Source organism: Aeromicrobium sp. Leaf350, assembly GCF_916858655.1.
In the GTDB taxonomy this organism is placed as follows: Bacteria; Actinomycetota; Actinomycetes; order Propionibacteriales; family Nocardioidaceae; genus Aeromicrobium.
In genome coordinates, this window is record NZ_CAKASL010000001.1 from 789786 (window position 1) to 1009600 (window position 219815).

Sequence of the window (219815 nt, forward strand, 5' to 3'; positions counted from 1 at the left end):
TCTCCTTCCAGCACATGTCAGTACCGATGACCACGTGAGGAGCCCCAGGGACAGAAACAGGAAATGCGCCCCGCGCAAGGCACGGAGCGCATGAAGTCACGAGCTCTGAACCTGCGTGGGCCGCCTCCGGATTGCTCCTGAGGCACTTCGGGCGATCCGGGTGGATCACCGACCGACGGTCTTCGGTAGGCACCACTGTACGCAGAGCCGGGCGTTCCGGCCAAATCGTGGTGGAACGGCCGTGGGCCTCAGAGGCCGAAGGGTCCGCCGTCGGTGACCTGGTCGGCGGGCGGTGCGGCGATGTCGACCGGCTCGCCCCAGGCGGTGTAGTCGATCGCGACCTCGGCGCCGGCGATCGTGGTGGTGACGCGACGCGGCAGGTCGTCGGGGCCCAGGAGCATCGTCACCTCCACCGACGCCGGCAGGTCGCCGCCGGCGAGCGACAGCTGCTCGGGAGTCAGGACCTTGGTCGGGTCGAGGGTCAGGACGTACGGGGTGGTCTTCACACCGTCGACCTCGTCGCTGGCGTCACCCACCTCGAACCCCGTCAGCGCCGACTCGAAGAGGCGCAGCTGCGTGGCGGGGTTGGCCTGGTCGAGGAGCCCCCCGAAGGTCTCGCCGAACGTGCCGCCGCTCTCGGGGTCGACCTGCAGGAACATGCCGCCGGAGAACTGGCCCAGGTTCACGTAGTAGACGTTGTCGACCAGGATGATCTCGTTGCCGTTGACGGAGACCGCGAGCGACGTGCTCGCGGCGTCGGCACCGACGACGACGTCGCCCTCCCCGCTCGTGCCCGACGTGCCCAGGTCGAGATCGACGTGCACGGACCCGGCTTCGAGCATCGCGGCCGCGACGGTCGAGACGAACTCGTCCTGCGCCAGGGGGTCGCCAGCCGGCTCGTCCGACGCGTCGCTGCTGCTCGCCGACGGCTCGCCCGACGCGTCGTCGTCGCCGCTGCATGCGGTCAGGGCGAGTCCTGCGGTGAGCACGAGCGCCGCGGCAGCTGCCCAGCGTCGGAGTCGGGTCGTCATGGCGCCAGCATAGGAGCGCTCCCGCCAGGGCGGTGGTCCGCTCCCTCACCGACATCGGGCCCCGGGCCAGCGGGCGGTGGATCCACCACGTTCTGAGCTGCCTTCCGGGGTGGGCGGTGGATCCGCCACCGTATGACGCCTCATTCGGTGGTCGATCCACCGCCCACCCGCGTGGCGAGGTCATTCGGTGGTCGATCCACCGCCCACCTGCGGGCACGACGAAGCCCCCGGTCCTGGTGGACCGGGGGCTCCGCTGGAGGTGCTGAGGCTCAGGCCTCGGTGTCGCTCGCGAAGTTGCGCGTGCGCGACGGGTCGACGCCGATGCCGGGGCCGTTCGTCGTGGAGACGGTGACCTTCTTGACGTAGCGGCCCTTCGAGCTCGACGGCTTCAGACGCAGGATCTCCTCGAGCGCGGCGCCGTAGTTCTCGGCGAGCTGCTCGGCGGAGAACGACGCCTTGCCGATCACGAAGTGCAGGTTGGCGTGACGATCGACGCGGAACTCGATCTTGCCGCCCTTGATGTCGCCGACGGCCTTGGCGACGTCGGTCGTGACCGTGCCGGTCTTCGGGTTCGGCATCAGGTTGCGCGGGCCGAGGACGCGGCCGAGACGACCGACCTTGCCCATCATGTCGGGCGTGGCGACGACGGCGTCGAAGTCGAGCCAGCCGCCGTTGATCTTGTCGACGAGCTCGTCGGCGCCGACGTGGTCGGCCCCGGCCTCACGAGCGGCGTCGGCGTTGGCGCCGGTGGCGAAGACCAGGACCCGGGAGGTCTTGCCAGTGCCGTGCGGGAGGTTGACGGTGCCGCGCACCATCTGGTCGGCCTTGCGCGGGTCGACACCGAGGCGGACGGCGACGTCCACGGTCGAGTCGTACTTCGTGCTGCCGGACTCCTTGGCGAGGGTGGTCGCCTGCAGAGGGGTGTGGAGCGCGTCCTTGTCGAACTTCTCGGCGACGGCGCGGTACGCCTTGCTGTGTTGTGCCATGGCTACTTTCCTTTGGTTGCCAGGTGTGGTGCGGGCCCAGCGGGCCCTCCCACGGATTGCTGGATGAGGGGGTGGAGCGTCAGCTCTCGACCGTGATGCCCATGGAGCGGGCGGTGCCCTCGACGATCTTGGCCGCGGCCTCGAGGTCGTTGGCGTTCAGGTCGGGGAGCTTGGTCGTGGCGATCTCACGGACCTGGGCGGCGGAGATCTTGCCGACCTTGTCGGTGTGAGGGGTCGCGGAGCCCTTGGCGAGACCCGCGGCCTTCTTGATCAGCTCGGCCGCCGGAGGCGTCTTCGTGACGAAGGTGAACGAGCGGTCCTCGTAGATCGTGATCTCGACGGGGATGACGTTTCCACGCATGGACTCCGTCGCGGCGTTGTACGCCTTGCAGAACTCCATGATGTTGACGCCGGTCGGGCCGAGCGCGGTGCCGACGGGCGGCGCCGGGTTGGCCTGGCCGGCCTGCAGCTGCACCTTGACGACAGCTGTGACTTTCTTCTTGGGAGGCATTTCGGGTCCTTGTTGATCGGGGTGTTGCAGGAGCTGGCGAACCAGCCTTCGACCACCGTGTGGTCAAACTTGGGCGGTCGGACCGGGAGGGTCAGACCTTCTGGATCTGGGTGAAGCTGAGCTCCACCGGGGTCTCGCGGCCGAAGATCTCCACGAGCGCCTTGACGCGCTGGGCGTCGACGTTGATCTCGGTGATCGTGGCGTGCAGCGTGGCGAACGGGCCGTCGACGACCATGACCGAGTCGGCCACGGAGAAGTCCGCGAACTCGACCTTGGGGGTCTTGGCCGGCTGTGACTCCGAGGAGTCGTCGGACGCCGTGGCGGCGACCTCCGCCTCGACCGCGGGAGCGAGCATCTTCTCGACCTCGGCCAGGCTCAGCGGCACGGGCTGGTGGGCGTTGCCCACGAAGCCGGTGACCGACGGCGTGTGGCGCACGACGCCCCACGACTCGTCGGTGAGGTCCATGCGGACCAGCACGTAGCCGGGCAGCACCGTGCGCTTGACCAGCTTGCGCTGACCGTTCTTGATCTCGGCGACCTCCTCGGTCGGCACGACGATCTCGAAGATGTAGTCCTCGGCGTTGAGCGAGGTGATGCGGTTCTCGATGTTGGCCTTGACCCGCTTCTCCATGCCCGAGTACGTGTGCACCACGTACCAGTCGCCGATCTGGCTGTAGAGCCGGTCGCGGAACTCCTGGAGCGGGTCGGCCGGGGGCGCGTCCTCGAGGACGGCCTCGTCGTCGGCGACGTCGCCCTCGGCAGACTCGTCGTCGTCGGCGGACTCGTCGTCGACCGCGGACTCGTCATCGACCGCGGGGGCCTCGTCGGTCACCTCGGCGTCGTCGGCCGCAGCGCCCTCGAGCGTGGCGTCGTCGGCCTCGACCTCAGGGGTCTCGTCGACGTCGTGCTCCTGCACGTCGCCCGTCGTGTCGTCGTAGCTTTCGCTCACCGTGAACTCGTCCTAACCGAAGATCTTGAACATCAGCTGACCGAACCCGAAGTCCAGGCCGGCCACGATCGCCATCATGACCAGCACGAACACGAGGACGACCACGAAGTACTGGGCCACCATCGGGCGCGTGGGCCAGACGACCTTGCGCAGCTCGGCGATGACCTGGCGGATGAAGGTGACCGGCGGCGTGCGGGTCGCCGCGCTCTTGTCGCGATCGCTCACGATGCTCCTTCGTCAGTGCTTCGTTTCTGGGGGTTCCGGCGGCACCGGCGGTGCTGCCGGGGCGGATCAGGCTCCGCCGCTTGTCGTGCATGGGGTCGTACGTCCTGGGCACGGCACGAGGGACTTGAACCCCCAACCTTCGGTTTTGGAGACCGATGCTCTGCCAGTTGAGCTAGTGCCGTTCGGCGTGGTTCCGCCCCGCGACGCCTGCGCGCGGGCATGACGAAACGATGTGAAATCTCACCGGAGCGACCAGTGTACGGGGTGCCTTCGCCCTGGGTCGAATCGGCCGGGACGGACCTCGGGCCCGGTCGTGACGACCGGGCCCGAGGTGTGCGTCCTGGCGTGTCGGCGCTCGCCGACCGCGGGGATCAGCGCGCGAGCGGGCGACCCTGCGAGTCACCGAGCTTGCCGGTGGCGATCAGGATCAGGTCGATGATCGACCAGATGCCACAGCCGCCGAGCGTCAGCAGCTTCGCGATGCCGAGGCCCGTGTAGCCGAGGTAGAAGCGGTCGATGCCGAGGCCGCCGAGCAGCACCGAGAGCAGCAGCGCGGTGATGAACTGCTTGTCGCTGACGGGACCGTTGTAGACCTGACCGGCCGGGGCGTAGGCCTGCTGGCCGGGGGCCGCGTAGCCCTGGCCCGGCGCACCGTAGGCAGGAGCAGCGGCCGGCGGGAACGCGCCGCCGAGCTCGGGCAGGGCCGAGGCCAGCACCCACTCGCCGCCGTCCGAGCGGACGTGGCTGTTCTGGGTGATGTTGCCGCTGCCGGCGAACTGCTTGAGCTGGTCGAGCGTGTACGGGCCGTACTCGGTGCCGTTCACGTAGGTGAAGTACTGGGTGGGCGAGGTGCCCGGATCGGTGGTCATGTGAAGTTCTCCTCGGGATGACGCGGTGTGGGCCGGACAGCACTCTAGGTCAGAAGTGGTCCCTTGCGGGTCCGTCCCGCTCCAGGACCTCGGGTGCGTCCGTGGCTCCGATGCGGCGAGCGGTCACTTTGTTCCCGCGGCGCCGCACCCGCTTAGGGTCGACCCATGACCGTTCCCCCGCCGCTCGGTGGTGCTCCTGACGGAGCCGCCGCCGCCCGCGCCCACCGGATCCTCGCGTTCGCCCTGCTGAGCGCACCGCTCTACATCCTGGTCGCGCTCGTGTTCGCGGCCCCGCCCGCCGAGGAGGACCTGCCCACCTGGGTCGCCGCTGCCGCCATCGCCCTCGTGGCCGCCGGCTGGCTGCTCGCGCAGACCATCGGCTACCGGGTGGCACCCCTGACCTCCACCGACGGTCCCGCGGTGGCGGTGCAGCGGTTCCAGCAGTCCGCACTCCTGCGGTTCGTGCTGACCGAGGTGCCGATCATCATCGGCATCGCCTCCGTGTTCGTCCTCCCGTACGGGATCTGGTCGTTCGTCGTGGCGCTCGTCGTGGGCCTGCCGGCGATGGCCCTGCACGTCTGGCCGAGCCGCCGGGTCGTCGACAAGGTGGCCACGGCGCTGGAGTCCGGAGGCGTCCCCTCGGCCCTGCGCGAGACCTTCGGACACCGCTGACCGCCGCCCCGCGTCGCGCCGGACCCGGGTGGCAGGATGGGCCGATGCGTCCGCTCCACGACCTCCCCAAGGCGCATCTGCACCTGCACTTCACGGGCTCGATGCGGCACTCGACGCTGCTCGAGCTGGCCGAGCGTGACGGCATCAACCTGCCCGCGGCCCTGCAGGAGGACTGGCCGCCGGAGCTCAGCGGTGCCGACGAGAAGGGCTGGTTCCGCTTCCAGCGCCTGTACGACGTCGCCCGCTCCGTGCTGCGCACCGAGGACGACGTGCGGCGACTCGTCCGCGAGGCGGCCGAGGACGACGTCGCCGACGGCGCGCGCTGGACCGAGATCCAGGTCGACCCGTCGGGCTACGGCGCCCGCTTCGGCGGCATCACGGCCTTCACCGACCTCGTGATCGACGCGGTGCGCGAGGCCGAGCGGTCGACCGGCCTCGGCATGGGTGTCGTCATCGCCGCGAACCGGACGCGTCACCCCATGGACGCCCGCACCCTTGCGCGGCTCGCCACGCAGTACGTCGACCGTGGTGTCGTGGGATTCGGCCTGTCCAACGACGAGCGACGCGGCGAGACCACCGACTTCGCCCGGGCGTTCCGCATCGCGGCCGACGCCGGCCTGGCCTCCGTGCCCCACGGCGGCGAGCTGCGCGGCCCCGAGCACGTCACCACGTGCCTGGACCACCTCCGCCCGCAACGGCTCGGTCACGGCGTGCGCGCAGCCGAGGACCCCCGCGTGCTCGAGCGGGTCGTCGCCGAGGGGGTGGCGCTCGAGGTGTGCCCGGCGTCGAACGTCTCTCTCGGCGTCTACGCCACGGTCGAGGAGGTGCCGGTGCGTGAGCTCATGGCGGCCGGCGCCACCGTCGCTCTCGGCGCCGACGACCCCCTGCTGTTCGGCACCCGGCTCGCCGGGCAGTACGCGCTGCTGCGGGCGGCCCAGGACTTCTCCGACGCAGAGCTCGCCGAGCTCGCCCTGGGCTCGTGGCGCGCCTCCCGCGCCCCCCAGGACGTGGTCGACGCCGCCGCCGACGACGTGCAGGCCTGGCTCTCGTCGCCCGACGTCTGAACCGAGCACGCCCCGAGATCTCCACGCCGGGTCAGTCCCGCTGTGCCAGAGTGGACGCGATGACCTCGACGCCCCCTCCGCCTCCCCCGCCGGCACCCCTGGGCCCGGCCTGGGGTCAACCGTGGGCTCCTGCCCCGGCGTGGATGCCGGCGCCGCAGCCGCCCCAGGCGCCGGGAGCGGGCGCCGCTCTGGTCCTCGGCATCGTCGCCCTGGCCGGCGGGTTCGTGCTGATGCTCCCCCTCGTGGTGGCTCCGGTCGCCTGGTACCTCGGCGCGAGCGCGCAGCGCCTCGCCGAGCGGGAGCCCGAGCGGTGGCGCGCCGGCTCGGCCCGCGCCGGGATGATCCTGGGCATCATCGGCACCGCGTTCCTCGCCGTCGCCACGCTCGTCGCGATCGTCTTCTCCACGCTCGCGTGGGTCGCCGTCGCGACGCCGTCGCCCTACTGACCTGGGGAGCGGTCCCCAGGTCCTGCGCACCGTGCCCGTGGGATGCTTCTTCCCATGAGTGACCCGACGCCGCCGTCCTCGGACCCGTACCGTCCGCAGGAGCCGTACCAGCCCCAGGCGCCCTACCAGGGCCCCGACGCGTCGGGCGGCACGCCGCCGCCGCAGGGCCCGCCGGCCAACCCGTACGGACAGCAGCCCCCCGGACCGCAGCCGCAGTTCGGCGGCGGTCCCTACCCGCCGTACGGCGCACCGCAGCCGATGTTCAACGAGCCGCTCAAGCCGAACCACCCGCAGGCCACGACCTCGATGGTGCTCGGCATCATCTCCATCGTGGGCGGCTTCATGTGCCTGCTTCCGCTGTTCCTCGCGCCCGCGGCCTGGATCATGGGGCGCAAGGCCGTGCGCGAGATCGACGCCTCCGGCGGTCAGCTCGGCGGACGGGGCGAGGCGCAGACCGGATTCGTGACCGGCATCATCGGCACGATCCTGCTGGTCCTGGGCATCCTCGCCGTCATCGCCGTGATCGTCATCATCATCGTCGCGGCCGACTCCAGCGACTCGGACTACTACTACGACTCGCTCTCGCTCGTGGTGCAGCAGCTCGGATGACCTACCCCGCAGGACCCTGGACGCCGCCGCCACCGAAGCACCCGCAGGCGATGACCTCGCTGATCGTCGGCGCGATCGGTCTCGGGAGCCTGCTGGTGTGCTGCGGGGTCCTGCTGTTCGTCTCTCCCTACGCCCGGGTCGTGGGTTCGCGCGCCGTGCGCGAGATCGACGCCTCCGAGGGTCGTCTCGGCGGACGCGCCGACGCCAACGCGGGTCGAATCATGGGCATCGTCGGGACGATCCTGATCCCGTTCGCGCTGGTGGCCGTCGTGGCCTACGTGTTCCTGTCGGGCTACGACCTGTTCTGGACGATCGAGGACGGCGACATCCGGTGGGGCTGGACCGACTGAGCGCAGCTGGCAGCCGTCAGAGCGAGCAGCCGACGAGATTCGGCTCGGGCTCGAGCTGCACGCCGTAGGCCGCGGCCACCCCGTCGCGCACCTCGCGCGCGAGCTCGAGCAGCTGCGTCGTGCGCGCCGAGCCGCGGTTCGTGAGGGCGAGGGCGTGCTTGGTCGACAGGCTCACGGCCTCACCGCCGTGCCCGCGCTCGAAGCCGGCGTGGCTGATGAGCCAGGCCGCGCTGGTCTTCACGGACCCGTCGGGCTGGTCGAATCGCGGGGCTCCCTCGGGCAGCCGGTCGGCCTGCTCAGGAGCCAGCACCGGATTGGTGAAGAACGACCCGGCGCTCCAGGTGTCGTGGTCGTCCGGGTCGAGCACCATGCCCTTGCCGCGGCGCAGGGCGAGGACGGCCTCGCGGACCCGCTCGGCCGGGGCCCGCTCCCCCACCTCGACGCCGAGGGTGCGGGCCAGCTCGGCGTAGGCCACGGGGGCTCCGAGGGAGCCGAGACGCAGCTGGAAGGCGACGTCGAGCACGACGTGGCGGCCGGGCTCGGCCTTGAAGCGGCTCGTGCGGTAGCCGAAGCCGCACTGGTCGGCCGTGAGGGTGCGGATCGCGCCCTCGTGCCGGTCCCACGTGCGCACGCGGACGATCGTCTGGGCGACCTCCTGGCCGTACGCGCCGACGTTCTGGATCGGGGTGGCGCCGACGGAGCCGGGGATGCCGGCCAGCGCCTCCACGCCGATCCACTCGCGGGCGACCGCGGTCGCGACGAACGCGTCCCACGACTCGCCGGCCGCGACCGTGACGGTCGCGCCGCTGCACATGTCCTGGTCGACCTCGACGCCCTGGGTGCGCACCAGCACGACCCGGCCGTCGAAGCCTTCGTCGGCCACGACGAGGTTGCTGCCTCCGGCCACGAGGAGCACGGCGGTGCCGGCCTCGTCGGCCTCGCGGACGGCAGCGACCAGCTCGTCGGTGCTGGTGGCCTCCACGACCTCGCGGGCCGGGCCGCCGAGCCGCAGCGTGGTCACGTCCGACAAGAGCATGCAAGGACCCTAACGAGAAAGGCCCTCACCGCTGGCGCGGGGAGGGCCTGAGTCGTGATCGAACCGGCGATCAGCGGGTCTCGCGGTGCACCTGGTGCGTCTTGCAGCGCGGGCAGAACTTCTTGATGTCGAGACGATCGGGATCGTTGCGACGGTTCTTCTTGGTGATGTAGTTCCGCTCCTTGCACTCGGTGCAGGCAAGGGTGATCTTCGGGCGGACGTCGGAGCTCTTGCTGGCCACGGGAGTGCCTCAGTTCTGATGGATCGGGCGGTGCTGAATTCAGGGGCTTGCTGGGTGAAGCTTGGTAGCGGAGGCGGGGCTCGAACCCGCGACCTCACGATTATGAGTCGTGCGCTCTGACCAACTGAGCTACCCCGCCGGAGTTCGCGAGTCACCTCGCGAGGGGAACCCCGGTCGTGACCAGTGTTCCAGAGCCCCTTTACGGAATCGAACCGTAGACCTTTTCCTTACCATGGAAACGCTCTGCCGACTGAGCTAAAGGGGCAAGCCGACGACCCACCCTACAAGGTCCGGGCCCGTCTCCCAAATCGGGGGGTGGAGCCCTTCGGCACGGATCAGGCCCGGGGTCGCGAACCGCTCGCGGCACGGGCCAGACGCGCGGGCCAGGCGGGTCCCCCGTAGATGAAACCGGTGTAGGCCTGCACCAGGTCGGCCCCCGCCGCCAGGCGCGCGGCGACGTCCTCCGGGGTCGTCACGCCGCCCACGCCGATCAGGGCCAGACGCTCCCCGACGCGCTCCCTCAGGCGCACCAGCACCTCGGTCGAGCGGTCGGCCAGGACCGGGCCGGAGAGTCCCCCGGCACCCGCCGCGTCGACCTCCGTGCGCGCGGTGCGCAGGGAGTCGGGGCGGGCGATCGTGGTGTTGGTCGCGCTGATGCCGTCGAGACCGAGCGCCAGGGCGAGGTCGGCGACCGCGTCGACGTCGGCGTCGGCGAGGTCCGGGGCGATCTTGACGACGAGCGGCACCCGTCGGCCGAGGTTCGTCTCCGTGACCTCCCGGACGGCCGAGAGGATCGGCTCGAGCTGCTCCACGGCCTGGAGGTCGCGCAGGCCCGGGGTGTTGGGGCTCGAGACGTTGACCACCAGGTAGTCGGCGAACGGGGTGAGCAGGCGAGCGCTGTCGACGTAGTCGTCGACGGCGCGCTCCGGCTCGACGACCTTCGTCTTGCCGATGTTGACACCGATGACGGCCTTGCGGCCGGTCGCCGTCCGGCGCAGACGGTGCAGCCGGGAGGCGACGACGGCAGCGCCGTCGTTGTTGAACCCCATGCGGTTCACGACGGCGCGGTCGTCGACGAGCCGCACGAGCCGCGGCCGCGGGTTGCCGGGCTGGGCCTGGGCCGTCACGGTGCCGATCTCGACGTGACCGAAGCCGAGGGCGAGCAGACCGAGGACGCCGCGAGCGTTCTTGTCGAAGCCGGCCGCCAGGCCGAACGCGTGGGGGAAGCGGACGCCCATGACGGTGCGGGGCGACTCGGGCACGCGCACCAGCGGAGTGACGAGCCGGCCACCGGAGCGGATGGCGAGGAACGCCTGCTCGTGCGCGACCTCCGGGTCCATGCGGGCGAACACCTGTCGGAAGAGCGCGTCGTAGACCACGGCCTCAGGCTAGCGGTGGCCCGACCAGCGAGATCCGTCGATGCGATACACCCACCGACGGTCCGGCCACTCGGTCAGCGACCACAGCTGGTCGGACCCGGGCCAGGACGTCACGTCCTCCGGCCCGGTCGGCAGGACGCCGCGGTGCCGCTCCAACGCCCCGGGACGCCCGACCCACAGGTCGCCCGGGTTGCCCTCCCCCGAGCTCGCCGTGACGAACCACGTCCCGTCGACGACGGTCGCCCCCTGCATGCGAGGGACGCCCTCACCCACCTCGGCCGGCCGCGCGATCCCGTCGGCGTCGACCTTCAACAGCCCGGTGGACCGGTCGAGCGGAAATCGCAGCAGGCGGTGCCGGCCCGATCCCTTGCGGCCGTACTCCCCCGCCACGAGGTGGTCGGTCTCGCCACCACGCTCGAGCGAGAGGAAGGAGTAGACCATCCCGCGCAGGTCCGCGTCCGCCTCCGCCTCGTACGCCCCGACCTGCGGCAGCACGTGACGTGCCCCGCGGCCTCGCAGCCGGGAGCGGAGGCGCTGCACGTCGGCCGGTCGGAAGACGCGCAGACCCCCGCCGCTGGCGGCCACGAACAGGTGGTCGCCGTACCAGGCGAGGCCGCCGGCGTGCACCGGTACGCGCCGCAGCCCGGGCAGGCCGCCGATGCGTCGCTCCTCGACCAGTCGCACGTGGGCGTAACGCGGGGCCGGGCCCGGCCCGACGTCGACGACCGAGATCCGGGAGCCGAGCAGCAGGTACCCGAGTCCGCCGTGGCCGTACCAGCTCGTGAGGAGGACGGGACGCCCCGTCCACGTGCCGTCACCGGCCGAGTCGACCGGGTCGAGGCGGGCCGTGACGCCCTGCGGGTACCACCAGCGGGTGCCGACGTCGCGGTCGTCCCACCGGAAGCCGTCCTCGGCAGCGTCACCGGGCACGTCGGTCCAGGTGCAGGCGCGGTCGAGTCGGCCGAGCACGCCGTCGAGCCCCACACGGCGCGGGCGGGTGCGCAGGGGCCGGCCGGGGCGGTGGACGAGCCGCAGGGCGGTCGGATCGGTCATCACGGCTCCCCCGGTCGTCGGACGTCTCGAACGCCGACGACGCTAACGGTCGCGGTGGGAGACCGCCCGCCGGCACCGCTCGTGGTCGTGGAATGACCACGACCGGGCAGCCGTTGACCCCGTCATGACCACACTCGGACTCATTGGCAGCGGCAACATCGGCAGCACCCTCGCACGCCTGGCGGTCGACGCCGGGATCGACGTGGTGCTGAGCAACAGTCGAGGGCCGGAGACGTTGAGCGAGCTCGTCGACGAGCTCGGTCCGCACGCCCGGGCCGCGACGGCCGAGCAGGCCGCCGAGGAGGGCGACGTCGTGGTGGTGACCGTGCCGCTCAAGGCCTACCGGGAGGTGCCGGTCGAGCCGCTGCGGGGGAAGGTCGTCATCGACACGAACAACTACTACCCCGAGCGCGACGGCTCCATCGCCGAGCTCGACGACGAGTCGACCACGACCAGCGAGCTCCTCCAGGCGCACCTGCCCGAGTCGCACGTCGTGAAGGCGTTCAACAACATCTACTTCAAGCACCTCGGGACGCTCGCGCGGCCGTCGGGCGCCCCGGACCGCTCGGTGCTGGCCATCGCCGGCGACGACGCCTCCGCGAAGGCCGACGCGAGCGCGCTGCTGGATCGGCTCGGGTACGACGCCCACGACGTGGGCCCGCTCGCCGAGGGCTGGCGCTACCAGCGCGACACCGCCGCGTACGCGAGCCTCTACGCCGACCCCAGCCCGGACAACGCGGACTGGGCGCCGCGCACCGTCACGGCCGACCTCCTCCAGGAGAAGCTCGACGCCGCCGTGCGGTACCGCGACGAGTAGGCGACTGGATCCCGCAGTGCTCGGGAACGCACCAGGGCCCCCAGCAGTGAGTGCTGGGGGCCCTGGCCCGTACGTGGCAGGTGAAGGATTCGAACCTTCGAAGGCAATGCCGGCTGATTTACAGTCAGCTCCCTTTGGCCGCTCGGGCAACCTGCCTCGCGTGCCGCTCGCAGTGCGGGCGACGGAGAGAGAGCCTACCCCACGCCGTTAGGCTGATCGAATCCAGATCCACCCCCTCGGAGGAGACGCAGATGGCCGACTCGTCGTTCGACATCGTCAGCAAGTTCGACCGCCAGGAGGCCGACAACGCCCTCAACCAGGCGGTCAAGGAGATCAACCAGCGCTACGACTTCAAGGGCACCGGCGCCACGATCGAGTGGAAGGGCGAGCAGGGCATCGAGATCACCGCGAACGCCGACGAGCGCGCCCTCGCCGTGCTCGAGGTCTTCAAGGAGAAGCTCATCAAGCGCGGCATCAGCCTCAAGGCGCTCGAGACCGACGACCCTCGCCAGAGCGGCAAGGAGACCAAGCTCAACGGCACCTTCAGCGACGGCATCACGACCGAGCAGGCCAAGAAGGTCTCCAAGATCATCCGCGACGAGGGCCCCAAGGGCGCCAAGGTGCAGATCCAGGGCGACGAGCTGCGGGTCACGAGCAAGAAGCGCGACGACCTCCAGGAGATCATCGCGCTGGTCAAGGCCGCCGACCTCGACTTCCCGGTGCAGTTCACGAACTACCGCTAGCTGGTCGTCGGGCACACTGCAGAGGTGTCCGACCCGCTGCGCAGGCTGCTCGACGCGCCGCCCGACCTCCCGGTCACCGCGGGCCTGGCCGCCCTCGAGGAGGCGCTCCGCACCCGCGGGGTCGCGGTGGTGCAGGCCCCACCCGGCACCGGCAAGACGACCCTGGTCCCGCCGGCGGTCGCCGACGCCGTCGACGGGCGGGTCGTCGTCACGCAGCCCAGCCGCATCGCGGCCCGCGCTGCGGCCCGCCGCTTGGCACACCTGCTGGGCGAACCGGTGGGCGAGACCGTCGGGTACGCCGTGCGCGGGGACCGCCGCACCAGTCGGCGCACCCGCATCGAGGTCGTCACGACCGGACTGCTGCTGCGCCGGGTGCAGCACGACCCGGAGCTGGCCGGCGTCGGCGCGGTCGTGCTCGACGAGGTGCACGAGCGCCACCTGGACGCCGACCTGACCCTGGCCCTGCTGCTCGACATCCGGGCCAACCTGCGCGAGGACCTGCTGCTGGTGGCGATGTCGGCCACGATCGAGGCCGAGCGGACGGCCGCGCTGCTCGGCGCGCACGACGGGGGCGCTCCGGTCATCCGCGTTCCCGGTGCGCTGCACCCGGTGGAGGTCGTCTGGTGCCCGCTGCCGGCCGGGTCACGCCGCACCGACGACCGCGGCATCACCCCGGCCTTCCACGACCACGTCGCCGCGACCGTGCGGCGTGGGCTGGCCGAGCACGAGGGTGACGTGCTGGTCTTCGTGCCAGGCGTCGCCGAGGTCGAGGCGACCATCCGCCGCCTGGCCGGCGTGGACGCCGCCGTGCACGCCCTGCACGGCCGGCTGACCGGAGCCGAGCAGGACCGTGCGCTCAGCGAGGGTCCCCGCCGCCGGGTGATCGTCTCGACCGCGATCGCCGAGTCGTCGCTCACGGTCCCCGGCGTGCGCGTCGTCGTGGACGCCGGCTTCTCGCGCGAGCCGCGCACCGACCACCGTCGCGGACTGGCCTCGTTGGTGACGGTCGCGGTCAGCCGGGCCGCGGCCGAGCAACGAGCGGGACGGGCCGGGCGTCTGGGGCCGGGCGCCGTGCTGCGGTGCTGGTCCGAGGCGGAGCAGGCCCACCTGGCGGCCCACCCCGAGCCCGAGATCGCCACCGCCGACCTGACGGCCTTCACGCTGGAGGTGGCGCGCTGGGGTCATCGCGACGCACGAGACCTGGCCCTGCTCGACCAGCCACCCGCGCACGCCGCGGCGGCCGCCCGACAGGTGCTGTTGGACCTGGGGGCGATCACCGAGGACGGGCTGGCCACCCCGCGCGGGCGGGTGATCGCCGACGTGCCGGTCGACCCCCGGCTGGCGCGGGCCCTCATCGACGGCGCCGGGCTCGTCGGAGCCAGGCGGGCCGCCGAGGTGGTCGCGATGCTCGGCGAGGACGTCCGCGCTCCCGGCGGCGACCTGGTGGCCGCGCTCCGGTCGCTGCGCTCCGACCGGCGGGCCGGCGCGTGGCGCAGCCAGGTCACCCGGCTGGAGTCGATCGCGAAGGACCAGGAGGCCTCGCCCGACGCGCGACCGCTGACCGACGACGTGGCGGTGGGCCTCGTGGTGGCGCTGGCCCACCCGGACCGGATCGCGCGCAAGCGCCCCGGCGGCTCGACCTACCTGATGACCTCCGGCACGGGTGCCGCACTCGACCGTCGCGACCCGGGCGCCCTGGCCGGCCTCGAGTGGCTCGCGGTCGGCGACGCGGACCGTCGCCCCGGGGAGCGCGAGGCCCGGATCCGTGCGGCGGCACCGCTCACCGAGGACCTGGCCCTGGAGGCGGCGGGCTCCCTCTGGACCGAGGTGGACGAGGTCAGCTGGACCGGCGGGCGCGTGCTGGCCCGCCGACGCACTCTGCTGGGCGCGATCGAGCTCGGCTCCGTCCCGCTCGGCGACCCCCCGGTGGAGGCCGTGACCGCGGCGATCCGGGGAGCGGTGGAGAGCGAGGGCATCGCCCTGTTCACCTGGACGGAGGCGGCCACCGCGTTGCGCGCTCGCCTCGACTTCCTGCACCGGGCGCTCGGCGATCCCTGGCCCGACGTGAGCGACGAGGCACTGACGCGGAACCTCTCCTCGTGGGTGGGACCGCAGCTCATGCGGGTGCGCTCGGCCCAGGACCTGCGCCGCATCGACGTCACGGCCGCCCTGAGGGCGCTGCTGCCGTGGCCGCAGGCCGGCCGGCTCGACGAGCTGGCGCCGGAACGGGTGGAGGTGCCCAGCGGGTCGACCGTGCGGATCGACTACGCCGCGGAGCAGCCGACGCTCGCCGTCAGGCTGCAGGAGGTGTTCGGCTGGTCGGCGGTGCCGGTGCTGGCGGACGGGAGGGTCCCGCTCCTGCTGCAGCTGCTCTCCCCCGCGCGGCGACCGGCAGCCATCACGGCCGACCTGGAGTCCTTCTGGGACAACGGCTACCCGGGGGTGCGGGCCGACCTCCGCGGGCGGTACCCCAAGCACGCCTGGCCGGACGATCCCCGCAGCGCGCCCGCCACGCGACGCACGAACACGCCCCGCGGCCCACGCTGAAGGGCCCCGACCGCGTGCGGTCGGGGCCCTCGTCGTGCTGCGTCAGACGATCAGTGCAGCAGGATCGCTCCGCTCAGTGCAGCAGGATCGCTCCGCTCAGTGCAGCAGGATGGGTGCTGCCGTGGCGTCCTCGTCGTCGAGGAGGTGCGACTCCTCCTTCTTCCGGGGCAGGAAGAGCGCCGGGACGATCGCGACCAGCACGAGCGCCAGCGCGACCATGAAGGTCGAGGAGAACGCGTCGGCCGCGAACGACAGACCTCGCTGGATCACGTCGCCGGGCAGGCCGAGCTGGTCGAGCAGGCCCGGCTGCATCTGCGTGGCGATCGCGACGCCCGCCTCGGTGAGCGGCTCGCCGTTCTCGTCGACCGCGCCCTGGATGGTCGGCGACGCCTGGATGCTGTTGGTCAGGATGACCGAGAGCACCGCCGCACCGACCGAGCTGCCGACCTGCTGCACGATGTTGACCAGCGTCGAGCCGCGGGCCACCTCGTGGTTGGTCAGCGTCTTGAGCGCCGAGGTCATGATCGGCATCATCGTGCCGCCCATACCGAGACCCATCACGAACAGCGCGCCGCCGAGGAGCCAGTACGAGGTGTCGGCACTGAGCATCGTGAACGGGACGAACCCGGCCGCGATGAGCAGCATGAAGAACGGCACCGTGCGGCCGACCGGGATCTTGTCGGCCATGAAGCCGGCGACCGGCATCATGATCATCGCGCCGAGACCCTGCGGGGCGATCAGCAGACCGGCCATGAGCGTCGTCTCGCCTCGCACCTGCAGGAAGTAGCTCGGGAACAGCAGGCCCGCGCCCATGAAGGCCACGATGAAGACGAACATCGTGACGACCGCGACCGTGAGGCGACGGTTCTTGAACAGGCGCAGGTCGATCAGCGGGTGCTCCGGACGGAACGCGTGGAACACGAAGGCCGTGATCAGCAGCAGGCCGATCGTCACCGAGACCCACACGCGCGGGCCGAGGTGCACGCCGTTGCCACCCTCGGCGATCGAGGAGACGCCGAACAGGAACGCCGCGAGACCGGGCGACAGCAGCAGCATGCCCATGAGGTCGAACGACTCCGAGTTGGACTCGGTGTCCTTCGGCAGGACGCGCCACGCGACGGCGATCGCGATGATGCCGATCGGCAGGTTGATCAGGAAGATCCAGTGCCAGCTGAACTGGTCGATGAGCCAGCCGCCGAGGATCGGGCCACTGATGGGGCCGAGCAGCATCGGCACGCCGAGCACGGCCATGAGGCGACCGATGCGCTCCGGGCCGGCGGCCCGCGTCAGGATCGTCATGCCGAGCGGCATGAGCATGCCGCCACCGAGACCCTGCAGCACGCGGAACGCGATGAGCATCTCGATCGAGTCGGCTGCGGCGCACAGCACGGAGCCGGCGGTGAACAGCACCAGCGCGGCGATGTAGAGCCGCTTGGTGCCGAAGCGGTCAGCCGCCCAGCCGGTCAACGGGATGACCGTGGCCAGGGCCAGCGTGTAGCCGGTCATGGTCCAGGCGACGGTCGCGAGCGTCGTGTCGAACACGTTCGCGAAGGTCGGCAGCGCGACGCTGACGACGGTGATGTCGAGGATCGACATGATCGCGCCGAGCACGACGACGCCGGCGACCTTCAGCACCGGCCCGTCGAGCTTGTCGGTCGCTGCGGGTGCGGATGCACTCATGCAGTCACTTCTTTCTGGAGGTCGGACGCAGGTGGTCGCCTGCGAGAATCGGTTCGAGTGCCGCGGAGAGCCGGGCACACAGGTCGGAGGGGATCTGGTCGACGACGTCGCGCAGGGCCTGGGCCTTCTGCTCGCCGTGGGCGTCGGCCAGCTCCAGGCCACGCGGGGCCAGCGAGACGAGCTTGACCCGACGGTCGGCCTCGCTCTCGCGCCGCTCGACGATCGAGAGCTTCACGAGCCGGTCGATGACGCGCCCCTGGGCCGCCACCGAGATGCCGACCTCCTCGGCGATCGCCGAGATGGGCAGCGGCTCCGTGGCACAGGCCAGCAGGAACACCGTCTTGGCCTGGTTGAGCGTGAGATCGAGGTCGGCCGCAGCGTCGTTGGTGCGGGAGTGCATGACGCCCATGACCCGCTGCAGGAAGTCCTGCAGCTGGTCGTAGAGGACGACGGAGGAGGTGGACACGAAGAGAAATGCTAACCGATCGGCAACCATTGCAGGTCGGCAGGTGATGTGACATGGCTCGCACCTCCTCGGGGGAATACCGCGCTCCGTCACGCCTGCGCACCCCCATCGTCGCGGCCACCACCGACAGGACGCATCGGCCGAAGGTCTGGGTGTGCCAGATCACACGAGGCCAGGCCGTAGAATCAAGGCGGCGCCTCTGCGCCGTCACCCCGGCCGCCGCGCCGCCCCCTTCTCCAGACTCGGATTTCTGCATGCCCATTCGCCATGACCTGCGCAACGTCGCGATCGTCGCCCACGTCGACCACGGCAAGACCACGCTGGTCGACGCCATGCTCCAGCAGCAGGGCAACTTCGACGAGCACCACCAGCTGACCGAGCGCGCGATGGACTCCGGTGACCTCGAGCGCGAGAAGGGCATCACGATCCTCGCGAAGAACACCGCGGTCCGCTACAACGGCCCCGGCTCGCCCGAGGGCGGCGTCACGATCAACATCATCGACACCCCCGGCCACGCCGACTTCGGTGGCGAGGTCGAGCGCGGTCTGTCGATGGTCGACGCCGTCGTGCTGCTCGTGGACGCCTCGGAGGGCCCGCTGCCCCAGACGCGCTTCGTGCTGCGCAAGGCGCTCGCCGCGAAGATGCCCGTCATCCTCGTCGTCAACAAGGTCGACCGCCCCGACTCGCGCATCGCCGAGGTCGTCGACGAGACCTACGAGCTGTTCCTCGATCTCCTGCCCGAGGACGCCGGCGACGACGCCCTCGACTTCCCCGTCGTGTACGCGTCGGCCAAGGCCGGTCGCGCCTCGACGACGAAGCCCGCCGACGGCGGCCTGCCCGAGGACGAGAACCTCATCCCGCTGTTCCAGACGATCATGGACGCCGTCCCCGCCCCGGAGTACACCGAGGGCGCGCCGCTGCAGGCGCACGTCACCAACCTCGACTCCTCGCCGTTCCTCGGCCGCCTCGCGCTCGTGCGCGTCAAGGAGGGCGAGCTCAAGAAGGGTCAGCAGGTCGCGTGGATCAAGCGCGACGGCTCGATCGAGCGCACCAAGATCACCGAGCTGCTCATCACCGAGGCGCTCGAGCGCAAGCCCGGCGAGAAGGCTGGCCCCGGCGACATCGTGGCCATCGCGGGCATGTCGACCATCACGATCGGCGAGACGCTGGCCGATCCGGAGAACCCGGTCGCGCTGCCGCTGATCCACGTCGACGAGCCCGCCATCTCGATGACGATCGGCACCAACACCTCGCCGCTCGCGGGTCGCGAGAAGGGCACCAAGGTCACGGCGCGCCTCGTGAAGGACCGCCTCGAGTCGGAGCTGATCGGCAACGTCTCGATCAAGGTGCTCCCGACCGAGCGCCCCGACGCGTGGGAGGTCCACGGTCGTGGTGAGCTCGCGCTGGCCATCCTGGTCGAGCAGATGCGCCGCGAGGGCTACGAGCTGACCGTCGGCAAGCCTCAGGTCGTCACGCGCGAGGTCGACGGCAAGATCCACGAGCCGGTCGAGCGCCTCACGATCGATGCGCCCGAGGAGTACCTCGGCGCCATCACCCAGCTGCTCGCGGTGCGCCGCGGTCGCATGGAGCAGATGATCAACCACGGCACCGGCTGGGTCCGCATGGAGTTCCTCGTGCCGGCGCGTGGCCTGATCGGCTTCCGCACCGAGTTCCTCACCGACACGCGCGGCACGGGCATCGCCCACCACGTGTTCGAGAGCTACGAGCCGTGGGCCGGCGAGATCTCCACGCGTCCGTCCGGCTCGCTCGTGGCCGACCGCGCCGGCGCCGTCACGTCGTTCGCGATGACGAACCTGCAGGAGCGCGGCACGCTGTTCGTCGAGCCGACCACCGAGGTGTACGAGGGCATGATCGTCGGCGAGAACTCGCGCGACGACGACATGGACGTCAACATCACCAAGGAGAAGGCGCAGACCAACATCCGGTCGGCGACGTCGGACAACTTCGAGAAGGTCATCCCGCCGAAGAAGCTGTCGCTCGAGCAGTCGCTGGAGTTCTGCCGCGAGGACGAGTGCGTCGAGCTCACGCCCACCCACGTGCGCATCCGCAAGGTCGTGCTGAACCAGTCCGAGCGCGCCCGCGCCGCCAAGGCCCGCCGCTCCGGTCGCTGACCCCTCCCGCCCCTGGGCGGTGAGTTAGGGACCTGTCCGCTCCGCGAGCGGTGACTTGGGGACGTGTGCATGCCTCGCACTCGTCCCAAACTCACCGCCGACGCGGGGGCGGCTCCGCGGGGATGCGGCGATAGAGGCTGCGGAAGTGCGGACCGAAGTCGGGTGCCGGGCCGTCGTAGCCGCCGGCGACGAGCTCCGCGTGGACCTTCGTCACGACCGCGATGACGTTGCGCATCTGCTCCTTCGTGACCTGGAGGTACCGCAGGTCCGTGGTCCGGACGAGCGCGTATCGGTCGATGTCGATGAGGTACTGGCGACGGTCGGTCTGGTGGTGGCCGCCCTCGTACTCGGCGATGAGCCTCCAGATCAACCAGGCAAGGTCGGCGATGATCGTGCGGCCGTCGATCGTGATCTCGACGTTGAGGTCTGGCTTCGGAAGGCCCGCGAACACGAGCGCGGCGCGGAACGCTGACTCCTCGGTCGACCACGAACGGCCGTCGAGGTAGGGCGCGATCCAGACGGCCTGCGCGGAACCGGCGCGCCAGTCGTCGTGGCGGGCGAGCTCGACGAGTCCGGCCAGGGTCATGTGACCTTCACGCAGGAGCCAGTCGCCGACGACGATCGCGTCGAGCACGATCGCCTCCGAACAGTAGGCGAGGTAGGCGGCGGCCGGGGTGACGGCGTGGTCGTCGGCGAACGGCATGCGCTCGGTGCGGTGCAGCATGATGCCCTCGGTGGCGATGTGGTGGTCCCGCGCGACGACGAAGTGCAGCGGACGTTCCGGGCCGTGGTCGAGGCCGAGCTGCTGGATGCGGGTGATGCCGGTCAGTCGCGCGTCGGGCGGCAGGGTCAGGACGGCGGCCAGGACCCAGTCGCTGCGCGTCATCACGTGATCGACGTGTACCCACACCCGCGGGAAGAGACGGCGCCAAGCGCTACCTCGGAGCATGCGTGCGGACACGCCCAGTGCCGCGGCCGTGCTCGCGCGAAAAGGCATGGCTCGAAGCGGTTCCGGAACGTGTGGATCTGGCCCCATGGCGAGAGCCTGACCGCACCTGAGCGCACCCGACCTGGCCGACCTCGTCGGCTGTGGACCGCCGTCACCTGCGGAAAACCCGGGGCGGTGAGTATCGGACGTGTCCCGCGCCTGAGCGGTGAGTCTGAGACGTGTCCGGTCCGCGCACTGGTCCATAAGTCACCGCCCGCTGGGCGGACGGGTCTCTAAGTCACCGCCCAGGGGTTAGGGGGTGAGGAGGAGGGGGAGGGTCGTGGCGACGCGGGCGGTGAGGTTCGCTCGGGCAGTGGCGGGGTCGACGGAGCCGGCGATGACGGCCTGCTCGAAGAGGCCGTCGACGAGGGCGTACGCCGTGGGCGCGTCGACGCACGGCGCGCGGCCGGCCAGCTCGGCGTAGCGCGTGAGCACCCGCCAGGTCATCTGCTCCAGCAGCCGGTCGACGTGCAGCACGTCGCCGCGCAGCGAGGGCTCGAACATGCTCTGCGCCCGGACGTCGTACCAGAGCCGGTGCAGCCCCGTGTCCTCCACGAGCGTCGCACCCATCGTCGCGAGGAAGCCCTCGGTCAGCTCCTCGACCGTCGTCGCGGCGTCCACCACGGCGTCGTAGCGCCGCGAGCAGGCCGTCTTGTAGTGACGCACGCAGAACGTGATCAGGTCGATCTTGTCGCTGAAGTAGTAGTGCACGACGCCGTGGCTGAACTCGGAGTTCTGGGCGATCTCGCGCAGGCTGGAGCGCGCGTAGCCCAGCTCGCCGAGGGTCTTGAAGGCCGACTCGGCCAGCTCGAGCCGTCGCCGGTCGGCCTTGCCGGACGACGCGTTCTCGCCGCCCTCGAGGGGTGTGACTGCCATGACTGCCTCCTTCGCCGCCCCAGCCTAGTCCGAGCGGACGGTCGAGGTCGTCGATCTTGACAACTGTCCAGAAAAGTCTTGACAAGTGTCAAGATGTTACGCCAACGTGACGTGCATCACCCCACAGCGCCGTGGGCTCCGGCTGACGGCGGCGACGAAGGAGAACCGATGACCGTATTCGACCTGACCGGGCGCACCGCGCTCGTCACGGGAGGCGCGCAAGGCCTCGGACTCGGCATGGCCACGGCCCTGGCCGCAGCCGGTGCCCGCGTCATGATCGGCGACGTCCAGACCGACGCCGGACGCGCCGCCGCCACCGCGCTCGGCGACGGCCACGGCTTCGTCGAGCTCGACGTCACGAGCGAGGCGACGTGGGAGAACGCCGTCGCCCAGACCGTCGGACAGCTCGGCGGCCTCGACATCCTCGTGAACAACGCCGGCATCGAGATCACGAGCCTGCTCACCGACGTCCAGGCCGACGACGTCCGCCGCATGCTCGAGGTCAACATCCTCGGCACGACGCTCGGCATCAAGCACGGCCTCGGCGCGATGCGTCCCGGTGGAGCCGCCGGCAACGGCGGCGCGATCATCAACGTCGCCTCGGTGGCGGCCACGATCGCCTTCCCCGGCATCGCGGTCTACTCGGCCACGAAGTCGGCGGTCGACCGCCTGACCCGCGTCGCCGCGATGGAGGCCGGCAAGCTCGGCACGGGCGTCCGCGTCAACTGCATCTACCCCGGCCTGGTGCCGACGGAGATGGGCGCCGGCCTGGCCAACGACGTCGCCAAGCTCGGACTGTTCGAGTCGCCCGAGGCCGCCGTCGGCGCGGTCATCGAGCTCACGCCCGCGGGCCGCCTCGGCGAGGTCGAGGACATGGCGGACGCGGTCGTCTTCCTCGCGTCGGACGCCGCGAGGTTCATCACGGGTGCAGGACTGCCCGTCGACGGTGGAATGGGGATGTGAACGCCATGTCGGACAAGCGTGTCGTGGTCTACGGAGCCTCCGGATACACCGGACGTCTCGTCTGTGAGTACCTGCGCGAGTACAACGTCCCGTTCATCGCCGCCGGCCGCAGCGAGGACAAGCTCACCGAGTCCCTCGCCAGCCACGTGGCCGGCGTCGAGACGGCCGAGTACGAGATCGTCGCCGTCGAGCACGACGTGGAGTCGCTGACGCGGCTGTTCGAGGGCGCCGACGTCGTGCTCAACACCGTCGGCCCGTTCTCCGACCTGGGTCCGGCGGTCGTCGAGGCCTGCCTCGCGGCGGGCGCGCACTACACCGACACCACGGGCGAGCAGGACTGGCTCGTGACGTGCGACGAGCAGTACGGTGCCGACTTCGCGGCCGCCGGCCTGCTGCTCTCACCGGGCATCGCCCAGATGTACACGACCGGCGAGATCGCGGCCCAGCTCTGCCTCGAGACGCCGGGCCTGGACACCCTCGACATCGCGGTGTTCTGGGGCGGCAGCCCCACGATCGCCTCGACCCGCACGATCCTGGTCAACGCGGCGACCTCCGCCGCCCAGTACCTCGAGCAGAACACCTACGTGCCGTTCGACCCCGAGGCCGGCCTCGTGCCGCTCGTGGTCCCCGGGCAGCACGAGCTCGCGCTGTCGCTGCCGTGGGGCGGCACGTCACACCCCGTCTGGTTCAAGCGCGATCCCCGCGTCGCGAACTGCAAGGCGCAGGGCGGCGTCTTCAACGCGGCACTGATGCACGGCGTGCCGCAGATCGTGGCCGCAGCGCTCGAGGCCACCAAGGACATGTCGCCCGAGGACCGCGACGCAGCCCTGACCGAGACCGCGCTCCAGGTCATGAACGTCATGCCCCCGCGCGAGAACCCACGGGTCAACAAGTCGCTCGACTCGGTGCACGCATCCGGCCCGCTCGGTCGCGCGCACTGCGTCATCCACGGCAACAGCAACTACAAGCAGACGGGCCTCCTGCAGGCCTATGCCGCCTACTCGTTGCTGCAGACCCCGCCCCTGCGCGTGGGGTTCGCGAGCGGCTGCCAGGCCTTCGGTCACCGCGAGCTGCTGGGCGTGCTGCGCGCGTTCGGCCTGGTCGCCGAGCCCCGACTGACCGTGCAGGCCTGAGGCACGCATGCGACTCGTCGACTACCTCGACAAGGGGGCCTCCCTCGATGCGGAGGCCCCCTGCCTCACCCTGGACGACCGCTCCCTGAGCTATCGCGAGGTGCAGGACCTGGCCCGTCGGGTCGCCGCGGCGCTGGTCGCCCGCGGCGTCCGCCCGGGCGGCAAGGTCGCGATCCTCTCGGCGAACGACCCGATCTCGTTCTCATGCGTCTTCGGGATCAGCCTGGCGGGGGCCGTGTGGTGTCCGATCAACCCGCGCAACGAGGCCGCCGAGAACCGCGACCTCCTGTCGGCGTTCGACTGCGAGGTGCTGATCTACCAGGAGGGGTTCGCGCCGCTGGTCGAGCGCATCGCCGACGATCTTCCGGGCGTGCACACCTTCGTGTGCCTCGACGGGGCTCCCGTCCGCGGCATCGACTGGGACGCGTTCACGGGTCCGGCCGACTCGACCGACGAGCACGAGCCCGACTCGATCGCGATGCTCGTGGGAACGGGCGGCACCACCGGCAAGCCCAAGGGCGTGCTGCTCACGGAGTCGAACCTCGAGACCATGACGAGCATGACGCTGATCGGCTACCCGTTCGGCCGCCGGCCCGTCTACCTCGCGATCGCTCCCCTGACCCATGCCGCCGGCGTGCTCTGCATGCCGGTCCTGAGCCTCGGTGGCGAGATCGTCATCATGCGCAGCCCCGACGTCGACCGGTTCCTGGAGCTCGTCGAGATGCGGCGCGTGACGCACACCTTCATGCCGCCGACCCTCATCTACGCCCTGCTGGGCTCTGAGCGGCTCGACTCCACGGACCTGTCGTCGCTGGAGTGCTTCTGGTACGGCGCCGCCCCCATGTCGGTCACGCGCCTGGAGGAGTCGCTGCGGCGCATCGGCCCCGTCATGGGTCAGCTGTTCGGCCAGACCGAGGCGCCGATGATGATCTCGATGCTGCCGCCCGCGGAGCACTTCGAGGCCGACGGCTCGGTGGCCACCGCCCGACTCGCGTCGGCCGGCCGGCCGGCGCCGCTCGTGACGGTCGAGATCATGGACGAGCACGGCACGCTCCTGCCCCGAGGCGAGCGCGGTGAGGTCGTCGTGCGGAGTCCCCTGGTCATGGCCGGCTACTACAAGAACCCCGAGGCCACCGCGGAGGCGTCGGCCCACGGCTGGCACCACACCGGCGACATCGGCTACCTCGACGCCGACGGCTACCTGTTCATCGTCGACCGCGCCAAGGACATGATCATCAGCGGCGGCTTCAACGTGTACTCCACGGAGGTCGAGCAGGCGGTCATGGCGCACGGCGGCATCCGCGACTGCGCCGTGCTGGGCCTCCCCGACGAGAAGTGGGGCGAGCGGGTCGTCGTGGTCGTGCAGCCCGAGCCCGACGCGCAGATCGACGGCGAGGCCCTCCGGGCGTTCGTCAAGGAGCGCATCGGCAGCGTCAAGACGCCCAAGGAGGTCCACGTCTGGGACGACCTCCCGCGCTCGAAGGTCGGCAAGGTCGTCAAGCCCGAGATCAAGGCCCGGCTGCTCGTCGGGGACGCTCCCGCGGAGGGCTAGCGCACGAGGCGCGGCACGCCGAACGACGTGTGCACCGGATCGGTCGTGAGCACCGAGACGGGCGGGGTATCGACGACGCCCGGCAGTCCGGCGGCAGCGACGAGGGTGTCGTCGAGCCCGAGCAGCTCACCCTCGCGCAGCACCCACGGGGCGTGGGTGTTCGGCACCCACCAGGTGCGTCCGAGGTGGCGGGTGTGCAGCCCGAAGCGAGCCGTCAGGAACACCGACAGGTCGTCGGGGTCGGCGATCACCGCACCGCGGCGCACCGTGATGCGACCGCCGGCGCCCCGCGGAGTCGGCCACCGGCGGCGCGTGCGGTACTCGAGCACGTCGCCCTCGCGCTCGAGCGACATCCGGGCCCAGGTGTAGGGCGTCGCGAAGGCGAGCCGGGCAGCGAGGCTCACGGCCAGGCGGTCGGTCTCGAGCGAGCGGAACACGACCCCGTGGCGGCCGGCCTCGTCGACCGAGTAGAGCCGCACGTTCGTCTCGAGGAAGTCGCCCAGCCAGGGGATCGCCGGTCCTCGACCGAAGCCCGCACGCCGCATGACGAACGGGATGAGCCCCACATAGGTCGAACCGCCGAGGACGTCGGGACGCGTCCCCCGGGGCAGCAGCGGGGCGACCCGCTCGGGATCGACCGCCCAGTGCACGTAGGCCAGCTGGTCCCACGTCTGGCGCATGATCCTCGGTCCGGCCAGCTCCGGCGGGCGTGGATCGAGGGTCGTCACCCCTCCATCCTCCTCGCGCCGAGCGCTCCCGGCCCGGTGAGATCGTGTGACGCTCGCGGCCTGCGCCTCAGAGCACGCCGCGGGGGCGGAGCTGCACCGAGATGCGGGGGCCCACCGGCTTGGACGTCTTGAGCACCGCATGGTCCCAGGTGCGCTGGCAGCTGCCGCCCATGACGAGCAGGTCGCCGTGGCCGACGAGGAAGCCGATCGCCTCCCCGCCGCCGCGCGGCCGCAGGCTGAGCCGCCGGGGCGCCCCGAGCGAGACGATCGCCACCATCGTGTCCTCCTCGCGACCCCGTCCGATGCGGTCGCCGTGCCAGGCGACGCTGTCGCGCCCGTCGCGGTAGTAGCAGAGCCCCGCCGAGACGAACTCTTCCCCCAGCTCGTCGGCGTAGTGGGCGTTGAGCGCGCCGCGCATCTGCTGCAGCGACGGGTCGGGCCACTCGTGCTGCGGGCCGAAGTGGGCGAGCAGGCGCGGCACGTCGACGACGGAGTCGTACATCTCGCGGCGCTCGGCCTTCCAGCGCACGGTGGTCTGCAGGCTCAGGAAGAGGGGATCGGCCCCGTCGACCCAGCCGGGCCGGACGTCGACCCAGGCCCCGTCACCGAGGTCGCGCCGCTGCACCCGAGCGCCGAGCGCCCCGAGCGTCGGGACCTCGGCGTGGTCGAGCAGCGACGCCTGGAAGTACACGCCGTCATGATAAGCAGGGATCGAACGAATGTTCTAGGCCTGGGGCCGTGTCGCCTCGCTCGCCTGTGCCATCTCGCAGGTCTTCGGTGACAGTTTCGAATCAGCACATCGGTGACGATCCGGAGACTTCTCCCGGTGACAGTTCGACGTTAGATCGCATCCTCCGGCTCTTCGACTCAGCCCCAGCAGTCGGCAGTCATATACGCCACAGCCGACCGATTTCGGACGGGCGATGGTGAGCCGCCCGGAACTCTCAGTTGCGCGAGGTGTCGGGACCGGGTGCGATACTCGGACGAGGCAGAGGAAGCACCGGGGGTGCACGTGAGATGGACCGACGGAACCTGAAGCGCCATAGCGGCTGCGTCGCAGCCGTGTTCCTTCTAACGGCCAGCCTGGCCGCGTGCAGCGGCGAAGACGGTCCTTCTCCATCTCCATCCCCGATCTCGAGCTCACCGCCGACGGCCGCGCCTGACTGGGTGAACAACTTCTCCGAGACTCAGGTCGAGGCCGCGCACGAGGCCATCGACTTTCTCCATTCGTACGACGCGAAGATCAACGACTTTCTCGAGGCCGGCCGGGCCACGCCCGACGTCCTCGCGTACTTGCAGGACACTCACGCGGACTGGCCTGCTGTCTGGGATCAATTCATGAAGGCAGAGGCCGAAGGTCGCACCACGACGAGGCAACCGGGATGGGACGCGAAGACCACGCCCACCGAGGTGATGGTGACGCCGGAGGACTCTGTCGTGGTCACCATCACGCGCTGCATCGACCCGAGCAAGATCGCCGACTACATCGATGGCGTCGCACAACTGCAGCCAATCACCGGGTACTACGAGCAGATCGTCGGATTGGAGCGCGACACGACAGGCACGTGGAAGGTCAGCGACATCTCTACCGACCCACAGGCGACCTGCGATCTCCCAGTGGGTTGAACCTCGTCCTGCCGCTCTCTGCTGGACTGACGTTAGCTGCGGTGCCGATACAGGAGCCTGCAGCCCGGAAGGCGAGCGTCAGGGCATCACGGGAGAGCTGACGTTGAGTCCAGCTGCTTGAACGACGAGAGGTCGTTGCAGCCGTTCAGGGTGGCCTTGGAAGCGAACCAGCCCCCAGCTGGAGCCTGGTCAACGACGTAGGTGCCGCCGGCGTGCTCGACCCAGACCGGGGCTCTCTTGGAGGCCGGTCCGAAGGGAGTCTCGATGATGGTGTCGGCCGTCGCCTCCGGGACGATCTCCCGCAAGGCTTCCAGCACGGTCGCCGCGCCGGGAGTCTTGTCGTCGGGGAAGCGTTCGACGATCAGGTCGGGAACCTCATCGGCCTCACACAGCAGTGACCCGGCCGTCTTCTCGATCGGGGGCGACGGTTCTTGCTCAGAGGCCGCGACGACGGTGTCAGGTCCCCCGCTATCAGGCGATTCGCCGTCGAAAGCCACTGCGCTAGAGGCGATGGCTACCAGGGCGAAGACGCCGCCGGCCGCCGCCACTCGCTGGGCAACGTTCAACTTCATGTCAAATCCCCGTTCTTATGCGCAGTAGACAGTTGGGACGTAGATGGCGAGATACGCGTTGCTCGACCAGCCGCGAACCCCCGTGGCCCGGTTGGTGTGGTTGCCCCAGCCGCTCTGGGTGTACCACAAACAGATCCCCTGACCGGGGTACCCGAGGCCGACTGAGGTGTATCCGGTGCCGGCGCCGGTGCGAATTTTGACGCCGGTCGCGGTGTAGTCACCAGATCGGTAGGCCCACGCCGCCGAAGACGGGACGGTCACGAGGAGAGCCAGAACGAACGCTACGACCCATCGGATTGATCTGTGGTGCGATGTCCGCATGAAGCCTCCCAAGTAAGAACCGTCAAACCGCAGCGTTACACCAGTCACACAACCCATCAACGCTGACAGTGAAATTCGGCTTGGTTCGGACGGAAGTTGTCACCTGGGTGACAAAAACGGTCTGCCCCGAGCACACCCGACTAGTCCCGGGCACGCGATACGTCGGCAACGGACGTCGCCGCGGCCCACGATCGAAACACACCCCACCGTCACCCAAGTCCTGAGACATCGAGCGGCACCCATGTCGCGATACAGACCTGTCACCGATCTCCTGAGACATCACACGCCTCGCTCGCCTGGGCCCATCGTCGCGCCGCCTCCGCCGCGGCCGCCGCCACGAGGCCGGCGAGCTCGGGCCGCTCCGGCACGGGGAACGACGTGTACGCCCCACGACCCCCGGCCGTCGGGCGCCCGTAGGCCTTGGCCGCGAGACTGCCGTCGGGCAGCATCCGGATCGTGATCGACGTCAGCCGGAACTCCTCGCCTCGCCGCTCGTCGGTCCACTGAAGGTCTTCCGGCACGGCGACGTTGGCGGCCAGCGCATTGACCTGAACGGCGTCCACGCTCCGACCGTACGCGACACCGGTGGCCACCGTCGCGCCCTAGACTGGCGGGGTGACTCCGGCCTGGGACGCGCTGATCGGCGCCTTCGAACGTGCTGCCGGCGGGGCTCCGACCGACGTCGCCACGCTCGAGCCGCTCGTGAGCGCCGCGATCTCGGACGGCACGGTCGACAACGAGCTCGACCCGCACCAGACCGCGCGGCTCCTGTCGGCCCTGGCCGCCGGCACGCACGGACTCGGGCCGAGCGACTCCGACGTCGCGACCGCACTGATGGTCGCCACCCGCTGGCTGCACCCGCCGCGGCTCGGCGCGCGCCGCGAGCCCGGCCCCGCCGTCTGACGCGGTCGCCTCCGCGATACCGCCGGACAGGACTGCCTGCAGCCTGGTCTTGCAGGGCGAGACACGCACGATCGGCGGCGCGACGCTGCGACGGTGGGCGGACACGTACCGCCATCGGGAGGCACCAGCATGTCCGAGAAGTCCACCCCGTCGCCTGACGGGACCCCACCCAGCACGCCGAAGGCCGACGTCGACGAGGCCCGCAGCTTCGCCCTCTCCGAGGACTGGCTGGCGACGATCGTCGGCCTCGTGGTCGTCGCGCTCGCCGCGGCCGGCGTCATCACCGCCGACTGGATCCCGCTGTGAGCGCGGGGGCGGATCAGAACCGGGCGACGGAGCAGGGGCCGCTCGAGGACTCCGTCGTCAGCCTGCGCCGCGGGCTCTGGACCGGGGCCTTCCTCGCAGGCCTGGCCGCCGTGGTCGTCGGCGGGCTGCTCGCCCGCTACCTCGCCGTCCACGTGCCGGAGTGGACCGCCGACGGCGGTCTCGCCGAGCTCGGCGCGGCGGTCGAGTACCCCGTCTACGCGATCGCGATCGGCCTGCTGCTCAACGCGGTGCTCGCTGCGACCGGGGTGCGGGACCGTATCGCCGTCGGCTTCCGCACCGAGTTCTTCATCAAGACCGGCCTCGTGGTGCTGGGCGCCACCGTGCTGCTCTCGGTCATCGTGCGGGCGGCCGGGCCGGCGATCCTGCAGGGCCTGCTGCTGATCACGGGCGTCTTCGCCTTCACCTGGTGGTTCGCCGGGAAGCTGGGGCTGGACGACAAGCTGCGTGCTCTGCTCGCGTCAGCCGTCTCGATCTGTGGCGTCAGCGCCGCGATCGCCGCCGCCGGGGCCGTGCGCGCCAAGCGGGAGCAGCTCGCGTACACCGCGAGCCTCGTGATCCTGTTCGCGCTGCCGTCGATCTTCATCCTGCCGTGGCTGGCGGACCTCCTGGGCCTGTCGCCCTCGGTGACCGGCGCCTGGCTCGGCGGCAACATCGACACGACCGCCGCGGTCACGGCGGCCGGATCGATCGCCGGCGAGGAGCCGCTGCAGATCGCGTCGATCGTCAAGCTCACGCAGAACGCCCTCATCGGCTTCGTGGCCGTGGGCCTGACCGCCTGGTTCGCGTTCAAGGTCGAGCGCAGCAGCGAGGGTGCCCCGAAGGCGGTCGAGCTGTGGCACCGGTTCCCGAAGTTCGTGCTGGGCTTCCTGGCGGCCTCGGTACTGGCGACGGTCTACGCCGAGCAGGCCTCGGCCGCGAACCTCGAGCAGTTCGAGAGCACGATCAAGGTGTTCCGCGACAGCTTTCTGACGCTGGCCTTCGTGTCGATCGGCCTGGAGTTCAAGGTGACCTCGCTGCGGGAGGCCGGTTGGCGCCCCATCGGGGTGTTCGCGGCCGCGACGCTGGTCAACATCGGCCTGGCGCTGGCCCTGGCCTCGATCCTGTTCGCCGGCTTCACGCTCTGACGCGCACGGGTCAGGGGCTCACCACGACGACGAGGACGAGCCCCTGATCTGCGCCAGGTAGACCAGGGCGGCGACGGTGCCGGCGAGGTTGAGCAGCGAGAGCGGGTTCCACCAGACCAGGTGCGCGACCACGGCGATGCCGAGGATCAGCAGCCACGCGTTCTTCGACAGCGTGTCGGTGCCCGCGAAGTCGCCGCCGCTGCGGGCGACGCAGTCGCCGAGGGCGAACGCCTTCACGACGAAGAGCACGATCGTCAGCAGGAGGGCGATCGTGGACTGCAGGGATCCGAGTTCGAACACGGGAGCAGCGTAACGACCACGGGCGGACCGACATCCCCGAGAGTGGGATGTCGGTCCGCCCGTGGTGTGCGGAGCCGAGGATCAGGCCTGCGAGGCCGGAGCCTTCTTCGCGGCGGGAGCCTTCTTGGCCGCCGGAGCCTTCTTCGCAGCAGGCGCCTTCTTGGCGGGGGCCTTCTTCGCCGGAGCCTTCTTGGCCGGCGTGGCCTTCGTGGCGGTGGCCTTGGCCGGAGCCTTCTTCGCGGCGGGGGCCTTCTTGGCCGCCGGGGCCTTCTTCGCAGCAGGCGCCTTCTTGGCGGCCGGAGCGGTCTTGGCGGGCGCGGCCTTCTTCGCGGCGGGCGCCTTCTTGGTCACCTTGGCGACGGTCTCGGAGACGGTCTCCTCGGCCTTGTCGGTGTAGACCTTGACGGCCGAGCGGACGTCGTCGGCGGTGACGGAGCGGGCCGCGGCGACGAGCTCCTCGGCGCGCTTGGCGAGATCGGCGTAGGCGGTGGCGGCCGAGGTCTTGGCCTTGCCCTGCAGGTCGCTGACGTCGATCTTGGCCAGCTCGTCGGTGAGGGACTTGACGTCCTTCGCGATGGCCTTGATGCGGGTGTTCACGGAATCGGTGATGCTCATGGTGCGGTGTCCTCCTGGACGTTGGTGTTCTCGGTCTGCTCGGACAGCTCCAGGGCCAGCTCGTCGCCGGTGGCGACGTCGGCTCCGACGAACGAGCGGTAGATGTCGAGCAGGGTCGACTTCTGTCGTTCGGTCAGCCGTGGGTCGAGGGCGATGGCGTCCTCGACCATCCGAGGGCCGCTCCGGTCGACGTCGAGGATCCCGGCGCGGACGTAGAGCGACTCGGCCGAGATGCGCAGAGCCTTGGCGATCTGCTGCAACACCTCTGCCGACGGACGGCGCAGGCCTCGCTCGATCTGGCTGAGGTACGGATTCGAGACGTCCGACTCCTCGGCCAGCTGACGCAACGAGAGCTGAGCCTGGCGACGCTGCTCGCGGAGGTACTCACCGAGTCCCCCCACGGTGTCCTTGACCGTGTCCTTGACGGCGCCTGTCACGCCGTCGGTCGAGGTCAGCTTCGCCATGTCTCCATCGTGCTTGCAAAAGCAAGCAAGTGCAAGCAGAACAGCGAGCGATGTGGGTCACAGGGATTGGAGCGGTGGACAGGCCTCTGACCTGCGGCGATGTTGCCCCGGTCAGAACGCGGGGCGGATCTCGCCGACGGGCCGACCCCCGCCGAGCACCACCGGGCGCGGCTCGGGCAGCACGCTCGGCCCCCCGAGCACCTCCACCGCTCGGGCCATCGCGACGGTGAGCGCGCGCGCTCCCCCGTCCTCGACCTTGCCGACCAGCGCCGACCCGTCGGGCCAGCCGACCACCATGGTGCTCTCGGCCGCGGTCTTGGCGATGGCGCCCGGCATCGCCGTGATGAAGTGCCGCTCGGTGCTGCGGGTGCCGCTGACGTGGGTGGGGTGAGCCGTGATCGCGTCCACGAGGCGGCGCGACTCCGCCGTGCCACCGGTGGCGATGTGACCGATCGCCTGAGCGAGCCCGAGGACCGAGGTCGCGAGGAGCGGCGCGCCGCACCCGTCGACCCCCACGACGGCCGGGGGGCCGCCGGTCTCCCGCGTGAAGACCTCCGTGACCCGCTGCTGCAGCGGATGGCCCGGATCCAGGTAGTCGTGCGTCGACCAGCCCTGCCCGACGCAGGTCAGCAGCATCGCGGCGTGCTTGCCCGAGCAGTCCATGAGGATCGGCGCCTTGCCGCCGCCCTCGCGGATCACGCGCGCGTGCTCGTGCGGCGAGTCGGGCCAGGAGGCCGGCGTCTGCAGCGCCGACTCGTCGAGCCCGGCGCGCGCCAGCACGGCCCGCACGACCTCGAGCTGGAACACCTCGCCGTGATGGCTCGACGTCGCGATGGCGAGCTCGGCGCCGTCGAGCGGCAGGCCGGCCTCGAGCATCGCCAGCGCCTGGATCGGCTTGTTCGCCGACCGCGGGAAGATCACGGTCGTCGGGTCGCCGATCGACCAGTCGACCTCCCCCGCCGGGTCGACGTGCACCAGCACGCCCCGATGACGACTCTCGACGAGTCCCGACCGCTCGACCTCCACCAGCACGTCCACCTCGCCAGACTAGGACCGCGTCACGGATCCGCGGACCGGACCCGCCCACCGCCACTACGCTGACGACCGTGACCTCGCGCCCTTCCCTGGACGACCTCCACGCGATCGTGCCGGCCGGCGGCTCCGGCACCCGGCTCTGGCCCCTGTCGCGGCAGGCCCGGCCCAAGTTCCTGCTGGACCTGCTCGGTGACGGCAGGACCCTCCTGCAGCAGACGTGGGACCGGCTCGACCGGCTCGTCGGCCCCGACCGCGTCCACGTCGTGACGGGCATCGCCCACACCAGCGGGGTCCGGGAGCAGCTCCCGGACCTGTCGCACCTCGTCGTCGAGCCGTCGCCCCGTGACTCGATGCCCGCGATCGCGGTCGCGGCGGCAATCATCGCCGAGACCGATCCGGACGCCGTGATCGGCTCCTTCGCGGCCGACCACGTCATCGACGACGACGAGGCGTTCGCCGACGCCGTCACGCAGGCGGTCGTCGCCGCCCGCACGGGCCTGCTGGTCACGATCGGCATCACGCCCACCTCGCCGTCGACCGCGTTCGGCTACATCGAGGGCGGCGACGTGCTCGCGGTCGAGGGAGCCCCCACCGCCCTGGCGGTGCGGCGGTTCGTCGAGAAGCCCGACCTCGCGACCGCGCAGGAGTACGTCGCGAGCGGGTCGTTCAGCTGGAACGCGGGGATGTTCGTCGTGCGGGCCTCGGTACTGCTCGACCACCTCGCCCGCCTGCAGCCGACGCTGCACGACGGCGTGCGCGAGATCGCCCGCTCCTGGCACTCCGCCGAGCAGGACCTCGTGCTCGCCCGCGTGTGGCCGACCCTGACCAAGATCGCCATCGACCACGCGATCGCCGAGCCCGTCTCGCTCGAGGGCGGCATGGCGGTCGTCCCCGGCCGCTTCGGGTGGGACGACATCGGCGACTTCGCGGCGCTGGCGGACGTCGGCGCCACCTCCAGCCCCGGCACGATCTTCGTCGACGCCGACGGGCTGGTGATCTCCGGCGACGACACGACCGTCGCGGTCGTCGGGCTGCACGACGTCGTGATCGCGCGCACCTCCGACGCCCTGCTCGTGACGACCCGCGAGCACAGCCAGCGCGTCAAGGAGGTCTCGGCCGCGCTCCAGGAGCTCGGCCGCGCCGACCTGCAGTGAGCGGGGCGGGGTCAGACGAGGTCGATGAGGCGGCCGGCGATCTCGTCGTCCGGCGTGAACGCCACGGCGACCTCGCCGGAGCCCTCGACCTCGACCCGTCCGTCGGCGGGATCGAGGTAGACCGAGTCGCCGCGCACCATCGAGAGGCGGTCGCCGTTGCCGGCGACCAGCTCGACCCGACCGCCCGTGCACAGGGCGATGCGGCGCCCCGTGCCGTAGAGCTCGACGCCGTTCGCCGCGACGGCCACCTGCGTCACCGCGAGCGCGAACTCGTCGACGTCGGGCGCGAAGACCTCGGTCTCGGTGCCCACCACCTCGGGCGTGATGCGGGCCAGGCGCGACATGCCGCGCTCGAGGCACGTGACCAGGCCCTCCGGGTCGACGTGCTTGCTCGTGAGCCCGGCGCGCAGGACGTTGTCCGAGGAGGTCATGACCTCCAGGCACATGCCGTGCAGGTGCGCGTGGATGATGCCGGCGCCGAGGAACGCCGCCTCGCCGGGCTGCAGCGTGACCCGGTTGAGCAGCAGCGTCAGCACGAGGCCCGAGTCGCCCGGGAAGTGCTCGGAGACCTCCAGGACCGTCAGGTAGGCGCGCTTGACGTCGACGTGCTGGGCGACGAGCCGGCGGCACTCGTCGACGATCGCCGCGATCTCGGCCGGCTCCGGCGGCTCCTGCACGAGCTGCTCGACGATCCGGACGATGCCGTCGAAGCCCGGCTTCACCCGGAGCTCCTCGGCGAGCCGTGACGCCAGGTCGGTGTCGATGCCGTCGAGCACGCGCAGGATCTCGGCCGTGGGACGGAACCCGACCAACGTGTCGAAAGTCGTCAGCGCGTAGGCCATCTCGGGCTTGTGGCGCGGGTCCTTGTACGTGCGGTGCGGCGCGTCGAGGGGCACCCCGGCGGCGTTCTCGGCCTCGAAGCCGACCCGCGCGAGCTGGGCGTTCGGGTGCACCTGCAGCGACAGCGGGCGGCCCGCGGCGAGGATCTTCATCATGTACGGCAGCTGACCCGCGACACCGGCCAGCGACGCCGTGTCACCGTCGACCTCGACCTCGGAGGGACTCAGCTCGTGCGTGCCCATCCAGATCTCCGCGAGCGGGCGACCGTCGGGCGACGCCCCCAGGAAGTGGGGGATGTCGGACGAGGAACCCCAGTCGTAGTCGCGCGAGGCGTTCCGCAGCCGATGCATGGCCGCCATCGTATGTCGACGCCTCGACCCGCGGGACGAAAGGCCCGAGGATCGCGCGTCGGAGGTCGGGTCAGTCGCGGCGCGCCGAGTGCCGCGGCTTGCGCGGGGGCCCTGACGAAGGTCCCGACGGACCGCTGCGGCGCCCGCCGCGCGCGCCCTCGCCTCGGTTGCGGTTCGGCGGCGGACCATCGTCGAGCCGGAGGTCGATGAGCTTGCCCGAGATGCGGGTGCCGCGCAGGGCCTCGAACACCGCGTCGGGGAGACCCGCGGTCAGCTCGACGATCGCGTGGTCGGTCCCGAGGGTGATCTTGCCGAAGTCGGAACGCTTGAGGCCGCCCTCGTTGGCGAGCGCACCCACGATCGCCGACGGTCCGATCTTGTGGCGCTTGCCGACCGCGAGCCGGTAGCGCGTCCACTCCCCCGACTCCTCGGACTCGGAACGGCGTCCGCGGTCGCCCCCGCGATCGGCACCCCGGTCGAACCCGCGGTCGCCGTCCTCGCGCGGGGCGCGCTCACGACGCTCCCGCGGCTCGTGACGCTGCTCGGCCTCGGGCCGCAGGAAGAAGTTCGGGTCGTCGGCGCCCAGCACTGCCAGGGCGGCCGCGACGTCGGTCATCTCCACACCGTGCTCGGCGACGTAGGCCTCGACCAGGGCGCGGAACGCGTGGAACTGCGGGGAGCCGAGGCTCTCGGTGATCGACTCGGTGAGCCGCGACGCGCGCCGCTCGTTGACCTCGTCGGGCGACGGGACCGACATCTGCTCGAGCGTGCGGCCGGAGACCTTCTCGAGCGCCGACAGCATGCGGCGCTCGCGCGGCGTGACGAACACGATCGCGTCGCCGCTGCGGCCCGCACGGCCCGTGCGGCCGATGCGGTGCACGTACGCCTCGGTGTCGTGCGGGATGTCGTAGTTGATGACGTGCGTGATGCGGTCGACGTCGAGACCACGGGCCGCGACGTCGGTGGCGACGACGATGTCGATCGCCCCGGACTTCAAGCCGCCGACGATGCGCTCGCGCTGCGCCTGGGCGAGGTCGCCGTTCAGGGCGGCCGCGTCGAAGCCCCGGCCCCGCAACCGCTCGGCGAGGTCCTCGGTGGACTGCTTGGTGCGCACGAAGATCAGCAGGCCGTCGCCGTCCTCGACCTCGAGCAGACGGGTCAGCGCGTCGAACTTGCCGTGGTGGTGCACGCCGATCCAGCGCTGCTTGACCGTGGAGGTCGAGCGGATGCTCGCGTCGATCGAGACGTCGACCGGGTCGTGCAGGTACTTCTTGGCCAGGCGACGGATCGCCGGCGGCATCGTGGCCGAGAACAGGGCCACCTGCTTCTCGTCGGGGGTGTCGCGCAGGATGCGCTCGACGTCCTCCGCGAAGCCCATCGTGAGCATCTCGTCGGCCTCGTCGAGCACGAGGTGGTCGAGGCCCGACAGCTCGAGGCTGCCGCGCTCGAGGTGGTCGATGACGCGACCCGGCGTGCCGACCACGACGTGGGCGCCCCGCTCGAGCCCGCGCAGCTGGGCCGCGTAGCCCTGGCCGCCGTAGACCGGGAGCACACGGATGCCCGGAAGCTTCGCGGCGTAGCTCGTGACGGCGTCGGCGACCTGCAGCGCGAGCTCGCGCGTGGGCGCCATGATCAGGGCCTGCGTCTCGGACCGGTCCGGGTCGAGACCGTCGAGCATCGGCAGCGCGAACGCGGCCGTCTTGCCGGTGCCGGTCTGGGCCAGTCCGACGACGTCGCGACCGGCCAGGAGCTCGGGGATGGCCCGGGCCTGGATGGGGGTGGGCGACTCGTACCCGAGATCGGAGAGCACCGCCACGAGCCCGGCCGAGAGGCCCAGGTCGGCGAAGGTGGACGGGGTGGAACTCATGCTGCTCCGATGATCGGCGAGGTCGCGGTGCAGCGCAACGTCACCAACATCAATCAGCGCATCACCGGCGGGGTCCTCATACCGTAGTGTTTCGGCCAGTCCGGACCGCAATCGGGAGGAAGACTCGTGCGTCACACCCTGGGCGCCATCGCCCGTCGCTGGCCGATCGTGGCCGTCGTGACCCTCCTCGGCATCGGGCTCGCCGCCCTGGCCGTCACCTTCCAGTCCCCGCAGTACACCGGCACCGCCGAGGTCCTGGTGCAGCAGTCGGGCGAGGCCGGACCGTCCTCCCCCGGCGCCCGCGTGGTCGCCTCGTACGCCGCGACGCTCGAGGGTCGCGACCTCGCCGACGACGCCGGCGTCGACGCCCCCGTCACGGCCGAGCCGCGCGAGGGATCGGACGTCATCGAGCTCTCCGTCGACGGCGACACGCCCGAGCAGGCACGCAACCGCGCGGCGGCCGTGGTCGAGGCGTTCACGCGGTTCGTCGCCGACCGTGCGGGCGAGTCCGGGCTCACCGCGACCGTCGTGTCGTCGGCCGCGGCGAGCGACTCCGCCACGAGCCCCGACTGGGTCCTGTACCTGCTGGTCGGCGCTGCCGCGGGCTTCCTGGTGGGGGCCCTGGTCGCCCTCGCCCGCTCCGGCGCACCAGCCGTCGTGGGCACCGCCGACGACGCGAAGTCGCTGACCGACGCTCCCGTGCTGGGCACCGTGGCCCAGGACCCCGACATGGCCGACCACCCGCTGCTCTCGCAGCTGGAGTCGAACCACCCCCGCCGCGAGTCGATGCGCATCCTGCGCACGAACCTGCAGTTCCTGGACGTCGACTCCCCCCAGCAGGTCATCACGATCACCAGCGCCCTGCCGAACGAGGGCAAGTCGACCACGTCGTCGTCGCTCGCGATCGCCCTGGCCGAGACCGGCCGTCGCGTGCTGCTGATCGACGGCGACCTCCGCAAGCCACGGCTCGACTCGATGTTCGGCCTGGAGCGCACCGTCGGACTGACGACTGCCCTCGTCGGTCGGGTCTCGCCCGAGTCGGCCGTGCAGTCGACCCGCACGCCGGGCCTGGACGTCCTCACGAGCGGCACCTTGCCCCCGAACCCGTCGGAGCTGCTGCAGACCGAGGCGATGCTCAACCTCGTCGGCCACCTGTCCGAGAGCTACGACCTCGTCCTCATCGACGCACCGCCGCTGCTCGCCGTGACCGACGGCGCCCTGCTGGCCGCGCTGTCCGACGGGGCCCTGGTCGTCGTGCGGCACGGACGCACGCGGCTGGACGAGCTCAAGGGCGCCGCCGAGCGCCTGCAGGCCGTCGGCGCACGGGTGCTCGGCACCGTCATCACGATGACGCCGCGGCGCTCGACCTCGCGCTACGGCTACGGCAGCGGCTACGGCCCGGAGTTCTTCGCGCGCGAGACCGCGTCGAGCTCGGGGCGTCGCGCCGCCCGTCGCCGCTGAGTCCGGCGCTCAGGCGTTGTCGACGGTGACGGCGAGGGCGTTGAGCCGCTCGGCGATCGTCGCGCAGGCGGCGTCGATCTGGTCGGCGACCGTGCGGTAGACCGCCGGCTTGCGGCGGTATGGGTCGACGACGTCGAGGCTGCCGCGGGCGCGGCTGCGCAGCCGCGCGGCCTCGGCCACGAGCTCCTCCGGGGAGTCGGCCTCGACCGAGGGGGCCAGCTGGGCGAACTCGACGAGCGTGAAGGTGCGGCGCAGCGCCTCCGGGGTCCCGCCGAGGATCTCCGAGCGGTGGTCGCTGGTCGCGGTCAGGATGAGCCCGGCCGAGTCGACGAAGTAGTCGTCGATCGGGTGCGAGCGGAACGAGCCGGGGGTCAGCCCGAGGCGCATGAGCTCCATCGCCGCCATCGCGTCCATCGGCTTGTCGACCCAGCCGCGCACGCCGGCGCTGGCCACCTCGAAGTGCGACGGATCGAGACGGTCGCGCAGGACCATCTCCATCAGCGGCGACCGGCAGATGTTGGCGGTGCAGACCGCGAGCACCGCGAAGCGATGCTGCACGTCAGCCTCGCACCGAGGGCCGCACGTGCAGGCCGACCTCGGGGTCGACGACGACCTCCTGCGCGGCGGCGACGCCGTCGACCAGGAGCGGGGCCGCCAGGTCGACCGAGCGCTTCAGGAGCGCGAGGGCGATCGGACCGAGCTCGTGGTGGCGGGCCGAGGTGCCGACCGTGCCGACCTTGCGGCCGTCGGCCGTGACCTCCGACCCCACGGCCGGGAGGTGGTCGACGGAGCCGTCGAGGTGCAGCAGGGTCAGGCGGCGCGGAGGACGGCCGAGCGTGTGCACGCGCGCCACCGTCTCCTGCCCGCGGTAGCAGCCCTTGTCGAGGTGCACCGCGACGTCGAGCAGTCCGGCCTCGTTCGGGATCGTGAGCTCGTCGGTGTCGAGACCCACGCGAGCTCGGCCGTCGGCGATGCGCGCGGCCTCCCAGGCCCAGGTGCCGACCGGGTCGCCGAGCTCGGCGGGGAGGTCGGCCAGCGTCGCGCGCGGGCGGATCTGCCACGCCAGACCGGGCAGACCGATCACGGCGTGCTCGTCGGTGACCTCGCGCACCTCGACCCGGGTCATGAACCGCATGCGGTCCAGGAACGCGACGAGGGGCGCTGCGGCGCCCGGCTCGGTGTGGGCCCACACCGTCTCGCCGTCGTCGACGAGGTCGAAGCCGTGCTCGATGCGCCCCTGTGGCGACAGGATCAGCGCCGAGGTCGCCACCCCGGGCGCGAGGTCGCGCACGTGCTGCGTCGAGAGGTCGTGGAGCCACGTCAGGCGGTCGGGGCCCGAGATCGTCAGGACGTCGCGGTGCGACAGGTCGACGAACGTGCCGCCCGCCTCGAAGCGGCGCTGCTCGTTGACGATGCTGCCGTAGTGGGCCGCGACCGCGGAGTCCGGGGCGTCGGCGAAGACCGCTCCGGGCAGGTCCAGGAGCGGGGATCGACGGGACTCATACGCGCTCAAGCTGACCCCACAGGTGTGACTGCATCTCGTGTCCTTCGGCGGCCATGTCGTAGGCGTACATCAAACGGCTCTCGACCAGGCCGTAGAGGCGCTGGCCGGCGGTGTACTCGGTGGCCGACGCGGTGCGGGCGACCAGGTCGGTCGCGAGCTGGAGCCGCGGACCGTCGGTGGCGCCGTACCAGACCTCGGCGTGGCCGCTGGGGTGGGCGAGCACCATCTCGATGCCGTCGTCGGTGGGCCGCAGGAAGCCCGTCTCGAGCGCCCCCGGGCCGGTGCGGCCGCCCTGCTCGTCGGTGGTCCAGGACCGGCTGAAGTAGTGCAGGAACGGTCGGGTGTCGTGCGCGAACACGAGCTCCTGCTCGAACGTGTACGGCTCGACGGTCGGGTACTCGCCCCGCCCGTTGCCGTGCCAGGTGCCGAGCAACCAGGCGACCGGCACCAGCGAGGGGTGCAGGTCACTGGGGATCTCGAAGGGCATGCCACCGATCCTACCGGCGGGCCTATTCTCGAGGTCGTGAGAGCAGTCGTGCAGCGGGTCACCCGCGGCGCCGTGCGCGTCGACGAGCAGACGGTCGGCGAGATCGGGCCCGGCCTGGTCGTGCTGCTGGGCGTGACCCACGACGACACCGCCGAGGTGGGCGACCGTCTGGCCCACCGCCTGCACCGCCTCCGTGTGCTCGCCGGTGACACCTCCCTGGCCGACGGCGACGGCGAGGTCCTGGTGGTCAGCCAGTTCACGCTGTACGCCGACACGCGGAAGGGTCGCCGGCCGTCCTGGTCCGCGGCCGCGCCCGCGCCGGTGGCCGAGCCGATCTACGAGGCCTTCTGCGAGTCCTTGCGCTCCCGGGGCGTGCCGGTGGCCACCGGGCGGTTCGGTGCGCAGATGGCGGTCGAGATCGTCGGCGACGGTCCTGTGACGATCATCATCGACAGCTGAGGGCCCCGACATCGAGGTTGGACGGCGAGAATTGGGCCGGACCCGGCACAATAGGACGACATGCCCGCACGTGGTCGGGTCCGAAGTGGGAGTGAGAGCAGCATGGCCGCAGGTCGGGAGTCGTCGCGCAAGTACCGCGACGCCGGCAAGCGACGCATGGGTGGACTCCCCTTCCACCGCCGTCACCGCCGCCTGCTGCTGACGCTGCTGACGATCGTCGGGCTGCTCCTGACGTCCGTGGGCGCCTATGCGTACCACCTCAACAAGCAGCTCTCGAACTTCGGCCGGGTCGACATCAGCACCGTCCAGTCCGGTGAGCCCGACCCCGACGAGGGTCGCGCCCTCAACGTCCTGCTGCTCGGTTCCGACATGGCCGAGAACAACGAGGGCGGCTCCTCGATCGAGGAGGACGCGGTCCTGGCCGACTGGCCTGCCGGCAAGTACCGCAGCGACACCTTGATGCTCGTGCACATCCCGGCCGACCGCAGCGGCGTCCAGCTCATCTCGATCCCTCGCGACACGTACACGACGATCTACGACGAGGACGGCGAGGCGACCAACAAGCAGAAGATCAACGCCGCCTTCTCGCAGTACGGCCCGGCCGGCGCCGTCGCGACGGTCCAGGCGCTCACGGGCATCACGATCGACCACCTCGCGATCATCGACTGGGAGGGCTTCAAGGACATCACCACCGCCGTCGGCGGCGTCGAGGTGACGATCCCGGAGACCTTCACCGATCCCCAGCAGGGCATCACCTGGGAGGCCGGCACCAAGGTCATGGAGGGCGACGAGGCCCTGGCCTACGTGCGCACCCGCCACGGCCTGCAGCGCGGCGACTTCGACCGCATCGCGCGCCAGCAGAACTTCCTGCGCAGCGTCATGAACAAGCTGCTCTCGCGGGGCACCTTGACCAACCCGATCAAGCTCTCGAACACGCTCGAGGCGCTCTCGAACAACATGACGCTCGACTCGAACTGGTCGCCGTCGAGCCTGCGCTCGCTCGCGCTGTCCCTGCGCAACGTCAGCTCCGAGACCGTCGCCTTCATGACCGCGCCGGTCGCGACCACCGAGGACGTCTCCGGGGTCGGCAACGTCGTGATCCTCAAGGAGAGCCAGTCGGACGAGCTCTGGCAGGCCGTGCTGAGCGACCAGGTCGGCTCGTACATCACGGCCTACCCGGACGAGCAGCTGCCGGGCGCCGACGAGGTCAGCTGACCCGACCCCGGCCACCGGGAGCGAGCTGCTCGTCAGCAGGCGGTGCGGAACCCGACGTCGGTCTGGCCCGGCTGCAGACCCGGCGTCGTGAGCAGGCGGCCGTCCTCGGTCTGTCCCTCGCCTCCGGTCATCCGGACGCGCACGTCGCTGGTGGCGCCGGGGGCGAGCTGCACCTCGACGTAGGCGACGAGTCGGTCGCCGGAGACCTGGGTCTCGAAGGGCACCTCGGCGCCGTCGACCTCGACCGCCTCGACCGAACCGCCGGACGGCGTGTACGCGCGGACGCGCAGCACCATCGTGCCGGGCGGGGCGTACGGGGAGAGGCCGAGGACCGACAGCGGCAGCCGTGACGGGTCGACGGGCACCGTCGAGCGCAGCTCGGTGCGGACGGTGAGCTTCTGCTCGTCGTCCTCACAGCTCGAGGAGCTGACCGACGTTCCGCTCGTGAGGTAGTACTGCAGCTTCGCCTCGGTGCGGTCCGACAGGAAGACGCCCACCGTCGGAGCGTCGCCGTCGGGGCCGAACCGGCCCGCGATGACGTCGTCGCCGAGCTCGTCCTCGAGCGCCTCGTCGCGGAACCAGACCAGCACGCGGCGCTCGCCGGCCGCCGTGGCCAGACCGCGGAGCACGGTCGAGGGGTCACCCTGACCTGCGGTGAAGACGTCGAAGACGGCACGCGCCGTGCTCTCGAAGTAGGCGTTCTGCTTCGCCCCGTCGGGGAAGTTGATGTACGACTGGTTCAGCAGCACGTCGACGGCGTTCTCCGACGTCAGGACCGAGCCGTCGCTCGCCACGATCGGGCCGGTGCCCACCAGCAGGTAGGCGAGCGTGACCGGGTCGACCGCGATGACGCCGTCGACCTGGACTCCCCGGATCGTCGCGAAGATCGAGCTGGCGAGCTCGGCCGACCGCGGGAAGTCGGGGTTCAGCATCGAGTTGCGGAAGTCCGTGCCGACCGTCGTGCCGTAGAGGGCGGTCTCCTGCGCGGTGAGCGGCGCCGCCGGAGCATCGAGCGGCGGGAGGTCGCTCGACGAGCCCGTCTCCAGGATCGAGATCCGGCCGTTGTCGGTCTGCACGAGCAGCCACGTGCCCGGCACGCCACCGAGCGGGCGGACCTCCGCGTTGCTCTGCACCGCGACGAGGTAGGTGCGGGGGCCTTCCGTGCCGAGCACCCTCGGGAGCACGTCGGCCGCCCTCGCGGCCGAGTCCAGCACGTTGCCGACCTCGAGCAGCTGGTTCTGCGCCGTGACGACAGGGCGCTGGAACCGGCCGAACAGGCCGCTGGTGTCGAGGTCGGCGATCTCCTCCACGACCGGCGCGTAGGCGTCCGCGCTGCGCGTGAGCGCCGGCGCGATCGAGGTGAACAGCGCGGGGTCGATCATGCTGTCGCGCACCGTGAAGCTGTCGGCCTCGAGGTCGCCGGAGATCTCCATGAGGGGCGGCAGGGCGTCGTGCACGGCGACCGAGAGCCCGGAGGAGATCGTGGTGAGGGCCCGGGCCTCGTCGCCGATGAACGGGACGCGGCCGGCGAGCCACCACAGCGGGCCGTCGGAGTTGTCGTGGGCCCGGTCGGCGAACAGCGTGAGCTGGTCGAGCGCGGCCTCCGCGGTCTCCTGGTCACCCGAGACGAGAGCGGCCCGCAGGACCGCCGACTGGTCGGCCGCCTTGGTGAGCGCGAGCGAGGCGAGCGTCGCCTGGAGGGCGAGCCACGCGAGCGCCAGGCCGAGGACGCTGCCGACCGTGATCAGCACGCCGCGGCGCGTCCAGTCCGACGGTCTCAGCACGTCACGCAGCACGGTCCAGCCTTTCGATGTTCTTGCCTAGGACAGCACGAAGCCGGGTCACATCGCGTGACCCGGCTCCGTGAGGTGAAGCAGTCGTGGTGTGACTCAGGCGTTGCGGCGACGTGCGGCGACCGCGATGCCGGCGCCACCGGCGACCAGGATGCCGCCGACGGCCAGGAGCCACAGGCCGATCTCGGTACCGGTCGTCGGGAGGATGCCCGAGCTGTTGTTGCCACCCGCACGGGGCAGCAGCACGACCGTGTTGCTGTTCGTGACGCAGCCGGTGCCGCACGCGGTCGAGACCGCGGGGAGCGAGGCCGTGCTGGCCGTGGCCACGCCCGACTCGCCCAGGGCGACGATCGGCGTGTAGTTGCAGGTGACCGTGATGGTCGTGGGGGTGCGGTTCTGGACGACCTCGGTGTCGAGGTTCAGGTCGTAGGACGCCTGTCCGCCGCCACTGAAGCCCTCGACCAGGTTCGGGACGGTGTTCACCGCGACCGAGTTGCAGACGACGGGCTGGGGCGCGCCGTCGACGGTGCGCGACGCGCTGACCTTGACGTTGACGACGCCGCCGCCGACGAGCTCGCCGCCGGAGATGTTCACGACGACGCCGTCGCCTCCGGCGTAGCCGGTGCTCAGCTCAGCGTTGGCCGGGCCGGCGGTCAGGCCGACCAGCAACAGGGACGCCAGAGCAGCGAGCGTTCCGAGGATTTTCCTCATGTTGCTCCCAAAGTTCAGTGATGGTGGGCCAGGGCTGGCAGTTCTTCTCGACGTGAACGACCCCACGCGGGAGCACTCACACAGTCCTCAACGATTCCAGGACTGCGAGGTCACGCACGACTTCGGGCGATGACACCTCATATGAAACCACAAACCGGCCGGTCGGACCACGAGGTCCGACCGACTCGCTCGTGACGCGTGTCTCAGGTCGTCGTGCCTTCAGGCCTGTCGCCGACGCAGGGCCAGCGCAGAGCCACCGGCGACGGCGGACCCGGTTACGCCGATCTGCCTCGATCGCGCCGATCGACCCCCGAACAGGGGTCGACCCGGCTCCCAGGCGCCGAGGCGCCCGGAAGCCGGGTCGATGGAGCGTGTCTCAGACGGTGACGGCGATGTCCGCGACGCTGCCGAGCGCGGCCACGACCGGACGGTCGACCGAGGCCGAGCGCGGGGCGAGCGTGCGCAGCGTCCACTCACCGGGAGCCGCGAAGAAGCGGAACTGACCGGTCGCCGAGGTGGGCACCTCGGCCGTGAACTCTCCCGTGCGGTCGAGCAGACGCACGTACGCGTTGCCGACGGGCTCGCCGTCACGCGTGACGATGCCCTGGATCACGGCCTGGTTGGCCACGTCGACGCCCTCGAGGCTGGGGCCGCCCTGGATCGCTCCGCACATGTCAGGCCTCCCCGCGCTCGTCGCCGAGGGCGACCGGCACGCCGCGCAGCGAGCCGTACTCGCTCCACGAGCCGTCGTAGTTCTTGACGTTCGGGTAGCCGAGGATCTCGCTCAGCACGAACCACGTGTGCGAGCTGCGCTCGCCGATGCGGCAGTAGGCGATCGTGTCCTTGCCCTCGTCGAGGCCGGCGTCGGCGTAGAGCGCCTTCAGCTCGTCGTCGCTGCGGAACGTGCCGTCGTCGTTCGCGGCCTTGCTCCACGGCACGTTGCCCGCGGTGGGGATGTGACCGGCGATCTGCGCGGCCTCCTGCGGCAGGTGCGCGGGGGCGAGCAGGCGGCCGGCGAACTCGTCGGGGCTGCGGACGTCGATGAGGTTCTTCGAGCCGATCGCCTCGATGACCTCGTCGCGGTAGGCGCGGATGGCGTCGTTCGGCTCGGACGCGCTGTAGGTCGTGGCCGGGCGGTCGGTCGCGTCGGCGGTCAGCTGACGGCTGTCGAGCTCCCACTTCTTGCGGCCGCCGTCGAGCAGGCGGACGTCGGTGTGGCCGTAGTACTTGAGGTACCAGAACGCGTAGGCGGCGAACCAGTTGTTGTTGCCGCCGTAGAACACGACGGTGTCGTCGTTGGCGATGCCCTTGTCGGACAGCAGCTTCTCGAGCTTGTCCTTGCCGATGAAGTCGTGGCGGACGCCGTCCTGGAGGTCCTTCTTCCAGTCGAGCTTCACGGCACCGGGGATGTGGCCCTTGTCGTACGCCGACGCGTCCTCGTCGACCTCGATGAGGACGACCTTGTCGTTGTCGAGGTTCTGCTCGACCCAGTCAGCGGTGACCAGTGCGGTCTCACGGCTCATGTGGTGCTCCTTGGTGATGGATGGTGCGTCGGGATGGTGGACAGGGCAGTTCAGGCTGTTCCGGCCGTGGCACGGCGGATCAGCAGGTACATCTCGCAGCCGAGGCAGAAGCCCACGACGGCGTTGAGCAAAGCAGCGACGAGCGCGAAGGCCAGGGCGACCAGCGCGACGGCAGCGGCGTCGGCCGCGAGGGCGACGAGCGCCACGACGGCGAACACCAGCCCCACGGCCTGGGCGAACTGCGGAGGACGGGCGTCCTCCAGCTCGGTGGGAGCACCCAGGCGCGGGCGCACGAAACGGGCGAAGACCCGGCCGTACGGCGAGTGCCGCACGCCGAGGAACGCGCCGATCGCGAACACGACCGCCTGGACGCCGGTGAGCACCAGCGCGACCTCGCGGGCCGGGGTGACGGTCAGGAGGGCCGCGGCGACGACGACCGACGTCACGGCAGCACCGAACCGCAGGCCGCGCGGGTCGACCTGGACGGGCCCGGCCGGCGTGCCGGCGGGCACCGGGGTGCCGGTGGAGGACGTGGACATGGAGTGGCTCCTCGCGTCGTGGACGCATGACGGGACAACAGGGCCCGCCGAGGACACGGCGAGCGGGACGGCGACGCGCAGGTCAGCCGGTCAGGAGCGACACAGCGCTGAGCGCGTGCGGCAGTTGTCCACTGCCAGGCGACGCGTCAGGTGGGTGTGTCCGAGCATGCGTCCACTGTAGGCAGACCAGAGCGACGACGTCTCATCGGAGTCCTACATCATGAGACGACTGTCCGAATTACGAGACGCTGGTCGCCTCGCGAGTAGCTCAGACCTGGCCCTGACCTGCTCAGCCCTGCTCGGACTGCTTGCTGAAAGCCGCGTCGAACGCCACCGCCGGGGGCGCGAAGTCGAGCGGCCGCAGGAGGGCCAGCGCCTCCGGGGCGCCCAGCAGGCGGTCCATGCCGGCGTCCTCCCACTCGATCGAGATCGGGCCGTCGTACCCGATGCGGTGCAGCGTGCGGAAGCAGTCCTCCCACGGAACGTCGCCGTGCCCGGCCGACACGAAGTCCCAGCCTCGACGCGGGTCGCCCCAGGGCAGGTGCGACGAGAGGATGCCGTTGCGCCCTCCCCCCATCCGCATGCGGGTGTCCTTGCAGTCGACGTGGTAGATCCGGTCGGCGAAGTCGGAGATGAACGCGACCGGGTCGATCCCCTGCCACACCATGTGGCTCGGGTCCCAATTCAGCCCGAACGCCTCGCGGTGGCCGATCGCCTCGAGCGTCCGGACCGTCGACCAGTGGTCGTAGGCCATCTCGGAGGGGTGCACCTCGAGCGCGAACCGCACCCCGCACTCGTCGAAGACGTCCATGATCGGGTTCCAGCGCTCGGCGAAGTCGACGAAGCCCGCCTCGATGCGCTCGGCCGAGACCGGCGGGAACATCGCGACGTACGGCCAGATCGACGAGCCCGTGAAACCGACGACGGTCGAGACGCCGAGCTGCTGCGCGAGGCGGGCCGTGTTCTCGAGCTCCTCGGCGGCCCGCTGCCGGACCCCCTCGGCGTCGCCGTCGCCCCAGACGCGCTCGCGGACGATCGCCTGGTGGCGCTCGTCGATCGGGTCGTCGCAGACGGCCTGGCCCGTGAGGTGGTTCGAGATCGCCCACAGCCCGAGGCCGTGCCGCTCGAGGATCGAGAGGCGCTCGGCCACGTACTCGTCGTCGTCCCAGCGCCAGGCGTCGAGGTGCTCGCCCGAGACGGCGATCTCGAGACCGTCGTAGCCCCAACCCGCGGCCAGGGCGGCCACCTCCTCGAGGGGCAGGTCGACCCACTGGCCCGTGAAGAGGGTGAAGGGGCGCTGGCCCGTCGGCTGCTGGGTCATCGGACGACCTCCGGTCGCGCGTCGCTGGTGTTCTGGGGGGTGCCGCTGCGCTCGATCGCCTCGAGCACCTGCTGGACCGCGAGGCCGTCCTCGAACGACGGCGTCGGGTCGTCGCCGTCCGCGACCGCGCGCAGGAAGTCCGCGGCCTGGTGCGTGAAGGTGTGGTCCCATCCCAGCACGTGCCCCGGCGGCCACCAGCCGTCGAGGTAGGGCTGGTCGGGCTCCGTGACAAGGACCCGGGTCGGGAACTCCGCTCCGTCCAGGCAGGTCCAGAGCTCGTTGAGCGACTCCAGGTCGAAGCCCAGCGACCCGCGGCTCCCGAAGACCTCGATGCGCAGGGAGTTCTTGCGGCCGGTCGCCATGCGGCTGACCTCGAGGCTGACGACGGCTCCGCCGCTCGTGCGTAGCGTCGCCCAGGCGGCGTCGTCGACCGAGACGTCCTCGGCACCGTGCTCGCCCGGGCGCTGCGTCACGAACGTGTGCGTCGACCCGCTGACCTCGGTGACGTCCTGGCCGAGCAGGAAGCGCACCTGGTCGACGGCGTGCGACCCGAGGTCGCCCAGGGCGCCCGAGCCCGCCGACTCCCGACGCAGGCGCCACGACATCGGCGCCCGCTCGTCGACGAGCCAGTCCTGCAGGTAGCTGATGCGCACCTGCCGCACCTCGCCGATGCGGCCGTCCGCGACGTGCCGACGGGCCAGGGCCAGCGCCGGGACGCGGCGGTAGTTGAAGCCGACCATCGAGCGGACCCCGCGCCCGCGGGCGATCCGCGCGGCGTCGACCATCTTCTCGGCCTCGACGATCGTGTTGGCGAGCGGCTTCTCGACGATGACGTGCTTGCCCGCCTCGAGCGCGGCGACCGCGATCTCGGCGTGCAGGTGGCCCGGCACGCACACGTCGACCACGTCGACGTCCGGCCGCTCGAGCACTGAGCGCCAGTCGGTCGAGCTCTCGGCCCAGCCGAGCCGCCGGGCGGCCCGGTCGACCTCGGTCGCGTCGCGGCCGACCAGCACCTGCTGGCGCACGAGGGGCAGGTCGGCGCGGAAGGCGCCGACCGTGCGCCAGGCGTCGGAGTGGGCTCGGCCCATGAACGCGTAGCCGATCACGGCCACGCCGAGGACACCGTCGATCTCGCTCACGCGGATGCTCCTGCACTGGTGGGGGTGCGGTCGTCGAGCGACCGCAGGAAGGTCAGGCCGTCGCGGGCGAGGTCGTCCTGCGTCGGCGCCAGCGGACGCCAGATCGAGGCGGCCGTCGCGATCGAGGCGTTGTCGGAGGTGAAGCTCTCGATCACGAGAGGGCCGTCGTACGCGACGTCGTCGAGTGCGGCCAGGAGCGCGGACCAGTCGGTCTGGTCACCGCCTGGTGCTCCCCGGTCGTTGCCGCAGACCTGGACGTGCACGAGGTGCTCACCGGCCCGCCGGACAGCGTCGGCGCTGGAGCGCTCCTCGATGTTGAGGTGGTAGGTGTCCAGCGCGAGGCCGAGCGCCGGACCGAGCAGGTCGCCCAGGGCGTCGAGACCCTGGTCGACCGTGTTCACGAACGACGTCTCGTAGCGGTTCAGCGGCTCGATCCCGAGCGCGACGCCCCGCTCGCCGGCGTGCTCGACGAGGGGGGCCAGGGACTCGCGCAGCTGCCCGTAGGCCGCCTCGCGCTCGTCCGGCGCGAGACGCCACAACCGGCCCGTCGCGGCGTAGAAGGGTCCGCAGACCGACGTCGCCCCGATCGCGGCCGCCAGGTCGACGCAGGCCCGCAGGTAGTCGCGGGTCGCCTCGATCGTGGCCGTGTCGGTCGCGACGAGGTCCCGCCCGGGCGCCATCGCCCCGACCACGCAGGGCGTCAGGCCGGTGTCGGCCAGTGCCTGCGCGACGACGCCTGCCGTGAGGTCCCCGGCGTTCTCCAGGGGCAGCTCGACGGCGTCGAAGCCGAGCCCGGCGACCCGCTGCAGGAGCGGGCCGACGGTCTCGTCGGTCAGGGGCGAGGTCCAGATCCAGGTGTTGGCCCCGATCTGGCGCGCCCGGGCGGTGTGCGTCACGGGTCAGCCGACCTCGCGGTCGATCCAGACCTGCGGGAAGCCCGGGAGGTCCTCGCCGCCGAACTTCGCGTAGTGGCCGTCCGGCAGGCCCTCGTTGGCCGCCAGGTACTCGGCGCGCTCGTCCTCGGTGATGGGGGTCTGCGGCAGCACCCACTCGGCCGGGACGGGCTGGCCCGCGAAGATCATCTGCACCGCCAGCAGCGGGGTGCGCCACTGGAAGTTCGAGTAGACGGGCGCGAGTCCGGTCAGGCCGGTGTCCTCCCACTTGCGCAGGAAGCTCATCTCGTCCTCACCGGTCATGACCGGGTAGTCGACGCCGGCGTCCTCGAAGGCCTCGATGGCCGCGACGGCGCCGTCACCGGCGTCCATCCACACGCCGTCGACGTCACCCTGGACCAGCGCGTCGGAGATGATCTTCTTGATCTCGGTCGGGTCGGCACCCGTGAAGTGGTCCTCGTGCTCGATGCCGTTCTCGTCGAGGATCTTCTCGGCGGCGGCCCAGCGGGTCTCCAGCACGTCGACGCCGGGCAGGATGCGCAGCGCGATGACCTTGTCGCCCTCCTCCAGGTTGTCGACGAGGAACTCGGCGGTGTCGATGCCCCAGGCGTAGCCACCGATCGGGTGGATGAACGTCGTGGCGCAGTCGGTCTCGACGCCGCGGTCGAACACGACGACGGGCTTGCCGGTCTCGCACGCGCGCTCGACGGCCGGCGTGATGGCGGCCGTGGAGTTCGGCGAGATGATGAACGCGTCGCAGTTGCCCTCGGAGATGAAGTAGTCGATGTCGGCGATCTGCGTGTTGTCGTCGTCCTGCGCGTCGCGGGTCTCCATCTCGGAGATCGCCCCCTGGCCCACGAGCACCTCGAGCTGCTGCTGCATCGTCAGGAAGCCGGTCTGGCGCCACGGGTTGCTGACCGAGGCGTTGGCGAAGCAGACCTTCTTGGCGCCGGGCGAGGCGAACGCCGCGGTGTCGGTCATCTCGCCGTCGATGTACTGCAGCCACGGCGTGGCCGGGTCACCCTCGAACGTCGCGTCGCGCTGCGCGTTCTGCTCGTCGAAGTCGGCCTGGACGTACCACTGGTCGCTGTCGTCGGACGAGCTGTCGTCCGAGTCGCTGCCGCAGGCTGCGAGGAGGGTCAGGGCCGCGGCTGCGGCGAAGATCCTCCGGGTCGCGTGTCGCTTCATCGGTGTTCTCCTTGGTGAGTGCCCGGGGTGGGCGGGGTGGGGGTTGCGGAGTCGGTGGTGGGGTCGTTGATGGGGTCGTTGATGGGGTCGGGCTCGGTGGTCGGTGGTGGGGCGCCACCGCGTCGGCCGACCTGCCACACCCGGGCGGAGGCCGCGACGGCGACGATGATGATGAGTCCCTGCACCGAGTCGCGCCACGTCGACGGCACGTGCAGCACGGTGAGCAGGACGAAGAGCAGCTCGAGCGCGTAGGCCCCGGCGGCGGCCGACAGGACCCAGCCGCGACCGCCTCCCAGCACCACGCCGCCCACGACGACCGCCGTGATGGCCGAGAACTCGTAGCCCTGGCCGACGGCGCGACCGCCCGCGTAGCCGACCAGGATGATGCCGGCGACCGTGGCGGACAGCGACGAGATCATGAACGCGCGGGTCTTGACCCACCAGACCGAGGTGCCGCCGAGTCGCGCGGCGTCCGGGTTGTCGCCCGTCGCCACGAGGGAGCGGCCGAAGGGTCGGCGCATCGAGAAGGCGGCGAGCGTCGCCAGCACCACGACGATGATCAGCGGGTAGGGGATCACCTCGACGACCGGCACGTCCTGGATCCCGCCGCGACCGATCTCGCGGAACTCGTCGACCGGGTTGCCGGCGGGCGCCACGCCCGCCCGGTACCGGAGGAACCCGAACAGGGCCAGCATCGTGCCGAGCGTGACGATGAAGCTCGGCACGCGCAGCAGGGTCGTGACGAGTCCGTTCACCAGACCGATGAGCGCACCGACGACCAGCATCAGCACCAGGACCGGCACGACCTGGCTGGAGTCGTCGCCCGCCATGTTGCCGGCGATGACCACCTGGGTCGTGACGACGGCCCCCATCGACAGGTCGAACTCGCCCGAGACGATCACGTAGTACTGCCCCATCGCGGCGATCGCGATCGGAGCGGTGCGGCCCGCGAAGCGGATCAGGGCACCGGGCTCGCCGAAGTTCGGGTTGCTGATGATGATCGAGACCAGCAGGACCAGCACGAGGACGTAGACCGCGCCGCCGGGCGTGGCCGCGCCGGCAGCGAGGCGGGCCCCGAACGAGCGCGAGTGCGCGGGCAGCCCCGGCCGCTCGTCGGGGCGGGTCGTCGTCGTCATCGGACCTCCTGGGCCGGCGGTGGCGTCGATCCGGCGGGCGCCGGCGGGACGGATCGGTCGAAGCGGGCGGGTCGCACCTGGAGGTTGCGACGGGCGTAGACCGCGACCGCGGCGATGATGATGACGCCGCGCACGACGTCCTTCAGGAACGGGTTGACCTCGAGGGCGCCCATCGTGTTGTCCATGACGGCGAAGATCGCGACGCCGCCGAGCGTGCCGACGATGCCGCCACGCCCACCGGCGAGCAGGGTGCCGCCGAGCACGACCGCGGCGATCGACAGGAGGTCGTAACCGCCCTGCGAGCCGATCGTCGGGCTGCCGACGCTGAGCCGCGAGAGCAGCAGGAGGCCCGCCACGCCGGCCAGCACCGAGCAGAGGACGTGGGCCACGACCACGGGCGGCGACGTCCGCAGGCCGGACAGGCGCGCGACCTCGGGGCTGCCGCCGACCGCGTACATGTGGTGACCGATGCGCGTGCGGCTCAGCATCAGGAAGGCGAGGGCGGCGAGCGCGAGCATGATCAGGACGCTGACCGGGACGGGACCGATCTTGGCCTCGTCCACGGCGCGGAACGCCTTCGGAGCCGATCCGCTCGACCCCTGGTAGTTGGTGCCGATGTAGCCGCTGACGACCAGACCGACGCCGAGGGTCGCGATGAAGCCGTGCACGTGCAGCTGGCTGACGACGAGGCCGTTGGCGAGGCCGATCGCCGCGGCGACCGCGAGGGTCAGCAGCACCGCGGGGACGATGTTGCCGGACTCCCCGGCCATCGTGGTGCCGCCGATGATGCTGGCCAGGCTCACGACGTAGGGAACCGAGAGGTCGAGACTGCCGACGAGGATCACGAGCGTCTGCCCGATCGCGATGAGCCCGAGGATGCTCGTGGCGGTCAGGATCGCCGAGATGTTGCCGCTGCTGAAGAAGTTGCGGCCGACCGTGGCCGTGAGCACTGCGCCGACCACGGTCGTGGCCAGCAGGACCAGGTAGACGATCGCGGTCGAGGACAGACCCGCGCTGCGCCCCCTCACGCGACGGCTCCCCGGACGGCGCCGGTCGCGAGCTGCAGCACGTCCTCCTCGGACGAGCCCGCCGGCAGCTCGCCGGCCACCCGTCCGTCCCGCAGCACGACGATCCGGTCGCTCATCCCGATGACCTCGGGCAGCTCGCTGCTCACCATGAGCACCGCGAAGCCGTCGGCGGCGAGCTGCCGCACCAGGTCGTAGATCGCGACCTTCGCGCCGACGTCGACGCCTCGGGTGGGCTCGTCCAGCAGCACGACCCGCGGCTCGGTGGCGAGCCAGCGCGCGAGGACGACCTTCTGCTGGTTGCCACCGGAGAGGAACTGGACCTCCTGGTCGAGCCCGCGAGCGCTGACGCGCAGGGACGACAGCACGCCGGGCACCGCACGGCGCGCCTGCCCGGTGCGACCCGGCACGACGCCGCGGACGACCGACAGCGCGTTGTCGAGGATCGACTGGCGCAGCGCCAGGCCGGTGGCCTTGCGGTCCTCGGTCACGAGGGCGAGCCCGGCCCGCACGGCCCGCCGCGGCGAGCGGAGCCGCAGCTCGCGCCCGTCGAGACGGACCGTGCCCCGGCTGAACGGACGGACGCCGAAGACGCCCTCCAGGAGCTCGGTGCGACCCGATCCCTGGAGTCCCGAGACGCCGACGACCTCGCCGGCGTGCACCGTGAGGGTCACGCCGTCGACGTCGCCGTGGCCGACGTCCTCCAGCTCCAGCCGGGGCTCCCCCACCACGGTGCCCGGAAGCGGGTCGGGGAAGTAGGTGACGAGCGAGCGGCCCACCATGAGCCGCACGAGCTCGGCCTCGTCGAGCTCGGCCGCGGCCCGGGTCGTGACGTGCTGGCCGTCCTTGAGGACCGTGATGGTCGTGCAGAGGTCGAAGATCTCCTTCAACCGGTGCGAGACGTACAGGATCGCGACGCCGCGGGCCGTGAGACGGCCGATGATCGCGTAGAGCAGCTCGACCTCGTGGTCGGCGAGGGCCGCGGTGGGCTCGTCCATCGAGATGATGCGGGCGTCCTGGCTGACGGCCTTCGCGATCTCGACGATCTGCTGCTCGGCGACCGAGAGCGTGCGGACCGGTCGCCCGGCCTCCAGGTGCGAGACGCCGAGTCCCTCCAGCAGCTCCTGGGCGTCGCGCCGCATGGCGGCGGTGTCGACCATGCCCCGGCGGACCGGCTCGCGGCCGAGGAACACGTTCTCGGCGATCGTGCGATCGGGCAGCAGGTTGAACTCCTGGAACACCGTCGAGATGCCCGCCTGCTGGGCCTGCACCGGGTGCCCGAAGCGGACGTCGGTGCCGTCGAGGCTGATGGTGCCCGCGTCCGGCTGGTGCACCCCCGCGAGCAGCTTCATGAGCGTGGACTTGCCCGCGCCGTTCTCGCCGACGAGCCCGTGCACCTGACCGGCGACGAGCGTGAGCCCGGCGTCGGCCAGCACGGTCGTCCCGAGAAAGCTCTTGGTCAGCCCGGAGGCGACCAGCACGGGCTGCGGCGCCACGGGCTCGGAGGGGGCGGGTGAAGGTGTCTCGGCCACGCCAGCACTGTGACACGGCTCACTGCTTTTGTCGAGCGACTCTCAAAAGTCGATTGCTAGGCAAGCGAAAGAAGATCGTGGTTCACTCGAACCGTGCGAACCGGTGACCTCTTCGAGCTGCTGAAGGACGGGCGGCCCTGGACCCGGGCGGAGCTCGCCGAGACGACGGGCCTGGCCCGGTCGACGGTGGCCGCCCGGATCGACGTCCTGATGCGCCTGGGTCTCGTGGCGCCGTTCGGCGACGCCCGGTCCACCGGGGGCCGTCCCCCCGCCCTGTTCGCCCTGAACCCCGCCGCCAAGGTCGTCGTGGGCGTCGACGTCGGCGCGACGCACGTGCGCGCCGTCCTGGCCGACCTCACCGGCACGATCCTGGGCGAGGAGGCCACCGACCTCCCGGTCGCCGACGGGCCCGAGGCCGTGCTCGGCTGGATCGTCGGCGCCGCGGCACGACTCACCGCCACCGCACCCCAGGCCCAGCTCGCCGCGGTGGGCATCGGCCTGCCCGGTCCGGTCGAGCACTCCACGGGGCGGCCCATCAGCCCGCCGATCATGCCGGGCTGGGACCGGTACGACGTCGTCGAGCACGTCAGGCGCAGCACCGGCGTCCCCGTGCTGGTCGACAACGACGTCAACATCATGGCGCTCGGCGAGCGGCGGGCCCACCTGTCCGACGTCGACGACCTCGTGCTCATCAAGGTCGCCACCGGCATCGGTGCCGGCATCGTCTCCGGCGGCCGCTTGCAGCGCGGCGCCCAGGGAACGGCCGGCGACCTGGGGCACGTGCGCGTGGCCCGTGCGGGTGACGTCGTGTGTCGGTGCGGCAACACCGGATGTCTCGAGGCCCTCGCGGCGGGCCCCGCGCTCGCCGAGGCGCTGCGGGCGCGCGGCGTCCAGGCGCGGTCGGGCCAGGACGTCGTCGACCTCGTGCGCGCCGGCGACGCCGCGGCGATCGCCGTGGTGCGGGACGCGGGCCGCGACATCGGCGAGGTCGTGGCCACGATGGTCAACCTCGTCAACCCGTCCGTGGTGGTGATCGGCGGCCAGCTGGCCGGCGCGGGCGAGCACCTCCTGGCCGGCATCCGCGAGGTCGTCTACCTCCGCTCACTGCCTCTGGCGACGGCGCAGCTCCGCATCGAGTCGTCGCGGGCGGGCACCGAGGCCGGCGTGCTGGGCGCCGTGGCCCTGGCGGTCGACCACGTGCTCTCGCCCAGCGCGGTCGAGGCTGCGAGCCTCGCGCTGCTGGAGGCCTGAGCCTCAGGCGGCCGAGGCCAGCACGGCCTCGACCTGCTCGCGGCGCGGGAGACCCGAGGCGCGACCCACGACGGCTCCGGCCGGGTCGACGACCAGCACCGTGGGCGTGCGCAGGATGTTCAGCCGGCGGACCAGCTCGAGGTTCGACTCCGCGTCGACCTCGACGTGGGCGACGCCCTCCCGCCCGCGGACGACGTCGGTGAGCAGGACCCGCGTCGCGCGGCACGGGCTGCAGAACGAGCTCGAGAACTGCACCAGGGTGAGTCGCTCACCGAGCTCTCCGCCGATCTCGGCCGCCGTGACGACATCCGAGGCCGTGGCGGCCTGCCCCGGCGGCGCCTGGCTGCGGAAGCGGCCGTCGACGCGGCGCTTGAGCACGGCGATGACGGCCGTGGCCACCAAGGCCGCGAGCAGCACCCACACGCCGATCATGGAACCAGCCTACGTCGCCGACCCCGACGCGCACGGTCGTCTCAGGCTCCGACGCCGAGCTGACCGATGAGGTGCACGAGGGGCGCGGCGAGCGCGACCGACATGGCCCCGGGGAAGCCCCAGCCCGAGGACGCGTGCCGGCGCCCCTCGCCCCAGGCCCGCCCGACGACCTGGCCGAGCACGGCGCCGATCGAGACCTGCGCGCCCATCAGCAGGCCGAAGACCCAGGTGAACGTGAAGAAGCCGCCCCACAGCTGGGCCACCAGCGCACAGGCGACGGCGCTGCCCGCCATCGCGATCGACGCCACGAGGTAGCGGTCGCCGGGCAGGCTCCACAGCAGCACGCCGACGGCGACCCCGACCGCGCCGAGCACGACCGACTCCTCCCCCAGCGGGTTCCGGGCCGCCGTGATCCACCCGACCGTGAGGGCCGCCAGCAGGCTCGCGGTCGCCGCGTGGGCGGCAGTGACGACGAGCTCGCGCCGCCCGTCGCGGCGGAACATCTGCGAGAGCAGCGCCACGACGAGACCGGCCGCGGTGGCCGGGACGATCGCGACGAGCGAGCCCGGCACGACCTCGGCGATGTCGCCCGCGGTGGTGCCGTCGGCACCCACGAGCGAGCGGGGCCACAGGGTCAGCACCGTCGCGACGAGGGAGGCGGTCATGATCGCCGCGACCTTGGGCGCCCGGACCGTGCGGCCTCGGGCGTCGGCGGGGTGCGGACCGACGGCGATCTGCGCCTGCACCAGCAGCACCGTCGCGGCGACCAGCACCGGATCGGCCTGGACCGCGGCGGCGATCACGGCGACGAGCGCGACCGTCCACAGCGCGGGGGTCAGTCGCGAGGGGGCACGACGGGCGGGGGCGCGGCGAGGAGGTCGGGGCGGGTTCGCGGGCTCGCCACCGGCATCCGCCGGGGAGGCTGCGTGGCCCTGGGAGGGCGAGCCTCGATGGGCGCTGCGCGACACCACCGCATGATGTCATCCGGCTCCACCCCGCGCTGCGGGACACGCGTGCGGGAGGTCCGCGTGTCCGTCCCGTGTCGTGTCCGCGGACGCGACATCTGCCGGAGTGATGCCTGTCACCTGTTCGACATGCCCTGGAGATTGACCCGACACGTGCGTTAGAGTTGAAATCGCAATGAGGCCCGGCGAGTTCGCCGCGGCCTCGTCCTGTATCCGGGGTCCCTCGCACCAGGGGGGTCCATCCATCCGGAGGTGCCCGTGTCCCACCTGCTCCTGCTCACCAAGAGCCCGCAGTCGTCGGTGGAGGTGCTCCCGGCCCTGGCGCTGCTGCCGCACCACGTGCGCATCCTCCCGGCGGAGGCCAGCGCCCTGCTCGACGCCCCGTCCTGCGACGCCGTGCTGGTCGATGGACGCCACGACCTCGCCCAGGTGCGCAGCCTGACCCGCGTCATCCGCACGACCGGCATCGAGGTGCCGCTCCTGGTCGTCCTGACCGAGGGCGGCCTCGCGGTCGCCGCTGCCGACTGGGGCATGGACGACGTCATCCTGACCACCGCCGGTCCCGCCGAGCTCGAGGCGCGCCTGCGTCTGGGCATCGGCCGCATCGCCGCCGCCTCGAACGGCGCCGGCGAGAGCCACGTCATCTCCACGAGCGGCCTGGTCGTCGACGACGCCACCTACACCGCGAAGCTCGAGGGTCGCTCGCTCGACCTGACCTTCAAGGAGTTCGAGCTCATCAAGTTCCTGGCGCAGCACCCCGGCCGGGTCTTCACCCGCCAGCAGCTGCTGCAGGAGGTCTGGGGCTACGATTACTTCGGCGGCACCCGCACCGTCGACGTCCACGTCCGCCGCCTGCGCGCCAAGCTCGGCCCGGAGCACGAGACGCTGATCGGCACCGTGCGCAACGTCGGCTACCGGTTCGTCTCGACCAAGGCCGACAGCCGCGAGACCGCCGACGCGAACGCCTGACGGCGGAGCCTGACAGACTCAGGCCGTGGCCCGTCTCACCGCGCACGACCTGATCGACCTCGTCCTCGACGAGGGCTCCGTCGAGTCCTGGGACTCCCCCATCGACATCTCGGGGCACGCCGAGCCCTACCGCCGTGAGCTCGAGGCCGCCGCCGAGCGCGCCGGCACCGACGAGTCGATCCTGACCGGGCGCGGCACGATGCGCGGCCGACCCGTCGCGTTCGTCGTCAACGAGTTCCGCTTCCTCGCCGGCTCGATCGGGCGGGCCTCGGCCGACCGCATCGTCGCCGCCGTGCGCCGGGCGACCGCGGAGGGCCTGCCGATCCTCGCGGCGACGGCCTCCGGCGGCACCCGCATGCAGGAGGGCACGCCGGCGTTCGTGCGGATGATCGACATCAGCCGTGCCCTGATGGACCATCGCCAGGCCGGCCTGCCGTACCTGGTGTACCTGCGCCACCCGACGACCGGAGGCGTCTTCGCCTCGTGGGGCTCGCTGGGTCACGTGCGCATCGCCGAGCCGGGCGCCCTGATCGGCTTCCTGGGTCCGAAGGTCTACGAGCTGCTCAACGGCCGACCGTTCCCGGCCGGCGTGCAGACGTCGGAGAACCTCGTGCGGCACGGCGTCGTCGACGCCGTCGTGATCCCCGACGAGCTGCCGATGGTCGTCGACCGCACGCTCTCGCTCCTCGTCGACGGCCCGCGGCCCCGCGAGCTGCAGCCGCGGCGGGCCCCCGTCGAGCGCCGCCTCGACACGTGGGAGTCGATCGAGCTGACCCGCGCCCCGCACCGCACCGGCGTGCGCGAGGTGCTGCGGCACGGCAGCGACGCGACGGTCCGCCTGCAGGGCACGGGCGAGGGCGAGCGCGACGCCGCGATGATCGTGGCCCTGGCCCGGCTCGACGGGCAGCCCTGCGTGGTGATCGGGCAGGACCGCACGACCCAGACCCCGGAGTCGCCGATGGGCCCGGCCGCCCTGCGCGAGGCGCGCCGCGGCATGGAGCTCGCCGACGAGCTCGGGCTGCCGCTCGTCTCGTTCATCGACACCCCGGGCGCGGAGCTCTCGCCGGAAGCCGAGCAGGGGGCCATCGCGGGCGAGATCGCGCGGTGCATCAGCCAGATGTCGACGCTGCGCGTGCCGACCGTCTCGGTGCTGCTCGGTCAGGGCTGCGGAGGTGGCGCGCTGGCCCTCCTGCCGGCCGACATCGTGGTCGCGACCGAGCACTCGTGGCTGTCGCCGCTGCCGCCCGAGGGTGCGAGCGCGATCGTGCACGGCGACGTCGAGCACGCCGCCGAGATGGCGACGTCGCAGCAGGTCAGCGCCGTCGACCTCCACCGCCACGGGGTCGTGCACCAGCTGGTGCGCGAGTACCCCGACGACGACGCCGAGTCGCTGGCCCGCGCCGTCGCGGCCGAGGTCGCGGCCCAGCTCGAGGCGTTGAGGGCGCGATGAACGAGCACCTGACCGAGCTGGCGCGGCGCGCGACGGAGTTCGACGGCGTCGAGCCGTTCAACGAGGCCACCCGGATGGCGCTCGCGGCCCGCGAGGAGCCGCGCGTCGACGTCCGCATCGAGGCGGGGCCCCAGCTGGTGGCCGCGGCGATCGCCGTCGGCGACGCGCCGGTCGAGCTGGTCGTCGATCCCCGGTTCCGCCGCGGGGGCCTGGGGCACCGGGTCGCAGCGTCGGTCCTCGACGAGGGCGAGACCCGCTTCTGGGCGCACGGCGACCTGCTGCCGGCGCAGAAGCTCGCGCGTCGGCTCGGGCTGGAGGCCGAGCGCACCCTGCTCGTGCTGCGGCGCGAGGGAGCTCCCCCGGTCGACCTGCGGGTGCCGGAGGGCGTCACGATCCGCACGTTCACCGAGGCGGACGCCGAGGCCGTGGTGGCGGTCAACGCGCGGGCGTTCGCGTCGCACCCTGAGCAGGGCGCGATGGACCTCGCGGACTTCCGCCGGCGCACGCAGTCGTCGTGGTTCGATCCCGAGGGCCTCTTCGTGGCCGAGCGTGACGGCGAGGTCGTCGGCTTCCACTGGACCAAGATCGAGGACGGCGTGGGCGAGGTCTATGTCGTCGGCGTCGACCCGTCGGCGCACGGCGCCGGGCTCGGCACGGCTCTCACGGCCCGCGGCCTCCAGCACCTCGACCGGCAGGTGCAGGTCGTCGACCTCTACGTCGAGGCCGACAACGACCCCGCCCTCGTCGTCTACCGCCGTCTCGGCTTCACCGAGCACGCCCGCGACACCCTCTACGCCCGCTGACCCCACCCACCCCGGTGAGCGGTGAGTTACGGGCGTGTCCCGCGGGTCGGCGGTGAGTTACGGGCGTGTCCCGCGGGTCGGCGGTGAGCTAGGGACGTGTCCGGCGCCTCTACACGTCCCTAAGTCACCGCCCGAGAGCGGGACACGTCCCTAAGTCACCGCCCGCGGGTGGGGTGGGGTGGGGTCAGGAGAGGCCGCGCTGGAGGGCGGCGGCGAGGCGGCGGATGGCGGCGGGGGCGCTGCGGCCGAAGGAGGCCATGTTGGCGAAGCCGTGGATCAGCGACTCCTCGCACTGGTACTCGACCCTGACCCCGGCCGCGCGCATCAGCTCGGCGTACTCGGCGCCCTCGTCCAGCAACGGGTCGAAGCCGGCCGTGACGACGTAGGCCGGCGGGACGCCGGTGACGTCACCCCGGATGGGCGAGAGCCGCGGGTCGGCGCGGTCCTCGTCGCCGACGAGGTAGTTCTCCTCCGCCTTGTCCATGAAGCCGGTCGTCAGGTAGAAGCCCTCCCCGAACGTGTGCCGGCTCGGCCGCCGCTCCGCGAAGTCGGTCGCCGGGTAGATCAGCAGCTGGAACGCCGGCTGCTGGGCGGCGCCACCGTCCCTGGCCTCGCGCGCCGCCTGCTGGGCGACGACCGCCGCGAGGTTGCCACCGGCGCTGTCGCCGCCGACCGCGATGCGCGTCGGGTCGATGCCGAGCCCGGCCGCGCTGTCGCGCACCCACTCCCACGCCGCCCACGCGTCGTCGACCGCCGCGGGGAACTGCGCCTCGGGCGCGAGCCGGTAGTCGACCGCGACGACGCGCACCTGCGCCGCCTCCGCGAGGTAGCGGCAGAGGGCGTCGTGGCTCTCCAGGTCGCCGTAGATCCAGCCGCCGCCGTGGTAGAACACCAGCGCCGGCGAGGCACCCGACAGGTCGCGCGGCGTGTAGAACCGCAGCCCGAGCCGGCCGCCGGGTCCGTCGATGAAGCGGTCGGTCACCGCGCCGATCGGCAGCGTGCCGCCCGCGAGCTGCGAGCTCGCGCGCAGGATCTTGCGCCCCCGGGTCACGCTGACGTCCTCGACCGCCGGCCCCTCGATCCGGGCGAGCTTGAGCAGCAGCTGCATCTCGTGGTCGAGCTGCTTGCCGTCGCGCACGACCGGCGCGCCCGCAGCAGCCTTCAGGACGCGGGCGGGAAGCCGCATGACGCCGCGGGCCGAGACCCCCCGCACAGCGCCGAGGACGGTACCGAGGGACGGGCCAGGAGTCGCCATGTCGGCAAGGTACCGCACCACCCGTCGTTCACCTCGCGTCTACGTTCTCGTGCCACGATGTGGCCATGGAGAGTGCAGATCTGGACGTCACGGACGTGACGTCTCCCGACGAGTTCGACGTCGATCCACCCTTTGACGCCACCGCGGGCACCCTCCCGGACGACCGGTTCCTCGACCGCGAGCTCTCCTGGATCTCGTTCAACGAGCGCGTGCTCGAGCTCGCCAAGGACGCGAGCCTGCCGCTGCTCGAGCGCGTGCGCTTCATGGCGATCTTCGCGAGCAACCTCGACGAGTTCTTCATGGTGCGCGTCGCGGGCCTCAAGCGTCGCATCGCGGCCGGGGTCGCCGTGCCGTCGTCGAGCGGCCTGCACCCCAAGGAGGTGCTGGCCCGCAGCCTCGCCGCCAGCCAGGACCTCCAGCGCCGCCACGCCGAGCACCTGCACGAGCACCTCGACGCCGACCTCAGCGCGGCGGGCATCGAGCTGCTCCGCTGGGACGACCTCACGGCCGACGAGCAGGAGAACCTCGGCGCGACCTATCGCGAGCGCGTGTTCCCCGTCCTCACCCCGCTGGCCGTCGACCCGGCGCACCCGTTCCCGTACATCTCCGGCCTCTCGCTCAACCTGGCCGTCGTGCTCCGCAACCCCGCGACGGGCAAGGACCACTTCGCCCGCGTCAAGGTGCCGCCCATCATCAACCGCTGGATGGAGGTCGGCCCGCAGCGCTACCTGCCGCTCGAGGACGCGATGGCGGCCCACCTGCACCTGTTGTTCCCCGGTATGGAGATCGTCGCCCACCACACGTTCCGCGTGACCCGCAACGAGGACCTCGAGGTCGAGGAGGACGACGCGGAGAACCTGCTCAAGGCGCTCGAGCAGGAGCTGCTGCGCCGCAAGTTCGGCCCGGCCGTGCGCCTCGAGGTCGAGCCGACCATCGATCCGGACGTGCTGGAGCTGCTCACCTCCGAGCTCGGAGTGCGCGACGACGAGGTCGTCCGCCTGCCCGGACCGCTCGACCTGCGCTCACTCAACGAGATCGCCGACATCGACCGGCCCGAGCTGCACTACGAGCCGTTCGTTCCCGGCACGCACGAGCACCTGGCCGAGGTCGAGACCGCGAGCCCGGCCGACCTGTTCAGCGCGCTGCGCAAGCGCGACGTGCTCGTGCACCACCCGTACGACTCCTTCGCCACGAGCGTGCAGCGCTTCATCGAGCAGGCCGCCGCCGACCCGAAGGTCCTGGCGATCAAGCAGACGCTGTACCGCACCTCGGGCGACTCGCCCATCATCGACTCCCTGATCGACGCGGCCCGCGCCGGCAAGCAGGTCCTGGTGCTGGTCGAGATCAAGGCCCGCTTCGACGAGCAGGCCAACATCCGCTGGGCCCGCAAGCTCGAGCGGGCCGGCTGCCACGTCGTGTACGGCATCGTCGGCCTCAAGACGCACTGCAAGCTCGCCCTCGTGCTGCGCGACGAGCCCGACGGCCTGCGGCGGTACGCCCACATCGGCACGGGCAACTACAACCCGAAGACCGCGCGCCACTACGAAGACCTGGGCCTGCTCACGGCGAACCAGGACATCACCCGCGACCTCACCGACCTGTTCAACCACCTGTCGGGGTTCTCGCAGCAGAGCGAGTACGGCACGCTGCTGACTGCGCCGACCCACCTGCGCACGGGCCTGCTCGACCGCATCCGTCGCGAGATCGAGCACCATCGCGCCGGCCGCGAGGCCCACATCCGCATCAAGGTGAACTCGCTCGTCGACGAGGCCCTGATCGACGCGCTGTACGAGGCGTCCGTCGCCGGGGTGCCGGTCGACATCGTGGTCCGCGGCATCTGCGCGATCCGGCCCGGAGTCCCCGGGCTGAGCGAGAACATCCGGGCGATCAGCGTGCTGGGGCGGTTCCTCGAGCACAGCCGGGCGTACTGGTTCGCCAACGGCGGCACGCCCGAGGCCTGGATCGGCTCCGCCGACCTGATGCACCGCAACCTCGACCGCCGCGTCGAGGTGCTCGTGCGCATCCCGTCGGAGGCGCAGACCGATCGCATCGGCGACCTGCTCGCGACATCGGCCGACGACGAGACCGCGAACTGGCACCTGACGGCCGACGGCGAGTGGGTCCGCGGCGCGGGCACGCGCGACCTCCAGGCCGCGCTGATCGAGAACTCACGCCGTCGCCGGTCGCGCACGAAGGGCTGAGCCCGACCGTGCGATCGCGCTGGTCAGGACCGGCACCGACTCCTGCGTGCTCAGCAGGACGCGAGGACGAGGGGTCCGGCGAACGCCATGAGCGAGACCGCCCCGTCCTGACGGTCCAGGTCGAGCACCGCGACGCCGTCGTCGACGCTCTGACGTGTCAGCTCGATCGACTCCTCGACGGTGCCGGTCTGGCCGATGAAGGGTCCGGTCGCCAGCCGGGACCGCACCTCGGCCTGCTCGGCGGCCTGGGTGCTGGAGTCGAAGGTCATCGCGACCACGAACCGGTCGGGCTCGTCCGTCGGCGCGGCGGAGACGTCGAGACCTCGGACCAGCCAGCGGTACGGGCGGAGCTCGCCGGCAGCGTCGACGGCCACGGCCGCCTGGGCCGCGATGTCGGGGCCGGACTCGGCCGGGTCGGTCGAGTCGCAGCCCGCCTGACCGTCCTGGAGGGCGAACACGTCGAGCGCGGACGCCTGGGCCCAGGTGCGCGCCGCGGTCGGGTCGTCGGCCAGAGACTCGGCGCGCCCCTCGGCGATCGCGGTGAGCTGCTCCACCACCGGCACCTCGGAGGATGCGACGGCGACGCCGTCGCCGAGCAGGCGCACCTGCTGGAAGGTCTCCGGCGTCGAGGCGCCGTCGACCCGCAGGTCGGACAGGTCGATGGTCCAGAGCCCGTCGCTCTCGACGTAGCCGACGTCGCGCAGGCGCGCCTCGGTGCGGCTCCTCGACTCGGGCAGGCCGACCAGCAGACCGGTGCCCGCGGAGGTCTGCACGAACGCCTCCCAGCGCACGGTCCGCGGCGACCAGCCCAGACCCTCGGCCACCACGACGTCGCTCGAGACGAGCGTCGAACGGGTCGCGAGGTCACGGTCCGACGCCGCGGCGACCAGGCCGTCGCCGCTCTCGCCCAGGCGGTCGCGCACCGACTCCCAGTCGGTCACGTCGAGGCCGGCCAGGTCGGCGGGCACCAGGCGTGCGACGTCCTGCACGCGCGCGTCAGCCCCCAGGCGCTCGGAGACGACGACACCGGCACCCACGGCGGCGGCCAGCACGGCCACGGCGACGGCGGAGGCCGTCCAGCCCCTCGGCGTCCAGCTCCTCACGCCCACGACGACCGCCTCTCCTCGGGTCCGAGCCCGACCACGGCGGCCCGCGTGCGGGTGCACCGACCGACGGCTAGGACAATACGACCATGACGCGCGAGCGAACCATCGTGGCCGCTGGCGGGATCGTCTGGCGCCCCCGCGCCGGCTCCCGCAACGGCGTCGAGGTCCTCGTGGCACACCGGCCCCGGTACGACGACTGGACCTTCCCCAAGGGCAAGCGCGACGACGGCGAGCCCGTGCAGCGCACCGCGGTCCGCGAGATCGAGGAGGAGACGGGTTTCCGGGTCCACCTCGGCGTGCCGCTGCCCGCCGTGAGGTACCGCGTCGGGGCCGGCCCGAAGATCGTGCACTACTGGACGGCACAGCCCGACGCGGTCGACCCGGGCGCGTTCGTGCCGAACAAGGAGGTCGACGAGGTGCGCTGGGCCCGCCCCCGCGTGGCGCGCGACCTGCTGACCTACAGCCACGACCGCGACCTGCTCGCCGCGTTCCGCGGGCGCCGCGACGCGGGCCACCACAGGGCGCGGTCGCTCGTGCTGCTGCGCCACGGCAAGGCCGCGTCCGCCGGCCGGTGGCGCGGCGACGACCACGACCGGCCGCTGACCGAGCTCGGCCTGCGCCAGGCGGACGACCTGGGGCAGACCCTCGCGCCGTACGGACCGCTCCGGATGTTCGCGAGCCCCGCACTGCGCTGCCGCCAGACCCTGGAGCCCCTCTCCACCCACGTCGGTCAGCCCGTCACGCTCGACCGCCGCCTCGTCGAGAGCGCACCCCCGGCCGCGATCGCGGCCGTCATCCGCGAGGCGATGGCCCGCCGCGGGCTCACGGTGCTGTGCAGCCACCTGCCGACGCTGATGGGGGCCTTCGACGCCGTCGGGCTCAAGCCGCTCGACCTCGCCCCCGGCGAGGGCGTCGTGGTGCACCACCGGCACGGCCGCGTCGTCTCGACCGAACGCCTGCCGTAGCCCCGTCGGGAGTGACCTTCGTTACCTGACGGACACCCCCTGCGCCCGGAACCCCACCGGAGCTGCGGGACCGTTCCCGGATCGTTCACGTCTCGTTCACCCAGCTCGGGGCCCCGATACACCTGGCCTCCCTAGCGTCACCACGTCAGTCCCCCCGTTCCCCTGAAGGGAAATTCACGTGAAGCGCAACACCCTGCGAGCCTCGGTCTCCGCCGCGGCCGTCCTCTCCCTCGCCCTCGTGCTCGGTGCCTGTGGCGCCGGCAACGAGGAGTCCTCCGGCTCCGGCGACCTGTCCGGCACGCTGAACGGCGCGGGCGCCAGCTCGCAGCAGGCCACCGTCGCTGCGTGGAAGTCCTCCTTCCAGACCGAGAACCCCGACGCCACGGTCAACTACGACCCGGTCGGCTCGGGCGGCGGCCGTGAGCAGTTCATCGCCGGCGGCGTCGACTTCGCCGGTTCCGACGCGCCCCTCGACGACGAGGAGCTCGCGGCGGCCAAGGAGCGTTGCGGCGGCGAGATCGTCGAGGTCCCCGTCTACGTCAGCCCCATCGCGGTCGTCTTCAACCTCGAGGGCGTCGACTCGCTCAACCTCTCGGCCCAGACCATCGGCGCCATCTTCGAGGGCACCATCACGACCTGGAACGACCCGGCCATCGCCGCGGACAACCCGGACGCCGACCTGCCGTCCGACCCCATCGTGACGGTCCACCGTTCCGACGACTCGGGCACCACCAAGAACTTCACGGCCTACCTCGAGGAGACCTCGGGCGGCTCGTGGACCGCGGGTGAGGTCGAGACCTGGCCGACCCCGGAGGGCGAGAGCGCCCAGGGCACCGCCGGCATGATCGATCGCGTCGGCGCCACCGCCAACTCGATCGGCTACGCCGACGCCAGCCAGGCCGGCGACCTGTCCACCGCCGCCGTCAAGGTCGGCGAGGACTTCGTCGAGTACTCGCCCGAGGCCGCTGCCGCGATCCTCGAGAAGTCCGCGCCCATCGAGGGTCGTGGCGAGACCGACCTCGCGCTCGAGATCGACCGCGCGACGGAGGAGGCCGGCGTCTACCCGGTCGTCCTGGTCTCCTACGCGATCGCCTGCCAGACCTACGAGGACGAGGCGAAGGCCGAGCTCGTCAAGGGCTGGCTGGCCTACCTCGTCAGCGAGGAGGGCCAGGCGAAGGCGGCTGAGGACGCCGGCGCCGCGCCGATCGGTGGCGACATCGCCACGCAGGCCCAGGACGCCGTCGAGACGATCTCGGCAGGCTGATTCCGTTCGGGGGCCGGTCAGTGAGAGTCTGAAGACCTCACGGGCCGGCCCCCGACGGGGTCCACCCCCACCACGACCACCAGTTCTTCGGAAAGTAGGAACGCCGTGAGCAGCACGACCGAGCGGGAGAAGGAAGCCCCTCGTCCCGTTCGCCGTCCAGGCGACCGCATCTTCGAGGCCCTCTCCACGAGCGCCGGCATCCTGATCCTGCTGACGCTCCTGGGCGTCGCGGTGTTCCTGACGCTCGAGGGACTCCCCGGCATCACGGCCTCCGCCGACGAGATCGGCGGCAAGACCGGCGGCAAGGGCTTCTTCGCCTACGTCTGGCCCCTGGTCTTCGGCACCGTCTGGGCCGCGTTCATCGCGCTCATCATCGCCGTGCCCGTCGCGATCGGCGTGGCGCTCTACATCTCGCACTACGCCCCCCGACGCCTGAGCTCGACGCTCGGCTACGTCATCGACCTCCTGGCCGCCGTGCCGTCGGTCGTCTACGGCCTCTGGGGCCTGCTGTTCCTCTCGCGCGAGCTCGCGCCGTTCTACCAGTGGCTCGCCGACACCTTCGGGTTCATCCCGTTCTTCGCGGGCAACCCCTCCGGCGGCGTCTCGGCCAACAGCATCCTGACTGCGAGCCTGGTGCTCGCCGTCATGGTCCTGCCGATCATCACCGCGATCTGCCGCGAGATCTTCCTGCAGACCCCCCGCCTGCACGAGGAGGCCGCCCTGGCCCTCGGTGCGACGCGCTGGGAGATGGTCCGCCTCGCGGTCTTCCCCTACGCCCGCTCCGGCATCGTCTCGGCCTCGATGCTCGGCCTCGGCCGCGCGCTCGGCGAGACGATGGCCGTCGCCATGGTCCTCTCCGCCTCGGGCGTCGTGACGTTCAACCTGATCGGCAGCACCAACCCGAGCACGATCGCCGCCAACATCGCGCTGCAGTTCCCCGAGGCCTTCGGCACCTTCACCAACGTGCTGATCGCCACCGGCCTCGTGCTGTTCGTGATCACCTTCGCCGCCAACTTCGCCGCACGCGCCATCGTGGAGCGTCGCAAGGACTTCTCGGGAGCCAACTGATGACCACGACGCTTCAGAAGACGCCTGAGCCCTTCGACCTCAAGAGCGAGCTGCAGGAGCACCAGCTGCCCCTGTGGGTCCCGAAGGCCATCGTCGCCGGCGCCGCCGTGGTCGGCGTGCTGCTGGCCGTCAGCGGTGCCGTCTCGATCGCGCAGGCCGTGCTGATCGGCTGGGCCCTCACCTGGGCGCTGCCCATCGCCTCCCGCGTGGTCGAGGGTGGCCGCAAGGCCAGCGACCGCACCGTGACGCTGCTGGTTTCCAGCGCGTTCGGCCTGGCACTGATCCCGCTGGGCTCGATCCTGTGGCTGGTCATCAGCCGCGGCGGACCGCAGCTCAGCGCCGAGTTCTTCACCTACTCGATGCGCAACGTCGTCGGCGAGGGCGGCGGCATCTACCACGCGCTGGTCGGCACGCTGCTCATCACGGCGGCCGCCACGATCATCTCGGTGCCGATCGGCCTGTTCACGGCGATCTACCTCGTCGAGTACGGCGACGGCAACCGGCTCTCGCGCTCCATCACCTTCCTGGTCGACGTCATGACGGGCATCCCGTCGATCGTCGCCGGCCTCTTCGCCTACGCGCTCTTCGTGATCTTCTTCGGCGAGGGCATCCGACTGGGCATCGGCGGCGCGGTCGCGCTGGCGGTGCTCATGGTGCCGATCGTCGTGCGGGCGTGCGAGGAGATGCTGAAGCTCGTGCCCAACGAGCTCCGCGAGGCTGCCTTCGCGCTCGGCGTGCCGAAGTGGCGCACCGTCGTCAAGGTCGTGCTCCCGACGGCGATCTCGGGCATCGTGACAGGTGTGACCCTCGCGATCGCCCGTGTCATCGGCGAGACCGCGCCGCTGCTGATCATCGCGGGCCTGACCGACTCGGTGAACTTCAACCTGTTCTCCGAGCGCATGACGACGCTGCCGGTGTTCACGTACTTCTCGGTGAAGTTCCCCGGCGTCCCGCCGGAGGCCAGCATCGACCGGGGCTGGGGCGCCGCCCTGGTGCTCATCATCATCGTGATGCTGCTGAACCTCGTCGCCCGCGCCGTGAGCTACTTCTTCTCCCCCAAGGGCGAGCGATGAGTCGCCCGCACCTCGTCTCCTCCCCCGACCTGACCGACCGCGCCGCGCGGCTCGGGCTCTGAAAGGAAAACCGATGGCCAAGAGCATCGACGTCTCGGACCTGAACATCTACTACGGGGACTTCCTCGCCGTCGAGGGCGTCAACATCACGATCCCCCAGAAGTCCGTCACGGCCTTCATCGGCCCGTCGGGCTGCGGCAAGTCGACCTTCCTGCGCTCGCTGAACCGCATGCACGAAGTCATCAAGGGCGCCCACGTCGACGGCAAGGTGCTCGTCGACGGCAACGACCTCTACGGCGCCGACATGGACCCGGTCAACGTCCGCCGCATGATCGGCATGGTCTTCCAGCGCCCGAACCCCTTCCCGACGATGAGCATCTACGACAACGTGCTCGCCGGGCAGAAGCTCAACAGCAAGAAGATGAAGAAGTCCGAGGCCGACACCACGGTCGAGCGGGCGCTGCGCCAGGCCGGCCTGTGGGCCGAGGTCAAGGACCGTCTGGACCGTCCCGGCTCGGGCCTCTCGGGTGGTCAGCAGCAGCGTCTGTGCATCGCTCGCGCGGTGGCGGTGCAGCCCGAGATCCTGCTGATGGACGAGCCCTGCTCGGCCCTCGACCCGATCTCGACGAGCGTCATCGAGGACCTGATCCACGAGCTCAAGACCGAGTACACGATCGTCATCGTGACCCACAACATGCAGCAGGCCGCCCGCGTCAGCGACGACACGGCGTTCTTCAACCTCGCGGGCGTGGGTCAGCCCGGCAAGCTGGTCGAGTCGGGTCGCACGGAGAAGATCTTCTCCAACCCCGACAACCCCGCCACCGAGGCCTACATCCAGGGCCGGTTCGGCTGAGCCGAGCTCCCGCACGCACGACGAAGGCTCCCTGCGCCAGCAGGGGGCCTTCGCAGTTCCCACCCCTGCCCCCGCCGGGCGGCGGTGAGCCAGCAACCTTCTGGACCCGCTGAGCGGTTGGCTGCTCACCGCCCCCGCCCCGCCGACTCGTCCGTGCCCGCTTGTCGGGTCCGTCGGGAGCGTTGACCTGCCGAGAACTACGGCAGGAAGGTGCGGACGACGAAGTAGGTCAGGGCCGACACAGAGGCGGCCGCGGGGATCGTCACGACCCACGCGACCACGATGCCGCGGGCCACGCCCCAGCGCACCGCGCTGATGCGCTTGGTGGCCCCGGCGCCCATGATCGCCGAGGTGATCGTGTGGGTCGTCGAGACGGGCGCGTGCAGGCCGATCGCCATGACGTAGAGCACGGTGGCCGCGACGCTCTCGGAGGCGAACCCGCGGGGCGGGTCGAGGTCGATGATGCGGCGCCCCAGGGTGCGCATGATGCGCCAACCGCCCGAGTAGGTGCCGGCCGCGATCGCCGAGGCCGCAGCGATGATGACCCAGAGCGGCACCCCGTCGCCGTCGGAGTAGCCACCGGCCACCAGGGCCAGCACGATGACGCCCATCGTCTTCTGGGCGTCCTGCAGGCCGTGTCCGAGGGACATGCCGGCGGCCGAGACCGTCTGGGCGTGACGGAACCCGCGGGTGACCTTGTGCGGGTTCGCCTTGCGGAAGCCCCACATGATCCCGGTCATCACGATGAACGCGCCGGCGAAGCCCAGCAGGGGTGAGAGCACCATCGGGATGGCGACCTTCTCGACCAGCAGGTCCCACGAGACGGTCGTGGCCGAGGCGATGCCCGCGCCGACGATGCCGCCGATGAGGGCGTGCGAGGACGACGACGGGATGCCGAAGTACCAGGTGATGAGGTTCCAGGTGATCGCGCCGATGAGGGCCGCGAGGACGATCGTCAGGGCGTGGGCCCGGTCGGAGTCGGACACACTGGTGACGCCGTCGATGTCGATGAGCTCCTGGATGGTCTCGGCGACCTTCACGCCCAGGAGGGCGCCCACGAAGTTCAGGATCGCCGCCATCGCGAGGGCGACACGCGGTGTCAGCGCGCGCGTGGAGACGGAGGTGGCGATCGCGTTGGCGGCGTCGTGGAAGCCGTTGGTGTAGTCGAACACCAGGGCGATGACCACGACGGCGATGACCATCGCCAGGACGAGGTCCACCCTCAGGACTCCTTGACGGCGATCTGCTCGACGATGTTGGCCACCGTCTCCAGGGCGTCGATCGCCTGCTCGACGGACTCCACGACGTCCTTCATCTTCAGGACCTGCATCGCCTTGTACGAGCCGCCGAAGAGGTGGGCCAGGATCCGGCGGTGGTTGCGGTCGCCCTCGTTCTCGAGCCGGTTGATCTCGATCCAGTACTCGTCGAGGTCCTTCATGGTGCGCAGGCGTGGCATCGAGTCGGCGGTGAGCCGCGAGGCGCGCTGCAGGACGTCGAGCTGGTCGGCGAAGTGCGGCGGGAACTCGGTGACGTCGTAGAGGACGATCGAGTCGACCGCCTCCTCCATGAAGTCCATGACGTCGTCCAGGGCGCTGGCGAGGGAGTAGATGTCCTCGCGGTCGAAGGGCGTGACGAACGTGCTGTTCACGAGGCGGACGATGCGGTGGGTCGTCTCGTCGGCCTGGTGCTCGGCGTCGCGCATGCTGTTCGACAGCGCCTCGCGATCGACGCCGTCGGCGAGGATGCTCGCCAACAGGTCGGAGCCGGCCACGAGGTGGCTGGCGGATTCGGAGAAGAGATCGTAGAAGGTCGTCTCCACCGGTCGGATGCGGAAGCGCACGCCTTGCTCCTGTCAACGGTCAGTTGGCCGTGACCATGCTAGGGGTTCACCGGCTGGTCACCAACGTGACCGCGTGAGTTGGCCCGTCAGCCCTCGTCCGCGGGGTGGTCGGCGTCGTCGCCGAGGCCCAGGATCTGGTCGACCTGGTCCTGCGAGAGGGGCTCGTCCGCGTCGGTGGCCGCGATCATGAGCTTGCTCGTCAGCTCGATCTCATCGAGCGCCGTGTCGTCACGCAGGCGCTCGTCCAGCGGCTCCGTCATGTCCTCCCTACCTTCTCCCCCGAGAGGATCAGAGTAACGCTGCGCCCCGCACCACGCGGACCAATCCAGTGACCGGACGGAGGACCCGGGAGGTTCGGTGGTGGTAGCCCGCCGAACTTGACTTACTTGACCTTCCGGTTGGTAAAGTAAGTACCATGCCCGAACCTGCTCACCGCCCTTCGCAGCGGCCCGCCCTGCTGGACGCGGCGCTCGGCGTCGTGCGCGACGGCGAGTCCCTCTCGCTCGAGTCGGCTGCCCGCGCCGCCGGCGTCACCAAGCCCGGTCTCATGTACCACTTCGCCACGAAGGAGGCGCTCGTCGCCGCCCTCGTCGACCACGTGCTCGACCGCCACGAGACGACCCTCGCCGAGCTGCTCCCCCAGGGTCCGGCCGCGGCCGAGGCCTCCGACCGGATCGCCGCCTACGCCCGCTGGGCCCTGTCCTTCGAGCACGACGCGGCCGACCTCGTCCTCTTCAGCGACCCGCGCCTGCGCGAGCAGATGGCCGAGCGCTGGGCCACGCGGTTCGCACCGTGGGTGCACGTGCCCAGCGACCTCCCCGCCGAGGAGCGTGCTCGACTGCAGGCCGTCCGCCTGATGGCCGACGGCTCGTGGTTCGCCGACGCGACCTCGACCCTCCCGGTGCCCCCGGAGGACCGCGAGGCCCTGCTCGCGACCGCCCTCGACCTGATCGGACGGAACCCGTCGTGAAGAAGTGGCTCCTGCTCGCCGGCGCCATCGGCAGCGAGGTGACGGCCTCGCTGTCCCTGAAGGGCGCGCTCGACCGACCGGCGCTCTACGTCGTCGTTGCGGTCGGGTTCGTCGCCGCCTTCACGTTCCTGTTCGCCGCCCTCGGGCAGGGCATGCCGCTGGGCGCGGCCTACGGCATCTGGGCGGCGTGCGGCGTCGCCCTGACGGCGATGCTGTCCGCCGCCATCTATGACGAGCCGCTCACGCCCCTGATGGGGCTTGGCATCGTCGTCATCATCGGCGGCGTGCTGCTGGTCGAGCTCGGGTCCCAGGCGGCGCGCTCCCGGACCGCCGCGCCCGACGTGAACCAGGGAGGCGACCGCTGATGGAGTGGGTCTACCTCGTGGTCGCGATCCTCACCGAGGTCGCCGCCACCCTGTCGCTCCGCATGGCGAGCACGGGTTCGCGGGCGTGGTTCGGCGTGGTCGGCGTCGGGTACCTCGCGGCCTTCACGGCGCTCAGCCTCAGCCTGTCCGAGGGCATGAACCTCGGCGTCGCCTACGGCATCTGGGCCGCCAGCGGCGTCGCCCTGACGGCGGTCCTGTCGCGGATCCTGTTCCAGGAGGCGCTGACCTGGGTCATGAGCCTGGGCATCGTGCTGATCGCCACCGGCGTGCTGCTGGTGGAGCTCGGAGCCACGCACTGACCCGGTACGGCGCGGGGCACCCGCCGACGGTGGCAGACTGAACCCCGCCAGGGCCTCTAGCTCAACTGGCAGAGCAGCGGACTTTTAATCCGCGGGTTGTGGGTTCGAGTCCCACGGGGCCTACCAACGAACGATCAAATGGTTCGCTCGCATTGCAGTCAGAGCGTGCACGGGATCCCTTCACCGGTCGAGCGAGCGCACTCCGTTGGCCCGCCCCCACCACCCTGGCGGCCTCACCCCGACTGTCACCTATCGCTGCAGCAGTCCCTCCCGCTTCGGATGTGTTGTCCCGGCAGCCGACCGACGCGATCCGCGATCCACGACAGGCAAGCTGGATGAACCGTCCCGGCCGGTACGGACCCGGCCCATCGTGATCCGGCGGGTGACACGATACGGAAATGATCGACGCTGGGGCATCGCTGAATCCGCACCTGAGCAACGACGAGCGCACTCTGTTGCTGCGTGGCTTGGGAGAGTGGGGAGGGCTGGCAACAATGACCGACAGGATCGCCAGCCTCATTGGTTTCGCCGACGCGGAAAGTTTTCGCTCTGAACGTGACCGCATGTCCGAATCCATTCGCACCGGGTCACCCATGTCGCAGACGGATTGGAGGCGGGCGCTCCTCGGCACCGAGATCGCATTCGTGAGCGACGTCTTGGGAGTTGGCGTTGATTGGCCCACCACGACCGGCCTCGAAGACGTCAACACCATCTCAATCCTGCGGGGCCTCCAGAGAAAACTGATCTGACCTCGGGGACCGTCACTTGCAAGCGACCCTCCTCGCGGGTCCGCTCACGCCCAAGCCGCCAGGAGCCTGACCCGCGGCCCATCAAGCAGGATCGTCCGTGCGTCCGGCATCCTGAGCGGACGTTCCTACCAGTCGCGACACACCCGTCGCACTACTCGGGCCGCGGGTGCTCACCCGAATCGAATGAGCGCTGCAGTTGCAGCCAGAACGCGGGGTTCGTGGGAAGCGACGCGCATCTCTGTGGGAAGCCGACTCGAGCAGCCCAATTCAGCCCTTGCTATCCGAGGAAGGATCGAGTCTCGCAACTACCCCACCGCCGACGGTGCGCGTTCCCCCTGACAGCCGAGGCGCCCCCGGCGCCGTGATCACCACTCCCAGCGGGCACCGAGCGATCCGGGACCGAAGTCCGTCTGGCGGTAGTGGAGTCCGGTCGCACCGTCGAGCGACACGGGCCAGGCGTGCTGCAGGCCGTCCTCGTCGAACCAGACCCAGGCCCTCGCCGGCAGGCAGTCGGGGTGGAACCTGACCCAGATTATGGCCTCCTCGAGTCGCTGCTCGGCCACGAGCCCGTACTCGGTCTCCAGGTCGGGCCGACCGTCGACGACCGCCTCGCACTCGGTGACGACCGCCTCGCCCTCGCTCAGCGGACGCTCGAACGTGATCGTCGTTCCGATGATCCCGTTGCCGAGCCGCTCCGCGTTCTGGACCGAGCAGCCGCTGACGGCGCGCAGCACCACGTCGTTGTCCTGGGTGCCCTTGTCGGGCCCGGCGAAGATGGTGACGCCCTCGACGTCGGCCCGACGAGCGACGAAGATCTGCACGAGACGGACGCGCTGGACCTCCCGCTCCGGTCCCACGTCCACGGTCATCTGGAAGACCACCCGGTCGACGTCGGCCTCACCGACGAGACTCTGCAGCGTCGGCTCGCCCACGAGCTCGTCGAACGGACGCGGACGCTCCGCGCCGCCGCGGGCGAGCCGGCCGCCCAGGTCGCCCTCCCCCAGATCGAGCACCCGCTCGAGCTCGGGGACGGCCTCGAGCGAGCGCCGACGTTCGGGCTCACGCAGACCTGCGCGCCAGTACGACAACGACGCCAGCGATATCGGGTGCCCGACGGCGATCAGCCTCTCTCGCACCTGCTGGAGCGTCATCCGGCGTGCACGGATCGCCTCGTCGAGCACGGTCGCGAAGGTCCCCGTCCCGGTGAGGTCCGTCATGGGCAGATTCTCTCGCGCTTTCACTTGCGCCGGGCCAGAAGTGAATTCTTCGGTCCTACCGTCCTCGCGACCCATCCATCCGAGCGAGGAGAGCCACATGGAACCGTGTGCTCGCGCGCCGAGACGCGTGCTCGCCGCACCGACCGACTCGGTGCTGCTCGAGCGATGCCGCACCGGCGACGGGCAGGCGTGGGACCTGCTGGTCGCGCGCTACGAGCGCCTGGTCTTCTCCGTCGCGCTCCGCAACGGCACCAGTCGCGAGGATGCCGCCGACGTCACCCAGACGACCTTCGTCGCCCTGATCGACTCGCTGCACCGGCTCGAGGACGACACCCGCCTCGCGTCGTGGCTCATGACCGTCGCCCGACGCCAGGCCTGGCGCGCCCGCTCCACGTCGCGCCGCGACCTCCCGCTCGAGACCGCCGCCGAGGCGACGGGTCAGGATCCCTACGAGCTCTGGGACACCCAGACCGCCGTCCACGACGCCCTGGCAACCCTGGGCGGCACGTGCCGCGAGCTGCTGCTCGCCCTCTACTTCGACTCCGAGGAGCCGAGCTACGCCGACATCGCCGCCGACATGGGGCGCTCGATCGGCGGGATCGGACCGATGCGCGGCCGCTGCCTCGACCGGCTCCGCTCGATCATCACGCAGGAGGTCTGAGGCGCGTCGATAGCATGGAGCCGTGCGCCGGGCCGCGATCTTCGACGTCGACGGCACGCTCTGCGACGTCAGCTCGGTCCGCCACCACGTGCGGGGTCGCAAGAAGGACTTCAATGCCTTCCACTCCGACGCCCTCGCGTGTCCGCCGCACGTCGAGGTCGCCGACGCGGCCCGCCGCGCACGGGCCGAGGGGCTGGCCGTGCTGGTGGTCACCGCACGCAAGGAGAGGTGGCGCCACCCGACCGGCTTCTGGCTCGCCCTGCACGACATCCCGTCCGACGAGCTCTACATGCGCGGCGACAAGGACGGCCGCCGCGACGTCGAGGTCAAGCGCGACATCCTGCAGCGCATCCGCCGCCGCTACGAGGTCGTGGAGGCCTGGGACGACAACCCCGCGATCATCGCGCTGTGGGAGTCGAGAGGCATCCCGGTCCGTGTCGTCGAGGGCTGGGAGCCGGACTAGCCCGGGGCCGCAGGACCTGCCGTCAGCCGTGCATGCGAGCACCCTTGACGACCTTGTCGACGGCGTTCTTCGGACCGCGCAGGGCGATGCCGACCAGGTCGAGGTCTGCCGAACCGACCGCGGCGACCGCGGCGCGATTGGCGGCGTCGTGCCCGGTCGAGAAGAGCTCGCGCGTGTAGATCGCCGTGGCGATCCCCCGCCCGATCGCCTTCGCGCGCGCGGTCGCGAGGAGCTCGGCGTCGCCCGCGAGGACGAGCACCGGCTGGCGCAGCATCGGGAGGTACTCCGTCGCGTCGGCGTCGACGTACGGCTCTCCGACGAGGCCGGGCTCGCTCGTCGCGACGCCGCTCGTCAGGAACGCCGTCACGTTCAGCTCCTGCCACGGCAGGAGGTCGTCGCGGAGCAGCACCACGACCTTCGTGTCGAAGCGTGGAGCTGCTGCGGGGGTGGTCGCGGGAGTGGTCTCGGAGGTGCTCACACGTCGATTCTCGAACCGTCGGGACGACCTTGGCTTGTACGTTTGACGCGTGGTCGAGTCCGTTCGCGCCTGGGAACCGGGAGTGCCCCTGGTGCGCGAGGTCCTGCACGCGACCTTCGAGGAGCACGCGTATCCGATGCACACCCACGACGCGTGGACCGTGCTGCTGGTCGACGACGGTGCCGTCGACTACCACCTCGACCGCAGGGGCCACCGGACCGAGCCGGGCACCCTGACGATCCTGCCCCCGCACGTCGCCCACGACGGTCGCTCCGCCGAACGAGGCACCTCCTTCACGAAGCGCGCGCTCTACCTGGACGGCGACTGGCTCCCCGACGCGCTCGCCGGGCCCACGGCCCTGCGCCCCGCGCTCCGCGCTCCTCGGGCGTCGCGTCTCGCCGTCGGCATCCACGAGGCACTGCGCTCGCCTGGCGACGAGACCGCCGCCGAGCACGGCGTGCTGATGCTCGGCGACGTGGTCCGCGGAGAGCTCGACCGCACGGCTCCGGAGCACCTGCGTGACGCCCCGCTCGCCCGTCGCCTCCGGGACCTGCTCGACGACCACCTTCCGGCAACCGTGACGGTGGCCGAGGCCGGCCGCCTCCTGCACGCCCACCCCGGGCACCTGACCCGCGTGTTCGTGCAGACCTACGGCATCCCTCCCCACCAGTACGTCACCGGCCGGCGGGTCGACCGCGCGCGGCGCCTCCTCGTCCGCGGGGAGTCAGCGGCAGCCGCAGCGACCGCGGCCGGCTTCCACGACCAGTCCCACATGACGCGCCACTTCCGCAGGGTCCTCGGGGCGACGCCGGGAGCCTTCGCGCGGCCCTGACCGACGCGCCCCCGCCCTCCGCGCTCCCGGTACCGTTCAGCGGTGATCACGACGATCCTGGTCGAGCACCCCTGGCTGACCACCGCCGGCCTCGGCCTGCTGGTCGTCGCCGGTCCTCCGCTGGGCGTGCTGCTGGTGCGCCGACGTCGGACCACGCAGGTCCTGCTCGCCGCGTCGCTGGTGGCGATCGCCCTGCTGACCCTCACGCCGAGCGGGTCCGACCTGGGCGTCCGGTGCGTCGCCGAGTGGTCGTGGCCCGCGCTCGGCCGGGTCGAGCTGATCGCCAACGCCATCCTGTTCGTGCCTGCGGTCGCGCTGGCCTCGCTCCTGACCCGACGGCCGGTCCCGACCCTGCTGGGCGCCAGCGCCTCGTCAGTCCTGATCGAGGGGGTGCAAGCCCTCGTGACACCGCTCGGTCGCAGCTGCTCCACGAACGACTGGCTCTACAACACCCTCGGCGCCCTGCTCGGGGCTGCGGTCGCCGCACTCGCCCTGCACCTCGACCGCCGGGGCGAGCCGGCCGCCGCGCGGGAATGAATCCCCGTCGGAGCCGTTAAGGTAGATGAAAGTTCAATTTCTGCGATGGGACCCCTCATGCGTGACGTGACCTTCGGGATCGACACCTTCGGCGACGTGCCGGAGGACGACCACGGCGACCTGCTGACGCCCGCCCAGGCGATCCGCCAGGTCCTCGACGAGGCCGTGCTGGCCGACCAGGTCGGCATCGACGTCATCGCCCTGGGCGAGCACCACCGCCCGGAGTACGCGATCTCGAGCCCCGAGACCGTCCTCGCCGGCATCGCCACGCGCACCGAGCGCATCACCCTCGCCTCGGGCGTCACGGTGCTCTCCTCCGACGACCCCGTGCGCGTCTTCCAGCGGTTCTCGACCGTCGACGCCCTCTCGAACGGCCGCGCGCAGGTGATCCTCGGACGCGGCTCCTTCACCGAGTCGTTCCCGCTCTTCGGGTACGACATGGCGCAGTACGACACGCTCTTCGAGGAGAAGCTCGAGCTGTTCTCGAAGCTCCTCGAGGAGCAGCCCGTCACGTGGAGCGGCACGACCCGCGCCGCCCTCGACAACGCGGACGTGCACCCGAAGACCGAGTCCGGCCGCCTCGACACCTGGGTCGGCGTCGGCGGCTCGCCCGAGTCGGTCATCCGCACGGCCCGCTACGGTCTGCCGCTGATGCTGGCCATCATCGGCGGCTCCCCGGCGCGCTTCGCCCCCTACGTCGACCTCTACCGCCGCGCGGCCGAGCAGCTCGGCACCACGGCACTGCCCGTGGGCATGCACTCCCCCGGGTTCGTGGCCGAGACCGACGCGGAGGCCGCCGAGATCGTCTGGCCCCGCTACAAGGTCCTGCACGACCGCATCGGTGCCCAGCGCGGCTGGCCGCCCATGCGTCGCCGCGACTTCGAGTCCGAGATCGCGCAGGGCTCGATGTACCTGGGCTCGCCCGAGACCGTGGCACGCCGCATCGCGGGTGCGCTCGGTCAGCTCGACGTCGGCCGGTTCGACCTCATCTACAGCCAGGGCAGCATCCCGGCGTCGGCGCGACTGCGCTCCGTCGAGCTCTTCGGCACCGAGGTGATCCCGCGGGTCCGCGAGCTGCTCGCGCAGGACGCCGTGCCGGTGACGTCGTGAGCTCGATCGGCATCCTGGGCGCGGGCAAGTTCGGGCTCGTCCTGGCCCGGCTCGCCGCGCGAGCGGGCCACGACGTGCGCATCGCGTCGTCCCGCGAGCCGGCGGCGATCGCCCTGACCGTGGAGATCCTGGCGCCCGGCGCCACCGCGACGGACGCCACCTCCGCGGTCACGGACGCCGACGTCGTCGTGCTCGCCCTCCCCCTCGGCAAGCACGACCGCGTCGACCCCGCGCCCCTGGCGGGCAAGGTCGTCGTCGACGCCATGAACTACTGGTGGGAGATCGACGGGCTCCGTGACGACCTCGCGAACCCGAAGACCTCCACCAGCGAGATCGTGCAGGACCACCTGCCCGCGTCGCGGGTCGTCAAGGCGTTCAACCACATGGGGTATCACGACCTCGAGGACGAGTCGCGCCCCCACGGCTCGGCCGGTCGCAAGGCCATCGCCGTCGCCGGCGACGACCCCGCCGACGTCGCCATGGTGTCGGCCCTGGTCGACAGCCTGGGCTTCGACCCGGTCACGATCGGACGCCTGTCCGACGGCGCCCGCCTCGAGCCGGGCACTCCGGCCTTCGGCGCGAACGTCACGGCGGACGAGCTGCGCGAGCTGACGGCCGCTCCGCGCTAGGCGAGGAGCGTCGACGGCACGAGGCTCAGAGCGAACGGCTCGGTGACCTCGAAGGGCGCGTCGCCGACGCCGTGTCGTCGGCGAGAGCGACGTCGACCGGGGCGTACAGCGCGAGCAGTCCCGCCGGGGCGGCCGCGTCCTGCAGCATCGTGAACAGCCGCGCCGAGGCGATCTGGTGGCTCACCCGCGGCGCCGGACTCACGACCAGCACCCCGTCGAGCAGCTCGTACCGGCGTCCGTCATCGGGCAAGGACTCCAGGTCGGCCCTCGTGAAGGGCCGCCCTCGCGACGGGACCGCCGGAACCTCGGTGGACATGGCGCTCATGGTAGATCTCCTCCTCGCACACGACCACGATCCAACGACGGACCAGCGCCGTCCCCCGGCCCCGATGCGCGGACTGTCGAGACAGCAGCCGGGTGGACGGATCCGCTCCGCAGGGTCAGGCGCGCTCGTCGGCCGGGTCGACGAGGTGCGGGTCGCCGACGGTGACGTCGGAGACGTGCGCGTGGCCGATCGCGATCGGCACCTCTCCGCCCGGCTCGGGCCGACCGAGGGTCTCGTCCAGCGCCTGCCGGGCCAGCGCCCGCGCCTGCTCACCGACGTCGGCGACGACCGTGCCGTACCGCACGACGAGGTCGACCGTGACCGAGCTCAGCAGTCCGTCGCGGTCGACGTCGAGCACGACGTGGCGCACGGCGGCGTCGACGAGCGCCTCGTCGAGCCGCTCCCGCACGATCGCGGTCACGGCGATCGAGGAGACGCGGAGGTGCTCGTGCGGTGCGGCGGCCCGGATCATGACGGAGCGCCGCGGCGCCGCGAGGGCGCGCTGCAGGACCCGGTTGGCGACCTCCACGGCCCGAGGACCGGCCGGCACGGCACGCAGCTGACGCGCAGCGGCGGCGAGGTCGGCCTCGCCGCGCGGCAGGTCGACGCCGTCGGGCACCTCCTCCAGCTCGCTCATCGCCACTGCTCCATCCTGATCGCCAAGGTGCGTCGGGCCCGGTGCAGCTGTCCGCGCACCACGGTGGGCGTCGTGTCCAGGACCTGGGCGATCTCCGCGTAGGAGAGGTCTTCGAGCTCGCGCAGCATCCAGGCCGACCGCTGGGTCCACGGTAGTTCACTCAGAGCCAGCTGCAAGGTCTCCCACAGCTCCCGCTGCAGGTACTCCCGTTCCGGATCGGTCCGCGAGGACGGAGCCGGACGGTTCTGGGAGGCCCGCAGGGCCAGCGGCTCCAGGAGGTCGTCGTCCACGGCGAGGGGCCGCCGGCGGCGGCGCCGGTCGTACGTCCCGCGCTGCACGATCGTGAACAACCAGGTCTGCACCGTGGAGCGGCCGGCGAAGTCGGGCAGGGCGCGCCAGGCCTTGATCCACGCCTCCTGCACGACGTCCTCCGCAGCCCTGGCATCCCCGTCCAGCAGGTGCGTTGCGTAGCGCAGCGTCCCCGGGAACAGGCGGGCGAAGAGCTCGGCAAATGCCTCACGATCGCCCAGGCCCGCGCGCCGGGCGAGCGCGTGGTCCGAGGCGTCACCCACCGGTGGGGCTGACGGCTTCTCGGCGCTCACTCGGTCTCTTCTCGGTAGCTCGCTCAGGCAGTGCGCGATGTTTCAACTAGGTAAACGAGAGTGACATCAACACCCGAGAGCCGCACGCCATGTGACATGCGTCACCCGACCGTGACGATCCGCGATCTCGACCCGTCTCACTCCTGTCCGAAGTACTCAGCACGAACGTGAACAGGAATGATCAACGTGAGCGAGAAGACCGTCGTCAAGACCCCGACCACCGGTGGCGCCCTCGAGAGCACCCAGGGCCGCACCACCATCGCCGACACCGTCGTGTCGAAGATCGCCGGCATCGCGACCCGTGAGGTCAACGGCGTCCACTCCCTCGGTGGCGGCGCCGCCCGCGCCGTCGGCGCCCTGCGCGAGCGCATCCCGGGCAGCTCGACCAACCACGGCCAGGGCATCTCGGTCGAGGTCGGCGAGAAGGAGGCCGCGATCGACATCCAGCTCGTCGCCGAGTTCGGTGTCTCCATCACCGACCTCGCCGCCGGCATCCGCACCAACGTCATCAACTCGGTCGAGCGCATGGTCGGCCTGAGCGTCGTCGAGGTCAACATCGACGTGCAGGACGTGCACATCGCCTCCGAGGACAACGATGACGACAGCGAGCCGCGGGTCCAGTGAGCCCGGCCCCCGACGCTGACACCCCCGACGAGCTCGCCGACCAGGTCGCCGCCGCAGCACTCGCCGTGCCCGGCGTCCACGGCCTGCACGCCGGCTCGTTCGGGGAGGTCGGGACCTACCTCCCCGGCCGCCGCGTGGCGGGCATTCGCCTCGCCGGCGACCTGACCGAGGTGCACCTGGCCGTCGTGATGGGCTCGCCCATCCCCGACCTCGCAGCCGCGGTCGCGACCGCCGTGTCGCCCCTCGTGGACACCCCGGTGCAGGTCTTCGTCGAGGACGTCGTCCCCGCCCGGACCGACCAGGAGTGATCACCATGGCCGACACCGACAGCTACGCCGGGCCGTCATCGCCCGAGCTGCGCGAGCGGTGGCGGCGCGACCGGCGGTCGATCGTCCGGCTCCACCACCCCGACCGGGGCGGCGACCCGGCCCTCCTGCAGCAGGAGCTGCGCGAGAACGACGCGTTCTACCGCGACCTCGACCAACCGCGTCACCACCGCGGCGACGTCATCGTGACCGCGCGTCCCGGGGTCCTGGTCCGCGCGGTCCGCGCCGTGCGGGCGAGCCTGACGCGCGGCCGGCCCGGGCGCCGTCACTACTTCGACCTCTGAAGCACCACCCCACCAAGGAGCACCTCATGACCACCTCCACCGTCGGCCTCATCGCCGGCCTCCTCCTCGCCATCGCCATCGCCGCAGGCGGCTTCACCGGCTTCCTGATCGCGCTCGTCCTCGGGTCCGCCGGCTACCTCGTGGGCGGCCACGTCGACGGCGAGGTCGACCTCTCGGCCCTGCTCGGACGACGTCGTGGCTGAGCTGGCGCCGGCTGCAGAACGAGGCCGCACCACGATCGCCGACAAGGTCGTGTCCCGCGTCGCCTCGATCGCCGCCGCCGAGATGGAAGCAGTGGTCGACACCCGGTCCGGCTGGACCAAGCTCGTCCGCAAGGGCTTGCCCCACGCCGACGCGGTCGTGGCCGGCGGGACCACACGGATCACCGTCGAGGTGGCGGCCACCTGGCCCACGCCTCTGTCCCGCCTCGCCGCCCAGGTGCGCGATCACGTGACGAGCCGAGTCGTCGACCTGACCGGCACGCAGGTCTCCCGCGTCGACGTCACCGTCGCCGACGTGGTGCACCTGGAGACCGCCGCCCGACGCGTCGTCTGACGCTGCACCAGTCCGTCCCACCCACCGCCCCGAAGAAGGAACGACATGACCACGACCCCACTGCCTGAAGCGGCCGCCGAGCCGGTCGCGCCACTGCGCGCCGGCAAGGCGCCGGTCGGCACGGGCGCCTCTCCCCTGGTCGCCCAGCTGCTGGCGCTCGCGCTGGTGTGCCTCGCGGCCGTCGCCGTCCAGCACCTGCTGGTCCTGACCGGCACGGTCTCCGGGACCTCGTGGTTGACCACCGCCGTCGACGGCCTCGACGGGCTCGACGGCGGGACCCCGCTGGTCCTGGTCGTCGGAGTCGTCAGCATCGTGCTCGGACTGCTGCTCGCGTCGATCTCGGTGAAGCCGCGGCCGCGCAAGGGCATCCCGCTGGCGACGACGACCGGTGCGCACCTGCGCCGCCGCGACCTGCGCCGCGTGGTCGACGCCGCAGTCGACGGCACCGACGCCGTCACCGACACCACGGTCACGGTGAGTCGACGTCGCATCCGCGTCACCGCGACCTCGGTGGCCACCCCGGACCGCGACGCCGAGACGCGAGCCGCCATCGAGGAGCGGCTGCGCTCGGTCGGCGACGCCCTCGAGCGCCGGCCGGCCGTGTCCGTCACCATCCGTCACGACGAGATCTGAGGAGCGGACATGACCACACGCAAGACGCTGCTGATCGACCGCCTCGCCACGTTCGTCCTCGCCCTCGTCCTGCTGGCCGGCGGCGCCACCGCCGTCTGGTGGTGGAGCGGACGATCCGTCGACGGGCGCACCCTGCCGACCACCAGCGACACCTCGACCGTCGCCGACCTCGTCGCGAAGGACTGGTTCGGCTGGACCGCCGCCGCAGTGGGGGTCGTGATCGCGCTGGTCGCGCTGCGCTGGATCGCCGCGCACCTCACGCCCAACACCGTGTCCCGCCTGCGGCTGGGGTCGAGCGACACCACCGGACGACTCGAGGCCTCCGCCTCGAAGGTCGTCGGCGCCGCGGCGGACGCCTATGCCGACACCCTGGGCGTCCGGAGCGCGAAGGGGTCCGTCGTCCGCGACCGGGGCCAGCTCGTGGCCCGCATCGACGCGACGATCGAGCCGGACTCCGACCTCGCACTGCTGGCGCGACGTGCGGACGAGGTCTCGTCGCAGCTCCTCACCGTGCTGGAGCGCGACGACCTGCGCTGCAGCCTCCGACTCAAGGTCGCGGCCCGAGGCCGGACCCTCCCCCGCGCCCGCTGAGGCGCACCCCCATCCGTCCCGGCGCCCGCCGGGTCGCAGCACCACCGCCACCGAAGGAGACAGTCATGGGAATCGCGGACAAGGCGAAGAACGCAGCCGAGGACCTCGTCGGCAAGGCCAAGGAGGTCGTCGGCGACGCCACCGACAACAAGGACCTCGAGGCCGAGGGCAAGAAGGACCAGGGCAAGGCGTCGGTCAAGAAGGCCGGCGAGAACATCAAGGACGCCTTCAAGAAGTAAGTCGTCCCCGTCGTCGGCGGTGCCTCGCGGCACCGCCGACGACACCCCACCCGACCCGAGGAGAAGAGCAGAGATGGCACGCAGGACGAAGGCGCAGCAGAAGGCCCGCACGAACATCTTCACGGCCATCGGCTGGCTCGTGTGGAAGCTGATCGGATTCTTCGGCCGCCTGGCCCGCAAGGTCGTCGGACTCGCCGCGCGCGCCGTCTGGTCCGCACTCGGCCGGCTCGGGGTCCCGATCGCTCGTCGCAAGGTGGCCGAGAGCCGCGCTCCCCGCTGACGACCTGCCACGGCACGCGACAGGTGTGAGGCCGCCTCCGCCGGGGTACACCCGAGGCACCGACGAGAGCGAAGGGGCCCGACCGTGCCGAGAACACCGAGACCGATCCGGTCCGTCCACTTCTCCATCGACCTGGACGTCACCCGCGCCGTCGTGACGGTCGCCGGCACGCTCAACACCGCCGCAGCCCTGGCGACCGGCGAGTCCATCGGGCTCGCATCACCCGGCCGGACGACCTGCGTGACGGTTGACCTGAGCGACGTCAGGGACCTGTCGCCTCGGGCCGTCCACATGCTCGAGTCCGAGATCGCGACCTTCCGCAAGGGCGGGCTCGACGTCCGCGTCAGGGCCCGCGCCGGTTCCGTGGCGCACGGGGTGCTCCGCGTGGAGTCGACCCTGCTCGACCGCCAGGCCGGCTAACCGAGCCGGAGGGCCGTGCCGGAGGGCGGCACGGACCGAACTTCCGTCAGCCGGCGGCGGCGAGGTCGTCGTGCCCAGGGGCGACGCGCGCGGCGGTCTTCTCGACGAGAGCCATCAGCAGCGCGCACGCCTCGCGGTAGGACGCCCAGGCGACGCGTCGGGCGTCGTCGGCGTGCCCTGCGCTGCGCGCGAACGACACGGCGGTCTCCACGTCCCCGAGCCGGAACGCCTCGAGCGCCAGCGACCGCGAACGGTCGGCGGCGTCGCACGCCGCCAGGTAGTCACGCCGCGCCTCGGAGCAGCAGCGGTCGACGGTCTCGAAGGCATCCGTCTCGGCATGACCGGCACCGTCGAGGAGCCGGCTCAGCATGCGGGGGTCCATGCCTGAGAAACGCTCGACGCGGCCCGAGGTCACGCACTTCCTGCCGATCTCGTCTCACCGAGGCCATACGGGACAGGGGCGTACGCACAACTGATTCAAAACTTGTTCAACTGACTTGCCGAAGTGAACAAGTTTTGAGTAACATTGCGAACAGCTTCGAGAGCCCGGAGCTCGGCCGCACTGGCCACTGCATCATCCGAGAACCGGGGAGCACCCATGCCGAACCTCAAGCGACTGCCCATGCCACTGATCGAGGTCTACGAGTGGCAGCACTCCGGGGCCTGCATGGGTCTCGACTCGTCCGTCTTCTTCTCGCCGTCCCGTGAGCGCGGCGCCGCGAAGCACCTGCGCGAGCAGGGTGCGAAGGCCGTCTGCGCCACGTGCCCCGTCATCGAGGAGTGCCGCGACCACGCCCTCGCCGCACGCGAGCCGTACGGCGTCTGGGGCGGCATGACCGTCGAGGAGCGCGAGCTCCTGACCCGCGAGCGCAAGGCCGGCTGACGCCGCTGGTGGTTCGGTTCGGGAGGTCCTGCCGGACAAGCGGCATGGACCACCCGGCCACCCCGCGCCCCGAAGGGCAAGGGTCGCCCCTGACCGTCCGTTCGGACCGGAACTGCAGCGAATTATGGCAGTCTGACACTTGTGTTCGAACGTCTGTTCGAGTAGAATCGGACCATGAGTTCAGCGGTCACGGTGCAGGCGCTTCGTGAAGCCGCGCACGCCCTGAACTCTGGTGACCACCGCACCGCGTTGCGAGCCATCCAGACCGCGCAGGACGCGTTGGACGCGGCGAAGGCGCACCATCTGGCCGAGATGGACCGGACCGCTGAGTTCGAGCTCGACGGGTCCTCGACGATCACCGCCTGGTCGCGCTTGCACCTTCGGTTGGATGCGAAGCAGACCAAGTCGCTGATCGCCGCCGATGCGACGATGCGCGACCTGCCGCAGGTGGCCGAGGCCGCGACCGCGGGCCAGATCCGGCTCGAGCACGTCAAGCTCTTCACCTTCGGCATCAAGCACATCAGCCCCGAGATCATCGCGAACGCCCAGCCATGGTTGCTCGATGTGGCTCGCACGAATGAGCCGGTTGAGCTGCGCCGTGTTGTGCGCAAGCTTCGCGAGGCGGTCTATCCCGACGAGCTCGACGAGGCCTGGATCAAGGGCATGGCCAAGGAAGACTTCCAGCTCAGCCCAGTGCCCGACGGGTGGCACGTCACTGGCTTCCTGAACACGCTGACGGGCGCGAAGTTCAAGGCCGTCCTCGACTCCTTCTCCATCCCCACGACCGCCAACGACGACCGCAGCTCGGCCGAACGACGTGTCGCCGCACTTGATCGGGTCCTCGGATCGATCCTCGAGTCGGGTCTGCCGACGAGCAAGGGCATCCGACCCCAGGTCAGCGTCATCGTGCCGGTCGACACCCTGCACGACGCCATGACCAACCAGGCCACCACCGACGGGGATTCGGCGGAGCTGGCCGGCTTCGGCCCCATCGGCCCGAAGCTCCTCTCCTACATCACCTGCACCGGCGAGAGCACCCCGATCCTGACCTCCTGCGGAGATGTGGAGCAGGCGCAGATCCTCAACGTCGGCGACACCATCAGACTCGCCACCCCCGCGCAGCGCAAAGCGGTCATCGCGAAGCAGGCCGGCCAGTGTGCGGCGCCCGGTTGCACCAACACCCACCTCGAGATCCACCACGTCACCTGGTGGTCCAACGGCGGCAAGACCAACATCGACGAGCTCATCGGTTACTGCGAGTGCTGCCACGTGCTCATCCACCAAGGTCTCTTGCAGGTCGAAGCCACCGGCGGGGGTCAGTTCACCATGACCACCCGCGACGGACGCCCCATCGACCTCACCCTCAGACGCACCACCCGCGAACGACTCCGCACCATCCGCAAGACCGCCCATGCGGCCCGAGAACATCAGGCCCCGCTCCGCACCTGAGGACCGGCCGTGCTTCCTGCGCGCCGCACCGAGGATGATGGTGGACATGACCGAGGACCTCACGGCCTTCTACCTCCCGATCGACGAGGACGTGTTCGAGTCGACCGAGGCCACCCAGAGCCCCTGGGACTTCTCGCTGCAGCACGGCGGGCCACCCGCCGGACTGCTCGCACGCGCGATCGACCGGGCCCGGCCCGCCGAGGACATGCGCATCGCCCGCGTCACGATCGACATGCTCGGCGGGATCCCACAAGGGCGCATGCGCACCGAGGCGACGGTCGTACGGCCGGGCCGGCGCGTCGAGATGATCGAGGCGAAGCTCTGGGCCGACGACCGCCTCGCTGTCACCGCGACCGCCTGGCGCATCCGCCTCTCCCCCGACAGCACGATCGAGGTGAACCACGAGGAGGCGCCGGCCACCCTGCCCGGCGAGCAGCCCCAGCACGTCTTCTCCGGCGTCGACCCCTCCTGGGGCTACGGCCGCGCGATGGAGTGGCGGTTCGTGAGCGGTGACTACGACTCGCTCGGACCGGCCCTCGCCTGGGGACGCCTGCGCGTCCCGCTCGTCGCCGGCGAGACAACCTCCGCCACGGCCCAGCTGCTCACGATGGCGGACTCGGCCAACGGACTCTCGGTCGAGCTGCCGATGGCCGAGTGGTTCTCGATCCCCTCGACCCTCACCGCCACGATCCAGCGCGCACCGGCCGGCGAGTGGATGCTCATGGACGCCCGCACCAGCATCGGCGCCGACGGCATCGGCCTGACCCGTGCCCAGGTCTACGACGAGCGCGGGTTCAGCGCGGAGATCGCGCAGCCCCTGCTCGTCGCCCGCCGCTGACGACGGCGCCGCACACCCTGCGCGGCCCGAAGCGACGAAGGAGACGCGATGGGGACCGGTCCCCATCGCTCGGGCCGGACACCGCTCCTACGGTCGGCAGCATGACGTCATCCTGGCTGCGCGACATCGACTGGCAGATCACCGCCCGCTGAGCGGACCCCGCGACACCGGTCAGCCGGCGAGGAAGACCCCCAGGGCGACGAGGCCCACGAGCACGATGAACACGCGCAGCGCCGTCGCCGGGAGCCGGCGCCCGTACCGCGAACCGATCTGGCCGCCCACGGTCGACCCGATCGCGATGAGCAGCACGATGAGCCAGTCGACATCGGCCACGACCACGAAGATCAGGCCCGAGACGCCGTTCGCGACGCCCGCCAGGACGTTCTTCAGCGCGTTCAGCCGCTGCAGCTCGTCGTCGATCCCGATGCCCATCACGGCCAGCAGGATGATGCCCTGCGCCGCCCCGAAGTAGCCGCCGTAGACACCCGTGAGCCCGACGAGCGGCTGCGTCCACCAGGCGCCGTGGTCCGGGAGCCCGCCGCGGTCGGCCTGCCGGCGCGCCACCGCCGCCGAGATGCGAGGTCCGACCACCACCAGCACGCATCCGAGCACGATGAGCACGGGCACGATCGCCGAGAACGCGTCGTCGGGCAGGGTCAGCAGCAGCACCGCGCCCACCGCCGCACCGAGCGCCGACGCCGGGATCAGCCAGACGGCCCGCCGCTTCTGCCCGGTCAGCTCTGCGCGGTAGCCGATCGCACCGGACACCGACCCGGGCACCAGCCCGATCGTGTTCGAGACGTTGGCCGTGACCGGAGGGACGCCGATCGCGAGGAGCATCGGGAACGTGATCAGGGTGCCGGAACCCACGACGGTGTTGATCGTGCCGGCGGCGACGCCCGCGAGGACGATCGCGATGACCTCGACGGGGCTCATGACGTCCTTCCGGTGAGCTCAGGCGTGCACGACCCGTCGACCGTATCGACGTCCGGCGAGCCTCCGACCCTAGGGTCGGGCCACGAGACGCAGGATCTCCGCCGCGACCACGTGGGGCCGCTGCTCGGGCACCCAGTGCGAGACGCCCTCGAGCTCGACGTACCGGAACTCCCCGCCCACGAACTCGTGACAGGCACGGGCCGCGACCGGTCCGATGAACGCGTCCGCGTCGCTCCAGACGAACGTCGTCGGCACCGTGACCTGCGGCAGCTCCGCCAGCTCCCCGGTCATCGCCCGGTACCAGCTCAGCGCGGCGTCGAGCGCCCCCGGTCGACTCAGGTGCCGGAGGTACGTCTCGACGTGCTCGGCGTCGAGGTCGCCGTAGACGTCGCGCAGGCGGCGCGCATCGTCGGCCAGCAGGAGGTCCGCCATGTCAGGGGTGCGCCGGAACTCGGCGTAGTACGACGACATCCGTCGCTGCTCCGGGTCGTCGCGCACCGCACGGCCGTAGGCGCCGAGATGGGGGACGGACACCGCCGTCAGCGACGCGACGCGATCCGGGTTCAGCGCGGCGACGACCCAGGCCACGCTCGCGCCCCAGTCGTGCCCCACGAGGTGGAACGACGAGGCACCGAGCGCGTCGACCAGCTCGAGCACGTCGGCCGCGAGACGCTCGGTCGCGTAGTCCTCGACGCGCTCCGGACGAGCGCCCGGGGAGTATCCGCGCTGGTCCGGCGCCACGGCCCAGCACCCGGCCGCGGCCAGCACGGGCAGCACGCCCGACCACGTCGCCGACGTCGCCGGGAACCCGTGCAGCAGCACGATCGGGACGCCGGTGGGGTCCCCGACCTGCACCGTGTCGAGCTGGAAGCCGTCGACGGCCACGGGCGTGCGGCGGATCTGGGTCATGGCGCCAGCGTCGCAAACGGTCGCGATCGCGTCCAGGCGTCCCGGGTCCGTCTGGGAGGATGAGCGGGTGCACATCGTCGTCTTGTCCGGCGGGGTCGGTGGCTCCCGCTTCATCCGAGGGCTGCTCGCCGCGACCACTCCCGACGACCGGGTCACGGTCGTCGCGAACACCGCCGACGACATCTGGCTGTTCGGGCTGCGGGTGTGCCCCGACCTCGACACCGTGATGTACACGCTCGGCGACGGCATCGACACCGAGCGCGGCTGGGGACGCACCGACGAGACCTGGAACGCCAAGTCCGAGCTCGGCGCGTACGGCGTGCCGGAGGCATGGTTCGGTCTCGGCGACCGCGACCTCGCGACCCACCTGGTGCGCACCGAGATGCTCCGCGCCGGCGACGGACTCACGGCGGCGACCGACCGGCTCTGCGCCCGCTGGTCCCCCGACACCGACCTGGAGCGCATCCGACTGCTCCCCATGACCGAGGACGAGGTCGAGACCTGGATCTCGACCACCGTCGACGGCAGCCCGACCGACATCCACTTCCAGGAGTTCTGGATCCGCCACCACGCCGGAGTGCCGGTGCACGGCGTGACACAGCGCGGCATCGAGGCGGCCACTCCCGCCCCCGGCGTGCTCGAGGCGATCGCGGACGCCGACGTCGTGGTGCTGCCTCCCTCGAACCCGATCGTCTCCGTCGGACCGATCCTCGCCGTGCCAGGCATCCGCGACGCCCTCCGTGACGCGGCCGCGCCCGTCGTCGGCGTCTCGCCGATCATCGGCGGTGGCGCGGTGCGCGGCATGGCCGACCAGCTGCTGGCGGGGCTCGGCATCGAGAACAGCGCCGCCGCGGTCGGGCTGCTGCACGGCGCCCGGTCTGCCGACGGCGTGCTCGACGGCTGGCTCGTCGACACGGCCGACGCCGATCTCCTCCCGCGTCTGGAGGACGGCGGGGTCACGGCTCGCGCCGTCCCGCTCTGGATGACTGACGACGCCACCACGCGCCAGCTCGCCGCCGACGCCCTGGCCCTCGCGGCGGAGCTCGCGCGTGGCTGAGTCACTGACCTTCACCGCGGTCGACGGCATCGGCGAGGTCGTGGCCGGCGACGACCTGGCGGCCCTCGTCGCATCGCTCGTCGAGCTGGCCGACGGCGACGTCGTGGTCGTGACGTCCAAGGTCGTCAGCAAGGCCCTCGGGCTCGCGACGACCCGCGAGAAGGACGAGCTGCTCGCCGAGCAGACCGACCGCGTCGTGGCCCGCCGCGACGCGACCACGATCGTCCGCACCCACCACGGCCTGACGATGGCGGCCGCCGGCATCGACAACTCCAACACGGCACCCCGCACGCTGCTGCCCCTGCCCGGCGACCCGGACGCGGAGGCCCGGCGAATCCGCGGCCGCCTGCACGAGCTCACCGGCCGCACCGTCGGTGTCGTCATCAGCGACACCGCGGGCCGCGCGTGGCGCATCGGCCAGACCGACATCGCGATCGGCTGCGCCGGGCTGCTGCCGGTCGAGTCGTTCGCCGGCCGCGAGGACACCCACGGCCAGCCGCTAGTCGTGACCGCGCCCGCCGTCGCCGACGAGGTGGCGGGCGCGGCGGAGCTCGCCTCGGGCAAGCTCGGCGGCCGACCCGTGGTGGTGGTGCGCGGTCTCGCGCCGCACCTGCTGACGGCTGAGGACGGCCCCGGCGCCGCCGCGATCCTCCGCGACGAGGACGGCGACCTGTTCGGTCTCGGGTCCCGCGACGCGGTCGTCGCGGCCCTCGCCGACGGGGGCGACGTGGTTCGCGGGTTCCCCGCCACCGACGCGAGCATCGCGGACCTGGTGGCGATGGCCGACGTCCCCGACGGCGTCGCTGTCGTGGTCGACGGCGACGCCGTCACCCTGGTCGCCGGAGCCCGCCAGGCCGTCGAGACCGGGATGCTCGCGCAGCGGCTGGTCTCGCTCGCGACCGCCCACGCCCGTCCGCTCCAGATCGGCGTCCGCATCAGCAGCTGAGCGCTCCCCGCCCCGCCCCCGACTCCGGTGGTTGAGGCGCCTTCACACCTCAACCAGCGGGGGCGGGGGGTCAGCCAGCGGCGGACAGGGCGGGGCGGGCCGCGTCCAGCGTGTGTCCGCCGACGCCGAGCTCGAGCGCGTCGGCGAGGTCCTCGAGGGTGTCGACGTCACGGCGGACCACGAGGGGGACGTCCTCGACCCGGCGGAGGCCGAGCCGCTGGTGACGGGCGGCCGAACCGGTGCCGTACGCCGTGCGCAGGCGGCCGGCCGTCGCCGCCGAGACGAGCGTCGTGCCGCCGCGAGCGAGGTCGGGGACGAACGCGCGGTCGTGCTCGCCGAGCGCGGCGAGCGTCGTGGCCAGCGCGACGGGGTCGAGGCACGGCAGGTCGGCGGGCACGACGGCGACCGGCTCGCACGGAGCGTGCGCGAACGCCCACCGACGTCCGATCGAGACGGCGGTGTTGAGCCGCCCCGGGGTTCCGAGCGGCCGGTCGGCCATCAGGGCGACGTCGCGACGGCGTGCCTCGGCGGCCAGTCCGGTCTCTGCGGACACCACGACGACCCGTCCTACCCCGTCGGTCGCCGCGACGACGTCGAGCACGTCGAGCAGGAACGCGCGGGCCAGGTCGGCCCGACGCACGGTGCGCAGGCGGGACTTCGCGAGGTGCCACGGCTTGGCCGGCACGATCACCGTCCACCCGCTCACGAGGCCACGACCTCACCGGCAGGGGTGCCGGGCCCTGGGCGGCTGGCGAGCACAGCGCCGGGCCCTGGGCGGCGGTGAGACACCGTCCCGGGCAGGTGCTCGTGGAGCGTCGTGCGCTGCACCGCGGGCCGGCCGCCCAGGTGCGCCATGGCGACGAGCTCGTCGACCTCCTTGCGGCTGCCGTTGGTGGAGCCGGCCATGCGGCTGATGGTCTCCTCCATCAGCGTGCCGCCCAGGTCGTCGACCCCGCCGTTGAGCACCTGGGTGCAGGTCTCGGGGCCGAGCTTGACCCACGAGCACTGCACGTGGTCGACCAGGCCGTGGAGCAGGATCCGGCCGAGGGCGTGGACCGCGCGGTTGTCGCGGACCGACGGTCCCGGCCGGGCGACGCCTGCGAGGTAGATCGGGCTGCTCTGGTGCACGAACGGCAACGGCACGAACTCGGTGAACCCACCGGTCTGACGCTGGAGGTCGGCGATGAGCCGGATGTGGTCGACCCAGTGGCCGGGGTGGTCGACGTGGCCGTACATCATCGTCGCCGTGGTCGGCAGCCCGACGGAGTGAGCGGTGGTGACGACGTCGATCCACTGGGCCGTGGGGAGCTTGCCCTTGGTCAGGATCCAACGGACCTCGTCGTCCAGGATCTCCGCGGCCGTGCCCGGCAGGGAGTCGACACCTGCCTCCTTCAACGACACCAGGAACTCGCGGACTGACAGTCCCGTGCGGGACACGCCGTTCATGACCTCCATCGGGCTGAACGCGTGCACGTGCATGTCCGGGTCGGTCTGCTTGACCGTCTGCGCGATGCGCGCGTACGTGTCGGCCGGCAGCTCAGGGTCGATGCCGCCCTGGATGCAGACCTCCGTCGCGCCCGCCTCGCGGGCCTCGACGACGCGGGTCGCGATCTCCTCGAACGAGAGAGAGTACGCGTCGGCGTCGGTCTTGCGCTGGGCGAACGCGCAGAACCGGCAGCCGGTGTAACAGACGTTGGTGAAGTTGATGTTCCGGTTCACGACGTAGCCGACCCGGTCGCCCACGGCACTGCGGCGCAGGTCGTCCGCCAGCGCGCACACGGCCTCGAGCGCGGGACCCTCGGCTGCCGTCATGAGCGCCAACGCGTGCTCGCGGGAGATCCCTGACGGGTCCCGCTCGGCCGCCAGGAGGGCCGCCGTCACGTCACTGCCGAGCGCGGCACCGAGGAGCGCGGGAGCGTTGCGGACCTTGTCGCGCAGGATCGACCAGTCGCCGTAGACCTCGTCGAAGTCACCCCGTCGGTCCCCCGTGCGACCGGTCGTGTCGATCGTCGAGTGCAGATCGGAGCGCCCCGTGGTCTCGAGTCCGCCGTCGGGCTCCTGCCACACCATCCCGACCGGCCTCGCACCCTCGGCCAGCAGCCCGTCGGGGCCACGGAGCGCGTCGACGTGGCCCCGCAGACGAGGGTCGACCCACGGCGCGTCCAACAACTCGGGATGCGTGGTCAGGCGCGGCTTCAAGTCGAAGCCCTCCCCCTCGCAGACCTCACGCAGGAGGTCCAGGTCGGGCCACGGCCGCTCGGGGTTCACGTGATCGGGAGTGACGGGGCTGATGCCGCCGAAGTCGTCCACGCCCGCGGCGAGCAGGGCTCGGCACTCGGCCAGGTCGACCAGGTTCGGCGGCGCTTGGACCCGCACCGACGGACCCAGCACCACGCGCGCCGTCGCGACGGCGGCGAGGTTCTCGTCCAACCCTAGGTCGTCCACGCTGCGCATCGCGGTGGCGTCCTTGGCGCGGAAGTTCTGGACGATCACTTCCTGAATCGACCCGTGCTCACGATGCACGCCACGGATCGCGAACAGGCTCTCGGCCCGCTCGGTCAGCGTCTCCCCGATCCCGACCAGGATGCCGGTCGTGAACGGAATCCCGAGGCGCCCGGCGTCCTCCAGGACCCGCAGCCGGACGGCCGGGTCCTTGTCCGGGCTGCCGTAGTGCGGCTGCCCCTTCTCCTCGAACAACCGGCGGCTCGTGGTCTCCAGCATCATCCCCATGCTCGGGGCGACCGGCTTGAGGCGGTTCATCTCGGCCCAGCTCATGACGCCCGGGTTCAGGTGCGGCAGCAGGCCCGTCTCCTCCAGCACCCGGATCGCGAGAGCGCGGACGTACTCGAGGGTCGAGTCGTAGCCGGCCTCCTCGAGCCACTGCTTCGCCTCGGGCCAGCGGTCCTCCGGCCGGTCACCCAACGTGAACAGCGCTTCGGTGCAGCCTTGCTCGGCACCCGCTCGACAGATATCGAGGACCTCGTCGAAGCTCAGGAACAGGCTCTGCCCCTCACGCTCCAGCTGGCCTGGCGTCGCCACGAACGTGCAGTAGTGACACCGGTCCCGACACAACCGCGTGACCGGGACGAACACCTTCGGCGAGAACGTCACCACACCCGGCCGACCCACCGCCTCCAGCCCCGCGTCACGCACCCGCGCAGCAACCGCCATCAACCGGTCCAGGTGCTCACCGCTCGCAGCGAGCAGCGCCGTCACCTCGGGCAGGTCGAGCGTCTTGCCCGCCTCCGCCCGAACCACCGCACGCCGCACCTCACGCTCCGTCGGCAGCACCTCGGCCACCGGGGCGGCCGGGAACGCGGGAAAGGGCAGCGCCGTGCTCTCTCGCTGCCCGGTGCCCGGCACTCCCGCCTGCATGGTCACGACACTAGAGTCCGTGTCCGGTGATGCGGATGCCCGCGTGCGTCTTGTGGCGACGATTGATGGCGATCAGGTTCGCCGTGAGCTTCTCGACCTGGCCCGCATTCGCGAGCCGGCCGCCGAACAGCCCCCGCACACCGGGGATCGTGTCAGCCAGGGCGATCACCAGGTCGGTGTCGGCCCGCTCCTCGCCCACCACCAGCACGTCGGTGTCGACCTCCGCCTGCGACAGATCAGCCAGGACCACGGCCGAGACGTTGTGGAACGCGCCGATCACCCGCGACCCCGGCAGCACCGACTGCGCCTGCTGCGCCGCCGAACCCTCGGCCACCTCCAGCGGGAACGGACCGGTCTTGCCGAACCCGATCGGGTTCACGCAATCCACCACCACCTTGCCCTCCAGCTCGGCGGCCAACGAGGCCAACAGCTCGCCGTGGCCGTCCCACGGCACCGCCGCCAGCACCACGTCGGCCTGCGCCGCAGTCGCGGCGTTGTCCGCACCCGTCACCCGGGCACCGACGAACCCCGCAGCAGCCACCAGCTCGGCGACCTCCTTGGCCGCGACCTCGGCCCGTCCGGCGTCACGCGAGCCCAGCACGACCGGAATCCCCGCAGCCGCCCAGCGCAGCGCCAACCCGCGGCCCTGCGCTCCGGTACCACCGAGAACTCCGACGGTCACTCCCTCGAGCACACCCAGATCGGTCATGTCATCCATCCTCTCGGTCCAGCAGGTCGACCACCACGGCGGCGGCCCCTGCGGCGTCGTTGTCCAGGAACCCGTGGGTCCAGTCGGGTCGTTCCACGACGGCGCCCGCCGGCAGGTGCTCGGCGGCGCGGCGCGTCTGGTGGGTCAGGTCGTCGTCGAGGTTCAACACCGTGATCGGGACGTCGACCCGCGACAGCGCGTCTGCGATGTCGTACCGGAAGGCAGCGTGGTGCCCCCACCAGTGCCGCGGTCCGCCCGAGAGCCGGGCCAGGAAGATGCGGGCCGCGTCCTCGACGGTGTTGAACCGGCCGACACCGAAGAACTCGACGAACCAGCGCCACTTGGCCAGCAGGTTCTCTCCGTCCTCGGTGAAGATCGGGTCGGTGCGGTAGATCGCGAGGAAGTGCGCGAGCTCCTCGGCGGTGAACAGCGGCATCGAGACGGTGACGATGCGGCGCACGAGCCCGGGGTGACGCAGCGCCAGCTCGATCGCCGTGAAGGAGCCCGTGTGGTACCCCATCACGTCGACGGGGCGGGCGTCCCCCGTCCGCTCCTGCTCCGCGCGGACGACCTCGGCCATCACGTCGGCATAGTCGGAGATCTCCGGCGGCTGCGGCGTCGGGTCGGAGGCACCGAATCCCGGGGTGTCGGGCGCGACCACGCGGCGGGTCCGCCCGATCTCGGCCATGACGTTCTCGTAGACCAGGCCCGACGCCGGACTCATGTGCAGGCACAGCAGCGTCGGGGGCTCGGCATGGGTGCCGGCCGTGCGGACGTGGACCTGGCCGTGGGCGACGTCGACGTAGCCACGGCGGACCGGGACGGGGCCGGTCATGCCGCCCACCGGACCGCTCGCGCCTGTCGGCCGTGGGCCAGCAGGTACCCGTCGGCGTCCCAGACGGTCGCGTCGTCGATGCAGGTCGAGCCCGTGGCCCACGAGGTCGTGTGGCTGACGAACATCCACGCGCTGGGGTCGACCTCGGCGTCCGTGCGGAAGTGCGCCGTGAACGACAGCGTGGGGACGAAGACCGGCTTGACCTCACGCGTGTAGAGCGCGGGCGGCATCACGTCGAGCAGGGTGGCCAGGACGGCCTCGGGCGAGTCGAGCGAGACCTCGGCGGGCGCCTCGTTGAGCCGGACCCAGCCGCCGCCGGGGCGCCCCTCCTGCGAGTTCTCGACGATCCTGAGGTCGAGCCGGTCGCGGAAGACGAGCTCGAGCTGTCCGTCGGCGGGGAGCGTGCCGACCGCCGGCCGCGGTGGCAGCTCGTGGCGGTCGGCCCACAGGTGCGGCTCGCCCGGCTGGGTGTGCTCGGCGAGGCCGTGGGCCCGCACCCGGTCCTGCTGGACCAGGGCGAACCGGCTCGTGGCGGTGCGACGACCCTCGTGGAGGACGTCGAGGTCGATCTCGGCATCGCCGGGCTTGACGGAGGCGACGAAGCAGACCGTCAGGGCGGCGAGCCGGTGCTCGACCGCGGCGACGGCGGCGTCCGCGACGCGCCCGAAGACGTGGCCGCCGAAGATGCCGTCGACGCCGCTCCACCGCGGGTCGAGCCGGGTCGCCACCACGTCAGAGCCCTCGACGGACGAGCGCGTCGTCGCCGGGTGCCTGCGCCGGCGGCCGCGACCAGTGCGACAGGTCGCCGGCGACGACCTCCCGCACGAAGTCCGGGTCGCCCGGCACGAGGGGCTCGCCGACCGACCACGCGGCGACGCCCGAGGCGACCAGCGGGCCGGTCGCCCCGGTGACCCGGGTCGAGGTGATGACGTCGGTGCAGGCCTCGAGCTCGTCGGCCGGGAGGAACGCGGCCGGACCGGCGAACCAGGCCAGCACGACGCAGCCCTGTGGCGACCGCATGTCGGTGCGCAGGAACTCGGCGGGCACGACGACCAGGTCGCCGCGACGGTAGGTCCCGCCCTCGAGCAGGAGCTCGCCGTCGAGCACGAGCACCTCCTCCGAGGCGTGGTATCCGCCCGGCGTGAGCCGCTCGAAGCCGGCCGGGAACCGGCCGAGGATCGAGAAGTGGCCCTCCGGTGCGGCGAGCGGCACGAGCTCGATGCCGCCGTTCGAGCCGGGCATCGGCACCTCGCGCCAGGGCTGGGCGTCGAGGTCGGTCAGGTCGAGCTCGGTGGGGCGGGGCATCAGCGGGCCGCCCGGTCCGCGAGGGCCAGGGTGCGCTGCGCACCCGCGAGGACTGCGGGGTCGACCAGTCGTCCCTGCGGATCGAGCACGACGCCGCTGCCGGCTGCCTCGGCCTCCTCGAGGAGGCGGAGCACCGTGCGGGCCTCGTCGACCTCGTCGGTGGTGGGCGTGAACACCTCGTGCACGACCGCGACCTGCGCCGGGTGGATGCACGCACGACCGACGAAGCCCAGACGCTGGACCCGCTCGGTCGAGACACGGAGCGCGTCGGGATCGGCCGTGATGCGTGAGACGGGGCCGACCGGCGGCGCGATGCCCGCGGCGACGCTGGCGAGCACGACCATCGTGCGCATCGACAGCAGCTCGACCTCGTCCTCGCCGGGCGTGATGCCGGTGTCGCCGGCGAGGTCGACCTCGCCGATCTGCATCTGGTGGACCCGCGGACCGCTCGCGATCTCGCGCACCCCCAGCACCGCGACGGCAGACTCGACCAGCGGCATGAGCCGCGTGGTCTCGTCGCCGGCGGCCGAGAGCTGGGCGGCTACCGCCTCGACGTCCGCCCGGCTCTCGGCCTTCGCGAGCGCCAGGCCCGTCAGGCCGGGGAGACCCGCGAGCGCGGCCACGTCGGCGTCCCGCAGCGGGCCGGCGTTGACCCGCACCCACACCTCGGTCGCCAGGTCGGCCGGGAGGGTCCCGATCCACGCCACGACGGCGTCGCGGGCGACGTCCTTCTCGGCGAGAGGGACGGCGTCCTCCAGGTCGACGATGACCGCGTCGGCCCCCCGCCCGAGGGCGCCGGCCAGCTTGCTGCCGGCGTTCCCCGGGACGTAGAGGTAGCTGCGGGGCAGGTCACCGACGCCCTCGCCCGACGACCGGGTCATCCGACGACCGTGTCCCCGCGCAGGAGCGACTTGGCGACGACGGTGCGGAGCACGTCGTTGGTGCCCTCGCCGATGCTCATGAGGATGGAGTCGCGGTAGAGGCGCTCGACCTCGAACTCGGTCGAGTAGCCGTAGCCGCCGTGGACCTTCATCGAGTCGATCGACGCCTGGAGGGCGACCTCGGAGCAGAAGATCTTCGCCATGCCGGTCTCGACGTCGGCCCGGCCACGGCGCACCGCGTCGGCCGACCAGTAGGCCATCAGACGCGAGGCCTGGACGTTCGTGGCCATCGAGGCGAGCTGCAGCTGGATCGACTGGAACTCGCCGATCGTCTGGCCGAAGGCCTTGCGCTGGTTGGCGTAGGCGAGCGCCTCGTCGTAGGCGCGCTGGGCGATGCCGGTGGAGCGAGCGGCCATGTTGACCCGGCCCCACTCGAGCGCCGACAGAGCCTGCTTCATGCCGACGCCCTCGACGCCGCCGAGCAGGTTCTCCTTCGGCACGCGCACGTTGTCGAGCACGATCTCGCACGACTCGGTGCCCTTGTAGCCGAGCTTCGGGATGTCCTTGGTGACCGTGAAGCCCTCGGACGTCGAGTCGATCAGGAGGATGCTCATGCCCTTGTGGCGCGGATCCGCGGTCGGGTCGGTCTTGACGAGGACCGGCAGCGGGTTGGCGTAGCGGGCGTTGGTGATCCACATCTTGGCGCCGTTGACGACGTAGTGGTCGCCGTCGAGCTTCGCCGTGGTGCGGATGCCCTGCAGGTCCGTGCCGGCGTCGGGCTCGGTCAGGCCCACGCCCGTGCGCAGCTCGCCCGTGGCCAGCTTCGGCAGGTAGGCCTGCTTCTGCTCCTCGGTGCCGTGCATCGCGAGCATGCGGCACGACAGCGAGTGGCTGCCGAGGATGCCGGCGACGCCCATCCAGCCGCGGGAGATCTCCTCGAAGACCAGCGCGAACGAGACCGGGTCCAGGTCGAGGCCGCCGAACTCCTCGGGAATGGTCATGCCGAACAGGCCCATGTCGGCCATGCCCTTGACGATCTCGGTCGGGTAGCGGCCCGACTGCTCCCACTCGCGGGCGACGGGGATGATCTCCTTCTCGACGAACGTGCGGAGAAGCTTGCGGAACTGCTGGTGGTCCTCGGACAGGGTGAAGTCCATGGCGGGTGCCTTCCTCAGGTGGTGGTCGAGCTGGTGGTCGGCCGGAACACGGGGAGTGCCCGGCCGTCGGTCAGGTCCCACCAGGTGACCTCGACGGCGTCGCCGATCGAGACGGTCTGGTGGGGGTGGATGCGGGTCAGGAGGATCGGTCCCTCGGCCAGCCGGACGCGCGCGATCGTGTAGGGCGTCGCGACGTCGGCGCGGGGGGCGCGGTGGACCACCGTGAAGGAGTCGACCTCGCCGCGCCCGGAGACGTCGACCTGCGTCAGTCCCTCGAGCGTGCTGCACGCGACGCACACCGCCCGGGGCGGGTGCTGCACGGCCTGGCACGCCGAGCACTGCTGCACCGTCAGCCGGTGCTCACGGGTCGCGTCCCACCACGCGGTGGTGACGTCGTCGGGCTGCGGGACGGGGGGCTCGGGCGTCGGCACGGGCTCGGTGTGCGCGGTCGTGTCGGTCATCGGTCGGCCCCCAGGACGACGGTCGCGTGCGTGGACATGATGCCTCCGGTGCCGTGGGCCACGGCGATCTCCGCGTCGGGCACCTGACGGGCGCCGGCCTCGCCGCGCAGCTGGCGCACGGCCTCGACGAGCAGGAGCACGCCGTACTGGCCGGGGTGGCAGTACGAGAGGCCACCACCCGCGGTGTCGAGCGGCAGGTCGCCGCCGGGCCGGATGCGGCCGCCGGAGATGAAGTCCAGCACCTCGCCGCGGCCGCAGAAGCCGAGCGCCTCGATGCTGAGCGCGGCGGTGATCGTGAAGGAGTCGTACACCTCGAGCACGTCGACGTCGGCCGGCGTGATGCCGGCGCGGGCGAAGGCGTCAGCGCCCGACCCGACGGCACCCGTGACGGTGAGGTCCTGCACCGTGGTCATCGAGGTGTTGGTCGTGCGCTCGCCGTAGCCGAGCACCCGCACGACCGGCTTCGCCAGGTCGCGCGCCCGCTCGAGCGAGGTCAGCACGACCGCGCCGCCGCCGTCGGTCACGAGGCAGCAGTCGGCGACCGTGAGCGGGCTCGAGATCATCCGCGACGAGACGACGTCCTCTGCGGTCAGCGGTCCGGCGCCGAAGCGGTAGGCCGCCGGGTTGAGCAGGGCCCACTCGCGGGCCGCGACCGCGACCTCCGCCAGCTGCTCGTGCGTGCCGCCGTAGCGGTGCAGGTACTGCTGGGCGGCCATCGCGTAGTACGACAGGGGGTACAGCGGGTCGTACGGCACCTCGAGCTGCGCCTCGGGGGTGTGGTCCTCGGTGACGCCGCCGAGCTTGCGCGACGCGGCCGAGCGCTGGTTGGAGGCGAAGCTGATGACGATCGTCTCGGCCTGACCGGCCTCGATCGCCTGGGTCGCGCGGGCCACCATCATCTCGTAGGCGGAGCCGCCGGCGAAGGTCGAGTCGGTCCAGCGCGGCTGGAGCCCGAGATGGTCGGCGACCTGCGTGGCCGAGAAGCGCGAGACGCCGGTCGTGGCGATGCCGTCGACGTCGGCGAGCGTGAGGCCCGCATCCGCGAGGGCCCGGGTGATCGCCTGCGTCTGCAGGGTCAGGATCGACAGGTTCGTGACGCCCAGGTCGGACTCGGCCGCGCCCACGATCGCAGCGCCGGTACCGGTGCCGGTGGTGGGGCTCATGGTCGGCCCGTCCCGTCGGCACGACCCAGCAGCACGCGGGCCGAGGCGGGCTTGACCGCGAAGCGGTCGTCGCGTCCGTCGGTGCCGAGCGTCGTGACGGTCATCGTGACGTCGACGTACGAGGGGTCCTCGGTCACCGCCCCGTCGGCGGAGCCGACATGAACAGCAGAGACCTCGCCCTCGCAGCGCACTGACTCCCCCGCGAACATCAGGTTGCGGAACGTGAAGTCGATGCTCTGCACGAAGCACTGCGGGCCGAGCCAGTCCTGCAGCATCTCGACGAGCAGCGCACCGAAGACCTGGCCGTCGACGATGGGACCGGGCAGCTTCTTGGCCGCGACGTAGTCGGGGTCGTAGTGGCTCTGGTACCAGTCCCACGTGGCACCGGCGTACGCGACCATGTCGGGCAGGCCGATACGTCGCTCGAGCGGCGGGATGGTGTCGCCGACCTTCGGCACGGCAGGGGTGCCGGGCCCTGGGCGGCGGGAAGACACCGCGGTCATGACTGGCCTCCCAGGTCGATGAAGATGATCGTCTCGGTGTTCTCGGCGAGGAACTCGTCGTGCTCGTCGGTGTAGGTCGCCCGCGACGTCACGATGAGCATCGCGGCGCCCGAGCCGCTCGTCTTCTCGACGGCGTCGGTGATCTCCCACGTCGCCGTCACGACGTCCTCGGGCCGCAGGCGGCGGCCGAAGACGTAGGCGTTGCCGCCCCGGACCTCCCGGGTGTTCTCGATCTGGATGCCCCAGCGGTGACCGGCGTAGCCCTCGTCGTCCATCGGCAGGCCCGAGTACTGGTTCGTCTCGCAGATCAGGGTCGGCGGGGCGGTGACCCCGGCCAGGCCCTGCGCGCGAGCGTGCTCGGGATCGCGGTAGAGCGGGTTGTCGTCACCGATCGCGAGGCCGAAGTAGCGGCCCGACGCGGCGCCGAACGGCTCCGGGGCGGTGTAGACCCGGCGCTGTCCCACCAGCGCCCGGATCTCGTCGGTCAGCAGGCTCACGCCTCGCTCCCCTCGTCACCGGCCGGGTACAGCGCCATCGGGAAGACCTCGAGCAGGAACTCGTCACGCAGCAGCGCCTTGCAGATGGCTCCGGTCGACGCGGGCCACGGCTCCGACAGCAGCTTCTCGCGCACCGGGGCGACGGCCCGGTACTCCGGGATGGCCGACTCGACGCAGTACTCCACGGTCTCGAGGAGGTCGGTCGGCCCGAGACCCGCATGGGCCAGGAGCTCCAGGATCGAGCCGAACGTCGCCTCCGCCTGGGCGCCGATGTCACCGGGGTGCAGCGCCTCCTGGGTCTCCATGTCGAGGGCCGCGAAGCCCGACATGAACAGGGTGCGGCCGGCCTTGACGCCCGGCGAGTAGGTGAGGGTGTCGTAGCGCGACCAGCCCGGGTTGACGAGCTCGAGCGGGTGCCGCGACGCGGTGACGTCCATCGCCACGAGCACGCCCGGGGCGTGCAGGCGGCTCATCAGGATGCCGCCGGCGCCCGGGTAGACGCCCGCGCCGCCGAGGCGCTCCTTGCGCACGCGGTGCGAGCGTCGGTACTCGTCACGCGTCTCGGGGGTGGAGTAGTCGTACGTCGTCACGGCGTGGTCGAGCGACAGACCGGTCTCGCGCAGCAGCGCGTCGGCGCGGTCGAGGCAGTAGGCGTACTGACCCACGAAGTCGCCCGGCGACACGACGTCGCCGTGCTCGTCGAGCGGGACGACGGTCGGCAGGTAGACCGTGCCGTCGTGACCCTCGCGGATCGGCGACGCCGCCCAGGCGCCGGCGTCGCGGGCCTCGCTCGCGGCCCGCAGCTCGGTGCCGCCGCCCTTGACCGCGTGCAGCTCGACCTCGAGGAACGCGGTGCGGCGCACGAGACGCTCGACCACGACGGTGCGGACGACGGGCTCGTGCGCGCCGAACAGCTCACGGCGCACCGACGCGGCTGCCTCGTAGTCGGGCAGGCCCGACAGGGTGACGTTCTCGGTGATGCGCGTGACGTCCTCGGGGCCGAGGCCGGCGCCCGCGAGGATCGTGAGCACCTTCTCGTAGGCGATGCGGGCCTGCTGCTCCATCGTGCCGCCGACCGTCATCTTGCCGACCTCGGCGTCGAACGCGGCGGACGTGTGGCCGGACGTCCAAACGTTGTCGCCCTCGGAAAGTCCCAAGCAGAACGTGAACCCCTCGTACGGGAACCAGGGGAACTCCGCGGGGCGGATGGCGTTGAGCGTCATGACGGACCTCCAGGGCCGGGAACGGGGTGGATGGCGGAGTGGAGCGCGGCGACGAGGGCGTCGAGCGAGGGCTCGTCCTCGAGCCGGGCCAGCAGGTCGGCGACGGCCTGGCCCCCATGGCCGGCGTTGCCGAGGAACTTCTGGTGCAGCTGGTCGTCGGTGAGCGGGTGGGCGGTCGTGCCCGCGCTGCCGGAGACGGAGCCGACGACGTCGCGCCCGTCCTTGAGCCGCACGACGACGCGACCGGCTGCGTCGGCCGCGTGACCCACGGGGTCGGTGATGTTCCACGAGATCCGGGCCGCGACGTCGGAGACCTCGAGGCGGTCCAGCGACGCGGGCTCGTACGTGTCGAGTCCGACGGTGCCGTCGACGAGCATCGCCGCCGTGCTCCAGGGGAGCGAGAACTTGGCGGCGTACGGCGTGTTCGGGTGCACCAGGTCGCGCCCGGGCGGGCAGACGGTCGGCGCGGAGTCGGGGTGGACGTCGGCGATGATCGAGACGACGTCGGCCGCCCCGAACGACTCGCGGACGGCGACCTCCCGCATGGCGTCGAGCGTCACGTGCATGAGCTGACAGGCCGGGTACGGCTTGATGCCGATGCGGGTCGTCTCCCAGCGGTCACCGAGGCCCTCGACCACGCTCTCGGGGTCGGCGGGCACCGCGGAGAGCGCGTCGTACAGCCCGTTGGGGCCGTCGAGCACCGTCGCGGGTCCGCTGGCACCGGCGGCGGCGAGCCGCGCGGCTAGGATGCCGGCGTGCGAGGCGAGGCCGGGGTGCAGCTGCTTGGTGGAGGCGCCGGTGCCGAGGAAGGCGAGCAGCCCGCCCGCCTGGCTGCCGGCGATGCCGAGCGCGTCGGTCGCGGTCCCGGGCTCCTGGCCCGTGAGCCGGGCCGTGACGAGCGCCGAGGAGAACACCCCGGCGACCATCGTCGCGTGCAGGCCGCGCGTGTGGAAGCCGTGCGGAGCGGCGGCCGCGATGCGGCAGACCGTCTCGTAGCCGACGACCGCGGCGTCCAGCGCCTGGCGACCCGTCGCCCCGACCTGCTGACCGACGGCGAAGACCGCCGGCAGCACGACGGCCGTCGCGTGCACGAGGCCGCCCGCGTGGGTGTCGTCGAAGTCGAGGGCGTGCACGAGGGCGCCCGTGGCCAGTGCGGCAGCGGGAGCCCCGATGCGGCGGTCGTCGCCCAGGGCGACGGCCTCCGGCGGTCCGCCGAGGCCGGCCGCAACCTCCAGCACCGGGTCGACGGTGCCCGAGCGGTGGCCGGCGATCGCGGTGCCGAGGCCGTCGAGCAGGTGCCGCTTCGCGGCCGCGTCGACGTCCGCAGGCACGTCCAGCGGGGACGTGCCCCAGTGGGCGAGCCTGCGCGCGGTGGTCATCGGGCGGCGGCCTCCGTCTCGGCCGTGTCGGGCTCGACGGGAGCCACCGCACCGAACGCTCCGCGGCTGCGCAGCGCCTCGAGCGCGTCGGCGTCGAGGTTCAGCACCTCGGTCGCGACCTCCTCGAGGTGCTCGCCGCGCTGCGGCGCCCGACGGTACTCGGGCACCTCGGACCCCACCCGCACGGGCGAGCCGAGCTGCTGGAGCGTGCCGTAGTGCGGGTGCTCGGTCTCGACGATCAGGTTGCGCGCCGCGGTGTGCGGATCGGTCAGCGCCGCCTCGACGTCGTTGATCGGACCGCAGGGGATCGAGGCCGCGTAGAGCTCGGGCAGCCAGTCGTCGACGTTGCGCTCGCGGAAGATGTCCTCGAGCAGGCCGATCAGCTCGGCCTGGTTCTCCCGGCGCGACGAGAAGCTCGCGAACGGCGAGTCCTGCTCCGCCCACTCCGGGTGGCCGACGACCTTGGCGAGCCGCTGCCAGAACTTCTCCTTCGCGCAGCCGACGACCATCCAGCCGTCCTTGGCCTCGAAGGCCTGGAAGGGCACGAGGGACGGATGGGCGGAGTGGCTCGTGCGCACGGGCTCGAAGCCGGCGTTGAGCTTCCAGGTGGCCAGGTAGGCCAGCATCGTGACGGCCGTGTCGTAGAGGCTGACGTCGCAGTCCATGCCGACGCCGTCGCGGCGCGCGGCGTGCACCCCGGCCAGCAGCGACATCGCGGCGACGAAGCCGCCGGAGTAGTCCACGAGCGACAGGCCACTCTTGGTCGGCGGCCCCTCGGGCTCGCCGGTGAGCTCCATCCAGCCGGCCAGGCCCTGCAGGATGTAGTCGTAGCCGGGCTCCTTCGAGCGCGGGCCGGTCATGCCGAAGCCGGTCAGCGAGACGCAGACGATCGCGGGGTTGAGGTGCTTGAGGTCGTCGTACATCAGGCGCATCTTGGCCGGGACGTCACCGCGGAGGTTGGAGTAGACGACGTCGGAGACCTTGACGAGCTCCTCGAAGACCTCGCGGCCCGCCTCGCTCGTGAGGTCCAGGGAGATGCTCCGCTTGTTGCGGTTGAAGGTCTCGAAGAACAGCGAGTCCTCGCCGTCGAAGTACGGCGGCACGTAGCGGCCGACGTCGCCGCCGACGTTGGGGTCCTCGATCTTGATGACCTCGGCGCCCAGGTCGGCCAGGTGCACCGTTCCGAACGGTCCGGCGCCGTACTGCTCGACGGCGATGATGCGGATGTCTTCCAGCGGCTTCATCGATTCGCTCCCGTGAACTCGGCGATCATGTCGATGATCGCGTCCTGGGCGACGCGGGTGTCCTGCGCCGCAATGCCGTGCGTGGGTGGGCTGAGCTTGATCGAGTCGGCCACGCCGTCGTAGGCGGAGACCCGCTCGACGACCTCGTCGCGCGTGCCGCTGAGGGTCAGGGCGTCGACCATCTCGTCGCCGACGACGTCGGCCAGGTAGTCGGCGCCCGTGCCGGCGCGGAACGTCTCGATGACCGTCTGCTGCGCCTCGCCGAGACCGTGGAACTCGAACATCTCGACGTAGGAGCGGACCGTCGCGTAGAAGCCGACCAGGCCCGCCGCGCGGCGCCGGGCGACCGAGCCGTCGGCGTCGATCGAGCAGCAGGCCGAGACGACGACGTCGAAGTCGGCGCGCGACTTGCCGTCGGTCTTGTCGATGCCGGCCTGGAGGTCGGGCAGCAGGCGGTCGGTCAGGTAGCCCGGCGAGCACAGCTCGTGGCTGATCCAGCCGTCGCCGATCTGGCCGGCGAGCCGCATCATGTACGGGCCCATCGCGGCCAGGTAGACCGGGATCTCGGTCCGCTGCACCGGGAAGGGACGCTCGTACCCGCGGATGTGCATGGGCTCGTAGTCGCCCTCGGTCTGCATCGTCTCGCCGGTCGTGGCGGTCGACCAGAACAGGCGGAGGTTCCGCACGGTCTCGCGCATGTGCGGCACCGGCTTGCCGAACTCGACGTGGTGCCAGTCCTCGTTGAGGCGCTGCACGCCCGAGCCGAGACCCAGGACGAACCGTCCGCCGCTCATCTCGTCGAGGTCGAGCGACTCCAGGGCCGTCACCATCGGGCTGCGCGTGAACGCCAGCAGGATCGAGGTGCCGACCTTCGCGGTGCTCGTGCCGGCGGCGAGGGCCGCCGCGGTGATCGTCGCGCTGCGGTGGAGCTCGGAGGTCCAGAGGATCTCGGCCCCGGCCTCCTCGGCCCGACGGCCGGCCGCGACCAGCTCCTCCAGGGTCTCCCCCCAGGGCTGGTAGGTGATGGCGAGGCTCATCGCGCGCCCTTGGTGCGCTCCGCCTCGGACTCCAGCGACAGCGGGACCTCGGCCTCCGGGAAGATGCCCTCGAGCTGCTCCGCGCCCTGCTTGTAGACGTAGAACGTGCGCTTGAACGAGCACACCTCGACGGCGTCCTGGTTCAGCGTGCGCGTGCGCACCGTGACGATGCCGGCGTGCGGCCGCGACCCCGACTCGCGCTTCTCGAGCACGAGCGACTCGCTGTACAGGGTGTCACCGGAGAAGACGGGCTTCGTCATCTTGATGTCGTCCCAGCCGAGGTTCGAGAACGCGTTCTGCGTCAGGTCCGTGACGCTCTGGCCGACGGCGATGGCGAGCGTCAGCGTCGAGACGACGAGCGGCTTGCCGAACTCCGACTTCGCCGCCCACTCGGTGTTGAAGTGCATCTGCGCCGTGTTCATCGTCAGCAGCGTGAACCAGGTGTTGTCGGTCTCGGTGACGGTGCGACCCAGGGGGTGGCGGTAGACGTCGCCGACCTCGAAGTCCTCGTAGAACCGGCCGACCCAGCCCTGCTTCTGACCCATGATTGCCCTCTTCCCTCTGACGTGGTGCGTCCAGAATAAATGTCGGACGTATCTCCGTCAAGAGGTTTCGGCGGTCGTTATCTGCTGTTAACGACTACAAAATAGGGCGAAACAAAATGACAGACTTTTACGACTGACGACGGCTGACGTCGTGGTCGAGGTACGTCTCACGCAGACGCGTGAGGTGGTCGTGCATCGCCTCGGCCGCGGCGTCGGCGTCCTGCGCCGCGATGGCCTCGAGGATCGTCTCGTGGTCGTCGTCAACGCTGCGCCACACGCGCGGCTCGACGTCCGGGTTGAGGAACTTGGTCTGCAGGACCCGGAAGACCGGCTCGGTCATGATCTCGAGCAGCGGGTTCTGCGAGCTCTGCAGGATGATGCCGTGGAAGTTGCGGTGCTCCTGGAAGCGCATCCCGCGACCCCGCGTGAGCTTCTCGCGGTCGACGGCCTCGCGCATCGCCTCGAGGTGGTGGTCCTGGCGCCGCTCCGCCGCCCGACGCGCCGCCGGCACCTCGAGGATCTCGCGGGCCTCCAGCATCTGCGTGACGGTGATGTCGTCCGAGCCCGACATCAGGCCGAGGCTCGTCTCCAGGTAGTCGCTGACCTGCTCCTGCTCGACACGGCGCACGAACGTGCCACCGGTCGTGCCGCGTGCGGTCTCGACCAGGTCGCGCGACGCCAGCGCTCGGAGCGCCTCGCGCACCGTGCTGCGGCTGACGCCGAAGATCGACGAGAGCTCGGTCTCCGACGGCAGCCGGTCACCGGCCGCGAGGGAACCGTCCAGGATCAGCGCCAGCAGCTGGTCGGCGACCTGCTGGTACGCCGGGCGCACACGGCTGACCGTGAGCGCCTCGGCGCCCCGGTCGTCGGCCGATCGACGCGGCGGGATCGCCGCCGAGATCGCGTCGTTGGTCATGCTGCCTCCTGGTCGGTCCACGTCACGGCGTGGTCGTCGCGATCGTCGCGATGTGCTGGTCTCGGATGTCCCGCTTGAGAATCTTCCCACTGGGATTCCGGGGAAGTTCGTCTACGACATGCCATTCGCGCGGAACCTTGTACTTCGCGACGCCGCCCTTGACGTGCTCCTCGACCACTCCGACGTCGATCGTGACGCCTCGTCGCGCGACCACGAAGGCCGCGATGCGCTCACCGTAGACGTCGTCGGGCAACCCCACCACCGCGACGTCGTCGACGTGCGGGTGCTGCGCCACGACCTCCTCGATCTCGCGTGGGTAGATGTTGACCCCGCCGGCGATGATCATGTCCTTCTTGCGGTCGACGATCGAGATGAAGCCCTCCTCGTCGCGGACGGCGATGTCGCCCACCGAGAAGAAGCCGTCGGCGTCGGTGCCCTCGCGGGTCGCCTCCTCGTTCTTGAGGTAGCCCTTCATCAGCATCGGCGACTTGGCGTACAGCTCGCCGGGCTCGTTCGGACCGACCTCCTGGCCGTCGTCGCCGACGAGGCGGACCTGCTGGAAGAACCACGGGTGACCAACGCTGCCGGCCTTGCGGAGCGACTCCTCGGGACGCAGCGTCGTGACGACGGCGCACTCGGTGGACCCGTAGAGCTCGTGGATCCCGACACCCGGGAAGGCCTCGTGGACCCACTTCTTCAGGTCGATCGGCAGCGCGGCGGCGTTGAAGTAGAGGGTCTTGAGCGCCGACAGGTCGTACTTGACCATCGGGTCCTCGATGACCCGACGGATCTGCTGCGCGTGCGTCGGCACGAGGAACACCGTGCTGACGCGGTCACGCACGAGGCCCTCGAGGAACTGCTCGGGGTTCCACGAGCGCAGCACCGACGTGGTGCCACCCGTCTGCGGCCCGGCGTAGGCGAACGCGAAGCCGGCACCGTGGTACATCGGCGCGACCGCCATCGTCGAGCTCGACGGGCCGAGGCCCCACTCCAGGGCCGAGAGGTAGTTGTTGATGACCCGCGCCCGGTGCGTCAGGACGACGCCCTTCGGCAGACCCGTCGTGCCCGACGTGTAGGTGATGCAGAACGGGTCGTCGTCGTGGACCTCCACGAAGGGGTCGACCGCGCGGGCCGTCGCGAGGAACGTCTCGTAGTCACGACCGACCTCGCCCGTGAGCGACACGACGGTCGACAGGTCGTCGAGCGTGCCCTCGACGCCCGCGGCGAGCGCGTCGTCGACGATGATCGCCCGGGCCTCGGAGTGACCGAGGATGTAGGCGTTGTCGGAGGCCTGGTTCTTCGGGTTCAGCGGCACCATCGGCAGGCCGGCCTTGGCGAGCCCGGCCGCGATCTCGAAGTACTCCATGCGGTTGCCCGAGAGCACCGCGACGGGCTCGCCCGGTCGCAGGCCCTGCTCCAGGAGCCCGGCCGCCAGACGGTTGGAGCGGTCGTCGAGCCCGGCAAAGGTCAGCCGTCGGTCGCCGTCGACGACGGCGTCACGGCGCGGGCTGGACTTCCCGAACTCGCGGATGCCGGCCGCCATGTGCAGGGGCACGTTCATGCTGAGGTTCACGCCTTCTCCTCCGTCGTCTCGAGCAGCATCAGGACCTCGGCGACGGCGAGGGTCTCCTCGTCGGCGTCGACCGCGGTCCACGTCCAGTCCTGCAGGGTCTTGCCCGAGCTCGTCGTACGGCTCTCGCCCGGCTCCAGTCTCACGCGGACGCTGGTGCCGGCGACGACCATCTTCCGGAACGAGACGCGGCGGACCTCGACCATCGCGATCGCGTGGTCGAGGGCGCCCGACTGCTCGACGAGCCCGCCCATCATGAGGAACAGTCCCTGCCCCGGGAGGGGCCGGCCGGCGTCGGTGCGCTGGAACAGCGGGTGGGTGTAGCCACCGGTCTCGACGAGCGTCGCGATCGTCTCGGCGGTGACCTCGACGGTGCCGGTCTCGATCGCACTGCTCATCGCGGAGCCGGTCTCAGCGGCCACGGCGGAGCCGGTCTCAGCGGTAGGAGTCGACATCGGCGTCCCCCCAGTACGGATCGCGCTTCTCGACGAAGGCGCGGAAGCCCTCGCCGGCGTTCGGGTCGTGGGCGAACTGCGTGAACAGGGTGATCTCGTGGTCGAGCGCGCCGTCGACCCCGTAGGTGCGGACGCCGTTGATGAGGCGCTTGGTGATCGCCATCGCCGGGCGCGACTGACCCACCATCGAACCGACGAAGGACGCGACCGCGGCGTCGAGCTCCTCGTACGGGTGGCTGGCGATCGCGAGCCCCCACTCGACCATCTGCGGACCGTTCAGCCAGGTCGGCGTCAGCATGAGCGCCTTGGCGCGCTGGTCGCCGAGCTTGTGCGCGGCCCGGGCGCTGGCGCCGCCGCCGGACGGAACGCCGAACGAGACGTGCACGTCACCGACCTTGGCGTCGTCGGCCGCGATCACGATGTCGCAGGCCAGGATGAGCTCGAACCCGCCGGCCCGCGCGAGCCCGTCGACCTGCGCGATGACGGGGATGCCGAGCGCCTCGAGCCGCTTCAGGGTCGCGTGGTAGCTCGTGATGAACGGGACGAACACGCCGTCGGGATCACCGAAGCAGCTCTCGAGGAACGTGATGTCCATGCCCACGCAGAACGCCTTGCGGCCGGCGCCGCGGATGACCACCGCGCGCAGCGAGTGGTCGGCCTCGGCGGCGTCGATCATGGCGTCGAGCTGCTCGACGGTGGTGGGCGTCAGGCTGTTCAGCGTGTCCTCGCCGTCGAGGAGCACGTGCATCACCCGGTCACGGACCTCGTAGGTCACGTCGGTCATCAGATCGTCTCTTTCGTCGAGGCGCACTCGAGGGCGAACGCGACCAGGTGGTCGGCGTAGGTCTCGGGCACGCGCAGGTGGGGCTGTCCCGGCAGGCCGGGCAGGATCTCGAGGCGGCCGTCCTGGGCCAGCTCCATCGCCTCGGCGTCGGCGAACGCGAGCATGTCGTGCTCGGCGTCGAGCAGCAGCACGGGGCAGGCCGCGGTGCGCAGCAGCTCGCGGGGGTCGTGGCGGAAGGCCGCCTGGTAGCCCCAGTGGTAGCGGTCCTTGACGCGCAGGAGCTGCATCGCGGCGACGTGCAGGAGCTCGGGGGTGAGCTCGGGCCAGATGCGGGTGTAGCGCTCGACGGCCCAGTCGAACTGGGCCCCGTCGAGATCGGTCGGCACCGGCGGGGTCCAGCCGGCGATGAACTCGTCGCGCTGCTCCGGGCTGAACAGCGAGATGCCGCTCAGCACGATGCCGGCCGTGTCGGGCACCAGGTGGCACAGCTCGACCGCGAGCGCGGCGCCCGTGTGCACTCCGGCGAAGACCGGCGCCTCCATGCCGAGCGCGGTGCACGCCTCGGCGATGACCGCGGCGTAGTCGCCCAGCTCGAAGCCCTCGCGCGGCGGCGGGCTCGACGCCCCGTAGCCGGGGGTGTCGAAGGCGACCACGCGCGCCCGGCCGGCCAGCGCACGGACCACGTCGAGCCAGACCTCCGACGACAGCGGCGACTCGTGCAGCAGGCCGATCCACGGCCCGCTGTCGCCCGCCGTCACGGCGTGGAGCTGGCCCCAGGACGTGTCGACGTAGGTGCGGCGGAGGACGTCGGGAGCGGTGGTGCTCATCCCTGCTCCCCCGCCGGCACCGCGTCGCGGACCGACGTGTCGCCCTGGAACGCCTTGTAGGCGTGCTTCTCGCGCGGGTCGGCCGACAGACGGGCCGACAGCAGCGTGCGCGTGTAGGCGTGCTGCGGCGAGCGGAACAGGTCGAGCGTGGGCGCCGTCTCGACGATCTCGCCGAGGTACATCACGGCGATGCGGTCGCTGACCTTCTCGACCGTGTGCATGTCGTGCGACACGAACAGGTAAGCCAGGCCGAGGTCCTGCTGGATCTCCGCAAGCAGCGCCAGGATCTGGGCGCGGATCGAGAGGTCGAGCGACGACGTGGGCTCGTCGAGCACCACGAACTTCGGCTGGGAGATGATCGCCCGGGCCACGCCGACGCGCTGCTGCTGGCCGCCGGAGAGCTCGCCCGGGAGACGGGCGGCGGTGTTTCCCGTCAGGCCCACGCGCTCGAGCGCCTCGTGGACACGCGTGCGGATCTCGGTCGAGCCGAGGTCGCTGCGGTGGATCTGGAGCGGCTCGGCCACGATCGCGCCGATCGACATGCGGGGGTTCAGGGACTCGTACGGCTCCTGGAACACGATCTGCATGTCGGCGCGCTTGGCGCGCAGCTCCTTCGGCGAGAGGCTCGCCAGGTCCACGCCGTCGAGCCGCACCGACCCGGAGTCCAGGTCGAGCAGTCGCAGGACCGCGCGGCCGAGCGTGGACTTGCCGGAGCCGCTCTCGCCGATCACGGCGAGCGTCTCGCCGGCCTCGACACGCAGGCTCACCCCGCGCAGGGCGCGGACGGGATCGCCGCCGCGCTGCCGGGACGGGAACGTCTTGAACGCCTCGTCGACCTCAACCAATGACATCGTGGAGCTCCTCGCGCTTGGGCACCGAGCTGATCAGCTTGCGGGTGTACTCGTGCTGGGGGTCGACCATGACGTCCTCGACGCGGCCGTGCTCGACGACCTTGCCGTCGAGCATCACGACGACCCGCTGGGCGTACTGGGCGATGACGCCGAGGTCGTGCGTCACGAGCAGCATCGAGCGCTGCTCGCTGCGGACGAGCCCCGAGATGAGGTCCATGATCTGCGCCTGGACCGTGACGTCCAGGCCGGTCGTCGGCTCGTCGGCGATGAGGAGCTGCGGGCTGAGCGTCGTGGCGAGCGCGATGACGACGCGCTGGGCCATGCCGCCCGAGAGCTGGTGGGCGAACCCGTCCAGCACCCGGTCCGGGTTGACGATGCCCACGCCGTCGAGCATCGCGTGCGCGATCTCCCGCGACTCCTTCTTGCTGACCTTCGTGCCGTGGGCCTTCTGCAGCTCGTGGAACTGCCGCTCGATCGAGTAGATCGGGTTGAGCGAGCCGAACGGGTTCTGGGCGACGAAGCCGATGCGACGTCCGCGGACGTGGCGCATCTTCTTGGTCGGCGTCCGCAGCAGGTCGCCGTGGCCGGCGAGCTCGATCTTGTCGGCGCCCACCGTCGCGTTGGGCGGCAGGAGCCCGAGGATGCCCTTGATGGTCGTGGACTTGCCACAGCCCGACTCGCCGACGACACCGAGGATCTCGCCGCGGCCGACCGCGAGGTCGATGCCGCGCACGGCGTGGACGACGCCGTCGGGCGTCGCGATGTCGACGGTCAGGCCCTGGACGTCCAGGACCGTCTCGGGGGTGGTGGGGGTGGTCTCGGTCATCGGGAGCCCTTCATCGATAGGACCGGGCGGTACGGTCGCCGATGGCGTCGGCGATCTGGTTGAAGGCGAGGACGCAGAGCAGCACGGCCACGCCGGGGAAGGCGGCGATCCACCACTCGCCGGAGGACATGTTTCCGGCGCCGTCGCGGATCATCGATCCCCATGACGGGGTGGGTGCGCTGACGCCGACGCCGAGGAACGACAGCGACGACAGCACGACGATCGAGTTGGCGATGGTCAGCGACGTCTGGACGAGGATCACGCCCCAGACGTTCGGCAGCAGGTGCTTGAAGATGAGCCGGGGCGTGGTCGCGCCCATCGCCGTGGCCGCCTCCATGAAGCGGCTCTCGCGCAGCGACAGCACCTCGCTGCGGAGCAGGCGCATGTAGCGCGGGATGTTCTGCAGCGAGATCGCGACGACGACCATGTAGAGCTTGTTGCCCGAGAGCGTGACCAGCGCGAGCGCCAGGATCAGCAGCGGGAACGCCTGGAAGGCGTCGAGCGCCCGGACGATCCGCTGGCTGCCGCGGCCCTTGGTGCTGGCCGCGAGTCCCAGCGGCACGCCGATGACCAGCGCGACCGCCGCGCCCGCGAGGGCCAGCGACAGGTCGACCCTGGCCGCGTCGATCGTGCGCGAGAAGACGTCGCCGCCCGTGCCGTCGGTGCCGAACCAGTGGGTCCCGTTCGGGGACTGGCGCGACGCGGAGCCGTCGGTGGCCGCCGAGCTGTACGGCAGTGGGCCGAGCAGGCTCCACAGCACCAGCACGACGATGAAGACCCCGCCGAGCGTGGCGCCCGGGTGCTCCTTCGCGGTGCGCCAGAGGACGGCCGCGCGGGACGGGGCGAGCTGCAGGTCAGCCATGGGTGATCCTCGGGTCCAGGAGTCCGACGATGATGTCGAGCGCGGTGTAGGTGATCAGCGTGATCGCCCCGGAGACCAGGACCATGCCCTGGACGACCGGGATGTCGAGGCGCAGGATGCCCTGGACGGCCCACGAGCCCAGGCCGTCCCACGCGAAGATCTGCTCCACGATCGCCTCGCCGCCGATCAGCGCGGCGAAGATGACGCCGGCGTAGGTCACGATCGTGCCGCGGGCCTCGACGAAGGCGTAGCGGAGCACGGTGCGCTCCGGCAGTCCCATCGCGCGGGCGAACTGCGCCTGCTGGGAGTTGAGGGCCTTGCCCACGGTCGACCGCGACGTCTTGGAGAAGTACGCGGCGTAGACCAGTCCCAGCGTCACGACCGGCAGCACCAGGTGGCTCACGGCCGACCAGAAGGTCGCCATCTCCCCCCGGAGCAGGGCGTCGATCGTGATGAAGCCGGTGATCTTCTCGGGCCTCATCTCGCTGATCCCGATCTGCCCCGACGGTGCGGGCGCGAGGCCCATCACGAAGAACACGACGTAGATCAGGATCAGGCCGAGGAAGAAGTCCGGCACCGACTGGAACACGCTGGTGCCCAGCCGGCCGAGCTTGTCGGGCCAGCGCCCCCGGAAGTAGGCGCCGGCCGAGCCGACGCCGATGCCGACGACGGCCGCGAACACGACCGACAGGATGATCAGGCTCAGCGAGGCCGGCAGCCGGTTGCCGATCTCGGAGGTGATGGACAGGTTCGTGTAGTAGGAGGTGCCCAGGTCGCCCTGGAGCAGGCCCCCGATGTAGTCGGTGTAACGGTCCCAGAGCGGGTCGTCCAGCCCCAGATCGGCGCGGATCGCGTCGATCTGGGACTGGCTCGCCACGGGTCCGGCGATGACCTCCGCCGGGTCTCCGGGGGTGACGCTGACCAGGAGGAAGGACAGCGTCACCACACCGAAGAGCGCGGCCACGAGGAAGACGAGCCGAGACGCGACCAGCCGCAGTGCGCCGGTTCCGCGTCGGGGCCGGGACAGCTCCTGCGACGAGGTGGTCGTGCTCAGCGTCATCTGTTTACTCCCGCGTCAGCTGGTCGAAGAGGAACCCACCGGAGACGAGCGGCTTGAAGCCACCGACCGAGTCCGCGAGACCGACGAAGCTGGGCATCTCGACCAGCGAGGCGATCGGCACGTTCTCGGCGATGATCTCCAGACCCTCCTCGGTCAGGGCGTCACGCTCCGGGCCCGGCGCCGTCTTGAGGACCTCGACCGAGATCTCGTCCAGACGGGGCAGGTTGATGCCCGAGGTGTTCAGCGCCGACTTGCTGTTCAGGTAGAGGTACAGACCGAAGCCGATGTCCGGCTGCGACGGACGCTCCGTGTAGAGGAACGTCTGGTACTTCTTGCCCGACACGCCGGCCTGGAAGTCCGCCACCGAGGCGACGCCGTTGAGCGTCGCGGTGACGCCGACCTCGGCGAGGTCGCTCTGGATCAGACGAGCGATGTTCTCGGCGTAGGGGCCGGGACGCTCGGCGCTGAAGGCGATCTGGATCTCGAAGCCGTCGCCGTAGCCGGCCTCCTCGAGCAGCTCCTTCGCGAGCTCGGGGTCGTAGGTGCCGATCTCGGGCTGGTCGTCGAACAGGGTCGACGGCTGCGGGTACAGCGCCGGCTCCGCACGGTCCTGGTAGATCGACTCGACGAGCGCGTCGCGGTCGACCGCGTGGTTCAGCGCGACGCGCACCTTCGGATCGCTGAGGATCGGGTCGGTCGTGTTGAACGTCCAGTTGTGACGGAAGACGTCCGGGTTGCTGACCAGCGAGGCGTTCGCGCTGTCGTCGATCGTCGTGAACTGGTCGATCGGCGGCTCGGAGATCATGTCGACCTCGCCGGACGCGAGCAGCTGCGCACGGGCGGAGCCGTCGGGCACGGCCCGGATGATGACCTCGGTGTAGTCGGGCTCGTCGCCGTACCAGGTGTCGCTGGCCTCGAGGCGGACCTCGGTGCCCGGGTCGAACGAGGAGATGTTGTACGGACCGAAGCTGGCCGAGTTCGTGGCGAGCCACTCCGACGCCCACGGATCGGCGTCCGTCGTGTGCTTGGCGATCTCGGTCGCGTCCAGGATGCCCAGGTTCGGGTACGCCATGAGCGAGAGTGCCTGGGCCGACGGGGCCGTCAGGTTGAGCGTGAACGTGTAGTCGTCGATCACGGTGACCGGCTCGGCCGGGTCGACGTTGGTGGTGGGCATCGAGATGCTCGCCTGCAGCGTCGTGGCGCTCGAGGTCATGCGGTCGAACGTGTACTGGACGTCGGCCGTGGTGAGCTCGTTGCCGTACTGGCTCGTGACGCCCTCACGCAGCTTGAACGTGTACTGGGTCTGGTCGTCGTTGACCTCCCAGGACTCGGCGAGACCGGGCTTGATGTCCTCCAGACCGACGATCTCGTCGGCCGGGACGTCCAGGTCGTACGTCGTGATCGTGCCCATGTGTGCGTGGGCGAGGTAGACGTCAGGGTTGCCGCCGTACAGGTTCTGGTCCAGCTCCGTCGGCGTGGACGTCCACGCGATGGTGAGGGGCCCGTCGCCACTGTCCGAACCGCCGCCGCCCCCGCAGGCTGCCGTCGCGAGCAGGGCGACCGTGCCGATCGCGGCACCAGCCTTCCGCTTCATACTCCACTGCATGATCGCTCCGATCCGTGTGATGCACGCCACAGGTGTGCAATGTCTGACATAAAGATATGCAGCCAACGTCAGGGGCGCAATACCCGGCGATGACAATCTTGTAAAGAACTGTCCGACCTATCGCACTAGTCGCAAATCTGCTGATTTTTCAGCGAACTGGCTGCGAGAGGCCGGTCGAGGCGCGAGCTTCGCCGACTCCTTGCCTGAAACATCAGACAATTTGCACGTAACGTACTCGTCTCACACGGCGCCGGCCGGCGTGAACACGCAGACCTCGCAGTCGTCCGTCGGCACCGCGACGTCCGCACCCTCGCCGAGCCACGCGTCGACGAGCCCCATGACCGTGCCGAAGCGGTCGCTCACGAGGGTGCTGGGACCCGGCGCACCCTCGAGGGCGTCGAAGGCCGCCTGCAGGCCGAGGCGGGACGGCTCGATCACCGTCAGGCCGGTGCGCGACGCGAGCGGCTCGGCCACGGCCCACATGCACGTGCACCCGAGCAGGACCGTGTCGGTCCCATCGGCCTCGGCCGCAGCCAGGCAGGTCGCCGCGAGCTGGTCGAGGAGGTCGCCCTCACCCCGGTTCATCCGCGCCTTGATCCCGGCGCCCGTGCCGACGAGCTCGAGCTCGGACTCCGCCGAGAAGTGGTGCACCCCGGCGACGTGCTCACCGCCGGCGTGACGCGCGATCATCTGGTCGTAGAGGTAGGCCATCGACGCGGGCCACACCGTGACGATGCTGACCGGACGGCCCGCGGCGGCCAGGGCCGCCATGGCCGTCTCACCCGCACCGACCACCGGGACCGGCGAGACGGCGCGCAGCCGCTCGAGCCCGTAGTCGCCGAGCGTGTCGATGTAGATCACGTCGCTGGCCGCGGTGATCGCCGCCTCGCCGGCGTCGACCGTCGCGATCTCGGTCACCAGGTGCTCGTACGGGGTCTTCGCCATGAGGCGCACCCGCAGCTCCTGCAGCCGCAGCTGCGTGCCGTCCGGCACCGCAAGCGGAGGCTCCGCCTTGCCGTCGGAGTTGATCATGGTGACCGTGCGAAGGGCCGGTCGGACCACGGCGTCGATCTCGGGCATCTCGGCTCCTCAGGCGTTGTCTGAAAAACCAACATATGCAGCATCCGGGATCACCCACAAGGCTTTCGCGAGATCCACAGCCGACTGTCACCGTCGTGCATCCCGGCTGTCATTTGCCTGAAACACGGCAAACTTTTCGGTGCGGCACCCTGGCCAGACGGTGTCACCATGGCGCATGATCTGTTCTGTCTGACATTTAAGGAGACGCCTGATGGCCCAGCCCGTCCTGACCGAGTCCGATGATCGCGCCGCCGTCCGTTCGGCCGTCGGCGAGCTGCTCCGGCGCCACCTGCCGCCGGAGCGCGCGATCGAGCTGGACGCCTCCGGGACGTTCGACCGCGAGGTCTGGCAGGCGCTCGGCGACGCGGGCTTCCTGGGCCTCGGGACGCCCGAGGAGCTCGGCGGATCGGGTGGTGGCTCCGGCGACGCGCTGGTCGTCGTCGAGGAGGTCGCCCGAGCGCTGCCGAGCCTCGCCGTCGACCTCGTGCTGGCGGGCATGATCTCCCGGGTCCTGGCCGACGTCGAGCACCCGCAGCGCGAGACATGGCTGGCCGGCGCGGCCGCCGGGACCTTCATCGCGTCCTTCGCCCTGAGCGAGCCGGGGGCGGGCACCGACCTCCTGGCCGCCACGACGTCGGCGCGGCCCAGCGGCGACGGCTGGGTGCTGAACGGCCAGAAGGCCTGGATCTCGCTCGCCCTCCACGCCGACACGATCTTCGTCCTCGCGCGGACCGACACCCCGGCGTCGGGTCGCCGCGCCTCCGGCCTCAGCCTGATCGCGATCGACCCCGACCAGCCGGGCGTCACGATCCGGCGCACCTCGATGGCCGGCATGCGTGCGGCTGTGAGCTGCGAGATCTTCCTGGACGACGCGGTCGCCGGGCCCGACGCCATCATCGGCGAGCGCGGCGAGGCGATGCGTCTCCTCGCCGCGACCCTGGACGTCGAGCGGCTCCTGGCCGCCGGCATCAGCCTCGGGATCTCGCGCGGGGCGCTCGACCTCCACCTCGACCACGCGAAGCACCGCCAGGCCTTCGGCCGACCCATCGGCGCGCTGCAGGCCGTCCAGCACCCCGCCGCCGACTCGGCCACGGAGCTCGCCGCCGCCACGGCCCTGACGCGGGCCGCCGCCGACCGCATCGACGCCGGCGACCGCGTCCCGACCCTCACCGCGATGGCGAAGCTCCAGGCCGGCGAGACCGCCGCACGGGTCGTCGACCGCGGCATGCGGGCGATGGGCGCGATGGGCCTCGCCTCGGAGTCGCTCATGCAGATGTACTTCCGCGACGCGCGGCTGCAGCTGTTCAGCCCGATCAGCAACGAGATGACGCGCAACATCATCGGCGAGGCCATGGGCCTCGGCCGGAGCTACTGATGACGGCCGCGATGGAGTTCGACGGCATCGACCACGTCGTCCTCGCCATGTCCGACCTCGACCGGGTCTCCGGTCTCTACGCCGACACCATGGGGTTCTCGGTCAGCCACGACGACCCCTCCCCCGACCCCGCGTGGAGCGAGCTGACCGGTCTCGACCGACCGGTCACGCACGTCCGCAGCCTGGCCCGACCGCGAGCCCAGGGCGGCGCGATCGTGCTGCTGCAGGCGGAAGGCCTGGAGCCGCTGCCCAGCCCCGGACCGCCGGCCCGTCGCGGGCCGTACGCCCTCGACTTCTACGCGCGCGACAGCGACGTGCTGGAGGAACGTCTGCTCGCGGCCGGCTGGACGTTCACGGCCGAGCCGGTTCACTACCCACTCCCCGGCACCGACCTCCCGGTGCGTGAACGCATGCTCGTGCAGGACGACGCCGGCCTGCTGCACGCGATCGTGCAGCACCGGCCGATGGGCACACGGTCGGTCGTGGGCGTCGACGACACCGAGGACTGCAGCGAGGTCGTGGCCGTGGTCTGCATGACCCCCGACCTGGAGGACGCGCGCCGGTTCGCCGCCGACGCCCTCGGCGGGCGGGAGTACTTCCGGGGCGACTTCGAGGGTCCCGCGATGGAGGAGATGCTCGGGATGGCCCCCGGCGAGCGGCTCGAGGCGTCGCTGTACCGCGGGCCGGCCTCGCGCAACGCGCGGCTGGAGTTCGCCTGGCGGCCCGGCAGCACTCCAGGAGATCCGGCCGACCCGGCCCGCGTCACCCTGGGCATCCGGGTCGACGACCTCGCGGTCGCCGAGGGCTGGACCGACCACGGCACCGCCGGACCGGTGGTGCCGCTGCGACTCGGCGACGAGCAGCTGCTCGCTCGACGCTTCTCGTCGCGCTACGACGTCGGCGTGCTGCTGCTGTCGCCCGCCGCGTGAGCCGGCCGGCGGGCCTCACCGCGACGAGCCTGCTGCTGCTCGTGACGATGCTGGCGAGCTTCACACCGACGCCGCTCTACCCGGCGTACCGCGAGGAGTGGGACCTCGGGGACGCCCAGATCAGCTGGATCTTCGCGGGCTACCCGCTCGGGGTGATGGTCGTGCTGGTCGCGCTCGGGGGGATGTCGGACCGGATCGGCCGGATCCCCACACTGCGGGTCGGCGCCGGACTCCTGATCGCCGCCCTGGCGGTGCTCGCCTCCGCCCCGAACCTCGAGGCCCTCGTCGCGGGCCGGCTGCTGCAGGGCGCCGCGACCGGACTGGTCACCGGGGCCGGGGCCGCCGCGCTCATGGACCTGCACCCGCGCGGGTCCGGCGCGGGCACCTCGCGCACGACGCTGATGCTGGCGACCGGCCTCGCGATCGGTCCCCTGCTCGCGGGGCAGGCGACCGCCCACCTGCCCGGCCCGCTCGTCGCCCCGTACGCCGTCACGATCCTGCTGCTGCTCGTGCCGTTCGCGGGCCTCGTCGCGGCCTCCGCCACCCGGCCGGAGCGCACGACCGCCGCACGGCTGATCGCGCCGATCCGCGTCCCCCGGCCGATCCTGGCGCCGGTCGCGCTCGCGGCCGCCTCCGTCGCGACCACGAACGTGACCTTCGCGATGCTCGGCAGCTACGGGCCGGACGTCGTGGCCCGGGTGGCCTCGAGCTCCTCGCCCACGGTCGCGGGCGCGTTCGTCTCCTCGATCCTCGTCCTGGTGGCGCTCGTGCAGGTGCTGGCCCGCGGGAGCCGGACGGTCCTCATGGCCGCAGGCGCGACGGCCACGGCGGCCGGGTGGGGAGCGGTCACGGTCGCGGCGGTCCTGCGAGAGCCGGCGGTGCTGGTCGCCTCGGTCCCCCTCATCGGCATCGGGGCCGGCCTCGGGCTCCACGCCTCGGCCGGCCACGTCGGCGCCGTCTCGCCGCCGGAGCGGCGGGCGGAGATCTACTCCGCCTACCTGCTGTCGGCCTTCGTCGCGCTCGCGCTCGGCGCCTTCGGGCTCGGCGCCGTGGTCGACACGGCCGGCATCACGGCGGCCGCCGGCACCGCGGCGGGCGTCTGCGCGCTCCTCGCGGTCGGCACCGCCCTGGGACTAGGACGGCCCCGTCAGCGATAGGTCTTCACAGCAGACATATCGAAGTGCCAGCCGCGCGAAACACGGGATCATCGACGAGTTTCGCCAGAATTAACAGTGGATCATTGCCAAGCGGAGCCAGCGACCTTAATGTCTGACGTATTAGTGAACATCGTCACACGAGAGGTTCCACCTGATGGAGATCAAGCACACGGGCGACCTGCCCTGGGAGAACGGCCTGGACGTCGTCGACTCGATGACGCCGGAGTTCCGTGATCACCTCGGTCCGATCGAGAAGGTGCGCGAGTCCTACACGAAGTACAAGCAGAAGCGGCTCTTCCACAACCCGGAGACGACCTTTCGCGGCGACCTGATCCACCTCGAGGCCGGGTACGCCGACCTCACCGACGCCTACCACGACACCTGCGAGGAGTCGTTCGTCCTCACGGGCGACAGCACGCTGACGGGCGACGGCACCTACCACGACCGCGGCTACTTCTGGCGGCCGCCGGGCATCGTGCACAGCGCCAGCACCGTCAACGGTCACGTGTCGCTGCTCTTCCTCGAGGGCAAGAGCGAGGGCGACCTCAGCGACTACGCCTCGCGCCGCATCCGCCCCGTCGAGGAGGCCGGGCAGTGCGTCACCGAGCCCGACTGGGACAAGGCGATGGGCACGCGCGGCTGGGTCCGCCTCCAGGTCGACAACGTCCCGTGGATCCGCGGCACCGACTGGGCCCGCACCCAGGGCGACACCTCGCTGCTCGACGTCGAGCACCTCTCGGTCAAGGTCCTCTCGCACAACTACGCCACCGGCGCCCAGTCGATCCTGATCCGCCTGGACCCCGGCTACCGCCAGTCCGGCCCGGTCACGCTCGACAGCTGGATGGGCGTCTTCGTGACGTCGGGCTCGATCACGATGGGCGACGAGACGCTGCGCGAGGGCTCCTGGTTCTCCGCCGAGGGCGACGAGGTCCGACCGGCGTGGGAGAGCGCCGACGGCGCCGAGATGTTCGCCAAGATCTCCGGCTTCCTGGGCGCGTCCGCCGCATGAGCCGCATCCTCGTCGTGGGCCTCGGGGCGATCGGTGGCTACGCCGCCGCCGTGCTCGCCGCGGGCGGGGCCGACGTGTCGGTCCTCGCGCGCGGTCGCACGCTCGACGCCGTCCGCGCAGGCGGACTGCGGATCACCGGAGGCCCCGACGAGGTCACGGCCCATCCGGTCGTGCTCGACCGCCTGGACGACAGCGGCACGTTCGACGTCGTGCTCGTCGCCACGAAGGCGCACGACACGGCCGACGCCGTCGCCGCGGCCGCCGACCACCTCGCCGAGGACGGCGTCGTCGTGGCCCTGCAGAACGGGGTCGGACGCGGCGCCGCGGTCAGCGACCTCCTCGGCCGCGACGCCGGCCTGGACGGCGTCGTCTACCTCGAGGCCCGCATGGAGGAGCCCGGGGTCGTGTCGTTCCTCAGCGGCGCGCGGCGGTTCGAGCTCGGCGACCCGACGCACGGGGCCGACGAGCGGGCCGAGCCGCTCGCGCAGCTGCTCCGTGACGCCGGCCTGAACGCGGTCGCCTCCCCCGATCCCCACACCGCCGCGTGGAAGAAGATGGTGCTGGTCTCGACCGCCAACTCCATGACCGGCGCGACCCGGGCGATGTTCGGCGACCTCATCGCCGACGACGCCGGACGCGCCGTCGCCCAGGCCCTCCTGGCCGAGGGTGCCGCGGTCGCAGCGGCCGACGGCGCCGACCTCGGCACCGACTTCGCCACGGAGGCGTTCGACTTCCTCGTCGACGTCGGGCCGTCGCTGCGCTCCTCGATGCTCCACGACGTGGAGCGCGGACGCCGGACCGAGGTGGACGCGCTCAACGGCGAGGTCGTCCGTCGCGGCGAGGCCCTCGGCGTCGCCACACCGTCCCACCGCGTCATGCAGCTCGTCATCGGCGGCGTCCCCGCCCGCTCCTGACCCACCCACCCCGGAGGCCCCCCATGCACGTCCACGAAGCCATCGCCCACGCCCTCGCCGACGAGGGCACCGACACGATCTTCGGGCTGATGGGGGACGCCAACCTGTTCCTCAGCGACAGCTACGCCCGCAAGCACGGCCGCTTCATCGCGGTCGCGCACGAGGCCGCAGCCGTCCTCGGCGCGTCCGGCTACGCGCGGGCGAGCGGACGGGTGGGCGTGGCGACCGTGACGCACGGCCCCGCCGTGACCAACATCGTGACGCCGCTCGTCGAGGCCGTCCGCTCGCGCACGCCGATCGTCGTCGTCGCCGGCGACACCCCCTTCACCGACCGCGACGGCCTGCAGAACATCGACCAGCGGGCCGTCACCGGGCCCAGCGGTGCCGGCTTCGAGCAGCTGCGCTCCGTCGCGACGCTCTCGACCGACGTGCACCGCGCGTTCCGGCGCGCCCGCACCGAGCGTCGCCCGATCATCCTCAACGTCCCGATCGACCTGCAGTGGCAGGAGACCGACTACGTCCCCGCGGCCCGGCTCGAGGTCGTCGAGCAGCCGGCCCGGCCCAGCGAGGACTCCCTCGACGCCGCCCTGGGCGTGATCGCCTCGGCCCGTCGGCCCGTCGTGCTGGCCGGCATCGGCGTGCGTCGCTCGGGCGCCCGGGACGCCGTGCTGCGCCTCGCGCGCCGCATCGGGGCCCCCGTCGCGACGACCCTCAAGGGTCGCGGGCTCTACGCCGACGAGCCCGAGAACCTCGGCATCTTCGGCACGCTCTCCGACGAGCGCACGACCGCGGTCCTCGACCAGGCGGACTGCGTCATCGTGTTCGGCGCCGCGCTCACCAAGTGGACGACCGCCGAGGGCGCCCTGCTCGACGGCCGTCGCGTCGTCCACGTCGACCGGGACCCGGCGGCGCTGAACGAGCACATCGCGGTCGACGTCCCGGTCGTCGGCGACGCGGCGACCGTCGCCGACGAGATCGTGCGCCAGCTCGACGAGGCCGAGATCGAGGCGACGACCTTCGCCGACCGCGTGCCCGCGCCGGTGCCGGTCGAGCCGGGTCCCGTCCTGACGTCGTCCGGCACCCTCCAGCTGCACCACGTGCTGCACCGTCTCGACGCCGACCTGCCCGCCCGCCGACACATCACGCTCGACTGCGGCCGGTACTTCTTCCACGCCGCACCCCTCGTCGACACCGGCCGCGACGGCTACTACCTGCACACCGTCGAGTTCGGCTCGATCGGGCTCGGCATGGGCACGGCCCTCGGCGTCGCCGCCGTGGACCCGGAGGCGTCGTCGGTCCTGATCTGCGGCGACGGCGGCTTCATGCTCGGCGGCCTGACCGAGTTCAACACCGCCGTGCGGCACGGGCTCGACGTCGTCGTCGTGATCCTCAACGACGCCGCCTACGGCGCGGAGCACATCCAGTTCGTCGACCGCGGCATGGACCCGAGCATGTCGGAGTTCGACTGGCCCGAGCTCGCACACGTCGCCACGGCGCTCGGCGGGACCGGCTTCGCCGTGCGCACCGACGAGGACCTCACGGCGGCCCTCGTGGGCATCGAGGAGCGCACCGGGCCCGTGCTGGTGAACATCCACCTCGACCCGAACGGCATCACCTCAGCCCCCCACTGAGAGCCCACCACCACCTGAGGAGACCTCATGTCCACGACCCGGTTCCGCGTCGCCGCCGCCCACGCGTCCCCCGTCCTGCTCGACCTGGACGCCTCGATCGAGAAGGCCTGCGGCCTGATCGCCGAGGCGGGTGAGGCCGGCGTGCAGCTGCTGGTCTTCCCCGAGGTCTTCGTGCCGGGCTTCCCGTACTGGATCAACCTCTACGCACCCCTCGACCAGTTCGGGCTCAACCTGCGGTACCGCGCGAGCTCCGTGGAGCTGCCCGGGCCGGAGATCGCCCGCGTGCAGGAGGCGGCCCGCGACGCCGCGGTCAACGTCGTGCTCGGCGTCTCCGAGCGCGACGGCGGCACGCTGTACAACACGCAGGTCCACATCGACGAGAACGGCGTGATCCTCGGCAAGCACCGCAAGCTCCAGCCGACCTACGCCGAGCGGTACGTCTGGGGCCAGGGCGACGGCTCCACGCTGAGCGTCTTCGACACCCGGGTCGGCAAGGTCGGCGGGCTGGCCTGCTGGGAGCACACCCTGAACCTGGCCCGTCAGGCCCTGATCGTGCAGGGCGAGCAGATCCACGCCGCCAGCTGGCCGAGCCTGTCGACCCAGCGCGGCATGGAGGACTCCTTCGACCTCCAGGTCGAGGCGATGTCCCGCACCCACGCCCTGACCGGGCAGTGCTTCGTCATCGTCGCCGAGAACCCCCTGACTCAGGACATGATCGACGTCATGGAGTCCGAGCTCGGGCCCCAGGACATCCAGCCCGCCGGTGGCGGCTGGTCGGCGATCATCCATCCCACCGGCACCGACGTCGTCCCGCCGCACACCGGCGCGGAGGAGAAGCTTCTCGTCGCCGACATCGACCTGGCCGACATCGAGTTCCTGAACCTGCTGATCGACGGACGCGGTCACTACGCCCGTCGCGAGGTCCTGCGCCTGTGGATCGACGACGAGCCCAAGGGCACGGTCGTGCACCGCGCCGACACGGGCGAGACCGCCTGACCCGTCACGACACCGGCCGCTGGTGACAGCACCCCTCCCGGCCGTCGCCCGACGGCCGGGAGGAGACTGGACCCCGGTCCTGCTGGGGAGGGAGTCGCATGGGGCGGGTCGCGTGGAGCGCACTGCTGGCGAACTCGGTCCTCGTGCAGGCGGTGACGTTCCTCCTGCGCCCCGCGAGCACCTACCAGGCGATCGCGCTGGACGTGCCGGGTGGCGCGCTCGGTGCGATCGGCGCGACGTTCGCGATCGTGCCGCTGCTGCTCGCGATCCCCGTCGGCGGTCTGGTGGACCGGCTCGGCGAGAAGCGGCTCATGGTCGGCGGCGCCGTGCTGATGATCGGCGCGTCGGTCGTCTTCCTGACGGCCGCCGAGTCCGTCGCGGGACTCGTGGCGGCCAACGCCCTGCTCGGGGCCGCGCACCTGGCGTGCGTCATCGGACAGCAGTCGCTGGTCGCCAACACTGCTGCACCGGGGCAGCTCGACGCCCGGTTCGGCTACTACACCTTCATGGCCTCGCTCGGGCAGGCCGCGGGTCCCAGCCTGATCGCGGCCGTGGCGGGCACCTCGGTGCAGCCCGACACCCGGCCGATCTTCGTTCTGGCCGTCGCGATGAGCACCGTGATGCTCGGGACGTCGCTGCTCGTGCCGCTGCGCCGCCGCACCGCCGCCGAGCGGGCCGAGGCGCGGGGCGGGCTGGTCACGCTGCTGCGCACCCCCGGCCTCGGCCGGGCCCTGACCACGAGCGCGATCATCCTGTCGGCCGTCGACCTGACCCTGGTGTACCTGCCGGCCCTGGGGGCCGAGCGCGAGCTGACGGCCGCGACCGTCGGCGCGCTGCTGACGGTGCGCGCGGTCTTCTCGATGGCCTCGCGGCTCCTGCTCGGACGGTTGTCGGCCTGGCTCGGGCGCACGCGGCTCATGGCGACCTCGATCGTCGTCACGGCCGCGTCCCTCGTCGTGTGCGCCGTGCCGCTGCCACTGCCGGTGCTGATCACGGTGGTGGCGCTGCTCGGGCTCGGGCTCGGGGTGGGTCAGCCGCTCACGATGTCGTGGCTGACCGAGCAGGCCCCGCCGAACCGGCGCGGGCAGGCGCTCTCGCTGCGCCTCGCGGGCAACCGGGTGGGGCAGGTGGTGATCCCCACGGCCCTCGGCGTCGCCGCGGTCGGCACCGGCGCACCGGGCGTGCTGGCCGCCACCGGCGTCGCCGTCGGCGCCTCCGGCCTCCTCCTCCGCGGCTTCAGCATCGACCACACCCCCGACGACCCCACCCCCGACGAATGACCCCTCGCGAGAGACTTTGTTACCCCTCGCGAGTGAGTTCGTCTGTGGACAGGAGTGCAGAACTCACTCCTGTGCACCAACAAGGTCTCTCGTGACCACGAACAAAGTCTCTCGCGAGGGGTACGTCAGGGGAGGGGGGCGGCGAAGAAGGTGCGCTCGTGCTGGGCGGAGGCCCGGAAGGCCTGCCACATCCGCTCCCGCTCCGCCGGGGATGCGGACCTCGCGACGCGCTCCGTGACGGCCCGGGCGTGCCCCGCGGCCTCGGCGAAGGCGGGGTCGCCGTACGTGACGAGCCAGTCGCGGTAGGGATGCTCCGGCGTCGCGGCCGCCGCGAGGCGCACCCCGATGTCGGCGTACATCCAGTAGCAGGGCAGCACGGCGGCGACGGCCTGCGCGTACCCCGCCTCCGCCGACGACCGCAGGTGCTCGACGTACGCAACCGTGGCCGGCGCCGGGTCCACCCGATGGCCGTCGGTCCAGCCCTGGTGCAGCCGCAGCTCCTCCTCGAGGCACTCGGCCGCGCCCTTCGCCCAGAACGCCTTCTCCGCCGGGTCGTCGGCCAGCTCGGCCGTGCGCGCGAGCACGTCGGCGTAGGCGTGCAGGTACTCGGCGTCCTGCGCGAGGTACCAGCCGAACGCCTCCCTCGGCAGGGTGCCTGCGGCCAGCTGCGTGACGAACGGATCGGAGTCGGTGCCGTCGCGCACGTCCGCGATGCGTTCCCACCACTCGGCCGTCACGTCGGTGCGAAGCCCTCCGCGCGACCACAGGCCCGCGAAGTGGCTGACCGGACCATGGCCCTGGCCGACCTCCAGGGCCGCCCCGTGCCGCAGGCTCTCGGTCAGCCACTGCTTCGACCGGTCGACGCTCGCGAACCAGTCGTCGGTCGTCGCCTGCCACGTCGCGACCGCCGACGAGAGCGAGCAGCCCGTCCCGTGCGTCGCCGACGTGTCCACGCGGGGCGCGACGAGCGTGCGCACGGGATCGTCGGCAGCGGCGTCGACGAGCGCGTCGTGGACCACGTCGCCCTCCAGGTGTCCGCCCTTCGCCAGCACGGCGACGCCCCACCGCTCGGAGACGGCCAGGGCCTGACCCACGACGGCGTCCCAGTCGGCGGCAGGCGCCTCGCCCGCGAGCACGGCGAGCTCCGGCACGTTCGGCGTGATGAGGCCCGCCGCGGGCAGCAGCTCCCGCAGGGCCTGCTCGGCCTCGGCCACGAGCAGGCGGTCGCCGCTGGTGGCAACCATGACGGGATCGAGCACGACGACGCGCGGCCGCACCCGCTCGAGCCAGTCCCGGACGACCTCGATCGTGGCGACGTCGCCCAGCATTCCGATCTTGACCGCGTCGATGTCGACGTCGTCGCTCACGGCGACGAGCTGCTCGCGCAGGAAGGTGGCCGGCGGCGTGTGCACCGACCGGACACCGCGGGTGTTCTGCGCGACCAGCGCCGTCACGACGGCCATGCCGTAGCCACCGTTCGCCGCAATGCTCTTGAGGTCGGCCTGGATCCCGGCGCCCCCGGTCGGGTCCGTGCCCGCGATCGAGAGGACGCGCGGGACGGGTCGGGGCCCGTTCATCGGTCGGCTCCCGTCCAGGCGACGCGGTAGGCGCGGGCGGCGGCCTCGGGGTCGGCAGCCCCGCAGATGCCGGACACGACCGCGAGGCCCGCCAGGCCCGAGCCGTGGAGCGCCCGCGCGTCGGCGACGGTCACGCCACCGATCGCGACGGCGGGCACCGCCGCGAGGGCCACCCGCTCGCGCATGCCCTCGAGCCCCAGAGCCGGTGGTGCGTCGGTCTTGGTCGGCGTGCCGTGCAGCGCCCCGATGCCGACGTGGTCGACGATCGCCGGGTCGACGACCGCGAGCTCGGCCGGTGTCGCGGCACTGAGCCCCAGCAGCGCGTCCGGACCGATCGCGGCCCGGACGTCCTCCACGGGGTCGTCGTCCTGGCCGACGTGCACACCGGTGACGGCGATGCCGGCGGCCCGCGCATCGAGGAAGGCCGTGACGTCGTCGTTGACGACCAGGGGCACGCCGGCGGGAAGGACCTCGGCCACCGAGCCGAGCACGTCGAGCAGCTGCTGACGCGATGCGTTCTTCTCGCGCACCTGCACCGCGGTGACGCCGCCGGCCACGCCGGCCGCGACGACCGCCGGCAGCGTGTGGCCCGCGGCGGCCGCGACCGCGGAGTCGGTCACGAGGTACAGCGTCAGGTCGGTCACGACAGTGCGGCGCGGGTGCGCAGGTCGTCGCCCGACACCGTGGCCAGGGCGTCGAGGAAGCCGACGGCGAAGGAGCCCGGGCCGCGGGCGCCGTCCGCTGCCAGCTCGGCCGCGACCGTGTAGGTGGTCGCCGCGGCGACCGTCGCGAGGAAGGGATCCGGCTCGACGGCCGCGAAGGCCGCCATGACCGCACCGAGCGCGCAGCCGCCGCCCGTGACCTTCGTCAGCAGCACGTCGCCGTTGGCGATCCGCGCGACGCGGTCGCCGTCGGTCACGAGGTCGACCGGACCCGAGACGGCCACGACGGTGCCCGCCGACCGGGCCAGCTCGCGCGCGACGTCCGCGGCAACGTCGACCTCGTCGAGAGCGTCGACGCCCCGCCCACCCGCACCGGCACCCGCGAGGGCCAGGATCTCCGAGGCGTTGCCGCGCACGACGGTCGGGCTCGCGTCGCGCAGCCGGTGCGCGAGCTCGGTGCGCACGGGCAGCGCACCGATCGCGACCGGGTCGAGCACCCACGGCGTCCCCGCCTCGGCGGCGGCCGCCACCGCGACCTCGATCGCGGCCCGCAGCTCGGCGTGCGGCGTGCCGAGGTTGACCAGCACGCCTCCGGCCACGCCCGCGAACATCCCGGACTCCTCCGGGATGTCGACCATGGCCGGCGCGGCGCCGACCGCGAGCAGCGTGTTGGCCGTGAAGTTCACGACCACGTCGTTGGTGAGGCAGTGCACGAGCGGACCCGTGGCCCGCACCCGGTCGAGCGCGTCGACCGACGCGGCGAGCAGGTCAGAGGTGGTGGAGGACGACGTCATCGAGGGACATCCCTTCGCTAGTTCGAGCTAGAGCAGGTTCGGCGGGTGTGTTCTCAGCCCCACTGGGGCACCCCGTGTCTGTCGGTCAGGCTAGCCGACGGCCGATGTGCCCCACCGCACCGCCGGGGCGCACTACCGTGGGGCCATGACCGAGGTCCGGGTGCCGTGGTGGCCGCTGTTCGGCGCCGTCGCCGTGGCGCACCTGGTGCTCCTCGCCGCGGAGGCGTCGCCGTGGGACAGCATCACGAAGTGCCTGGCCGCTCCCCTGCTGATCGGCTGGGTCCTCACGTCCGGCGCCCCGCGCATCCTGGCGCTGGCGCTGCTGTTCTGCCTCGGTGGTGACTTCTTCCTCGAGCTCGACGGTCTGTTCCTGGCCGGCATGGCCTCGTTCGCCCTGGCCCACGTCTGCTTCGTGACCTGGTTCGTGCGCCACGGCGCCGTGCCGCGGCTCCGGCGTCGGCCGCTGCTGGTCGTGGCCCTGGGCGTCGCCGCGGTGGCGATCGTCGTCAGCGTGTGGGGCGGCATCGACGACCCGGTGGTCCGGGCGGTGCTCCCCGTCTACGCCCTGCTGCTGTCCGGCACGGCCGCGACGGCGCTCGTGACGGAGCGCGCCGCGGGTGTCGGTGCCGTGATGTTCCTGGTCTCGGACGCCCTCATCGCCCTCACCGTCTTCGACCGGGTCGAGACGACCACGCTCACCCACGTCGCGATCATGGTGCTCTACCTCGGCGCGATCGCCCTGCTGACCCTCGGTGCCGCCCGGCTCGACCGGCCGGCCCCCGCGCTCGCGGCCGAGCCCACGTGACCGCTCCGCGACGGTCCGACCGGGTCTACCGCGTGGTCGTGCGTCTCGTGGCCGGGATCTTCCGGCTGCAGGGCTACCGCTTCGACGTCCGCGGCACCGAGCACCTCCCGGCCACCGGTCCCGCGGTGCTCGCGGCCAACCACCAGAGCTTCTTGGACTTCACGCTCGTCGGCCGTGCGGTACGTCCGACGGGCCGACTCGTCCGCTTCATGGCGAAGCGGTCGCTCTTCGGACGCACCCCGCTGGGCTGGGCGATGCGCCGGATGGGGCACGTGCCGGTCGACCGTTCCTCGGGCGCGGTGGCCTACCGGCAGGCCCGAGACCGGCTGGCGCAGGGCGACGTCGTGGGGGTCTTTCCCGAGGCGACGATCAGCCGCTCGTGGCTGGTCAAGCCGCTGCGGCGCGGTGCCGCTGCGCTCGCGATCGAGGCGCAGGCCCCGCTCGTGCCTGTGATCACGTGGGGCGGCCACCGCATCCTCACGGTCGACGGCCATCGCAGCCTGCGGCGGCGCATCCCGATCACGATCCGGGTCGGCGAGCCGCTGCTGCCCCGTGCCGGGGAGTCGGCCGACGCCCTCACCGCGCGCCTGCGTCAGGCCCTGGAGCTCCTGCTCGACGTCGCGATCGAGGAGTACCCGGAGGATCCGCGGGACGACGCCGACCGGTGGTGGCTGCCGCACGACCGTGGCGGCACGGCTCCCGACCCCGAGACGGCGCACGCGCTCGACGTCGCCGCCGTGGCCCGCATCGGCGACTCGATCGACTGAGGCGTCGGACGCGCGGCCTCGACCTAGGCGGAGGCCTGCTGGCGCACGGCGGCGGCGAGGGGCCAGCCGGCGGGGTCGTCGAGCGAGCGACCGTGGTCGATGGCCCACCGGTTCCAGCTCTCGGCCTTGGCCGCGTGCCACCGCTGCTGCTGCGACATGAGCTGGCGGGACGTGAGCTCGCCGAGCTGCGGGTTGCGTGCGGCCTGCACCCGGGCGACCTCGAGCGCCGCTCGGGCATCGGCGTTGGCCTCGTGCGCCCCGACCAGCGGCACCCCCAGGCGCTGCGCGACGTCGACCAGACGCCGCTGACCGCGACGGCGAGGCGTGAGTCCGCAGTCGATGAGGTACGGGTCGACGACGACCAGACGCCACCAGTCGGGCTCGGCGATGCCGTGGCGGCGGCACTCGGCCGCGAGCATCGTGAGGTCGTAGGCGGCGTTGAAGACGACGAGCGGGACGCCGCGGTCGACCAGGCGGTCGACCCAGCGGGCCACGACCGCCAGGGCGATGACCGACGAGGGCGCACCGACGAGCGACGAGGCGTCGAGCCCGTGCACCGAGGAGGCGGCGGCCGGCACCGGCACCCCGGGGTCGACCAGGCCGTCGTGCGACTCGTCGTCGGTCAGCAGGGCGAAGCTGATGACGCGGTCGTGCAGGGGGTCGACGCCGGTCGTCTCGAAGTCGAGCGCGGCCAGGGGTCCGTCGTGCCACCGGCGCGGTGTCGCGGACGCCCCTGCACTGCCGGCTCGGTCGCCGAATCCTGACTGCTCCATGCTGCCTCCCACGTCGTGCCGCCACGCTAGCCGTCAGGACCGACAGGTTCCGGGAGCCACGCGTTCCCCTCGGAGGCGAAAACCAGTACGATCGTCCAAGATCATTCCCCACCCGATCGGGAGCACTCGTGCGCAAGACCAGCTTCGACGGTGCCGTCACCGTCATCACCGGTGCCGGGAGCGGCATCGGCCGCGCCACGGCCCTGCTCACCGCCCGCCGCGGTGCCCGCGTCGTGCTCACCGACGTCCAGGCCGACGGCCTCGCGGAGACCGTCGCGCTGCTCACCGCCGAGGGCCTGGGGTCCTCGGTCGTCCACCACGAGTCGCTCGACGTGACCGATGCCGACGCGGTCCTCGCCCTGGCCTCCCGCACGCACGAGATCGTCGGCTCGGTCGACGTCGTCATGAACGTGGCGGGCATCTCCACGTGGGGCCGCATCCAGGACCTCGCGCTCGAGGACTGGCGACGCACGGTCGAGGTCGACCTGATGGGACCGATCCACGTGCTGCACGCCTTCGTGCCGACCATGATCGAGGCCCGACGCGGCGGCCACGTCGTCAACGTCAGCTCGGCCGCAGGCCTGTTCGGCCTGCCGCTGCACGCTCCCTACAGCGCCGCGAAGTTCGGGCTCCGCGGCGTCAGCGAGGTGCTGCGGTTCGACCTGGCTGCCTACGACATCGGTGTCACGCTGGTCTGCCCCGGCGCCGTCGCCACGCCGCTCGTCGGCACCGTGAACATCGTCGGCGTCGACCGCTCGGACCCGCGGGTCGCGGCGGCCGTCGGTCGGTTCGAGAAGCACGCCGTGACGCCCGAGAAGGCGGCCGCGGCGATGGTGCGCGCCGTCGAGAAGGGTCGCCACACCGCCTTCACCTCGGCCGACATCCGCTTCGGCTGGTACGGCCAGCGATATGTGCCCGCCGGCTACGCGGCGGTCATGCACGGGCTCAACCAGGCGGCCCGGCGCACCCTGCGATCGGTGTCGAGGCCTCGCCAGGAGGCGTGAGCCCTCAGGCCCGGCCGATGGCCTCGGTGAGCTCGCGCACCGCGCGGGCGTACCCGGGCACGCCCTCACCGATCACGACGACGTCGGCGACGTCGCTCAGGTAGGAGTGGTGCCGGAAGCTCTCGCGCGCGTGCACGTCCGAGATGTGCACCTCGGCGAACGGCAGGGCGACGCCCGTGAGCGCGTCGCGCAGCGCGACCGAGGTGTGCGTGAGGCCGCCGGGGTTGATGACGATCCCCGACGCCGCACCGCGCGCCTCGTGGACGGCGTCGATGAGGACGCCCTCGTGGTTGCTCTGCAGCGAGGTGACCGTGAAGCCCCGCTCGGCCGCGGTCGACTCCACGAGCGCGACGACGTCGGCCAGCGTGTCGGAGCCGTACACGCCGGGCTCGCGGGTCCCGAGCAGGTTGAGGTTGGGTCCGTTCAGGAGCAGCAGCGAAGGCACCCGCTCACGGTATCCGGTGGCGCCGGGCGGCCCCGGTCCGGGACGAGCCCCTGCCCACCGTCAGGCGGGAGCGTCGACCGCGGCGCCCAGCCGCTCGAACGCCGCCGTCAGCACCTCGGGCGTCGTCGCGTAGTTGAGCCGGGCGAAGTCGGGGCCACCCCGACGCGCCCGCCCCGGCTCCGGCAGCGCGCCGAACGGCGACGCCTCTCCGAGCGCGACGCCGGCCCGCTCACGCAGGACGACAGCGGCCTCGCCCCCGAGGTCGTAGGCCGCGAGGTCGAGCCAGGCGAGGTAGGAGTCGTCGCCCATGACGATCCCGGCCTGCGGCAGATGGGCGTGGAGGAGCTCGGCGACGAGCCGCCGGTTCTCGGCCAGGTCGGCCCGCACGGCGTCGAGCCACTCCACCCCCTCCGCCCAGGCGGCCTCCTGCGTCCGGATGCCGACCTGGCTCGGGCCGTGCGACAGGAGCTCGGGCAGCGCGCGCACCGCGTCGGCCACGTCGTCCCCCGCGACCAGGAGCGCCGCCTTGACCCCGGCCAGGTTCCAGGCCTTCGACGCGGACGTGACGACCACGGCGTCCTCCGTGCCGGGCAGCGACAGGTAGGGGGCGAACCGCACCGGGTCGGCCAGCGGCGCGTGGATCTCGTCGACCACCACCCGCACGTCGTGGTGCCGCGCGAGCTCGGCGACGTGCAGCAGCTCGGCACGGCTCGGCGCGATCGACGTGGGGTTGTGCGGGTTGCACAGCAGGACGGTCGCCTGTCCGGCGTGCGCCTCGAAGGCGTCGGCGAGCGCGTCGAGGTCCAGGCCCCAGTCCTCGCCCAGAGGTACCTCGACGGGGCGAGCGCCGACCAGGGCGATCGCGTCGAAGAACGGCGGGTAGACGGGCGGCGTCAGGATGACGGTGTCACGGCGGGTGAGGCGCAGCGCCTCCACGACCCCCGTCATGACGTCGGCGACGGGCCTCGCGAATCCCGGCTCCCAGGCCCAGCGGCCCCGCGCGAAGGTCGCGAACGCGGCGGCGTACCCGCGGTCGTCGGGGTAGCCGAGGTCGCCGCTCGTGGCGACCTCCTCGAGGACCCGGGTCACGGCCGGCGCGAGCGGGGCGTCCATCTCCGCGACCCACAGCGGAAGCACGTCCGGGCCGAACCACGACCACTTGACGCTCCTGCGGGCGCGCAGGTCCGGCAGCGTCAGCTCACGCAGGGGTCGCATGACCACATCGTGCCGCAGCAACGCCGGAGCCGCGTCTCGGCGCACCACCACCGACAGCACCTCAGGTCCCCGACCGGTAGACTGGTCGTCGGATGATCACCCTGCTCGCTGCGCACCTCCTTGCCGCAGCGGGGGCCCCTGCCCTGGTCCGACTTCTCGACCGGCGGGCCTTCCTGGTGCTGGCCCTCGTGCCGGCCGCGAGCTTCGCCTGGCTCCTGCCGAAGGTCGTCGCGGGCGACCTGGTGACGCAGGAGATCTCGTGGGTGCCGGGCCTCGGGCTCGACATCTCGCTGCGGCTCGGTGAGGTCAGTGGCCCGTTCTCGCTGCTCGTGACTGGTGTCGGTGCCCTGGTGCTCTTCTACTGCGGCTGGTACTTCAAGCCGGGCGACACCGAGCTGTGGCGCTTCAGCGCCGTGTTCACGGCGTTCGCCGGCGCGATGCTCGGCCTGGTGCTGTCCGACAACGTGTACGTGCTCTACATCTTCTGGGAGCTCACGACCGTCCTGTCGTACCTGCTCGTGGGCCACAACCCCGAGCGCCGCGCCAACCGTCGCGCGGCCATGAACGCCCTGCTGGTCACGACCTTCGGCGGCCTGGCGATGCTCGCCGGGCTCGTCATCCTGCACCTCACGTCCGGCACGCCCCTGCTCAGCGAGATCGTCGCCGACCCGCCGGAGGCCACGGTCACGGTGCAGATCGCCGTGGCCCTCGCCCTCGTCGGCGCGGTGTCGAAGTCGGCGCTCGTCCCGTTCCACTTCTGGCTGCCGGGCGCCATGGCGGCCCCCACGCCCGTCAGCGCCTACCTGCACGCGGCGGCCATGGTGAAGGCCGGCATCTTCCTGGTCGCCGTCCTGGCGCCGGCGTACGCCGACCTCGCCTGGTGGCGGCCCACGCTCGCCACGCTCGGGATCGTCACGATGGTCATCGGCGGTCTCCGGGCGCTGCGGCAGTACGACGTCAAGCTCCTGCTCGCCTACGGCACCGTCAGCCAGCTCGGCTTCCTGACCCTGATCGCCTCGATCGGCACCCGGTCCGCCGCGGTCGCCGGTCTGGCGATGGTCGTGGCGCACGCGCTGTTCAAGTCGACCCTGTTCCTGGTGGTCGGCATCATCGACCGCAGCGCCGGCACCCGCGACCTCCGCGACCTCTCGGGGCTCTGGCGGCTCCTGCCGTGGCCGTTCGCCGCGGCCGTCGTGGCGGGTGCCTCCATGGCCGGCATCCCGCCCGCCTTCGGCTTCGTCGCGAAGGAGGCCGTGCTGGCCTCGATCGAGGACCTCGGTGCCGACACGGGCGCAGGGTGGGGCGTCGTGGCCCTCGCCGGCATCGTCGTCGGCACGATCCTCACGGTCGCGTACACCGCGCGCTTCGTCTGGGGCGCCTTCGCGACCAAGGCCGACGTCCCGCCGTGCGACATCATGCGGCGCTCCTCCTGGTTCGTCGTCTCCCCCGTGATCCTGACGGCCGCCTCGCTCGTCGCGGGATTCTCGGGTCCGTGGCTCACGACGATCCTCGGTCGCGCCGGGGAGGCCTACCCGGCCGGCGCCCACGAGCTCGAGCTGACCCTCTGGCACGGCGTCAACCTGCCGCTGCTGCTCTCACTGACCACGATCGTGCTCGGCATCGCCCTGTTCGTGGCGCGCCGGTCCGTGGCCGCCGCCCAGCACGCGATCACCGACCGCCTCCCGATGCCCGACGCCGAGCAGTCGTACTACGCCGTCGTCCGCGGGGTCGAGCGCGTGTCGGTCGAGCTCACGGGTCGCGTCCAGCGCGGTTCGCTCCCGTTCTACCTCGGCACGATCATCGTCGTCCTGGCCCTGCTGCCGGGATCGATGCTGGTCCGCGCCTTCGTCCTCGACGAGGGCGGGCTCGACGTCGACCTCGCCGACCGCCCCGCCCAGGTCGTGATCGTCGCGCTCGTGATCGGTGCGGCGATCGCCGCCGTACGGTCCCGGCGCCGCCTGCGCGCCGTGCTCCTCGTGGGCCTGACGGGCTACGGCACCGCGATGCTGTTCGTGCTCCACGGGGCGCCCGACCTCGCGCTGACCCAGGTGCTCGTCGAGACCTTCCTGCTCGTGACGTTCGTGCTGGTGCTGCGGCGCCTCCCCCCGTTCTTCTCGGAGCGGCCGTTCACGGCCGACCGCTGGGTCCGCATCGCCGCCGGCGCCACGGTCGGCCTCGTCGTCGCCGGGCTCGCGCTGCTCACCGCCGCCTCGCGCATCGCCGACCCGATCGGTCAGGAGTTCGCCGAGCCCGCGGTCAGCTACGGCGGCGGCTACAACATCGTCAACGTCACCCTCGTCGACATCCGTGCGTGGGACACCCTCGGTGAGCTCTCCGTGCTCGTCGTGGCCGCCACCGGCGTCGCCAGCCTGATCCACCTGCTGACCGACCGCGCCGAGCGCATCAGCCGCGTGCCCAGCGGGTCCGGCTCGCAGCGCTGGCTGCAGCGCCTCGACGCCGTGCGCGCCGAGCGTCGCTCCGTCGTGTTCGAGGTGGTCACCCGCCTCGTGTTCCACGCCGTGATCGTCTACTCGATCTTCATCATGCTGATCGGCCACAACGAGCCCGGCGGCGGCTTCGCCGGCGGCCTCATCGCGGGCCTCGCCCTCATGGTGCGCTACCTCGTGGGCGGCCGACAGGAGCTCGACGCGGCCGCGCCCGTCGACGCCGGTCTCGTGCTGGGCCTCGGCCTCGCGACCGCGGCCCTCGCGGGCCTGCTGCCGACGCTGCTCGGTGGAGGGGTCCTGCAGAGCGCCATCGTCGACATCCCGCTCGGGCCGCTCGGCGAGCTGCACCTGGTCACGTCGGTCTTCTTCGACATCGGCGTCTACCTCGTCGTGATCGGCCTGGCCCTCGACGTGCTCCGCAGCCTCGGCGGCGGCATCGACCAGCACGTCGCCGACGAGGACCAGGCGGTGGGCGTGTGAGCGAGGTGACCCGGGCATGAGCGTCGACCTGACCCTGATCATCGCGATCGGCGTGCTCGTGGCGTGCGGCACGACGCTCGTGCTCGAGCGCAGCCTGACGCGCATCCTGGTCGGCTTCGTGCTGCTCGGCAACGGCGTCAACCTGTTCTTCATCGTGGCCTCCGGTCCGCCCGGCGCCGCCCCGATCGTGCGCGACAACGGCGAGCGCATGGCCGACCCGCTGCCGCAGGCCATGGCACTGACGGCGATCGTCATCACCCTGGGCGTCACGGCGTTCGGCCTCGCGCTGGCCTACCGCACCTGGCAGCTCGAGGGGCACGACGACGTGCAGGACGACGTCGAGGACGCCCTCGTCATCCGTCGCGCCGAGCGCGACGACCTCTCGGCCAGCTTCGACGAGGTCGACGAGTCGCTCCCCGAGGAGGAGGGTGCCGACCTGCCGGCGGTCGACGACGAGGTCACCGACGAGAACGCCGAGACCGCCGACGACGAGCCCCACAACGACGGCGCTCCTGACGCAGGGGGAACCCGATGAACCACCTCGCGAGCCAGCTGGTGCTCGTGCCGGTCATCGTGCCCCTGCTCGGCGCCGGCCTCTGTCTGGCGTTCGGTCGATCCGCCCGCGCGCAGCGCATCATCAGCATCGTCGCCCTCGCCCTGGTGGTCGCCGCCGCTGCCGCCCTGCTGTGGCGGGCCGACCAGTTCGGTCCGCAATCGGTCAACGTCGGCGGCTGGCCCGCTGACATTGGCATCAGCCTCGTCGCCGACCGCCTCTCCGCCCTCCTGCTGGTCGTGTCGACGATCGTCACGTTCTCGGTGCTGCTGTACTCGTTCGGCCAGGGCATCGTGGAGTTCGGTCGCGACACCCCGCTGTCGGTCTTCCACCCCACGTTCCTGGTGCTGAGCGCGGGCGTGTCCGCGGCGTTCCTCTCGGCCGACCTGTTCAACCTGTTCGTCGGCTTCGAGATCCTGCTGGCGGCGAGCTACGTGCTCATCACCCTGGGCGGCACCGAGGCACGCGTCCGCGCGGGCACGATCTACGTCGTCGTCAGCCTCATCTCGTCGGTCCTGTTCCTCATCTCGATCGCCGCCGTCTACGCCGCGACCGGCACCGTCAACCTGGCGGCCCTGCCCGAGCGCATCGCCGCCCTCCCGGAGCCGCTGCAGCTCGTGCTCCAGCTCATGCTGCTGCTGACGTTCTCGATCAAGGCCGCGATCTTCCCGCTCTCGGCCTGGCTGCCCGACTCGTACCCGACCGCGCCCGCCCCCGTGACCGCGGTGTTCGCCGGACTGCTCACGAAGGTCGGCATCTACGCGATCATCCGCGTCCAGACGATCGTGTTCCCCGACCAGCCGCTGCGCACCCTGCTGCTGACCGTCGCGATCCTGACGATGGTGGTGGGCATCCTGGGCGCCGTCGCCCAGTCCGACATCAAACGTCTGCTCTCGTTCACCCTGGTCAGCCACATCGGCTACATGCTCTTCGGCATCGCCCTGGCCAGCGAGGCCGGATACGCGGGCGCGATCTTCTACGTCATCCACCACATCACGGTGCAGACCGCGCTGTTCCTGGTGGCGGGGTTGATCGAGTACCGCACCGGCACCACGCAGCTGGACCGCCTCGGCGGACTCGCACGGGCCGCGCCGGTGCTCGCGGTGCTGTTCTTCGTGCCGGCCATGAACCTCGCCGGCATCCCGCCGTTCTCCGGGTTCCTCGGCAAGCTCGCGCTGATCCAGGCCGGCACCGAGGCCGGCGACTGGCTGGCGTACGCCGGCGTCGGGGCGAGCCTCGCGGTGAGCCTGCTGACCCTGTACGCCGTGGCGAAGACCTGGAACCGGGCCTTCTGGCAGCCGCGCGACGAGGACATCGAGCACGACACCCCGAAGACCGGTGCCCTCCACCCGGGCCAGGCCACCATGACCGACGACAAGGTGCTGCGCCTGCCCCGCGGGATGGCACTGCCGACGTTGGCGCTCGTGGCGTTCTCCGTCACGCTCACCCTCGCGGCCGGGCCCCTCATCGGCGTCAGCCAGCGGGCCGCCGCCGAGCTGCAGGAGCGCACGCCCTACATCGAGGCCGTGCTGGGTGATGCCGAATGATCCGGTGGACCGCCGTGCTGGGCCTGACCCTGCTGTGGCTGATGATGTGGGGCGACATCACCCCGCTGCTCGTCCTCGGTGGCGTGCTCGTGGCGCTCGTGGTCGTCGTGGTCTTCCCGTTCCCGAAGGCCGACTGGGACGGCTCGTTCCGACCGCTGCCGTTCCTGGTGCTGGCCGGCCGTTTCGCGTTCGACCTCGTCGTCGCGAGCTTCCAGGTGGCCTGGATCGCCGTGCGCCCGAAGGCGCTGGGCGACAGCGCCGTGATCGAGGTGCAGCTGCACACGCGCTCCGACCTCCTGCTGGTGCTCACCAGCGAGCTCGTCTCGCTCGTCCCCGGCAGCCTCCTGATCGAGCTCGACGCCGAGCAGGGAAAGATCTGGCTCCACGTGCTCGACGGCGACCAGGACCTCGCGAAGGTCGAGGCCGGGGTGCTCGCGCAGGAGCGACGCCTCATCGCGGCGCTCGGGTCCCGCGAGGAGCGCGACGCCTACTGCTCGGGGGCGACCTCATGACCACCCGAGCGGAGGCGACCTCATGACCACCGTCGGCATCATCTGCATCGCCCTGCTGGCCGTGACCGGCACGCTGTGCCTGATCCGGATCGTGCGTGGGCCCACGACCCTCGACCGCACCGTCGCGGCCGACGTGTTCGTCGCGGCCACGGCGGGCGCCATCGGCATCGAGGCGGCGATCGGCCGCCACACGACGACGCTGCCGATCATCGTCACGCTCTCGCTCGTCGGCTTCCTCGGGTCGGTCAGCATCGCACGCTTCGCGGCGCGGGACGACGGCCCGTCCGAGCGCACCGCCCGCGACCGGAAGGGCAGCTCATGACCGACGTCATCGCCGGGATCTTCCTCGTGACCGGTGCGCTCCTCGCCCTGGCCGCATCGATCGCGCTCGTCCGGTTCCCCGACGTGTTCTCCCGCATGCACGCCGCGACGAAGCCCCAGACGCTCGGGCTCATCTGCATCCTCGTGGGCCTGGCCCTGCGGCTGCAGACCACCGTGGCGACCACCACCGTGCTGCTGATCATCGCCTTCCAGCTGCTGACGGCGCCGGTCGCCTCGCACATGGTCGGTCGCGCCGGGCACCGCATCGGCCTGCTCGATCCGAAGCGGCTGTCGCGCAACGACCTCGACGACTGACCCCTCCCCCCGGTCGCGGATTCCCACGAGACCGTCGGAATCCGGCATCGAGCGCACGAAGCTTCGTGCGCTCGACGCGGGATTCCTGGGTTCACCCAGGAATCCGCGCTGGGGGGCGCTACTTCACGAACTTGCTCGTCGACCGGTCCTTGAGGGGCTTGCCGTCGGTCTGGCACGTCGGGCAGTACTGCAGCGACGAGCCGCTGAACACGACCTCGGCAACCGTGTCGCCGCAGACCGGGCACGGCTCGCCGGTGCGCCCGTGCACTCGCATGCGCGTGCGCTTGTCGTCCTTGAGCTCGGCCGGCGGCTTGCCGTGCGCCTCCTGCAGCGCCTCGGTGAGCACCTCGGTGATCGCGGTCTCGAGCCGCCCGATCTCCGCGTCGTCGAGCTTCTCGGCGATCGCGAAGGGCGACAGCTTCGCCGCGTGCAGGATCTCGTCGCTGTAGGCGTTGCCGATGCCGGCCAGGATCTTCTGGTCGCGCAGGAGCCGCTTGACCTGCATCCGGCGGGCCAGCAACGGGCGCAGCTCGAAGCCCTCGCCGAGCGGGTCGGGGCCGAGCGCGGCGATGCCGGGAACGTCGGCCGGGTCGCGGACGAGGTAGACCGCCAGGCCCTTGCGCGTGCCGGCCTCGGTCAGGTCGAAGCCGCTGGTGGGGCCCTCGCCCAGGTCGAGCCGGAGCCGCAGCGCGATCGGGCCGTTGCCCATCTTGAGCCGGGTCGTGGCGAGCTTGTCGGACCACCGGAGCCAGCCGGCCTTCGCCAGGTGGATCACGAGGTGCAGCCCGTCGACGTCGATGTCGATGAACTTGCCGTGGCGGTGGACCCCCGTCACCGTGAGCCCCAGGAGGGCGTCGAGCGGCGGGTCGAAGGTCTTCAGCACCGCGAACGAGGCGGGCTCGACCCCGGCGACGACCGCCCCGGTCATGCGGGCGCGCAGGTCCGCGACGAGTGCGTCGACCTCCGGCATCTCGGGCACAGGCCCATCGTGCCACCCCGCGCGGTTTCCCACGAGACCGCTCAAGTCCAGCTTCACGCACACGAAACTTCGTGCGCTCGACGCCGGGTTCCGACGGTCTCGTGGGAAACCGGCGCAGGGTCAGTCGTGCTGGGAGAAGAAGCCCTCCATGCCGGGCCACGTCGTGCGGACCGCTGCGCGCCCGGTCAGCACGCCCAGGTGGCCACCGGGCGCCTGGAGCAGCTGGGCCCGCGGCGCACCCGTCGTGAGGTCGAGCAGGTGCTCGACCGCGGGCAGCGGCGCGAGGGTGTCGTTGGTGCCCGCGACCACGAGGACCGGGACGTCGATGTCGGCCAGACGCACCGGCCGGCCGTTCAGCTGCATCGTGCCGGTCGCGAACTCGTTCGTGCGCATCACCACGTGGTACAGCTGGCCGAACGTGCGGCCCGGGTACGCGTACATGCTGCTCATGAACCGGTCGACGGCCTCGAGCTGGGCGAGGAAGTCACGGTCGTCGGCATGGGTCAGCATCGAGATCGGCTTGGTGAGGTACTTGTCGGCCGCCGAGAGCTGGAAGCCCCACTTCGTGAGCGGGGCCGGCACCCCGCCGAGCGAGCGGTACACCGGCCCGACCAGGCCGCCGAGCACCTTGTCGACGGGCCGGGCCAGGGCGAGCAGCGGCACCTCACGCAGGTCGAACGGGCTCGCGACGGCGGTGGCCGAGGCGATCGGGAGGTCCTGGCGTGCTGCGGCGGTGAACATCGTGAAGATGCCGCCGAGGCTCCAGCCGACCATGTGCAGGTCGGCGCCTTGCGCGTCGACCGAGGCGTACGCGAGCGCCTCCGGCAGCAGGTCGTCGACCCAGTGCTCGATGCCGAGCGCACGGTGGCCGAAGTTCACCGGGCCGTAGTCCACGAGGTAGACCTCGCGCCCCTGCTGCACGAAGTACTCCGCGACGCTGCACCCGCGACGCAGGTCGAACGCGATGGCCGGCGCGGCCAGCGGGGGCGTGAGGAGCAGCGGTCGTCCCCGGGCCGGCACGCCCTCGACGGGCCGGTACCGGTAGAGCGTGAAGCGCTCGTTGCTGACCACCTCGTCGCGCGGCATGGGGCGCAGGTCGGCGAGCGGCCGACGCCTCACCTTGTCGATCAGGTTGGTGCGGGCCGCCCCGAGGTCGCGCGGGATCCGCAGAGGTGTCATCGCCACGCCGGAAGTCTCGCACGATCCGGCCGGATCACCCGACGAACGTCAGCCAGAGCAGCGCGAGGTTGAGCGCGATCACGATTGCAGCCACGAGGCAGGCCGCCGCGGTGACGACGCGACGGTTCACGTGCTCGCCCATCACGTCCCTGCGCGCGGTCAGCAGCACGAGCGGCACGAGCGCGAACGGGATGCCCAGCGAGAGGACGACCTGGGAGACGACGAGCGCCCGGCTCGGCTCGACCCCGATCGCCAGCACCGCCACCGCGGGAATCGCCGTGACGACGCGCCGCACCAGTCGCGGGAGCCGGATGCCGAGCAGGCCCTGCATGACCTCCGCGCCGGCGGCACTGCCCACCGAGGTCGACGCCAGGCCCGAGCCCAGCAGGGCCACGGCGAACAGCAGGGCGACGCCGGCGCCCAGCTCGGACGTCACGACCTCGTGCACGCCCGTGAGGGTGTCGGTGCCGTCGATGCCGTAGAGCGCGGACGCCGCCAGCACCAGCAGCGACAGGTTGAGGATGCCGGCGAGCACGAGCGCCGCCACGACGTCGACCCGCGTGGCACGCAGCAGCGTGCCCATCGAGAGCCCCTCGCCTCGGGTGCCGAGCCGCCCGACGGTCAGGCTCGAGTGCAGGTAGATGACGTGCGGCATGACCGTCGCGCCGATGATGCCCGACGCCAGCAGGACGCTCTCGGCGCCGTCGAAGCGCGGGACGAGCCCGCCCAGCAGGTCCGTCGGCTCCGGGGGCGCGACGAACAGACCGGCCACGAACCCGACCGCGATCAGGGCGAGGAAGGCCATGATCGTGCGCTCGAGCGCGCTCTGGCCCCGCCGGTCGCCGATCATCAGGATCAGCACCGACACGACGACGGTGATGACGGCGCCGACCACCAGCGGCAGGTCGAACAGCAGGTACAGCGCGATCGCCCCGCCCACGACCTCGGCCAGGTCGGTCGCGATCGCGATCGCCTCGGCCTGGACCCAGTAGGCCAGGCGCGGCCCGGTCGGCAAGCGGTCCCCCAGGTGCTCCGCGAGCGATCGCTGCGTCACGAGCCCGAGCTTGGCGGAGAGGTACTGCACCAATACGGCCATGACGTTGGCGAGCACCACGACCCACACGAGCGTGTAGCCGAACGAGGCGCCGGCCGTCACGTTGGTCGCGACGTTGCCGGGGTCGACGTACGCGACGGCCGCGATGAACGCAGGCCCGATCAGCACGATCCGTCGCAGCCTCGCCCTCACCAGCACGGGTCCACTATGGCGGGTCCCCCGCGCCGGCGACCCGACGACCTCAGGCAGGGAGGTCGGTCGCGCCCACGAGCCGCTCGCGGGTGTGCTTCCAGGGCTTGTCCCAGCTGACGGCGTCGGGGCGCAGGGGCTCGCCGCAGGCGCTGCACGTGTCGGCGCTCGTGGTCTCGCTGCCGCACGACTCGTGGACGATCGCCATGTGCCCACCGCCCTCGGGCAGTGCGGTGTGCTTCTCGGCCCACATCGAGACCGCGTGCATGATCGGCAGGAGGTCCGCGCCGGCCTCGGTGGCGACGTACTCCGCGTGGGTGCGCCGGTCGCCGCGGTAGTCGACCTTGCGCAGCAGGCCCTCGTCGACCAGCAGCCGGAGCCGTCGGGCGAGCACGGCGTCGGAGATCCCGCTGCTGTCGCGGATCTGCTCGAAGCGGGTCATGCCGTGCAGGACGTCGCGCATGATCAGCATGATCCAGGGGTCGCCGAGCACGTCGAGCCCGCGCCGCACCGGGCACAGCTCCTCGGACCAGTCGGACCGCAGTGGCATCTCACACCTCACTTGCTCCAGGAAAGTATGACCGCTATCGTCCTCCGAGACAACTTTCCTGGCGAAAGCCAGCCTCCCGAGAGATGCAGACCCGCATGAGCCGACGCCCTCACCCCGCCTGGGTCGTCGCTGCCGTGGCGTTCGTCGCCCTCGTCGGTGCAGCGGGCTTCCGCGCCGCGCCCGGAGCGCTCATGGTGCCCCTGCAGGACGAGTTCGGCTGGTCCATCGGCTCGATGTCGTTCGCGGTCAGCATCAACCTCGTGCTGTACGGCGTCACGGCGCCGTTCGCGGCGGCCCTGATGGACCGCTTCGGACTCCGCACGATCGCGGCCGGGGCCCTGACGCTCGTCGCGCTGGGCAGCGGACTGTCGATCTTCGCGACGCAGTCGGCGCACCTCGTCGTGACGTGGGGCGTGCTGATCGGCCTCGGCACCGGCTCGATGGCGATGGCCTTCGCCGCGACGATCGCGAACCGCTGGTTCGTGCAGCGCACCGGCTTCGTGATGGGCATCCTGACCGCGGGCGGCGCCGCCGGCCAGCTCGTCTTCCTGCCGGTCGTCTCGTACTTCGCGGGCGTCGCCGGGTGGCGCCTCGCCTCGCTCGTCATCGCCGGCGCCGCCCTCGCGGTCGTGCCGCTCGTGCTGCGCCACCTCACCGACCGGCCCGAGGACCGTGATCTCGCGCCCTACGGGGCGCCCGACGACTGGACCCCGCCGGCACGACCCACCGGCGGTGCGGCGAGCCGAGCCCTGTCAGCGCTGAGGGGTGCCAGCACGGTCCCGGCATTCTGGGGCCTCGCGGCTGCCTTCGCGATCTGCGGCGCGACGACGAACGGACTCATCGGGATCCACTTCATCCCGTCGGCCCACGACCACGGCATGGCCGAGACCACGGCCGCCGGCCTGCTCGCGGTCGTCGGCATCTTCGACATCGCCGGCACGATCGCCTCGGGATGGCTGACCGACCGGGTCGACCCGCGGCTGCTCCTCGTCGGCTACTACACGTTCCGTGGCGTGGGCCTCGTGATGCTGCCCGCGCTGCTCTCGGCCACGGTGCACCCGAGCATGATCGCGTTCATCGTGGTCTACGGCCTCGACTGGGTCGCGACGGTCCCGCCGACCGTCGCCCTGTGCCGCGAGATCTTCGGCGACGCCGGGACCATCGTGTTCGGCTGGGTCTTCGCCGCGCACCAGATCGGCGCAGCCGTGGCCGCGTTCGCGGCCGGCGTCGTGCGCGACGAGACCGGGAGCTACACGATCGCGTGGCTGGGCGGATCCGCCCTGTGCCTCGTCGCGGCAGCCCTCTCGTGGGTCGTCGGCCCGGCCGGGACGCGGGCGCCACGAGCAGAGCCCGCCCCGGCCGTCCACTGACGACCGAGGCGGGCTCGCGGGGTGAGGGCTGAGCGGGTCAGCGCGACGTGTCGCGGCTGCGGCCGCCGGCGGGACGGCTCTGGCCGTGACCCGACTGACCACCCTGGCCACGGGAGCGCTGTCCCTGGCCCGAGCCCTGGCCCTGGCTGCGCGGACGCTGGCCCTGGCCGCCCTGGCCCTGCGCGCCGCCACGTCCACCGCGACGACGACCCCCCGAGCCGTGGCCCGGACGGCTTCCGCCACCCGATCCTGCGCCTCGGCCACCGCCGGAGCCGCCCGTGGCGGCGTCGGCGGAGTCGCCGGGGCGTCCGGTCGTGGCCAGCGACTCGACCGTCAGCGGCGAGGCGAGGTCCTGGCGGCGGTGCTGACGAGCGCTGACGCCCGCCTTGCGCTGCAGCTGGATGACGTCGCGCTGGTCCTCCGGCGTCGTCATCGTGACGACGGTGCCGGACTCGCCGGCGCGGGCCGTGCGGCCCGAGCGGTGCGTGTACGCCTTGTGCTCGGCGGGGGCATCGAAGTGCAGCACGAGCGGCACGTCGTCGACGTGGATGCCACGCGCGGCGATGTCGGTCGCGACGATGACCTGGGCGTCGCCCGAGGAGAACCGGGCGAGGTTGCGGTCACGCTTGCGCTGGTCGAGGTCGCCGTGGAGGTCGACCGCCTCGATGCCACCCTGCGTCAGCTGGCGCGCGACCCGCGCCGCACCGCGCCGGGTGCGGGCGAACACGATCGTGCGAGGCGTGTTGAGCAGCAGGTCGCGGACGACCTGCATCTTCTCGGTGCGGTCGGTGACGACGAGGTGATGGGTCATCTCGCCCTCCTCGACGTCCGACGTCTCGACGTCGTGCAGCACGTGCTCGGGGAGGTGGCGCTTGACGAGCTTGTCGACGTCGCCGTCGAGCGTCGCCGAGAGCAGCAGACGCTGCGCCGAGCGCGGGGTGGCGGCCAGCAGCGCGTCGACCGGCTTGAAGAAGCCGAGGTCGCACAGGTGGTCGGCCTCGTCGAGCACGATGATCTCGAGGTCGTCGAGGGTCGCCGCGCCGCGGGCGATCAGGTCGGTCAGACGGCCCGGCGTGGCGACGACGAGGTCGACGCCCTCACGCAGCCGCGCCGCCTGGCGACCGATCGGCATGCCGCCGAGGATCGTCATGGTGCGCAGGTGCAGCGCGGTGGCCATCGGGGCGAGGACGCGCTCGATCTGCGAGGCCAGCTCGCGGGTCGGCACGAGGATCAGGCCACGCGGGGCCTTGGGGCGACGCTGACCGCCGGCGAGAGTGTCGAGCACCGGGATGCCGAACGACAGGGTCTTGCCGGAGCCCGTGCGGGCGCGGCCGAGCACGTTCTTGCCGGCGAGGGCCGCCGGGAGGACGGCCTGCTGGATCGGCGTGGGTTCGACGATGCCCTCGCGGGCGAGCGCCTTCACGAGGGGCTTGGGCAGGCCGAGACCGGAGAAACCGGTGACCTGCTCAGCGGGGGAGGAGGGACGGGTGGGCGTGGCCGACACAGGGCCGGCAGGCATGGAATTCACGAAGCTCTCAGACAGATCGGGCACCTGCGCGCGACATGAGGTCGCGCAGCGACATGGTGCGACGGGGCCCTCGAGACGGTGTCAACATTTGACTCAACACTGGTCCAGCATTGGACTGAACAGTGGGCCACCGATCACCAGCCTACCGCGTGGGAGCCGTGGAAGCCGCATCCTGCGACGTGCGATGGCCCACGTCCGGAAGGTCGTCGCCCTCGACCGCCCTAGGATCGTCTCGCCCGATGATCACCGGAGGACCGTCATGAAGACCGAGGACCTCGAGCGGTCGATGGCCGAGCACGGCTCCGCCGACATCCCCACGAGCCGCGTCAGGTGTGGGTTCCTGGCCCTGCTCGGCGTCGTGGTCGTCGTGCTGGGGTTCATGACGCTGAACCTTCGTGGCGGCGGCATCTTCACCGCGCTGGTCGGGCTGCTGGTGACCGTGTTCGGTCTGGTGACGACCGTCGTCGCGGTGCGACGCGCCGTGACCCGCGAGCCGGTGCTGCACGTCTCCGCGTCGGGCATCGAGTGCGGCAACGTGTCCGCCGCGTGGGAGGACATCACGTGGTTCGAGCTCTACCGGATCCGTCTCCTCCTCTTCCGGGTCGTGGTCCACGCACGCGACCCGGCACCGCCGACGCGCGGCGACCCTCGACACGAGCCCGTCCGCTCCCGCTCGCGAGCCTCGACCCTGCCGGCCGGTCTCGTCGTGGGGCCCGTTCGGCTGCGTCGCTGGCTGGAGGAGCAGCGTCAGCTGCACCGCACCCAGCCGAGGCGACGCCGCAAGCGGCGGTGACGTCAGACGACGAGGTCGTTGTACGACGGGTTCTTCTCGAGGAAGCCACGCACGTAGGCGCACAGCGGCTTGATGCGCTCGCCGCGGGAGCGGATGTCGTCGAGGGCGCCGGTGACCAGGATCTTGGCCAGACCCTGCCCGGAGTACGCCTCGTCGACCAGGGTGTGCGGCATGATCAGCACGCCGTCACGCGGCTTGATCTCGGTGAACCCGGCGACCGCGCCGTCGACCAGGATCTCGTACCGCCCGGCCTCGTCGTTGCGTCGTACCTCGGTGGCCATGGCGTCCTCCTGGATGGGTTCGTGCGGGAACGGGTCAGAACAGCGCGACGACGCCGACGAACCCGACCGCGAGTCCGAGGGCGAGCGACACCGTGATCAGCACGGCGTGGACCGTGAAGAACGTCGTGCGGCCGCCGTTCTCGTCGCGCGAGCGGGGATCGGCGACGATGCGCTTGGCGAACTGGGGCCAGATGACCAGGTTCCAGGCTCCCGCGACGACCAGCAGGATCGCGGCCCCCGTCGACAGCGTCATCGGGCCACCGCCTTGAGGAAGAGCACGGTAGGACGGTCGCCCGATGACCGGCAGACTGTTCGCTCGTTGCGCTCGCTCATCGGGCCACCAGCGAGGTCAGGACGGACGTGAAGAAGCCGAGACCCTCGGTGCCGGGGCCCGTGAGCTCCTCGACCGCGTGCTCGGGGTGCGGCATGAGGCCCACGACGTTGCCGCGCTCGTTGGTGATGCCGGCGATGTCGCGCAGCGAGCCGTTGGGGTTGACCCCGCCGGCGTAGCGCACGACGACCTGGCCCTCGCCCTCGAGACGGTCGAGCGTCTCGGCGTCGGCCACGAAACCGCCCTCGCCGTTCTTGAGCGGGACCGTGACGCTCTGACCGACCGAGTAGGCCGAGGTCCAGGCCGTGGAGGCGTTCTCGACGACCAGCTCCTGGTCACGGCAGACGAACGTGCGGTGGTCGTTGCGGATCAGCGCGCCGGGCAGCAGGTGCGACTCGCACAGGATCTGGAAGCCGTTGCAGATGCCGAGCACCGGCAGTCCGCCGTTCGCGGCCGCGACGACCTCGGTCATGATCGGCGCGAACCGGGCGATCGCGCCGCAGCGCAGGTAGTCGCCGTAGGAGAAGCCACCGGGCAGCACGATCGCGTCGACGCCCTGGAGGTCGTGGTCGCCGTGCCACAGGGCGACCGGCTCGGCACCGGCGATGCGCACGGCGCGGCGGGCGTCGACGTCGTCGAGCGACCCGGGGAACGTGACGACCCCGACCTTCGGTGCCATCAGCCGTCGACCCGGACGGTGAAGTCCTCGATGACGGGGTTCGAGAGCAGCGTCTCGGCGATCTTCGCGACCTCCGCGAGGGTGGCCTCGTCGGCCGCGTCCACCTCCAGCTCGAAGCGCTTGCCCTGACGGACGTCGGTGACACCGCTGAAGCCGAGCCGCGGGAGGGCGCCGTGGACGGCCTTCCCCTGCGGGTCGAGAATCTCCGGCTTGGGCATGACGTCGACGATCACGCGAGGCATGCCCGAAGTCTATCCGTGTGCCCCCGCAGCCCCCACCCGGTGGGGCCCGCCCGTGGCCGCGGGCACGACGACGCCCCCGGCCCGTCGGGGCGACGGAGCGGGGGCGTCGGCGAGCGTGCGCGTCAGGCGGTCGGGATCTGCGGACCCTCGGACGGCTGCACGATGACGAACCCTGCACCCTGGAACGCGACCTGGAAGGCCTCGCCCGAGCCGCGACCGATCAGCGATCCGGCCGTGAAGCTGGACTTGATCGACGTCTGCAGGCCGAGCGACCACGCGATGAGCGCGTTGGCGTCGGCGAACGTCGCGGCCTCGCCCGGGTTGAGGACGACGGGCTCGCCGTCGGTCGTGATGGCGACCCAGCCGGTGCCGCGGAGCGTCGTGTTGAACAGGCCGCCGGCGACGATGCTGCCGCCCTTGACCCGCTCGACGTTCCAGTCGAGCGACGACGAGAACGCGAGGACCGCGTTGCCGTTGACCGACAGGCCACCGTTGTTGATCTTGAGGATGTGCACGTGCTTGCCGGTGTCGGCGAGGAACACGTCACCCTGGCCGCTGACGCCCATGAGCGACAGGCCCTCACCAGTCACGGCCTTCTTGAGGAACTTGGCCGCGCCGCCGCCGGAGTACTGGAAGTCGACGTTGCCCTGGTAGGCCACCATCGAGCCCTGCTTGGCCATGAACGGCTCCGCGATGCGCACGCGCAGGAGCTTGCTGTTCTGCTTCTGCGGACCGATGCCCTCGACCTCGCTGAAGGTGCCGTCGACCAGGTCGCCGGACAGGCCGGCCCACGGGTCACCGCCCACCGCGGGCTGGGTCGTCAGGCCGCCGGACGCCTGCTGCTGGGCCGGGAAGCCCGCAGCCTGCGCCGCGCCGGCGCCCGAGTCGGCCGGCGGGGCCGCGCCGAGCGGCGACACCGACTGGGTGCCTCCGTTGCTCACGTGCTCGGTCCAGGCGTTGCCGTCCCAGTACCGGTACTCGTTGCGACCCTCCGGGTCGGGATGCCATCCTGCAGCGCTCATCGGTTAGCTCAGCTCTCTCTTGAGGATCTTGCCGGTCGACGTCATGGGGAGCTCGTCTCGGAACTCGACGACGCGAGGGTACTTGTACGCGGCGAACTGCTCCTTGCCCCAGGCGACCAGCGTCTCCTCGGTGACGTCGTCGTGGTCCTTGTTCTTGACGACGACGGCCTTGATCTCCTCGCCGTGCGACTCGTGCGGGACGCCAATGACCGCCACCAGCGAGACCGCCGGGTGCGACATCAGCACCTCCTCGATCTCGCGCGGGTACACGTTGTAGCCGCCGCGGATGATCATGTCCTTGGAGCGGTCGACGATGAAGTAGTAGCCGTCGGCGTCCTTCTTGCCCAGGTCGCCCGAGCGGAACCACCCGTCCTTGATCGCCTCGGCCGTGGCCTCGGGGCGGTCGTAGTAGCCCTTCATGACGTTGTGGCCCTTGATCGCGATCTCGCCGATCGCGTCGGGGTCGTCCGGGACGTCCGACCAGTCCTCGTTGATGAGCTTCATCTCGACGCCCGGGATGGGCTTGCCGATCGAGCCCACGCGGGGCTCCTCGCCGAACACGCTGAACGACGCGACGGGCGAGGTCTCCGAGAGGCCGTAGCCCTCGAGGATCGTGACGCCGAAGCGCTCCTTGAAGTTCTTGTGCACCTCACCGGGCAGCGCCGCGCCACCGGCCGCCGCGACGCGCAGGTTGGCGGCGATGTCGGCCACCGGGTGCTCCGGGGTGAGCGCGCCGAGCAGGCCCCAGTACATCGTGGGCACGCCCGCGAAGTACGTGACCTTCTCGCGCACCATCAGGCCGATGGCCGCCTCGGCCTCGAACCGCGGCAGCATCACGACGGTGCCGCCGAAGGCGAAGCCGCCGTTCTGGATGCACGTCTGCCCGAAGGAGTGGAACAGCGGCAGCACGCAGAGGTAGGTGTCGGGGTTGTCCTCGTCGGCACCGAACAGGTCCTTGCCCGACAACGCGTTGTCGCGCATGTTGCGGTGGCGCAGCTCGGCGCCCTTGGGCTGGCCGGTCGTGCCGGAGGTGTAGAGGATGACGGCGGTGTCGTCGTCGTCGCGCTCGACCGTCTCGAACGTGGGGGGCTGCGCGCCGACCAGCGGGGCGTAGTACTCCGGGCCCTCCAGCGGCGCCGGGGCGGCCGAGTCGAGCTTGATGAGGAAGAACTCCTTGCAGGAGTCCGTGGCCTGGAAGCCGTCCCACGCGGCCTCGCCGATCGGCAGGTCGGCGGTGCCCTCGAACGCGAAGTACGCGACCGCGTCGGAGTCGTCGAGGTGGTAGGCGACCTCGCGGGCCTTCAGCAGCACGTTGAGCGGCACGACCGTGGCGCCGGCCTTGAGGATGCCGTAGTAGATGATCGAGAAGTACGGCAGGTTCGGGCACGACAGGGCGACCTTGTCGCCGGGCTTCACGCCGCGCTCGACGAGCAGGTTCGCGACCTGGTTCGCCGCGCCGTTGACCTGCGCGTAGTTCAGCTTGGTGTCACCGAACACGATCGCGGTGCGATCGGCGTACTTCGCTGCCGAGTTCTCCAGCAGGGCGGACAGGTTGGCCACGGCGTCTCCTCGTCGGTTCCGGATGGTGATCGGCGTCTCAGCCGATGCCGTCAGCCTAGACCCGACCGCGCCGACGCACAGGAACGGTCAGAACGCCTGGCCCGTGAGGCGTTCGTACGCCTCGACGTAGCGGGCGCGCGTGCGGTCGACGACCTCGGCGGGCAGGGTGGGCGGCGGCACGTCGGCGGCCTTGTCCCAGCCGGACTCGGGCGAGAGCAGCCAGTTGCGGACGATCTGCTTGTCGTAGGACGGCTGCGGACCACCCGGGCGCAGGTCGTCGGCGGGCCAGAACCGCGAGGAGTCGGGGGTCAGGACCTCGTCGGCGAGCACGATCGTGCCGTCCGCGCGCGCCCCGAACTCGAGCTTCGTGTCGGCCAGGATGATGCCGCGCTCGCGCGCGACCGCCTCGGCGCGGGCGTACACCGCGAGGGTCAGGTCGCGCAGGCGCTCGGCGACCTCGGCCCCCACCGTGGCGACGACGTGGTCGAAGTCGACGTTCTCGTCGTGCTCGCCGAGGTCGGCCTTCGTGGCGGGGGTGAAGATCGGCTCGGGCAGCCGCGAGCCGTCGACCAGGCCGTCCGGGAGCGGGACGCCGCAGACCGAGCCCGTCTCGGTGTAGTCGATCAGGCCCGAGCCGGTCAGGTAGCCGCGGGCGACGCACTCGACGGGGAACATCGCGAGGCTCTCGCAAACAACCGCTCGGCCGGCGACGGACTCGGGCACGTCGGTCGAGATCACGTGGTGCGGCACGAGGTCGGCGAGCTGGTCGAACCACCACAGCGACATGCGCGTGAGGATCTCGCCCTTGTCGGGGATGCCGGGGCTCAGCACGTGGTCGAACGCACTGATGCGGTCGGAGGCGACCATCAGCAGGTGGCCGTCGGGCAGCGTGTACAGGTCGCGGACCTTGCCCGAGTGCAGATGGGTGGCTCCGGGGATCTCAGGCGTCACGGGACCAGGCTAGTGGTCGCGTCGCGCAGCAGGCACGATGGCGGCATGGCGATCGTCCACACCGGGGCCGACATGACCCCCACCAAGCACGAGCTCCTCACCGCCTGGCTGCCGACGCAGCCGTGGTGGCCGACCGGGGCGGAGGTGCCGAAGCCCGAGGCGAGCTTCCGGCTCGACGATCCCGCCGGGGAGGTGGGCATCGAGACGTTCCTGCTCCGGGTGGGCGGCGGCGTGGTCCAGGTGCCGGTGACGTACCGCGCGGCCGCCCTGGTCGGGGGCGAGCTGATCGGCGAGACGGAGCACTCCGTCCTCGGGCGCCGCTGGGTCTACCTCGGCACGAGCGACCCGGTCTACGTCGGTGCGACGACGTCGGTGATCCGGGAGGGCGGCAGCGAGGTCGCGACCGTGGCCCCTGACGGCACGCCGGTCCCCCGCCGAGCGTCGACCGCCGCCGTGCGCGGATCGGGAGCCGGCTCGGGCCAGCTGCACGTCGCCGTCGCGATCGCCCCGGACGAGCCGGCGCCGTCCTCGTCGGGCACGCTCACCGCGACCTGGGCCGAGCAGTCCGCGCCCGTCGCCCTCGCCTGGCTCTCCGGGAGCTGACCGTGACCGCTCCCCTTCGCCGTCTCGGGTTCCTGACCATCGGGCTGTTCGACGAGCACGACCCCGGACCGGGCCACGAGGCCACGCTGCGGCTCATCGAGCTGGGCGAGCAGCTCGGGTTCGACTCCGCCTGGCTGCGCCACCGCCACCTGCAGCACGGCATCTCCTCGCCCGTCGCGGTGCTGGCCGCGGCGTCGCAGCGCACGAGCCGCATCGAGCTCGGCACGGCCGTGACGCCGCTCGGGCTGGAGAACCCGTTCCGTCTGGCCGAGGACCTCGCGACGGTCGACGTGCTGAGCGGCGGTCGCCTCAACCCGGGCGTCAGCGTCGGCCCGCCGATGAACTACGAGCACCTCAAGGACCACCTCTACCCGCACACGGCCGACGCCGAGGACTTCTCGTACGACCGGGTCTCGCGGCTCGTCGCGAACCTGCGGGGCGAGCCGGTCAGCACGTTCGAGGGCACGGTCGGGATCGAGACGTACTCGACCCGCATCCAGCCGCACTCCCCCGGGCTCGCGGAGCGGGTCTGGTACGGCGCGGCGAGCCTCGGATCGGCCCGCTGGGCCGGGGAACAGGGGCTCAACCTCCTGACCAGCAGCGTCGTGAAGGCCGAGGAGGACGACGACTTCGCCCGCATCCAGCGCGCCCAGGTCGAGGAGTTCCGCGCTCGACACCCCCTCGGTCAGGCGGCGCGCGCCTCCCAGGGTCTCGTGGTGGTGCCGACCGACTCGGCCACGCCGGAGCAGCGGGCCAAGTACGAGGCGTACGCGGAGTCGCGTCTGGCCCGCACACGGGAGCCCCAGGGGCCGGCTCGCATGATGTTCGCGCCCGACCTGGTGGGCGAGTCCGCCGCGATCGCCGAGCAGCTGCAGGCGCACGCGGGGTACCAGGCGGTCGACGAGGTCGTGTTCGCGCTGCCGTTCACGTTCGAGCCCGACGACTACGTGCAGATCCTCACCGACGTCGCGACGCGGCTCGGCCCCGAGCTCGGCTGGTCCCCCACCTGACCCGACCCGACCAGATGTGTGGACTTACGCCCCATTCCGACGAGCGATGTGGGGCGCAAGTCCACACATCTCGGCGGCTAGAGGATGGCGCCGGGGGTGTAGGCGGCGGCCTCGGGATCGGCCTCGAGGACCTCCTCGACCCGCGCGACGATCGAGGCCACCTGGTGCGTCGCGGCGCCGGTGAACGCGATCGGCTCGGCGACGAGCGACGCGAGGTCGGCCTCGGTCAGGCCGAGACGTTCGTCGGCGGCGAGCCGCGCGAACAGGTCGTTCTCGGCGGTCCCCTGCTCGCGCATCTCCAGCGCGACCGAGACGGCGTGCTCCTTGATCGCCTCGTGCGCGGCCTCGCGGCCCACGCCGGCGCGGACGGCGGCCATCAGCACCTTCGTCGTGGCGAGGAACGGCAGGTAGCGGTCGAGCTCGCGCTGCACGACGGCCGGGAAGACGCCGAACTCGTCGAGCACGGTCAGGAACGTCTCGAAGAGGCCGTCGGTCGCGTAGAAGGCGTCCGGCAGAGCCACCCGGCGCACGACCGAGCACGAGACGTCGCCCTCGTTCCACTGGTCGCCGGCGAGCTCGCCGATCATCGAGACGTACCCGCGCACGATGACCGAGAGGCCGTTGACGCGCTCGCAGGAGCGGGTGTTCATCTTGTGCGGCATCGCGCTGGAGCCGACCTGCCCGGGCTTGAAGCCCTCGGTCACGAGCTCGTTGCCTGCCATGAGGCGGATCGTGGTGGCGAGGTTGCTCGGTGCGGCGACGGTCTGGGCGAGGGCCGTGACGACGTCGTAGTCGAGGGACCGCGGGTACACCTGGCCGACGCTGGTGAGCACGTTCGCGAAGCCGAGGTGCGACGCGACGCGGTCCTCGAGCTCGGCCAGCAGGGCCACGTCGCCGCCGAGCAGGTCGAGCATGTCCTGACCCGTGCCGACGGGGCCCTTGATGCCGCGCAGCGGGTAGCGCTCGAGCAGAGAGTCGATGCGGCCGAGCGCCACGAGCAGCTCGTCGGCGACGGTCGCGAAGCGCTTGCCGAGGGTCGTGGCCTGAGCGGCGACGTTGTGGCTGCGACCGGCCATGACGAGCTCGGCGTTCTCACCCGCGAGGCGGGTGAGGCGGGCGAGGGTCGCGACGACGCGGCGACGGACGAGATCGAGCGAGGCCTTGACCTGCAGCTGCTCGACGTTCTCGGTGAGGTCGCGCGAGGTCATGCCCTTGTGGATGTGCTCGGTGCCCGCCAGCGCGGCGAACTCCTCGATGCGCGCCTTGACGTCGTGGCGGGTCACGCGCTCGCGCGCTGCGATGGAGTCGAGGTCGACCTGGTCGACGACGGCCTCGTAGGCCTCGATCACCCCGTCGGGGGTCTCGATGCCGAGGTCGCGCTGCGCCTTCAGCACGGCGATCCAGAGCTGACGCTCCAGCACGATCTTGTGCTCGGGCGACCAGAGTCGGGCGAGCTCGGCGGAGGCGTAGCGCGAGGCGAGGACGTTCGGAGCGGTCACCCGCCCATTCTCGCAGCCCACCCCGCCACCCCCGCCCGGGGCGGGGTGGGTGGGGTCAGAGGGTGATGTCGCCGAGCTGGGCGGCGAGGGCGATGTCGGTGCGGTGCTGGCCGCCCTCGATGATGACCGCGTCGACCCCGGCGTACGCACGGATGCGCGCCTGCTCGAGGTCGTCGCCGATCGCCGTCACCGCGAGCACCCGGCCGCCGGCCGTCACGAGGTTGCCGTCGTCGTCCAGGCCGGTGCCGGCGTGGATCACGTCGACCCCCTCGATCGCGTTGGCGGCATCGACGCCGAGGATGCGGTCGCCGGAGCTGCTGGAGGCGGGGTAGCCGCGCGAGGCCATCACCACGGTGACGGCCGAGCCGCCGGTCCACTGCGGGAGCCCGACCTGGGCGAGGGTCCCGTTCGCGGCACCGCGCAGGAGCGCCGAGAGCGGCGTGCGCAGCATCGCGAGCAGCGCCTGCGTCTCCGGGTCGCCGAAGCGTGCGTTGAACTCGACGACCTTCACGCCGCGGCTCGTGAGCGCGAGACCCGCGTAGAGCAACCCGGCGAACGGCGTGCCGCGACGCGCCATCTCCTGCACCGTCGGCACGAGCACGCGCCGGGTCACGTCGGCCACGAGGTCGTCCGGCGCCCACGCCAGCGGCGTGTAGGCACCCATGCCACCCGTGTTGGGGCCCTCGTCACCGTCGAGGGCCCGCTTGAAGTCCTGCGCCGGCTGCAGCGGCAGCACGGTCTCGCCGTCGGTGATCGCGAACAGCGACACCTCCGGCCCGTCGAGGAACTCCTCGATCACGACGCGGTCGCAGGACAGCGCGTGGTCGAGCGCCTCCTGGCGGTCGTCGGTGACGACGACTCCCTTGCCGGCGGCGAGCGCGTCGTCCTTCACGACGTGTGGCGCGCCGAACGCGTCGAGGGCCGCCTCGATCTCCTCCTGGGTCGTGCACACGCGAGCCATCGCGGTGGGCACCTCGGCCGCCGCCATGATCTCCTTCGCGAAGGCCTTCGAGCCCTCCAGCTGAGCCGCCTGCGCGGTGGGCCCGAAGCAGTCGATGCCGGCGGCGCGCACGGCGTCCGCGACACCCGCGACGAGCGGCGCCTCGGGCCCGACGACGACGAGCTCGGCCCCGACCTCGGTGGCCAGGCGAGCGACCGCGTCGCCGTCCATCGGGTCGACCTCGTGCAGGGTCGCGACCGCGGCGATGCCGGGGTTGCCCGGGGCCGCGTGGACCTCCGTCACGGCGGGGTCGCGGGACAGGGCGAGGGCGAGGGCGTGCTCACGGCCGCCGGTCCCGATCACGAGCGTCTTCACCCGCCTCACCCTAGCGAGGGCGGGGCGGGCGAAGGGGCGGGCGGGTTCAGAGGCCCTGCGCCCTGAGGAAGGTGAGCGCGGCGTCGGCGGTGGCGCTCCAGCGGGAGTCGATGACCAGGGAGTGGCCCGCGTCGGGGATCTCGACGAGCTCGGTCACGCCGGGGTTGCGCGACTGGCGCTTGAAGGCCGCGTTCGCGAGGGCGAAGGGGACGATGTTGTCCTTCTCGCCGGTCACGACGAGCATCGGGCCGCGCTCCGGGTTCTTCTTGTCGGCCCGCACCACGGTCCACGGCCACACGTTGGCGGTCGCGGCCTGGAAGAGCGGGCGGCCGGCGGCCGGCACGTGCTGCGTCTCGTAGAGCTCACGCGCCTCGGCCTCGGGCACCGCGTTGGCGAAGCCGTAGCGGAACTCGTCGAACGTCAGCAGCACGGTCCGCCCGCGGTTGGCGGGGTTGCCGAGCACGGGGAACGCGGCCTTCAGCGCGCTGAACGGCAGCGGCAGGACGCCGCGGCTCGGCGCGGGATCGATCGCGACGGTGGCCTCGGCCAGACCGCGGCCGGCGACCATCTGCACCAGCAGTCCGCCGAAGGAGTGCCCGATCAGGATCGGCTTCTGGTCGAGGCCCTCGACGACGGCGGCGACGTGGTCGGCGACCTCCGCGACCGAGGTGCCGGCGAGCGTCTCGTCGGTCAGCGCGGCCTCGCGGTCGGCGGCGTCGCCGGGCCAGTCGACGGCGACGACGGCGTAGCCCTCGTCCTCGAAGCGGGACTTCCATGCGTCCCAGCTCGAGGCCAGCAGCCAGAGGCCGTGGACGAGGACGACCGGGCGGCGACCCGAGGCGTTGGCGGCGGCCACCTGGGCCGACTCGCGGGCGGACAGGACGGAGGGGGCGGGGCGGGTGATGGTCGAGCGGCTCATGATGACTCCTGAAGTAGAAAGAACGATCGTTCTTGTGTGTTTCGAGCATGGCACCGCCTATCGACCTCTGTCAAGAACGATCGTTCTTTCTTTTTGAACTTTTTCTGTCTACCCTCGACACGTGTCCACCACCACCACCCCGTCCGAGCCCCGCGACCGCCTCCTGCGCACCGCGGCGCAGCTCTTCTACGCCGAGGGCATCACCGCGGTCGGGGTCGACCGGATCGTCGCCGAGGCCGGCGTCACCCGCGCCACGATGTACCGCCACTTCGCCGGCAAGGAGGGGCTCGTCGTGGCCTACCTCGAGCAGGAGGACGCCACCCTCCGCGCCCTCTTCGCCGGCGCCGCCGCTCAGACGTCCGACCCGCACGAGCTCGTCGCCGCCGTGATCGACGGCATCGCCGCCGACGCGACCCAGCTGCACCGTCGCGGGTGCCCCTTCATCAACGCGAGCGCCGAGTTCCCCGACCCGTCGAGCACGGTCCGGCAGGTCGTGCGCCACCACCGCGACTGGTTCCGCGAGACGCTCGCGCAGCTGCTGCGGGGGGCCGGGCTCGACGACCCCGACCAGCGGGCGGCGTCGCTCGTGCTGCTGCGCGACGCGATGCTCGTCGGCAGCTACCTCGACGGCCAGGACGAGCCCGGCGCCGAGTCCCTCGAGTCGGCGTTCCGATCGAGCGCGGCCCGCGTCCTCGCCTGACTCGTCAGAGGAGGTCGTGCAGGACCACGGTCTCCTCGCGGTCCGGGCCCACGCCGACCGCGGAGATGCGGGCGCCGCTGATGGCCTCGAGCTCGCGGACGTAGGCCTGCGCGTTGGCCGGCAGGTCGGCGAGCTCGCGCGCCCCGGAGATGTCCTCGGTCCACCCGGGGAAGTACTCGTAGATCGGCTTCGCGTGGTGGAAGCCGGTCTGGCTGACGGGCATCTCGTCGACGCGCTCGCCGTCGACGTCGTACGCCACGCACACCGGGATCTGCTCCCAGCCGGTCAGGACGTCGAGCTTGGTCAGGACGAAGTCGGTGACGCCGTTGATGCGCGCCGCGTAGCGGGCGATCGGGGCGTCGTACCAGCCGGTGCGGCGCGGACGGCCCGTCGTGGTGCCGAACTCGCCGCCGGCCGTGCGCAGCTTCTCGCCGTCGCCGGCGGGGTCGACGTCACCGGTGAGCTCGGTCGGGAACGGCCCCTCCCCCACGCGCGTGGCGTAGGCCTTGACGATGCCGATGACGCGCGAGATCTGGGTCGGCGCGATGCCCGAGCCGGTGCACGCGCCGCCCGTCGTCGCCGACGACGAGGTCACGAACGGGTACGTGCCGTGGTCGACGTCGAGCAGCGTGGCCTGACCGGCCTCGAGCAGCACGGTCTCGTCGCGGCTGAGCGCCTCGTGCAGCACGAGGGCCGTGTCGGCGACCATGGGCGAGAGCCGGTCGGCGTGCACCAGCAGCTGCTCGACGATCTCGTCGACGCTGACCGCACGGCGGTTGTAGACCTTGGTGAGGATCTGGTTCTTGAGCTCGAGCGCGCCCTCGACCTTGGCCCGCAGGATCTTCTCGTCGAAGAGGTCCTGCACGCGCACGCCGAGCCGGTTCATCTTGTCGGCGTAGGTGGGACCGATGCCGCGGCCCGTGGTGCCGATCTTGCGGCTGCCGAGGAAGCGCTCCGTGACCTTGTCGAGCGTGCGGTTGTAGTCGGCGATGACGTGGGCGTTCGCGCTGACGAGCAAGGCGCTCGTGTCGATGCCGCGGGCCTCGAGGCCGTCGATCTCGTGGAACAGGACGTCGAGGTCGACCACGACGCCGTTACCGATGATCGGCACGCACCCCGGGGTCAGGATGCCGCTGGGCAGCAGGTGGAGGGCGTACTTCTCGTCGCCGATCACGACGGTGTGGCCGGCGTTGTTGCCGCCGTTGAACTTGACCACGTAGTCGACCCGGCTCCCGAGCAGGTCGGTGGCCTTGCCCTTGCCCTCGTCGCCCCACTGGGCGCCCACGATCACGACTGCGGGCATGCAGCCCACCCCTCACGACATGAGACAAGCCCCGCTCGCGGGGCTCTTGCGACCGCAGTCTAGCCGCCCCGGGCCTACTGTTTCCAACGTGAACCCCTCCGCGAGCCGTGACGACCAGCCGGCGACGACCCCCTGGACCGTGGTCGTGAACTCGGCTGCCGGCAGCAGCGCGGACGGGGTCGTCGACGCGGTCGTCGCGGCGTTGCAGGAGTCGGTCGAGGTCGAGGTCGCACGCACCGAGGACCTCGACGACCTGGCCGACGCCCTGGCGAAGGTGCCCTCCGGCGCGACGGTCGTGACGCTCGGGGGCGACGGCAGCCTGCACGCGGTGGTCTCGGCGCTGGACCACCTCGACCGCCTCCGCGACGTCGTGGTGGGGCTGGTGCCGCTGGGCACGGGCAACGACTTCGCCCGCACGATCGGGGTCGCGGCCGACGACCCGGCGGCCGCCGCTCGCGACCTCCCCACGGCCACGGAGCGGGACGTCGACCTGATCCGCGCCGACGACGGCTCGGTCGTGGTCAACGCCGCGCACGTCGGAGTCGGTGCCGACGCCGCGGTGGCGGCGAAGCCGTGGAAGGAGCGCTTCGGCATCATCGGCTACGGGGTCGGCGCGATCGCCTCGGGGTTCTCGGCCGAGGGCTTCCGCGGCGAGGTCCACGTGGACGGCACGAAGGTGCCGGTCCGGGGTCGCCTCCTGCAGGTGGCCGTCGGCAACGGTCGCTACGTCGGCGGTGGCGCCCCGCTGCTGCCGAACGCCGACCCGTTCGACGGCCGGCTCGACGTCGTCGTGTCGTGGGCCGACAAGCCGCTGCGACGGCTGAAGTACGCCTGGAAGCTGCGCAGCGGGCGTCACGTCGAGGGCGACGACACCGAGCCGCTGCGGGGCACGACCCTGTCGGTGCTGGTGAGGGGATCCGCGCTCGAGGAGGGCATCCCCGGCAACAGCGATGGCGAGCTGACCGACCCCGCCACCACCCACTCCTGGACTCTCGAGCCCGGTGCCTGGCGTCTGCTGGTGCCCACGGGTCGGTGAGCGGCGCCGCACCCCGCGTCGGGACGTCCCGCCAGATCCTGGCGGTGGCGGTCCCGGCCTTCGCCGCGCTCGTGGCCGAGCCCGTCATGCTCCTGGCCGACACCGCCATGATCGGCCACCTCGGCACCGCCGAGCTGGCCGGGTTGGCGGTGGCGTCCGTGGTGCTCACGACGATCGCCGGTCTCTGCGTGTTCCTCGCGTACGGGACGACCGCCGCGGTGGCCCGCAGCCACGGCGCAGGCCGGGCGACCGAGGCCGGGAGCCAGGCGTTCGGCGGGGTCTGGCTGGCCGCGGCGCTGGGCGTCGTCCTGGGCGGGCTCGCCCTGGTGGTCGCCGAACCGGTGAGCGGCGCGCTGGCGAGCTCGCCCGAGGTCGCGGACCACGCCTCGACCTACCTGCGGATCAGCGCGGCCGGGGTGCCTGCGCTGCTGCTCGCGCTCGCCGCCACCGGAGCGCTGCGTGGCGTCCTCGACCTGCGCACGCCCCTGTACGCGACCGTGTCGGCCTGCGTCGCGAACGTGGGGCTCAACGCGGTGCTGATCTACGCGCTCGGCTGGGGCGTGGGCGGGGCGGCCCTGGGCACCGTGATCGCCCAGTGGGGAGCGGCGACGTGGCTCGTCGTGACCGTCGTCCGACGGGCCACGGCCGATGGTGTGAGCCCTCGTCCCCGGCTCGGCCCGGTGCTGGCCGCCGCCCGGGCGGGCGTGCCGCTCCTGCTGCGCACCGCGACGCTGCGGGTCGCGGTGCTCCTGGCCACGGCGGTGGCCGCGACGTTCGGCGACGCCTCGCTCGCGGCCTACCAGGTGACCGCGATCGTCGTGACGTTCTGCGCGTTCGCCCTCGACGCGATCGCCATCGCCGGCCAGACCCTGACCGGCCGTGCCCTCGGCGCCGGGGACGCCGCGCTGACGCGATCGCTGACGGCACAGATGGTGCGGTGGGGATGGGGGCTCGGGGCCGTGATCGGCCTGGTGCTCGCCGCGCTGACGCCGTGGCTGCCGGCGGCGTTCACCTCGGACCCGGCCGTGGTCGACGTCCTGGTGCCCGCGCTCCTGGCCGCAGCCGTGGTGCAGCCGCTGTCGGGCGCGGTGTTCGTGCTCGACGGGGTGCTGATCGGAGCCGGCGACGGCCGCTACCTCGCCGTCGCAGGGGCGATCGCGCTCGCGGCGTACGCGCCCTTCGCGGTGCTCGCCGGGGCGACCGACGCCGGACTGACCTGGCTGTGGGTCGCCTACGCGGGCTTCATCGCCGCCCGCTGGGCCACCCTCGAGCACCGGCGCCGCGGCGAGCGGTGGCTGGTGCTGGGCTGAGCCTCCCCCCAAGGACGGGGTGTCAGCCGACGAGGATCGCGTACGCCTCGGGGCTCGACTCGCGCAGGAACTCGCGGCAGCGGTGCGCCTCGACCTCGTCGCCGAGCCGCTCGGACCCGTCGGCGAGCACGGCGAGCGAGCGCAGGAAGCCGCGGTTCGGCTCGTGGCCCCACGGCACGGGGCCGTGGCCCTTCCAGCCGTTGCGGCGCAGGAGGTCGAGGGATCGGTGGTACGAGGTCCGCGCGTAGGCGTAGCCCTCGACGTCGCTGCCTCCGGCGAGCGCCTCGGCGGCCAGCAGCGCCCAGGCGAGCGTCGACTCCGGCACGGTGGCCGCGACGTCACGCGCAGGCTCACCCGCAGAGATCCGACTCGCACCCGGGTCCTCGGGCAGCAGGGTCTCCGGCGGTTCTCCCAGCAGGTTGCTCATGGTGCCGACCCTAGCCGGGCGACGGTCGACGGTTTCCCACGAGACCGCTCATATCCCTCCTCGTGCGCACGAATCTTCGTGCGCACGAGGAGGGATAGCTGGGTTCACCCACGAATCCCCGGGCTCACTCCGCGTCGAGGTCCTGGGCGTAGACCCGGAAGTCGCCGTGGTCGCGGTGCATCTCCCAGAGCCGCTCGGCGATGACCTCCGGGTCCTTGCGCGGGTGGCCGGGCTCGATCGCACCGGGGATGATCAGCTGGCCGACGTGGATGTCGTCGGGCGCGAGCGCCTCGTGCAGCATCTGGCCGAGGGCCGACTCGCCCGCGAACGCGACCGACGTGCCCGCGAACTTCGCGACCGGGCGCACGGCGCTGCCGCCGTTGACGAGCAGCACGGTGCCGCCACCGAGGAAGCGCATGTGCTGGGTGACGTGGTGGATCGCGGCGAGCGGGCCGAGGATCGAGAACTCGAGCGCGGGCTGCAGGTCCTCGACCGTCGTCTCGAGCACGGGGCGCAGGTACTCCTTGGCCGGCAGCGGGCTGTACTGCAGCACGTCGATCGGGCCGAGGTCGGCCGAGACGGCGTCGAGCGCGTCACGCAGGCTCGCCGGGTCGCGCACGTCGGCGGTGTAGCCGCGGGCCGTGATGCCCTCGGACTGCAGCGTCCCGGCGAGCTCGGTCGTGCGGTCGAGGTTGCGCGAGACCAGTCCGACGGAGAAGCCCTCCTTCGCGAAGCGGCGAGCCACGGCGGCCCCCAGGTTCGATCCGGCTCCGATGATGGCGAGGGTCGGCATGGGGTGGTTCCTCCAGGAGGTTCGTCGAACGGGGACTCCTCCCAGACTGCCCCGGTCGTGGTGATCTCGCAGGCCGACCACCCCCTCCACCCCGGGCGACGGTCGGACGTCCGTTCCCCGGGTCATTGCCGAGTGACGCAGGTACGGCGCACGCTCTGTCGATGGAACCTCCTCGGACCCGTCGGCGACATCCGCGGCGCATCCCACTCACTACGCTCGCGATCGCTGTGCTTCTCGGAGCAACGGCGTCCGTCGCTGCCGCCGGCGACAGCATCGTCGACTCGGCAGTGTTCGCGAACGCCGTCGCTGATGCCGAGGAGTCACGGTGGCAGAGTGCGCGCGACGTCGGTGCGACGATCGCGACCGTCGAGTCGGACTACCCGGACGACTTCGCCTACGCCTACTTCACTGACGACACCGTCGCTCACGTCGGTTTCAAAGCCGGAGCCCCCGAGAGAGCACGAGACCTTCTCGAAGGTGGAGACTCACGGCTTGAGTTCGAGGAGTACGTGGGATTCACCCAGGACGAGTACATCGCAGCGGCTGCGACCCTCGTCGACCAGGTGGGAGTCATGCTCGACGCCAGTCCCGACCGGGGCTTCATCATCGGCCCCGACCCGGTCGCGGGCAGAGGAGTCATCCGGGTGGTTCTGACGGGTGACACCGCTGATGTCCCGGAGCCAGGCATCTCGTCGTTGCTCCCTCCCGGCCCGTTCGTGCTGCAGGTCTCGCACTCACCAACTGTCTTCGAGGATGCCTCCTACGGCCGCGCCGGTGGCACGTGGCTTGTCTCGACCTTGACGGGCCTCGGCCAGTGCACCTCAGGATTCGTGGCCAAACGGCGGGGTTCCACACAGCTCGGCGTGGCCACGGCTGGGCACTGCCCTGACAATCTCAGCTACTACCACGAAGGTACGCACGAGGTGTACCCACTCGCCCACGTCGTGACCAGCAGCATCGGCCGCGGAGACAGTCAGTTCCATCGGTCGAGCCGCATGATGGACGCCTGGTTCCACGCTGACACCAATGCCGGTCGGCCCGTGCTGGATGTCAGAACGCCATACGCGGGCGAGGGCGGTGTCTGCGCCTACGGCAAGACGACGGGCCGCAAATGTGGTTCCGCTGTGGCAGTCAATCAATGGATCACTACACAGACCGGAACGAAAGGTAACCAGGTGTTGACCAACTTCTCGGGCGCCGAGGGCGACAGTGGCGGACCCCTCTACGGAGGCAATACCGCATTCGGAATCGTCTCCTCGATATCCCAGGACGGACTCTTGACCGCCTCGACCAGTTCATCCGGAGTCGAGTTCGGGCTGAATGTCGACATCTGCCGACACCCGGTCTGTTCATGAGCAGGGTGACACCGAGCCGCGGTTGCTTGACGCCTCGATGCCTGACCAGAGTCGCCGTCGCGCGGGCCTTGACGGGCACGGCGCTCGTGATCGCCAGCGGTTGCACGAGTGGGGGAACGGAAACGGCCAACCCGAACGCCTCGGCCCGGCCGGATCCGCCGGTGGCGACCGTCACCGCCGACGGGCGCCTCGACCTGCCCCGGACACCCATATCGGGCGAACTCATCGTCCGCGACGGCTGCTTGGTGGTCGCTGATCCGACGACCGCCACGGGCCACCGGCTGCTGGTGCTGCCGACCGGGGCCGAGGTGAGGCAGTCCGACCCGCCGGCCATCGTCTACGCGGGTCTCCTCATCCCGGTCGGCACGGAGCTGGGGCCAGCGTCCGGCCTACTGGTCACTCGCGACGGACTGTCGGACGTCATTGAGCCGTCCAACAGCATCGACGACGCTTTACGTGACTGCTCACACGCCGGCGACGAGCTTGCTGTGGTCGTCTCCCTGCGCGACGTCTACCTCGACTTGGGCGGCGAGTGAGGCGCCGTCCCGACCTCGCGAACGGCGCGTAGGTCACCGCCCCGGAGGTGCAGGGTGGTCAGCGGTGGCGGGCGCGGCGGGTCTTGCCGGTGTCGTCGCGGAGGGGCTCGCGGGTCGTCTCGAGGGTGCGCGGACGCTTCTCGGGATCGACGCGCTCACGCACCCAGGCCAGGAGCAGGCCCGGATCGACGTCGGACTCGGCCAGGACGTGCACGACCTCGCCCAGCTCGGGGTCAGGTCGGCCGACCGCCACCGACGAGCGCACCCCCGGGTGCGAGTCGACGACGGCCTCGACGTCCGCCGGGTGCACGGTGACCCCGCCGACCGTGATCGCGTCGTCGAGACGGTCGGCGACGAAGACGTACCCGTCGGCGTCGACCCACCCGGCGTCGCCGAGGCCGTGCCACCCCGGCCGTCCACCGTCACGCTGCATCCGCAGCTCGCCCACCTCGCCCGGCGCACAGTCCGAGCCGTCCGGCCGCACGGCACGGAAGCGCGACCCGGCCATCGGGCGACCCACCGAGCCGGGGTGCACCAGCCACTCGTCGCCGCGGATCATCGTGAGCCCTTGCGCCTCCGTGCCGGCGTACACCTCGACGACCCGCTCAGCGCCGAGCCAGTCGATCCAGTCGCGCTTCAGCGGCTCGGGGCACCTCGCCGCCATGTGCATCACGGAGTGCAGCGACGACACGTCGGTCGAGGCCCGCGCAGGATGCCGCCAGATGCGAGCCATCGTCGTCGGCACGAGCATCGTCCAGCCGACCCGGTGCCGCTCGATCGCGGCCAGCGCCGCACCGGCGTCGAACCGCTCCATCAGCACGAGCTCGTGCCCCGTCATCAGGCCGCGCATCGCGTACGTGAACGGCGCCGCGTGGAACAGCGGACCCGCGACGAGCTGCACGACGTCACGCGGCACGAACGGTGCGACCGGGCGGTCGACGTCGACCGACGACGGGTTCGGGTCCAGCAGGAGCTTCGGCACCCCGGTGCTGCCGCTCGACGTCGGCGCCTTCCACGACGAGGCGACCGCGTCCGGCAGAGGCGCGTCGTCCTTCGTGCGGATCTCCACCGGTCCGTCCACCACGAGCCGCGGGTCGATCGTCGCGAGAAGTCGCAGCCGCTCGGCGGCCGGCAGGCGGGGCGACAGGGGTTGCGGGATCGCGCCCAGCTTCCATGCGGCGACGCACGCCAGCACGAGGTCGAGTCCGTTCGACAGGCTGATCGTCACGAGGTCGTCGCGACCGACCCCGTCGGCGGCCCACGTGCGCGCCAGCCGGTTGCCCAGCGACTCCAGTCGCGCGCGCGTCACCACGCACCCTCCAGCCGTCACGGCCGGGCGGTCCGGCTCGCGCTCGGCCAGCACCGTGAACGCGCGACCGATCGGCAGGGACGTCATGCGTCAGGCCTGGGCGACGTGGGCCTCGTAGAACGCGACGTGCGCCCGCGCCGCCCGTTCCCACGTGTAGCCGCGCGCGAGGTCGCGTCCGGGGTCGGGGGACGGCGGGTCGCTCACCGCTCCGGCGAGCGCGGCGGCGATGCCGATCGGCGACTCCGCGAAGGCGACGGTCGACCCGAACACCTCCCGCAGCACCGGCAGGTCGCGCGCGACGACCGGCACCCCGGCCGCGAGGGCCTCCATCGCGGCGAGACCGAAGCCCTCCTTCGTCGAGACGAACGCCAGCGCCTCCGCCTGCGCCACGAGCGAGGGAAGGTCGCCGTCGTCGACGACCCCGAGCACCTCGTGCTCGACGTTGAGGTGTCGCGCCTGGTTCTCGAACGCCCGGCGGTAGTCGCGGTAGTCGAACAACGTCTCGCCGCCGGCGAACACGAGCCGCAGGTCCGGCCGACGACGCCGCAGCATCGCGTAGGCCTCGAGCAGGTCGATGCTGCCCTTGCGCGGCTCGATGCCGCCGAGCGCCAGCACGTAGGGACCGAGCTTCTCGCCCCACCGAGCCCGACCCTCGGTGTCCTCGGCCCCGGCTTCGAAGCGGGCGGCATCGACGCCGTTGGGGATGACCACCGGCGACAGCCCCCACCCCATCCTCACCTCGGTGGCGACCGCGGCCGAGACGCAGATGCGGGCGCTCGGCTCGACCACCGCGCGCTCGTGGCACGCCGCGAGCTCGGGAGTCGTGAAGGTGTCGAGGTGGTGGATCGTGCGCACGTACGAGGCACCCGCCGCCATGACGGCGTTCGCACTGATGCAGTCCTGGGCGTGCACGACGTCGTAGCCGTCGCGGACCGGCTCGAAGGCCTCACCGAGCGTCGCGATCGAGCGCAGGATGCGCTCGCCGACCTCCTCCCCGTCGATCGCCGGGAACGGCACGGCGTGCACCGTGACGGCTGGGTCGACCGGGCGGAAGAACGCAGTGTCGCCGCCCCGGCCGAGGGTCCACACGTGCACGTCGTGGCCGAGCGCCGCCAGCGCCTCCGCGAGCGCAAGCGTGTGCACGACGCCGCCGCGCGGCTTCGACGAGTACGTCAGCAGGGCGAGCCGCAGCGGGGTCATGAGGTCTCGCCCGTCGTGGCCGGCACCGTCCGGTAGCTGCTCGGGGTGAGCTCCTTGAGGTGGTGCAGGATGCGCCGCGAGCGCGCGATCTCGAGGGCCACGTCGACCTCCGCGACCGCGAGCGCCCCCTTCGACCACGTGCGCGCCAGCACGTCACCGCCCGGCCCCACCACCTTGGCCTGGCCGAGGAACCGCAGGCCGCCCATGACGCCGGTCTGGTTGGAGGACACCCACACGACCTGGTTCTCGGCCGCGCGGGCGCTGTCGTAGAGGTCGAACAGCCTCGACTGCCGGTCCTGCGGCAGGCGGGACGCGCGGTCGGTGACGCTCGCGGGCCAGGCCGAGAGGCACGCCAGGATCTCCGCGCCGTCGAGCGCGAGCGTGCGCGCGGCCTCGGGGAACGTCTTGTCGTAGTCGATCAGCATGCCCATGCGCCCGACCGGCGTGTCGAACGCCTCGAAGGAGTCACCCGCCGCGTAGACCAACGACTCCCCCGCCGGCTGGTGCACCTTTCGGTGCCGACCCAGGATCCCGTCGCCCGTCACGCAGAGGGCCGCGTTGTGGTGCAGCAGCTCGCCGTCGACCAGCGTCTCCTCGGTGTAGCCGAAGCAGACCACCATGTCCTGCGCCATCGCCACGACCCGCCCGACCTCGAAGGAGTCCTCGGCGAACGCCGGCGGCAGCGCGTCCGGGTCGGGGCTGCGCAGGTCGGCGAGGTAGCCGCCGAGCGTGGCGTCCGGCAGCACCAGCAGGTCGACGCCCGCCTCCCGGGCGTCGCCGACGATGCCCTCGACCTTGTCGAGGGCACGCGGGACGTCGCGCCCGAAGTGGGCCGCGACCGCGGCGAGGCGCACGGCCTAGTGCTCGACCGTGGCCGGCCGACGAGCACCCACGATGCTGTCGAACACGTGCTCCGCGTCGCGCGCGATGCCGTTGAAGCGGCCCGATCCCCACGTGTGCATCCACGGCAGACCGAGGAAGTACAGGCCCGGCACCGACGTGACGCCGCGCGTCTGGGTCGGCGCTGCGGCGCCGTCGAAGACGCCGACCTTGACCCAGCGGTAGTCGGGTCGGTACCCGATCCCCCAGACGATCGAGGTGATGCCGGCCTCGGCGAGGTCGAGCATCCGCGGCTCGTGGTCGGGGGCCCACACCGGCTCGTACTGCCCGCCGGGCGGCGCGTCGATGCCCTCGCGCTCGATGAACGCGTCGATGTCGCGGCAGATCGAGTTGTAGACCGCGTCGGCGGAGTCGAGGGCGCCCGTCAGGGTCGGCTCGAACGACAGGCGCGTGCCCTCGGCGCCGGACATCAGGCCGTAGAGCTTCATGCCCTCGGCGGCGAACTGTCGCAGGTCGATGTCACGCCCGCCGTCGCGACCCGTCACGTAGTGGTTGGTCTTCTCGCGCGCAGCTCGGCCGCCGGGGTACTGCTGCACCGGCGTGTCGTACAGGCCCATGTCGGCGAGCCAGGTCATGCAGTCGCGACCCCGGTAGAAGCGTGCGACGCGGGGCGCGTCTCCCAGGGCGAGGTGGACCTTGCGGCCCTCCAGGTGCAGGTCCTCCGCGATCTGTGCGCCCGACTGGCCCGATCCGACGACCAGCACGTCGCCGTCCGGCAGCTGCGCGGCGTTGCGGTAGTCGGCCGAGTGCACCTGGGTGATCGACGGGTCGATGCCGGCGGCGAACGGCGGCACGATCGGCAGGTGGTACCCGCCGGTGGCCAGCACGACCTGCTCGGCCTCCAGCACCTCCTCGCCGTCGGGGCCCCGCAGGGTGAGCTCGAAGCCGCCACCCTCGCGCTGGGTCAGCAGCGTGACGGCGGTGTGCTCGCGCACCGGCGGATCGAAGCTCGCGGCGTAGCCGGCGAGCCACTCGGCGACCTGCTCGCGGTTCATGAACCCGTCGGGGTCGTCGCCCTCGTAGACGTAGCCGGGCAGCCGGCAGTGCCAGTTCGGCGTGACGAGCGTGAAGTTGTCCCAGCGGCGATCGGTCCACTCGTGGGCCGTGGTGGAGGCCTCGAGCAGCACGTGCTCGACTCCCTCCTGGGTCAGGAACCAGCTGACCGAGAGACCGGCCTGGCCGGCTCCCACGATCGCGACGGGAATGGTCATGACGACTCCTGGGACTGAGTTCTCTGCGGGAGAGGCGGCTGCATGTCGAGGACCTCGACGAGGTCGGTGGCCGCGAACCCCGCGGCGGTCGCCTGGATGCGCTCGAGCGAGGCGGCCGACGCGCTGCACGCGAAGCCGTACTTCGCCCGCACGCGCTCGCTCGCCTCGGCCAGCGCGGTCGCCGATCGGCGGGTGAACTCGTCGACGCGGTAGCTCGTGCCGGGGTCGAGGTGGTCGTGCATCACGAGCGAAGGCGAGTAGCAGTCGGCCACGCGGCCGTCGGGCCAGCGCACGGTCACGGTCATCTCAGGCATGGACCGGCACCTCGGTCACATAGGTGTCGGGGCGACGGTCCCGCAGGTGGAACATCGACCGGCGCGCCGTCTCGAGAGCCTCGTCGAGGTCGACCCCGGCGATCGCCAGCCCGGCCTCGGTGCCGGTCGTGGCGAGCACGTCGCCGCCCGGACCCACGATCTTGGCGTTGGCGACGAACCGCATCGAGCCGAAGGTGCCGACCTGGTTGGCCGCGACCCAGACGATCTGGTTCTCGAGCGCGCGGGCCTGGTCGAAGAGGTTGAACCGCTTCGTCCACCGGTCCTCCGCGATGTCGCTGGCCCCTGCGGTGCGCGAGGAGGGCCAGGCCGAGATGCACGCGACGACCTGGGCGCCGTCGAGCGCCAGGGCGCGAGCGGCCTCGGGGAACGCCTTGTCGTAGCAGATCAGCATGCCGATGCGCCCGACCGGCGTCTCGAAGGTCTCGTAGACGTCGCCCGCCTCGTAGTAGAGGTTCTCCCCCAGCGGCTGGTGCACCTTGCGGTGCACGCCGATCACGCCGTCGCCGTTCAGCGCGGCGGCCGAGTTGTAGCGCGTGCCACCGTCGGCCTCGCAGAAACCGAGCACCAGCGTCATGTCGCCCGCGATCTCGGCGACCCGGCGCAGCTCGGGACCGTCGAGGTCGATGATCGGCGGCAGCGAGTCGGGCCCGTCGCCGTCGGTGTGGAGCGTCGAGAGGTAGCCGCCGAGCGCCGCCTCCGGCAGGGCCAGCAGCCGGACGTCGCGGCTGCGCGCCTCGGCCACGAGCCGGGTGATCTGGGCGTAGGCCTCGTCGAGGTCGCGTCCGAAGTTGGCCGACGCGGCGGCCAGGGTGGTGAGCGTCATGCGATTCTCCTCGAGTCGGAAGTTCCGAGTCCGGTGACGGTGTCGGCGATCGCCGAGGTCACGAGTCCGTCGGGCCAGCGCAGGTCGACCCCGCGGCCCTCGGTCAGCCGTCCGCAGACGGCGGTGTCGACGTGCGACGGCAGCCCGGCTCCGGGCTGGGACGCGCGTGCGGGCGTGCGCTCGGTCGTGACCATCGCGAAGCCGGGGAAGCAGGTGAGCCAGTCGCCGGCCGTGGCGTCCGCGGGCATCGGGATGTCGTCGACGTCGAGCACGGCCTTGCAGCCGCTGGCCTCCGCGAGCATCCCGGTGGTGCCGATGACGCCGGTCATGCTGACGTCCTTGGCGGCCGTGGGTCGCAGGGCCGGCACGACTCCGGCGAGGGCCCGCAGCTCGTCGGCACGCCGGTGCGACGAGGAGTCCCACTGCGATCCGGTGTAGCCGGGGCGCCAGCCGCCGCCGAGGTCGGCCGTGAGCCGCACGGACTCACCCGGGTGGCCACCGCCACCGGGGACCGGACGGTCGGCGCGGCCCAGGGCCGTGACGCTGAGCGAGGCCGGCACGCCGAGCTGCGTGTGCCCGCCGAGCACCGGCACGCCCCAGGCCTCCGACGCGGCGCGGAGCCCGCGGAAGATGCGGCGGGCGAACGAGGCGTCACGGGCGCCGACGGCGTCGAGCAGGCCCACGGGCGAGGCGCCCATCGCCGAGATGTCGTTGAGGTTGACCAGCACGGCGCACCAGCCGGCCCACTCCGGGTCGCGCTCCACCATCGCGGGCAGGATCGCGTCGCACGCGGCCAGCAGGTCGGAACCGGGCACCGGGGCCGCGTCGTCGCCGACGAATGCTCTGCCACCGAGACCGCTGGGGGGAGCCTCGAGGCCGTCGAGGAGCGCGCCGAGCGCGGCCTTGGTGGCCCGCGCGAGCCGCTCCACCCGGTCGATCGGCCAGAGCATGTGCACGTGCGGGCGGCCGTGGACGTCGAGCGTCCGCAGCGTGGTCCAGCCGAGGCGGACGAACAGCGACTCGTTCTGCGCCTGCACCGTGGCGTCGAAGCGCAGGGCACCCTCGGCCTCGGCGCGGGCGCACGCGGCGCGCACCAGCGCCCCGCCGATGCCGGCGTGCGTGCGGGCCGCCGCGCTGACGGCCAGGCGGCTTCCCGCCCACCAGCCGATGTCGCGGCCCTCGACCGCGGGAGCGATGCGCACCCCGCCCAGCAGTGCGCCCTCCGGGGTGCGGGCCAGGAGGACGATCGTGCGCGGGTCGTCGTCGACGCGGTCGGCGTCGTCGCCCGCGAAGATGCCCTGCTCCGCCACGAACACCTCACGGCGGAGGGACCGGTAGGCGTCGAGCTCTGCTCGGGTCTGCGCCTGCTCGACCAGGAAGGTCGGAGCGGGCGAAGGACGCGTGCCGGTGAGGATGCCGCGGTCGAGGTCGACATAGGCCACGGGGATCACGCCCCCTCGGACTGCAGCACGCTGCAGGCGCCACAGGCCGGGCACCCGGCGGCCTGGTCGGAGCCGTGCATGCCGGCCTCCATCAGCGCGTGGGCGACGCGGCGCGTCACGTCCTGCAGCACCTCCGCCGGGGGCGGCGGCACGTGGTCGACGTCGGTCGCGAGCGTGCCGGCCAGGGGCCGGAACGGCACGACGAACGGGTAGACGCCCATGTCGACCAGCTCCTGCGCGGCCTCGACCATCTCGTCCGGGTCCTCGCCGAGCCCGACCAGCAGGTACGTCGAGACCTGGTTGTGGCCGAACACGCGCACCGCCTCGCGCCAGGCGGCGCGGTACTCGTCGAGCGGCACGGACGACTTGCCCGGCATCCACCGCCGACGCACGTCGTCGTCCATCGACTCGACGTGGATGCCGATCGAGCGGGCCCCGGCCTCGTACAGGTCGGTGATCGTCTGCAGGTCGGCCGGCGGCTCGCACTGCACCTGGATCGCGAGGTCGGGCAGCACCTCGCGCACGGCCCGCACGCAGCGGGCCAGGTGGGTGGCACCGCGGTCGCGGCCGTTCGACGTGCCGGTGGTCATGACCATCTGCGTGATGCCGTCGAGGTCGTGCGCGGCCTTGGCCACCTCGGCGATCTGCGACGGCGTCTTGACCGCGATGGTCGATCCGGCTTCGAGCGACTTCTCGATCGCGCAGAACCGGCACCGCTCGGCCTCGTCGTACCGCACGCACGTCTGCACCACGGTCGTGGCGAGGACGTTGGCCGAGTGCAGGCGGGCGATCTTCTCGTACGAGACCCCGTCGGCCGTCTCGAGGTCGTAGAACGCCGGGCGGCGCACCGGCTCCACGCCGAGGCCGGTGTCGGCCCCGTCGAGGAGCAGGCGCCCCCGGTTGATCGTGAACGGGCTGTCGGGGTTGATCGGGATGGCGGTCCCGATGCCCCCGAGCAGCACGTGACCGTCATCGCTCGGTCCCGCGCCCGACTGCCGGCTGACCGGCGCATCGAGCAGTCGGATGCCCTGGATGGCGACATCGACTCGTGTGCTGGTGCGGGTGGCCGTGGCTCCGGCCCCGCAGCTGGGCGCGTTCATGTGGTCTCCTCCGTCCCTCGTGTGGTGGTGGGGATCAGAGGTTGTAGACGGAGTTGATGATCGCGCCCTTGCGGGCGTAGTGGATGATCGCGTCCTGCACGTCGAGCGGGTGCGCCGGGATGACGCCCTCGATCAGGTCCTCCTCGCGGATGCCGTGCAGCGCGAGGCCGAAGCGGCACGCGAAGACGGTGCCGCCCTCGGCGATGTAGGTCTCGATCGAGCCGTTCATGTTGAGCTCGCCCGGGAAGCCCGCGTCACCCGTCGTCGGGAAGCCACGATTGGCCGAGACGGCGAGGGTGCCGGGGCCGTAGAAGTAGATCGCGGTCTCGAAGCCCTTCCGCAGCGCGCGGGTGGCCTGCAGGATCGCGACGAAGCTGACCGACGACTCGTGCGGGATGCCGTGGATCAGGGTGAAGTACGACTGCCCCTCCTCGGCCTGGTAGTCGGGGAAGATCTTGGTCGAGCCGTAGAGGTTCGTGCCCTTGGGCAGCGACGGGTGGGCGATCTCGCCGAGCGAGGCCTCGATGTTGGCGGCGATCTGGTCGTCGATGTCGGTCATCAGTTCTCCTGGGTGTGCTGCGATGGGGCGGGTCGTCGTGCGGGTCGTGCGGTACTGGCGTCGCGCCGTTGCGGGCCAGGGATCGGGGTCGAGGTCACGTGCCGTAGAGCGCCTCGAAGTTGCGGTGGAAGAAGTGGTCGGCGAGCTCGCCGTCGCCCGCGGCGGCCGCGAGGCGCGCGTGCTCCCCGGCGAAGTCGCCCCAGGGGGCGTCGGTCGCGAAGAGGATGCGGTCGTGGCCGATGCCACGCTTCTCGATCTCGCTCACGAGCCACAGCGGGGCGAAGCCGATCGTCCAGCTCGTGTCGGTGTAGACCTGCTTGCCGGCCTCGATCCAGTCGAAGAGCCGGCCGCCGATGAGCTTCATGTGGCCGCTCATGCCGCCGCCGAGGTGGACGAGGTGGATCTTGGTGTCGTCGCCGTACCGGTCGACGAGGTGGCCGATCTGGTCGATGTCGCTCGCGGCGCCCGGTGAGGTGTGCACGTGGACCACCAGGTCGTGCTGGGCGGCCGTCGTGAAGATGCGGTCGATCTGCTCGGCGCAGTCGGGGTCGGTCGGGGAGCCGCCGAGGAGGAAGCTCGTCTTGAGCGCCTTCACCCCGTGCTCGGTGGCCAGCGCCAGGGCACCGTCGTTGCGCTCGGCGTCGGAAGCCTTGGGCGAGACCCAGAGGCCGCAGCTCACGCGGTCGTCCTTCTGGGCCGCCTCGATCGCCAGCGGGTTCAAGTCGAACGCGGCGTCGGGGATCGGCACGCCGTAGTTCGGCAGCACCAGCGCCCGCTCGGTACCCTCCTCGTCGAGGGTCGCGATGAACTCGGCGACGGTCGCCTTGGCGGTGACGTCGGCCTGGATCGGCGGGCCGCCGTAGAACGCGAACTCAGGCAGCCGCCCGATGTGGCGGTGTGCGTCGAGGTGGCCCGTGGTCATGGGTCAAGTCCACGGCCCGGGTGTTGCCGACTGGTTCCATTCGGAACAAGACCGTGTGAGGTCGCGTGTCATCCACGTTTCGCCCCTCTCCCGCCGGGCGGTGTTTGGCACGCCTGACGCCCCGCGGGGGTGGGGTCAGTGGACGCCGCGGTCGCCGGTCCAGTGCTGGGCACGCAGCTCGCGCTTGAGGATCTTGCCCGCGCCGGAGACGGGCAGCGCCTCGACGACCTCGGCACTGCGGGGCAGCTTGTAGTTGGCGATGTGCTCCCGGCAGAACTCGGTCAGCTCCGCCGCCGTCAGGCTCGCGTCCGGCTGAAGCACCACGACCGCGTGCACCCGCTCGCCGTAGGCGTCGTCGGGCACGCCGATCACCGCGCACGCCGCGACCGACGGGTGCTGCGCGACGACGTTCTCGACCTCGACGGAGTACACGTTCTCGCCACCGGTCACGATCATGTCCTTGACCCGGTCGACGATGAACACGTAGCCACGGTCGTCCATGTACGCGCCGTCGCCGGTGTGCATCCAGCCGCCGCGCAGCGCCGTGGCCGTCTCCTCGTCGCGGTTCCAGTAGCCCTGCATCACGCTGTCTCCGCGCACCACCACCTCCCCGACGTCGCCCCGCGGCACCTCGACGTCGAACGCGTCGACGATCCGCACCTCCAGCTCGGCGACGGCTCGGCCAGCCGAGCGCCGCAGCACCGGGTCGTGGTGCTCCTCGGGCAGCAGCAACGTGGCGACGGGCGACAGCTCGGTCATGCCGTACGCCTGGGTGAAGTCGGCGCCGGTGAACACCTTCATGGCCCGCTCCAGCACCGCCTCCGACATCGGCGACGCCCCGTACATGATGCGGCGGACGCCGCTGAGGTCGTGGTCGCCGGTCTCCGGGTGGTCCGCGAGCATCTGGATCATCGTCGGCACCAGCAGGGCGTCGGTCACGTCGTGCTGCTCGACGGCCCGGCAGACGGACGTGGGCTCGAACATCGGCACGATGACGTGGGTCGCCCCGACGAGCTGTCCGAAGTTCCAGGCCGCGACGTCGGCCAGGTGGAACATCGGCGCGGCGTGCAGCAGTCGTCCGCGGCCGATCAGTCGGTGGGTCGTCAGCGAGGCCATGCCGTTGACCATCAGGTTGTCGTGGCTGAGCATGACGCCCTTGGGCGCACCCGTCGTGCCGCCGGTGTAGAAGATGCCGAACAGGTCCTGGCCCCCGGCTCCCGCGTCGGGCGCCGGTTCGTGAGCGGCGAGCAGGTCCTCGAGACCGAGACAGCCCTCGGGCGTCGGGCCGTCGCCGATGTGCACCACGGCCGTCAGCGCCTCGCACTCGTCGCGCAGTCGCGGCACCATCGCCGCGAAGGCGTCGTCCACCAGCAGCACCCGCGCCCCGGCGTCGCGCAGGGCGAAGGAGTTCTCGGGCACCGCCCAGCGGATGTTCAGCGGCACGACCACGGTGCCGCTCCAGGCCGCCGCGAGCAGGGCCTCGTGGTAGCGGTCGGAGTTGAGCGAGAGGATCGCGAAGCGCTCTCCCGGGGTGACACCGAGATCGGTCAGCACGGCCGCGAGGCGGGCCACCTGGTCGACGCTCTCGCCGACGGTGCGGACGCGGTCGTTGTAGATCGTCAGCTTGCGGTCGGGGTCCTGCTGGACGGCGCGGTGCAGGGCAGTCGTGAGGCGCATGGGGTGGCTTCCTGGTCGGGTCTACGTGGGCGTGGTGGCGTGGTGCTGACGGATGAAGTGGTCGCGCGCCCGGTCGAGGTCGCCGGCGAAGGCGAGGTCGACCTGGGTCTGCAGCTCGCGCTCGAGGTGCTCGGCGAATCCCTCACCGGCGATGCTGTGGTCCAGGAGGCGCTTGGTCTCGCGGACACCGGTGGCGGGGTGCTCGGCGATGCGGGCGGCCAGCTGCCGGGCGCGAGCGACCGGATCCGCCACGACCTCGCTGACGTACCCGAGGGCCAGGGCCTCGGCCGCGTCGAGCGACCCGGCGGTGAGGAACAGCTGGCTGGCTCGTGCCGCCCCGATCTGACGCGGGAGGAACCAGGAGAGGCTGAGGTCGCCCGCGCTCATGCCGAGCCGCAGGAACGGGGCGCTGAACACCGCGTCCGGCCCGGCGATGCGCAGGTCGGACGCCGAGGCCAGCGCGAAGCCCGCCCCGACCGCGGGGCCGTTCACGGCCGCCACGACCGGCTGCGGGATGCCGCGCATCAGCAGGATCGCGGCCACCGCGGTGCGCATCATGGCGGTCGCCTCGGACCGGTCGGTGCCGAGGCCCAGCGTGAGATCCATCCCGGAGCAGAAGCCGCGACCGGCGCCGGTCAGCACCACGGCACGGCACTCGGCGTCGTCGCCGATCGCGGCGAGCGCGTCACGCAGGTCGGCCACGAGGCGGCCCGTCACGGCGTTGAGCGTGTCGGCGCGGTCGAGCGTCACGGTCGTGACCGGACCGTCCGCCTCGACGCGCACGGTCACTCGAACCCGCCTCCGCACACGAGCGTCTGGCCGCTCACGTAGTCGGAGTCCGGCGAGCAGAACATCGCGACGGCACCGGCGGCCTCGGCCGGGGTGCCGGCCCGCCCGAGGGGGATGCCCCGTTCGAGCTGCGCGAGGAGCTCGGGGTTCACGCCGACGGCCAGCTCGCGTCCGCCGACGTCGATCGTCGAACCGCCGCCCGCGGGCGCCTCGGTCAGCCGCGTGCGGATCAGGCCGAAGGCCACGCAGTTGACCGTGACGTCGTACCGACCCCACTCCTTGGCCAAGGTCTTGGTCACGCCGATGATCGCGGACTTCGCGGCCGAGTAGTTGACCTGGCCGGTGTTGCCCGACGTGCCGGCGACCGAGGAGATGTTGACGACCTTGCGGGTCACTCGCGGCGCCTCCGCGGCGCGCTCGGCCTTCACGGCCGCCGAGATGACGGGCTGCGCGGCCCGCAGGATGCGGAACGGCGCCTTGAGGTGCACGTCGAGGATGGCGTCGAACTGCTCGTCGGTCATCTTCTGGATGACGCTGTCCCACGTGTAGCCGGCGTTGTTGACGATGATGTCGAGCCCGCCGAACGTGTCGGTGGCCGCGGCGACGAACCCCTCGGCGAAGCCGTCCTCGACGACGCTGCCGACGTGCGCGACCGCCCGCCCGCCGATCGCCTCGATCGCCGCGACGGTCTCCTTCGCCGGCTCGGCGTCGAGGTCGTTGACGACGACAGCGGCGCCGCGCGACGCCAGGGTGAGCGCGATCTCGCGCCCGATGCCGCGTCCCGATCCGGAGACGATCGCGGTCCTGCCCTGCAAGCTGGTCATGACGGCCCTTCGGTGAGGTCGACGACGGCGGTGCCGGTCAACGTGGTGGTGCCGTCCGCGAGCCGGACGGCGAGGTCGAGCGTCGCGAGGCCGTCGGTGACGTCGAGCACCGTGCCGTGGCAGGTGGGGCGCCCCAGCACGGGGGTGATCGCGACGAACCGCACCCCGAGGCTGCGGAGGCGCTCCTGCGGCACCCAGCCGGTCAGGAGTCGGCCCAGGTAGGCCATCGAGAGCATCCCGTGGGCGAACACGTCGTCCAGCCCGGCCGACCGGGCGACGTCCAGGTCGATGTGGATCGGGTTGTGGTCGCCGGAGGCTCCGGCGAAGAGGGCCAGCGTCGTGCGGCTGATCGGGGCGATCTCGAGCGGCGGCAGGGTGGTGCCCGGCACCAGGTCGAGGGTGGGCAGGGCAGTCATGCGGCCACCTCCCGCACGACGATCAGCGAGTCCGCCTCGGCGACCAGCTCGTCGCCGCGCAGGAAGTCGGTGTGCTTGACGACGAAGTCCATGTGCGCGTTCTTCGCGTACGCCTCGGTGATGCGCGACCGGACCGTCACGGTGTCGCCCGCGTGGAGCATCGCGTGGAACGTGAACGACTGCTCGCCGTGCAGCACCCCGCGCAGGTCGACCTCGAGGGCGTCGAGGTAGTCGAAGGGGTCCGGACGCTCGAGGTCGAGCGAGAACACGAACGTCGGCATCGCCACGACGTCCGGGTGCCCGGCGGCCCGGGCGGCGTCGGCGTCGAGGTGCACGGGGTCGGTCTCGCCGACCGCGGCCGCAAAGCTCTTCAGCCGGCCTCGCTCCAGCTCCACGGCGAGGTCGGGGATCGTGACGGCCAGGGCCGCCTCGTGGTCGAGGGCCACGTCAGGCCGCCTTCTCGAACAGGGTCACGACGGCCGCGCCGCCGAGGCCGATGTTGTGGGCCAGGGCGAGCCGTGCGCCCTCCACCTGGCGCGGACCCGCCGTTCCGCGCAGCTGCCAGACGAGCTCGGTGGCCTGCGCCAGCCCGGTAGCGCCGAGCGGGTGCCCCTTCGAGAGCAGGCCGCCGGACGGGTTGGTGACCACACGGCCGCCGTAGGTGTTGTCGCCGTCCATGACGAACTTCTCGCCCGTGCCCTCAGGGGTGAGGCCGAGCGCCTCGTACGACAGCAGCTCGTTGGTGCTGAAGCAGTCGTGCAGCTCGACGACGGCGAGGTCCTCCGGTCCGACCCCGGCGGCCTCGTAGACCTTCGCGGCCGCGGCGGCCGACATGTCGTAGCCGACGATGCGACGCATGTCGTTCGAGTCGAACGTGCTCGGGCCGTCGGTGGTCATGGCCTGGGCCCGGATCACGACGGAGGCGTCGAGCCCGTGCTTCGCTGCGAACTCCGGCGTGCACACGACCGCGGCGGCGGCGCCGCAGGTGGGCGGGCAGCACATGAGCCGGGTCAACGGGTCCGAGATCGCCGGCGAGGCCAACACCTGCTCGACCGTGACCTCGTCGCGGAAGACCGCGTACGGGTTGTTCGCGGCGTGCTGACGGGCCTTGACCGAGATGCGGGCAAACGTCTCGGCGCTCGTGCCGTACAGGTCCATGTGGGCCTTGCCGGCTCCTCCGAACATCTGGGCCGCGAACGGTGCCTCCGTGCGGTCGATCAGGGGCTCCATCGCGTCGTCGAAGCGGACGAACGGCGACGTGCGGTCGGCGAAGCCCATCGACAGGGCGCCGTTGGCCATCTGCTCGAAGCCGAGCGCGAGCGCGCACTCGACCGCTCCGGACTCGACCGCCTGGCGGGCGAGGAACAACGCCGAGGAGCCGGTCGAGCAGTTGTTGTTGACGTTGACGATCGGGATGCCGGTCAGGCCCACGTCGTAGAGCGCGGCCTGGCCCGACGTGGAGTCGCCGTAGACCCAGCCGACGTAGGCCTGCTGCACCGTGGCGTAGTCGACCCCGGCGTCGTCGAGCGCCGCGCGGGCCGCGGTCGCGCCCATCTGCTCGTAGCGCGAGCCCGCGCTCGGCTTCGTGAACGGGACCATGCCGACGCCGGCGACGATGACGGACGAGCTCATGAACGACTCCTCGATGTGGTGTGGGCCACACTCTGTCAGGCTGCTCGATAAATAGTCAAGCCGTACTAGTCATGAATGCTCAGTTGTGGGATATCCTGCAGACGTGCCCAACACTCCCCCGAGCTCCGCCGCCCCCATGCCGGTGCAGCAGCGCGCGTGGGACACGCGGACCCGCATCCTCGAGGCAGCGGTCGCGTGCCTCGCCGAGGAGGGCTACGCGGCGGCCACGACCTCGCGGGTGCAGAGTCGATCAGGGGTCTCGCGGGGCAGCATCCTGCACCAGTTCCCCTCGCGCGACGACCTGCTGATCGCGGCCGTGCAGCACCTGGCGACAGCCCGTACCGCCGACCTCGACGGGCAGCCCGAACGCACCGTCGGCGACGTCGACGCCTCGATCGAGGCACTGTGGGACACGCTCCACGGGCCGCTGTTCGCCGCGACGCTCGAGCTGTGGGTCGCCGCGAAGAACAACCCCGGTCTGGCGGCAGCCCTGGCGCCGCCCGAGCACGACCTCGGCCGCATCATCCGCACGGCCATCGCCGACATGTTCGGGCCCGACCTGGCGGCGCACGAGCGCTTCGGCGACCTCACGTCGCTGCTCCTCACGAGCATGCGCGGCGTGGCCCTGACCTACACCTTCGAGCCCCGCGACCACCGCAGCGACCCGAACCTCGACGTCTGGAAGCGCCTCGCCCGCACGTACCTCCCCTGACCCCCGTGCCGGTTTCCCACGAGACCGCTCGAATCCCGCGTCGGGCGCACGAAACTTCGTGCGCGGGATGCGGGAAACCTGGGTGGACTCACCTTTCCGCGTGGGCTGTGGGTAGCCGTTCGACGAGTGGACGACGGTCGACCATCGTCGGGGCATGCATCCAGACCTCGACAGGCTGCTCGCCGACCGCGGATTCCTGACCCGCCCCGAGGTGCTCGAGCACGGCCTCGACGACCGGGTCCTGACAGCTGCCGTGCGCGACAAGTCCATGCTGCGCATCGGCGCGGGGCTCTACGTCGGTCCGGAGTTCGCGAGTCTTCGGCCCGAGGAGCAGCACGTCATCCGCTGCCATGCGGTCGCCACGCGGTTCGACGGTCGTGTCGCCTTCTCGCACCACTCCGCCGCCGTGCTCCTCGGCGCCTCCGTCTGGGGCACCGACCTCGAGACCGTCCACGTCACTCGGCTCGACAGCGGCCGCGGGCGGCACCAGGCGGGCGTCGCGCATCACGTCGCCGTCATCGAGGATCAGGACCTGCTCGACGTCGACGGACTTCTGACCACGACCGCGCCGCGCGCGGCATGGGACGTCGCGATCCGCGAGACGACGGAGTCGGGTCTCGTGCTGGTCGACTCGATGCTGCACCTCGGGCTGGCCGACCACGACAGCCTCCTGCGTGAAGCACGCGCTCACGCCGACTGGCGTCGTGCCCGTCACGCGAAGCTGACCTTCACCCTCGGCGATGCGGGCGCGGCCTCGGTGGGTGAGTCGCGGTCGCGATACCTCATGCGGGAGTTCCGCCTGCCCAGGCCGGAGCTGCAGGTCCGGATCTACGACCGGGACGGGCGGCTCGTGGGCATCGCCGATTTCGGGTGGCCCGAGCTGCGACACCTCGCCGAGTTCGACGGGATGATGAAGTACGCCAACGGTCGCGACCTGGCCGAGGAGAAGGTGCGGGAGGACGACATCCGCCGTCTTGGTTGGGGGATGACGCGGATGGTCTGGAGCCAGCTCGCCGGCGCACGGCGACGCGCGCTCGCGGCAGAGCTACGAGCCGCCATGGACCAGTCGCGACGCCAGTACGGACATCTCGCCGCCTGAGCACTCATTTCCTGGGTCAACCCACAAATCCCGCGTCGCACACACGAAGTTTCGTGTGCTTGACGCGGGATTCGAGCGGTCTCGTGGGAAACCGCGAGGGGGTCAGAGCTTCGTGCCGGTGCTGCGGAGCTCGGTGCAGGCCTGGACGATGCGGGCGGCCATGCCGGCCTCGGCGGCCTTGCCCCACGCGCGGGGGTCGTACTGCTTCTTGTTGCCGACCTCGCCGTCGACCTTGAGGACGCCGTCGTAGTTCGCCAGCATGTGACCGGCGACCGGGCGGGTGAAGGCGTACTGCGTGTCGGTGTCGACGTTCATCTTCACGACGCCGTAGTCGACCGCCGCCGAGATCTCCTCGGGCAGCGAGCCGGACCCGCCGTGGAACACGAGGTCGAACGGAGCGTCCTTGCCGTACTGGGCGGCGACGGCCTCCTGGGCGGCCTTGAGGATCTCCGGGCGCAGCGTCACGTTGCCCGGCTTGTACACGCCGTGGACGTTGCCGAACGTCAGCGCGGTCAGGTAGCGGCCCTTCTCGCCGACACCCAGCGCGGCGGCCGTGGCCAGCGCGTCCTCGGGGGTCGTGTAGAGGTGCTCGCCCATGCCGCCCTCGACGCCGTCCTCCTCGCCACCGACGATGCCGATCTCGACCTCGAGGATGATCTTCGCCGCGGCGGCGCGGGCCAGGAGGTCCTGCGCGATCTCGAGGTTCTCCTCGAGAGGCACGGCCGAGCCGTCCCACATGTGCGACTGGAAGTACGGCAGGCCGCCGTTCTTCACGCGCTCCTCGGAGGCGGCGATGAGCGGACGCACGAAGCCGTCGAGCTTGTCCTTCGGGCAGTGGTCGGTGTGCAGCGCGACGTTGACCGGGTACTTCTTGGCGACCTCCTGCGCGAAGGCGGCGAAGGCCAGCGAGCCGGAGACCATGTCCTTGACGGTCGGGCCCGACAGGTACTCGGCGCCACCGGTCGAGATCTGGATGATGCCGTCGCTCTCGGCCTCGGCGAACCCGGCCAGGGCCGCGTTCAGGGTCTGCGAGCTGGAGACGTTGATGGCCGGGTAGGCGAAGGACTCGCGCTTGGCCTTGTCGAGCATCTCGGCGTAGATCTCGGGAGTGGCGACGGGCATGGAGGCTCCTGTGTCACGAAGTAAGGGGTCACTGCGGTTCATGGGGTCGGCCGGGGCCGACGCGGGCCAGTATTCCAGCCCGTGGCCCTCAGGCGTCGAGGGCCTTGACCGCCGCACGGGCCGCGACCTGGATCGGGCTCCACACGGAGGCGAACGGCGGCGCGTAGGCGAGGTCGAGCATCACGACGTCGTCGACCGTCATGCCGGCCGTGATCGCGGTGGCCGCGGCGTCGACCCGCAGCCCGGCGTTCTCGGTGCCCACGACCTGCAGACCGAGCATGCGTCGCGAGCCCCGGTCGGCCACCAGCAGCACGGTCATCTCGCCGGACTCGGGCATGTAGCCGGCCCGGTCGCTGGTCTGGATGGTCACCACGACCGGGTCGAAGGCGGCGTCGGTGGCCTGCTTCTCGCCGAGGCCCGTGCGAGAGATCTCGAGCGCGCAGAACTTGGTGATGGCGGTCTGCACGACGCCGGGGAACGTCAGGCGGTTCGGCACCTCGAGCAACGTCGCGACGACGTCGTCGGCGACGACCATGCCCTGCTTGTTCGCGTGCGTGCCGAGCGGCAGGTGGACCGGCAGGTCGGTCGTGCGGTCGCGCGTCTCGACGCAGTCGCCCGCGGCCCAGATGCGGTCGACACCGGCGACCCGCTGGCGGGCGTCGGTGACGATGCCACCCTTGACCCCCGTCGGGAGCCCGGCGTCCGCTGCGAGGTCGGACCTGGCGCGCACGCCGAGGCCCAGCACCACCAGGTCGGCCGGCATGGCCTCGCCGTCGACGACGACTCCGCGCACGTGCCCGTCGTCGTCGAGCTCGAACCCCTCGACGCCGGCTCCGGTGCGCAGCTCGATGCCCCGGCCGCGCATCGCCTCGGCGACCTTCTCACCCAGGCTCGGCTCGATGATGGACAACGGCACCGGCGCCTTCTCGACGACCGTGGTGCTGATGCCGCGGACGACGAAGGCCTCCGCCATCTCGAGCCCGACGTAGCCGCTGCCGACCACCACGACCTGCTGCGGATCGTGCTCGAGCGCGTCGAGCACCCGCTGGCCGTCGTCGATGGACTGCACGCCGAGGATGCCTTCGCCGTCGATGCCGGGCAGGTCGGGCCGCAGCGGCTCGGCACCCGTGGCGATCACGAGCGCGTCGAACGCGATGCGCTCGACCTCGCCGGAGGCCAGGTCCTTCGCCTCGACCTCGCGCGCCTCCAGGTCGATCGAGACCGCCTCGGTGCCCGTGCGGAGGTCGACGCCGTTCTTGCGGTGCTCCTCCGGCGTGCGGGCGACCAGGTCGTCCGGCCCCTCGACCTCGCCCGCGATCCAGTACGGGATGCCGCAGGCGGAGTAGGAGGTCCACTCGCCGCGTTCGAGCACGACGACCTCGTAGGCCTCGGGCAGACGACGACGCAGCGACGCGGCGGCGCTCATGCCGGCCGCGTCACCACCGATCACGAGGACTCGAGCCATGCCGCCGAGCCTAGGGGCAGGTCCTGACAGCCACCCGGCGAGCGCCACCAGCCGTTCATCCGCGATCCCTAGCGTCGCGACGTGACCTCCTCGTCCCGCGACCTGGCCGCCACCGCCGCCTGGGTCATCGCCGCCGTCCTGCTGCTCGCCTATCCCGCCCTACGGCCGTGGGAGGACGAGACGACGCTCGCGGGCGTGGTCGCGTGGGACTCCCCGGCCTGGGTCGTCTCGCACACCGCCGCGATCCTGGGGCTCGTCGCGCTCGTCGCCGCGGCCTCCCTCGACGCCGTGGCCGGACGCCTTCGCACTGCGGTGCCCGTGCTGCTCGCCGCCGGCACAGCGCTCGTCCTGCCCTACTACGGGGCCGAGGCGTACGGCCTGCCGATGATCGGCGAGCTCGCGCGCGAGACGGAGGACGCCTCGCTCGTCGACCTCGGCGACGGCTTCCGGTACGCCCCGGTGCCGGTCACCCTCTTCTCGGTGGGCCTGCTGCTCCTGGCTGTCGCGGGCGTGCTGCTGCTCCTCGGAGCACGCCGGTCGGCGCTGCCGGCCGGCGCGATCCTGCTCGGCATCTGGCTCGTCGCGTTTCTGCCGCAGTTCTTCGGCCCGGCACCCGTGCGCATCGCCCACGGCGTCCTCGCGCTCGCGGCCGGCCTGCTGCTGGCCCTCGCCGTCAGGCGCGGGTCACGCGTCTAGGCGCTTCTCGAACCAGTGCTGGGCGTAGGGATTGTCGTTGTAGCGTGGCACCTCGAGATAGCCCGCGCGCCGGTACATCGCGATCGCGGCCTCCAGCTCGGCGTTGGTGTCGAGCCGCACCACGGGTCGGCCGTGCGCCTGGGCCTCGGACTCCAGGCGTGACAGCAGACGCCCGGCGATGCCAAGTCCGCGTCGCTCGGGGTCGACCCACATGCGCTTGATCTCCGCGATCCCTGGCCCCAGCCACCGCAGCGCGCCGCACCCGACGACGGCTCCCCCTGACCGGGCCACGAGGAACAGGCCCCGCTCCCCCGTGAACTCGACCTCGTCCTGGGCCGCCTGCTCGGGGTCGAAGCCGGTCGAGAACCGCTCGTCGAGCTCACGCAGGTAGGCCGAGACCGCCGCCCTCGCGTCCGCGTGGTCCGGCTCCACCACGTCGACCTGGACGTCGGTCACGGCGTCACCTCCGCGTGCTCGCGGACCCAGGCGTGCATCGCGATCGCGGCCGCCGCACCCACGTTGATCGAGCGGGTCGAGCCGAACTGGCTGATCGAGAGGGTCGAGCCGCAGGCCGCGAGGAGCTCCGGCGAGAGGCCCGGACCCTCCTGGCCCAGCACCAGCGCCACCGACCTGGGCAGCGACGCGCGTTCGATCGGCACCGACCCGGGACCGTTCTCGATCCCGACCAGCGGCACGCCCTCGGCCTCGGCCCACGCGGCGAGGTCCGCGACGTCCGGGTGGTGCCGCACGTGGAGGTAGCGGTCGGTCACCATCGCCCCGCGACGGTTCCAGCGACGCCGGCCGACCACGTGCACCTCCGCGACGTTGAACGCGTTGGCCGTGCGCACGATCGACCCGATGTTGAAGTCGTGCTGCAGGTTCTCGATCACGACGTGCAGCGGCTGCCGGTTCGTGTCGAGGTCGGCGACGATCGCCTCGTGCCGCCAGTAGCGGAACCGATCGACGACGTTGCGACGGTCACCGCCGGCCAGCAGCTCGGGGTCGAGGCGGGGGTCGTCGGGCCAGGCGCCCTCCCACGGGCCGACGCCCACCTCGAGCCGGTCCGGCTCGTCGCTCATGCCCCGTAGGTGCTGCGATACGTGCGGACCGCGTCGAGGTGCTCGGCGTGGCTGCCCGTCTCGGCCAGGTACGCGATGAGCTGGTCGAGGTTCACGATCGCGTCGACCCCGATGCCGAGGTCGCGCTCGACCTCGCCGATCGCCGAGAGCTCGCCCTTCCCGCGCTCCTGACGGTCGACCGCGACCGTCACGCCGACCAGCTCGGCGCCGGCGGCGGCGACGATGTCGGCGACCTCGCGGATCGCGGTGCCGGCGGTGATGACGTCGTCGACGACCAGGACGCGACCCTCCAGCGGGGCGCCCACGATGGTGCCGCCCTCGCCGTGGTCCTTGGCCTCCTTGCGGTTGAAGCACCACGGGACATCGCGCCCGTGGCGCTCCGACAGCTGCACCGCCGTGGCGGCCGCGATGGGGATGCCCTTGTAGGCCGGGCCCAGGAGGACGTCGAACTCGCGGTCGGCCGCGACGATCGCGTCGGCGTAGAACCGGCCGAGCCCGGCCAGCGCGGCGCCCGTGCGGAAGCCGCCCGCGTTGAAGAAGTACGGCGAGGTGCGTCCCGACTTCAGGGTGAACTCGCCGAACGAGAGCACGCCGAGGTCGAGCGCGAACTCGACGAACGCTCGCTGGTAGTCCTCGATGGGAGGCGTCGCGGATTCCGTCACTGCGCGGCGGGAGCGGCCTGGGCCGCGGGCTTCTCCACGACGTCGACCAGGTCGCCGATGACGACCCGTCGGTTGTCGGTGTGGAACATCTCCGCACACGTGATCATCGTCAGGACCGGATCGGTGGGCACGGCACCGCGTGCGTCCGGGTCGGGCACCGGGTACAGCGGCCAGCTGGTCGAGTAGTCGACCTTGATCTCGTCGCCGTTCATGCGGAGCTCGTAGGTGTACAGGTGCGTGCGGGTCTCGATCTCGATCTTGTCGCCCGCGCGCAGGTCCATGATCCGCTTGAAGACGGCACCGCGGCCGCTGCGGTGACCCGCGATCACGAAGTTGCCGACCTCACCCGGTCCGACGCCCTTCTCGTACCAGCCGACGCCGCTCGCGAGGGCCGCGCGGCCCTTGGAGTCGAGCAGGTCGCTGCCCGGGATGATGGGCATCTCGTAGTCGCTGCCCCAGCGCTCGACGCGGAGCAGGCCGATGGCGTTGGAGTCGATGTTGTTCGCCCAGTCCTCGGCGATCTGGTCCTTGACCTCTTCCTGCTTCTGCGCGGCGATGATGTTGGTGCCGTACAGCTCCCAACCGACGTACGCGATGAAGCCCACGCCCGTCAGCACGAGGGCGAGGCCCAGGATCGTCAGCAGACGGCTGCGGCGCCGCGGCTTGCGACGGCGCGGCGGGGGCGAGGACGGCTGCTCAGGAGCCTCGATGACGGCCATGGTGCTGCGATTCTCGCACACGGATCCAGGTCCGGGGGAGCAAAAAGTTTCCTCGGTGACACTCCGACGGCCCGAAGTGGTTGACGAGCAGATGTCCGTTGTGCGTACACTGTGATCAGCCCCGCCGTTTCACCCCCCGAGAACGGCGGGGTCTTTACATGTCCGGGTGCTTTTCTCCCCCGGATCCGGCCTCGGGCGCTCCCCTCGCCTGCCGCCTATGCTCGCGGGCATGGTTCGTCCCAGCACGCGCATCGAGGGCTTCGGCACGACGATCTTCGCCGAGATGAGCGCCCTCGCGGCGCGCACCGGCTCCGTCAACCTCGGGCAAGGCTTCCCCGACACGAGCGGACCGGCCGAGCTGCTCGACCGCGCTCGGGCAGCGATCGCCGCGGGCGACAACCAGTACGCCCCCGGCCTCGGCACCCCCGAGCTCCGCGCGGCGATCGTGCGGCACCAGGCCCGCCACCATGGCATCGAGCTCGACCCCGACACGCAGGTGGTGGTCACGACGGGCGCCACGGAGGCGATCGCCGCGGCCGTGCTGGGGCTCGTGGACGCCGGCGACGAGGTCGTCGTGATCGAGCCGTTCTACGACTCCTACGTCGCCATGGTGCGGATGGCGGGTGCAGTGCCCCGGGCCGTGACGATGCGCGCCCCCGACTTCCGGCTCCCGGTCGAGGAGCTGCGGGAGGTGGTCGGCCCTCGCACCCGGGCGATCATGGTCAACAGCCCGCACAACCCCACCGGAGCCGTCCTGTCGGACGAGGAGCTGACGGCCCTCGCCGACATCGCCGAGCAGCACGACCTCACCGTGATCAGCGACGAGGTGTACGAGCACCTCACCTTCGACGGCGTCGTCCACCGCCCGCTCGCGACCGTGCCCGGTCTCGCGGAGCGCACGCTGACGATCTCGAGCGCCGGCAAGTCGTTCTCGGTCACGGGCTGGAAGGTCGGGTGGGCCACGGGTCCGGCGCACCTCGTCGATGCCGTGATGGCCGCCAAGCAGTGGCTCAGCTACACCTCCGGCACCCCGTTCCAGGGCGCGGTGGCCTGGGCCCTCGACCACGCCGACGACTTCGTGGCCGACCTCGCGGTCCAGCTGCAGGCCCAGCGCGACCGCCTCTGCGACGGGCTCGAGGGCGTCGGGTTCGACGTGATCCGGCCCCAGGCCACCTACTTCGCGACGACCGACATCCGCCCGCTCGGCTTCGACGACGGGCTCGACTTCTGCCGCCGCCTCCCCGAGCTGGCGGGAGTCGTGGCGGTGCCTCACCAGGTGCTGCACCTCGACCCCGGACCGGGTCGACCGTTCGTGCGCTGGGCGTTCTGCAAGCGGCCCGAGGTCATCGACGAGGCCCTGCAGCGCCTGCAGCGACTCGTGCCCGCGTAACCGCCGCGGACCCCGGTCGTTGAACTCTGCAGAACCCCACAGCATCGGAGGACATCGTGGACCAGTGGCTCGGACTCATCGTCTCGACTCTCATCCTGCTCGAGGGCTTCCTGCTCGCCGTCGCGGTCTACCCGCTCATCTTCGAGCGCAAGAGCCGCACGAGCTGACCCTCACCGACCTCACGTAGCAGGACCCCGGCCCTCGGCCGGGGTCCTGCTGCGTTGCGGGGAGGCAACGCAGAAGCCCGGCTCCCAAGGGGAAACCGGGCTTCTGTGTGGAGCCGCCTGTCGGAATCGAACCGACGACCTTCTCATGACGAGTGAGACGCCCTGCCGGGTCGGGCTCAGGCAACGCAGAAGCCCGGCTCCCAAGAGGAAACCGGGCTTCTGTGTGGAGCCGCCTGTCGGAATCGAACCGACGACCTTCTCATTACGAGTGAGACGCTCTGCCGACTGAGCTAAGGCGGCGGAGTCCGCCAGGGATCGCCCGTCGGACCGAGAGCCGATGTTACCCACCTGGAGGCGGCGAGGCGAATCCGGGTCGGGCCTCTCCTAGAATCATCGTGTGAGCGACGACAGCGTGACCGAGGAGCTCGGTCGGATCCGTGCCAGCATCGACAACATCGACGCGGCGCTCGTGCACCTGCTCGCGGAGCGGTTCAAGCACACCCAGCGCGTGGGACGCCTCAAGGCGACCCACGACCTGCCGCCCTCGGACCCCGCGCGGGAGGCCCGCCAGATCGAGCGGCTGCGCGCGCTCGCGCTGGAGGCGGACCTCGATCCGACGTTCGCCGAGACGTTCCTGACCTTCATCATCGACGAGGTCATCCGCCACCACGAGGCCGCCCGCCAGTAGGGCGCCCTCAGCAGTCGGGGTCCTCGTCGGGGACGGTGCCGTCGACCAGGTAGGCGTCGACCGTCTCGGTGATGCACTCGTTGCCCGACTGGTAGGCCGTGTGGCCGTCGCCGTCGCGGGAGATCAGCACGCCCGAGTCGAGGAGGTCGGCCAGCTCGACCGCCTGCTCGTACGGCGTTGCGGGGTCGCGCGTCGTGCCGAGCACCAGGATGGGCGGGGCGCCCTTGGCGGTGAAGTCGACCGGCTCGGCGTCGGACTCGAACGGCCAGGCCGAGCAGCCCGCGGCGCCGAGGCCGAGGGCGCGGCCGAACACGGGCGAGACCTCGGTGAACTGGGCGAGCTCGCCCTCGATCTCCTCGAAGGTCGGCCGCTCGGTCGCGTCGAGGCAGTTGACCGCGGTGATGACCTGACCGATGTTCGAGGCGTACGACCCGTCCGGGCCGCGCTCGAAGTACAGGTCGGACAGCGTCTGCAGGTCCGAGCCGTCGCCCTGCCCGAACGCGGAGGTGAGGGCCCGCGTGAGCTCGGGCCAGAGCGACTCGCTGTAGAGCGGCAGCGCGATGCCGAAGAACGCCTCGCCCTCGGTCAGCGGCCGCTCGTCGTCGCCCGTGGGCATGGGCTGCGCGTCGATCTGCACGAGGAGGTCGGCGAGCTTCTGCTCGCCTGCCGCCGCGTCGGTGCCGAGCGGGCAGTCCGCCTCGCTGACGCAGTCGGCGATGTAGGCCTCGAGCGCGCGCTGGAAGCCGGTGGTCTGCCCGAGCGCGGACTCGACCGGGCCGAGCTCGGGGTTGATGGCGCCGTCGAGCACCATGCGTCCGACCTTCTCGGGGAAGAGCCCGGCGTACGTGGCTCCGAGGTACGTGCCGTACGAGGCGCCGAACCAGTTGAACTTCGTGTCACCGACCAGGGCGCGGGCGATGTCCATGTCGCGGGCGACCTCGACGGTCGAGACGTGGGCGGCGAGCTCGCCGGAGTTCTCCTCGCACGCCTCGGCCATGCCGGTCAGCTGGTCGGCCGCGGCCTGGGTCTCGGCGGGGTCGTCCGGGGTCGGGTCGGTGTCGACGTACGCGTCGAACTGCTCGTCGTCGTAGCACTCCAGCGGCGAGCTGATGCCGACGCCGCGGGGATCGACGCCGACGATCGCGTACTCGTCGAGGACGTCGTCGCCGAGCGCGTACGACATCGAGACGGCGTAGTCGATGGCCGAGCCGCCGGGGCCGCCCGGGTTGACGAACAGGTGCTGCTCGGCGTCCTCGTCGCCGATGACGCGCATCTCGATCTCAGTGGTCTCGCCGTCGGGCTCGGCGTAGTCGATCGGCACCGTGATGGCGGCGCAGCGGTCGTCGCCGCAGTCCTCCCAGTCGAGCTCCTGCGTGTAGAACTCCTCGAGCCCCTCGGGGATGTCGCTCTCGCTCGTGGGCTCCGGGTCGGCGCGTTCGTCGTCGTCTCCCCCGGTGAGCAGCAGCACGCCCGTGACCGTGCCGGCCACGATCAGGGCGAGCACGAGCCCGCCGATGATCCAGAGCTTCTTCATCGTCCGTCCCCCGTTGGTTGACTGCCCGGTGCCCGCGTGCTCGGCACGAATCTCGACATGAGTCGTTCCAGCGCCAGTAGCGGCGCCGCGTTGGCCTCGAGGGCCGACCTGCACTCCACGATCGCATCGATCGCGCCCAGCGTCGTCTCGACGGTCCACAGCCGGGCCTGGTCGGAGATCGCCTCGGCGACGTCGGCGTTGACCAGCCCGGCCCGGGCGGAGGCCGCGCCGAGCTGCAGGGCGACGACGTCGCGGCAGAACGACAGGAGGTCGAGCAGCACGCCGTCGATGGCGTCGCGGGCGAGCCGCTTGCGCCGGCGCTCCTGCTCCTTCGTGAGGCTCGACAGGGCACCCGCGTAGCCGGCCGGACGCTTGCCCCGGTCCTCCACGCCCCACGAGGCCTTGAGGTCCTCGAGCTCGCGCACGTCGGCGACGTCGCAGAACGCGGCCGCGCGGGCCGTGGCCTCGGTGTCGACCTGGGTGGCCGCGACGAGCGCGTCGCCCAGGTGGCCGACCCGCTGCGGGATCGAGAGGATCTGGCGCCGGCGCTCGCGGGAGTCGGGATCGCGAGCCAGGCCACGGGCCCGACCGATGTGCCCCTGCGAGGCCGCGGCCACCGCGGCCGCCAGCTGCGGCTCGACGCCGTCGCGACGCACGAGCAGCTCGGCGATGGCAGCCGGCGGAGGCGTGCGCAGCACGACCGAGCGGCAGCGCGAGCGGATCGTGACGATGACGTCCTCGGCCGCCGGCGCGCAGAGCATCCAGATGGTCTGGCGCGACGGCTCCTCGAGCGACTTGAGCAGCGCGTTGGCCGCCTGGTCGGTCAGGCGGTCGGCGTCCTCGACGACGAGCACCTGCCAGCGGCCGACCGAGGGGTGCAGGGCCGAGCGACGCACGGCGTCACGGGCCAGGTCGACACCGATGGAGAGACCGTCGGTGCGCACGACCTGCACGTCGGGGTGCGACCCGGCAGCCGCCATGCGGCACGACTCGCACTCGCCGCACCCACCCGTGTCGCACTGCATCGCCGCCGCGAACGCCAGGGCCGCGGTCGAGCGACCCGAGCCGGGCGGGCCCGTGAACAGCCAGGCGTGCGTGGACCCGCGCGGATCGGCGACCACGCCGCGCAGCACCTCCACCACCGGCTCCTGGCCCACCAGCTCGTCCCAGACGGTCATGGCAGGAGCTCGCTGAGACGTGTGCGGATCTCGGTGTGCACGACGGACGGGTCGCGGTCGGCGTCGACGACGAGGTACTCGTCGGGCCGGGCGGCCGCGAGGTCGAGGAAGTGCTGGCGGACGCGACGGTGGAACTCCAGCGGCTCGGACTCGATGCGGTCGTGGCCGTCGCCGGCGCGCCCCGCCCGTACCAGGCCGACCTCAGGGTCGACGTCGAGCACGACGGTCAGGTGGGGGCGCAGCTCGTTCGTGGCCCAGCCGGCCACCCGAGCCAGCTCGTCGGCGTCGATCGCGCGTCCGGCGCCCTGGTAGGCGAGCGTGGAGTCGACGTAGCGGTCGCACACGACGACCTCGCCCCGCGCGAGCGCCGGCTGGATGACGGTCGCGACGTGCTCGGCCTTGTCGGCGGCGTAGACGAGCGACTCCGTGCGGGGGTCGAGGGCACCCGTCGCCGGGTCGAGCAGGATCTCGCGCAGCCTCGCGCCCACCGGCGTGCCACCGGGCTGGCGGGTGCGCAGGACCGTGTGCCCGTTCGCCTGCAGCCACTCGACCACGAGCGCGGTCTGCGTGGACTTGCCGCCGCCCTCGCCGCCCTCGAGCACGAGGAAGAAGCCGGTGCCGGGGTCAGAGGCCATGCGGGGAGCCTAGTCCGTCGTACCGACGTCAGACCGACACGACCTCGAGGGTCAGTCCGAGCCGGCTCGCCGTGGTCTCGGCAGCGGTCAGGTCGAGCGCCTGGGCGCCCGGCACCGAGACGCGCAGCCGCGGCTGGGCCTGGTGGACCTGCCGGGTCGCGTCGTAGCCCGCGACCACGGTGACCGTGCCCAGCGCGTCGAGCACCTCGCGCGCGTCGACGAGCCAGTCGCAGTCGTCGGCGTCGTTGAACGTGACGGCGCTGGCCTCCCCCGTCGGGAGCACCCCGGAGACCGAGAAGGTCTCGACCAGGTCGGCGAGCTGCTCGTCGGAGCAGACCTCGCCGGCGATCGTCAGCGCGTCGGCCTGGGTCGTGAGGGTCGTCCGGCCGCTGAAGGCCTCGACCGAGGTCTCGCCCGAGCCGAGGGCCGCGAGGGCCCGTGCCCGGTCGAGACGGTCGGCGATGTCGTCGCGGAGCCCGTCGTCGTCGGGGGCGGGAGCGCGCACCCGGAAGGCGAACTGGGTGCGGGCCGGACCGCCGTCGGCGTTCTCGGCCTCGACGTCGACCTGCAGGCTGTAGGCGATCTGGTTGTCGACCTCCTGGGCCGTGATCTCCCAGACCTCCTCGACGATCTCGGAGTCGTTCAGGTCGTCCGCGAGCGTCACCGAGACGCTGGCCGTGCCCGACCAGGGCAGGTTGTTCGAGGCCGAGATCGACGAGTCCACGACGTTCTCGCGGTCGTCGAGCAGACGCTGGAACTCACCCGCGAACGCCGTGCCCTTGTTGACCGCGCCGCAGCCGGCCACGGCCGCGACGAGGAGCGCCACGACGACCAGCGCCACCGTCCTCCTCATGGCCACGACCCTAGGCGAGGCGCCCGCTCGTCATGGATCACTGCATCACCGTGACGGTGACGCCACGTCCCGCGGCCAGCTGCTGCAGGGCCGTGACGTCCGGGACGGCCCCGTCGGCGAAGGTCAGGTACAGCTGCGTCTCGCCGGCGGGGATCCTCAGGTCGGCGGAGTACGTCACGACGGGCGCGAGGGCGCGCGACGCGTCGAGGACCTCGCTGACCGCACCGGCCCACTGGCAGGCCACGATCTGCGAGACGTCCACCGAGGAGGACCTGCCGTCGGCGTCGGTCGGCCCCTCGATCGTCACGTCCGCATAGGCGCCGCCGACGAGGCGCGGGTCTCCGCAGACCCCGACCGCCATCGCGACCGGGTCGCCCCCGGTCTGCACCGCCGGGCCGTTGCGGTCGGTGCTGACCACCGCTGGTCCTTGGCTGTGCTCCACGAGGGCGACGGCCGCCTCCTGCTCGCGCAGCACCTGCGCAGGGGTGTAGTCGAGCACGCGGCCGTCCTTGGCGGTGACCACGAGGTAGAGCTCGGTGGTCGCGGGCGATCCGTCGCCGGTGAGCGCCGAGGTCTGCACCCGGAGCTCGTACGTCACCTCGCCGGAGACCTGGAACGCGGTGATCTCCGAGACCTCGTCGGCGACCTGCTCGGCGGTGAGCCCCTCGGTCATCCCGATCGTCACGAGGACGTCGACCTGTCGATTCGGGTCGCGCTCCAGCTCGACCGACACCTCCTCGACCGCGTCGCGGCCCTCCAGGTAGGTCTCGAGCTCCGCGGCGGGGTCGAAGCGCCCCGACGTGTCGTCGGCGTCACCCTCGTCGCCGCCGCCGGAGCAGGCGGTCGCCGCGAGCAGCACCAGTCCGATCACCAGTGTCCGGACGTGGTGGCGTGCGGTGCGTCCAGTGACGCTCATGAGTCTCCCTCGATCGTCAGTGCGACGGTGCCTCGTTCGGCGAACGTCTCGAGTGCTGCCAGCTGCGCCGACGTCGGGTCGGCAAGCGTCAGGGTGATCTCCGGCTGCTCGGAGTGCGGGTTCACCACGGTGAAGGACTCGACCGCGGCTTCCTGGCCGGCCACGTTGATGAAGGCGGGCACCCCGGGCGAGATGTCGCACTCGGAGCCGTCTCTCATCGTCACGCTCCCGTGTCCGCTGTGGTGGGTGGGACCGCTGACCGTCAGGTCGTCGACGCGGGACGTCACGTCGTCGGAGAGGTAGCAGATCTCCCGCGCCAGGTAGAGCGGGTCGCCGCCGCTCTCGTACTGTGTGCCGGCCGACGTCGCCGTCATGGTCGTCTCCCCGGCCCCCAGGCCGACGAGCGCCCGCGCCAGGTCGAGCTCGAGCAGGATCTCCTCACGGGGCGCGTCACCGTCCGGGGCGGGCTCGGTGACCTCGAGGTGGAACGCCGCGAGGGCGGGCGTGCCGTCACCGGCCGCGGCCGCCACTCGCACCTGCAGCCCGTAGGGCACCTGCGCGTCGAGCTCGTGGTGCGTGACCGCCCAGACCTCCTCGACGACGTCGATCTCGCTCAGGTCGGCGGCGAGAGTGATCGTGACGAGCACCTCGTCCTGCCCGGACACCTCGACCTCGGTGATCGCTTCCCGCTCCTGCAGGTACGACGTCATCTGCTCCGCGAACGCCTCGACGTCGCGGCCCGAGCCGCACCCGGCGAGGGTCGCCGCGACCAGCGCCGTCGCAAGCATCCCGATCACCCTCCGCATGCCCTGACCCTAGGTGGCGGCTGTGAGGCGGGCGATGGGGATCGGTCCCCTCGGCTCAGCGCTGCACCGCATCGATCTCCGCGAGCAGCGCGGCCTTCGCCGCGTCGCCCTGGAATGAGAAGCGCACGGACTGACGGACGAGCTCGACCAGACCTGTGGCGTCCAGCTGCAGCAGGTCGGCCGCGACCTCGTACTCCTGCAGGAGCGTCGTGGAGAACATGGGCGGGTCGTCGGAGGCGATCGTCACGGGAACGCCGGCGGCCACGAGCTGCGGGAGCGGGTGCTCGGCCAGGTCAGCGACGGCGCCGGTGCGGACGTTGGAGGTCGGGCACACCTCGAGCGCGATCTGGCGATCGGCGAGGTGGGCCATCAGTCGCTCGTCCTGGGCTGCGGCGATGCCGTGGCCGATGCGCTCGGCACCGAGGTGCTCGAGGGCGTCCCAGACCGTCTGCGGACCCGTGGTCTCGCCGGCGTGCGGCACGCTGTGCAGGCCGGCGGCCCTCGCGGCCGCGAAGTGGGGCGCGAACTGGGGGCGGGGCACCCCGACCTCGGGCCCGCCGAGGCCGAATCCCACGAGCCCGTCCGGGCGCTGCGTCAGGGCGATCTCCAGCGTCGCGTCGGCGGCGGGCAGCCCGGACTCGCCGGGGATGTCGAAGATCCAGCGCAGCTCGGTGCCGTGGTCGCGCGCGACCCGGTGGCGGGCGTCCTCGATCGCCTCGCAGAACGCCTCGGCCGCGATGCCGCGGATCACCGACGTGTAGGGGGTGACGGTGAGCTCGGCGTACCGGACGTTCTGGCGGGCCAGGTCGGCGCCGATGTCGTACGTCAGCGTCGCGACGTCGTCGGGGTCGCGGATCAGGTCGACGACCGAGAGATAGACCTCGATGAAGTGGGCGAAGTCGGTGAACGTGAAGTAGTCCGCGAGCAGCACCGGGTCGGCGGGGACGGGGCTGGAGCCCGCGTGGCGCGCGGCGAGCCGGGCGACCGTCTCGGGGCTCGCGGACCCCACGTGGTGCACGTGCAGCTCGGCCTTCGGCAGGGCGGCGATCAGGTCGGTCAGCGGGGACGTCTGGGGTGCCATGGTGGCCTCCTCGGGATCGGAGGCGCCCTTGCGTCGTGCGGGCCGGCGAGCGTGGCGGGCCGAGCCCGTCGCAGCGCCTCTCGCCGACCGTGCCGGTCACGCTACGTCAGGCACGGCGTGCGCGTCGAGGGTCAGGTCGGCGCGTCGGCGACCCGGGCCAGGATCGTGTCGGCGGCCGCGTCCGGGGCCTCGGTGGGGATCCAGTGGCTCACGCCCGGCAGCACGACGAGCTCGTAGGGGGCGTCGACGAAACGGGCGCTGCCCTCGACGGACGCGCGGCCGACGTAGAGGTCGCGGTCGCTCCACAGCATCGTCGTGGGGACGCTCACGCGGGTCTCGCCCTTCCGGTCCACGAAGGGCATGGCGCGGTACCAGGCGATCCCGCCGGGCAGTGCGCCGTGCTGCACGATGTCGCGCCGGAAGCGGGCGATCGCGGTGTCGTCCATGCCGCCGGCGCGCATCCAGCGCTCGACCGGCCCGCCCTGCCGGCTGGCCAGGAGCTCGGGGAGGAACGGGATCTGGAACGCGAGCATGTACCAGGACTTCAGGCCCTGCGTGGTGCGGGTGAGCGCGTGCAGGAACGAGGCGGGGTGCGGCACGGACAGCGCCGTGAGCGTGCGGACGAGGTCGGGTCGGGCGATCGCGAGCGACCACGCGACCATCGCGCCCCAGTCGTGGCCGACCACGTGGGCGCGCCCGCCGGCTCGCTCGACCAGCGTGGCGACGTCACCGACGAGCAGGTCGACGCGGTACGCGCGGCGGCCCTTCGGGCGGGCTCCCGGCGAGTAGCCGCGCTGGTCCGGCGCGAGGGTGCGGTAGCCCTCGGCGTGCAGCCGCGCGGCCACCTGCTCCCACGACGAGGCGCGCTCGGGGAAGCCGTGCAGCAGCACCACCACGTCACCCTCGAGCGGCCCGGAGTCGACGACGTCGAAGGTCAGGCCGTCGTTGACGTAGCTCGTGATGCGGTCGGTCATACCGAGAGTATGGACCGCGCCGAGCGGACCCCACCACCCTCAGCCACCCCGCCTGCCTCCAGATGTGTGCGCTTACCGACCTGGATCCGGCCCAGAAGGGTCGGTTAGCGCACACATCGTGAGGGGAGCGGGCGGTGAAGGGCGGCCGGTCCACGCTGGGTGGTGCAGGCCGCTTGTCCGGCACCACCGGACCCGGGCTGGGGTCAGTCGGCCTTCTTGGCGGTCTTCGTGGACGTGCCGGTCTTCTTCGCCGCCGTCTTCTTCGCCGTGGTCTTCTTGGCGGCCGTCTTCTTCGCCGTGGTCTTCTTGGCCGGGGACTTCTTGGCGGCCTTCTTCGCGCCCTTCTTGGCGGGGGCCTTGGCGCGGCGCTCCGCGAGGAGCTCGTGGGCGCGCTCGGGGGTGATCGTGTCGACGTCGTCGGACTTGCGCAGGCTGGCGTTGTGCTCGCCGTCGGTGACGTACGGACCGAAGCGGCCGTCCTTCACGACGATCGGCTTCTCGCTGACCGGGTCGACGCCGAGCTCCTTGAGCGGCGCGGCGGCGGCGCGACGGCCGTAGGTCTTGGGCTGGGAGTAGATGACCCGGGCCTCGGCCTCGGTCAGCGTCAGCAGCTGGTCCTCGGACTCGATCGAGCGCGAGTCGGTGCCCTTCTTGAGGTAGGGACCGTAGCGGCCGTTCTGCGCCGTGATCTCCTCGCCGTCCTCACCCGTGCCCACGACGCGCGGCAGCGTCAGCAGCTTGACGGCGTCGTCGAGCGAGAGCGAGTCGAGCTCCATCGTCTTGAACAGGCTCGAGGTGCGGGGCTTGGCCGTCTTGGGCGATCCGTCCGGCAGCGACTCCACGACGTACGGGCCGTAGCGACCGTTGCGGGCCACGATGTCGAGGCCCGTCTCGGGGTGCGTGCCGAGGTGCTTCTCCTGACCGGACGGGTTCTGGAGCAGCTCGCGGGCCGCCTCGAGGGTCAGCTCGTCGGGCGGCAGGTCCTCGGGCACGTTGGCGCGGGTCGGCACCTCGGAGCCACCGTCGCCGGGCACCATCGGAGGACCCTCCACGTACGGGCCGTAGCGGCCCACGCGCACCGCCACGCCCTCGCCGAGCTCGAACGTGGCCAGGCCACGGGCGTCGATGTCGGGCAGGTTCTCGACGAGCCGCTTCAGGCCCGTGTCGCCCTCGCCGCCGCCGGTCCAGAAGCCTTCCAGCACGCGGAGGCGGTCCTCGCGGCCGTGCGCGACCTCGTCGAGCACGTCCTCGAGCTGGGCCGTGAACGAGTAGTCGACGAGCCGGCTGAAGTGCTGCTCGAGCAGGCGCACGACGCTGAAGGCGATCCACGCCGGGACCAGCGCGGTGCCCTTCTTGTAGACGTAGCCGCGGTTCTGGATCGTGTTGATGATCGAGGCGTAGGTCGACGGGCGGCCGATCTCGCGCTCCTCGAGCTCCTTGATCAGGCTGGCCTCGGTGTAGCGGGCCGGCGGCTTGGTCTCATGGCCGCTCGGCACCAGCTCGTGCGCCAGCACGGTGTCGCCCTCGGTGAGGTTCGGCAGCTTGGTCTGCTGGTCGTCACCCTGGGCCGTCGGGTCCTCGTGGGTCTCGACGTAGGCCTTGAGGAAGCCGTGGAACGTGATGGTGCGGCCCGACGCCGTGAACTCGACGGCGCGGCCGTCGGCCGCGTCGCCGGCGAGCTTGATCGAGAGCTGCTCGCCCTGCGCGTCCTTCATCTGCGAGGCGATCGTGCGCTTCCAGATGAGCTCGTAGAGCTTGCCCTCGTCGCCACCGAGGCCGGCCTGCTGCGGCGTGCGGAACTTCTCGCCGGACGGGCGGATGGCCTCGTGCGCCTCCTGGGCGTTCTTGGACTTGCCGGCGTAGACGCGCGGCTTGTCGGGCAGGTACGAGGCGCCGTACAGCTCCTTGACCTGGGCCCGGGCCGCCGTGAGGGCGGTCTGGCTCAGCGTCGCCGAGTCGGTACGCATGTAGGTGATGTAGCCGCCCTCGTAGAGCCGCTGTGCGACCTGCATCGTGCGGGCCGCGCCCCAGCCGAACTTGCGGGACGCCTCCTGCTGCATCGTCGTGGTGCGGAACGGGGCGTACGGCTTGCGCGTGTAGGGCTTGGCCTCGACCGACGCGACGCGCAGCGGGCGACCGCGCAGCCCCTCGGCGAGCGCCGTGACGGCCGCCTCGTCGAGCTGCACGACGTCGGGGTTCTTGAGCTGTCCGTCGGCACCGAACGCCGAGCCGGTCGCGATGCGCTTGCCCTCGACCGTCATCAGCCGAGCCGGGAAGTAGCGGGGGTCGTGCTCCTCGTTCGCGTCGAACGTCGCGTCGAGGTCCCAGTAGGAGGCGGAGCGGAACGCCATGCGCTCCCGCTCGCGCTCGACCACGAGGCGCGTCGCCACCGACTGCACGCGGCCGGCGGACAACCCGCTCATGACCTTCTTCCACAGCACGGGGCTGACCTCGTAGCCGTAGAGGCGGTCGAGGATGCGGCGGGTCTCCTGCGCGTCGACGAGGTCCATGTCGACGTCGCGCGGGTTGGCGATCGCGCGCTGGATCGCCTCCTTGGTGATCTCGTTGAAGACGATGCGCTTGACCGGCACGTTCGGCTTCAGCTCGTCGAGCAGGTGCCACGCGATGGCCTCGCCCTCGCGGTCCTCATCCGTCGCGAGCACGAGCTCGTCGGCGTCCTTGAGGAGCTTCTTGAGCTTGGTGATCTGCGACTTCTTGCCGGCGGACACGACGTAGACGGGCTCGAACCCGTTGTCGATGTCGACGCCCAGGCGCGCCCAGGGCTGACCCTTGTACTTGGCGGGCACCTCGTCGGCACCCTGCGGGAGGTCACGGATGTGACCGACCGAGGCGTCCACGACGTAGCCGTCGCCGAGGTAGCCCGCGATGCTGCGGACCTTGTTCGGTGACTCGACGATGACGAGGCTGGTCAAGGAAGTTCCTCTCTCTCGCCGGGAGCATCAGCAACCCGGCGGGCACACCGTAGCGCGTTCCGTCAACCGTTCCGCACCCGCGCGGTACTGGGGTACCCGTGTCGACCCGGCCTCATGCGGGTCGGAGGAAGCCCTCTGCGACGAGCTCGGACACCTCCGGGCGACGCTCCGCGAGGAGGGACTCCGGATCCAGGTCGAGCAGGGTGCCGATGGCCCCGAGCACCTGACCGGCGGTCAGGTCGCCGTCGCAGGCCGACAGCAGCCCGGCCGTCACGGTGTCGACGCGGCGCTCGCGGCGCAGCCCGTCCTGGAGGCGCACCGTGATGACCGCGGGGTCCTCCGCACCCGGCGGCCCCCACGCGTGCTGGACGAGGTCAGGGGCCACGACCCAGGCGTGGTCGAGCACGTCGCCAGGCACGTCGAGGGCCGCGGCCCACTGCTCCACGACCGGACCGACGGGGCCCGAGACCTGGCCGTCCCACGCCTCCACACGCACGGAGGGCACGTCACGACCGGCTCGCCGCAGCGTGATCCAGCCGAAGCCCATGGACTCGATGCCCTGCTCGACGAACCAGGTGAGCCAGCGGTCGTAGGCCTCGGTGTAGCCGGGGCGGCCCCGGTGGCCGGAGTCGGCGAGCCACATCTCGGTGTAGGTGGGGAGGTCGACCTCCTCTCGCTCGAGCACCCAGGCGTCGAGCCCGGTCGGCGCCACCCAGGACGCGAGCCGCTCCTGCCAGTCGGCACCGGTCGGGTGGACCCAGGCGGCGAGCAGGTGGCAGAGGCCGTCCTCGGTCAGGTGGTCGGCGGCGCCGGCGACCAGTCGGCGCACGACGTCGTCACCGGCGAAGCCCGTCTCGCGGTAGACCAGACGGTCGCCGTCGGGAGGCGAGACCACGAACGGCGGGTTGGACGCGATGACGTCGAACCGCTCCCCCGCGACGGGCTCGTAGAGGCTGCCGCCGCGCACGTCGAGCGCGACCCCGTTCAGGCGGCCCGTGAGCCGCGCCAACGCCAGGGCACGGTCGTTGACGTCGGTGGCCACCACCTCGGTGGCGTGCTGCGCGAGGTGCAGGGCCTGCACGCCGCACCCGGTGCCGAGGTCGAGCGCACGGCCGACCGGGCGGCGGTGCACCAGCCGTGCGAGCGAGGACGAGGCCTCGCTGATGCCCAGCACGTGCTCGGGGCCGACCTCGACCGGCATCGCGTCCTGGCCCGGGGTCAGGTCGCAGACGACCCACCAGTCGTGGACCTCGTCGCCGTACGGCCGGACGTCGACGAGCGCCCGGACCTCGCCGCCGGAGGTCGCCAGGACGCCGCTCGCCGCGAGCGCGTCGACGAGACCCGGCAGGGCTTGGTCAGCAGCCGCCCGGTCGACGGGCCGCTGGATCGTGAACAGCCGCACCAGCGTCGCGAGCGGTGAGCCGTCGGCCGTGGCGCGCGTCGCCGGGGTGGTCTCGTTGCGGCCCAGGGCCGCGTGGGCCAGAGGACCGAGGAGGTCGTGCACCGAGCCCGCGGTGAACGAGGCCGTGCGGAGCGCGTCGGCCAACCGGTCGACGACGTCGGACGAAGGTGCGAGGTCGCTCACGCGTGGGCAGCGACGGCAGCGTCCACGCTGTCGTGCAGACCGAAGACCTTGTCGAGGCCGGTGATCTGGAAGATCTTGAGCAGCCGCTCGTGCGTGCACACGATGTCGAGCGTCCCGTCGTCGGCGCGCACACGCTTGAGGGCACCCACCAGCACGCCGAGTCCCGTCGAGTCGAGGAAGTCGACCCGTTGGACGTCGATGATGAGCCGCAGCTTGCCGGCCTCGATCGCCTCGACGACGGCCTCGCGCAGGTGCGGTGCCGTGTACACGTCGATCTCGCCACCGATCTCGAGCACCTCGAACGGCGGCAGTGATCGGGTCTCGACCGTGAGCTCCATGGACTCCCCTCCCAGTTGGCGACATTCTGGCACGGGTCCGTCGGTTGCGAACGTCGACGCCGGGACGCTCACGGATCGAGACCCCACCGGGGGTCTGGGAGACTCGTCCGGTGCGGCCGGAAGATCTCGTTGCGCGCCACGGGGCGCGGGTCACGCACGTCGAGGAGCAGCCGGCGCGCGAGGCCGTCGTCGAGCCGTGGCCCGACTGGGTGCCCGCCTCGGTCCGCACCGGTTTCGCCGCGCAGGGCGTGACACACCTGTGGGCGCACCAGCGCGAGGCCATCGACCACGTCCGCGCGGGTCGCGACGTCATCGTCACGACCGGCACCGCGTCCGGGAAGTCGCTGGCCTTCCAGGCACCGGCCCTCACCGCCCTGTCGGCCGGTCGTGACGGGGAGGCCCTGCTCGGCTCCCGGCTCCCCTCCGTGCTCTACCTCGCCCCCACCAAGGCCCTGGCCGCCGACCAGCTCCGCCGCGTGCGCGAGCTCGACCCGCACGTGCGGGCCGCCACGGTCGACGGCGACAACAGCCGCGAGGAGCGTCAGTGGGCGCGCGACCACGCGGCGTGGGTGCTGACGAACCCCGACACGCTCCACCACGTGATCCTGCCGGCGCACCAGCGGTGGTCTCGCCTGCTGCGCGGGCTCCGGATGATCGTGGTCGACGAGTGCCACCACTACCGCGGCGTCTTCGGGGCCCACGTGGCCCTGGTGCTGCGGCGGCTGCTCCGCCTCTGCGAGCACGTCGGCGCCACCCCCGTGGTCGTGTGCTCCTCGGCCACGGTGGCTGACCCCGAGGCCTTCGCCCGGCGGCTGACCGGGCGCGACACCGTGGCCGTGACGGACGACGCCTCCCCGCGCGGCGCCCGCACCGTCGCGCTCTGGGAGCCGCCCCTGCTCGACGCCGACGACGCCCCCACCGGCGCCCGGCGGTCGACCTCGTCGGAGGCCGCCGACCTGCTCGCCGACCTGACGGCCCACCACGTGCAGACCGTCTGCTTCGTGCGGTCACGCCGGGGTGCCGAGCACGTCACGGCGCGGGCGCAGCAGCGGCTCGAGGACGTCGACCCCGAGCTCGTCGACCGCGTCGCGACCTACCGCGGCGGCTACCTGCCGGAGGAGCGCCGCGCTCTCGAGGCGCGGCTGCGCGCCAAGGACCTGCTGGGGCTGACGTCGACCTCGGCGCTCGAGCTCGGGATCGACGTGTCGGGTCTCGACGCCGTGGTCAGCGTCGGCTTCCCCGGCACCCGGGCGTCGCTGTTCCAGCAGTGGGGCCGAGCCGGGCGCGGCGGACAGGAGTCGCTGGGCGTGCTGATCGCTCGTACCGACCCGATCGACACCTATCTCGTGCACCACCCGGAGGCGATCTTCTCCGCCCCGCTCGAGAGCACCGTGTTCGACACCGACAACCCCTACGTGCTGGGGCCCCACCTCGCCGCGGCGGCGCACGAGCTGCCGCTCACGGAGCTCGATCTCGACCGGTTCGGCCCCCGGGCCCGCGAGGGCGTCGACGCCCTGACCGAGGCCGGATGGCTGCGCCGACGTCCCGCGGGGTGGTTCTGGACGCGGCGCGAACGGGCCAGCGACCTCGCCGACCTGCGCGGCAGCGGTGGCAAGCCGGTGCAGATCGTGGACGCCGAGACCGGCCGGCTCGTGGGCACGGTCGACGCCGGCTCCGCCGACGCCGCCGTGCACGAGGCCGCGGTCTACGTGCACCAGGGCGACACGTACCTCGTCGAGGAGTACTCCCCCGAGGACGCCACGGCGGTCGTGCGCCGCGACGACCCGGGCTGGACGACCCAGGCGAAGTCCTCGACCCGCGTCGACGTGGTCGAGACGGCCCGCACCACCTCGTGGGGGCACGCGACGATCTCGAGCGGCACGGTCGACGTGACCACGCAGGTCACCTCCTACATGCGGCGCTCGAACCGCGGCGGCGGCAACCTCGGCGAGGAACCTCTCGACCTCCCCGAGCGCAGCCTCCGCACGTCCGCCGTCTGGTGGACGCTGGAGCCCGAGCAGGTCGACGCCTGCCTGGACGCGGTCGACGTGCCGGGCGCGGCGCACGCGGCGGAGCACGCCTCGATCGGCCTCCTGCCCCTGCTGGCGACCTGCGACCGCTGGGACCTCGGCGGCCTGTCCACCGCGTACCACCCGGACACGGGCCGGCTGACCGTGTTCGTGCACGACGGCCACCCGGGCGGCGCGGGCTTCGCCGAGCGCGGCTACGCGACGGCGGCGACCTGGCTCCGCTTCACGCGCGACACCATCGCTGCCTGCCCGTGCCCGACGGGCTGCCCCGGCTGCGTGCAGTCACCCAAGTGCGGCAACGGCAACGAGCCGCTCGACAAGGCGGGGGCCGTGCGGCTGCTGGACGCCGTGCTCCGCGAGGCGCACGACCCGGTGGTCTGAGACGTCGCGCCCGGCTCACGGCTCCTCCAGGTAGGTGGCCGGTGCCGCACGGGCCACCTGGCGCGACGTCCAGGTGCGACCCCACCAGCGTGGCGTGCGCACCTCGGTCGTGACGGTCGCGACCGCGGCGTCCAGGCGGCACTCGACCAGCTCGGCACCGTTGCGGCGGGCGACCAGCCCGGCGGCGGCGCACCCGTCCGCACTCGCCTCCACGGCCCGCGATCCCGCGAGCGCGGCGAGGTCGGCAGCCGAGGCCGCCGTGTGCTTGACGCCCACCGCCACCCCCAGCTCGAGTGCCCCTCCGGCCACGACCAGCAGCAGCACCGACACACCGAGGGCCACCGAGGAGACGGCCCCTCGGTCGTCGCACCGGGTCATGGGACCTCGACCGCGGCGACCGCGGAGGCGTCGAGGTCGCGGCCGACGACGTCGTCGAACCAGCCGCCCGGGAGGCTGGAGCGCACCGAGACCGTCACGACCACGACACCGTCGTCCTGGTCGATCTCGACCACCGAGCCGGCCGGCGACTGGTCGAGCGCGAGCTGTTCGGCCACCTCGGTCGGGTCGCCGCGGGCGATCATGCGGGCGGTCTCGCGGGCGGCGTCGGTGAGCCGGACCTGCGTGTAGCCGAGGGAAGCCGTCCACAGCAGCAGGACGCCGAGCGCGACCAGCACCGGGGTGACCACGGCGAGCTCGGCGGTGGCCATGCCGTGGTCGCCTCGTCGACGGGTCGTGACCGGGAGGGGCAGCAGCGACATCGGGACCTCCTCGAGGTCGGGCGAGGGGCCGGGACGCATCGGCGCCCCGGCCCCGGTCGGTCAGAGGAACCCGAGCGTGGGGATCTTGTCGAAGACGCTCTGGAGCATGTTGTTGAACCATTCGCTCTGCGCGATCTGCACCAGCACGCCTCCGACGGTGCACGCGCCGATCGTGCCGACGGCGTACTCCGAGGTGGTCATGCCGCTCTCGTCGCGACGGGTGGGACGGCGGGGAAGGAATCGACTCATGGGAGTCCTCTCATCGTGGGTTGACGTCGAGAAGATGGGGCCGGAGCGCGTCGATCTGCGGTCGGATCCCGTCGCTGTGGATCCCGCGGGGCTGGGGACGAGTAGCGTCGGGACTCTCCCGCGGATTCTCGAACGGCGGCCACCATGCACGGTTTGAGCCTCGGGTTGCCCGGAGGCGGACCCCTCAGCCCCGGAACGCACTTCTGCGCGCTCTACTCCGGAGCGGACGAGCGTGACCGGCTCCTGTTCCCCTTCCTCGACGAAGGGCTGCGACACGGCGACATGGTGTGGTGCCTGGTCGACGACATCGAGCCGTCGCTGGTTCGCGACCGCGTGGCGGGACGGGATCACCCCGGTCCCCGCCCGGCGGGGCGGCTCGACGTCGCGCGGGCGACGGACGTCTGCCTCCGGTCGGGGGAGGTCGACGTCGACGTGACGATCCAGGTCCTGAGTGACCGCGTGGACGCCGCCGAGGCGGCCGGCTTCGAGCTGCTCAGAGCCGTCGGCGAGATGTCGTGGGTGCTGCCTCGGCCCCACGGTGGCGACGACCTCCTGCTCCACGAGTCGGCACTCAACCGCTTCGTCGACCACGCCCCAGCGATCGTCATGTGCCTCCACGACTTGAAGAAGTTCGGCGCCGACGGGCTCGTCGACGTGCTCCGCACGCACGCCAAGGTCCTGCTGGACGGCGCGATGGTCGACAACCCCTACTACGTCGGGCGGTCCGGGGCACGGGCGGCCGCGTGCGACGACGCGACGGCCCCCCAGCGGCTCGTCACGGCGGACGAGGACGTCAGCGGAGGATGGGGCTCACTGACCCTCGCCGAGCTGCGCGTCGCCTCTCACGTCTCACGCGGGACGACCAACCGCACCATCGCCGCGGACCTGCAGGTGTCCCGCCACACCGTGGATGCCCACCTGAAGCACATCTACCTCAAGCTCCGCATCCACTCCCGGGTCGAGCTCACCGTCCTGGTCCTGCAGCACCGGCTCGTCCTCGCCCCGCCCCGCGAGGTCCGCCCGCGCCGCACCTGAGGACGCCCGGAGCGTGTTGCGGCGGTCAAGAGCACCCGTTCACGGGATGCCGGAGAGCCGAGACCCCGACCACCATGGGCGTTCACCGGTGTTCGGGACGGCGTCCCCCAGACGGTCCTCCGGCCGCCGCGCCTCCCGGATCGAAGGAGTCCGACCATGCTGACGAAAGCACTTCTCGTGCGTCTCGACGCACTGCCCGGCAAGGAGGAGGAGCTCGCGGAGTTCCTCGTCGGAGCGCGGTCGATCGTGATGGCAGAGCCTGGCACCGTCGCCTGGTTCGCCCTGCAGCTCGGACCGTCGACCTTCGGCGTGTTCGACGTGTTCCCCGACGACGAGGCCCGAGACGCTCATCTGGCCGGTGGGGTGGGCCAGGCTCTCGGTCCCAGCACCGGCGTCCTCTTCTCGGAACCGCAGATCGAGAAGATCGACCTGCTGGCCGACAAGATCCCCGGCTAGGCACCCTGCCCGACGCCCCGCCTCTGCCCCTCAGCCGAAGACCGAGCCGAGCAGCCCCAGGAGCGTCGGAGCGATGCCGATCAGGAAGAAGGCGGGCAGGAAGCACAGCCCCAGCGGCAGGGCCGTTGCCACGCCTCCGGCGCGCGTGCGCCGGAGGCGCTCGGCCTGGCGTCGACGCCGCAGGTCGTCCGCGACGTGCGAGACCACGACGGCCGGCGCCGACCCCGACCGCTGGGCGCGCAGGACCGCCCGGGCGAGCGGCGCCAGTCCGGGGAGGTCGGCCGTCCGGTTCCAGACCTCGCCGGGGTCGGCCGTCGTGACGAGCCGGGTCGCCACCACCTCGAGCTCGGCCCCGACCGTTCCCCCGAGCGCACGGCCCGCGGCTGCCACCGCGATGCCCGGGGGGCGGCCCGCCGCCAGCGCCGCCGCGACGAGATCGAGCGCCACCGGGACGGGGGACGGCACGGCTCCGGGGTCCACCTCGCCCGACCGGGCGACCCGCGCCCGGACGAGTGGTGCCAGGGCGCCCGCGGCGAGCGTGCCCCAGGGCCACCCCGCGACGAGGGTCCCGAGCACCACGACGGCTCCGGCGACGACGACACCGCGGTCGATCTCGCGTGGTCGCCGCGGCACGCCCAGGACCGCGCGGGCCCTGCGGGTCGGCGAGGGTCCCTGCAGCACCATCACCGCGACCGAGGTCAGCAGCGCGGCGAGGGCGATCATCCGCGCTCGGCCCGGTCGGCGGCCGACTCGATCCAGGCCACGCCGAGGCAGGCGAGGCCCGTGCCGACGACCAGGCACGCAGCGCCCGGCAGCGTGGTGGTCAGCACCCGGACCGGGTCGGCTCCGAGGCCGGCACCGAGCAGCAGCCCGAGGACCGGGAGCACGGCCAGGAGGCGGCCCGTGGCGCGGGCGGGCTCGACGGTCGACCGGAGCTCGTCGGCCAGCTCGGCCTCGAAGCGGAGCCCGCGGGCCACCCGGTCGAGCACGTCGGCCAGCGGGGCGCCGCAGGTCTCGCTGAGCTGCCACGCGGCCGCCACCGCGACCATGCCCCCGCACCCGGGTTGCTCCCCCACCGCCCGCAGCGCCGCGGCGACGTCACCGCCGAGCCGCGCGACCCGTGCCGCCGGGGCGACGCGCTCGTGGTCGACCGACGCGAGGGCGAGGGCGCGGTCGGGCAGCACGCCCGCCCGGAGCTCCGACGCGAGCAGGTCGACGAGCTCGGTGACCTCGTGGAGGGCTGCCCGAGCCCGAGCGCGGCGCCCGGCGCGAGCCACCTCGCGGGTCACGACCACCGCCACGCCGACGGCCGTGGCCAGGACCAGCAGCGGGGCCGGACCCCCGACCAGCGTCAGCACGGAGGCACTCGCCGGAACGGCGACGGCGAGGGTCAGTGCCCGCGGCCAGCGGGGAGCCGGCGGACGCCCCAGCCGGTGACCGGCCGTCCATCGAGGCTCCGGCCTCGCGAGCAGCGCGGCACAGGACACCGCGACCGCGGCCCACGTCGTCAGCGGGAGCACGGTCACGAACGCCCACGACCCTCGAGCAGACGCGTCAGCACCTCGTGCGCCGGCCCCTCACGAATGCCGTCCCTCGTCAGCACGACGGCCGGGACGCAGTCGACGACCCGGTCGGCCCCCACCTGCAGCACGCCGACGTGGTCGACCACGCGTCGGCCGTCGCGGGCGCGGCCGAGGTGCACGACGAGGTCGAGCCCGGCGGCCAGCTGGGCGTGCACCGCGACCCGAGGAAGGCCTGCCCCGAGCGCCAGGGCCTCGAACCTCGCCGGGACGTCGCCCGCGGAGTTGGCGTGGATCGTGCCGCAGCCGCCCTCGTGGCCCGTGTTCAGCGCTGCGAGCAGCTCGACGACTTCGGCCCCCCGCACCTCGCCGACGACGAGCCGGTCCGGGCGCATCCGCAGCGCCTGACGGACGAGGTCGCGCAGGTGCACGGCGCCCTGACCCTCGACGTTGGCCGGCCTGGCCTCCAGCGCCACGACGTGCGGATGGCGCGGGCGCAGCTCGGCCGCGTCCTCGACCACGACGAGACGTTCTCGGGCGGGGACCTCGGCCAGCAGGGCGGAGAGCAGTGTGGTCTTGCCCGTGCCGGTGCCGCCCGAGACGACGAACGCCGCCCGCGCGGCGACGATGCCGCGGAGCACGTCGGCCCCGGCGGGCGATATCGCTCCCGCACCCACCAGGTCGTCGAGGCTGAAGGGGTGCCGGGACGGGACCCGCAGGCTGATGACCGTGCCGGGATGTGCCAGCGGGGCCAGCACGGCGTGGAGCCGCGTGCCGTCGGGCAGGCGCGCGTCGACCCACGGGCTCGCGTCGTCGAGCCGTCGCCCCGCCAGCGCGGCCAGGCGCTGCGCGAGCCGGCGCACCTCCGCCTCGTCGTGGAGACGGACGTCGGCCGGTTCGAGCCCCTGCCCACGATCGAGGTGGACGCCCTCCGTGCCGTTGACCAGCACGTCGGTGACCCCCGGCAGGGCCAGGAGCGGCTCGAGAACGCCGGCGCCGGCGGTGTCGCGCCTGACCTGGTCGACGACCGCGAGCACGGTGTCGGGCCCGAGGACGCCGGGCTCGGCCCGCAGGGCGCGGGCCACGTTCTCCGGTGTCGGCAGAGCGGCATCGGCCGCGAGCCGGCGACGCACCCGTTCGACGAGGGGCTCCGGCACCGACCTCACCTGGCTCCTCCGAGTCCGACCAGGCCGAGAAGCGTGCCGGCCACCCGGTCGAGCGACCGGACGTGCGCCGGCCCTCGGCCCGCGCCGACGTCGCGCCGCAACGACCGGTGGTGCCCGAGGCGCGTCACGACCGGCACCCCGAGGTGGGGCGCGAGCGCCCCACGGCCCAGACCACCCGGCTGACCGCGTCCGACCGCGACGACCGTGCCCGCGACCTGACGGAGGTCCTCGACGAGGTGCCGGGCGGCCGCGATGCCCCGGACGTCCTCCGGCACCACCACGACCGTCAGCTCGGCACACCCGACGACCGGCAGCGCCGCCGGGTGGCGGGGGACGTCGAGGACGACGAGGTCGCTGGCCCGTCGCAGCGCCGCGACCACGCCGTCCGGATCGGCGCGGTCCGACGGCGCGTCGCGCGACCGGGTGAGGAACGCGACGTCGCCGTGGCGAGGCAGCACGTCCACGAGCGCCGACGCGGGCAGCTGCCCGCCGGTGACGTCGAGGGTGTCCCAGCGCGCCCCGGCGACGGCGTCGGCTCCGAGCACCAGGTCGATCCCACCGGCCGGGTCGAGGTCGCACAGCACGGTCCTCCACGAGCGGCGGGCAGCCGACGTGGCCAAGCCGGCCGCGAGCGTCGACGCCCCCGCACCACCCACGGCCCCGACGACCGCCACCACGCACGCCTCACCGCGGCCCTCGAGCGCCGACGAGAGCAGGTCGAGGACCTCGACCTGCCCGGTCGCGTCGGGGCGGCAGACCAGTGCGGCGCCGAGCTCGACCGCCGTGCGCCACACCGCGTCGCCGTGCCCGACCTCGGGGTCGACCAGCACGACGTGCGGACGGCGGGGCGCCCCCACCTCGACCAGGCGGCGTGCCATGGCCGCGTCGACCACGACGGCCGAGGCCCCCGACCAGTGCCGTCGCGCCACGGGCGAGGTGTCGGCGACCTCGACCGCCGCACCCACCGCCGACGCCCAGCGGGAGGCGGCCGCCCGGCACTCCGGATCGGTGGTGGCGACGACGACAGCAGGGTCCATGGCTCGACTTTCACCGGGTTCGCACCACCCGGCCACGCCTCCGCCGCGGCCTGTGGACGGCGACGGCGGGTCCGCGACCTGGGGACGAGCACCGTCGGGGCGCCTATGCTGAGGTCATGGACCAGACGGTCGGCGGGCGGGGTGCCGCGTTCTTCGACCTCGACAAGACGATCATCGCCAAGTCGAGCACGCTCGCCTTCAGCCGCCCGTTCTTCGCCGAGGGCCTGCTGAACCGCCGCACGGTCCTGCGCAGCGCCTACGCCCAGTTCATGTTCGCCGTGAGCGGGGCCGACCACGACCAGCTCGAGAAGATGCGCGCCTACCTGACCGAGATGGTCACGGGCTGGGAGGTCGCCACGGTCCGCCAGGCGGTCGCGGAGACACTGCACTCGATCATCGAGCCGCTCGTGTACGACGAGGCCGTGGCCCTGATCGCCGAGCACCGTGCCGCTGGGCGCGACATCGTCATCGTCTCGGCCTCGGGCTCGGAGGTCGTCGAGCCCATCGGCGCCCTGCTCGGCGCCGACGTCGTGGTCGCGACCACGCTGGTCGTCGAGGACGGCCGCTACACCGGCGAGATCGACCGCTACGCCTACGGCCCGCACAAGGCCGAGGCGATGATCGAGCTCGCCGACGAGCGCGGGTACGACCTCACGGCGAGCTACGCCTACTCCGACTCCGCGACCGACGTGCCGATGCTCGAGGCCGTGGGCCACGCGTTCGCCGTCAACCCCGACAAGGCCCTGCGTCGCGCCTCCGAGGAGAACGGCTGGCCGGTCCTGGAGTTCCGCCGCCCGGTCGCGCTGACCTCACCGCTGAGCCTCGACACGCCCACCGGCAAGATCCTGGCGGCAGCCGCCGGCGTGGGTGCCGTCGCCGGGGCCGCGGTCGCGGCGCTGTACGTCGCCGGTCGACGCGCCCGCACCTCCGCCTGACCCGAAGATTTATCGGCTCAGGGGTTGTGTGACTCAGGTCACATGGGGCACTGTGGGGACCAGAGAACTTCACAGCCGGCCCAGTAAGAATTGGTACCCACGCGGCGATCACCCGTCCCACAGGGCAGTTGCTCTCGGATGATCTGCGGACCTCACGGTCGCGGACCGAGACGACGATGACGACGAAGTGCACGCTTGGTAGCCGATGAGCTGGACCCCGACGGCGTCACCGCCTCCTCACGGAGCAGCGGTGGCGCCGTCCCCTTGTGTGCCCAGACCATGTGCGCAGGACGTCGAGCGCGGTCAGTCCGGCGCCGCGAGCAGCTCGTCGACCGCGGCGAGGACCGTCGCCGCATCGACCTCGACGTCGGCCTGCACCTTGTTCATCGGGTCGCCGGGCCCGTGCCGGTCGACGTCGCCGGCCACCAGGTAGCGGTACTGCGCCCCGGGGATGTTCTGGCAGATCGCCCAGTAGCACTCCACGACGTACCCGGCCGTGAACATCTCCAGCACGCGCACGCCCTCGGGCGCGAAGAGCAGGTTGGTCAGGGCGGCACCGTGCGGAGCCACGACCACCTCGGCGCCGGCGAAGACGTCGACCTGCTCCTGCGGGCTCAGCCCACCCGGCTCGACCACGACGAAGCCGCGCTCCTCGAGCGCGGGCACCAGCTCGTCCTCGCACGTGACCCGACGCGTGTTCGGGGTCGTGCCCCGGGTGACGTAGATGCGTCGCGGCGTCGGCTCGGACCCGGACGGGCGGAACCGGTCGCGCACCCATCGGACCGTGGCCGCGGGCGCGACCTCGAGGTCGTTGGTCAAGGACGGGACCAGCAGGCGCGAGGCCCGGACCGTGCTGTGCTTGGTCATCTCGACGACCGGGAGGTCGCCGAGCCCGGCCAGGTCGAGGAGCTTGCGCTGCCAGGCGGCGCCGGTCGGCACGTAGATCGCGTCGGGGCGGGTGTCCGGCATCGCGTCGGTGAAGACGCCGTGACGCGGCAGCACGTCGGTCAGGTAGTGGTAGTAGTTCGCCGCGCCGCGCGTGCCGAGGACCAGCAGGGTCCCGTCGAACTCGGTCGGCTCCGGCAGACGCCGCCGGAGGAACAGCGGGTGCTCGCGCCAGTCGCGGACGCCGAAGTACTGGCTCGTCTCGTGGTCGAGGATCCCGCCGGGCGTGATCGTCGCGGCGTAGTCGCCCACGACGATGCCGCCCGCGACCTCGAGGCAGTACGGGTCGCGGACCTTGACGTCGGCGCGACGCGGGAAGATCCAGTGGCCCGCGGGAGTGCCGGACGGAGGCGTACGGTCGAGCTGCTCGCCGAGACCGGCCGGGTGGAACGTGACGGTGCCCGGCTCCTGCGCAGCGGTCGCGGCCGAGGTCAGGGCGGCCGAGCGCGGCAGCCGGCGATCGCCCTGCAGGGCACGGGTCGCCCGACCGACGCGTCCCGACCAGAGGGACGCCCAGCGGTGCAGGCGCTTGACGACGGGCCAGAGCGGTCGGAGCCGCGGTGGCAGCCGGGTCACCGGGTCGGCCTCAGCGCGCGGGCGTGAGGGGATCGCGCGAGAGCCACGCCATGCCCAGACGGTCCGCGTACGGGACGCGGTCGACGACGTTCAGGCCCGCTTCGGCGAAGAACGCCTCGAGCTGCTCCCAGGAGAACCCCGGGAGGTCGTGGTACTCCATGACGACGCGACGGACGCCGGCCCAGTCGGCCGGGTCCGAGCCCAGCACCATGTCGTACTCGCCGCCCTCGGTGTCGATCTTCACGAGGTCGGCCGAGCGGCCTTCGGCGTTCAGCGCCTCCGACATCGCGACGCTGCGCACCGTGACCGTCGGGCCGCCCTCACCGAGGTGCAGGACGCCGTTGTGGCCGCTGGCGGCACCGTTGTCGGCGATCTCGAGCTCGCCCGGCACGGCCTGGACGGCGAGGTTGTTGGCGACGACCCGGTCCTGCAGACCGTTGTCGGCGACGTTGCGGTCCAGGTACGTGGCCGTCGCGGGCGACGCCTCGTAGGCGTGGACGCGGGCGCCCGGCACACGCTTGGCGGCGGCCACCGTGAAGCAGCCGACGTGGGCGCCGATGTCCAGGAAGACCGGCGCGTCACCGAGACCCTGCGCGATCCAGTCGATGCGGTACTCGTCCTCGACGAGGATCTCGTAGATCGGCACCCGCGCACCCGGCTGGTTCGGGATCGTGATGGTGCCTCCCGGAGAGCGGAAGGTGATCTCCTCGGGCTTGCCGGTCAGGCCCTGACGCGCCAGCGCCACGAGCACGCCCGCACTGTTGTCGAAGCTCGAGACGGTCTGACGGACCCGGCGCACTGCCAGGGGGATCCCACGGGCCATCGAGGGCACCTTCCGATCGGGGCGGACGCGACGTCGGTGCGAGCAGCAGCGACGTCGGAATCATAGGCCACCAGGACGCCCCAAGTTCACGTCTCGACCGCATCTCCTGATCACCGCTCGTATGCTGTGG

236 protein-coding genes, 7 tRNA genes, 2 pseudogenes and 1 riboswitch are annotated in these 219815 nt (G+C 71.8%); of the genes and pseudogenes, 91 read left to right on the forward strand and 154 right to left on the reverse strand.

What is annotated here, in order from left to right; translation table 11 throughout:
* Nucleotides 1-248: 248 nt before the first annotated feature.
* From LO931_RS03930 to LO931_RS03960, 7 genes are all read right to left on the reverse strand, one after another.
* Entirely contained in the window at nucleotides 249-1031 is a 783-nt protein-coding gene (locus LO931_RS03930) for a hypothetical protein (protein ID WP_229051910.1), read from the reverse strand.
* Nucleotides 1032-1300: 269 nt separating this feature from the next.
* Nucleotides 1301-2017: a 50S ribosomal protein L1 gene (rplA, locus tag LO931_RS03935; RefSeq protein WP_229051911.1), complete on the reverse strand. Its 717-nt coding sequence runs from the start codon at nucleotides 2015-2017 to the stop codon at nucleotides 1301-1303.
* A gap of 79 nt (nucleotides 2018-2096) precedes the next feature.
* A complete protein-coding gene (gene rplK, locus LO931_RS03940; protein WP_229051912.1) occupies nucleotides 2097-2528 on the reverse strand; it encodes a 50S ribosomal protein L11 in 432 nt (143 codons plus the stop codon).
* A 91-nt stretch (nucleotides 2529-2619) separates the two neighbouring features.
* Nucleotides 2620-3477 (reverse strand): transcription termination/antitermination protein NusG, encoded by an 858-nt coding sequence (nusG, locus tag LO931_RS03945; RefSeq protein ID WP_370636058.1) that lies wholly within the window; start codon nucleotides 3475-3477, stop codon nucleotides 2620-2622.
* Nucleotides 3478-3489: 12 nt separating this feature from the next.
* A complete protein-coding gene (gene secE, locus LO931_RS03950; RefSeq protein ID WP_229051913.1) occupies nucleotides 3490-3702 on the reverse strand; it encodes a preprotein translocase subunit SecE in 213 nt (70 codons plus the stop codon).
* Nucleotides 3703-3811: 109 nt separating this feature from the next.
* Nucleotides 3812-3884 (reverse strand) — tRNA-Trp (locus LO931_RS03955).
* Between the two features lie 189 nt (nucleotides 3885-4073).
* A complete protein-coding gene (locus LO931_RS03960) occupies nucleotides 4074-4571 on the reverse strand; it encodes an NINE protein (RefSeq protein WP_229051914.1) in 498 nt (165 codons plus the stop codon).
* A gap of 165 nt (nucleotides 4572-4736) precedes the next feature.
* On the opposite strand from LO931_RS03960, the gene LO931_RS03965 reads away from it, so the two are divergent.
* Genes LO931_RS03965 through LO931_RS03985 form a run of 5 tightly spaced genes read left to right on the forward strand, consistent with a single transcriptional unit; the run spans nucleotide 4737 to nucleotide 7712 of the window.
* Nucleotides 4737-5243 (forward strand): hypothetical protein, encoded by a 507-nt coding sequence (locus LO931_RS03965; RefSeq protein ID WP_229051915.1) that lies wholly within the window; start codon nucleotides 4737-4739, stop codon nucleotides 5241-5243.
* A gap of 44 nt (nucleotides 5244-5287) precedes the next feature.
* The gene (locus LO931_RS03970) at nucleotides 5288-6307 is read left to right on the forward strand and encodes an adenosine deaminase (RefSeq protein ID WP_229051916.1); all 1020 of its coding nucleotides are present in this window, start codon (nucleotides 5288-5290) and stop codon (nucleotides 6305-6307) included.
* A gap of 59 nt (nucleotides 6308-6366) precedes the next feature.
* Nucleotides 6367-6753 carry a hypothetical protein gene (locus LO931_RS03975; RefSeq protein ID WP_229051917.1) on the forward strand — a complete coding sequence of 129 codons (387 nt, stop codon included), beginning with the start codon at nucleotides 6367-6369 and terminating at the stop codon, nucleotides 6751-6753.
* A 54-nt stretch (nucleotides 6754-6807) separates the two neighbouring features.
* The gene (locus LO931_RS03980; RefSeq protein ID WP_229051918.1) at nucleotides 6808-7362 is read left to right on the forward strand and encodes a DUF4190 domain-containing protein; all 555 of its coding nucleotides are present in this window, start codon (nucleotides 6808-6810) and stop codon (nucleotides 7360-7362) included.
* Entirely contained in the window at nucleotides 7359-7712 is a 354-nt protein-coding gene (locus LO931_RS03985; RefSeq protein WP_229051919.1) for a hypothetical protein, read from the forward strand. The genes LO931_RS03980 and LO931_RS03985 overlap by 4 nt, the downstream gene beginning before the upstream one ends.
* A gap of 16 nt (nucleotides 7713-7728) precedes the next feature.
* Here LO931_RS03985 and LO931_RS03990 read toward each other — a convergent pair whose 3' ends face one another.
* From LO931_RS03990 to LO931_RS04015, 6 genes are all read right to left on the reverse strand, one after another.
* The gene (locus LO931_RS03990; protein ID WP_229051920.1) at nucleotides 7729-8748 is read right to left on the reverse strand and encodes a UDP-N-acetylmuramate dehydrogenase; all 1020 of its coding nucleotides are present in this window, start codon (nucleotides 8746-8748) and stop codon (nucleotides 7729-7731) included.
* Nucleotides 8749-8818: 70 nt separating this feature from the next.
* Nucleotides 8819-8989: a 50S ribosomal protein L33 gene (gene rpmG / locus LO931_RS03995; RefSeq protein ID WP_007078674.1), complete on the reverse strand. Its 171-nt coding sequence runs from the start codon at nucleotides 8987-8989 to the stop codon at nucleotides 8819-8821.
* 62 nt (nucleotides 8990-9051) lie between these two features.
* Nucleotides 9052-9128: transfer RNA gene (locus LO931_RS04000), tRNA-Met, on the reverse strand.
* A gap of 53 nt (nucleotides 9129-9181) precedes the next feature.
* Nucleotides 9182-9254: transfer RNA gene (locus LO931_RS04005), tRNA-Thr, on the reverse strand.
* Nucleotides 9255-9324: 70 nt separating this feature from the next.
* Nucleotides 9325-10368 (reverse strand): quinone-dependent dihydroorotate dehydrogenase, encoded by a 1044-nt coding sequence (locus tag LO931_RS04010; protein ID WP_229051921.1) that lies wholly within the window; start codon nucleotides 10366-10368, stop codon nucleotides 9325-9327.
* 9 nt (nucleotides 10369-10377) lie between these two features.
* A complete protein-coding gene (locus tag LO931_RS04015) occupies nucleotides 10378-11421 on the reverse strand; it encodes a hypothetical protein (RefSeq protein ID WP_229051922.1) in 1044 nt (347 codons plus the stop codon).
* Nucleotides 11422-11494: 73 nt separating this feature from the next.
* Here LO931_RS04015 and LO931_RS04020 point away from each other — a divergent pair.
* Nucleotides 11495-12238, forward strand: a pseudogene (locus LO931_RS04020) (NADPH-dependent F420 reductase); the annotation flags it as partial.
* A 74-nt stretch (nucleotides 12239-12312) separates the two neighbouring features.
* Here the strand turns inward: LO931_RS04020 and LO931_RS04025 are convergent.
* A tRNA-Tyr gene (locus tag LO931_RS04025) sits at nucleotides 12313-12394 on the reverse strand.
* Between the two features lie 95 nt (nucleotides 12395-12489).
* On the opposite strand from LO931_RS04025, the gene LO931_RS04030 reads away from it, so the two are divergent.
* Nucleotides 12490-12981 carry a YajQ family cyclic di-GMP-binding protein gene (locus tag LO931_RS04030; RefSeq protein ID WP_229051923.1) on the forward strand — a complete coding sequence of 164 codons (492 nt, stop codon included), beginning with the start codon at nucleotides 12490-12492 and terminating at the stop codon, nucleotides 12979-12981.
* Nucleotides 12982-13005: 24 nt separating this feature from the next.
* Nucleotides 13006-15528, forward strand: a complete 2523-nt coding sequence (gene hrpB / locus LO931_RS04035; protein ID WP_229051924.1) for an ATP-dependent helicase HrpB — start codon at nucleotides 13006-13008, stop codon at nucleotides 15526-15528.
* Between the two features lie 96 nt (nucleotides 15529-15624).
* Here the strand turns inward: hrpB and LO931_RS04040 are convergent, their stop codons facing one another.
* Nucleotides 15625-17208 (reverse strand): DHA2 family efflux MFS transporter permease subunit, encoded by a 1584-nt coding sequence (locus tag LO931_RS04040; RefSeq protein WP_229051925.1) that lies wholly within the window; start codon nucleotides 17206-17208, stop codon nucleotides 15625-15627.
* 4 nt (nucleotides 17209-17212) lie between these two features.
* Nucleotides 17213-17674 carry a MarR family winged helix-turn-helix transcriptional regulator gene (locus LO931_RS04045; RefSeq protein ID WP_229051926.1) on the reverse strand — a complete coding sequence of 154 codons (462 nt, stop codon included), beginning with the start codon at nucleotides 17672-17674 and terminating at the stop codon, nucleotides 17213-17215.
* A gap of 254 nt (nucleotides 17675-17928) precedes the next feature.
* Here LO931_RS04045 and typA point away from each other — a divergent pair, with 254 nt between their 5' ends.
* Complete coding sequence (typA, locus tag LO931_RS04050; protein WP_229051927.1) at nucleotides 17929-19806, forward strand: translational GTPase TypA; 1878 nt, start codon at nucleotides 17929-17931, stop codon at nucleotides 19804-19806.
* A 91-nt stretch (nucleotides 19807-19897) separates the two neighbouring features.
* Here the strand turns inward: typA and LO931_RS04055 are convergent, their stop codons facing one another.
* The gene (locus LO931_RS04055; protein ID WP_229051928.1) at nucleotides 19898-20692 is read right to left on the reverse strand and encodes a hypothetical protein; all 795 of its coding nucleotides are present in this window, start codon (nucleotides 20690-20692) and stop codon (nucleotides 19898-19900) included.
* A gap of 354 nt (nucleotides 20693-21046) precedes the next feature.
* Complete coding sequence (locus tag LO931_RS04060; protein ID WP_229051929.1) at nucleotides 21047-21670, reverse strand: TetR/AcrR family transcriptional regulator; 624 nt, start codon at nucleotides 21668-21670, stop codon at nucleotides 21047-21049.
* A gap of 168 nt (nucleotides 21671-21838) precedes the next feature.
* Here LO931_RS04060 and LO931_RS04065 point away from each other — a divergent pair, with 168 nt between their 5' ends.
* Genes LO931_RS04065 through LO931_RS04075 form a run of 3 tightly spaced genes read left to right on the forward strand, consistent with a single transcriptional unit; the run spans nucleotide 21839 to nucleotide 25318 of the window.
* Nucleotides 21839-22633 carry an SDR family NAD(P)-dependent oxidoreductase gene (locus LO931_RS04065; protein WP_229051930.1) on the forward strand — a complete coding sequence of 265 codons (795 nt, stop codon included), beginning with the start codon at nucleotides 21839-21841 and terminating at the stop codon, nucleotides 22631-22633.
* Nucleotides 22634-22638: 5 nt separating this feature from the next.
* On the forward strand, nucleotides 22639-23766 hold the full coding sequence (locus LO931_RS04070) for a DUF5938 domain-containing protein (RefSeq protein ID WP_229051931.1): 1128 nt from the start codon (nucleotides 22639-22641) through the stop codon (nucleotides 23764-23766).
* A 7-nt stretch (nucleotides 23767-23773) separates the two neighbouring features.
* A complete protein-coding gene (locus LO931_RS04075; protein WP_229051932.1) occupies nucleotides 23774-25318 on the forward strand; it encodes an AMP-binding protein in 1545 nt (514 codons plus the stop codon).
* On the opposite strand, the gene LO931_RS04080 is transcribed toward LO931_RS04075, so the two are convergent.
* Both LO931_RS04080 and LO931_RS04085 read right to left on the reverse strand, forming a co-directional pair.
* Complete coding sequence (locus tag LO931_RS04080) at nucleotides 25315-26046, reverse strand: YqjF family protein (RefSeq protein ID WP_229051933.1); 732 nt, start codon at nucleotides 26044-26046, stop codon at nucleotides 25315-25317. The two genes, LO931_RS04075 and LO931_RS04080, sit on opposite strands and share 4 nt — an antisense overlap.
* A 67-nt stretch (nucleotides 26047-26113) precedes the next feature.
* Nucleotides 26114-26737, reverse strand: coding sequence for an alpha-ketoglutarate-dependent dioxygenase AlkB (locus LO931_RS04085; protein ID WP_229051934.1), 624 nt, complete (start codon nucleotides 26735-26737; stop codon nucleotides 26114-26116).
* Between the two features lie 476 nt (nucleotides 26738-27213).
* Between LO931_RS04085 and LO931_RS04090 the strand changes: the two genes are divergently transcribed.
* Nucleotides 27214-27672 (forward strand): hypothetical protein, encoded by a 459-nt coding sequence (locus LO931_RS04090; RefSeq protein WP_229051935.1) that lies wholly within the window; start codon nucleotides 27214-27216, stop codon nucleotides 27670-27672.
* 86 nt (nucleotides 27673-27758) lie between these two features.
* Here LO931_RS04090 and LO931_RS04095 read toward each other — a convergent pair whose 3' ends face one another.
* The gene (locus LO931_RS04095) at nucleotides 27759-28244 is read right to left on the reverse strand and encodes a hypothetical protein (protein ID WP_229051936.1); all 486 of its coding nucleotides are present in this window, start codon (nucleotides 28242-28244) and stop codon (nucleotides 27759-27761) included.
* A gap of 581 nt (nucleotides 28245-28825) precedes the next feature.
* Nucleotides 28826-29128 carry a hypothetical protein gene (locus LO931_RS04100; protein ID WP_229051937.1) on the reverse strand — a complete coding sequence of 101 codons (303 nt, stop codon included), beginning with the start codon at nucleotides 29126-29128 and terminating at the stop codon, nucleotides 28826-28828.
* Between the two features lie 52 nt (nucleotides 29129-29180).
* Between LO931_RS04100 and LO931_RS04105 the strand changes: the two genes are divergently transcribed.
* The 3 genes from LO931_RS04105 (at nucleotide 29181) to LO931_RS04115 (ending at nucleotide 30919) form a co-directional block, all read left to right on the forward strand.
* Nucleotides 29181-29468 carry a hypothetical protein gene (locus LO931_RS04105; protein ID WP_229051938.1) on the forward strand — a complete coding sequence of 96 codons (288 nt, stop codon included), beginning with the start codon at nucleotides 29181-29183 and terminating at the stop codon, nucleotides 29466-29468.
* A gap of 129 nt (nucleotides 29469-29597) precedes the next feature.
* Complete coding sequence (locus LO931_RS04110) at nucleotides 29598-29774, forward strand: hypothetical protein (RefSeq protein WP_229051939.1); 177 nt, start codon at nucleotides 29598-29600, stop codon at nucleotides 29772-29774.
* Nucleotides 29771-30919, forward strand: coding sequence for a YeiH family protein (locus LO931_RS04115; RefSeq protein ID WP_229051940.1), 1149 nt, complete (start codon nucleotides 29771-29773; stop codon nucleotides 30917-30919). The genes LO931_RS04110 and LO931_RS04115 overlap by 4 nt, the downstream gene beginning before the upstream one ends.
* Before the next feature lie 18 nt (nucleotides 30920-30937).
* Here the strand turns inward: LO931_RS04115 and LO931_RS04120 are convergent, their stop codons facing one another.
* The 4 genes from LO931_RS04120 to LO931_RS04135 all read right to left on the reverse strand — a co-directional run bounded on the left by LO931_RS04120 (nucleotide 30938) and on the right by LO931_RS04135 (nucleotide 33336).
* Nucleotides 30938-31219 carry a DUF2516 family protein gene (locus tag LO931_RS04120; RefSeq protein ID WP_229051941.1) on the reverse strand — a complete coding sequence of 94 codons (282 nt, stop codon included), beginning with the start codon at nucleotides 31217-31219 and terminating at the stop codon, nucleotides 30938-30940.
* An 81-nt stretch (nucleotides 31220-31300) separates the two neighbouring features.
* Nucleotides 31301-31834: a hypothetical protein gene (locus LO931_RS04125; RefSeq protein WP_229051942.1), complete on the reverse strand. Its 534-nt coding sequence runs from the start codon at nucleotides 31832-31834 to the stop codon at nucleotides 31301-31303.
* A complete protein-coding gene (locus LO931_RS04130; RefSeq protein WP_229051943.1) occupies nucleotides 31831-32298 on the reverse strand; it encodes a helix-turn-helix domain-containing protein in 468 nt (155 codons plus the stop codon). Before LO931_RS04130 ends, LO931_RS04125 begins: the two co-directional genes overlap by 4 nt.
* Nucleotides 32299-32409: 111 nt before the next feature.
* The gene (locus tag LO931_RS04135) at nucleotides 32410-33336 is read right to left on the reverse strand and encodes an asparaginase (protein ID WP_229051944.1); all 927 of its coding nucleotides are present in this window, start codon (nucleotides 33334-33336) and stop codon (nucleotides 32410-32412) included.
* 68 nt (nucleotides 33337-33404) lie between these two features.
* Between LO931_RS04135 and LO931_RS04140 the strand changes: the two genes are divergently transcribed.
* Nucleotides 33405-34487, forward strand: a complete 1083-nt coding sequence (locus LO931_RS04140; protein ID WP_229051945.1) for a mannose-1-phosphate guanylyltransferase — start codon at nucleotides 33405-33407, stop codon at nucleotides 34485-34487.
* Nucleotides 34488-34498: 11 nt separating this feature from the next.
* Here LO931_RS04140 and manA read toward each other — a convergent pair whose 3' ends face one another.
* The gene (gene manA, locus LO931_RS04145) at nucleotides 34499-35677 is read right to left on the reverse strand and encodes a mannose-6-phosphate isomerase, class I (RefSeq protein ID WP_229051946.1); all 1179 of its coding nucleotides are present in this window, start codon (nucleotides 35675-35677) and stop codon (nucleotides 34499-34501) included.
* Between the two features lie 70 nt (nucleotides 35678-35747).
* A complete protein-coding gene (locus LO931_RS04150; protein ID WP_229051947.1) occupies nucleotides 35748-37544 on the reverse strand; it encodes a DEAD/DEAH box helicase in 1797 nt (598 codons plus the stop codon).
* Between the two features lie 126 nt (nucleotides 37545-37670).
* On the opposite strand from LO931_RS04150, the gene LO931_RS04155 reads away from it, so the two are divergent.
* A complete protein-coding gene (locus LO931_RS04155) occupies nucleotides 37671-39005 on the forward strand; it encodes a polysaccharide biosynthesis tyrosine autokinase (RefSeq protein ID WP_229051948.1) in 1335 nt (444 codons plus the stop codon).
* 9 nt (nucleotides 39006-39014) lie between these two features.
* On the opposite strand, the gene LO931_RS04160 is transcribed toward LO931_RS04155, so the two are convergent.
* Genes LO931_RS04160 through LO931_RS04170 form a run of 3 tightly spaced genes read right to left on the reverse strand, consistent with a single transcriptional unit; the run spans nucleotide 39015 to nucleotide 40996 of the window.
* Nucleotides 39015-39563, reverse strand: a complete 549-nt coding sequence (locus LO931_RS04160) for a hypothetical protein (RefSeq protein WP_229051949.1) — start codon at nucleotides 39561-39563, stop codon at nucleotides 39015-39017.
* A 1-nt stretch (nucleotide 39564) separates the two neighbouring features.
* A complete protein-coding gene (locus tag LO931_RS04165; RefSeq protein ID WP_229051950.1) occupies nucleotides 39565-40518 on the reverse strand; it encodes a folate-binding protein YgfZ in 954 nt (317 codons plus the stop codon).
* Nucleotides 40505-40996 (reverse strand): FABP family protein, encoded by a 492-nt coding sequence (locus LO931_RS04170; RefSeq protein ID WP_229051951.1) that lies wholly within the window; start codon nucleotides 40994-40996, stop codon nucleotides 40505-40507. The genes LO931_RS04165 and LO931_RS04170 overlap by 14 nt, the downstream gene beginning before the upstream one ends.
* 36 nt (nucleotides 40997-41032) lie before the next feature.
* On the opposite strand from LO931_RS04170, the gene dtd reads away from it, so the two are divergent.
* Together dtd and LO931_RS04180 are read left to right on the forward strand one after the other, a co-directional pair.
* Nucleotides 41033-41455 (forward strand): D-aminoacyl-tRNA deacylase, encoded by a 423-nt coding sequence (gene dtd / locus LO931_RS04175; RefSeq protein ID WP_229051952.1) that lies wholly within the window; start codon nucleotides 41033-41035, stop codon nucleotides 41453-41455.
* A 102-nt stretch (nucleotides 41456-41557) separates the two neighbouring features.
* The gene (locus LO931_RS04180) at nucleotides 41558-42670 is read left to right on the forward strand and encodes an LCP family protein (RefSeq protein ID WP_229051954.1); all 1113 of its coding nucleotides are present in this window, start codon (nucleotides 41558-41560) and stop codon (nucleotides 42668-42670) included.
* A 32-nt stretch (nucleotides 42671-42702) separates the two neighbouring features.
* Here LO931_RS04180 and LO931_RS04185 read toward each other — a convergent pair whose 3' ends face one another.
* The 12 genes from LO931_RS04185 to LO931_RS04240 all read right to left on the reverse strand — a co-directional run bounded on the left by LO931_RS04185 (nucleotide 42703) and on the right by LO931_RS04240 (nucleotide 55470).
* Nucleotides 42703-44466: a DUF4012 domain-containing protein gene (locus LO931_RS04185; protein ID WP_229051956.1), complete on the reverse strand. Its 1764-nt coding sequence runs from the start codon at nucleotides 44464-44466 to the stop codon at nucleotides 42703-42705.
* Nucleotides 44467-44559: 93 nt separating this feature from the next.
* Nucleotides 44560-45174, reverse strand: coding sequence for an LPXTG cell wall anchor domain-containing protein (locus tag LO931_RS04190; RefSeq protein ID WP_229051959.1), 615 nt, complete (start codon nucleotides 45172-45174; stop codon nucleotides 44560-44562).
* A 376-nt stretch (nucleotides 45175-45550) separates the two neighbouring features.
* A complete protein-coding gene (locus LO931_RS04195; RefSeq protein ID WP_229051960.1) occupies nucleotides 45551-45847 on the reverse strand; it encodes a DUF1416 domain-containing protein in 297 nt (98 codons plus the stop codon).
* 1 nt (nucleotide 45848) lies between these two features.
* Nucleotides 45849-46697: a sulfurtransferase gene (locus LO931_RS04200; RefSeq protein ID WP_229051961.1), complete on the reverse strand. Its 849-nt coding sequence runs from the start codon at nucleotides 46695-46697 to the stop codon at nucleotides 45849-45851.
* Between the two features lie 50 nt (nucleotides 46698-46747).
* Nucleotides 46748-47236: a DUF4395 domain-containing protein gene (locus LO931_RS04205; protein ID WP_229051963.1), complete on the reverse strand. Its 489-nt coding sequence runs from the start codon at nucleotides 47234-47236 to the stop codon at nucleotides 46748-46750.
* 289 nt (nucleotides 47237-47525) lie between these two features.
* Nucleotides 47526-48557 (reverse strand): sugar phosphate isomerase/epimerase, encoded by a 1032-nt coding sequence (locus LO931_RS04210; protein WP_229051965.1) that lies wholly within the window; start codon nucleotides 48555-48557, stop codon nucleotides 47526-47528.
* Nucleotides 48554-49696 (reverse strand): Gfo/Idh/MocA family protein, encoded by a 1143-nt coding sequence (locus LO931_RS04215; RefSeq protein WP_229051966.1) that lies wholly within the window; start codon nucleotides 49694-49696, stop codon nucleotides 48554-48556. Before LO931_RS04215 ends, LO931_RS04210 begins: the two co-directional genes overlap by 4 nt.
* Complete coding sequence (locus LO931_RS04220; RefSeq protein ID WP_229051968.1) at nucleotides 49693-50592, reverse strand: sugar phosphate isomerase/epimerase; 900 nt, start codon at nucleotides 50590-50592, stop codon at nucleotides 49693-49695. The genes LO931_RS04215 and LO931_RS04220 overlap by 4 nt, the downstream gene beginning before the upstream one ends.
* 3 nt (nucleotides 50593-50595) lie before the next feature.
* Nucleotides 50596-51777: a substrate-binding domain-containing protein gene (locus LO931_RS04225; RefSeq protein ID WP_229051970.1), complete on the reverse strand. Its 1182-nt coding sequence runs from the start codon at nucleotides 51775-51777 to the stop codon at nucleotides 50596-50598.
* A complete protein-coding gene (locus tag LO931_RS04230; protein ID WP_229051972.1) occupies nucleotides 51774-52913 on the reverse strand; it encodes an ABC transporter permease in 1140 nt (379 codons plus the stop codon). The genes LO931_RS04225 and LO931_RS04230 overlap by 4 nt, the downstream gene beginning before the upstream one ends.
* Nucleotides 52910-53941 (reverse strand): ABC transporter permease, encoded by a 1032-nt coding sequence (locus LO931_RS04235; RefSeq protein ID WP_229051974.1) that lies wholly within the window; start codon nucleotides 53939-53941, stop codon nucleotides 52910-52912. The genes LO931_RS04230 and LO931_RS04235 overlap by 4 nt, the downstream gene beginning before the upstream one ends.
* Nucleotides 53938-55470 (reverse strand): sugar ABC transporter ATP-binding protein, encoded by a 1533-nt coding sequence (locus LO931_RS04240; protein WP_229051976.1) that lies wholly within the window; start codon nucleotides 55468-55470, stop codon nucleotides 53938-53940. Before LO931_RS04240 ends, LO931_RS04235 begins: the two co-directional genes overlap by 4 nt.
* Nucleotides 55471-55563: 93 nt before the next feature.
* Between LO931_RS04240 and LO931_RS04245 the strand changes: the two genes are divergently transcribed.
* On the forward strand, nucleotides 55564-56721 hold the full coding sequence (locus LO931_RS04245) for an ROK family transcriptional regulator (protein ID WP_229051978.1): 1158 nt from the start codon (nucleotides 55564-55566) through the stop codon (nucleotides 56719-56721).
* A gap of 3 nt (nucleotides 56722-56724) precedes the next feature.
* On the opposite strand, the gene LO931_RS04250 is transcribed toward LO931_RS04245, so the two are convergent.
* Together LO931_RS04250 and LO931_RS04255 are read right to left on the reverse strand one after the other, a co-directional pair.
* Nucleotides 56725-57153: a thioredoxin family protein gene (locus LO931_RS04250; protein WP_229051980.1), complete on the reverse strand. Its 429-nt coding sequence runs from the start codon at nucleotides 57151-57153 to the stop codon at nucleotides 56725-56727.
* Between the two features lie 41 nt (nucleotides 57154-57194).
* Complete coding sequence (locus tag LO931_RS04255) at nucleotides 57195-58121, reverse strand: hypothetical protein (RefSeq protein ID WP_229051982.1); 927 nt, start codon at nucleotides 58119-58121, stop codon at nucleotides 57195-57197.
* 255 nt (nucleotides 58122-58376) lie between these two features.
* Here LO931_RS04255 and LO931_RS04260 point away from each other — a divergent pair, with 255 nt between their 5' ends.
* From LO931_RS04260 to mshD, 3 genes are read left to right on the forward strand one after another with little or no spacing between them, the layout of a single operon-like run.
* Nucleotides 58377-59087: a response regulator transcription factor gene (locus LO931_RS04260; protein WP_229051983.1), complete on the forward strand. Its 711-nt coding sequence runs from the start codon at nucleotides 58377-58379 to the stop codon at nucleotides 59085-59087.
* Between the two features lie 25 nt (nucleotides 59088-59112).
* Nucleotides 59113-60537 carry an acetyl-CoA carboxylase carboxyltransferase subunit alpha/beta gene (locus LO931_RS04265; RefSeq protein WP_229051985.1) on the forward strand — a complete coding sequence of 475 codons (1425 nt, stop codon included), beginning with the start codon at nucleotides 59113-59115 and terminating at the stop codon, nucleotides 60535-60537.
* A complete protein-coding gene (gene mshD / locus LO931_RS04270) occupies nucleotides 60534-61340 on the forward strand; it encodes a mycothiol synthase (RefSeq protein WP_229051987.1) in 807 nt (268 codons plus the stop codon). Before LO931_RS04265 ends, mshD begins: the two co-directional genes overlap by 4 nt.
* Before the next feature lie 184 nt (nucleotides 61341-61524).
* Here the strand turns inward: mshD and LO931_RS04275 are convergent, their stop codons facing one another.
* The gene (locus tag LO931_RS04275) at nucleotides 61525-62595 is read right to left on the reverse strand and encodes an alpha/beta hydrolase (RefSeq protein ID WP_229051989.1); all 1071 of its coding nucleotides are present in this window, start codon (nucleotides 62593-62595) and stop codon (nucleotides 61525-61527) included.
* A gap of 65 nt (nucleotides 62596-62660) precedes the next feature.
* On the opposite strand from LO931_RS04275, the gene LO931_RS04280 reads away from it, so the two are divergent.
* Nucleotides 62661-64796, forward strand: coding sequence for an RNA degradosome polyphosphate kinase (locus LO931_RS04280; RefSeq protein WP_229051990.1), 2136 nt, complete (start codon nucleotides 62661-62663; stop codon nucleotides 64794-64796).
* Nucleotides 64797-64846: 50 nt separating this feature from the next.
* On the opposite strand, the gene LO931_RS04285 is transcribed toward LO931_RS04280, so the two are convergent.
* A complete protein-coding gene (locus LO931_RS04285) occupies nucleotides 64847-65905 on the reverse strand; it encodes a hypothetical protein (RefSeq protein WP_229051992.1) in 1059 nt (352 codons plus the stop codon).
* Between the two features lie 83 nt (nucleotides 65906-65988).
* Here LO931_RS04285 and LO931_RS04290 point away from each other — a divergent pair, with 83 nt between their 5' ends.
* From LO931_RS04290 to pstB, 5 genes are all read left to right on the forward strand, one after another.
* A complete protein-coding gene (locus tag LO931_RS04290) occupies nucleotides 65989-66867 on the forward strand; it encodes an NUDIX hydrolase (RefSeq protein ID WP_229051993.1) in 879 nt (292 codons plus the stop codon).
* Nucleotides 66868-67045: 178 nt separating this feature from the next.
* Nucleotides 67046-68131, forward strand: coding sequence for a phosphate ABC transporter substrate-binding protein PstS (gene pstS / locus LO931_RS04295; protein ID WP_229051995.1), 1086 nt, complete (start codon nucleotides 67046-67048; stop codon nucleotides 68129-68131).
* Between the two features lie 105 nt (nucleotides 68132-68236).
* The gene (gene pstC / locus LO931_RS04300) at nucleotides 68237-69199 is read left to right on the forward strand and encodes a phosphate ABC transporter permease subunit PstC (protein ID WP_229051996.1); all 963 of its coding nucleotides are present in this window, start codon (nucleotides 68237-68239) and stop codon (nucleotides 69197-69199) included.
* The gene (gene pstA / locus LO931_RS04305) at nucleotides 69199-70272 is read left to right on the forward strand and encodes a phosphate ABC transporter permease PstA (RefSeq protein ID WP_229051998.1); all 1074 of its coding nucleotides are present in this window, start codon (nucleotides 69199-69201) and stop codon (nucleotides 70270-70272) included. The genes pstC and pstA overlap by 1 nt, the downstream gene beginning before the upstream one ends.
* A gap of 73 nt (nucleotides 70273-70345) precedes the next feature.
* The gene (gene pstB / locus LO931_RS04310) at nucleotides 70346-71125 is read left to right on the forward strand and encodes a phosphate ABC transporter ATP-binding protein PstB (protein ID WP_229051999.1); all 780 of its coding nucleotides are present in this window, start codon (nucleotides 70346-70348) and stop codon (nucleotides 71123-71125) included.
* 197 nt (nucleotides 71126-71322) lie between these two features.
* Here the strand turns inward: pstB and LO931_RS04315 are convergent, their stop codons facing one another.
* From LO931_RS04315 to LO931_RS04325, 3 genes are all read right to left on the reverse strand, one after another.
* A complete protein-coding gene (locus LO931_RS04315; protein WP_304523494.1) occupies nucleotides 71323-72345 on the reverse strand; it encodes an inorganic phosphate transporter in 1023 nt (340 codons plus the stop codon).
* A gap of 2 nt (nucleotides 72346-72347) precedes the next feature.
* Nucleotides 72348-72965, reverse strand: a complete 618-nt coding sequence (locus LO931_RS04320) for a DUF47 domain-containing protein (RefSeq protein WP_229052000.1) — start codon at nucleotides 72963-72965, stop codon at nucleotides 72348-72350.
* A gap of 86 nt (nucleotides 72966-73051) precedes the next feature.
* Entirely contained in the window at nucleotides 73052-73225 is a 174-nt protein-coding gene (locus LO931_RS04325; RefSeq protein WP_229052003.1) for a hypothetical protein, read from the reverse strand.
* Nucleotides 73226-73380: 155 nt separating this feature from the next.
* Here LO931_RS04325 and LO931_RS04330 point away from each other — a divergent pair, with 155 nt between their 5' ends.
* The 5 genes from LO931_RS04330 (at nucleotide 73381) to LO931_RS04350 (ending at nucleotide 75369) form a co-directional block, all read left to right on the forward strand.
* Nucleotides 73381-73935 (forward strand): TetR/AcrR family transcriptional regulator, encoded by a 555-nt coding sequence (locus tag LO931_RS04330; RefSeq protein WP_229052005.1) that lies wholly within the window; start codon nucleotides 73381-73383, stop codon nucleotides 73933-73935.
* The gene (locus LO931_RS04335) at nucleotides 73932-74300 is read left to right on the forward strand and encodes a multidrug efflux SMR transporter (RefSeq protein WP_229052007.1); all 369 of its coding nucleotides are present in this window, start codon (nucleotides 73932-73934) and stop codon (nucleotides 74298-74300) included. The genes LO931_RS04330 and LO931_RS04335 overlap by 4 nt, the downstream gene beginning before the upstream one ends.
* Nucleotides 74300-74620 carry a multidrug efflux SMR transporter gene (locus tag LO931_RS04340; protein ID WP_229052009.1) on the forward strand — a complete coding sequence of 107 codons (321 nt, stop codon included), beginning with the start codon at nucleotides 74300-74302 and terminating at the stop codon, nucleotides 74618-74620. The genes LO931_RS04335 and LO931_RS04340 overlap by 1 nt, the downstream gene beginning before the upstream one ends.
* A gap of 50 nt (nucleotides 74621-74670) precedes the next feature.
* A tRNA-Lys gene (locus LO931_RS04345) sits at nucleotides 74671-74746 on the forward strand.
* Between the two features lie 272 nt (nucleotides 74747-75018).
* Entirely contained in the window at nucleotides 75019-75369 is a 351-nt protein-coding gene (locus LO931_RS04350; protein ID WP_229052011.1) for a hypothetical protein, read from the forward strand.
* A 365-nt stretch (nucleotides 75370-75734) separates the two neighbouring features.
* On the opposite strand, the gene LO931_RS04355 is transcribed toward LO931_RS04350, so the two are convergent.
* Nucleotides 75735-76586: a hypothetical protein gene (locus LO931_RS04355; protein ID WP_229052014.1), complete on the reverse strand. Its 852-nt coding sequence runs from the start codon at nucleotides 76584-76586 to the stop codon at nucleotides 75735-75737.
* Nucleotides 76587-76683: 97 nt separating this feature from the next.
* Between LO931_RS04355 and LO931_RS04360 the strand changes: the two genes are divergently transcribed.
* A complete protein-coding gene (locus LO931_RS04360; RefSeq protein WP_229052015.1) occupies nucleotides 76684-77247 on the forward strand; it encodes an RNA polymerase sigma factor in 564 nt (187 codons plus the stop codon).
* A 22-nt stretch (nucleotides 77248-77269) separates the two neighbouring features.
* The gene (locus tag LO931_RS04365) at nucleotides 77270-77710 is read left to right on the forward strand and encodes a hypothetical protein (RefSeq protein WP_229052017.1); all 441 of its coding nucleotides are present in this window, start codon (nucleotides 77270-77272) and stop codon (nucleotides 77708-77710) included.
* Between the two features lie 22 nt (nucleotides 77711-77732).
* Here the strand turns inward: LO931_RS04365 and LO931_RS04370 are convergent, their stop codons facing one another.
* On the reverse strand, nucleotides 77733-78188 hold the full coding sequence (locus LO931_RS04370; RefSeq protein ID WP_229052019.1) for a DUF2000 domain-containing protein: 456 nt from the start codon (nucleotides 78186-78188) through the stop codon (nucleotides 77733-77735).
* A 49-nt stretch (nucleotides 78189-78237) separates the two neighbouring features.
* Between LO931_RS04370 and LO931_RS04375 the strand changes: the two genes are divergently transcribed.
* From LO931_RS04375 to LO931_RS04390, 4 genes are read left to right on the forward strand one after another with little or no spacing between them, the layout of a single operon-like run.
* Nucleotides 78238-79020 (forward strand): AraC family transcriptional regulator, encoded by a 783-nt coding sequence (locus tag LO931_RS04375; RefSeq protein WP_229052021.1) that lies wholly within the window; start codon nucleotides 78238-78240, stop codon nucleotides 79018-79020.
* A 42-nt stretch (nucleotides 79021-79062) separates the two neighbouring features.
* A complete protein-coding gene (locus LO931_RS04380; RefSeq protein WP_229052023.1) occupies nucleotides 79063-79557 on the forward strand; it encodes a VanZ family protein in 495 nt (164 codons plus the stop codon).
* Between the two features lie 57 nt (nucleotides 79558-79614).
* Entirely contained in the window at nucleotides 79615-80667 is a 1053-nt protein-coding gene (locus LO931_RS04385; RefSeq protein WP_229052025.1) for an LLM class flavin-dependent oxidoreductase, read from the forward strand.
* Nucleotides 80664-81296, forward strand: coding sequence for an NADPH-dependent F420 reductase (locus LO931_RS04390; RefSeq protein WP_229052027.1), 633 nt, complete (start codon nucleotides 80664-80666; stop codon nucleotides 81294-81296). Before LO931_RS04385 ends, LO931_RS04390 begins: the two co-directional genes overlap by 4 nt.
* Before the next feature lie 25 nt (nucleotides 81297-81321).
* On the opposite strand, the gene LO931_RS04395 is transcribed toward LO931_RS04390, so the two are convergent.
* The 3 genes from LO931_RS04395 to LO931_RS04405 form a co-directional block, all read right to left on the reverse strand.
* The gene (locus LO931_RS04395) at nucleotides 81322-81612 is read right to left on the reverse strand and encodes a Uma2 family endonuclease (protein WP_229052029.1); all 291 of its coding nucleotides are present in this window, start codon (nucleotides 81610-81612) and stop codon (nucleotides 81322-81324) included.
* A 124-nt stretch (nucleotides 81613-81736) separates the two neighbouring features.
* Nucleotides 81737-82258, reverse strand: a complete 522-nt coding sequence (locus LO931_RS04400) for a hypothetical protein (protein WP_229052031.1) — start codon at nucleotides 82256-82258, stop codon at nucleotides 81737-81739.
* A complete protein-coding gene (locus tag LO931_RS04405; RefSeq protein WP_229052034.1) occupies nucleotides 82255-82860 on the reverse strand; it encodes an RNA polymerase sigma factor in 606 nt (201 codons plus the stop codon). Before LO931_RS04405 ends, LO931_RS04400 begins: the two co-directional genes overlap by 4 nt.
* A 186-nt stretch (nucleotides 82861-83046) precedes the next feature.
* Here LO931_RS04405 and LO931_RS04410 point away from each other — a divergent pair, with 186 nt between their 5' ends.
* The 10 genes from LO931_RS04410 (at nucleotide 83047) to LO931_RS04455 (ending at nucleotide 86812) form a co-directional block, all read left to right on the forward strand.
* A complete protein-coding gene (locus LO931_RS04410) occupies nucleotides 83047-83484 on the forward strand; it encodes an Asp23/Gls24 family envelope stress response protein (protein ID WP_229052036.1) in 438 nt (145 codons plus the stop codon).
* Nucleotides 83481-83792 carry a hypothetical protein gene (locus tag LO931_RS04415; protein ID WP_229052038.1) on the forward strand — a complete coding sequence of 104 codons (312 nt, stop codon included), beginning with the start codon at nucleotides 83481-83483 and terminating at the stop codon, nucleotides 83790-83792. Before LO931_RS04410 ends, LO931_RS04415 begins: the two co-directional genes overlap by 4 nt.
* A gap of 5 nt (nucleotides 83793-83797) precedes the next feature.
* Nucleotides 83798-84094 carry a hypothetical protein gene (locus LO931_RS04420; RefSeq protein ID WP_229052039.1) on the forward strand — a complete coding sequence of 99 codons (297 nt, stop codon included), beginning with the start codon at nucleotides 83798-83800 and terminating at the stop codon, nucleotides 84092-84094.
* Between the two features lie 26 nt (nucleotides 84095-84120).
* On the forward strand, nucleotides 84121-84297 hold the full coding sequence (locus LO931_RS04425) for a DUF2273 domain-containing protein (RefSeq protein ID WP_229052041.1): 177 nt from the start codon (nucleotides 84121-84123) through the stop codon (nucleotides 84295-84297).
* Complete coding sequence (locus LO931_RS04430; RefSeq protein ID WP_229052043.1) at nucleotides 84290-84649, forward strand: Asp23/Gls24 family envelope stress response protein; 360 nt, start codon at nucleotides 84290-84292, stop codon at nucleotides 84647-84649. The genes LO931_RS04425 and LO931_RS04430 overlap by 8 nt, the downstream gene beginning before the upstream one ends.
* A 45-nt stretch (nucleotides 84650-84694) precedes the next feature.
* A complete protein-coding gene (locus LO931_RS04435) occupies nucleotides 84695-85282 on the forward strand; it encodes a DUF6286 domain-containing protein (RefSeq protein ID WP_229052045.1) in 588 nt (195 codons plus the stop codon).
* 9 nt (nucleotides 85283-85291) lie between these two features.
* Complete coding sequence (locus LO931_RS04440; protein WP_229052046.1) at nucleotides 85292-85873, forward strand: alkaline shock response membrane anchor protein AmaP; 582 nt, start codon at nucleotides 85292-85294, stop codon at nucleotides 85871-85873.
* Between the two features lie 65 nt (nucleotides 85874-85938).
* On the forward strand, nucleotides 85939-86112 hold the full coding sequence (locus LO931_RS04445; protein ID WP_229052048.1) for a CsbD family protein: 174 nt from the start codon (nucleotides 85939-85941) through the stop codon (nucleotides 86110-86112).
* A 73-nt stretch (nucleotides 86113-86185) separates the two neighbouring features.
* Nucleotides 86186-86392, forward strand: a complete 207-nt coding sequence (locus LO931_RS04450; RefSeq protein WP_229052050.1) for a hypothetical protein — start codon at nucleotides 86186-86188, stop codon at nucleotides 86390-86392.
* A gap of 84 nt (nucleotides 86393-86476) precedes the next feature.
* Nucleotides 86477-86812, forward strand: coding sequence for a hypothetical protein (locus LO931_RS04455; RefSeq protein WP_229052052.1), 336 nt, complete (start codon nucleotides 86477-86479; stop codon nucleotides 86810-86812).
* 46 nt (nucleotides 86813-86858) lie between these two features.
* Here LO931_RS04455 and LO931_RS04460 read toward each other — a convergent pair whose 3' ends face one another.
* The gene (locus tag LO931_RS04460; protein WP_229052054.1) at nucleotides 86859-87182 is read right to left on the reverse strand and encodes a hypothetical protein; all 324 of its coding nucleotides are present in this window, start codon (nucleotides 87180-87182) and stop codon (nucleotides 86859-86861) included.
* A gap of 228 nt (nucleotides 87183-87410) precedes the next feature.
* On the opposite strand from LO931_RS04460, the gene LO931_RS04465 reads away from it, so the two are divergent.
* From LO931_RS04465 to LO931_RS04475, 3 genes are all read left to right on the forward strand, one after another.
* Complete coding sequence (locus LO931_RS04465; RefSeq protein WP_229052056.1) at nucleotides 87411-87695, forward strand: WhiB family transcriptional regulator; 285 nt, start codon at nucleotides 87411-87413, stop codon at nucleotides 87693-87695.
* Nucleotides 87696-87869: 174 nt separating this feature from the next.
* On the forward strand, nucleotides 87870-89144 hold the full coding sequence (locus tag LO931_RS04470; protein ID WP_229052063.1) for an HNH endonuclease signature motif containing protein: 1275 nt from the start codon (nucleotides 87870-87872) through the stop codon (nucleotides 89142-89144).
* A 46-nt stretch (nucleotides 89145-89190) separates the two neighbouring features.
* Nucleotides 89191-89982 carry a thioesterase family protein gene (locus LO931_RS04475; protein ID WP_229052065.1) on the forward strand — a complete coding sequence of 264 codons (792 nt, stop codon included), beginning with the start codon at nucleotides 89191-89193 and terminating at the stop codon, nucleotides 89980-89982.
* 171 nt (nucleotides 89983-90153) lie between these two features.
* On the opposite strand, the gene LO931_RS04480 is transcribed toward LO931_RS04475, so the two are convergent.
* Together LO931_RS04480 and LO931_RS04485 are read right to left on the reverse strand one after the other, a co-directional pair.
* On the reverse strand, nucleotides 90154-90918 hold the full coding sequence (locus LO931_RS04480) for a sulfite exporter TauE/SafE family protein (protein WP_229052067.1): 765 nt from the start codon (nucleotides 90916-90918) through the stop codon (nucleotides 90154-90156).
* 69 nt (nucleotides 90919-90987) lie between these two features.
* Entirely contained in the window at nucleotides 90988-91827 is an 840-nt protein-coding gene (locus LO931_RS04485; protein WP_229052069.1) for an alpha/beta fold hydrolase, read from the reverse strand.
* A 67-nt stretch (nucleotides 91828-91894) separates the two neighbouring features.
* Here LO931_RS04485 and cofD point away from each other — a divergent pair, with 67 nt between their 5' ends.
* The gene (cofD, locus tag LO931_RS04490; RefSeq protein ID WP_229052071.1) at nucleotides 91895-92884 is read left to right on the forward strand and encodes a 2-phospho-L-lactate transferase; all 990 of its coding nucleotides are present in this window, start codon (nucleotides 91895-91897) and stop codon (nucleotides 92882-92884) included.
* The gene (gene cofE, locus LO931_RS04495) at nucleotides 92877-93830 is read left to right on the forward strand and encodes a coenzyme F420-0:L-glutamate ligase (RefSeq protein WP_229052073.1); all 954 of its coding nucleotides are present in this window, start codon (nucleotides 92877-92879) and stop codon (nucleotides 93828-93830) included. The genes cofD and cofE overlap by 8 nt, the downstream gene beginning before the upstream one ends.
* Nucleotides 93831-93900: 70 nt before the next feature.
* On the opposite strand, the gene cofC is transcribed toward cofE, so the two are convergent.
* The 28 genes from cofC to LO931_RS04635 all read right to left on the reverse strand — a co-directional run bounded on the left by cofC (nucleotide 93901) and on the right by LO931_RS04635 (nucleotide 120981).
* Entirely contained in the window at nucleotides 93901-94536 is a 636-nt protein-coding gene (cofC, locus tag LO931_RS04500) for a 2-phospho-L-lactate guanylyltransferase (protein WP_229052076.1), read from the reverse strand.
* Nucleotides 94533-97205, reverse strand: coding sequence for a bifunctional FO biosynthesis protein CofGH (locus LO931_RS04505; RefSeq protein WP_229053081.1), 2673 nt, complete (start codon nucleotides 97203-97205; stop codon nucleotides 94533-94535). Before LO931_RS04505 ends, cofC begins: the two co-directional genes overlap by 4 nt.
* 10 nt (nucleotides 97206-97215) lie before the next feature.
* Entirely contained in the window at nucleotides 97216-97914 is a 699-nt protein-coding gene (npdG, locus tag LO931_RS04510; protein WP_229052078.1) for an NADPH-dependent F420 reductase, read from the reverse strand.
* 1 nt (nucleotide 97915) lies between these two features.
* A complete protein-coding gene (locus LO931_RS04515; RefSeq protein ID WP_229052080.1) occupies nucleotides 97916-98749 on the reverse strand; it encodes an alpha/beta fold hydrolase in 834 nt (277 codons plus the stop codon).
* Nucleotides 98746-99480: an acyl-CoA thioesterase II gene (locus LO931_RS04520; RefSeq protein WP_229052082.1), complete on the reverse strand. Its 735-nt coding sequence runs from the start codon at nucleotides 99478-99480 to the stop codon at nucleotides 98746-98748. Before LO931_RS04520 ends, LO931_RS04515 begins: the two co-directional genes overlap by 4 nt.
* Before the next feature lies 1 nt (nucleotide 99481).
* On the reverse strand, nucleotides 99482-100054 hold the full coding sequence (locus LO931_RS04525) for a hypothetical protein (protein ID WP_229052084.1): 573 nt from the start codon (nucleotides 100052-100054) through the stop codon (nucleotides 99482-99484).
* Nucleotides 100054-100935, reverse strand: a complete 882-nt coding sequence (locus tag LO931_RS04530) for a CoA ester lyase (RefSeq protein ID WP_229052085.1) — start codon at nucleotides 100933-100935, stop codon at nucleotides 100054-100056. The genes LO931_RS04525 and LO931_RS04530 overlap by 1 nt, the downstream gene beginning before the upstream one ends.
* Nucleotides 100932-102092 (reverse strand): acyl-CoA dehydrogenase family protein, encoded by a 1161-nt coding sequence (locus tag LO931_RS04535; protein ID WP_229052086.1) that lies wholly within the window; start codon nucleotides 102090-102092, stop codon nucleotides 100932-100934. The genes LO931_RS04530 and LO931_RS04535 overlap by 4 nt, the downstream gene beginning before the upstream one ends.
* A gap of 14 nt (nucleotides 102093-102106) precedes the next feature.
* The gene (locus LO931_RS04540; RefSeq protein ID WP_229052087.1) at nucleotides 102107-102553 is read right to left on the reverse strand and encodes a Zn-ribbon domain-containing OB-fold protein; all 447 of its coding nucleotides are present in this window, start codon (nucleotides 102551-102553) and stop codon (nucleotides 102107-102109) included.
* Complete coding sequence (locus tag LO931_RS04545; RefSeq protein ID WP_229052089.1) at nucleotides 102550-103716, reverse strand: acetyl-CoA acetyltransferase; 1167 nt, start codon at nucleotides 103714-103716, stop codon at nucleotides 102550-102552. The genes LO931_RS04540 and LO931_RS04545 overlap by 4 nt, the downstream gene beginning before the upstream one ends.
* Nucleotides 103713-104219 carry a MaoC/PaaZ C-terminal domain-containing protein gene (locus tag LO931_RS04550; RefSeq protein WP_229052091.1) on the reverse strand — a complete coding sequence of 169 codons (507 nt, stop codon included), beginning with the start codon at nucleotides 104217-104219 and terminating at the stop codon, nucleotides 103713-103715. Before LO931_RS04550 ends, LO931_RS04545 begins: the two co-directional genes overlap by 4 nt.
* Nucleotides 104216-104716: a MaoC family dehydratase N-terminal domain-containing protein gene (locus LO931_RS04555; protein ID WP_229052092.1), complete on the reverse strand. Its 501-nt coding sequence runs from the start codon at nucleotides 104714-104716 to the stop codon at nucleotides 104216-104218. The genes LO931_RS04550 and LO931_RS04555 overlap by 4 nt, the downstream gene beginning before the upstream one ends.
* Nucleotides 104713-105939 (reverse strand): RidA family protein, encoded by a 1227-nt coding sequence (locus LO931_RS04560; RefSeq protein ID WP_229052094.1) that lies wholly within the window; start codon nucleotides 105937-105939, stop codon nucleotides 104713-104715. Before LO931_RS04560 ends, LO931_RS04555 begins: the two co-directional genes overlap by 4 nt.
* Nucleotides 105936-107318 carry an MmgE/PrpD family protein gene (locus tag LO931_RS04565; protein ID WP_229052096.1) on the reverse strand — a complete coding sequence of 461 codons (1383 nt, stop codon included), beginning with the start codon at nucleotides 107316-107318 and terminating at the stop codon, nucleotides 105936-105938. Before LO931_RS04565 ends, LO931_RS04560 begins: the two co-directional genes overlap by 4 nt.
* Nucleotides 107315-108562 (reverse strand): CaiB/BaiF CoA-transferase family protein, encoded by a 1248-nt coding sequence (locus LO931_RS04570; protein ID WP_229052098.1) that lies wholly within the window; start codon nucleotides 108560-108562, stop codon nucleotides 107315-107317. Before LO931_RS04570 ends, LO931_RS04565 begins: the two co-directional genes overlap by 4 nt.
* On the reverse strand, nucleotides 108559-109599 hold the full coding sequence (locus tag LO931_RS04575; RefSeq protein ID WP_229052100.1) for an LLM class flavin-dependent oxidoreductase: 1041 nt from the start codon (nucleotides 109597-109599) through the stop codon (nucleotides 108559-108561). The genes LO931_RS04570 and LO931_RS04575 overlap by 4 nt, the downstream gene beginning before the upstream one ends.
* Entirely contained in the window at nucleotides 109596-110144 is a 549-nt protein-coding gene (locus LO931_RS04580; RefSeq protein WP_229052101.1) for a MaoC family dehydratase, read from the reverse strand. Before LO931_RS04580 ends, LO931_RS04575 begins: the two co-directional genes overlap by 4 nt.
* A gap of 127 nt (nucleotides 110145-110271) precedes the next feature.
* Entirely contained in the window at nucleotides 110272-111060 is a 789-nt protein-coding gene (locus LO931_RS04585) for a FadR/GntR family transcriptional regulator (RefSeq protein ID WP_229052102.1), read from the reverse strand.
* Nucleotides 111061-111082: 22 nt separating this feature from the next.
* A complete protein-coding gene (locus LO931_RS04590) occupies nucleotides 111083-112633 on the reverse strand; it encodes a class I adenylate-forming enzyme family protein (RefSeq protein ID WP_229052103.1) in 1551 nt (516 codons plus the stop codon).
* Complete coding sequence (locus LO931_RS04595; protein WP_229052104.1) at nucleotides 112630-113085, reverse strand: hypothetical protein; 456 nt, start codon at nucleotides 113083-113085, stop codon at nucleotides 112630-112632. Before LO931_RS04595 ends, LO931_RS04590 begins: the two co-directional genes overlap by 4 nt.
* The gene (locus LO931_RS04600; RefSeq protein ID WP_229052105.1) at nucleotides 113066-113869 is read right to left on the reverse strand and encodes an enoyl-CoA hydratase/isomerase family protein; all 804 of its coding nucleotides are present in this window, start codon (nucleotides 113867-113869) and stop codon (nucleotides 113066-113068) included. The genes LO931_RS04595 and LO931_RS04600 overlap by 20 nt, the downstream gene beginning before the upstream one ends.
* Nucleotides 113869-114696, reverse strand: a complete 828-nt coding sequence (locus tag LO931_RS04605; RefSeq protein WP_229052106.1) for an alpha/beta fold hydrolase — start codon at nucleotides 114694-114696, stop codon at nucleotides 113869-113871. The genes LO931_RS04600 and LO931_RS04605 overlap by 1 nt, the downstream gene beginning before the upstream one ends.
* Nucleotides 114693-115547 carry an ATP-binding cassette domain-containing protein gene (locus LO931_RS04610; protein ID WP_229052107.1) on the reverse strand — a complete coding sequence of 285 codons (855 nt, stop codon included), beginning with the start codon at nucleotides 115545-115547 and terminating at the stop codon, nucleotides 114693-114695. Before LO931_RS04610 ends, LO931_RS04605 begins: the two co-directional genes overlap by 4 nt.
* Complete coding sequence (locus LO931_RS04615; protein ID WP_229052108.1) at nucleotides 115534-116373, reverse strand: ABC transporter ATP-binding protein; 840 nt, start codon at nucleotides 116371-116373, stop codon at nucleotides 115534-115536. Before LO931_RS04615 ends, LO931_RS04610 begins: the two co-directional genes overlap by 14 nt.
* A gap of 10 nt (nucleotides 116374-116383) precedes the next feature.
* Entirely contained in the window at nucleotides 116384-117235 is an 852-nt protein-coding gene (locus tag LO931_RS04620; RefSeq protein ID WP_229052109.1) for an ABC transporter permease, read from the reverse strand.
* Nucleotides 117228-118295, reverse strand: coding sequence for an ABC transporter permease (locus LO931_RS04625; protein ID WP_229052110.1), 1068 nt, complete (start codon nucleotides 118293-118295; stop codon nucleotides 117228-117230). Before LO931_RS04625 ends, LO931_RS04620 begins: the two co-directional genes overlap by 8 nt.
* Before the next feature lie 4 nt (nucleotides 118296-118299).
* Nucleotides 118300-119889, reverse strand: a complete 1590-nt coding sequence (locus LO931_RS04630) for an ABC transporter substrate-binding protein (RefSeq protein WP_229052111.1) — start codon at nucleotides 119887-119889, stop codon at nucleotides 118300-118302.
* Between the two features lie 252 nt (nucleotides 119890-120141).
* Nucleotides 120142-120981: an aspartate/glutamate racemase family protein gene (locus LO931_RS04635; RefSeq protein ID WP_229052112.1), complete on the reverse strand. Its 840-nt coding sequence runs from the start codon at nucleotides 120979-120981 to the stop codon at nucleotides 120142-120144.
* A gap of 211 nt (nucleotides 120982-121192) precedes the next feature.
* Here LO931_RS04635 and LO931_RS04640 point away from each other — a divergent pair, with 211 nt between their 5' ends.
* From LO931_RS04640 to LO931_RS04675, 8 genes are all read left to right on the forward strand, one after another.
* Complete coding sequence (locus LO931_RS04640) at nucleotides 121193-122356, forward strand: acyl-CoA dehydrogenase family protein (protein WP_229052113.1); 1164 nt, start codon at nucleotides 121193-121195, stop codon at nucleotides 122354-122356.
* Nucleotides 122356-123285 carry a hypothetical protein gene (locus LO931_RS04645; protein ID WP_229052114.1) on the forward strand — a complete coding sequence of 310 codons (930 nt, stop codon included), beginning with the start codon at nucleotides 122356-122358 and terminating at the stop codon, nucleotides 123283-123285. The genes LO931_RS04640 and LO931_RS04645 overlap by 1 nt, the downstream gene beginning before the upstream one ends.
* A complete protein-coding gene (locus LO931_RS04650) occupies nucleotides 123282-124442 on the forward strand; it encodes an MFS transporter (protein WP_229052115.1) in 1161 nt (386 codons plus the stop codon). The genes LO931_RS04645 and LO931_RS04650 overlap by 4 nt, the downstream gene beginning before the upstream one ends.
* Before the next feature lie 154 nt (nucleotides 124443-124596).
* Nucleotides 124597-125451, forward strand: a complete 855-nt coding sequence (locus LO931_RS04655; protein WP_229052116.1) for a hypothetical protein — start codon at nucleotides 124597-124599, stop codon at nucleotides 125449-125451.
* Nucleotides 125448-126365 (forward strand): ketopantoate reductase family protein, encoded by a 918-nt coding sequence (locus LO931_RS04660; protein ID WP_229052117.1) that lies wholly within the window; start codon nucleotides 125448-125450, stop codon nucleotides 126363-126365. The genes LO931_RS04655 and LO931_RS04660 overlap by 4 nt, the downstream gene beginning before the upstream one ends.
* Nucleotides 126366-126388: 23 nt before the next feature.
* The gene (locus LO931_RS04665; protein ID WP_229052118.1) at nucleotides 126389-127996 is read left to right on the forward strand and encodes a thiamine pyrophosphate-binding protein; all 1608 of its coding nucleotides are present in this window, start codon (nucleotides 126389-126391) and stop codon (nucleotides 127994-127996) included.
* A gap of 27 nt (nucleotides 127997-128023) precedes the next feature.
* Nucleotides 128024-128992, forward strand: coding sequence for a carbon-nitrogen hydrolase family protein (locus LO931_RS04670; protein ID WP_229052119.1), 969 nt, complete (start codon nucleotides 128024-128026; stop codon nucleotides 128990-128992).
* A gap of 98 nt (nucleotides 128993-129090) precedes the next feature.
* A complete protein-coding gene (locus LO931_RS04675) occupies nucleotides 129091-130272 on the forward strand; it encodes an MFS transporter (protein WP_229052120.1) in 1182 nt (393 codons plus the stop codon).
* 125 nt (nucleotides 130273-130397) lie between these two features.
* Here the strand turns inward: LO931_RS04675 and thiD are convergent, their stop codons facing one another.
* The 3 genes from thiD to thiM all read right to left on the reverse strand — a co-directional run bounded on the left by thiD (nucleotide 130398) and on the right by thiM (nucleotide 133305).
* Nucleotides 130398-131849, reverse strand: coding sequence for a bifunctional hydroxymethylpyrimidine kinase/phosphomethylpyrimidine kinase (thiD, locus tag LO931_RS04680; RefSeq protein WP_229052121.1), 1452 nt, complete (start codon nucleotides 131847-131849; stop codon nucleotides 130398-130400).
* Complete coding sequence (thiE, locus tag LO931_RS04685; RefSeq protein ID WP_229052122.1) at nucleotides 131846-132493, reverse strand: thiamine phosphate synthase; 648 nt, start codon at nucleotides 132491-132493, stop codon at nucleotides 131846-131848. Before thiE ends, thiD begins: the two co-directional genes overlap by 4 nt.
* Nucleotides 132490-133305 carry a hydroxyethylthiazole kinase gene (gene thiM / locus LO931_RS04690; RefSeq protein WP_229052123.1) on the reverse strand — a complete coding sequence of 272 codons (816 nt, stop codon included), beginning with the start codon at nucleotides 133303-133305 and terminating at the stop codon, nucleotides 132490-132492. Before thiM ends, thiE begins: the two co-directional genes overlap by 4 nt.
* Nucleotides 133298-133390, reverse strand: a riboswitch (TPP riboswitch). Its footprint overlaps the gene before it by 8 nt.
* Nucleotides 133391-133450: 60 nt before the next feature.
* On the opposite strand from thiM, the gene LO931_RS04695 reads away from it, so the two are divergent.
* Together LO931_RS04695 and LO931_RS04700 are read left to right on the forward strand one after the other, a co-directional pair.
* Nucleotides 133451-134110 (forward strand): lysoplasmalogenase, encoded by a 660-nt coding sequence (locus tag LO931_RS04695; protein ID WP_229052124.1) that lies wholly within the window; start codon nucleotides 133451-133453, stop codon nucleotides 134108-134110.
* Nucleotides 134107-134877 (forward strand): 1-acyl-sn-glycerol-3-phosphate acyltransferase, encoded by a 771-nt coding sequence (locus LO931_RS04700; RefSeq protein WP_229052125.1) that lies wholly within the window; start codon nucleotides 134107-134109, stop codon nucleotides 134875-134877. Before LO931_RS04695 ends, LO931_RS04700 begins: the two co-directional genes overlap by 4 nt.
* A gap of 23 nt (nucleotides 134878-134900) precedes the next feature.
* Here the strand turns inward: LO931_RS04700 and LO931_RS04705 are convergent, their stop codons facing one another.
* On the reverse strand, nucleotides 134901-135650 hold the full coding sequence (locus tag LO931_RS04705; RefSeq protein ID WP_229052126.1) for an exonuclease domain-containing protein: 750 nt from the start codon (nucleotides 135648-135650) through the stop codon (nucleotides 134901-134903).
* Between the two features lie 128 nt (nucleotides 135651-135778).
* On the opposite strand from LO931_RS04705, the gene LO931_RS04710 reads away from it, so the two are divergent.
* Entirely contained in the window at nucleotides 135779-136654 is an 876-nt protein-coding gene (locus LO931_RS04710; RefSeq protein ID WP_229052127.1) for an SDR family oxidoreductase, read from the forward strand.
* 4 nt (nucleotides 136655-136658) lie between these two features.
* Here the strand turns inward: LO931_RS04710 and aroQ are convergent, their stop codons facing one another.
* Together aroQ and LO931_RS04720 are read right to left on the reverse strand one after the other, a co-directional pair.
* A complete protein-coding gene (gene aroQ, locus LO931_RS04715; protein WP_229052128.1) occupies nucleotides 136659-137099 on the reverse strand; it encodes a type II 3-dehydroquinate dehydratase in 441 nt (146 codons plus the stop codon).
* Between the two features lie 60 nt (nucleotides 137100-137159).
* The gene (locus LO931_RS04720) at nucleotides 137160-138314 is read right to left on the reverse strand and encodes a MalY/PatB family protein (protein ID WP_229052129.1); all 1155 of its coding nucleotides are present in this window, start codon (nucleotides 138312-138314) and stop codon (nucleotides 137160-137162) included.
* 92 nt (nucleotides 138315-138406) lie between these two features.
* On the opposite strand from LO931_RS04720, the gene LO931_RS04725 reads away from it, so the two are divergent.
* From LO931_RS04725 to mnhG, 6 genes are read left to right on the forward strand one after another with little or no spacing between them, the layout of a single operon-like run.
* Nucleotides 138407-141241 (forward strand): Na+/H+ antiporter subunit A, encoded by a 2835-nt coding sequence (locus LO931_RS04725; RefSeq protein WP_229052130.1) that lies wholly within the window; start codon nucleotides 138407-138409, stop codon nucleotides 141239-141241.
* A 16-nt stretch (nucleotides 141242-141257) separates the two neighbouring features.
* A complete protein-coding gene (locus LO931_RS04730; protein WP_229052131.1) occupies nucleotides 141258-141776 on the forward strand; it encodes a Na(+)/H(+) antiporter subunit C in 519 nt (172 codons plus the stop codon).
* Nucleotides 141773-143341 (forward strand): Na+/H+ antiporter subunit D, encoded by a 1569-nt coding sequence (locus LO931_RS04735; protein ID WP_229052132.1) that lies wholly within the window; start codon nucleotides 141773-141775, stop codon nucleotides 143339-143341. Before LO931_RS04730 ends, LO931_RS04735 begins: the two co-directional genes overlap by 4 nt.
* Nucleotides 143338-143853, forward strand: a complete 516-nt coding sequence (locus LO931_RS04740; protein ID WP_229052133.1) for a Na+/H+ antiporter subunit E — start codon at nucleotides 143338-143340, stop codon at nucleotides 143851-143853. The genes LO931_RS04735 and LO931_RS04740 overlap by 4 nt, the downstream gene beginning before the upstream one ends.
* Before the next feature lie 22 nt (nucleotides 143854-143875).
* Nucleotides 143876-144175 carry a monovalent cation/H+ antiporter complex subunit F gene (locus LO931_RS04745; RefSeq protein ID WP_229052134.1) on the forward strand — a complete coding sequence of 100 codons (300 nt, stop codon included), beginning with the start codon at nucleotides 143876-143878 and terminating at the stop codon, nucleotides 144173-144175.
* Nucleotides 144172-144489: a monovalent cation/H(+) antiporter subunit G gene (gene mnhG / locus LO931_RS04750; RefSeq protein ID WP_229052135.1), complete on the forward strand. Its 318-nt coding sequence runs from the start codon at nucleotides 144172-144174 to the stop codon at nucleotides 144487-144489. The genes LO931_RS04745 and mnhG overlap by 4 nt, the downstream gene beginning before the upstream one ends.
* 118 nt (nucleotides 144490-144607) lie before the next feature.
* Here the strand turns inward: mnhG and LO931_RS04755 are convergent, their stop codons facing one another.
* The 4 genes from LO931_RS04755 to LO931_RS04770 form a co-directional block, all read right to left on the reverse strand.
* A complete protein-coding gene (locus tag LO931_RS04755; RefSeq protein WP_229052136.1) occupies nucleotides 144608-145468 on the reverse strand; it encodes an Fpg/Nei family DNA glycosylase in 861 nt (286 codons plus the stop codon).
* A gap of 120 nt (nucleotides 145469-145588) precedes the next feature.
* On the reverse strand, nucleotides 145589-146647 hold the full coding sequence (locus tag LO931_RS04760; RefSeq protein WP_229053082.1) for an alpha/beta fold hydrolase: 1059 nt from the start codon (nucleotides 146645-146647) through the stop codon (nucleotides 145589-145591).
* A 34-nt stretch (nucleotides 146648-146681) separates the two neighbouring features.
* Nucleotides 146682-147893 (reverse strand): Nramp family divalent metal transporter, encoded by a 1212-nt coding sequence (locus LO931_RS04765; RefSeq protein WP_255657840.1) that lies wholly within the window; start codon nucleotides 147891-147893, stop codon nucleotides 146682-146684.
* Nucleotides 147894-147942: 49 nt separating this feature from the next.
* Entirely contained in the window at nucleotides 147943-148440 is a 498-nt protein-coding gene (locus LO931_RS04770; RefSeq protein WP_229052137.1) for a helix-turn-helix domain-containing protein, read from the reverse strand.
* Between the two features lie 95 nt (nucleotides 148441-148535).
* Between LO931_RS04770 and LO931_RS04775 the strand changes: the two genes are divergently transcribed.
* The gene (locus LO931_RS04775; protein WP_229052138.1) at nucleotides 148536-149810 is read left to right on the forward strand and encodes an MFS transporter; all 1275 of its coding nucleotides are present in this window, start codon (nucleotides 148536-148538) and stop codon (nucleotides 149808-149810) included.
* A 37-nt stretch (nucleotides 149811-149847) separates the two neighbouring features.
* On the opposite strand, the gene LO931_RS04780 is transcribed toward LO931_RS04775, so the two are convergent.
* Nucleotides 149848-151329 (reverse strand): DEAD/DEAH box helicase, encoded by a 1482-nt coding sequence (locus tag LO931_RS04780; RefSeq protein WP_229052139.1) that lies wholly within the window; start codon nucleotides 151327-151329, stop codon nucleotides 149848-149850.
* A 268-nt stretch (nucleotides 151330-151597) separates the two neighbouring features.
* Between LO931_RS04780 and LO931_RS04785 the strand changes: the two genes are divergently transcribed.
* Nucleotides 151598-152131 (forward strand): hypothetical protein, encoded by a 534-nt coding sequence (locus LO931_RS04785; RefSeq protein WP_229052140.1) that lies wholly within the window; start codon nucleotides 151598-151600, stop codon nucleotides 152129-152131.
* Nucleotides 152132-152133: 2 nt separating this feature from the next.
* On the opposite strand, the pseudogene LO931_RS04790 reads toward LO931_RS04785, so the two are convergent.
* The 7 genes and pseudogenes from LO931_RS04790 to LO931_RS04820 form a co-directional block, all read right to left on the reverse strand.
* Nucleotides 152134-152433 (reverse strand): annotated as a pseudogene (locus tag LO931_RS04790) (GNAT family N-acetyltransferase); the annotation flags it as partial.
* 13 nt (nucleotides 152434-152446) lie between these two features.
* Entirely contained in the window at nucleotides 152447-152665 is a 219-nt protein-coding gene (locus LO931_RS04795) for an SCO4848 family membrane protein (protein ID WP_229052142.1), read from the reverse strand.
* A gap of 76 nt (nucleotides 152666-152741) precedes the next feature.
* Nucleotides 152742-153422 carry a phosphoribosylformylglycinamidine synthase subunit PurQ gene (gene purQ / locus LO931_RS04800; RefSeq protein ID WP_229052143.1) on the reverse strand — a complete coding sequence of 227 codons (681 nt, stop codon included), beginning with the start codon at nucleotides 153420-153422 and terminating at the stop codon, nucleotides 152742-152744.
* On the reverse strand, nucleotides 153422-153664 hold the full coding sequence (gene purS, locus LO931_RS04805) for a phosphoribosylformylglycinamidine synthase subunit PurS (RefSeq protein ID WP_229052144.1): 243 nt from the start codon (nucleotides 153662-153664) through the stop codon (nucleotides 153422-153424). Before purS ends, purQ begins: the two co-directional genes overlap by 1 nt.
* 122 nt (nucleotides 153665-153786) lie before the next feature.
* The gene (locus tag LO931_RS04810; protein ID WP_229052145.1) at nucleotides 153787-154686 is read right to left on the reverse strand and encodes an AIM24 family protein; all 900 of its coding nucleotides are present in this window, start codon (nucleotides 154684-154686) and stop codon (nucleotides 153787-153789) included.
* Nucleotides 154687-154689: 3 nt separating this feature from the next.
* Complete coding sequence (locus tag LO931_RS04815; RefSeq protein ID WP_229052146.1) at nucleotides 154690-156246, reverse strand: long-chain fatty acid--CoA ligase; 1557 nt, start codon at nucleotides 156244-156246, stop codon at nucleotides 154690-154692.
* Nucleotides 156247-156333: 87 nt separating this feature from the next.
* On the reverse strand, nucleotides 156334-157197 hold the full coding sequence (locus tag LO931_RS04820) for a phosphoribosylaminoimidazolesuccinocarboxamide synthase (protein ID WP_229052147.1): 864 nt from the start codon (nucleotides 157195-157197) through the stop codon (nucleotides 156334-156336).
* A gap of 45 nt (nucleotides 157198-157242) precedes the next feature.
* Between LO931_RS04820 and LO931_RS04825 the strand changes: the two genes are divergently transcribed.
* Together LO931_RS04825 and LO931_RS04830 are read left to right on the forward strand one after the other, a co-directional pair.
* Complete coding sequence (locus tag LO931_RS04825) at nucleotides 157243-157800, forward strand: hypothetical protein (RefSeq protein WP_229052148.1); 558 nt, start codon at nucleotides 157243-157245, stop codon at nucleotides 157798-157800.
* Nucleotides 157801-157802: 2 nt separating this feature from the next.
* Nucleotides 157803-158810, forward strand: coding sequence for an LLM class flavin-dependent oxidoreductase (locus tag LO931_RS04830; RefSeq protein WP_229052149.1), 1008 nt, complete (start codon nucleotides 157803-157805; stop codon nucleotides 158808-158810).
* A 77-nt stretch (nucleotides 158811-158887) separates the two neighbouring features.
* On the opposite strand, the gene purB is transcribed toward LO931_RS04830, so the two are convergent.
* Genes purB through LO931_RS04845 form a run of 3 tightly spaced genes read right to left on the reverse strand, consistent with a single transcriptional unit; the run spans nucleotide 158888 to nucleotide 162543 of the window.
* Entirely contained in the window at nucleotides 158888-160309 is a 1422-nt protein-coding gene (gene purB, locus LO931_RS04835) for an adenylosuccinate lyase (protein WP_229052150.1), read from the reverse strand.
* Nucleotides 160310-160364: 55 nt separating this feature from the next.
* Complete coding sequence (gene purD, locus LO931_RS04840) at nucleotides 160365-161624, reverse strand: phosphoribosylamine--glycine ligase (RefSeq protein WP_229052151.1); 1260 nt, start codon at nucleotides 161622-161624, stop codon at nucleotides 160365-160367.
* Nucleotides 161625-161670: 46 nt separating this feature from the next.
* A complete protein-coding gene (locus tag LO931_RS04845) occupies nucleotides 161671-162543 on the reverse strand; it encodes an alpha/beta hydrolase (RefSeq protein WP_229052152.1) in 873 nt (290 codons plus the stop codon).
* A 121-nt stretch (nucleotides 162544-162664) separates the two neighbouring features.
* On the opposite strand from LO931_RS04845, the gene LO931_RS04850 reads away from it, so the two are divergent.
* A complete protein-coding gene (locus LO931_RS04850; protein WP_229052153.1) occupies nucleotides 162665-163243 on the forward strand; it encodes a TetR/AcrR family transcriptional regulator in 579 nt (192 codons plus the stop codon).
* A 4-nt stretch (nucleotides 163244-163247) separates the two neighbouring features.
* Here the strand turns inward: LO931_RS04850 and LO931_RS04855 are convergent, their stop codons facing one another.
* Entirely contained in the window at nucleotides 163248-164546 is a 1299-nt protein-coding gene (locus tag LO931_RS04855; RefSeq protein WP_229052154.1) for an adenylosuccinate synthase, read from the reverse strand.
* An 88-nt stretch (nucleotides 164547-164634) separates the two neighbouring features.
* On the opposite strand from LO931_RS04855, the gene LO931_RS04860 reads away from it, so the two are divergent.
* Nucleotides 164635-165582, forward strand: a complete 948-nt coding sequence (locus LO931_RS04860) for a diacylglycerol kinase family protein (protein ID WP_229052155.1) — start codon at nucleotides 164635-164637, stop codon at nucleotides 165580-165582.
* Nucleotides 165579-166892 (forward strand): MATE family efflux transporter, encoded by a 1314-nt coding sequence (locus LO931_RS04865; RefSeq protein ID WP_229052156.1) that lies wholly within the window; start codon nucleotides 165579-165581, stop codon nucleotides 166890-166892. The genes LO931_RS04860 and LO931_RS04865 overlap by 4 nt, the downstream gene beginning before the upstream one ends.
* Before the next feature lie 22 nt (nucleotides 166893-166914).
* Here LO931_RS04865 and LO931_RS04870 read toward each other — a convergent pair whose 3' ends face one another.
* Together LO931_RS04870 and LO931_RS04875 are read right to left on the reverse strand one after the other, a co-directional pair.
* Nucleotides 166915-167319 carry a DUF3151 domain-containing protein gene (locus LO931_RS04870; RefSeq protein ID WP_229052157.1) on the reverse strand — a complete coding sequence of 135 codons (405 nt, stop codon included), beginning with the start codon at nucleotides 167317-167319 and terminating at the stop codon, nucleotides 166915-166917.
* 124 nt (nucleotides 167320-167443) lie between these two features.
* Nucleotides 167444-168112, reverse strand: coding sequence for an SDR family oxidoreductase (locus LO931_RS04875; RefSeq protein WP_229052158.1), 669 nt, complete (start codon nucleotides 168110-168112; stop codon nucleotides 167444-167446).
* Between the two features lie 227 nt (nucleotides 168113-168339).
* Between LO931_RS04875 and LO931_RS04880 the strand changes: the two genes are divergently transcribed.
* Nucleotides 168340-169467 carry a S1 family peptidase gene (locus tag LO931_RS04880; protein WP_229052159.1) on the forward strand — a complete coding sequence of 376 codons (1128 nt, stop codon included), beginning with the start codon at nucleotides 168340-168342 and terminating at the stop codon, nucleotides 169465-169467.
* A 161-nt stretch (nucleotides 169468-169628) separates the two neighbouring features.
* A complete protein-coding gene (locus LO931_RS04885) occupies nucleotides 169629-170003 on the forward strand; it encodes a hypothetical protein (protein WP_229052160.1) in 375 nt (124 codons plus the stop codon).
* A gap of 58 nt (nucleotides 170004-170061) precedes the next feature.
* On the opposite strand, the gene LO931_RS04890 is transcribed toward LO931_RS04885, so the two are convergent.
* The 16 genes from LO931_RS04890 to LO931_RS04965 all read right to left on the reverse strand — a co-directional run bounded on the left by LO931_RS04890 (nucleotide 170062) and on the right by LO931_RS04965 (nucleotide 185142).
* Nucleotides 170062-171399 carry an AMP-binding protein gene (locus LO931_RS04890; RefSeq protein WP_229052161.1) on the reverse strand — a complete coding sequence of 446 codons (1338 nt, stop codon included), beginning with the start codon at nucleotides 171397-171399 and terminating at the stop codon, nucleotides 170062-170064.
* 3 nt (nucleotides 171400-171402) lie between these two features.
* On the reverse strand, nucleotides 171403-172512 hold the full coding sequence (locus LO931_RS04895) for an MSMEG_0565 family glycosyltransferase (protein WP_229052162.1): 1110 nt from the start codon (nucleotides 172510-172512) through the stop codon (nucleotides 171403-171405).
* Nucleotides 172509-173366, reverse strand: coding sequence for a carbon-nitrogen hydrolase family protein (locus LO931_RS04900; protein WP_229052163.1), 858 nt, complete (start codon nucleotides 173364-173366; stop codon nucleotides 172509-172511). Before LO931_RS04900 ends, LO931_RS04895 begins: the two co-directional genes overlap by 4 nt.
* Nucleotides 173367-173369: 3 nt before the next feature.
* Nucleotides 173370-174623, reverse strand: a complete 1254-nt coding sequence (locus tag LO931_RS04905; protein ID WP_229052164.1) for an MSMEG_0569 family flavin-dependent oxidoreductase — start codon at nucleotides 174621-174623, stop codon at nucleotides 173370-173372.
* Nucleotides 174620-174937 carry an MSMEG_0570 family nitrogen starvation response protein gene (locus LO931_RS04910; RefSeq protein WP_229052165.1) on the reverse strand — a complete coding sequence of 106 codons (318 nt, stop codon included), beginning with the start codon at nucleotides 174935-174937 and terminating at the stop codon, nucleotides 174620-174622. The genes LO931_RS04905 and LO931_RS04910 overlap by 4 nt, the downstream gene beginning before the upstream one ends.
* Nucleotides 174930-175781: a carbon-nitrogen hydrolase family protein gene (locus tag LO931_RS04915; RefSeq protein ID WP_229052166.1), complete on the reverse strand. Its 852-nt coding sequence runs from the start codon at nucleotides 175779-175781 to the stop codon at nucleotides 174930-174932. The genes LO931_RS04910 and LO931_RS04915 overlap by 8 nt, the downstream gene beginning before the upstream one ends.
* Nucleotides 175778-177223 carry an MSMEG_0567/sll0787 family protein gene (locus LO931_RS04920; RefSeq protein WP_229052167.1) on the reverse strand — a complete coding sequence of 482 codons (1446 nt, stop codon included), beginning with the start codon at nucleotides 177221-177223 and terminating at the stop codon, nucleotides 175778-175780. Before LO931_RS04920 ends, LO931_RS04915 begins: the two co-directional genes overlap by 4 nt.
* A 5-nt stretch (nucleotides 177224-177228) precedes the next feature.
* Nucleotides 177229-178323, reverse strand: coding sequence for an MSMEG_0568 family radical SAM protein (locus tag LO931_RS04925; RefSeq protein ID WP_229052168.1), 1095 nt, complete (start codon nucleotides 178321-178323; stop codon nucleotides 177229-177231).
* Nucleotides 178324-178357: 34 nt separating this feature from the next.
* Nucleotides 178358-178882, reverse strand: coding sequence for an MSMEG_0572/Sll0783 family nitrogen starvation response protein (locus LO931_RS04930; protein ID WP_229052169.1), 525 nt, complete (start codon nucleotides 178880-178882; stop codon nucleotides 178358-178360).
* Between the two features lie 94 nt (nucleotides 178883-178976).
* Nucleotides 178977-179804, reverse strand: coding sequence for an amidohydrolase family protein (locus LO931_RS04935; RefSeq protein ID WP_229052170.1), 828 nt, complete (start codon nucleotides 179802-179804; stop codon nucleotides 178977-178979).
* Nucleotides 179805-179939: 135 nt separating this feature from the next.
* Nucleotides 179940-181481 (reverse strand): long-chain-fatty-acid--CoA ligase, encoded by a 1542-nt coding sequence (locus LO931_RS04940; RefSeq protein WP_229052171.1) that lies wholly within the window; start codon nucleotides 181479-181481, stop codon nucleotides 179940-179942.
* A 21-nt stretch (nucleotides 181482-181502) separates the two neighbouring features.
* Nucleotides 181503-182270, reverse strand: coding sequence for an enoyl-CoA hydratase/isomerase family protein (locus LO931_RS04945; protein WP_229052172.1), 768 nt, complete (start codon nucleotides 182268-182270; stop codon nucleotides 181503-181505).
* Nucleotides 182267-183094: an SDR family NAD(P)-dependent oxidoreductase gene (locus LO931_RS04950; RefSeq protein ID WP_229052173.1), complete on the reverse strand. Its 828-nt coding sequence runs from the start codon at nucleotides 183092-183094 to the stop codon at nucleotides 182267-182269. The genes LO931_RS04945 and LO931_RS04950 overlap by 4 nt, the downstream gene beginning before the upstream one ends.
* Nucleotides 183091-183510 (reverse strand): MaoC/PaaZ C-terminal domain-containing protein, encoded by a 420-nt coding sequence (locus LO931_RS04955; protein ID WP_229052174.1) that lies wholly within the window; start codon nucleotides 183508-183510, stop codon nucleotides 183091-183093. Before LO931_RS04955 ends, LO931_RS04950 begins: the two co-directional genes overlap by 4 nt.
* On the reverse strand, nucleotides 183507-183956 hold the full coding sequence (locus LO931_RS04960) for a MaoC family dehydratase N-terminal domain-containing protein (protein WP_229052175.1): 450 nt from the start codon (nucleotides 183954-183956) through the stop codon (nucleotides 183507-183509). The genes LO931_RS04955 and LO931_RS04960 overlap by 4 nt, the downstream gene beginning before the upstream one ends.
* A 1-nt stretch (nucleotide 183957) precedes the next feature.
* Entirely contained in the window at nucleotides 183958-185142 is a 1185-nt protein-coding gene (locus LO931_RS04965; protein WP_229052176.1) for a lipid-transfer protein, read from the reverse strand.
* Between the two features lie 103 nt (nucleotides 185143-185245).
* Between LO931_RS04965 and LO931_RS04970 the strand changes: the two genes are divergently transcribed.
* Together LO931_RS04970 and LO931_RS04975 are read left to right on the forward strand one after the other, a co-directional pair.
* Entirely contained in the window at nucleotides 185246-185854 is a 609-nt protein-coding gene (locus tag LO931_RS04970; RefSeq protein WP_229052177.1) for a TetR/AcrR family transcriptional regulator, read from the forward strand.
* Between the two features lie 154 nt (nucleotides 185855-186008).
* Nucleotides 186009-186953 (forward strand): hypothetical protein, encoded by a 945-nt coding sequence (locus LO931_RS04975; protein ID WP_229052178.1) that lies wholly within the window; start codon nucleotides 186009-186011, stop codon nucleotides 186951-186953.
* A gap of 102 nt (nucleotides 186954-187055) precedes the next feature.
* Here the strand turns inward: LO931_RS04975 and fbaA are convergent, their stop codons facing one another.
* Together fbaA and LO931_RS04985 are read right to left on the reverse strand one after the other, a co-directional pair.
* A complete protein-coding gene (gene fbaA / locus LO931_RS04980; RefSeq protein ID WP_229052179.1) occupies nucleotides 187056-188075 on the reverse strand; it encodes a class II fructose-bisphosphate aldolase in 1020 nt (339 codons plus the stop codon).
* Between the two features lie 88 nt (nucleotides 188076-188163).
* Complete coding sequence (locus tag LO931_RS04985) at nucleotides 188164-189540, reverse strand: FAD-dependent oxidoreductase (protein WP_229052180.1); 1377 nt, start codon at nucleotides 189538-189540, stop codon at nucleotides 188164-188166.
* Nucleotides 189541-189621: 81 nt separating this feature from the next.
* Between LO931_RS04985 and LO931_RS04990 the strand changes: the two genes are divergently transcribed.
* Nucleotides 189622-190236, forward strand: a complete 615-nt coding sequence (locus LO931_RS04990) for a hypothetical protein (protein ID WP_229052181.1) — start codon at nucleotides 189622-189624, stop codon at nucleotides 190234-190236.
* Here the strand turns inward: LO931_RS04990 and LO931_RS04995 are convergent.
* From LO931_RS04995 to LO931_RS05010, 4 genes are read right to left on the reverse strand one after another with little or no spacing between them, the layout of a single operon-like run.
* Nucleotides 190225-190692, reverse strand: coding sequence for a GNAT family N-acetyltransferase (locus LO931_RS04995; protein WP_229052182.1), 468 nt, complete (start codon nucleotides 190690-190692; stop codon nucleotides 190225-190227). The two genes, LO931_RS04990 and LO931_RS04995, sit on opposite strands and share 12 nt — an antisense overlap.
* Nucleotides 190689-191315, reverse strand: a complete 627-nt coding sequence (locus LO931_RS05000; RefSeq protein WP_229052183.1) for an RNA methyltransferase — start codon at nucleotides 191313-191315, stop codon at nucleotides 190689-190691. Before LO931_RS05000 ends, LO931_RS04995 begins: the two co-directional genes overlap by 4 nt.
* Complete coding sequence (pyrE, locus tag LO931_RS05005; RefSeq protein WP_304523503.1) at nucleotides 191312-191953, reverse strand: orotate phosphoribosyltransferase; 642 nt, start codon at nucleotides 191951-191953, stop codon at nucleotides 191312-191314. The genes LO931_RS05000 and pyrE overlap by 4 nt, the downstream gene beginning before the upstream one ends.
* 20 nt (nucleotides 191954-191973) lie before the next feature.
* A complete protein-coding gene (locus LO931_RS05010) occupies nucleotides 191974-192696 on the reverse strand; it encodes a sortase domain-bontaining protein (RefSeq protein WP_229052185.1) in 723 nt (240 codons plus the stop codon).
* Nucleotides 192697-192925: 229 nt separating this feature from the next.
* Here LO931_RS05010 and LO931_RS05015 point away from each other — a divergent pair, with 229 nt between their 5' ends.
* On the forward strand, nucleotides 192926-194086 hold the full coding sequence (locus LO931_RS05015) for a pyridoxal phosphate-dependent aminotransferase (RefSeq protein ID WP_229052186.1): 1161 nt from the start codon (nucleotides 192926-192928) through the stop codon (nucleotides 194084-194086).
* A 275-nt stretch (nucleotides 194087-194361) separates the two neighbouring features.
* Here the strand turns inward: LO931_RS05015 and LO931_RS05020 are convergent.
* Together LO931_RS05020 and LO931_RS05025 are read right to left on the reverse strand one after the other, a co-directional pair.
* Nucleotides 194362-194438: transfer RNA gene (locus LO931_RS05020), tRNA-Thr, on the reverse strand.
* A gap of 39 nt (nucleotides 194439-194477) precedes the next feature.
* Nucleotides 194478-194553 (reverse strand) — tRNA-Thr (locus LO931_RS05025).
* A 112-nt stretch (nucleotides 194554-194665) separates the two neighbouring features.
* Here LO931_RS05025 and LO931_RS05030 point away from each other — a divergent pair.
* On the forward strand, nucleotides 194666-194941 hold the full coding sequence (locus tag LO931_RS05030) for a chorismate mutase (RefSeq protein ID WP_370636093.1): 276 nt from the start codon (nucleotides 194666-194668) through the stop codon (nucleotides 194939-194941).
* A 7-nt stretch (nucleotides 194942-194948) separates the two neighbouring features.
* Here LO931_RS05030 and LO931_RS05035 read toward each other — a convergent pair whose 3' ends face one another.
* The 11 genes from LO931_RS05035 to LO931_RS05085 form a co-directional block, all read right to left on the reverse strand.
* Nucleotides 194949-196475: an alpha/beta hydrolase gene (locus LO931_RS05035; protein WP_229052188.1), complete on the reverse strand. Its 1527-nt coding sequence runs from the start codon at nucleotides 196473-196475 to the stop codon at nucleotides 194949-194951.
* Nucleotides 196472-197653 carry a DNA polymerase III subunit delta' gene (locus LO931_RS05040; protein WP_229052189.1) on the reverse strand — a complete coding sequence of 394 codons (1182 nt, stop codon included), beginning with the start codon at nucleotides 197651-197653 and terminating at the stop codon, nucleotides 196472-196474. Before LO931_RS05040 ends, LO931_RS05035 begins: the two co-directional genes overlap by 4 nt.
* A complete protein-coding gene (tmk, locus tag LO931_RS05045; RefSeq protein WP_229052190.1) occupies nucleotides 197650-198288 on the reverse strand; it encodes a dTMP kinase in 639 nt (212 codons plus the stop codon). Before tmk ends, LO931_RS05040 begins: the two co-directional genes overlap by 4 nt.
* Before the next feature lie 28 nt (nucleotides 198289-198316).
* Nucleotides 198317-199141, reverse strand: a complete 825-nt coding sequence (locus LO931_RS05050) for a hypothetical protein (protein ID WP_229052191.1) — start codon at nucleotides 199139-199141, stop codon at nucleotides 198317-198319.
* A 37-nt stretch (nucleotides 199142-199178) separates the two neighbouring features.
* Nucleotides 199179-200057 (reverse strand): hypothetical protein, encoded by an 879-nt coding sequence (locus LO931_RS05055; protein WP_229052192.1) that lies wholly within the window; start codon nucleotides 200055-200057, stop codon nucleotides 199179-199181.
* Nucleotides 200054-200863, reverse strand: a complete 810-nt coding sequence (locus LO931_RS05060) for a hypothetical protein (RefSeq protein ID WP_229052193.1) — start codon at nucleotides 200861-200863, stop codon at nucleotides 200054-200056. The genes LO931_RS05055 and LO931_RS05060 overlap by 4 nt, the downstream gene beginning before the upstream one ends.
* Nucleotides 200864-200918: 55 nt before the next feature.
* Entirely contained in the window at nucleotides 200919-201944 is a 1026-nt protein-coding gene (locus LO931_RS05065; protein ID WP_229052194.1) for an adenosine deaminase, read from the reverse strand.
* 131 nt (nucleotides 201945-202075) lie between these two features.
* Nucleotides 202076-202918: an alpha/beta fold hydrolase gene (locus LO931_RS05070; protein ID WP_229052195.1), complete on the reverse strand. Its 843-nt coding sequence runs from the start codon at nucleotides 202916-202918 to the stop codon at nucleotides 202076-202078.
* A gap of 203 nt (nucleotides 202919-203121) precedes the next feature.
* Nucleotides 203122-205851 carry a type I DNA topoisomerase gene (gene topA / locus LO931_RS05075; RefSeq protein WP_229052196.1) on the reverse strand — a complete coding sequence of 910 codons (2730 nt, stop codon included), beginning with the start codon at nucleotides 205849-205851 and terminating at the stop codon, nucleotides 203122-203124.
* 112 nt (nucleotides 205852-205963) lie between these two features.
* Nucleotides 205964-207436, reverse strand: coding sequence for a methyltransferase (locus LO931_RS05080; RefSeq protein ID WP_229052197.1), 1473 nt, complete (start codon nucleotides 207434-207436; stop codon nucleotides 205964-205966).
* A complete protein-coding gene (locus LO931_RS05085) occupies nucleotides 207433-207774 on the reverse strand; it encodes an anti-sigma factor antagonist (protein ID WP_229052198.1) in 342 nt (113 codons plus the stop codon). Before LO931_RS05085 ends, LO931_RS05080 begins: the two co-directional genes overlap by 4 nt.
* Before the next feature lie 110 nt (nucleotides 207775-207884).
* On the opposite strand from LO931_RS05085, the gene LO931_RS05090 reads away from it, so the two are divergent.
* The gene (locus LO931_RS05090; RefSeq protein ID WP_229052199.1) at nucleotides 207885-210185 is read left to right on the forward strand and encodes a DEAD/DEAH box helicase; all 2301 of its coding nucleotides are present in this window, start codon (nucleotides 207885-207887) and stop codon (nucleotides 210183-210185) included.
* A 15-nt stretch (nucleotides 210186-210200) separates the two neighbouring features.
* On the opposite strand, the gene LO931_RS05095 is transcribed toward LO931_RS05090, so the two are convergent.
* From LO931_RS05095 to LO931_RS05105, 3 genes are read right to left on the reverse strand one after another with little or no spacing between them, the layout of a single operon-like run.
* Entirely contained in the window at nucleotides 210201-210563 is a 363-nt protein-coding gene (locus LO931_RS05095) for an Rv3654c family TadE-like protein (RefSeq protein ID WP_229052200.1), read from the reverse strand.
* Complete coding sequence (locus LO931_RS05100; RefSeq protein WP_229052201.1) at nucleotides 210560-210943, reverse strand: TadE family type IV pilus minor pilin; 384 nt, start codon at nucleotides 210941-210943, stop codon at nucleotides 210560-210562. The genes LO931_RS05095 and LO931_RS05100 overlap by 4 nt, the downstream gene beginning before the upstream one ends.
* A gap of 60 nt (nucleotides 210944-211003) precedes the next feature.
* Entirely contained in the window at nucleotides 211004-211192 is a 189-nt protein-coding gene (locus LO931_RS05105; protein ID WP_255657741.1) for a DUF4244 domain-containing protein, read from the reverse strand.
* 144 nt (nucleotides 211193-211336) lie between these two features.
* On the opposite strand from LO931_RS05105, the gene LO931_RS05110 reads away from it, so the two are divergent.
* Nucleotides 211337-212227 (forward strand): MEDS domain-containing protein, encoded by an 891-nt coding sequence (locus LO931_RS05110; protein ID WP_229052203.1) that lies wholly within the window; start codon nucleotides 211337-211339, stop codon nucleotides 212225-212227.
* A 156-nt stretch (nucleotides 212228-212383) separates the two neighbouring features.
* Complete coding sequence (locus LO931_RS05115; protein ID WP_229052204.1) at nucleotides 212384-212683, forward strand: putative quinol monooxygenase; 300 nt, start codon at nucleotides 212384-212386, stop codon at nucleotides 212681-212683.
* A gap of 30 nt (nucleotides 212684-212713) precedes the next feature.
* Here the strand turns inward: LO931_RS05115 and LO931_RS05120 are convergent, their stop codons facing one another.
* The 4 genes from LO931_RS05120 to ssd are packed head-to-tail and all read right to left on the reverse strand — an operon-like array spanning nucleotide 212714 to nucleotide 216406.
* Complete coding sequence (locus tag LO931_RS05120) at nucleotides 212714-213406, reverse strand: type II secretion system F family protein (protein WP_229052205.1); 693 nt, start codon at nucleotides 213404-213406, stop codon at nucleotides 212714-212716.
* Complete coding sequence (locus LO931_RS05125) at nucleotides 213403-214209, reverse strand: type II secretion system F family protein (protein WP_229052206.1); 807 nt, start codon at nucleotides 214207-214209, stop codon at nucleotides 213403-213405. Before LO931_RS05125 ends, LO931_RS05120 begins: the two co-directional genes overlap by 4 nt.
* Entirely contained in the window at nucleotides 214206-215360 is a 1155-nt protein-coding gene (locus LO931_RS05130; protein ID WP_370636062.1) for a TadA family conjugal transfer-associated ATPase, read from the reverse strand. Before LO931_RS05130 ends, LO931_RS05125 begins: the two co-directional genes overlap by 4 nt.
* A gap of 5 nt (nucleotides 215361-215365) precedes the next feature.
* The gene (gene ssd / locus LO931_RS05135) at nucleotides 215366-216406 is read right to left on the reverse strand and encodes a septum site-determining protein Ssd (RefSeq protein WP_229052208.1); all 1041 of its coding nucleotides are present in this window, start codon (nucleotides 216404-216406) and stop codon (nucleotides 215366-215368) included.
* Between the two features lie 116 nt (nucleotides 216407-216522).
* On the opposite strand from ssd, the gene LO931_RS05140 reads away from it, so the two are divergent.
* A complete protein-coding gene (locus LO931_RS05140; protein WP_229052209.1) occupies nucleotides 216523-217341 on the forward strand; it encodes an HAD family phosphatase in 819 nt (272 codons plus the stop codon).
* A gap of 303 nt (nucleotides 217342-217644) precedes the next feature.
* Here the strand turns inward: LO931_RS05140 and LO931_RS05145 are convergent, their stop codons facing one another.
* Both LO931_RS05145 and LO931_RS05150 read right to left on the reverse strand, forming a co-directional pair.
* On the reverse strand, nucleotides 217645-218862 hold the full coding sequence (locus tag LO931_RS05145; protein ID WP_229052210.1) for a DUF563 domain-containing protein: 1218 nt from the start codon (nucleotides 218860-218862) through the stop codon (nucleotides 217645-217647).
* Between the two features lie 10 nt (nucleotides 218863-218872).
* Complete coding sequence (locus tag LO931_RS05150; RefSeq protein ID WP_229052211.1) at nucleotides 218873-219685, reverse strand: FkbM family methyltransferase; 813 nt, start codon at nucleotides 219683-219685, stop codon at nucleotides 218873-218875.
* Between the last annotated feature and the right edge of the window lie 130 nt (nucleotides 219686-219815).

What these genes read in the sequence shown, in the direction of transcription:
- LO931_RS03930 (WP_229051910.1), bottom strand. Translation starts at nt 1,031, where the DNA reads ATGACGACCCGACTCCGACGCTGGGCAGCTGCCGCGGCGCTCGTGCTC.
- rplA (WP_229051911.1), bottom strand. Translation starts at nt 2,017, where the DNA reads ATGGCACAACACAGCAAGGCGTACCGCGCCGTCGCCGAGAAGTTCGAC.
- rplK (WP_229051912.1), bottom strand. Translation starts at nt 2,528, where the DNA reads ATGCCTCCCAAGAAGAAAGTCACAGCTGTCGTCAAGGTGCAGCTGCAG.
- LO931_RS03960 (WP_229051914.1), bottom strand. Translation starts at nt 4,571, where the DNA reads ATGACCACCGATCCGGGCACCTCGCCCACCCAGTACTTCACCTACGTG.
- LO931_RS03965 (WP_229051915.1), top strand. Translation starts at nt 4,737, where the DNA reads ATGACCGTTCCCCCGCCGCTCGGTGGTGCTCCTGACGGAGCCGCCGCC.
- LO931_RS03970 (WP_229051916.1), top strand. Translation starts at nt 5,288, where the DNA reads ATGCGTCCGCTCCACGACCTCCCCAAGGCGCATCTGCACCTGCACTTC.
- LO931_RS03975 (WP_229051917.1), top strand. Translation starts at nt 6,367, where the DNA reads ATGACCTCGACGCCCCCTCCGCCTCCCCCGCCGGCACCCCTGGGCCCG.
- LO931_RS03980 (WP_229051918.1), top strand. Translation starts at nt 6,808, where the DNA reads ATGAGTGACCCGACGCCGCCGTCCTCGGACCCGTACCGTCCGCAGGAG.
- LO931_RS03985 (WP_229051919.1), top strand. Translation starts at nt 7,359, where the DNA reads ATGACCTACCCCGCAGGACCCTGGACGCCGCCGCCACCGAAGCACCCG.
- LO931_RS03990 (WP_229051920.1), bottom strand. Translation starts at nt 8,748, where the DNA reads ATGCTCTTGTCGGACGTGACCACGCTGCGGCTCGGCGGCCCGGCCCGC.
- LO931_RS04015 (WP_229051922.1), bottom strand. Translation starts at nt 11,421, where the DNA reads ATGACCGATCCGACCGCCCTGCGGCTCGTCCACCGCCCCGGCCGGCCC.
- LO931_RS04030 (WP_229051923.1), top strand. Translation starts at nt 12,490, where the DNA reads ATGGCCGACTCGTCGTTCGACATCGTCAGCAAGTTCGACCGCCAGGAG.
- LO931_RS04040 (WP_229051925.1), bottom strand. Translation starts at nt 17,208, where the DNA reads ATGAGTGCATCCGCACCCGCAGCGACCGACAAGCTCGACGGGCCGGTG.
- typA (WP_229051927.1), top strand. Translation starts at nt 17,929, where the DNA reads ATGCCCATTCGCCATGACCTGCGCAACGTCGCGATCGTCGCCCACGTC.
- LO931_RS04055 (WP_229051928.1), bottom strand. Translation starts at nt 20,692, where the DNA reads ATGACGCGCAGCGACTGGGTCCTGGCCGCCGTCCTGACCCTGCCGCCC.
- LO931_RS04060 (WP_229051929.1), bottom strand. Translation starts at nt 21,670, where the DNA reads ATGGCAGTCACACCCCTCGAGGGCGGCGAGAACGCGTCGTCCGGCAAG.
- LO931_RS04065 (WP_229051930.1), top strand. Translation starts at nt 21,839, where the DNA reads ATGACCGTATTCGACCTGACCGGGCGCACCGCGCTCGTCACGGGAGGC.
- LO931_RS04070 (WP_229051931.1), top strand. Translation starts at nt 22,639, where the DNA reads ATGTCGGACAAGCGTGTCGTGGTCTACGGAGCCTCCGGATACACCGGA.
- LO931_RS04075 (WP_229051932.1), top strand. Translation starts at nt 23,774, where the DNA reads ATGCGACTCGTCGACTACCTCGACAAGGGGGCCTCCCTCGATGCGGAG.
- LO931_RS04095 (WP_229051936.1), bottom strand. Translation starts at nt 28,244, where the DNA reads ATGAAGTTGAACGTTGCCCAGCGAGTGGCGGCGGCCGGCGGCGTCTTC.
- LO931_RS04110 (WP_229051939.1), top strand. Translation starts at nt 29,598, where the DNA reads ATGTCCGAGAAGTCCACCCCGTCGCCTGACGGGACCCCACCCAGCACG.
- LO931_RS04125 (WP_229051942.1), bottom strand. Translation starts at nt 31,834, where the DNA reads ATGAGCATCACCGATTCCGTGAACACCCGCATCAAGGCCATCGCGAAG.
- LO931_RS04130 (WP_229051943.1), bottom strand. Translation starts at nt 32,298, where the DNA reads ATGGCGAAGCTGACCTCGACCGACGGCGTGACAGGCGCCGTCAAGGAC.
- manA (WP_229051946.1), bottom strand. Translation starts at nt 35,677, where the DNA reads ATGCATCGGCTGCGGAACGCCTCGCGCGACTACGACTGGGGTTCCTCG.
- LO931_RS04150 (WP_229051947.1), bottom strand. Translation starts at nt 37,544, where the DNA reads ATGAGTTCCACCCCGTCCACCTTCGCCGACCTGGGCCTCTCGGCCGGG.
- LO931_RS04170 (WP_229051951.1), bottom strand. Translation starts at nt 40,996, where the DNA reads ATGCCCTTCGAGATCCCCAGTGACCTGCACCCCTCGCTGGTGCCGGTC.
- LO931_RS04180 (WP_229051954.1), top strand. Translation starts at nt 41,558, where the DNA reads ATGGCCGCAGGTCGGGAGTCGTCGCGCAAGTACCGCGACGCCGGCAAG.
- LO931_RS04190 (WP_229051959.1), bottom strand. Translation starts at nt 45,174, where the DNA reads ATGAGGAAAATCCTCGGAACGCTCGCTGCTCTGGCGTCCCTGTTGCTG.
- LO931_RS04195 (WP_229051960.1), bottom strand. Translation starts at nt 45,847, where the DNA reads ATGTGCGGAGCGATCCAGGGCGGCCCCAGCCTCGAGGGCGTCGACGTG.
- LO931_RS04200 (WP_229051961.1), bottom strand. Translation starts at nt 46,697, where the DNA reads ATGAGCCGTGAGACCGCACTGGTCACCGCTGACTGGGTCGAGCAGAAC.
- LO931_RS04205 (WP_229051963.1), bottom strand. Translation starts at nt 47,236, where the DNA reads ATGTCCACGTCCTCCACCGGCACCCCGGTGCCCGCCGGCACGCCGGCC.
- LO931_RS04210 (WP_229051965.1), bottom strand. Translation starts at nt 48,557, where the DNA reads ATGACCCAGCAGCCGACGGGCCAGCGCCCCTTCACCCTCTTCACGGGC.
- LO931_RS04225 (WP_229051970.1), bottom strand. Translation starts at nt 51,777, where the DNA reads ATGAAGCGACACGCGACCCGGAGGATCTTCGCCGCAGCCGCGGCCCTG.
- LO931_RS04230 (WP_229051972.1), bottom strand. Translation starts at nt 52,913, where the DNA reads ATGACGACGACGACCCGCCCCGACGAGCGGCCGGGGCTGCCCGCGCAC.
- LO931_RS04250 (WP_229051980.1), bottom strand. Translation starts at nt 57,153, where the DNA reads ATGATCGGCGTGTGGGTGCTGCTCGCGGCCTTGGTGGCCACGGCCGTC.
- mshD (WP_229051987.1), top strand. Translation starts at nt 60,534, where the DNA reads ATGAACGAGCACCTGACCGAGCTGGCGCGGCGCGCGACGGAGTTCGAC.
- LO931_RS04275 (WP_229051989.1), bottom strand. Translation starts at nt 62,595, where the DNA reads ATGGCGACTCCTGGCCCGTCCCTCGGTACCGTCCTCGGCGCTGTGCGG.
- LO931_RS04280 (WP_229051990.1), top strand. Translation starts at nt 62,661, where the DNA reads ATGGAGAGTGCAGATCTGGACGTCACGGACGTGACGTCTCCCGACGAG.
- LO931_RS04290 (WP_229051993.1), top strand. Translation starts at nt 65,989, where the DNA reads ATGACGCGCGAGCGAACCATCGTGGCCGCTGGCGGGATCGTCTGGCGC.
- pstA (WP_229051998.1), top strand. Translation starts at nt 69,199, where the DNA reads ATGACCACGACGCTTCAGAAGACGCCTGAGCCCTTCGACCTCAAGAGC.
- pstB (WP_229051999.1), top strand. Translation starts at nt 70,346, where the DNA reads ATGGCCAAGAGCATCGACGTCTCGGACCTGAACATCTACTACGGGGAC.
- LO931_RS04325 (WP_229052003.1), bottom strand. Translation starts at nt 73,225, where the DNA reads ATGACGGAGCCGCTGGACGAGCGCCTGCGTGACGACACGGCGCTCGAT.
- LO931_RS04330 (WP_229052005.1), top strand. Translation starts at nt 73,381, where the DNA reads ATGCCCGAACCTGCTCACCGCCCTTCGCAGCGGCCCGCCCTGCTGGAC.
- LO931_RS04340 (WP_229052009.1), top strand. Translation starts at nt 74,300, where the DNA reads ATGGAGTGGGTCTACCTCGTGGTCGCGATCCTCACCGAGGTCGCCGCC.
- LO931_RS04350 (WP_229052011.1), top strand. Translation starts at nt 75,019, where the DNA reads ATGATCGACGCTGGGGCATCGCTGAATCCGCACCTGAGCAACGACGAG.
- LO931_RS04355 (WP_229052014.1), bottom strand. Translation starts at nt 76,586, where the DNA reads ATGACGGACCTCACCGGGACGGGGACCTTCGCGACCGTGCTCGACGAG.
- LO931_RS04360 (WP_229052015.1), top strand. Translation starts at nt 76,684, where the DNA reads ATGGAACCGTGTGCTCGCGCGCCGAGACGCGTGCTCGCCGCACCGACC.
- LO931_RS04385 (WP_229052025.1), top strand. Translation starts at nt 79,615, where the DNA reads ATGCGTGACGTGACCTTCGGGATCGACACCTTCGGCGACGTGCCGGAG.
- LO931_RS04395 (WP_229052029.1), bottom strand. Translation starts at nt 81,612, where the DNA reads ATGTCCACCGAGGTTCCGGCGGTCCCGTCGCGAGGGCGGCCCTTCACG.
- LO931_RS04400 (WP_229052031.1), bottom strand. Translation starts at nt 82,258, where the DNA reads ATGAGCGAGCTGGAGGAGGTGCCCGACGGCGTCGACCTGCCGCGCGGC.
- LO931_RS04420 (WP_229052039.1), top strand. Translation starts at nt 83,798, where the DNA reads ATGGCCGACACCGACAGCTACGCCGGGCCGTCATCGCCCGAGCTGCGC.
- LO931_RS04425 (WP_229052041.1), top strand. Translation starts at nt 84,121, where the DNA reads ATGACCACCTCCACCGTCGGCCTCATCGCCGGCCTCCTCCTCGCCATC.
- LO931_RS04435 (WP_229052045.1), top strand. Translation starts at nt 84,695, where the DNA reads ATGACCACGACCCCACTGCCTGAAGCGGCCGCCGAGCCGGTCGCGCCA.
- LO931_RS04440 (WP_229052046.1), top strand. Translation starts at nt 85,292, where the DNA reads ATGACCACACGCAAGACGCTGCTGATCGACCGCCTCGCCACGTTCGTC.
- LO931_RS04445 (WP_229052048.1), top strand. Translation starts at nt 85,939, where the DNA reads ATGGGAATCGCGGACAAGGCGAAGAACGCAGCCGAGGACCTCGTCGGC.
- LO931_RS04450 (WP_229052050.1), top strand. Translation starts at nt 86,186, where the DNA reads ATGGCACGCAGGACGAAGGCGCAGCAGAAGGCCCGCACGAACATCTTC.
- LO931_RS04460 (WP_229052054.1), bottom strand. Translation starts at nt 87,182, where the DNA reads ATGCTGAGCCGGCTCCTCGACGGTGCCGGTCATGCCGAGACGGATGCC.
- LO931_RS04465 (WP_229052056.1), top strand. Translation starts at nt 87,411, where the DNA reads ATGCCGAACCTCAAGCGACTGCCCATGCCACTGATCGAGGTCTACGAG.
- LO931_RS04470 (WP_229052063.1), top strand. Translation starts at nt 87,870, where the DNA reads ATGAGTTCAGCGGTCACGGTGCAGGCGCTTCGTGAAGCCGCGCACGCC.
- LO931_RS04475 (WP_229052065.1), top strand. Translation starts at nt 89,191, where the DNA reads ATGACCGAGGACCTCACGGCCTTCTACCTCCCGATCGACGAGGACGTG.
- LO931_RS04480 (WP_229052067.1), bottom strand. Translation starts at nt 90,918, where the DNA reads ATGAGCCCCGTCGAGGTCATCGCGATCGTCCTCGCGGGCGTCGCCGCC.
- LO931_RS04485 (WP_229052069.1), bottom strand. Translation starts at nt 91,827, where the DNA reads ATGACCCAGATCCGCCGCACGCCCGTGGCCGTCGACGGCTTCCAGCTC.
- LO931_RS04505 (WP_229053081.1), bottom strand. Translation starts at nt 97,205, where the DNA reads ATGCAGGCGGGAGTGCCGGGCACCGGGCAGCGAGAGAGCACGGCGCTG.
- npdG (WP_229052078.1), bottom strand. Translation starts at nt 97,914, where the DNA reads ATGACCGATCTGGGTGTGCTCGAGGGAGTGACCGTCGGAGTTCTCGGT.
- LO931_RS04515 (WP_229052080.1), bottom strand. Translation starts at nt 98,749, where the DNA reads ATGACCGGCCCCGTCCCGGTCCGCCGTGGCTACGTCGACGTCGCCCAC.
- LO931_RS04525 (WP_229052084.1), bottom strand. Translation starts at nt 100,054, where the DNA reads ATGCCCCGCCCCACCGAGCTCGACCTGACCGACCTCGACGCCCAGCCC.
- LO931_RS04530 (WP_229052085.1), bottom strand. Translation starts at nt 100,935, where the DNA reads ATGACCCGGTCGTCGGGCGAGGGCGTCGGTGACCTGCCCCGCAGCTAC.
- LO931_RS04535 (WP_229052086.1), bottom strand. Translation starts at nt 102,092, where the DNA reads ATGGACTTCACCCTGTCCGAGGACCACCAGCAGTTCCGCAAGCTTCTC.
- LO931_RS04540 (WP_229052087.1), bottom strand. Translation starts at nt 102,553, where the DNA reads ATGACCGACACGACCGCGCACACCGAGCCCGTGCCGACGCCCGAGCCC.
- LO931_RS04545 (WP_229052089.1), bottom strand. Translation starts at nt 103,716, where the DNA reads ATGAGCCCCACCACCGGCACCGGTACCGGCGCTGCGATCGTGGGCGCG.
- LO931_RS04550 (WP_229052091.1), bottom strand. Translation starts at nt 104,219, where the DNA reads ATGACCGCGGTGTCTTCCCGCCGCCCAGGGCCCGGCACCCCTGCCGTG.
- LO931_RS04560 (WP_229052094.1), bottom strand. Translation starts at nt 105,939, where the DNA reads ATGACGCTCAACGCCATCCGCCCCGCGGAGTTCCCCTGGTTCCCGTAC.
- LO931_RS04565 (WP_229052096.1), bottom strand. Translation starts at nt 107,318, where the DNA reads ATGACCACCGCGCGCAGGCTCGCCCACTGGGGCACGTCCCCGCTGGAC.
- LO931_RS04570 (WP_229052098.1), bottom strand. Translation starts at nt 108,562, where the DNA reads ATGAAGCCGCTGGAAGACATCCGCATCATCGCCGTCGAGCAGTACGGC.
- LO931_RS04575 (WP_229052100.1), bottom strand. Translation starts at nt 109,599, where the DNA reads ATGAGCCTCGCCATCACCTACCAGCCCTGGGGGGAGACCCTGGAGGAG.
- LO931_RS04580 (WP_229052101.1), bottom strand. Translation starts at nt 110,144, where the DNA reads ATGGGTCAGAAGCAGGGCTGGGTCGGCCGGTTCTACGAGGACTTCGAG.
- LO931_RS04585 (WP_229052102.1), bottom strand. Translation starts at nt 111,060, where the DNA reads ATGACCAACGACGCGATCTCGGCGGCGATCCCGCCGCGTCGATCGGCC.
- LO931_RS04595 (WP_229052104.1), bottom strand. Translation starts at nt 113,085, where the DNA reads ATGTCGACTCCTACCGCTGAGACCGGCTCCGCCGTGGCCGCTGAGACC.
- LO931_RS04600 (WP_229052105.1), bottom strand. Translation starts at nt 113,869, where the DNA reads ATGACCGACGTGACCTACGAGGTCCGTGACCGGGTGATGCACGTGCTC.
- LO931_RS04605 (WP_229052106.1), bottom strand. Translation starts at nt 114,696, where the DNA reads ATGAGCACCACCGCTCCCGACGTCCTCCGCCGCACCTACGTCGACACG.
- LO931_RS04610 (WP_229052107.1), bottom strand. Translation starts at nt 115,547, where the DNA reads ATGTCATTGGTTGAGGTCGACGAGGCGTTCAAGACGTTCCCGTCCCGG.
- LO931_RS04615 (WP_229052108.1), bottom strand. Translation starts at nt 116,373, where the DNA reads ATGACCGAGACCACCCCCACCACCCCCGAGACGGTCCTGGACGTCCAG.
- LO931_RS04620 (WP_229052109.1), bottom strand. Translation starts at nt 117,235, where the DNA reads ATGGCTGACCTGCAGCTCGCCCCGTCCCGCGCGGCCGTCCTCTGGCGC.
- LO931_RS04625 (WP_229052110.1), bottom strand. Translation starts at nt 118,295, where the DNA reads ATGACGCTGAGCACGACCACCTCGTCGCAGGAGCTGTCCCGGCCCCGA.
- LO931_RS04630 (WP_229052111.1), bottom strand. Translation starts at nt 119,889, where the DNA reads ATGAAGCGGAAGGCTGGTGCCGCGATCGGCACGGTCGCCCTGCTCGCG.
- LO931_RS04635 (WP_229052112.1), bottom strand. Translation starts at nt 120,981, where the DNA reads ATGCCCGAGATCGACGCCGTGGTCCGACCGGCCCTTCGCACGGTCACC.
- LO931_RS04640 (WP_229052113.1), top strand. Translation starts at nt 121,193, where the DNA reads ATGGCCCAGCCCGTCCTGACCGAGTCCGATGATCGCGCCGCCGTCCGT.
- LO931_RS04645 (WP_229052114.1), top strand. Translation starts at nt 122,356, where the DNA reads ATGACGGCCGCGATGGAGTTCGACGGCATCGACCACGTCGTCCTCGCC.
- LO931_RS04655 (WP_229052116.1), top strand. Translation starts at nt 124,597, where the DNA reads ATGGAGATCAAGCACACGGGCGACCTGCCCTGGGAGAACGGCCTGGAC.
- LO931_RS04660 (WP_229052117.1), top strand. Translation starts at nt 125,448, where the DNA reads ATGAGCCGCATCCTCGTCGTGGGCCTCGGGGCGATCGGTGGCTACGCC.
- LO931_RS04665 (WP_229052118.1), top strand. Translation starts at nt 126,389, where the DNA reads ATGCACGTCCACGAAGCCATCGCCCACGCCCTCGCCGACGAGGGCACC.
- LO931_RS04670 (WP_229052119.1), top strand. Translation starts at nt 128,024, where the DNA reads ATGTCCACGACCCGGTTCCGCGTCGCCGCCGCCCACGCGTCCCCCGTC.
- LO931_RS04675 (WP_229052120.1), top strand. Translation starts at nt 129,091, where the DNA reads ATGGGGCGGGTCGCGTGGAGCGCACTGCTGGCGAACTCGGTCCTCGTG.
- thiD (WP_229052121.1), bottom strand. Translation starts at nt 131,849, where the DNA reads ATGAACGGGCCCCGACCCGTCCCGCGCGTCCTCTCGATCGCGGGCACG.
- thiM (WP_229052123.1), bottom strand. Translation starts at nt 133,305, where the DNA reads ATGACGTCGTCCTCCACCACCTCTGACCTGCTCGCCGCGTCGGTCGAC.
- LO931_RS04695 (WP_229052124.1), top strand. Translation starts at nt 133,451, where the DNA reads ATGACCGAGGTCCGGGTGCCGTGGTGGCCGCTGTTCGGCGCCGTCGCC.
- LO931_RS04705 (WP_229052126.1), bottom strand. Translation starts at nt 135,650, where the DNA reads ATGGAGCAGTCAGGATTCGGCGACCGAGCCGGCAGTGCAGGGGCGTCC.
- LO931_RS04720 (WP_229052129.1), bottom strand. Translation starts at nt 138,314, where the DNA reads ATGCGACCCCTGCGTGAGCTGACGCTGCCGGACCTGCGCGCCCGCAGG.
- LO931_RS04725 (WP_229052130.1), top strand. Translation starts at nt 138,407, where the DNA reads ATGATCACCCTGCTCGCTGCGCACCTCCTTGCCGCAGCGGGGGCCCCT.
- LO931_RS04730 (WP_229052131.1), top strand. Translation starts at nt 141,258, where the DNA reads ATGAGCGTCGACCTGACCCTGATCATCGCGATCGGCGTGCTCGTGGCG.
- LO931_RS04735 (WP_229052132.1), top strand. Translation starts at nt 141,773, where the DNA reads ATGAACCACCTCGCGAGCCAGCTGGTGCTCGTGCCGGTCATCGTGCCC.
- LO931_RS04740 (WP_229052133.1), top strand. Translation starts at nt 143,338, where the DNA reads ATGATCCGGTGGACCGCCGTGCTGGGCCTGACCCTGCTGTGGCTGATG.
- LO931_RS04745 (WP_229052134.1), top strand. Translation starts at nt 143,876, where the DNA reads ATGACCACCGTCGGCATCATCTGCATCGCCCTGCTGGCCGTGACCGGC.
- mnhG (WP_229052135.1), top strand. Translation starts at nt 144,172, where the DNA reads ATGACCGACGTCATCGCCGGGATCTTCCTCGTGACCGGTGCGCTCCTC.
- LO931_RS04760 (WP_229053082.1), bottom strand. Translation starts at nt 146,647, where the DNA reads ATGACACCTCTGCGGATCCCGCGCGACCTCGGGGCGGCCCGCACCAAC.
- LO931_RS04770 (WP_229052137.1), bottom strand. Translation starts at nt 148,440, where the DNA reads ATGCCACTGCGGTCCGACTGGTCCGAGGAGCTGTGCCCGGTGCGGCGC.
- LO931_RS04775 (WP_229052138.1), top strand. Translation starts at nt 148,536, where the DNA reads ATGAGCCGACGCCCTCACCCCGCCTGGGTCGTCGCTGCCGTGGCGTTC.
- LO931_RS04780 (WP_229052139.1), bottom strand. Translation starts at nt 151,329, where the DNA reads ATGCCTGCCGGCCCTGTGTCGGCCACGCCCACCCGTCCCTCCTCCCCC.
- LO931_RS04785 (WP_229052140.1), top strand. Translation starts at nt 151,598, where the DNA reads ATGAAGACCGAGGACCTCGAGCGGTCGATGGCCGAGCACGGCTCCGCC.
- LO931_RS04795 (WP_229052142.1), bottom strand. Translation starts at nt 152,665, where the DNA reads ATGACGCTGTCGACGGGGGCCGCGATCCTGCTGGTCGTCGCGGGAGCC.
- purQ (WP_229052143.1), bottom strand. Translation starts at nt 153,422, where the DNA reads ATGGCACCGAAGGTCGGGGTCGTCACGTTCCCCGGGTCGCTCGACGAC.
- purS (WP_229052144.1), bottom strand. Translation starts at nt 153,664, where the DNA reads ATGCCTCGCGTGATCGTCGACGTCATGCCCAAGCCGGAGATTCTCGAC.
- LO931_RS04810 (WP_229052145.1), bottom strand. Translation starts at nt 154,686, where the DNA reads ATGAGCGCTGCAGGATGGCATCCCGACCCGGAGGGTCGCAACGAGTAC.
- LO931_RS04825 (WP_229052148.1), top strand. Translation starts at nt 157,243, where the DNA reads ATGGCGATCGTCCACACCGGGGCCGACATGACCCCCACCAAGCACGAG.
- LO931_RS04845 (WP_229052152.1), bottom strand. Translation starts at nt 162,543, where the DNA reads ATGAGCCGCTCGACCATCACCCGCCCCGCCCCCTCCGTCCTGTCCGCC.
- LO931_RS04855 (WP_229052154.1), bottom strand. Translation starts at nt 164,546, where the DNA reads ATGCCCGCAGTCGTGATCGTGGGCGCCCAGTGGGGCGACGAGGGCAAG.
- LO931_RS04870 (WP_229052157.1), bottom strand. Translation starts at nt 167,319, where the DNA reads ATGAGCAACCTGCTGGGAGAACCGCCGGAGACCCTGCTGCCCGAGGAC.
- LO931_RS04875 (WP_229052158.1), bottom strand. Translation starts at nt 168,112, where the DNA reads ATGCCGACCCTCGCCATCATCGGAGCCGGATCGAACCTGGGGGCCGCC.
- LO931_RS04890 (WP_229052161.1), bottom strand. Translation starts at nt 171,399, where the DNA reads ATGACGTCCCTGCCGATCGGTCGCGCGTTCACGGTGCTGGCCGAGCGC.
- LO931_RS04895 (WP_229052162.1), bottom strand. Translation starts at nt 172,512, where the DNA reads ATGACCCCGCTGCGGCTCGCCCTGCTGACGTACTCGTCGAAGCCGCGC.
- LO931_RS04905 (WP_229052164.1), bottom strand. Translation starts at nt 174,623, where the DNA reads ATGACCATTCCCGTCGCGATCGTGGGAGCCGGCCAGGCCGGTCTCTCG.
- LO931_RS04910 (WP_229052165.1), bottom strand. Translation starts at nt 174,937, where the DNA reads ATGCCTGAGATGACCGTGACCGTGCGCTGGCCCGACGGCCGCGTGGCC.
- LO931_RS04915 (WP_229052166.1), bottom strand. Translation starts at nt 175,781, where the DNA reads ATGACGCTCACCACCCTGGCCGCCGCGTCGGCCAACTTCGGACGCGAC.
- LO931_RS04925 (WP_229052168.1), bottom strand. Translation starts at nt 178,323, where the DNA reads ATGAACGCGCCCAGCTGCGGGGCCGGAGCCACGGCCACCCGCACCAGC.
- LO931_RS04930 (WP_229052169.1), bottom strand. Translation starts at nt 178,882, where the DNA reads ATGACCGACATCGACGACCAGATCGCCGCCAACATCGAGGCCTCGCTC.
- LO931_RS04935 (WP_229052170.1), bottom strand. Translation starts at nt 179,804, where the DNA reads ATGACCACGGGCCACCTCGACGCACACCGCCACATCGGGCGGCTGCCT.
- LO931_RS04940 (WP_229052171.1), bottom strand. Translation starts at nt 181,481, where the DNA reads ATGCGCCTCACGACTGCCCTGCACCGCGCCGTCCAGCAGGACCCCGAC.
- LO931_RS04950 (WP_229052173.1), bottom strand. Translation starts at nt 183,094, where the DNA reads ATGACCAGCTTGCAGGGCAGGACCGCGATCGTCTCCGGATCGGGACGC.
- LO931_RS04955 (WP_229052174.1), bottom strand. Translation starts at nt 183,510, where the DNA reads ATGACTGCCCTGCCCACCCTCGACCTGGTGCCGGGCACCACCCTGCCG.
- LO931_RS04965 (WP_229052176.1), bottom strand. Translation starts at nt 185,142, where the DNA reads ATGAGCTCGTCCGTCATCGTCGCCGGCGTCGGCATGGTCCCGTTCACG.
- LO931_RS04975 (WP_229052178.1), top strand. Translation starts at nt 186,009, where the DNA reads ATGCATCCAGACCTCGACAGGCTGCTCGCCGACCGCGGATTCCTGACC.
- fbaA (WP_229052179.1), bottom strand. Translation starts at nt 188,075, where the DNA reads ATGCCCGTCGCCACTCCCGAGATCTACGCCGAGATGCTCGACAAGGCC.
- LO931_RS04985 (WP_229052180.1), bottom strand. Translation starts at nt 189,540, where the DNA reads ATGGCTCGAGTCCTCGTGATCGGTGGTGACGCGGCCGGCATGAGCGCC.
- LO931_RS05000 (WP_229052183.1), bottom strand. Translation starts at nt 191,315, where the DNA reads ATGAGCGACGAGCCGGACCGGCTCGAGGTGGGCGTCGGCCCGTGGGAG.
- LO931_RS05010 (WP_229052185.1), bottom strand. Translation starts at nt 192,696, where the DNA reads ATGGCCGTCATCGAGGCTCCTGAGCAGCCGTCCTCGCCCCCGCCGCGC.
- LO931_RS05015 (WP_229052186.1), top strand. Translation starts at nt 192,926, where the DNA reads ATGGTTCGTCCCAGCACGCGCATCGAGGGCTTCGGCACGACGATCTTC.
- LO931_RS05035 (WP_229052188.1), bottom strand. Translation starts at nt 196,475, where the DNA reads ATGAAGAAGCTCTGGATCATCGGCGGGCTCGTGCTCGCCCTGATCGTG.
- LO931_RS05040 (WP_229052189.1), bottom strand. Translation starts at nt 197,653, where the DNA reads ATGACCGTCTGGGACGAGCTGGTGGGCCAGGAGCCGGTGGTGGAGGTG.
- tmk (WP_229052190.1), bottom strand. Translation starts at nt 198,288, where the DNA reads ATGGCCTCTGACCCCGGCACCGGCTTCTTCCTCGTGCTCGAGGGCGGC.
- LO931_RS05050 (WP_229052191.1), bottom strand. Translation starts at nt 199,141, where the DNA reads ATGAGGAGGACGGTGGCGCTGGTCGTCGTGGCGCTCCTCGTCGCGGCC.
- LO931_RS05055 (WP_229052192.1), bottom strand. Translation starts at nt 200,057, where the DNA reads ATGAGCGTCACTGGACGCACCGCACGCCACCACGTCCGGACACTGGTG.
- LO931_RS05060 (WP_229052193.1), bottom strand. Translation starts at nt 200,863, where the DNA reads ATGCGGAGGGTGATCGGGATGCTTGCGACGGCGCTGGTCGCGGCGACC.
- LO931_RS05065 (WP_229052194.1), bottom strand. Translation starts at nt 201,944, where the DNA reads ATGGCACCCCAGACGTCCCCGCTGACCGACCTGATCGCCGCCCTGCCG.
- LO931_RS05070 (WP_229052195.1), bottom strand. Translation starts at nt 202,918, where the DNA reads ATGACCGACCGCATCACGAGCTACGTCAACGACGGCCTGACCTTCGAC.
- LO931_RS05085 (WP_229052198.1), bottom strand. Translation starts at nt 207,774, where the DNA reads ATGGAGCTCACGGTCGAGACCCGATCACTGCCGCCGTTCGAGGTGCTC.
- LO931_RS05095 (WP_229052200.1), bottom strand. Translation starts at nt 210,563, where the DNA reads ATGACCCGGTGCGACGACCGAGGGGCCGTCTCCTCGGTGGCCCTCGGT.
- LO931_RS05100 (WP_229052201.1), bottom strand. Translation starts at nt 210,943, where the DNA reads ATGTCGCTGCTGCCCCTCCCGGTCACGACCCGTCGACGAGGCGACCAC.
- LO931_RS05105 (WP_255657741.1), bottom strand. Translation starts at nt 211,192, where the DNA reads ATGAGTCGATTCCTTCCCCGCCGTCCCACCCGTCGCGACGAGAGCGGC.
- LO931_RS05110 (WP_229052203.1), top strand. Translation starts at nt 211,337, where the DNA reads ATGCACGGTTTGAGCCTCGGGTTGCCCGGAGGCGGACCCCTCAGCCCC.
- LO931_RS05115 (WP_229052204.1), top strand. Translation starts at nt 212,384, where the DNA reads ATGCTGACGAAAGCACTTCTCGTGCGTCTCGACGCACTGCCCGGCAAG.
- LO931_RS05120 (WP_229052205.1), bottom strand. Translation starts at nt 213,406, where the DNA reads ATGATCGCCCTCGCCGCGCTGCTGACCTCGGTCGCGGTGATGGTGCTG.
- ssd (WP_229052208.1), bottom strand. Translation starts at nt 216,406, where the DNA reads ATGGACCCTGCTGTCGTCGTCGCCACCACCGATCCGGAGTGCCGGGCG.
- LO931_RS05140 (WP_229052209.1), top strand. Translation starts at nt 216,523, where the DNA reads ATGGACCAGACGGTCGGCGGGCGGGGTGCCGCGTTCTTCGACCTCGAC.
- LO931_RS05150 (WP_229052211.1), bottom strand. Translation starts at nt 219,685, where the DNA reads ATGGCCCGTGGGATCCCCCTGGCAGTGCGCCGGGTCCGTCAGACCGTC.